This is a genomic window from Camelimonas sp. ID_303_24 (assembly GCF_053543495.1).
This window is the reverse complement of the sequence record NZ_JBLLJM010000007.1, coordinates 1-230,686: the sequence shown is the minus strand read 5'-3', so window position 1 is coordinate 230,686 and position 230,686 is coordinate 1. Positions and strand designations below refer to the sequence as shown.

Here is a 230,686-nt window from a genome sequence, read left to right as displayed (position 1 = left end):
CTTTCGCATTCCGTCCTGGCAGTCGGGCTCTTTCAGACGACGCCGCCCGCATTCCATTCAGGGACGAGTGACATGAGCGAAAAGCAGATCGATGAAATTTCGGGCGTTTCGACCACTGGTCACGAATGGGACGGCATCAGGGAACTCGACAACCCGATGCCGCGCTGGTGGCTGATCGTCTATTACGCGACCGTCGTCTGGGCTCTTGCCTACATGCTCGCCTATCCGGCGTGGCCGCTCATCACCCGGGCGACAACCGGCCTGCTCGGCTATTCCAGCCGCGGCGAGGTCCGGCAGGAGCTGGAGGCCGCGACAACAGCAAAGGCCAGCTATATCGCTGAAATAAAGTCCAAAACGGTCGAGCAAATTCTGGCCGACGGAAATTTGCGCACATTCGCCGCCGCAGCCGGCGCCGCCGCCTTCAAGGTGAATTGCGTGCAGTGTCACGGTTCAGGCGCGCAGGGCTCGCCCGGCTATCCGAACCTGAACGACGACGAATGGCTGTGGGGCGGCAAGCCCGAGGATATTCGCAGGACCATTGCCCACGGCGTCCGCTTTGCCGAGGACAAGGACACCCGCATGTCCGAAATGCCGGCGTTCGGCGGCATGCTCCAGCCGAAGCAGATCACCCAGGTCGCGGCCTATGTGCTGTCGCTTTCTGGCAAGGCCGGCGACGCCACGCCAGCGGACCTGGCTGCCGGCAAGGACATCTTTGCCCAGAACTGCGCCGCCTGCCACGGCGGCGACGGCAAGGGCAACCGGGAGCTGGGCGCGCCGAACCTGACGGACGCCATCTGGTTCTACGGTTCGACGCCGGAAGCCATCGCCCAGCAGATCAGGGCGCCGAAGCACGGCGTCATGCCGGCCTGGGGCGCGCGTCTCGGTGACGTCACCGTCAAGGAACTGGCTGTCTACGTCCACGGGCTTGGGGGTGGCGAATAAAGCTGCGGCGTTGACGCCCTGGCCCGATGACCGGGTCCGGAGCAGGTTCAGGAAAAGAGGTTACCGCTTTTCCTGAAAAGCAGCGCGCCCATCGCGCGCGGCCTGCGCCTGACCAGAAAGACAGACTGCTTCCGGCGAACCCGGTTTCGCCGGAAGCAGTCCCGGCCATCGCCCGCCGGCGTCCACATCTGGAGACTGACCGGCGTTCCTGCGAACGCTGCGGGAGGTATGACGATGCTTGAAGCGTCGGAAGTTGAAACATTTGACGCGACGGCGGTGAATTCGGCGCGGGTGCGCCAGCCGCTCTACGCGGCGCGCAAGAAGATCTTCCCCAAGCGCGCCGAGGGCCGCTTCCGGCGCTTCAAATGGATCGTGATGCTGATCACGCTCGGCATCTATTATCTGACGCCGTGGGTGCGCTGGAACCGTGGCCCATACGCGCCGGATCAGGGCGTGCTGGTCGATCTCGCCAACCGGCGTTTCTATTTCTTCCCGATCGAGATCTGGCCGCAGGAATTCTATTTCGTCGCCGGCCTGCTCATCATGGCTGGCTTCGGACTGTTCCTGCTCACGTCGACGGTTGGGCGCGCCTGGTGCGGCTATACCTGCCCGCAGACCGTCTGGGTCGACCTGTTTCTCGTGGTCGAGCGCGCCATCGAGGGCGAACGCAACGCCCGCATCAAGCTCGACGCCGCCCCCTGGTCGGCGAACAAGCTGTTCAGGCGCGTCGCCAAGCATACGATCTGGCTGATCATCGCGGCATTGACGGGCGGCGCGTGGATTTTCTATTTCGCCGACGCCCCGACCCTGGCGCGCGAACTGGCCACCGGCCAGGCGGCGCCGGTCGCCTACATCACCATCGCGATCCTCACCGGCACCACCTACGCGTTCGGTGGTCTGATGCGCGAACAGGTCTGCACCTACATGTGCCCGTGGCCGCGCATCCAGGCGGCGATGCTCGACGAAAATTCGCTGACCGTCACCTATAATGACTGGCGCGGCGAACCGCGCTCGCGCCACGCCAAGAAGGCGGCGGCGGCGGGACAGGTGGTTGGCGACTGTGTTGACTGCAACGCCTGCGTCGCCGTCTGCCCGATGGGCATCGACATCCGCGACGGGCAGCAGCTCGAATGCATCACCTGCGCCCTCTGCATCGACGCCTGTGACAGCGTTATGGACAAGATCGGCAAGGAGCGCGGCCTGATCGCCTATGCGACGCTGGCGGAATACGAATCCAACCGGCTGCTGGCGACAGCAGGCGGCGCCTCGGCCATCGACCCGCGACGCGTGCGCGACGACAACGGCAAGTTGTCCGACAAGGTCGCGACTTTCCATCTGAAGAAGCTGCTGCGACCGCGCAACCTGATTTATCTCGCCGCCTGGTCGGCCGTGGGTCTTGGCCTCATTTATGCCCTGCTCACCCGCGAGCGGCTGCAGGTGAACGTGCTGGCCGACCGCAATCCGCAGTTCGTCGTCCTGTCCGACGGTTCGATCCGCAACGGCTACACCGTCAAGCTGCTCAACATGATCCCCGAGCCGCGCACCTTCACCGTGACGCTGGAAGACCTGCCAGGAGCGGATATGAATGTCGTTGGCATGGATCACCCGGCCGGCCGGGTCTTCTCTGTCGAGGTCGAGCCTGACAGACTGAAAACACTCAAGGTCTTCGTCCGCCAGCCGCACGACCGCATCGCCGGCCCGAAGCAGCCCTTCAGGTTCGTTGTGAAGGACACGGCTGGCCACGAAAGCGCCCAGTATGACGCGACCTTCGATTCACCCGTGGAGCCGATCAGATGAGCGCAGCGCGCAATCGTGAACTCACAGGCCGGCATGTCCTGATCATCATGCTCGCCTTTTTCGGCGTCATCATCGCGGTGAACCTGACCAATGCGTTTCTCGCCAGCCGGAGCTGGACGGGGGCCGTGGCGGAAAACACCCATGTGGCGAGCCGCCAGTTCAATGCGAAAGCTGCGGAGGCGCGCGCCCAGGCGGCGCTTGGCTGGAAGGGGCGCCTCGCCATTGCCGACGGCAGGATCAGCTATTGGCTGACCGACGCGAGCGGCAAGCCCGTGGCCGCCAGAAGCGCAACGGCGAACCTGCGGCGGCCGACCCATGCCGGTGAAGACCAGAGCGTTACGCTGACCCTGCAACCGGACGGCGCCCTGTCGGCCCCGGTCAACCTGCGGGACGGGCTCTGGAGCATCGAGATCCTTGCTGAGGCGGGTCTGGCGCAGCCCTATCGCGACGCGCGCCGCCTCACGTTACGCAATGGCGCGCTCCCATGAGTTGCTGTGCTCCTGGCGCCGACATCAACGCCGCATCCGGCGCTCCGTCCCACGATGAACTGCTGCACGCCGCCCGCGATCTCGGCAACGGCGTGGCCCAGATCGAATTGTCTGTCCCGGCGATTCACTGCGGCGCCTGCATCCAGAAGCTGGAGCAGGCTCTGGCGGGTCTTGACGGCGTCGTCAGCGCCCGCGTCAACCTTTCGACCCGGCGCGTCACCATCCGTTTCAGGCATGACGCGCCGCCGCCGATCGTCGCGACCATGACGGCGCTTGGCTACCCGCCGCACCTGCTCGACGAGGCGGCGGGCAAGGACAGGACGCTGTCAGAACTGCTGCGCAGCGTCGCCGTATCCGGCTTCGCTTCCGGCAATATCATGCTGCTTTCGGTGTCGGTCTGGTCGGGCGCCGACGGCGCCACGCGCGATCTGTTCCACTGGATCTCGGCGCTGATCGCCTTCCCGACCCTGCTCTACGCCGGCGGCGCCTTCTACCGCTCGGCATGGCGGGCGCTGCGGGCCGGGCGCATGAACATGGACGTGCCCATCGTCATCGGCGTGACGCTGGCCTATGTCATGAGCATCTACGACACGCTGCACCATGGCCAGCACGCCTATTTCGATGCCGGCGTCACCCTGCTGTTCTTCCTGCTCATCGGGCGGACATTCGATCACCTGATGCGCGACCGGGCGCGCTCCGCCGTGCTCGGGCTGGCGCGCCTCGCCCCGCGCGGCGCCATTGTCATCGCCCCGGACGGCAGCCGCGACTACCGCCCGGTCCAGGACATTGATATCGGCAACCAGCTGCTGGTCGCAGCGGGCGAGCGCATTCCGGTGGACGCGCGCGTCATTGGCGGCGCCTCGGACCTTGATTGCTCCCTGGTCAACGGCGAGAGCCAGCCGCAGCCGGTTGGCCCGGCGTCCACCGTGCGGGCGGGAACGCTCAACCTCACCGGCCCGCTGACGCTCGAGGCGACGGCGCGCGCCGGGGATTCATTCCTGGCCGAGATGGTGCGCATGATGGAAGCGGCCGAGGGCGGCCGCACCCGCTACCGGCGGATCGCCGACCGGGTGTCGGCGTTCTACGCCCCGGTCGTTCACCTGACGGCGCTCATCGCCTTCATCGTCTGGCTGGTCATGGGCGGCGACTGGCACCAGGCGCTGACCATCGCTATCGCCGTGCTCATCATCACCTGCCCCTGCGCGCTTGGCCTCGCCGTGCCCATTGTCCAGGTTGTCGCCGCCCGCCGCCTGTTCGAGCGCGGCGTCATGGTGCGCGACGGCTCGGCCATGGAGCGCCTGGCCGAAATCGACACGGTGGTCTTCGACAAGACCGGCACGCTGACCATGGGGCAGCCGCAACTGGTCAACGCCCCGGAGATCGCCCCGGATATGCTCGCCGTCGCCGCCGCGCTCGGCGGGCAATCGCGCCATCCGCTGTCGCAAGCCATCGCCAGACACGCCATCGCGGGCAATGCTGGCGGCGAGACATCCGCAATCGTTTTCGACGCCGTTACGGAAGTTCCCGGCTTCGGCATCGAGGGCTGGCGCGACGGCTCCCTCTGGCGCCTCGGCCGGGCTGGCTGGGCGCTTGGCAAGGATGCGGACGGGGAAAGCGGAGCGGCCGGCGCCGCATGGTCCGCGACGAGGTCCGGCGCGATGCTGGCGCGGGATGGGCGCGAATGCGCCTGGTTCGCCTTCGCGGACACCCTGCGCCCTGGCGCGGAGCGGGCGATCCAGGCCCTGCGGCAGGCGGGCAAATCGGTTGAGATCCTGTCCGGCGACGCCGAAGGCCCCTGCCGCGACATCGCCCGCCAGCTCGGCATTCCACGATACGCCGCCAATTTGACGCCATCAGAGAAGTTGGCGCGCATCAGGGCGCTTTCGGCTCAGACGGAACTGCCTGAGGGACCAGAATTCACTCAAAATACCGGGCGCAAGGTGCTGATGGTTGGCGATGGCCTGAACGACGCGCCGGCGCTCGGCGCCGCTTATGTGTCGATGGCCCCGGCCACCGCCGCGGATGTCGGCCGCAATATTGCCGATCTGGTTTTCCTGCGCGACAGCCTGGAAGCCGCGCCGTTTGCGATCAGCGTCTCGGAGCATGCGGGAAGATTGATCCGGCAGAACATAGCGCTCGCCCTGGTCTATAATGCGATTGCGGTGCCCATCGCCTTTCTGGGCCTGGTCACGCCGCTGATCGCAGCGGTGGCCATGTCCGGCTCGTCGATCCTGGTCATCGCCAATGCGCTACGGTTGCTGCGCGCGGGAGAGAAGCCACCTGTCGCGGCGGCGCCCGGAGCGTCCGCCGTTGGCCATTATCCGGGCCGTTATTCGGAAGGAGGCGCCACATGAGCGTCCTCATTTATCTCATCCCGGCCGCCCTGCTGTTTGGCGGCGCCAGCCTCGCCGCATTCATGTGGGCGATGAAAAGCGGCCAGTACGAGGACCTGGACGGGGCCGGGGAACGCATCCTGTTCGATGACAGCGATCCGCTTGCTTCCCGGCATGGCGAAACCGCAGGATAACGCCCGAGGCTGCAAGACCCGGCCACACAGCTGCTGGCGCATGCGCGACCCGCAAAGCTCAGACGCCGCCAGAACTTCATCCAGGCCCGACGAGGGAACGGACCATGACCCGCACCGGATTGCTGGCTGTCGCGGCCATGATGATATGGCCTGCCCTGGCCATTGCCGACGACAGCGCGTTTCAAAAGCGCGACGCCAATGGCGATGGCATCGTCACTTACGCCGAGCACGCCGCCATCGTGACGGAGGACCTGCGCCGGATGGACAGCGACAACGATGGCCGGATCACGCTTGCCGAATACGCCGCCGATCTCGGGCGCGACATGCCCGGCGCGTCCTCCCAGGTCCTGCGCGCCGTAGCCGCCTGCATGTTCAAGGCGCTGGGGCAGAAATCCGCGATTTCAACCGACGACATGCGCGCCTTCCAGGACCGTGTTTTCAAATGGCTGGCGGGAGAGGACGGCCAACTGACCAAAACCGAAGCGGCCCGGACGCCGCCGCCGGACATCGTCCCCACCCCCGTGTGCCATTGACGCCAGATCGTGAAGTTGCTGACGCGGCCACGGCCTGCAAAGCTTGTGGTCTGCAAAGCTTGTGATTTGCATGACGCGTTTCCCTACAGGAAATACCACGCGCCGCCTGGGCCCGGGCGGGAGCGACGGGCGCGCGAGGGCCGGCCAATGATCGCGAAATCCCGCGCGCCGGCAACACGCTACTCCCGGATCGCCAGGGTGAGCGCCCCGCTGGCCTCCAGGCGCACGCGCCCCCGGCCGATCCTGACCACCCTTATGGGCGCCTGCTTCTCGTCAAGACGCCGGCGCAGCAGGAGCAGACGGGTTTCGAGATTGTCCTTGATTTCCGGCATCCGGCCGCCGGCCGCGAGCCGCATCTCGCGGTTGGTGAACTCGCTTCGCCCCTCGCTGAGCCGCCACTCGATCATCAGCCGCAGCAGCGCCCCCGCGACGCCTTTCACGATATAAACGCCATCGACGAACACGCTGTCGTCGAACCGGTGACAGATGATGCGAATGTCGGTTTCGGCGGCGACCGGCGCGGGGCCGGGCGGCGTCTGTCCGGCCTCGGCGGCGGCGGCTTCGTTCTCGCTCGCCCGCAAGGCGTGGGCAGCCTGGTCCGCCAGCATCTCCAGCGCCGCCTCGTCTTCCTCGCGGAAGGCCAGCCGCCCGGCGCTCTCGGCAAAGAGCACGCCAACCACGACGCCGCGCGTGACCATCGGAACGGCAATCTGGCTCATGGCCATGGGCAATTGCGGGAAAACAACCGTGCGCGTGGCGTCCTCCGCAGCGCCTGCCTCAAGTGCGATGGCTTCGCCAAAGCGGCGCACACGACTCATGTCGCTGACCTTGATCGTCTGCCCGCTGGCCGCCGCCGCGCCAATCAATCCCCCGGCGCCAGTGATTTCTGAGCCAAGCCCCGAGTCCGCGTACCCCATGCTGCCCGTTGTAATCAGGCTCTGGCGATGGCTGTCATGAATAAGCACGAGCGCGTTGGCGTATCCCAGCACTTCACGGACGCCGCGAAGCAGGCTGTCGATAATGGCGCCCGCCTCCGCCTGCCGCCCGATGAACCGGATCGCTTCCGCAAGGGCCGGGAGGCTGACAGGTTGCCGGCGCGGCGCCGCGGCGGTTGTGGCCACGGGGGACGGGACCTGCTCGATCCCGTGCACCCGGAAGATATCCGCGCTTTTGAGCCGCATGACGTCGGACATGCCAACCTGCGCGCTGCTTGCCTTGAGTTGCCCGGCAATCCTGTCGAAGAGCGGACCGGCGTCAATCGCGCGCACGAAGCTGATGTCGAGCAGGAACTGCTCGCCAGTCAACCCGTCAACGAGCATCAGGGTCACTTTCGGATTGGCGCGGATGTTCGCCGCCGTCTTCGCGAAAAACTGGTTGGACAGCGCCACATGCGCGTCGTCGACCCGCACCACGTGGGAAAGATAGGAAATGTTCGGCATGCCATCGGCCGAAGCGGTGGCGATGATGGAAGGGATCACCCCTTCGAAGCAGGCGGACAGGTCGGCGAGACGCAGGCTCATCGGACGTCGGCGCCCGTCATCATGCCAGCGTGGGGGCCGGGCGTCTGAACGTAGATTTCCTGAATGGACAGCCGGGCGACGCGCGCCTCCCGCGCCGTCAGCCACGGCGCAATGATGTGCCGCGCCACGCCGAGACGTTCAAGCTCATCGGTCGCGGCGGCGATGAACCGGCAAGTCTGGTCAGAGATGTGGTCAGGACTGGAGACCCCTGTCTCGCCCAGCACGGCGCGCCCCTTGAGCTGGAAGCTGACATAGTCAGCCGGGCTGACGAAGGTGACGGCCAGCCGCCCGCTCTGGCGGATATCGGATACCAGACGCGGCCACTGCCAGCCGGAAAATATCAGATCAATGGTCGCGCGGTCTTCCAGCACGTTGAAGCCAACGCCACGGCCAGCGGACGGACGTCCGGCATCGTCAACCCCGGCAAGGATGCACATCAATGGCCGCCGCAAAAATTCCAGAAGCCTGTCATCAAGCCGCATCGTCACCGCCATCGCCAGCCCCCGGCTTGCCTGGCGGAATTTTAGGATATCCATCGCGTCTTGCACATTGATTTAGGAATAACCGTTTTCCAGACGCGCTATAACCGTCCTGCCCAGCCGGACCGGAATGCGCCCCACGCCCCGGACTGGCGGACATGGTCCAGGACAAACCCACCAGGACAAACCCTCCTGAACAACGCCTCCGCGACAGCGACAGCGTTGTGGCGGCGCGGCCTGAGCTGGCGGCGGACCACCTGAAACAACATCTTCCCGAAACCGGACAACGGTCAGTCAAACGACTGACCGAAGGATGCCCGTATGCTTGCGACGGAACCCCAGGCCGCCCTGACGGCCACACAATGCGACGCCTATCTCGCGCGGATCGGCATGGCGGCGCCCGCCTCCCCCGACCTCCGAAGCCTGACCGCGCTGCACCAGGCCCACCTGATGGCCTTCACCTGGGAAGCGCTGGACGCTTTCATGGGATGGCCGTCCCCGGTCACCCCGGCGGGCGCCTTCGCCAAGATGGTTGAGGGAAAACGCGGCGGCTGGTGTTACGAGATGAATGGCCTGTTTGGCGCGGCGCTGGCGACGCTCGGCTTCCAGGTCACCCGGCTTTGCGGCGGCGTTGACCGGGAAAAACTTGGCGACCTCGCCATCGGCAACCATCTGACGCTGCGCGTCGATCTGGACCGTCCCTATCTGGCGGAAGTTGGCGTGGCGGATGCGATTGTCAGGCCAACGCCGCTGGTCATCGGGCCGTTCAGCCAGCGCGGCTTCGACTTTTCAATCGCGCCCGCCGGCGACGGCTGGCTGCGCTTCAACAACCACGCGCGCGGCATTGCCCGGAGCTTTGATTTCCGGCCCGACTACAGCGATGAAGCGACCATGGCCGCGATGCATGGCTGGCTGATGCGGGACCCTGGCTCGCCGTTCGCCAATGCCCTGGCGGTGTTCAGGCATACAACAGACGGCTATTTTGCCCTGCAGAATGAAACACTGCGTCGCGTCACCGCGAACAGTGTTGATGAGCAGCGCATCGCCAGCGCCGATCACCTCGCCGGGACGCTTGCAGGCATTTTCCAGCTCGAGGTTCCTGATCCACAGCGGATTTGGGAAAGATTGCAGGAAACGAAGCGGGACAGGGCCGCCTGAGCGGCGCCGCGATTGCGAACATCGCATGGCGCGTGTCCGGGCGCATGTCCAGGCCCTGGCCGGATCATCCCGGCCACAAGGACCGCTGCAATCGACGCGCGACGACCCTGGTCACGGCGGCAAATGCGCTGCGAGGGGCCGACGTCGCGAACGCGAAATCGCATGGCGTCAGCGCGACAGCCGCCGCAGCACGCACCTGATGTCCGCCCGCCGGCGCCGTTACATGGCGCCGGCGGGCGGGGGCAATTTACCGGCAAACCCGGACATGCCGGAAGACAGGCCGGCCAAAGCGGTCACGGACCGGATGACCAAACCGGTTGCGCACAACCACGCGCCGCGTGGTGCAATGGCGGTGCACATGATGGTGGTGATGGCGCCCGGCATGCGGATGCGCATGGTGCGGCGGGCGCGGCCTGGCATGGGGCGGGCGATGTTGGGGCGGACGATGTTGGGCCAGCTCGATATCGGCAGTCGCCGTCAGGGGAGCAGGGCTCAGAGGCGCGGCGCTTGCGCCCAGGGCAAGGCCTGATCCGAACAGGATTCCCGCAACAAAAAGCGCCAGACGCTTCATCGTCATTATCCATTCCTTCCGATTTGCGAATCCCAGTGTAGCATCCTTCCCGGCGAGCAACGGAACCCGGGGGCCTGCGATGCCCAGGGGCAGATCGCTCCTGCCCCCTCACCCATGGCCGGCGATGACAGCGAGGAAGGCGTCGCCATAGCGCTCCAGCTTGGCCTCGCCGACGCCGGGCGCCCGCGCCATCTCGGCGCGCGATGTGGGCCGCGCTGAGGCCAGCTCAACCAGGGTCCTGTCGTGAAAAATCACATAAGGCGGCGTGTTTTGCGCGCGGGCGATTTCGGCGCGTTTGCGCCTTAGCGCCTGAAACAGCTCCTGATCCACATCGGCGACGGCGGACCGGGCCGCGCCGGACGCGGCGGCCTTGTGACGTCTGGCGCGGGGCGGCGCCGGCGCGCGCAACATCAGCGCCGGCCGCTCGCGCAGGAAGTCGCGGCCGGCGGGCGCGATCGACAGGCCGCCATGGCCCGAGAGATCGACATCAACCAGACGCAAGGCGATCAGCTGGCGCAGGATCGCCCGCCAGGTGCGGCCATCGTACTCGCCGCCAATGCCGAAGGTGGAGATCTGATCATGCCCGAAGCGGGCGATGCGCTCATTGTCGGCGCCAAGCAGCACGTCGACAATGTAGGCCTGCCCGAAGCGCTCGCCCGTGCGATAAATACACGACAGGGCCTTTTGCGCCGCGATGGCTCCATCAAACAGCTCTGGCGGCTCGGCGCAGGTATCGCAATTGCCGCATGGCGCGCAGTGATCGCCAAAATACGACAGCAGCACCTGCCGGCGACAGCCTGCTGTCTCTGCCAGTCCCAGCAGAGCGTCGAGCTTCTGTCGCTCCATGCGCTTGCGGGGCTCTGGCGCCTCGGAATCCTCAATGAACCGGCTGCGCAGCGCTATGTCCTCATAGCCATAGAGCATCAGCGCGTCGGACGGCAGGCCGTCGCGGCCCGCCCGGCCGGTTTCCTGGTAATAGGCCTCGATGCTGCCTGGCAGGTCGATATGGGCGACGAAGCGGACGTCCGGCTTGTCGATGCCCATGCCGAAAGCCACCGTGGCGACCATGATGACGGCTTCGCCATGCTGGAAGCGCATCTGGTTGGCCTCGCGCGCCGCCTTGTCCATGCCGGCATGGTAAGCGAGCGCATCATGGCCAAGGCCCTGAAGCCAGGCGGCGGTTTCCTCGGTCCGGCGTTTTGACAGGCAGTAGACGATGCCGCTTTCACCCGGGTGGCGCTTGAGAAACGCCTTGAGCTGCGCGCGCGGGTTGTCCTTCTCCTCAATGGCGTAGCGAATGTTGGGCCGGTCAAAGCCGGCGATGAAGGCGTCCGCTTCGGAAATGGCGAGATGGGAGAGGATTTCGGCGCGCGTCGGCGCATCCGCCGTCGCCGTCAGCGCCATGCGCGGCGTATCGGCGAAGCGCTGCACGACCGCGTCAAGCTGGCGGTATGACGGCCGGAAATCATGCCCCCATTGCGACAGGCAGTGCGCCTCGTCGATGGCGATGACGGAGAGCTTCACGCTCTCCAGCAATTCCAGCACGTCGGGCCGCAGCAAGGTTTCCGGCGCCACGTAGAGCAGATCGAGCGCGCCCGCGCGAATGTCGCGCCACAGGAGGCGCCGCTCCTCCCACGGCAGATCCGAGTTCAGCGCCGCCGCCCGCACGCCCGCCTGCCGCAATGCCGTCACCTGATCGGCCATGAGCGCCAGCAGCGGCGATACCACGAGCCCCATGCCGGCCCGCGCGAGCGCCGGGATCTGGTAGCAAAGCGATTTGCCGCCGCCGGTCGGCATCAGCACGAAGGCGTTGTGGCCCGCAATCACATGCGCGACGATGTCCGCCTGCGGTCCCCTGAAGGCGTCGTAGCCATACACGGTCTTGAGAATGTCGAGGGCGGCGGTCATCGGCTGCAACATGGGGAATCACGGGAGCCCCTTCATAGCAGCTTCGCCGCCATGCATGCGCTTTTGCCTGCCCGGCGACGGGCGCGCCGCAAACCGCCGCGTCAGTCTGGCTTACAGGCCGAGCTGGGCCTTGGCGATGATGCCGCGCTGGATTTCATTCGAGCCGGCGTAGATCGAGCCGGCGCGATCGTTCAGATATTTGAGCGGCGCGATCGCGGCGGCGCGCGGACCGAATGCTGTGTCCGCCAGGTGCGGGATCAAATTGGGACCGCCAGCGATTCCCGCCGCCGGCTGGAAAGCGACGCCGTATTCGCCTGCGGCCTCAAGCGCCAGTTCGGTGAGGTGCTGGCTGAGCTCCGTGCCGAGAATTTTCATCGCGGAGCCCGCCACGCCCGGGCGGCCACCGCGCGCGGCCTCCGCCAGCACGCGAAATTCAAAGCTTTCCAGCACATCGACGCGCATCTGCGCCGCCGAGAGTCGGGCGCGGAACAGCGGATCGTCGATCAGCGGGCGCAGCCCCCCGGCGGCCAGCTCGCGAATGCGCGCCAGCCGCACCTGGAGCTCCGGCGCGTAGGCCGAGCCACCGCGCTCGAACTCCAGCAGGTATTTCGCGACCGTCCAGCCGTCATCAATGGCGCCGACCACATTGCTGACCGGAACGCGCACATCCTCAAAAAAGATCTGGTTCTGGATGCGCTCCCCCGACGACATGACAATCGGGTGCACGGTGACGCCGGGCGTATCCATGGGGATCAGCAGGAAGGTGATTCCGCGCTGCGGAACGTCTGATTGCCCGGTGCGGACCAGACAGAAAATCCAGTTGGCCACATTGGCGTGCGTGGTCCAGATCTTGGTTCCGTTACAGACGAAGCTGTCGCCATCGCGCCGCGCCGTCATCGCCAGCGCCGCGAGATCCGAGCCGGCCTGCGGCTCGGAATAGCCCTGGCACCAAAAATGCTCGCCGGACAGCATGCGCGGCAGAAAATGCGCCTTCTGCGCCTCGCTGCCATGACCGATCAGCGCCGGCCCGCACATGGCGATGCCCATGGGCGAGAGCGGCGGCGCGCCGGCGAGCGCCCGCTCGCGGCTGAAGATGTAACGCTGGGTCACGCTCCATTCGCAGCCGCCATGGCGGCGCGGCCAGGCCGGCGCGGCCCAGCCCTTGCGATGCAGGCGCGCCTGCCACTCCATGGATGCGTCATGGTCGCCATAGACACTGGTCATCCAGCGGCCAGCGGCGCGCAGGTCATCGGTCAGTTCGGCGTCGAAGAAAGCGCGTACTTCCGCGGTGAAAGCCTGATCAGCGTCGGTCCACAACATGACTGTCTCTTCCCTTCAACGCCGCCGGCGCCCGCGCCACGCGCTCTCCGCTCATATCGCATTTGATTGTCCGGTCAAATGATGCGATGCGGATGCAAAAGCGGGAGTGAAGAATGGATTTCGCGCCAACAGAAGAGCAGGCCCTGTTGAGGGGCGCCGTCGCCGGATTGCTGTCTGCGCGATACGCATTTTCCGACCGCGTCGCCGCCTCGCGCGCCGAACCGGGGTTCCGCCCGGACATCTGGCGCGCCCTTGCCATTGACCTCGGCCTTGCCGGCATGGCCGTCACGGAGGCGGCGGGGGGCCTCGGCCGCGCCTTCGCCGACCAGATGGTGGTCATGGAGGAACTAGGCCGGGCGCTGGTCATCGAACCGCTGGCCGAGACCTGTTTCCTGGCCGCCCCACTGCTTGAGCGCGCGGGCGGGCCGGCGGCGCAGGCGCTGCTGCCGCGCATCCTCGCCGGCGAAGCGCGCGTGGCGCTGGCTTTCGGGGAGCCGGACATGCGCTCCGAATTTGCCGACATCGGCCTTGCGGCGGTCGCGGCCGAGGGCGGCTGGCGGCTGGACGGCGCCAAGTCCGTGGTGACGACCGCGCCATGGGCCGATCACCTCATCGTCGCCGCGCGGACCGCCGGGCGGCGGGGCGACGCCATGGGTCTGTCGCTGTTCGTGGTTCCGGCCGATGCGCCCGGTTTGCAGCTTGACGCCTATCCAACCATCGACGGCCGCAGGGCCGCCGATCTCACATTTGCGCATGTCCAGGCGCCCCGCGACGCGCTGCTGGGCGAAATGGATGCGGCGTTGCCGCTGCTCGAATGGGGCCGCGATCACGCGATCGTTCTGCAAGCCGCGGAAGCGACGGGCCTGCTGGAGCGCCTGCTGTCCGATACCGTGGCCTATTGCCAGGAGCGCAAACAGTTCGGCAAGCGGCTGTCGTCTTTCCAGGCATTGCAGCATCGCATGGTCGACATGTACCTGCAGGTGGAGCAGGTGCGCTCGGCCGCCATGTTCGCGGCGCTCAGGCTTGAAGCGCCGCCCCGGGAGCGGGCCGCCGCGGCGTCCACGGCGAAAGTCACCGTCGCCAACGCCTGCCGCTTCGTCGGACAAAACGCGGTGCAGTTGCACGGCGGCATGGGCATGACCGACGAGTTGCCGATCGGGCATTATTTCAAACGCGCCACCGTGATCGAAACCGAACATGGCCGCGCCGACTGGCACCTGCAACGCCACGCGCGGTCCATGGCGGACAACGCCGCCTGACGATTCCACGGACAGCGCGGACTGCGGCGCGCGGGCCCGCGCGCTCATCCGTGTCCGGCGGCTTCAGGCGCGGGCTGGCGCAGGAGACGGGATGGCGTCAGCAGCGGCGAGCTGCTGTTCCCGCCCCAGCTCCTGCAGCTTGTGGCTGGCGTGCTGCTCCTCGGCCATGCCGTCGCGCCAGTAGCTCACGATGAGATGTTGATCCCGTCTGGCGCGCAAGCGCTCCCGGGCCCGGGAGCGGATCAGGCGGGCTGCCCCATATTCACACGCCGCCCACAGATAGACGTCTGGCCCATCCTCCGGCCAGGCAAGCGTTTCGAATGCATCCACCAGAGGGGAGCCCCCCTGCCCGTCGCGACAGAGCCATGTCACCGCGACGCCCGCCGGCGCCTTCAATGGCTGGATGCCGGCGGCGTCCGCCACTTCCGCCATCACCAGGCCTGACGCATCGTCCGGCAACGCCTCCAGCATGCGGGCAACGGCGGGCAGTCCGGTTTCATCTGCCAGAAACACATATCGCTCCGCCCGACGCAGGCCGCGCCCACCCGGCCCGGCAACGCCGATCACATCGCCGGCGCGCGCCCTGGCCGCGAAAGCGGCGCCTGGCCCGGCCTCGTCATGCAGGACGAAATCGATGGCGAGATCGCCGGCGCCAGCGTCGATGCTGCGGATGGTGTATTTGCGAATGGCGGGCCGGCGATCGGCGGGCTGCTCCACCAGGCGTCCATTTTCATCCATCAACGGCCAGGCGGGCGCGCGGACGCCTGGCGGCGGGATGAACAGCCGCACATGCAGCGCCTCCAGCGTATCGAAATGCTCCAGTCCCTCGCCGTGAAAGTGGATGCGGCGCATATGCGGGGTCAGCGCCTCGATCCCCATCACCGTCAGCAGACGGAAGTCCGGCGGCGGCGCCTCTCCGGCGCCATCACCGTCCCAGATCATCACGGCCTCCGCGCCGGGCGGCGCGAACTCCCGCACATGGCTGGCGATCGCCGCGCGCAGGGCGCGCAAGGCGCCAAGGTCCGGCGCGGATACCGTTGCCTCCAGCCCCGCGCCGGCGACGCGGACATCCCCATGCGCCGCGCCGAGAACGATCTGCGCCGCATCATTCGCCAAAACGACGCCAATGTCGTGGTCAGCCAGATGCGCGCAAAGTCGCTCCAGCAGTCTGGATGGGCCCGAAACAGGAACGTGGCCGCGCGTGGTGAACATGAGGCATCCTCAACAGGGGCCGGACTGGGCGCGGCCGGCCCGTGACCGGGCGGTGACGCGCCATGGAAAACTTGCGTCAGGAGGGCGGCCGCGGCCGGCCCGCCATCCCGGAGCGCGGAAAATCCTGATCGATGACGCCATCGACCATGATCTGCAGTCGCCCGGCCGAGCAGCGCTCCACCCGGGCGTCGACGCCATAGACCTGCGCCAGCAGAGCCGGCGTCAACACCTGATCTGGCGCCCCCTCGGCGGCGAGCTTGCCCTGGCTGAGCATGACCATATGGCTCCCCCAACGGGCGGCCATGGCCAGATCATGCAGCACCACAATCACGATCATCCCGGTGTTCGCCAGGTCGCGCGCCACCCGCATCACCTGCTCCTGGTGGCGCAGGTCCAGCGCGCTGGTCGGCTCATCGAGCAGCAGGGCCGCCGGGCTGCGGACGATCGCCTGGGCAAGGGCAATGAGCTGCCGCTGGCCGCCGGACAGCGCATCGAGCGGCTCCAGCGCCAGCGCCCCGACGCCAAGACGCTCCAGGGTCGCCATGGCGCGGGCGCGCAGCGCCGGCTGTGACAGGGGTAAACCGTCCTCCGGCGGGCTGGCGGCGAGCGCCGCGACCACCGTTTCCAGCGCCAGCAACCGCGCGCCGGCCGGCAAGCTTTGCGGCATGAAGCCAACGCGCCGCGCCCAGGCGCCGCCCGTCGCGCCCGACAGCGCGAGGTCGCCAAGCCGGATCACGCCACGGGCCGGCAGCAAGCCGGCGACGCCGCGCAGCAACGTCGACTTGCCCGCCGCGTTCGGGCCGACAAGCGTGGTGACGCTGGCCGGCGGCAGAGGCGCCAGGCTCAGCTGGTCGATCACCGGGCGGCCCGGATAGCCGATGCTGACGCCGGTGATGCTGAACGCTGCGGCCTGCGAATTCACGTCTGCCTCCGGCGCAGGATCAGGGCGAGGAACACCGGCAGGCCGATCAGCGAGGTCACCAGCCCAACTGGCAACACCACCCCTGGCGTCACCATTTTGCTGGCGACGGAGGCAAAGGACATGACGACCGCGCCGGTGAGCGCGCTGGCCGGCAAGAAAAACCTGTGATCCTCGCCAATCAGCATCCGCGCGACGTGCGGACCGACCAGGCCGACAAAGCCGATCACGCCAACGAAAGCAACCGCCGTGGACGCCAGCAGGCTGGCGCGCAGCAACGACAGAAAACGCAGGCGCCCAACATTGATCCCGAAACTGGCCGCCCGCTCGCTCCCGAGCCTCAGCGCCGTCATGCGCCACGACGCGGCGAGGGAGAACGGCAGCGTCACGACGAGCACCGCGCCCATGGCCAGAACGGTGCGCAGGTCCGCCCGCCCGAGACTGCCCATGCTCCAGAACACGAACTGCTGCAGGGCGTCCGCCGTGCCCAGGAATTGCACAAGCGCCAGCAGGGCGTTGAAGGTGAACACCAAAGCGATGCCGCACAGCACCAGCACCTCCTGGCCGCCGCCGGCGCGGCGGGCCAGCGCCTGCAACAGCAGCACGGAGCCAAATGCGAACAGGAAGGCGTTGACCGAAACTGCAACGCCAGCCGGGACGAAACCCAGCCCAAGGCCCAGAATGATGGCCAGCGCCGCGCCGAAGGACGCCGCGGCGGAGACCCCAAGCGTGAACGGGCTGGCCAGCGGATTGTCGAGAATGGTCTGCATCTCGGCGCCCGCGAGGGAAAGCGCCGCGCCAACGCACACCGCCATCAGCGCCACGGGCAACCGCACCTGCCAGACAATGACCTGAACGGCCCGCCCGGCGTCGCCAAACGTCAGCGCCGCCCAGATCTGCGCCGCGCTCAGGCCGGCTGGGCCCGTCATCATGTCGAGCAGCAGGCCGGCAAGGGCAAGGGCGCCAAGCCCGGCGACAAGCAGCGCCCGCCGGCGCAGCCGGGCGCCGTACAGCGCCAGAACGCGCGCGCCCTCGCCGCTCAGACCGTCGGCTCCGCTCGCGTTCATGACCGCTCCGGCCCGATCCAGAGCGCGCCATCCAGAGGTATCGCTGAAAACGCCGCAGCCCCGGCCAGGGTCGCGGCCGGGTCAAGATCCGCACATCGCTCCGGATGCAGCCATCCCGCAAGGCGTTCTATGGCAACCACGTGCAATGGCGTGTCGTTGAACAGGTGCCAGAGGCCGAACGCCCGGCGCCCGGAAACAGCTTCGAGCGCAGTGATGCCCGGCGTCGCCAGCAGCCTGGCGAAACTCTGCTCCGCAACCGCGCCACCGACGCCGAGCCCCAGAACCAGGCCGCCGCTTTTCTCCAGATGGCGGCCGCCGGTCGCCACGTAACAGTCCGGATTGGCGACCAGCAACTGTTCAAGGCTGACCTGCCCTGAGGCGCCCGGCAGCAGCGCGCTGGCGACATTGTCGCCTCCGGCCGCCTGGATGAAATCATTGAGCGTGCCCCGCCCAGGCGAGGAGCAGCATTCCGTACCGCCCGCATGGACATGCATGAAGACGCGCGGTCGCCGCGCCCCGGCGACCATGCCGGCGACCCGTTGCAGCCGTGCTTCGTAGAAGCCGATAAACCGCTCCGTCTGTTCGTCCTGCCCTGTCAGACGGCCAATGGCCCTCAGGCTGGGAACCGTGTCGGCAAGCGGCTGGCTGAAAAAATCCACCACGGCGACAGGCACGCCCGCCGCCTCCAGCCGGGCGACCAGGTCCCCCGGCCCGGCCCCGGCGTTGGCCCCGCCGCGCGGCGCCAGCACCAGGTCCGGCGCCAGCGCCACGACGCGCTCCAGCGAAAACCCGCCCGGCGTCGCCCCATCGCCAACGACAGGGACATTGGCGATCGCCGGGAACCGCGCCTTGTAGCGCAGGTAGGCGTCCGGAACCTGACGCACGAAATCAGAGCCCCAGCCGGCAAGGATCGAAACGGGATCCGGGTGGATGAAGCCGAGGGCATTCAGCTGCCGGCCCTGGGCCAGAACGATCCGCCTTGCCGGCGCTGGCAGGGTCACGGTGCGCCCGAGCGCGTCGGTGGCGCTGACGGCGCCCACCCGCGCCATGGCGGCGCGCGCCACGGCCGGCGCCGCCAGCGCCCCCAGCACAAATGACCGGCGGGAAAGCCTTCGGGTCATGGGCGACATCCTTCAGTTACCCCGGCCTGGCCAAGGGCAAAGGCAACCGCCCGCGACAGCATCGCCGGTATCACCGATATATGGTTCTCATCCGGAAAGACCGTGAACGTGCACGTCGCCGCCCCACACGCGGACAGGCGTTGCGTCAGTTCAGCGGCGTTGTCGCGCATGCGCGCCATGGCGCGACGCGCGGCGCGCTCCGGGCTGTCGTCCGCATGGCGCTCCTGCTCGTCGCCGCCCACCGTGACCAGCAGGCGTGGGCGTGCGCCATCCGGCGGCGGGATGAAGGCCGTTTCCGCCGCGCGCAAGGAACCGGCGGCGCGCCAGATGGACGGGCTGCCGGCAATGAAGGCGGCGAAGGCGGATGGCCTGGCGAACAGGGCGTGCAGGACAAACAGGCCGCCATAGGAGTGGCCCACGAGGGCGCGCTGCGTCGCATCCAGCGGCGCCAGGCCCCCGACCCATGGCAGGATTTCATCAAGCAACGTGGCGAGGAAGCGGTCCGCCCCACCGTCCGCCGGCAACAGGTCGCCGGCCCGGCGCCCAACGTCAAACAGGGCTTCGCCCGGATAGCCGACGCCAACAATCACGGCCGGCCCGACGCCCGTGACGCCAGGACGACCCGACTGCAAACGCATCGCCATCACGGCGGCGGCGAACAGCGCCCGCCCGTCGACCAGCGCGATGACCGGGAACCCGGCCGGCGGCGGCGGCGCTTCAGGAATGTGGATCAGCAGGCTGTACGCCGCGCCGTCCCGCGCGGCGCAGGCGAATTCCCTGGAGCCCGGCAGGACGAACGGAGCCCCTGCGCCGCGCGCTGTCACCATTTGTAAGACAACGTCGCCAGCACCGTGCGGCGCAGCCCGAAGGAACAACCTGTGGTGGAGTAGCAGCCGGAAATATATTCCTTGTCGAACAGGTTGTGGGCGTTGACCTGCACCTTCCAGCCCTTCAGCGCCGGCCGCGCCACGCCGAAATCGTAGCTGATGGCCGCTTCTGCCAGCGTATAGGCTGGCGTCCAGAACGTGTTGCCCGCATCCCCCGCGCCCTTGCTCACGTAACGGACGCCCACGCCAAGGCCAAGGCCGGCCAGCGCGCCAGTGTCAAAGGTATAGTGCGCCCACAGCGATGCGATATGGCGCGGCGCGACAGGCGGACGCTTGTGCAGGTCGACGCCGGCGCTCTTTGTCACCTCGGCGTCCGTATAGGCATAGGCCGCGACCAGATCGAGGTTCCTGAGCACCGTGGCGCGGGCCTCCAGCTCGACCCCGCGCGCCCGGATCTCCCCGGTCTGGATCTGGAAGCCGGGATGAGCCGTATCGGTGGTCGCCACATTGGTCTGGCGGATCTGGTACACGGCGGCCTGAAGGAAGAGGCCGGAGCCAGGCGGCTCGAATTTGAAGCCCGCTTCGTACTGCTCCCCTTCCGTCGGCTTGAACGCCTGCCCCCCGTAGCTGACGCCCGCCAGTGGCTCGAATGATGTCGCGTAGCTCACATAAGGCGCGAAGCCGTTGTCGAAATTGTACATCAGCGCCACGCGGCCGGTCGGCGCCGTGTCGTTCTGCCGGGTGATGGTATTTTTGGCATGGTCGCGGGTGCTTGATTCAGCCCAGTCGAAACGGCCGCCAACCAGCAACATGAGCCGGCCCAGCCTGATCTGGTCCTGGGCATAGACGCCATACTGACTCGTGGTCTGCGTTGTCAGGGTTTTTGGGGACAGGGAGAACGGCCGCCGGCCATAGATGGGATTGGTGAAATCAAGCGTCTGCACCACGCCCGGGAAGCCGCCGTTGGACCAGCCGTCGGTCCATGCGGCGTCCGCGCCCAGCAGCAGCTTGTGGGTCAGCGGGCCAGTTGTGAAGTCCGCCTGCAACTGGTTGTCGACAGTCGCCGTCTGCGCCTTTTCATCAAACGCCGTGACGCGGCGGCTCAGGGTTTTCTGGTCCGCGCCAATGCCGGCCACCGCCACGGTGCGGAAGTTGGACTCGAGGTCCGAGACGCGCACGTTCTGGCGGAAGGTGAAGACGTCGTTGAACTTGTGCGAGAATTCGTAGCCGATATTGGCCTGGTTGCGGCTGTAGCCCTCGAAATTCGGCTCGCCGGGGAAGAAGTTGCTGCGAATGCGGCCGGCCCGGCTTGGCAGAACCGTCCCGACCGCGGGGATGAAGCCATAAAACCCGGTTTCCGGGTCGCGCTGATAGGAGGCCAGGATGGTCAGGCTGGTGGCGTCATTGGGCCGCCACGTCAGCGACGGCGCGATGAAGATGCGCTCCTCGCGGGTATGGTCGACCTGGGTGTCGGCCGCGCGGCCAAGACCAACCACCCGGTAAAGCAGGGTCTTGTCCGGGTTGACGGGGCCGCCAATGTCAAACGCCGCCTGGGCGCGCCCATAGCTGCCGGTCTGCAACTGGACTTCGCCATGGGCGACGTCGCGCGGGCGCTTGCTGACCATGTTGACAATGCCGCCTGGCTTGACCTGCCCGAAGATCACTGAAGCCGGCCCGCGCAGAACCTCAACGCGCTCAAGCCCCCAGGGATCGTAGGCGGGCGCCAGGTAGTTGACGCCCCGCAGATAGCGGAGCCCGTCCAGATAGCCCACATAGCCGGCGCCGCTGCCCGAGCCGCCGAACCCGCGCACGAACACGCTGTCGTAGCGGCCGGCGGACAGCCTGGTTTCGCCGAGAACGCCCGCCGTATAGCGCAGGGCCTGGCCCACGGTCTGCGCCGCCTGGTCATCCATCTGCTGGCGCGTCACCACGGTAACGGATTGCGGCGTTTCCATGATGGACGCGTCGGTTTTGGTCGCGGTGCTGCTGCGGCGGGCCACATAGCCATTCACCGGCCCGGTCGCGCTCTCACCCTGAACGCTGATGGTGTCGAGATTGATCGCGGCGTCCTGTTGCGCGAACGCGGCGCCCGACCAGCCCGCGACGATCGCCGCAAGCGCGGCGCCTGTCATCAGGGCGCTGCGATTGTCCAGGATTGCTCGTGCCATGACCCTACCCTTGCGCGCCGCTGGCGCGGCCTTCTGTCCGGCGGGCTTGTCTCATGGTCGCGCAAATGCGGGCAATGCGATCGACTTTCGATTCCGGCAGTATTTCTTTTGACAGAATTTCAAATGAATCCAGAGTACAGGGAACATGCCCGGATTTACCGCAACTTGCCGGGAGATATTCCAAAGCGTTTCTGGAACAGCACCGAAAAATAGGCTGGCGTATACCCCACATGGAAGGCGGCGGAGGCGACGCCCAGCGCGCCTGACGCGATCATCTCGTGGGCCTGCAACAGCCTCTGCTCCTGAAGGTAAGCGAACACGCTCATGCCGAATTCCGTCCGGAACGCCGAGGTCAGCCGGGTCGGATTGAGCCCACAGGCATGGGCCAGTTCCGTCAGGCCAGGCGGCTGCCGCATGTCGGCCAGCAACATCTCCCGCGCCGCCAGCACCTGTTCGCGGGTGCGTCGCGGCAAACGCGACCGCCCTCCAGCCTCGCCCTGCCGCAGCTCGTCAAGCGCCAGCGTCGCCAGTTCCAGCGCCTTGCCGGCGAGATAGAGCCGGCGCAGCGGCGCCGACACCGGACATTCGACCATCTGCAGGGCGACAGAGCGCACGGCGGGGCCGGCGGGGCGCACCCAGACGCGCGCCGCGTCGGGCCCCGCTGCCTCCAGCAGGTCAGCAGCCTGCCCGCCAAATTCGTCAACGACAAAGTCGGGGGCGAATTGCGTCAGTGCGTAGCGCATGACGCCTTCGGACAAACCCGCCCGCTGCTGAACCCGGTTGCCGGCGTTGGCGGCGATAAACAGCGCGGCGCCGCGAATCTGCAGCGTCGGCTGGTCATCAAGCGTCAGCGATATGCCGCCATCCAGCACAACGCCGATCTTCAGGCCCCGCCGCATGGGGCCGACAGTCTGCGCGCCCGGCGCTATGTCGAGGGCGCCGGCGGACAGCTGCAATTGTCTCGAAAACAGGTTCAGGCCAGGCGCAATCGCGCCAGCGCCCCGGATTGGTTGCATCAGCCTCACTCGCCTTTACGACAGGCCCGGGATACACTGATGAAAGAAATTTACAATTAAAAACAATAATATAGAACTATTCAAAATTGCCCGGACGCTGGCCGCGCGCCCTTCATCCAGCGCGCGGCTCCATCGGTTCGCCATTGATGCGCGCGGCGCTCACCGGGGACGAAAACGCCCTGCCCTCGCCGGGCTGCGCCCATCATGAGCCATCGGACGCTTTCCTGGTGGATGAGGCTCTCTGGCCGCGACGGACCCCAGAACGACGAATGCGCCCGGTCGGGATGACCGGGCGCATTCACGGATGTCGGCGGGAGCTGATGCGCTCAGATGCGCTCGATGATGATCGCCGGGGCCATGCCGCCGCCGGCGCACATGGTCACGAGGCCGCGCTTCTGGTCGCGCCGCTCCAGCTCGTCCAGCACCGTGCCAATCAGCATCGCGCCGGTGGCGCCGATCGGATGGCCCAGCGCCATGGCGCCGCCGTTGACATTGACCTTGTCGCGATCAAGCTTCAGGTCGCGGATGAACTTCTCGGCGACCACGGCGAAAGCTTCGTTGATCTCGAACAGGTCGATGTCATCGACCGTCAGCCCGGCTTTCTTCAGCACCCGGCGCGCCGCGGGAACCGGCGCGTTCAGCATCAGCGTCGGATCGTCGCCCTGGTTGGCCATGGCCACAACGCGCGCCCGCGGCTTCAGGCCATGCGCCTTCGCATACTCCGGGCTGGCGAGCAGCAGCGCGGCGGCGCCGTCAACCACGCCGGACGAATTGCCGGGGTGGTGGATCGGCACGATGTTCAGCCCGGGATACTTCTGCAGGATCAGGCTGCGATAGGTGGCGCCGCTGTCATCAATGGCCATGTCGGCCAGCGCCTCGAACGACGGCTTCAGCGCGGCGAGCCCTTCAAGCGTGGTGTTTGGCCGGGGGAACTCCTCGTGATCCAGAGCGACCGTTCCATCCTGACGGTAAACCGGAACCACGCTGCGGTTGAAACGCCCCTCGCGGATGGCCACGTCAGCGCGGCGCTGGCTTTCCAGCGCCAGACGCTCGGTGTCCTCGCGGGTGATGCCTTCGAGGCTGGCGATGGCGTCGGCGCAGACGCCCTGGTTGGACTGCGGATGCATGGCCCGCAGTTCAAGGTTGCCGCGGTCCATGACCGGCGGGCCGTCGTTCGGCCCACGGCGCAGCGGCATCGACATCATCTCGCAGCCGCCGGCCACGACGAGATCGGCCATCCCCGACATCACGCTGGCGGCGGCGAAATTGACTGCGGTGATGCCGGAGCCGCAGAAGCGGTCGAGGGTGACGCCGCTGCTGGTGATATCATAACCAGCCGTCAGCGCCGTCATGCGGCCAAGATCGCCGCCCTGCGGACCGACCTGGGCGCTGGTGCCCCAGATAACGTCATCGACGTCAGCGGTGTTGAAGCCATTGCGATCAACCAGCGCCCTGAGCACGGTCGCGCCGAGGTGCTGGGGATGAATTTCCGACAGGGCGCCCTTGGGGTATTTGCCAATGCCGCGCGGCGTGCGGCAGGCGTCGATAATCCAGGCTTCGGTCATCTGACGTTTCCTCTTTTGGTTCCGGGGCCACTGGGGGCCGCCATCCGGATTGCGCCGGCGAGCATAGACATCTGCGCGGCGATGAGAAGCGGCTTTACGCGCGCAACCCCCAGCCTGCCGCGCGCCCCTCCTGCCGGGGCATGGCGCCTGGTCAGCCCCGTGGTTGTTGGCCGTGGCGGCTTGATTTCCCGTGGGATCCGCTGAAACTCACCATGCAACGAAGACCCACGGGAGGCATATTGATGGCGCAAAGAACGCCCGAACTCGAAGCATTCTGGCAAATGTGCGAAGCCCGCCTGGAAAAGCGGGCGCAGATGTCGCTTGAGGAAACACGGGCGTCGTTTGACGCCGAGATGGGCGCCGTGCCCGTGGCCCCGGGCTGTACGGTCGAAAACTTTGAGCTCTCCGGGCTCCCGGTCGAGAAGATCACCCCCGCTGGCGCGCCGGGCGACAGGGTCCTGCTCTACCTGCATGGCGGCGGCCACATATTCGGAAGCATCAAAAGCCATCGCCACTATGTCTCTCGCCTGGCGACGGCGGCCAATGTCACCGCGTATCATATCGACTACCGTCTCGCGCCCGAGCACCCCTATCCGGCGGCGGTCGAGGACGCGCTGAAGGCCTATCAATATATTCTCGGGCAGGGCGTCAGGCCGGAGAACCTGATTGTTGGCGGCGAATCCGCCGGCGGCAATCTCACCGCCGCGTTGCTGGTGACATTGAAGGACCGGGCCCTGCCGCAGCCCGCTGGCGCCTATCTGCTCAGCGCGTGGCTCGACATGCAGACCACGGCGGAATCATACGCGCGCGTCGGCAAGCGGGATCCGATGATTACCCGGGAGGGCATCGTTGGCGTCGCCATGGCGTATCTTGGCGGCAAAGCGGATGACCACGTCACGTCGCCGGTGCGGGCTGACCTCACAGGCCTGCCGCCCATGCTCATTCATGTCGGCAGCGAGGAAGTGCTGCTGTCCGATTCCATCACATTCGCCAACAACGCGGCGATGACCGGCATTGACGTGCGCCTGCATGTGGCGGAGGGCATGCCGCACGCATGGCCGCTGTTCCACTTCTACCTGCCGTCGGCGCTGGCGGCCATCGACGAGACCGGGGCGTGGATGCGGCAACGTCTTGCGCAATCTCCCGCCTGATGGCTGAAAGGTCCGGCAGGCCGGGCTTGCGGCGCCAGATTGCCCGGCAATCCGGGGCCGCTTTCCAGAGCGGACCTCATCGTGAGGCGTTGCGCCGGTGGATGGCAGGCATGCTGAAATGACGCCCGACAGGCGCCCATTCCTGGAAAGCCCGCTCAGGCTGATCCTGTTCGGGTGCTGCCTGTTGATCGCGGCGGCCGGCGCGCTCCCGATTTTCCAGCGTCATGCGCTGGTGAGCGCGCTCGAACACGAAAGCGCCAGCCTGCTCCGGCTGGCGTCCCAACGCGCCGACCAGCACGACGCACACCTGACGGCGCTGTCCGCCATCGCCGCGGCGGCCGCGCATGACAGGCGCGACCTGTTTCTGGATGTCGCCGCGACCATCACACGCTTCTATCCGCGCATTGACGAGGTGCAGCTCGTCCCGCTCGACCCCAAGGGGGAAATCACCGGCGGACAAACCATTGGCCAGGAGGCTATCGGCACAACGCCCGCCGATCCGCGCACGGTAGAGCAGGTTCGCGCGGCGGCCCAAATCCCGGATGGCAAAATCACCCTGCTGCCTCACCCGACGCGCGCCAACCACTACATCATGGTCAAGCGCAGCCCCAATTCCGCGGCGGCGCGTTATGGGCTGATGCTTGGCATTGACGCAACCAGACTGCTGGACGGAGCCAGTCCGTACTGGTCGCGCCCCGGCGTTTCGCTCAACCTTGCCTTGCCAGACGGCCATGCCCTGCTCGATCCAGGCCAGGCGCAGAAATCCATCCGCGTCTCCCGGACCCTGGACAGCGCATCCCAGCCGCTTGTGCTGGAAACCGGCATGCAAATCCGGCTGGCCGACATTTTCCCGCCGGCGCTGACCGGCTTCACGCTCGCCGCCGTGGGCCTCGCCTATGTGGCTGCCATATCAATGCTGCGGCAGCGGGCGCGGGCCGGCGCGGCCATGGAGCAGGCGCGGATCAGCGCCCTGGACTCCCGCCTCGCCCATGCCTCGCGCGTCAATGCATTGGGTGAAATGGCCAGCGGGCTCGCCCACGAATTGACCCAGCCGCTGACCGCCATCCTCGCCCAGGCCCAGGCCGGGCGGCGCCTGGTGGACAGGGGCGATCCGGCGCGTCTCACAACGGTGCTTGACGACACCGTGAAGCAGGCGCGCCGGGCGGCCGCGATGCTGGAGCGTTTCCGCAACTGGTCGCGGCCGCAGCAGGCGCCCGGGTCCGTCTGCGATCTGCGCGATGTCATCGGCAATGTGCGCGCGCTTCTGGCCCCGCAGGCCGCATCCTGCGGAACGCGGCTGGCGCTCCACATGCCGGATGACCCCGTCCTGGTCGCCGCCGACAGCGTTGAAATGGAGCAGGTGGTTTTCAATCTGGCGCGCAACGCCATTGAGGCAACGTCCGCCAATGACGGTGCGGGCCAAGTGACCATTACGTTGCGGCAGGACGCAGGGCGGACGGTGCTGGACATCGCCGACAACGGCCCTGGCGTTCCTGAAGAATTGCGGCGGCGGCTGTTCACGCCGTTCACCACGACCCGGCCCAACGGAACCGGGCTCGGCCTTGCCTTGAGCCAGCGCCTTGTGGAGCGCGCGGGCGGGGACATCAGTCTGGCCGAAGCTGGCCCAGGCGCGACCTTCCGGGTCGTGCTTCCCCAACGTCAGGGTTTTGCGGAGCGCGCGCCATGAAGCATCCGGTTTATCTGGTCGACGATGATGAGGCGGTGCGCCAGGCGCTGGCCCTGCTCCTGTCCACCGTCGATATCGACACCGTGTGCTTCGCCGATCCGCAGGCGTTTCTGGCCCGGCTGCCGGGATTGAAGCCTGGGTGCCTGGTGCTGGATATCCGCATGCCGGGCATTTCAGGGCTGAAGCTGCAGGAGCGCCTCAACGCGCTTGGCGTTGACTGGCCCACGGTTGTTGTTTCCGGCCACGGCGATATCGAGGCCTGCCGGCGCGCCTTCCGCAACGGCGCCGTCGACTTTCTGTCAAAGCCCGTGGATGAGCAGGATCTGATCGAGGCCATCCAGAAGGGGCAGGAGGTGCTGGAGCGGGCCCTCGATCGCCAGGCAGAGCAGGCTGAAACGCTGGCGCTGCTTGGCGCCCTGACCCCGCGCGAACGCGAGGTGCTTGACCACATCGCCGGGGGCTTCACGACGCGCCAGATCGCCAGCGGCCTTGGCCTGTCGCCGCGCACCGTGGAAAGCCACCGCGCCGCCATCGCCGCGAAACTGGGCACCACCTCGCAGGCCGAGATGACGCGCCTGTGGCTGCACGGGCGCGATGCTCCGTAGAACTACGGAGATGCCCGCAAGGCCTACGAATACCAGGCCGGCGCGGGCCGGGTTAGCCTTCTTGCAGTTATCGGGAAGGAGACCATGATGATCCGTCAACTCGTGCTCGCGGCCACGCTGCTCGCCCCACTGCCGGCCTTCGCGCAGGATCTGCCCACGGCGCCCTATCTGCCGCTCGATCTGGCGGTCAAGGCGGCGGACGCCGCGCTGAAAGCCTGCGCCGCCGAGGGGCACAATGTCAGCGTCGCCATCGTTGCCCGCGACGGCGCGACCAAGGTGCTGGTGAAGGCCGACAACGCCGGGCCGCACACGGGCGCGAGCGCCCAGGGCAAGGCCTTCACCTCCGCCGCCATGGGACGCGACACCGCCGGCATCGCTGAATTTATCGCCGCCAAGCCGGCCAATGACGGCCTGCGCAGCATGGATGCGCGCATGGTCATTCAGGCCGGCGGCCTGCCCATCAAGTTCGGCAAGGCCCTGGTCGGCGGCGTCGGCGTTGGCGGCGCCCCAACCGGCGATATCGACGCCAGCTGCGCGATGGCCGGCCTCAAGGCGATCAACGCCGCCCAATAAGACGGCTAGCAAGTCTGGCTCGCAAACTTGGCTCGCGACGTCAGCTTGCAGCGAACCGGGAGCCTGGCGGCGGCGGGCTGAAGCCGCCGCCAGCTGACCCCCAGCTGACGCCTTACAGAACGACGACCTTCGATCCGGCCGGAACCCGGTTGTAAAGATCGATGACGTCCTGGTTCATCATGCGGATGCAGCCGGAGGACATCGCCTGGCCGATGGTCTCCGGCTCATTGGTGCCGTGGATGCGGAACAGGGTGTCCTTGCCATTGCGATAGAGATAGAGCGCGCGGGCGCCCAACGGGTTTTCCGGTCCGCCCTTCACGCCGCCAGCCACCGGCCCGTAGCGTTTCGGCTGCCGGGCGATCATGTTGGGGGTCGGCGCCCAGTTCGGCCACTCGCGCTTCAGGCCAATATCGGCGTTTCCCTTGAACGCCAGCCCCTGCTGCCCGACGCCAACGCCATAACGCATGGCCTTGCCGTCTTCCTGCACCAGATAGATGAAGCGATTTTTCGTATCGACGATCACCGTCCCCGGCGCATGGGGCGTGGGATAGGCGACCTGGCGCCGGATGTTGCGCGTTTCCATCTGCATGACGTCGACCGCAGGGACGGAAAATTTTTCATCCGTCCGTTCGGCATAGGTCACCTGCGCCATGGCGCGTTGCGGATCCAGGGCCGGCGTCCCCCGGGACGACGGGCTGGAGGTGGTGGTGCAGCCGGCGAGCGCCAGGCTGACGGCGGCGGCGGCAAGGAGCGCGCGGCTCCTGGCGGACAGGATCATGGGATAGCCTTTGGGATGCGGGTTATTGCAGGCAGCCAGGGGATGGCTGCGCGAAAGCCGGTTGACGGGGAGCGGCGCGGCGCTCATCGGGCGCTCACAAGCCGGTCAATGCCGGCGTTGAGCGCCTCGCGGGAAATTTCACCGACATGCATTGATGCGAGCGCGCCGTCCGGCCGCAGGAACAGCGTGACCGGAAGACCAGGGACGCCGTAATGACGCGCCACCTGCATCTGGCTGTCGAGCAGGATCCTGTTCATGGACAGCCTGTCGCGCGCCAGATAGCTGCGGATCTTGCCCGCGTCCTCGCCCTGGTTGACGAACAGGAAAGTCACGTCCGCGCGGCTCGCCGCCACCTCCGCCAGCAACGGCATTTCCCGGCGGCAGGGCGGACACCAGCTCGCCCAGATATTGACGACGGCGGGCTTTCCGGTCGCGTCGCTGATCGCCATGGGCGGGCCGTCCAGTTGCTGGAGCGCCATTGCCGGCGCCGGCTGGCCAAGGGTCGCTTTGGTCAACGCGCCGGCGCCAGCCCATACGAACAGGCCAATGCCAAGAGCCGCCGCCGCGCCGAGCCCGGCGACGGACGAGCGAAGCATCAGGGCGCTGACCAGCAGCACCCCCGCAAGGCCGGCGAGCGGCTCGAAACCGCCCTGCCAGATGGCGAAGACGCGCCAGGGTTCGCCGGCGAAGCTTTGCCAGTGCAGGCCGACATGGCCCAGCCGGGCCGCGACCAGCCCGGCGACCAGCGCCCAGCTTGCCCAGGCGCTGATGGCGCGATCCATCCGGCGGGAGAGGACCGCCGCCGCGATCATGAAAGCGAACACGCCAAGGATCGCCGCCAGCCGGTCTGACGCGAACACCAGCGGGCCAATGCTGACTGCGTTCACCGGCTACCCTCCGCCTTGCCGGCCGAGGCCAGCAATGTTGCGCGCGTCACGTCGCCAACCAGCCGCGTCCCGGACGTCTCCCGGCCTTCAGGAGAGACAAAGATCATTGTGGGCGGGCCAGCGACCTGCAGGCGCTGCATCAATTCCTGCTGCTCCGGCGCGTTGTCGCTGACGTCGAGCTTGATCAGGTTGAATTGCCCCAACGCCGACTGGACGGCCGCGTCTGGCAATACGGCGCGCTCTATGACCGAACAGGCGACGCACCAGTCCGCTGTCACGTAAACCAGGCTTGGCCGGTCTTTGGCCGCCGCCATTCGCGCCTGCAGGGCGGTTGCGGTGTCGACGGCGTGGAAGCGGTGCTCCCGGGGCGCGGCCACGCCAGCGCCACCCGCCGCGAGACGCCCGAGCGGGCGCAGCGGATCGCCGGCGCCCGTCGCCGCGCCAACGCCCAGAATGACGCCATAGAGCGCCGCGACGAGCCCGGCGGCCCGGGCGACGCGGGCGCCGGGGCCAAACCGGCCCGCATCAGGCCGGATGGCGTCAAACGCGCCGAGCCAGACCGCCACGCCAATCGCCAGCGCGGACCAGAGGGCGAGCCCCGCTTCCGGCGCGATAATCCGCGACAGCATCCAGATGGCGGTGGCGATGAAGATGAAGCCAAAGCCCTGCCGCGTCCACGCCATCCACGGCCCGGCTTTGGGCAGTGCTTTGGGGCCAAGCGCGCCGAACGCGACAAGGGGGATGCCCTTGCCAAGCCCCAGCGCGAACAGCGCCGCCGCGCCAAGGGCGACGTCGCCGGTTTGCGCGATATAGATCAGCGCGCCCGCCAGCGGCGCGGTCACGCAAGGGCCGACGATCAGCGCCGAGGTAAAGCCCAACAGCCCGGCCGACGCCAGCGAACCGCGCCGCCCCTGCCCCAGACCGCCCACCGCATTGACCCAGGAGGCCGGCAATTGCATCTCGAACAGGCCAAACATCGACAAAGCGAGCGCAAGGAACAGCGCCGACACCGCGATGATGGCGGGCGGCGACTGCAAGGCCATTTGCAGGTTCTGGCCAGACCAGGCCGCAGCGACCCCAAGCAGGCCGAACGCCGCCGCCATGGCCAGCACATAGGCAAGCGACAGCGAGAACCCGCGCCATGCGGTCACCGCCTCGCCCTGGCGCGCGATGGTGCCGGCCAGGATCGGGTACATGGGAAATACACACGGCGTGAATGCCAGCAGCACGCCGAACAGCATGAAGCTGCCCAACACAACCAGCGCGCCGCCCTGCTTCAGCAGCCCGCTGACCATGCCGTCGCCATTGTCCACGATGATGCCGCCGCCCGGCGCCGCACTGGCGGGGGGAGCGGCCCAGGCGCCGGCGAGCGGCGAAGTCGCCCTGGGCGGCGCGGCGGAAATCGCCAGGGTCGCGAGGTCAATCTGGCGGACCACCGGCGGGTAACAAATCCCGTTCTCCTGGCAGCCCTGATAGCCGACCTCAATGGTCCCGGCGCGTTCGCCAACTCCGGCAATCACAGCTCTGGCGTGGTTGTAGAACACCGTGGTGACGCCGAAGGTCGGGTCGTCCAGCGTCCTGCCGTCGCCCTGCAACGCCGGCGCGGGCAGATCGGCGCCGCCGCGCTGGAAAGCGAACTTGTCCCTGTACAGGTAGTAGCCAGGCGCGACCGCCCACGCGAAGCGGATGCTGTCGTCATCCCCCCGCGTCGCGGAGAGCTGGAATGCCCGGTCGGCCGGCAGGGGGGCGGCTCCGGCGGACGGCGTCCGGGCGCTGGCTGACGCAGCGAACAGCCCGCCGAGCATGACCAGCAGCGCCAGCACAACGCGCCGCCAGGGGGATTGTTGAGACAAGGCGAACTCCCGACGCAGTTCCAACACGGGACAAGACCTCCCTGGCATGGGACACGACCTCCGCGCGACGATTGGCGGCAGGCTTGTGGAGCGACCGACGCCCTGGCGGCGCTCGCGACGCTATTTCGTGGCGGCGCTATTTCGTTGCGGCCTGTTTGGCGCGCGCGTCTGCAATGGCCTGGCGGAAGCTCTGGTAATCGAGCGCCGAGGCGCGGAATGGGCCGATGAGGAAGCTCGGCGTCCCGGTGAGGCCCAGCGCATCGCCCTGGGCCATGTTGCGCTTGATGAGTGCGTCGATCTCGGCGCCGCGCGCGCTGAGGTCGCTGTCCAGCCGCTGCATGTCGATCCCCGCGGCCTGCAGGGCGGCGCGCATCTGCTCGCGCGTCACGCCGCTGCCGGGAACCTTCATCAGGGCCTCATGGGCCGTCTCATAGCGCCCCTGGTATTTGGCGGCGAGCGCGAGTTGCGCGCCGGCGATGGAGGTGGGGCGGATCACCGGCCAGTCCTTGTAGACGTGGCGGATCTTGCCATCCTCCCGGATGACGCGCGCCAGCACCGGCGCCACTTTCTTGCAATAGGGGCAGTTGTAGTCAGTGAAGTTGACGATGGTGACGTCGCCTTTGGGGTTGCCGCCGACGGGCGCGTCGGGATCATTGAGGATCATCTCTTTGGTGACCTCGATCTCGCTCGCGGCGGCCTGGCCCGCGACCAGCAGTCCGGCCAGAGCGCCGCCCATCGCCAGCGATGCGCTGCCCAGGATTGCGCCTCGTCGCGTAACAGTCATCCTCATGCTCCTTCTGCCTGCGCGGATTGCGGCGTGACGCCGGCCATGCCGCTTTCCGGACCCCGCAGCTTAAGGCTGGCTTAAGGTGGGTGCGGTGATTGCCGGCGACGGCGGAAAACAGGCGAGGCGCCATGCGCGTGCTGGTTGTAGAGGACGACGAGATTTTGATGAACGGCCTGCAGGTCGGCCTGGGGCTGGCCGGCTTTACCGTGGAGGCCGTCGCCACCTGCGCCGACGCCGCCGCCGCCCTGCATGCCGCCGCCTTCGACGCCGTGGTGCTCGATCTGATGCTGCCGGACGGCTCTGGCCTCGATGTTCTCGCCGGGGCGCGGGCCCGCCAGTTGCCAACGCCGGTGCTGTTGCTGACAGCGCGCGACAGCGTGCCCGACCGCATCGCCGGGCTCGACGCCGGGGCCGACGATTACCTGGGCAAACCGTTCGATCTGGATGAGGTGGCGGCGCGCCTGCGCGCCCTGATCCGCCGGGCGGCCGGGCGGGCGACCGCAACCTCGCAGTGGCGCGACATCATCCTTGATCCGGCGACGATGACCGTCACGCGGGCGGGGGAAGCCGTGCGCCTGTCGCGCCGGGAGTTCGCCATTCTGCACGCCCTGATCGACCGGCCGGGACAGGTGCTGTCCAAAACGCAACTGGAGGAGCGCCTGTATGGCTGGCAGGAGGAAATCGAGAGCAACGCCATCGAGGTGCACGTTCACAAACTGCGCGCCAAGCTGGGCGCCGGCGTGATCGAAACCGTGCGCGGCGTCGGCTACCGGCTGATGGAGGCCACGCCATGACGTCGATCCGGACCCGGCTGTTCCTGATCCTGATCATTACCACCAGCGTCGTCTGGCTGTCGGCGATCGCCTGGATCTATCTGGGCACGCGCACCCAGGTGGAGCGGGTGCTCGACGCGCGCCTGAGCGAAGCGGCGCGCATGGTCAGTTCGCTCCTCACCCGCCAGGACGTTGGCGCGAAACAGGCCATCGACGCCGGCAAGGCCGCCCGCATGGCCGAAATCGCCGCCATGCACGCACCCTATGAACGCCAGTTGTCCTGCCAGATCTGGGCCATGGACGGCGGCCTGGTCGGCCGCTCGGAAAGCGCGCCGGCGCAGCCGTTGACCGATAGCGGCGAGGGCTTTTCCGTCACCCAGGTGAACGGCGAGACCTGGCGCGTCTATGCGGTGCAGAACAAGGCGCTCGGCATGCGCGTGCTGGTGGGCGACAACATGCGCGTGCGCGACCAGCTGATCGCCGATGTGATCCGGGGTCTCGCCCTGCCAGCGCTGCTCATTCTGCCGGTTCTGGCGGGGCTGATCTGGCTCAGCGTCAAAAAGGGCCTGGCGCCGCTCAGCGCCATGGCGCGGTCGCTGGAGGTCAGGCCTGCTTCCGATCTCAGCCCCTTGCCGGACAGCGACAGCCCGTCCGAGATCCGGCCGATGATCCGCTCCCTGAACGGGTTGTTCGCGCGGGTGGAGGCGGCGCGCGCGCACGAGCGCGATTTTACCGCCTTCGCCGCTCATGAATTGCGCACGCCCATCGCCGGCCTGAAGACCCAGGCGCAGATCGCTTTGGGCCACGGCGATACGGCGGTGCGCGACAATGCGCTGCGCCAGATTGTCATCAGCGTCGACCGGACCACGCGGCTGGTCCGGCAGCTGACCGATCTGACCAACGCCGAAAGCGGCGCCTTCAGCCGCGACGGCGGCGTCGACGCCGGCAGGACCTTGCAGGCGCTGGCCGACGATATCCGCCAGCATCATCCCAAAGCGGCGGCCATCGCGGTGGACCCCGGCCTCTCCGGGACAATGCTGCCGGTGAATGCGGCGCTGTTCATGCTGGCGGCGCGCAACCTGCTGGAAAACGCGGTGCTGCACGCGCCGGCGGACCGCCCGGTCACCTGCGGCCTGCGCCGCGACCCGGACAGGCTCTGCATCGTCATCGACGACGCCGGGCCGGGCATTCCCGATGACGAATTGCCGAAAGCGCGCGATCGCTTCTTCCGCGGCCGCAACCGCACGGCGATGGGCAGTGGCCTTGGCCTGGCCATTGTTGACCTTGCCCTGCAACGCATGGAGGGCAATCTGCATCTCGAAAATCGCGCCGGCGGCGGCTTGCGGGCGGAGTTGCGCTTTCGGGCCGCGTGAAACCGGCGCGGTCAGGGGGCGGAGCGCCCGCAGCAGCCGACCGAACGGCCCGCCTCAGTTGCTGGCGGTCTTCGCCGTGAATTGCGGCGCGCCAATCGCCGTCACGGGCGACGCCACGGGCTGGGGCGCCGGAATGGCCTTTGGCTTCGGCTTGCGCGGCTGGATGGTCGAGAGAACAATGCCCAGGGGCGTGTCGAGGCCATAAATGTCGTCGCGGAACTGCGTCTGGCCGTCGCCCCCCTGCCATCCGGTCAGGTAAACCCACGCCACCGGGACGGATTTGCGCAGCTGGATGTTCTTGCGCTCGCCCTTCGCGATCCCGTCCTCGATCGCCTGCCGGCTCCATTCAGATCCTTCCAGCAGCCAGGCGGCGAGATCGCGCACGCCCTCGATGCGGGCGCAGCCGGAGGAGTTGAAGCGCAGGTCGCTGCGGAACAGCGTTTTCTTCGGCGTGTCGTGCATGTAGACCGCCTCGCCATTGGGCATGTCGATCTTGAGCTGACCGAGGGAATTGGTGGGCCCTGGCTCCTGACGCACGTAGAAATTGGGATTGACCAGGGTCGCCCAATCCACGCTCGCCGGGTCGATCTCCCGGTTCTCGGCGCCGATCAGCTTCATGTTCGCCCTGGCGATAAAGCCGGGCTCCTTGCGCATGCGCGGGATGATGTCGGCCTTCACGATCGACATCGGCGCCGTCCAGTACGGGTTGAGATTCACCGAAGTGATGTTGGCCTGAAGCACCGGAGACGGCCTGTCGGGCCGACCGACGATCGCCAGGTGGCGCCGGCGCACCTGGCCGCCCTCGACCGCCTCGACGCTGGCGCCTGGAATGTTCACCACCACATAGCGATGCGCGAAGTTGAAGCCATTGCCCTTGAGGCGTCCGAGCGTGGCGGTGAGCTGGCTGATGCGCGTTTCAACCGGCGTGTTCATGGCTTTCAGCGTCAGGCGTCCAACCGTGCCAAGGTCCGACAGGCCATGCCGGCGCTGGAAGCGTTTCACCGCCTCGACAACCGCCGCGTCATAGACCTCGCCCGGCAGCGCGGCGGCCGGGAGATCGCCGCTGGCGATGAGACGCTGCTTCAGCGCCACCACCTCAGGCCCCTGTGCATCCGGCTTCAGCGCCGTGACGCTGGCAGGCGTCCTCGGCCAGCCGCCCTGGCTGGCGACCTTCTCATGCGCCGCCAGCGCCTGCAGCGTGCGCTCGTAGGTGTTGGGGCCATAGCCCGGCTCATCGGCGCGCGCCGCGGGCATGGCAACCAGGGTCAGCGTGGCGGCCGCCGTGGCGAGAATGCAGAAGCGCGCGAACATGGGGCATCCCCGGAGACGGCAGGCAGCGATTGCCACGAATATTGCCTGGCATAGTCAAGGAAGGCTTAATGCGGCATGCTGACGGAGCGTCAGGAGCAGCATCCTGCGTCGTGCAAGCACCACGGCCACGGCGGGCCGTCCGGATCGTTCCGGGCCTGGGCGCCAATCACCTGCGCCAATCACCCACGCATGGATACCCCGCTGGCCCCAATGTCCGCTTCCTGCTCCCCCGCCCCCGGTTCCCCCGCACCCTACAGCACTGCTCCCTATCGCATTGATCTGCCCAAAGAGGCCCTGGTGCGCGCGTTTCATGCGACGCCCGAGCATCCTGTGCTCGATCTGCATGGCGGCGTCGCGCCGGGGCGACCGGCATGGGTCATCCGGCTCCGCGCCGGGCGACGGGTCATTACGCCCATGGTCTGGGGTTTCCCGCCGCCGCCGGGACGCGAGCAGCTGGTTGCCAGCGCCCGAAACCTGGATTCCACCTTCTGGCGCCCCTGGCTGAAGCGCCCCAACCGCTGCCTGATCCCCTTCACCAGCTTCAGCGCCCCGGCAGGTCCATCCGGCGCCTTGCAACCGGCGAACCAAAAGGTCGCCGCCTTTGCAGGACTGTGGCGCCCATTCGAGGAAGTGCTGTTTTTCGCCAGGCTGACATCCCCGGATGATGGAACCGGATGGGCGGCGACCATGCCGGTCGTACTGACGGAGGAAAGCGAGTTCGCCGACTGGCTGGCGGCGCCGCCTGACGCCGCGATCCAGATGCAGCGCCCTCCAGCCCGCCAGAAGCTCACCGCCCTTGCGAGCGCGGGATAATCTGCTGCGAATATTGGCGTTTTTACCAATCCAGCCGCCGCGCGCCATGAGAACGCGCCTTGCAGGCTGGTCCAGGCCCGGCGATCCATCGCGGCGGGCCGGAAACCGGCCTGTGGTCGGGCCGCATATTCTACCGCGTCAACCTGTTGGCATTTCCAGACATGGGGCTATGCGGCTTCAAAAATACGCGATACATTGTATTTTGAATTAATTCACTATCTTTAATGTAAATAAGGTTGCCGCGGATCGCGCTGCGCTCCCTCCCGGCGCCTGGTCAGGAACGCATCATCATGAAGCTCTCCATGCGTTCGGCGCTCGCCGGACTGGTGATCATGGCCGCCGGCAATGTCGCGGCCACTGCGAAGGACGCCGTCGTCATTGGCGCGCCGCTGCCGGTGACGGGCGCCCTGGCGCCGGAAGGAACCAAGCTGCGCCAGGGCTATGAGTTGTGGCGGGAGCAGGTGAACGCCGCTGGCGGCGTCAAAGTTGGCGACCAGCGCCTGAAGGTTGACCTGCGTTACTACGACTACCAGTCGCAAACGCCGCGCGCCATTCAGGTCGCCGAGAAGCTCATCACCGACGACAAGGTTGATTTCCTGTTTTCGCCATTCGGCTCCGGCGCCACCAAGGCGGCCAGCGCCGTCGCCGAGAAGGCCGGCGTGCCGATGATCGCATCGTCCGCATCATCGAAGGAGGTGTTCGATCAGGGCTACAAGAACCTGTTCGGCGTCTACACCGACAACAGCACCTTCAGCGAGCCGCTGGCGGATCTGGTGAAGGCGAAGCTGCCAAACGCCAGACGGGTGGCCATCCTCGCCCGCAACGATCTTTACCCGCTGTCGCTCGCCAACGAATTTGAGAAGAGCGCCAAAAAGCGCGGCTTCGATGTGGTGTTCTTCGAAAAATACGCCATTGGCACGCTGGATCACGCCTCGGCCCTGACCCAGTTGCGCGCCGCCAAACCGGACTGGATCATCGCCACCGGCTACATCAACGACCTCATCACCATCCGCAAGCAGGCGGCTGACCTGAAAGTGGGCGGCGAGGCTTTCACCCTGATCAATGGTCCGGCCTACCAGGAGTGGATCAGCGCCGTTGGCCCGCTGGCCGAGAACGTGACGACCGCCAGCTGGTTCCACCCGGTGGCCAGATACAGCAGCGACGATGTGTTTGGTTCATCCGCGAAGTTCGTCGAGCTGTTCAAGGCGAAATATGGCTCGGAGCCTGACTTCACCCAGGCCTCCGGCTCGGCCGTCGGCGTGGTCCTGCAACAGGCGATCGAGCGCGCCGGCAGCCTCGACCGCGACAAGGTGCGCGCCGAGCTGAAGAAGGGCGGCTTCAAAACCTTCTTCGGCCCCATCTCGTTCTCGGACATTGGCATCGCCGACAGCTACGTGCCGCCGGTCCTGCAGATCCAGGACGGCAAGGTCCAGGTGGTGGCGCCGGCCGAAATCGCCACCAGCACGTTCCGCCCCGGGCTGAAGTAGTCGCTGCGTTCGCGAACGCCGCGCAGGCGCAAAATCCGGTCGCGCGCGACCGGGTTTTGCTCCAGATTTCCAGACTGAACGCACGATCCGGGGTGAACGCGTCTTCACCCCGCCATGCGGCGCGTCAGGGCGCGGCCGCCTCCAGGAATATCGCTCATGTTGTGGTTGCAGGTTCTGGTCAATGGCCTGGCTGTCGGCGGTCTTTACGCCTGCATCGCCGTGGGCTTTTCGCTGGTCTGGGGCGTGTTGAACATCATCAACATTCTTCACGGCTCCCTGATCGTTCTGGGCGGCTATCTCGCCTTTTTCGCCCACCAGTACTGGGGCATCAATCCGTTCCTGTTCGCGCCGCTGGCCGGGGCCGTGATGTTCGCCGGCGGCGTCGCCCTGCAATACTGCGTCATCAATCACGTGATGGCGCGACCGTTCCTGATCACGCTGCTGCTGACTTTCGGCCTCAACCTGTTTCTGGACAATTCGATGCTGGCCCTGTTCAGCGCCGACTACCGCAAGGTGCTGCTGAACCCGGCGCCAGGCGTGTTTGACCTTGGCTCCATCGTCGTGCCGGCGGACCGGATCTACGCCACGCTGGTTGGCCTCGCCCTGATCAGCGCCCTGGCCCTGCTGCTGCGTTTCACCCAGTTTGGCCGCGCCATCATCGCCGTGCGCATGGACCGCGACGCCGCCGCGCTGCTTGGCGTCAACGTACGCTGGACCTATGCGGTGGCCTTTGGCCTTGGCGTGTTCATGGCCGGCAGCGCCGGCGCGCTGCTCAGCGCCATTTTCCCGATCTCGCCGGTGGCCTCCGCCGGCTATCTCAGCAAGGCCTTCGTCATTTGCGTCATCGGCGGGCTCGGCAGCATCCCGGGCGCCGTCATCGGCGGCTTCGCGCTTGGCGTCATCGAGAGCTTCGGCGCGCTGCTGCTTGGCCCCGAGCACGCGCTGACCCTGGCGTTTGTCCTGCTGATCGCATTGCTGGCGGTGCGCCCGTCGGGGCTGCTTGGCAGGCAGGGCTTCGCATGATGCTGCGTCCCTCCCTGCCCCCCGCCCTGACCCTCGCCCTGCCCTTCGTCATCGTGGCCGCGGCCTTCGCGCTGCTCACCCAGACCGACGCCTATATCATTCGCCTCGCCACCACCTTTGGCATGTACGCGGCGCTGGCGCTGGCGTGGAACATCATCGGCGGCATCGCCGGCTACCCCTCTTTCGCCACCGCCGCCTTTTTCGGCCTTGGCGCCTATGTCACGGCGGTGGCGCAGAACCTTGGCGCGCCGCTGCTCGTGGGCGTCGGGCTTGCCGGCGCGGGGGCGGCGCTGTTCGCCGGGCTGCTTGGCTCCGCCATCCTGCACCTGCGCGGCAAATATTTCGCCATCGCCAGCCTGGTGATCGCCGAGGTGCTGCGCGAGCTCACCAACTCCTGGACCAGCGTGACCGGCGGCGGCATGGGCATCAACCTGCCGCTGGCGAAAACCACGCTGCTCACCCAGCCGCAGCTCTACCTGGCGGCGATGCTGGTTCTCGCCGCCGCCGCCACGAGCGCCAGCATGCTGATCGACCGCTCGCGCCTCGGCGTCGCCCTGCGCTGCATCGCCCAGAATGAGGATGCGGCGCAGATCATCGGCGTCGACACCCGCATGGCCAAAACCTGGGCCTTTGTCATTTCCAGCCTGTTCATTGGCCTGGTGGGCGGCGTTTACGCCTCCTGGGTCACCTATATCGACCCCACCGACGTCTATGACGGCGCCATGTCGGTGAAGCCCATATTGATGGCCCTGCTTGGGGGCGTTGGCTCGGTGTTCGGGCCGGTGCTGGGGGCATTCGCCTATTTGCTGCTGGAAGAGTTGCTGTGGCGCAACCTGCTGGAGTTCCACGCCGGCATCCTCGGCCTGCTGGTTGTGCTGCTGGTGCTGTTCCTGCCTGGCGGCCTGTCGCAGATCCGGGGCGTCGGCCTGGTCAGCCTGCCGAAAATCTGGAGGCGCGCGCCATGACGGCCCTGCTGGAACTGAAGGGCGTGACCAAAAAATTTCGCGGCCTGGAAGCCCTCTCCAACATCAACCTGTCGCTGGAGCCCGGCGAGATCGTTGGGCTCATCGGCCCCAATGGCGCCGGCAAGACCACGCTGGTCAATGTCATCACCGGCGTGCACGCCGCCGACGCCGGCTCCATCACCTTCAACGGCGCGCCCATCACCCACATGCGGCGCGACCGCATCGCCCGCCTTGGCGTGGCGCGAACCTTCCAGGTGGTGCAGCCCTTTCCGGCCATGACCGTGCTTGAGAATGTCACGGCCGCCGCCCTGTTTGGCGGCGGCGCGGCGAGCATCGCCGGGGCGCGCGACGCGGCGGCCGGATATCTGGCGTTCTGCGGGCTGGGCGATCAGGCCGGCAAACCGGCCGCCAACCTGACGCTCGCCGGGCGCAAACGCCTGGAGCTCGCCAAAAGCCTGGCCCTGCGGCCAAAGCTGCTGATGCTCGATGAAGTCAACGCCGGCCTCAACCCGGCGGAAATAGACGCCGCGCTTGAGCTCATCACGCAGATCGCCGCGCAGGGAACGACCATCCTGCTGATCGAGCACCTCATGAAGGTGGTGACGCGCACCGCCCGCCGCCTCGTGGTGCTGCACCATGGCAAGCTGATCGCCGACGGTCCCGTCGCCAGCGTGCTGACGGACGAGACGGTGGTTGAGGCCTATCTCGGCCGCAGATACGCGGAGCGCATGGCGGGAGCAGGCATATGACCGGAACCCTTCTCAAGGTTGCCGGCCTTGAAACCGGCTACGGCGACATTCAGGTTGTCTGGCGTGCGGATCTCGAGGTCCGCCAGGGGACGATCACCGCGCTCATTGGCTCCAATGGCGCCGGCAAAACCACGCTGCTGCGCGCGCTCTCCGGGCTGTTGCCGCTGCGAGGCGGCGCGATCTTCGTCGGCGGGCGCGACCTGGCCGGCGCCCCGCCGCAGCAGTTCGTGGAGCAGGGCGTGGCGCATGTGCCGGAAGGGCGGCGGCTGTTTACCGGCCTTTCCGTCCACGACAATCTGATGCTCGGCGCCTATCGCCGCAAGGATGGGAAGCAGGCGATTCGCGCCGATCTGGAGCGGATGTACGCGCTGTTCCCGCGCCTTGCCGAGCGCCGGCGCCAGGACGCCACCACCATGTCCGGCGGCGAACAGCAGATGTGCGCCATCGCGCGCGGCCTGATGGCGGCGCCGCGCCTGCTGCTGATTGATGAACTGTCGCTTGGCCTTGCGCCGGCGGTCGTCGACCAGCTGGTGACAACGCTTGAGCGGGTGCGCGCTGAGGGGACCAGCATTCTTCTGGTTGAGCAGGACGTGGGCATCGCGCTGGAACTGGCCGATTTCGTATATGTCATGGACCAGGGCCGCACGGTCCGGCGCGGTCCTGCGGATGAGATCGCCGCCGACCCGTCCATTATCGCCGCTTATATGGGAACCTGAGCGCCATGGCTGCATCCCGTCCGCACATCGACTATTACTTCAGCTTCATCTCGCTGTGGTCCTACATCGGCAGCCTGACGTTTCAGGATCTGGTGCGGCGGCACAATGCAGAGGTCGTCTACAAGCCGGTCAACCTGCTGCAGGTGTTCGCCGCCGGAGGCGGCAAGCCGGTGAAGGAACGCCCCCTGCAGCGCCAGGCCTACCGCTTTGTCGAGATGCAGCGCTGGAAGGACATTCGCGGCATTCCGCTGGTGCTTGAGCCAAGGTTCTATCCGGCCGACCCGTCGCTCGGCCATCGCATGCTGCTGAACGCCATCGCGGATGGCGCCGAAGTGGCCCCCTTCGCGCACGCCGGCCTGAAGGCGGTCTGGGCCGATGAACTGGACATCGCCGATCCGGCGACGCTTGTGCGCCTCGCCAATGCCAGCGGGCTCGACGGCGCAGCGCTGCTGGCCCGCGCCGAAGATGCCGGCGTGCGCCAGCGCGAGGCGGAGCTGACGGAGGAAGCGATCGCGCGGCAGATGTTCGGCGCGCCGTATTATTTCTACCGCGATGAGCCGTTCTGGGGGCAGGACCGGCTGGAAATGCTCGACGGCGTGCTGGCAAGCGGGCGCGCGCCAATACCAATGCGCAACCTCGGCGGGGAGCGCGCGCCTTCAGGGTGACCGGGATTTTTTCCAGGAGTTTTTCCCAAGGATTTCCGTCAGGAAGCCTGCTTCCCGCGCTGGCCCCGGCCACCCTGACCGGCGCGCATCAGAAAAATCCGCTTGTCTTTGCCGCCATCCGGCCATATTGCCATCGACCTGATGGTTCCCCTTTGGGGATGAAAAGGGAATGCAGTTGGCCTAACGGCCACAAGCTGCAGCTGCCCCCGCAACTGTAAGCGGCGAGTTTCTCACCTTTGCGCCACTGGCCTAGCGGCTCCGGGAAGGCGGTGAGAAGCGGTGACCCGCGAGCCAGGAGACCTGCCGTCGCACGTGTTGTCGCACGCGAACGCATCGGGCGGGGTGCACCGGTGGTAGGCGGATTGCCCCTGCCATGGCGGCTGGGCAATGAGACTGCAAGTTCGCGGTGACGCGTCAATATTGTCGCCGGAGCCGCGTCTCATGTATTCCGCTTTCCCCCGTCCTCCGCGTTTCGCGGATGCCGCCCATTTGCGCCAGACAACCGCCTGCAGCGCCGCCGCCATGGCGGCCATCCTCCTGGCAAACGCCGCCGCCGCGCAGGAAGCGCCAGCAGCCACCGTGGTGCTTGACCCGATCCAGGTGGTTGGCCAGCAGGCCGCCGGCGCCGGCCCCAATCTCAACGTCCCCAGCAACGCCGGCAGCCGCCTTGGCCTGACGCCGCTGGAGACGCCGGCCAGCGTCGACATCATTTCCGGCCAGGTGATCCGCGAGCGCGGCCAGAACAGCCTGGCGGAAGCCGTCACCCAGAACGCCACCGGCTTCAGCTATATGGGTACGCCCGGCAACGGCTTCGTGTCGTTTTCGTCGCGCGGTTTCACCGGCGTCACCTCGGTGACCACGCTGTATGACGGCATCAGGCTCTACCCTGGCCAGGGCACGGTCACTTTCCCCTTCGACACCTGGACCGTCGCGCAGATCGACGTGCTGCGCGGGCCGGCGGCGGTGCTGTATGGCGAAGGCGCTATTGGCGGCGCCATCAATGTCATTCCCAAAAAGCCGCTGTTCGACAGCCGCCGCAATGAGGCCCGCGTCTTCATCGGCAGCAACGGGCAGGCAGGCCTTGCGGCGGGATCGGCGGGCCCCATCAATGAAAACCTCGCCTACAGTCTCGACGTCTCCGGCGTGCGCGGCGATGGCTGGATGGAGCGCGGCGAATACAAAAGCCTGGCCTTCTCCGGCGCGCTGGCCTGGCGGCCCACCGACGCCCTGACCTTCACCCTCTCCCATGATGGCGGCTATAACGAACCCAGCCGCTATTTTGGAACGCCCCTGCGCACGGCGGGCGTCATGGAAAAGTCGTGGATCCGGCAAAATTACAACGTCCGCGACAGCGACATCTGGTTCAACGACAACATCACCCAGTTGCGGGCAGAGTGGAAACCGAATGAGGCGTTCTCCCTGCGCGCCGTGGGCTATTATCTGACCAGCGACCGCTTCTGGCAGAATGCCGAGAGCTACCGCTGGAACGCCGCGACAGGGCTGATTGACCGGCCGACCGGCAACTGGATCGCCATCAAGCAGGAGCAGGAACAGTTTGGCGGCCGCGTCGACGCGACGTTCCGCACCACGGTCTTTGGCATGGCCAACGAAACCGTCGTCGGCTTCGACGCCAACAATTTCCGCTTCAGCCGCCTGAACAACAACGGCTACGCGGCGCCGAAGCTCAATCCGTCGCTGACGCCATTCGGCTTCGACCCAGGTTTCTGGGGTACGACCAGCGTCTATGATCGCGAATACCGCTCGACGACGCAGCAATATTCGCTGTTTCTCGACAACCGCCTGAAGGTGACCGATAATTTCTCGGTCGTCGCCGGGCTGCGCTATGACAACCCGGAAGTTGACTACCGCAACCTGCGCAATGGTACGCAGGCTAGCGCCACGCTGGACTCGGTTGGCTGGCGCGCTGGAGCCATCTACGAGCCGATCAAGAATCTGGCGTTCTACGCCCAGTATTCGGAAGCCTCAGACCCGGTGACGTCGATCCTGTCGCTGCCGCCCGCCTCCGCCGGATACAAGCTGTCCTCCGGCAAACAGGTTGAAGTGGGCGTGAAGCAGAGCCTGTGGGATGGCCGCCTGGAATGGACTCTCGCCGGCTATTACATCGTCAAGAAAGACCTGCTGTCGCGCGATCCCAACAACCCCGCCGTCACCCAGCAGGTAGGCCAGCAGTCCTCACGCGGCGTCGAAGCGTCGGTGGGGCTGGAGCTGGGCCACGGCTGGCGCATCGACGCCAACGGCACATTGCTGGACGCGCAATATGACGATTTCAACGAATCCGTTGGCGGCGTCAGTGTCAGCCGCAAGGGCAAGACGCCCGCCGGCGTACCGGAAGCGGTGGCCAATCTCTGGGTGAGCTGGCGTTTCGCCGAGCAGTGGAAGGCCATGGTCGGCCTGCAATACGTCGGAAAAACCTGGACCTCCGCCAGCAACGATTATTCCAGGCCGGAGTACGCGCTGGTCAACGCCAGCCTGCAATGGAAGCCCACGGATTTCGCCACCCTCGACTTCCGCGTGAAGAACCTGTTCGACCAGACCTACGCTTACGCTGGCGGCGATTTGCAGTGGTATTACGGCGCCCCGCGCACGGCGGAGCTGTCATTGCACGTCAGGTTCTGATGACGATGGCTCAGTCGTCAGCATCCTCAGTAGCGAAATGGACGTCGCTGTTCACCAGGAACAGCCGTCAGGCCCAGCAGACCCGGCAACCCGCCGGTCAGGCCGGGCCGCAAGCTGCCGGCAGGACCGGATCAGCAGACGCCCTCGCCCTGGAGGCGCATGGCCTGGCGTGGGGGCCGCCCGGGCGGCGGCCGATCATCTCCGGCGTCAGCTTCGCGCTGGCGCCGGGCGAGCGGCTCGCCATTGTCGGCCCCAACGGGGCCGGCAAGTCGACGCTGTTGCGGTGCCTCTATCGCCTGCACCGCCCCGCCGCCGGCATGGTGCGCGTTGGCGGCGCCGATCTCTGGTCGTTGTCGCCACGTCTTGCCGCGCGGAAAATCGCCGCCGTGCTGCAGGAGACGCCAGGCGATTTCGCCTTCACCGTCCAGGAGATGATCGACGCGGGCCGCACGCCGCACGCAGGCGGGCTGATGGGCCGCGCCGCCAGCGCCCGCGCCGTTGATGCGGCCATGCGGCAGATGGAGGTGCGCCATCTGGCCGGGCGCGCCTTCGCCAGCCTTTCCGGCGGTGAGAAGCAGCGGGCGCTGATCGCCCGGGCCCTGGCGCAACAGCCCGGCGTGCTGGTGCTCGACGAACCCACCAATCATCTGGATATCCGCCATCGGCTGGAAGCCGTGGAGTTGCTGCGGGGCCTCGGGATGACCATCGTGACCACGCTGCACGACCTCGACATGGCGGCTGATGTCGCCAGCAAGGTGCTGGTGTTGCGCGCTGGCCGGCAGATGGCCTTCGGCCCCGTGTCCGAAACGCTGCAGCCGGCGCTCATCCGCAGCAGCTTCGACGTGGAGGCCGAAATCGCGCCGCGCGGCCTGTCGCTGCGCTTTGACTACAGGCTGCCGGAGAAGCGCGAGACCAGCGGCGCGCAAGCCGGCGAACGCGGACGCGACGCATGAGCCGCCTTCCGCGCCGTTTCATGGCCCCTGTCGCCGGGCTGGGGCTCATCCTGTGCTGCGGGGCGCAGGCGGAGCCCGTCACCGTCCGCAGTTGCGACCGGACCCTCACCGTGACCCGCCCGCCGCAACGGGCCGTGTCCTATGATTCCAACCTCACCGAGATGATGCTGGCGCTGGACCTGACCGACCGCATGGCCGGCTACATCGGCCACAAGGAGCGTTTGCGCGCCTCGGCGCTGGACCTGTTCCCGAAAGCGGCGCAATTGCGCCAGATCCAGCGCGGCTATCCCAATCGCGAAACGCTGCTTGCCGAAGACGTGGATTTCTACTTCGCCGGCTGGAGCTACGGCATGCGCGTCGGCGGCGAGGTGACGCCAGAGAAGCTCGCCCGCCTCGGCATCCCCGTCTATGAGCTGACCGAGAGTTGCGTGCGGATTGGCCGGCGCGAGAAGCCGACGCTCGACTTTCTCTACCGCGACCTGCTGAACCTGGGCCGGATTTTCGGCGTGGCGGCGCGGGCGGAAGCGCTGGTCGCCGGCTACCGGCGGCGGATCGACGCCGTCTCCCGACGGATCGCCGGCCAGCCGCGACCGGTGATCTTCCTGTTCGACAGCCCCGGACGCATGGCGGGCACGGCGGGCGCCCATTCCATGCCCACCGCGCTTGTCGAAGCGGCCGGCGGGCGCAACATGGCCGACGATATCCCTGGCAACTGGACCCGCATGAGCTGGGAGCGCGTCATCGCGCACGACCCCGACGCCATCATCATGATGGATTTCGGCCCGGGCGACGTGCAGCGCAAGCGGGATTTCCTCGCCTCGCGGCCTGGTCTGCGCGACCTGCGGGCGTTCCGCCAGGGACGCATCCTGACGCTTGGCTACAACGAACTGACACCCGGGCCACGCAATGTAACGGCGGTCGAGAAAATCGCGGAGTTTCTTCATGGCGACCGTTGAACCCGCAGCGCCATTACGCGCGCGCCGCCATCGCGCCTTGTTGCCTGGCCTGATTGTCATGACGTTGCTGCTCGGAGCCATGGCTGGCTCGCTGGCGGTCGGCTCCGCCCAGATCCCGCTGGCGGAGGTCCGCGACATCCTGCTGGGCCGCATCATGCCCACGGGCGCCGCGCCATACTGGAAACCAGGGATGGACGCCATCGTCTGGGACCTGCGCCTGCCGCGCATCCTGCTGGCGGCGCTCGTCGGGGCCGGGCTCGGCATGGTCGGCGCGGCCATGCAATCAGCCACGCGCAATCCGCTGGCCGACCCCTATCTGCTTGGCGTGGCCGCCGGCGCCGTCTTTGGCGCGAACCTGGCGATCCTGCACGTGGGAGACATTCTGGGGCCCGCGACAACGCCGCTGTTCGCCTTCGCCGGCGCGTTGGGGGCAACACTGATCGTGCTCTCCATCGCGCGGATCACGGGCTCAACCACCGCCGACCGGCTGATCCTGTCCGGCGTCGCCGTTTCGTTCGTGGTCACGGCCTGCGCCAATCTGCTGATCCTGTTCGCGGACCAGCGCTCCGCCGCCAATGTGATGTTCTGGACCCTTGGCGGCTTTGGCGCGGCGGACTGGAGCGTTCTGCCCGCTCCCGCAGTGGCGCTGGCCGCCGGCGGCCTGTGGTTCATCGCCAAACGCCGCGACCTGAACGCACTGGCCATGGGCGACGAAACCGCAACCACGCTGGGCGTGCCCGTCAACCGGGCGCGCCTGCTGCACATGACGGCGGGCGCCTTCATCACCGGGGTCATGGTCTCGGTCTCCGGCATGATCGGCTTTGTCGGCCTCATGACGCCGCATCTGGTGCGCATGGTCGTTGGCGGCGACAACCGCCTGGTGCTGCCGGCCAGCGCGCTGGTCGGAGCCCTGTTCCTCGTGCTCGCCGACATTGTCTCCCGCACCATCCTGGCGCCCGACGATTTGCCCGTTGGCGTGGTCACCGGCGTTGTCGGCGGCCTGTTCTTCGTTCTGGCGCTTCGCAAACGGGCGGGCGCCTGACCTTGGCGCAGCGTCAGGGCAGACACACGGACACTCCGGGCATTTCACCGCAACAATGCCGGATCGCCCGCGAACTGCTGGAGTGGACCCCGGCGCAACTGGCCGACGCTGTCGCCATGAGCCGCGCCACCATTTTGCTGTTCGAAAAAGGCGATCGGAAAATGGTCGCGTCAAACCAGCAGGCGATCCGCATCGCGCTGGAGCAGGCAGGGGTGGATCTCGATGCGGTGGGCGGCCCGCGGCTTGTCTGAGGTTTCGCGCCCGCAGGCCCCAGGCACTGGCGTCAGGGCGTCCGGAAGCTGAATGGCTGGCGGCGCGGCGCGAATTGTCGTGAACCCGCGCTTTTCCCGAAGTTTGATAGCGCACACAGGCAAAACAACCGGAGGAATACCGTTCTCCTTGAAACAAGGGGAGAAAACGCCATGCAAATTGGCTATGGTTGGTCTTTCCACACAAGAGATAACACGCCGGTCTGTGACCTCGCAGCCCTGGACGCCATGGGAGCGGAGCGCTGTTTCGTGGTTTCCAGCCCGTCCGGGCGAGCGCCGGTGCTGGAGCAGGCCGTGGCTTTCCTGCGCCCCAACGACTGCCTGCTGGTGCGGTCTGTCGAGCGGCTCGGCGCGTCCTTGTGCGAGGTGATGAACGTGGCGAAAGCGTTGGCTGACGCGGGGGCCAGCCTCCTGATCCTGGACCTGAACCCGTCCCAGTCCCCGACGCCGGGAGCGGTTTCTGGCGACATGCTGGTCCAGGTCGCCGGATGCATCGCCGGGGCGCTGGGAACCCCAACGCCCATCGACGCGCCGGAAGACCCCGACCCGCCGCTCCCGGTCGCCGTGGGCCAGCGCGGCCGACCCGTGGCGATCGCAGCGGAGCATCACGGCAGCGTGCGCTGCCTTGTCCGGGAGCAGGGCCTGTCCATCCGTCAGGTGGCGCGTCGCTTTGACGTATCAGCCGCGACCATCTACCGGATCCTCGCACGCGCGTAATATGGCGCGTAAAGCGCCTCCCCGTCAGCCGCCAAAAATCTCGGGCGCACAGTCAAGCGCTGGCGACTCAAGGCTTTCGCAGAGAGCAAAACGCGTGATGGCGTGAGGCAGCTCGTGCAGGCAGAAGTAGCGGCAGGCCTGGCGCTTGCCGAGATAGAATACCCTTTCGGTTTCCCCAAGGGCTGGATCGGCGAGACGGGCCTCGGCGAGACTGGCCTGCCACAGCCAGATCCAGCCCAGCGCCACATGGCCGAACGCGTCGAGGAAAATGGTTGCATTGGCGGTGCGCCGCTCGGGCTCCTGACAGGCCAGCAAGGCCCGGACCGCGCTTTCCAGCGCCGCCAGCGCCGCCTCCATGCGCGCGCAATCCGGGCCGAGCTGCGCGAAGGCGCCAGCGCCGGCCAGCGTCTCGCGGATCACGCCGATCAGCTCGCGCAGGGTTTTCCCCCCGTCCGCGCCGATTTTGCGGCCCAGCAGATCCATGCCCTGGATGGCGAACGTGCCCTCGTGGATATGGTTGAGCCGGTTGTCGCGATAAAGCCGCTCCAGCGGATAGTCGCGGGTGTAGCCATAGCCGCCGAGAATCTGGATGGCCCATTTGTTGGCCTCAAGACAGTGTTCCGACGGCCATGACTTGACGACCGGCGTCAGCAGGCCCAGCAACCTGTCTGCGCGTTCGCGCGCCGCCGCGTCGGTCGTGGTGGCGGCGTCATCGACCAGCTTCGAACAGAACAGGCAGAGCGCCTGCGCCCCCTCGACAGCGGCCTTCTGCGACAGGAGCATGCGGCGCACGTCCGCGTGGCGGATGATCGGAACCTGGGGGCTGGCGGGATTGCGGCTGTCAGCCGGCCGCCCCTGCAGACGCGTGCGGGCGTAGTCCGCCGAATGCAGATAGCCGGCAAGCCCGGCCATGGCGGAGGCGTGACCAACGCCGATGCGCGCCTCGTTCATCATGTGGAACATGTATTCCAGGCCGCGATTGGGCTCGCCAATCATCCAGCCGATAGTTTCGCCCGCCTCGCCAAAGTTCAGCAGGCAGTTGGTGGTGGCGCGTTGACCCAGCTTGTGGTTGAGGCCAGCCAGAGCGATGTTGTTGTGCGCCGTGATGTTCCCGTCGCCGTCAACGCGCATTTTCGGCGCGAGAAACAGCGAAATGCCCTTCGAGCCGGGCGGCGCGTCGGGCAGCTTCGCCAGCACCATGTGGACGATGTTGTCGGTGATCGCCTGCTCACCGCCCGAGATCCACATCTTGTTGCCGCGCAGCGCATAGGTTCCATCGCCGCGCGGCGTGGCCGTGGTGCGGATGTCGCCAAGCGACGAGCCGGCCTGTGGCTCGGACAGGCACATGGTGCCGAACCAGCGCCCCTCGATCATCGCCGGCAGATAAAGGCGCTTCAGCGTTTCAGAACCGAAGGCATTCAGCAGGTTCGCGGCGGCGACCGTGAGAAAGGCGTAATTCGTCACCGGCGTGTTGGCGGCCACGGCCATGCCGGTGGCGGCCGTGTACAGGGTCCATGGCGCCTGCAGGCCGCCAACGGATTCATCAAACGCCAGACCAAAGAATCCCGCTTCCGCCCAGGCCCGCAGGGCTGCCCCCGTCGCCGCCGGCTGTTCGACCTGGCCGTTGACGAAACGCGGCTCGTTGGCGTCGACCTCTGCCGCGACGGGCAGGAAAACCTCCTCCGCCAGGGCCTGGGCCGTGTCGAGAATCTGGCCCATGGCGGCGCGGTCATACTGGGCGAACCGCGGCCGCTCCGCCAGGCGTCCGGCGTCCAGCATTTCAAACAGGACAAAGTCCAGGTCACGGCGGTCAACGATCAGGGACATGTGGCGCTCCGGTTGAGGGGCCTGAATACGTCGCCCTGAAGCCCATGTCGAACCCGGTTCATATGAACTGGCCCATTTGAACCTGGCTTTGGGCGCGTTGCGTGCAGCGGGCGGCGACAGCGCGGGCGTGGGATGGCGGGCGCCGCTGGCGCGGCGCCCGCGTCGTCTCAGACCAGGGCGGCCGATTCGGTCGCCTGCTTGATGGCGCGCTTGGCGTCGAGCTCGGACGCCTCGAAAGCGCCGCCAACCAGCTCGGACGAAATACCGGCCTCGTCCAGCGCATCATGCAGGGCGCGCAGCGGATCCTGACCGGCGCAGACGATCACCGTATCAACGTCGAACAGTTCCGGCTGGCCGCCGACCACCGCGTGCAGGCCCGCGTCATCGATCCCCACATATTCAACGCCGCGCATCATCTTCACGCCCCTGCGCTGCAGCGTCATGCGGTGGGTCCAGCCGGTGGTGCGGCCAAGCCCCTGCCCCACCGGGGTTTCCTTGCGTTGCAACAGCGTCACCTCGCGGCCGCTGGTCGCCACTTCCGGCGTGACGCCAGTGACGCCGCCGCGCGGGTGGTTCGTGAAATCAATACCCCATTCCTTCGCGAAGACATTGACGTCGAGCGCGCTGCTCTTGCCGGCGTGGGTGATGAGTTCGGCCACGTCAAAGCCAATGCCGCCAGCGCCAATGATCGCCACCTTCTGTCCCACGGGCGCCTTGCCGGTGATGACGTCGATGTAGCTGACTACCTTGCCGTGCCCGATGCCGGGAATCTGTGGCGTGCGCGGCGTGATGCCGGTGGCCACCACCACATGATCGAAGCCGCCGGCCCGCACCGTATCGACGTCGACGCGCACCCCCAGCTTCAGCTCGATGCCGAGCACATCGATCATCCGGCGATAGTAACGCAGCGTCTCGTAGAACTCTTCCTTGCCCGGGATGCGCTTGGCGTAATTGAACTGGCCGCCGATCTCGTCATTGGCGTCGAACAGCGTCACCGCGTGGCCGCGCTCGGCGGCGGTAACCGCATAGGCGAGGCCGGCAGGCCCGGCGCCAACGATGGCGATCTTCCGCTTCGCGCTGGCGGGAGCGACGGTCAGCTCGGTTTCGCGGCAGGCGCGCGGATTGACAAGGCAGGTGGTCAGCTGGCCGGTAAAGGTGTGGTCGAGGCAGGCCTGGTTGCAGCCGATGCAGGTATTGATCTCGTCCTCACGCCCCTCTGCGGCCTTGTTGACCAGGTCCGGGTCGGCCAGCATCGGGCGCGCCATGGAGACAATGTCGGCGTCGCCGCGCGCCAGCACCTCTTCCGCCACCGAGGGCATGTTGATGCGGTTGCTGGTGATGAGCGGGATCGACAGCTCCTTGCGCAGCCGGCCGGTCACCTGGGTGAAAGCGGCGCGCGGCACCATGGTGGCAATGGTGGGCACAAAGCTCTCATGCCAGCAGAAGTGGGTGGAGATCACGTCCACGCCCTCAGCCTCCAGGGCTTTGGCGAGGCTGACGACCTCCTCCCAGGAGAGGCCTTCCTGCAGCATGTCCATCGCCGAGATGCGGAACACCAGGATGAAGTCCGGCCCGACCGCCGCGCGCGTGCGGCGCACGATCTCCAGCGGGAAGCGCATGCGGTTGCTCCATTCGCCGCCCCAGCGATCCGTACGCAAATTGGTCTTGGAGACGAGGAAGGTGGAGATGAGATAGCCGGCGGAGCCAATGATCTCGACGCCGTCGTAGCCTGCCTCCTGGGCCAGCTTCGCGCAATTGGCGAAGGCGGCGATCTGCTCCTCGATGCCGGCTTCATCAAGGCCGGCGGGCTGGTACTGGGCTATGCGCGACTTGACCGGCGACGGCGCCACGCAGGCGGGCGTGCGCGCCAGCGGTCCGCTGTGCAGGATCTGCATGACGATCTTCACGTCATCGGCGGCCGCGTGCACCGCGTCCGTCACCTGCCGGTGCATCGCCACGTCATCGGCGTTCAGCAGCTTGGCGCCGGCGCCGGCGGTGGGATGCGGGCCGATGCCGCCGGTGATGATGATGCCAACGCCGCCTTTGGCGCGCTCAACGAAATAGGCCGACAGCCGCTCCGCCGCATTCTCCACATCCTCAAGGCCGGTGTGCATCGAGCCCATCAGGATGCGGTTCTTGATGGTCGTCGAGCCCACTTTCAGGGGCGAGAAGATATTCGGATAGCTGGCGGTCACGGCGTTTCCAATCATTCTAAACGAGGCTTGCCATTTGCCATAACGAACAGTGTTCAGTATGACAAGCGCCATGGCGGTTTTGCTGACAGACGCGCAGGTCAATGATGTTCGCGAACGCATCCGCGTGGTGGCGGAGCGACACATTGCGCGCAAGGGCCCATCCGGCGTTTCCATGCGCGCCATCGCGGCTGACATGGGCTGGTCCGCCGCCTCGCTCTATCGCTATTACCCGGGCAAGGCCGACCTGCTGGCCGCGACGCGCACCGCCGCTTACGAACGCTTCTCGGACTGCATCGAGGCGGCTTCCCACGGCGCCGCCGATCTGTGGGAGCGCTCGCGCGCCATTGGCGATGCCTACGCCGCATTCGCTTTTCGCGAGCCTGCGGCCTACCAGCTGATTTTCGCCTTTGGACAGGATGAAGGCGAAACCAGCCAGGAATTGCGCCAGGCCATGACGCGCTCAAGCGGCCTGCTCACCGGCTATGTGCGCGAGATGGTGGCCGAAGGCCTGCTGGAAGGCGACGCCGACCTGATCGCCCACGCCTATTGGGCGGCGCTGCATGGCCTGATCGTATTGCGGATGGCGGGAAAGATTGGCGACGACGCGACCTTCGACCGCCTTCGTCTGGAGACGGCGCGGATCGTCACGCGGGGCGCCCGCCCCCGCCGCGCCTGACGCGTCCAGATGCGGGCGCCGTCCCGTGCATCATCCGGCGCATTCCGGCCCCGGCGCCCTTGCATGCAGGGCGATCGTGTTGACGCTGGACGCGTGAACACGGAGGCTGGCTTCAAGCGCGCTGGCAAGCTCCGGTTCCGGCGGGCGGGAAGGGAAGCGCCGTGTCCATGAAGATGCATATCCTGTCAGGCGGGCGCCTGCGCATGCGCAAGGTCATCTATTATCCGGACGCGGCGCCGGAGGAGACGCTTGAGCTGCCGGTATCCAGCATCCTGCTCCGGCACAGCAAGGGCAATGTGCTGTTCGATACGGGCTGCCACCCTGACATCGGCAAGGACCCGACGCCGCGCTGGGGCGGCCTGGCCCGTTTCATGACGCCAGTCATGGCGGAAGACGATCACCTCCTGAACAGCCTCGCCTGCATCGGCCTGTCGCCGGACGACATCTCCCATGTCGTTTGTTCGCATCTCCACACGGACCACTGCGGCTGCAACCAGTTCTTCACAAAAGCGAAGATCTTCATTCACGAGGCGGAGCTCGCCGCGGCGCGCGCGCCGGACGGCGTGAGGATGGGCTATCTCCCGGCCGACTGGGACCACCCCATACCCGTAGAACTGGTGAGGGAAGGACACGACCTCTTCGGCGACGGCCGGATCCGGCTGCTGCACCTGCCTGGACATACGCCGGGCGCCATGGGGGCGCTGGTGCGCCTCGACAGGGACGGCCTGTTCCTGCTCGCCTCGGACGCCGCGAGCGTCAAGGCCAATCTTGACGACGATTTCGCGCCGAAGAACACCTGGGACGTGGAAAAGTGCCTGGAAAGCTACGCGCGCATCCGCGAAATCGCGCAGGCCGGCGCGACCGTGATTTACGGCCACGACGACGCGCAATGGCGCGCCTTGCGCCGGGGCAGCGATTGCTACGCCTGAAGCGCGCGCCGGGCGACGCCGCGCCGCCTCTGGCTGCCCCGCCTCAGAGATTGACGATCGCCTTGAGCCCGAACACCAGCACGTCTTTGGCGCTGGTGACGCCGCCAGGATGCCGGATGAACTGGATATTGGGGCGAATGTCGAGGCCACTGTGCAGGTTGAGGTTATAATAGGCCTCGAACGCATACTCGGCTTCGGCGCGTTGCAGGAACCCTTTGGCATTGAAGTTCGCCAGGGCCTGGTTTTCCGCATAGCGCCCGTTTACCTGGGTGCGCCCCACCGCGATCGCCATGACGTCGCGCGGCCGGCTGTCGAGCCATCCGGTATAGAACAGGCCGAATGCGATCTGGTTGTCGGTCTGCGACGTGCGGCGGTCGGTTTGGGTGATGTTAAGGAAAGCGCTCAGCCCCCGGACGGGATCAGCCGCGTCAGGCTGGGTGATCTGCTGCTGGAACTGGAAGCTGACGCCATAGCGGCCCTGCTCCCGGCGCGGATCGCCGCCATAAACGGCAAGCGGCAGGCCCTGACGATTGCGCAGCACGTCATTGGCGTGTGAGGTGTCATACCAGAGCGTCGCGGTGTACTTGCCAGGCAGGCCGCCAATGGTTGGCGTCCAGCCGAATTCCACCGGCAGCAGGGCGCCGGACGTCCTGTCCCAGCCAAGATAGAAGCCACGATCCGGATCGCTGTTACGCGGCGAAACCTGATAGGCGCCAGCCTGGACATAAACCTGGCCGGACTTGACCTTGAGCCGGGCGCCCCACTGGCTGAGGGGCCAGTTGAACCAGTAATTTCCGGCAAGGTTCCCCGGCGTCGAGCCACAGAAGGTCAGATTCTGGAAATTGCAGGAAAAGGCCGCGAAGTCCTCGCCCAGGGTCACCCGGCCGAATTTCAGCGCCACTGCGCCGTCGAACGCCTTCTGCTCGTACCAGAACTGCGTCAACCGCCAGATATTGCCGCGGCCATAGACTTCCTGAACCTGCTGCAACGTGTTGAGCCCGGCGTCATCGGACAGATTGCGCCCGTTGCGGTTGGTCAGGGTGATCTGCATGGCGCCGCCGTTCAGGCCAAACAGCTTTTGCAGATCGAGCGTCGATCCCAGCACGAGCTGGCCGGCGGCGCGGACATAATTGTGCTGGCCGCCGCTGGCGTTTCCCGCAGCTTCCTCGGTATAGCCGATCTGGAACTGGATGCCCCTGTTGGCGAGTTCCGTCCGCCAGCCGCCCCAATCTCCCGTGAGCTGCGGTGGAGGATCCTCCGCCCGCGCCGGCAAAGCCGCCGCGATCGCCAGGGACGCGGACACAGAAACCAGGCAGGCGGTGCGCTGAAGAAATCGTGCAAACATATCGTTTCGTCTTCACGCGGCCTGTAGCTGATCGCGCCCGGAACGGGCGGCGATATGCCGGCCGAGCCGGTGCGCCAGCGCCATGATGGTCAGGGTGAGGTGCTTGTCGGGCAGCGTCGGAATGACGCCGCCGTCGCAGATATAGAGATTGTCGATGTCGTGGCTGCGCAGGTCGGCGTTGATGACGCCTTGCGCCGGATCGGCTGACAGTGGCGTCGTCCCGGCGTAGTGAATGCCCGTGCCGCTGTTGTCGGATGTCTCATAGATCGAGGTGGCCGAGGCCTTGCGCAACACGCGCCGCCCCCAGACAGCCATCGCCTGCATCATTTCCCGGGTGCGCGCGGAGACGGTGAAATCAATCTCCACCTGCGGCACGCCAAAGCGGTCCAGCTGGCGTCCTGGCCGCACGCGATTGGCCGGGTTGGGATCGCCGGCGCAGAACAGCCCCAGCGTTACGTAGCTGTGGAACATCAGACGGGCCAGCTCGCGCTTGACCGGGGCCGGAAATGGCGCGAGGCCGCCGAGGTAGTGCGGCGTATCCGGAATGCCGTGAATGGCGTGGCCAATAAACGGGAATGTCTCGCCATCCGGCAGGCCGGTGCGGGCCATCAGGATCAGCAGGTCGCCATAACCGATATCGTAATTGCGACGCTTGCCCCACAACTTCCACAGGGAGGTCGACAGCACCGCCTTGGGATTGTCCTGCAACCGCAGGCCAAGCTGGCCGCTGCGATTGGCGAGGCCCGCCGGATCCCGCTCATCGGCTGAATTGAACAGGATGCGCGGCGTCTCGATGGCGCCCGCCGCCAGCACCACCAGCCCTGCGCGCAGGCGATGCGTCTCGCCGGTGCGCGTATCGATATATTCCACGGCCTCAATGCGCCGCGCATCCGCGCCCCGCAACAGACGCACCACCTTGGCGTGGGTCCGCAGCTCATAATTGGGCAGATTGGCGATCTCCGGCAGCAGGCGGGCCGAAAACTTGTACACCGACCCAACCGGGCAGCCGGAGGTGCAGATGCCAGTGGAGATGCAGCTCGTCTCCATGCCGCCGCGCGTATTGATAGCCTTGCGGTTGGGAATGGCGAAGGCGTCCTGCTCGCCGAGTTGCCCGACGGCGTCGACGATCATCCGGTCGCTTGGGCGCAACGGTTTCGGCGGAATGAAATCACCATCCGGCAATTCCGGGATGTTCTCCGCAGTGCCGCAAACGGTGATGCGGCGCTCCACCGCCGCATAATGCCCGGCAAGCTCCTCATAGCCGAACGGCCAGCCGGCGAGGTCCCCGGGCGAGAAGCGGACGCTGACGCCATTCCACAGCGATTGCAATCCATCGACCGCATGGATCTGGTACTGGCGGAAGCCGCCCGGCCGTCTGGCCGCCGAGCCCGTATCCGCATCGGCGAACAGCTCGTGCACGAACAGGCTGTCATGTGGATCGCTGGGCCAGGTCGTGCCGGCGCGAATGCCGAAATCAGTGGCGGCCCCAGGGCGGTCGGTCGTGCGGAAATGGTCAGCCGGCAGACGCCCGCCCTGCTCAAGCGAGACCACATTGAGGCCGGCTTTCGCCAGCTCATACGCAAGCACGCCGCCGCCGGCGCCGGTGCCCACCACGCATACGTCGCAAAATTCTGCATCAGCCACGGATTTGCCCCATCGGCCATTCGCCCACGGATGAAAGGAAGGCGGGGGATGCAAAAGCGACGAACTCAAGGAACGCCAGCACCGCGCGCTCGTCGGCTCCCGGCCGCCGCAACAACCCGCCCGGCCGGAAGCCCGGCTGGGACGCCAGCGTCGCGAGCGCCGCCCGGATCTGGATATTGTTCAGGGCCACGCGCTCCACATCGACCGCGATTGGCGCCAGCATGGCGCGGTACGGGCTTTTCGCAATGAAGAGGCCCAACAGGGCGGCGGGGGCTGTCGTCGCCCCAGGCGGCGACGGCTGCGAAATGCTGGCGACGCTCATGGCAGCCCTCCCGCGCGGTTGCCGGCGGCAAGACCGGAGGCGGCGGCGCCCTGGGCGCCGGAATGCCCGCCCAACTCACGAAATGGACGGCCGGAGCGCAGATGCTCCTCGATCTTCTCCAGCGAGATGCCGCTTGTTTCCGGCACCAGACGCCAGGTGAAGATGAGGCCAATCAGGCAGAACAGCGCATAGATGCCAAACACCCACGCCAGCCCGAACGACGTCACAAATACCGGGAAGCTGAAGACGACGATGAAGTTCATGCCCCAATTGGCGACAGAGGCGATGCTCATGCCCTGGGCGCGCGCCTTCAGGGGGAAAATTTCCGACATCATCACCCACGGCAGCGGGCCAATGCTTGCGGCGAAGGCGCCGATGTAGATCGTCAGGCCAATAATCGCGATCATGTCGAGGGCGCTGGATTCCGTCGCGGCGGCAACCGCGATCATGCCAAGGCCCAACGCCGTTCCGGCAAAGCCCCAGTAAAGCAGCTTGCGCCGGCCGATGCGGTCGATGAAGGCCATGCCGACGAAGGTCATCAGCACATTGACGACGCCAATGCCCATGGTGGCGAGCAACTGGATGGAATGCGCATCAAAACCCGCCTCGCGAAACACCGTCGGCGCGTAATAGATCACGGCGTTGATGCCGCTGAGCTGTTGCAGCAGGAACAGGCCAACGCCAATGATCAGGGCAGGCCGCACCACCGGCGTGACAAGATCTCCCCAGCTGCCGGTGGAGCCCTTCTCAAGCGCCGCGGCGCTGCGGATCGCCTGCAATTCGCTGTCAACGCGCGGATCGTTCACGGCCCAGCCGCGCACCCGGGCGATGGCGACGCGTGCCTCATCGACCCTGCCCTGGGTCGTCAGCCAGCGCGGCGTATCCGACATCAGGGCAATGCCGAAGGCCAGAGCGACGCCGGGCAAGGCGCCGATCGCGAACATGATGCGCCAGGAGTCGGAGAAAGCGTATCCAACCAGATAGGCGCCGAGGATGCCGAGGGTGATGGCGAGCTGATAGATGGAAACCAGCATGCCGCGCTTCTCGGCCGGCGCATTCTCGGAGATGTAAAGCGGCGCCACGATGGCTGCCAGGCCAACGGCAAAACCGAGCGCCAGCCTGGCGGTGGCCAGCGTGGCGTTGCCCAGCGCCCCACCGGCGGCGAGCGCGCCCAGCACGAACAGGAGGCCGGCGAACAGCAGCGTGCGCCGGCGCCCCAGCGCATCGGCCATCCACCCCGCGACGAGCGAACCGAACAACGCGCCGAATGGCACCGCCGACGTCACGAGCCCTTCAAGGAAGGGGGTCATGCCAAACTGGCCGCGCAACATGCCGAGCGCACCGGCGATCACGCCTTCATCGAAGCCAAACAGGAAACCCGCCATGCCGGCGATTGCTGCGACCAGGTAAATCATCGCATTCCCCCCGGCCGCGGCGCATCACCGCCGGCCTCGTCCAAATTCTTATCCACCCCCGGCGCGCCGGAGGACCCATTCCCGCATCAGGCGAGAACGACCCGCGCCACCTTGCGGAACGCGGTAATGATGTCGTTGACGTCGGCATCGGTCAGGTTGGAGGCAATCGCCAGCAGCGCGCCGCGCGCGTGCAGGTCATCGCACCCCGGCAGGGCGCCGTGGCTGTAGTCATACGCTTCGGCAAAAGCATTGGCCGGATGGGTCCAGGGCATCCCGTCCCGGCTGTTGGAGCGCTTGTGCACCAGGCTTGGAATATTCGAGTACCAGTGCAGTCCCCATTCACGCATGGTGATGCAGGTGAGGCTGCCTGGCTGGCCGACGATGCCTTCCGCGCGCACCGCCTCGACAAAGCGCGTGCAGGTGGCCGCATCCTGGAACAGCGAGATCAGGAACGGGCCGCTGTCGCCGGCGGGATCGATAATGTTGCGGAAGCCCAGACCCGGAATATCGGCCAGCGCATCGCGGATGCGCCATTTGGCTGATTTCATGGCTCCGGTGATCTGCGGCAGCTTGCGCATCTGGGCCAGGGCCATGGCGCCGGCAAGCTCAGACATGCGGGCGCCGACGCCCCACAGCTGGCAGGTCGCGTCCGACGTGTCCAGACGACCGGAGGCGTTGCGGGCATAACCAAGATCATGCAGCGCGATGATGCGCCGGAACAGCGCGTCGTCCTCGCAGACGATCATGCCGCCGTCGCCTGAGGTCATGTTCTTGTTCAGCTGAAAACTGAAAATGCCAATGTCGCCAAAGCGACCGACCGGGCGGCCATGCTGCCCGGCGCCAGCGGTCTGGGCGCAGTCCTCGATCAGGGCGACGCCGCGCTCCCGGCAAATCCGGGCGATGTCTTCAATGCGCCCCGGGGCGCCGCTCATGTGAACGCACAGCGCCGCCCGGCTGCGCGGGCCAATCTTCCGCGCCAGATCTTCCGGGTCCATGCAGAAGGTGTCATCGATATCAACGAGGCGGGGAATGGCGCCGGCCCGCACAACCGCCGACACGCAGCTGACCCACAGATAGCCGGGGATGAGCACCTCATCGCCAGGCCCAACCTCGAGCGCCGACATGGCAATGCTCAGGGCCGCCGTACCGGAAGAAACGGCGACGGCATGGCGATGGCCAAAGGCTTCGCACCATTCGCGCTCGAAAGTCTCAACCATATGCTGTGGATCGGGGCCATAAAACCGGAAAGGACTGCGCGCCCGCACGACGCGGTCGACGAGCTCCCGCTCTTCCTCGCCAATCCAGTTGGCGCCGGGCAGCTCCCATGGCAACGGCGATGTCCGCACCGGCGCGCCGCCCTCAATCGCGAGCCGGTTGGCGTACTCACCTTCAGGCTTCGACCCAACGGATGCCATCTATGTCCCCCACATTCACCGGAAATCTGGCGACTTTCAACCAGGGACGCCGTACGCAGGCCCTGCCCGCCGCCTGCACGGATTCCCCAGCTACATGCGCCAGTTACAACTGGTGTAAACAGCTCTCCTTCAGCTTCCTATCCTCTAATTAGAGGATGCCAGATCGCGCCCGGATATCTGGCCTGCGCCAGCCCGTTCCTGTAAAAACTCAGCAACAACCCAGGAAAGCCGGCCGCTGTCACATGATTTCTGCTGATAGTGCAACAACATCCCCCGTTCGCGTCGCCAGTCTTGTTACAAGTTTTGGCATATTGTTCGGTTTCAGCACGGCCAGCATCGCCGGCGTTCTGGAGACGATCACGCGGGATCTGAACATCGGAAGTCTTGCGACCGGCGCCCTTGTGGCCTCGCTGGTCGCCGGGTGCTGCGTGGGCTCGATCGCCGCCGGCTTTCTGTCCGGCAGGATTGGCAGGCGCCGGACGCTGCTGGCGGCCATCGCCGTGGCGGCGCCTGGTTTTATCATCATGTTCACGGGCCCTGGCTTCGCCGGGCTGGCCTTGGCGCGCCTGCTTGTCGGGCTGGGCGTCGGCCTCTCGTCGATGGTCGCGCCCATGTATGCGGCCGAAGCGACGCTGGCGCGTTATCGCGGCGCCGTGGTCGCCATTTTCCAGCTCGCCATCACCGCGGGGATCATGCTTGCCTATGGCGTGGCGCTGGCTTTTGCCGATGCGCGCTGGGCCAATATTCTGGGCAGCGGCGCGCTGGTGCTGGGCCTTTGCCTGGTCGCAACGCTGCTCGTGCCTGAAAGCCCCCGCTGGTTGCTGTCGAAGGGCGAAACCCAGGCCGCGCGGCGCGCGGCGCAACGCCTTGGCCTGGTCGAAGAAATGACATGGCGCGTGGAGCAGTCTCCCGCCGGGGCCCGAAATGGCGGCTGGAGCGTGCTGGCCGCCGGCAGCACCCTGACCGTGCTGCTGCTGTGCAGCCTGCTGTTCATCCTGCAAAACCTGAGCGGGATCGACGGCATACTTTATTATGCGCCGTCGATCTTCGGAAAGCTTGGGTTCAACGCCGGCGTCGCGGCCCTCGCCGCCACGTTTGGCCTTGGCATCGCCAATTTCATCGCAACGCTCATCGCCCTGCGCCTGGTGGACCAGGCGGGACGGCGCCCGCTGCTCGTCTGGGGATCTGCGGCGATGGTCGCCGGTCTTGGCCTGACGGTCGCCGCGGCATTGCTTGACCAGCCATGGTTTGGCCTTGCGGGATTGACCCTCTACATCGTTGCATTCGCCCTCAGCCTTGGCCCCCTCCCCTATGTATTGATGTCGGAACTGTTTCCGGCGGCCATCCGCGAGCAGGGCGTGGCCGTCGCCACCACGGTCAGCTGGCTGTTCAATGGCGCCATCGCCCTTGGTTTTCCGGCGCTTGTGGAAACGGTGGGATTGACTGGCGCCATGAGCCTGTTTCTTGGGGTGTGCGTGGCGTCGTTGATCGTCGCCGTGCTTTTCGTCCCCGAAACCAGAGGCGCCACCCTTGAGGAAATCGAGGAGCGCGTGCTGGCCGGAGAGCCAGTGCGTTGCGTCGGCGGAGCGCCATCATGAAATTGCCGGTCACGACGGGATGCGCCGACGCCTTCGCCAGACGCCTGATCGCGCAGAAAACGGCCCCCGCATCGTGACCTGTCGATATATCTTCTGGACTGCAGCCAATCCCCTGAAGAGGGGGTATCGCCCGCAGATGAAAACTGGCCCCATCAGCCCACCCTTCCTGCACGCGTCGTCAGGGCGGCAGGCGAACGCATGGGGAGGCGGCGATGTTGGCCAGTCATCTTGACGCCATTCATATCCTCTGGGACGAACTGTCGGATTTCGACGCCAACCAGTCCGCTGCGGCGTCCGATCATCTGATGGCCGCACTGTCCAGCCTGACAAACATCTGCAACATCACCTGGGCTGGCGCCGTCCGCCTGCCGAGCGGCGAGCGAACCCGGAGTGATGACGTCATGCGCCGCTGGCGCGTCGCGGCGACGCGATCAATGCACCCCTACATTCCCCCGCCGCACCGGATATACGACAGGCCCGAGACAGATATCTCGATGGATATACCTTTACGTGATCTTGGGCGCTTCAGACATTACACATTCCGCCATGAATTGCCGGCGGACTGGTTCTCAAGTCCATTCTTTCAGGCCCATTATGGCGCTTTTGGCATTCAGGACGCCACGTTTGTGGCCTTCCCCGTCAACCAGGACTGTGAATCGCATTTCGGCTTCTGGTCAGGGCAGCCCATGGAGAGCGCGGACATCGCCCTTGTCTCGTATGCGTTGCGGGGCATCAAATGGTTTCATCGCCGCCTGATGCTGAGCCACGGGCTGCTGCTGGCGTCCGCCCCGCTAACCCCAACCGAGCAGAAGGTCCTGCAACTCCTGCTGACCGCGGCCACGGAAAAGTGGATCGCGCACCAGTGCGGCATGGCGGTGTCAACCACGCACCAGCACATCAGCGCCATTTACCGGAAGTTTGGCGTGCGCAGCCGCGCAGGACTGATGAGCCTGTGGCTCAACCGGGGCAACGGCGACTGACTGCCTGTAGCTGCAGGCCCAATGAGCGCCCCCTGGCGAGCGGCTCCTGGCGCGCCGGTCGCTGGACAAAAAACCTGTAAACCTGACCGCTTTTGCTGTATTGGCTGCCCCCTCAGGAAGATCTGGACAAATCTCTCCAGATTGCTGTGAACGGGGCAATTCCAGGAACGCGAGAAGTCCAGGAACGGGAGAGGTCCAGGAGCGGGAGAGGTCGAGAAACGGGGCAAGTCCGGGGTTCATCCGGCGTCCTCCCGGCCCGGCAGGCTGCCGCTGCGTCAGGAATGGGAGCCCCCGTCCGTCCTGAACATCGCATCAGGCAACCGCCCGGGAGCTATCCAGATGTCGCATGAAGGCGCCGCGAGCTTCGCCACTTCACGCCTGAGCCCGGGCGCGTCGTTGCGCGGCCGGCCCATATCCTTGGGCAGCATCGGCGCCATGCTGCTCCTCGCGGTTATCTGGGGCTTTTCCATACCGATGACCAAGTTCGGCCTGGTCACGTTGCCGCCGCTGACGATGACGGCGCTGCGTTTCGCCATCGCTGTCCCGGTGCTTTTCCTGTTCATCGCGCGCAAGCCACGGCTTCCTGGTCCAGCCATGCTGCGCCTGGCGGCGCTGGGCGTCTTCGGCATCGGCATTGGCCAGATCACCCAGAGTCTGGGCGTGGCCAGGGTTTCGGCGTCCGCCGCCGCCATCGTCTCGGCGACAATCCCGGTCTTCATTGTGATTTTCGCGGCGCTGCGCCTCAGGCAGGCTGTCTCCGGCAAACAGGCGCTGGGGCTGCTGGCCGCCTTTGCCGGCATCCTGCTGGTCACATTGGGCAATGGCGGCGGAACTGCGCAGGGCGGCTCGACGCTCACCGGCATCTGCCTCATGACGCTCTCGGCGCTGGCGCTGGCCTTTTACTCCGTCTGGAGCGTGGAGCTCACCGAGGCCCATGGCGCCGCCCAGGTCGCCGCGTGGAGCGCATGTTTCGGTTTCCTCGCCTTTCTGCCGCTGGCCGGGTGGGAGATATGGCGGTCACCGCCCCACCTCACCGCCGGGGTGATTGGCGCGGCGCTCTATCTCGGCCTCGTCGTCACCGTCGCCGGGCTCTTCCTGTGGCTGCATCTGTTGCGCGCCGTTCCGGCGCGAACGGCCGCCTATGTGCAATATCTGCAGCCAATCATTGGCATCGGCGCATCATCCGTGATGTTTGGCGACCAGCTCACGCTGCTATTTGGCCTTGGCGTGGCCCTCGTGCTCACCGGCCTCGCCCTCTCGCTGGAACATCAGCGCGGACGCGGCGCGGATTGACCGCGAACGCGGGGGCCTCCGGAGGCCCCCGCCAGCTCACAGCGTTCCAGACAATCGGGCATGGAAGGCGGAGCTGCGGTTGTCCAGGCCGCTGAACGCAACATCCACCCCATGGCCGCGATAGCGGCTGGCGATGGCGTCCAGCGCGGCGACGGTGGAAGCGTCCCAGATCTGGGCCCGGCTGAAGTCGATGGTGACGTCGGCGGGATCGGCGGCGTAGGAGAAGCGCTCGAACAGATCATTGCTGCTGCCGAAGAACAGCGGGCCATCGACCGTATACAGCACGGCCGCGCCATCCGGCGACAGGCGGCGCTCGACGCTCACCACATGGGCAACGCGGCGGGCGAACAGGGCGAAGGCCAGCAGCACGCCGGCAGCGACGCCGAGCGCCAGATTGCCGGTGGCGACGGTGACGCCGAGAGTGAGCAGCATCACTACGGTTTCCGAGCGGGGCATGCGCCGCAGGGTCGCCGGACTGACGCTGCGCCAGTCGATGGTGGTGACGGCGACGATCATCATCACGGCGGCCAGCGCCACCATGGGAATGCGCGCCATCACGCCGCTCAGGGCCGTGACCAGCAGCAGCAGGGTCAACCCCGCCGCCACGGTGGAAATGCGCGTGCGTCCGCCGCCGATCTTCACGTTGACGACGGTCTGGCCGATCATGGCGCAGCCGGCGACGCCGCCCCAGAAGCCGGCGCAGATATTGGCGACGCCCAGCGCCCAGGACTCACGCCCCTTGTGCGAGCGGGTGTCGGTGATCTCGTCCACCAGCTTGGCGGTGAGCAGGGTTTCCAGCAGGCCAACGAAAGCCACGGACAGGGCGCTGGGCCAGACGATGGCCAGGGTCCGCCATTCCAGCGGCGCGAGGAACGGCGTCAGTCCCGGCAGGCCGGGGCTCATGTCACCCTCGCCGCCGACATTGGGAATGGCGATGCCGCCGAACACCACAATGGCGGTGACAGCGACAATGGCGACCAGCGGCGCCGGAACCACGCTGGTGACGCGCGGCGTCAGCAGCACCAGCGCCACGGTGAGCGCGAACAGCGGGTATACGGCCCACGGAACATGGAGCAGATGCGGAACCTGGGCGGCGAAAATCAGCACGCCGAGCGCGTTGACGAAGCCGAGCATCACCGAGCGCGGAATGAAGCGCGCCAGCCGCGCCATGCCGGTGAGGCCAAACACGATCTGGATGACGCCCGCCAGCAGGATGGTGGGCAGGATATAGGCGACGCCATGAACCTTGACCATCGGGCCGACCACCAGAGCGATGGAGCCGGCGGCGGCGGTGACCATGGCGGGCCTGCCGCCAAGGGCCGACATCACCAGGCACAGCACGATGGACGACATCAGCGCCGTCTTCGGGTCAACGCCGGTGATAAAGGAGAAAGAGATCACCTCCGGCACGAGCGCCAGCGCCGTCACCACGCCGGCCAGGGCTTCCCGGGTCAGCAGGGACGGCGCGCGCAATACCGAAGCTACGGAGGGTGAGTCCTCATGGCCCTGCTGGACGGGAGGCGCGACGGTGGGCGCGGTCATGTCGGTCATCTCTTCCAAATTCCCGGAGCAAAACGCCATCAGCCTGAGCCGGGGTTTTGCCCGATCGTCGTCATGCGACGTATTCCCCGGCGCAAGGCAGCGTTCGCCTTGCCGGAAAACGCTTCAGGCCTGACGCGTCAGGACGGCGGACGGACGATACAGCGAAACCCGATATGGGTTGTCGCGCTGTCCACCGCCTCGCCCTGCCGGGCCGAGGGGCGATAGCGCAGGCAGAAGTTCGGGGCGCACAGGTGCGACCCGCCCTTCACCACGCGCTGCTCGATCTGGCTGGTCTGGACCGGCGCGCGGCAGCAGGCTTGCTCGCCAGCATCCGGGGTCGGCCCATAAAGGCTGGAGGTCCACTCCCAGACGTTGCCGGCCACGTCAAGCAGCCCGTAGCCGTTGGGCGGAAAGGCTCCCACCGGCGAGGTGCCTTCAAAACCATCTTCCGCCAGGTTTTCCCATGGGAAGCGTCCCTGCCAGGTGTTGGCCATGATGCGTCCGTCCGGCGCTGGGTCATCGCCCCAGGCGTAGACCGCGCCGTCGAGGCCGCCGCGCGCGGCGAACTCCCATTCAGCCTCCGTCGGCAGCGCCTTGCCGGCCCAGGCGGCGTAGGCCAGGGCGTCTTCATAGGCCACATGCACAACCGGATGGTCAGCCAGAGCGTCCACCGATGAACCCGGCCCCTGGGGCGCGCGCCAGCTGGCGCCGGGCGCGTAGGACCACCAGGCCAGATTGTTGCGCAGACTGACCGGGCGGGCCGGCTTGCGGAACACCAGCGAGCCGGGAACCAGCAACGCCGGATCGGCGTCCGGATACATCGCCGGGTCGGGCTGGCGCTCCGCTACGGTCACGTAACCCGTGGCCGCGATGAAACGCGCGTAGTCCGCATTGGTCACCGGGCCGATGTCCATCCAGAAGCCAGCGACCATGGCCGGCTTCACCGGCCGCTCTTCGCGATAGAATTTGTCGGAGCCCATCAGGAAGGCGCCGCCTGGAATCCAGGCCATGCCGGCTGGGGCCGGCGCGGCCGGAGCCGCGCGCGCCACTTCCGCGCTGCCGGTTTCCATCGGGTGCGTGGCCCAGTCCTGCGGGATGGAGGCGCGCCGGGCGGACGCCCCGCAACAGGTTGCTTCGGAAATCGGGCTTCCATCGGCGTGCTGTCCGGTCATCGTGCGCATGGCGCGCCTCCTTGCTCTGCCTGGTTCGCCGGCTTACTCAGCCGCGGCCTTGTACCTGTACTGGGCGGGGACGAAGTCGAGGGCGGCCCCTGGAGGGATGAGCTCCTCCTTCTTCACGCTATCCTCGAAATCACGGACGATGCGGTGGGCGTGTTGCATCACCCACCAGCGCACGTAACGCTGGTTGACGGGCTCGCGCTCCTTGGGGTCTTCCATGAGGTGGGTGATGCGGGCGAAACCGAGATCCAGCTCGGGATCATGGAAGTGCTGCTGGCGCTTGAAGTTGATCTTGAAGTCCTTCCACTTCACCGCGTGCAGTTCGTCCTTCAGCCAGACAATGCAGGATTCGCGGTTGGAGGTTTCCTGCTCGCCGAGGAAGAACGGGGTCTGGTCAACGCCGTCGATCAGACGGTCCTTCGGCGGCTCGCAGCCAGCGAACTTCAGAACGGTGGTGAACATGTCGGTGACATGAACCATTTCGTTGCTTTCCACGCCCGCCGGGATGTGGTCCGGCCAGCGGATCAGCAGCGGCGTGCGGATGCCGCCTTCGGCGGAGCTGAAGTAGGAGCCGTCGAAGAAACCGCCGGTGCCGCGCCCCGCCAGGTGGTCCTCGGCGCCATTGTCGCCGCACATGACCACAATCGTATTGTCGCGCACGCCCAGCTCATCGAGCTTGTCAAGCAGCACGCCGAAGTCGTGGTCGAGCATCAGCAGGCAGTCGCCCCAGTCGCCGTTGCTGCTCTTGCCGACGAATTCGTCGCGCGGGCTCATGGGGAAGTGCATCAGCGAGTGGTTGAAGTAGACATAGAACGGCTTGTCTTCTTCAACGGCCTTTTCCATGAACTTCATGGCGCGCTTCTGATATTCCAGATCGCAGTTCTTCTTGGTGTCCATGGTGAGCTGCTCGTCGAGCAGCGGCCAGGCTCCCTTGCCCTTTTTGCCCTCGTGCATGTGCGAGTAGCCGTCGCGCTCGGGATTGTAATGTGGATCTTCCAGCCACATGCACTCGTCATAGGTGCGCAGCGGACCGTACCACTCGTCAAAACCGTGGTCCGTCGGGAAGCGGCCGTCCTCGGCGCCAATGTGCCACTTGCCATAGATAGCGGAGGTGTAGCCGGCCTCATCCAGAATTTCCGCCACCGTGCGCTCCCAGGTGACAATGCCGCCGCCGTTGCCGCCAAGGGCGATGGTGTGATTGCCGGAGCGGATCGGGAAACGGCCGGTCATCAGGGCCGAGCGGGTCGGGGTGCACTGCGGCTCCACGACGTAGTGCGTGAGCTTGACGCCTTCGGTGGCGAACTGGTCCATCCGCTTCGTATCGGCGCCGCGAAGCCGGCCGCCGCCATAGCAGCCAAGTTCGCCCATGCCCAGATTGTCGACATGGAAGAACAGGATATTTGGCTTCCTGGAGGTCATGTTGTTGTTCTCCTCGTGTAAAATTTGCGAATTTGGCCATGAATACGCTTCAGCCAGGTGCAGGCCGGGTGCATCTTCACGCATTGAACTGGCGCATTGCTGTCGTCTGATGCGAACCTGTCGTCAGCAACAGGGCCGCCCGCCAGCTCAGATCAGCTTGCCGACCCCTTCCGGGCCGACGTCGATCCCGAACCCGGTGACGCCGCCGCTCTGCAACTCCGGGCCCATGGCCGAGAGGGATTCCTCGCGGATCAGGGTCTTGAGACGGTTGACGAGGTCGACGAATGCCGGGGTCTGGGTCATGGCCGCCGTGCGGGGGCGCGGTAGCGGCACGGTGATCTCGGCCTTGATGCGGCCGGGACGGGAGGTCATGACGTAGATGCGATCGGATAAAAACACCGATTCATCAATGTCATGGGTGATGAACAGCACGGAGATGCGGAAGCGCTGCCACATGTTGGTCAGGATTTCCTGCATCACCGTGCGGGTCTGGGTGTCGAGCGCGCCGAACGGCTCATCCATCAGCAGCACCTGGGGGCTGGTGGCCAGCGCCCGGACAATGCCGATGCGCTGCTTCATGCCGCCGGAAAGCTGGTCCGGATAATGGTTCTCGAAGGCGAGCAGACCGGCCAGCCCCAGCAAGGTTCGGGCGGAGCTTTCGCGCTGGCTCTTGACCACCCCGGCCATGCGCAGCCCGAACTCGACGTTCTTGCGGACGCTCAGCCAGGGAAACAGCGAGTATTGCTGGAACACCACGCCGCGGTCGGAGCCGGGGCCGGTGACCGGAACGCCATCCACCGTCAGGGCCCCGGATGTCGGCCGGACGAAGCCGGCGGCGATATTGAGCAGCGAGGACTTGCCGCAGCCCGAGGGGCCGATCAGCGAGACGAACTCGCCAGGCTGGACGGTCAGGTCCACATTTGTGACCGCCTGGACCTTTGCGTTGCCGGAGCCGAAGACCACGCCGATATCGCGCGCTTCGATGAGGCCCCTGTTCAGTTCGCTCATTTCCTGCCTCCCGGTGCAAAGGCCAGCCAGGGCATGACGACCACGCCGGCCAGGCGGATGGCGCCGCTACAGATGAGGCCGAGCACGCCGATGGTGATCATGCCGAGGACGATGGCGGGGTAATTGACGAGGGAGTACGCCTCCCAGGTGTAGTAGCCGATGCCGTACTGGCCGGAGATCATCTCGGCTGCGATCAGCGACACCCACGCCACTCCCATGCCCACGGTCAGGCCCGTGAAGATTTGCGGCAGCGAGGCGGGCAGGATCACATGCCAGAACAGCCGGGGTTCGCTGGCGCCGAGGCATTTGCCGGCGCGGAGCAACACGCCGTCCATGCTGTGCACGCCGTGCACGGTGTTCAGCAGGATCGGGAAGAACGCGCCGATGAAGGTGATGAAGACAATGCTGGCCTCGCTGGTCGGCCACAGCATGATCGCCATCGGCACCCAGGCGATCGCCGGGATCGGCCGCAGGATTTCCACCGCCGGCATGAACAGCTCCCGCACCCGCCGGTACTGGCCGATCAGCAACCCGAGCGGCGCGCCGATCAGGATGGCGATGATGAAGCCGGACAGGATGCGGCGCAGGCTGTAGGCGACATTGACGTAGAAGTCGCCGTTGGCCAGCACCTTGACCGCCTCTTCATAGACAGCCCATGGCGTCGGAATGTTCTTGAAGCGGATGTAGAGTTCGAGCTGGTAGCGGGTGCCCACATACCAGAACAGAAACAGGCTTCCGACCGAGATGGCGCCGAGCAGCAGGGGCAGCGCCTTGCGCTGCGCCTGGTCGACAGTGAATGGCAGCAACGCCGATGGTGGGCGCGCGGTGGGTTGCGGCGCGGCGGGCGCGGCTTCGGGCTGGCGCCGGGATGGCGCCGTTTCGGATGGCGCCGTTTCAGGCGGCGCCGGCGGGGCCGTGTCGATCAGATAAAGGGGCGCGGACTGCATGACGATCGCTCAAAACGGAGAAATGGCGGACGGGGACGGCGGCGGGCCTCAAGGGCTGGCCGCAAGCGCCTCCGGCCAGGTGGCGAACTTGCCGTTGTGTTTTGCGGCGAAAGCTTCGGCGTCCTTCTTGAGCAGGAACGGCGTTACCGATTGCTGCCCGGCCGCGCCGGTGAGCGCGTAGAACGCGGCGTCGGCGAACACCTTGATGCCGAGCGCGTGGTCAACGACGTAGACGGCGGCGACTTTCTTGCCCTCAGCCGCGACCTTCTTGACGCCCTTCAGCGTGCATTCGGGCGAGCTGAGGGGAATGATGTCGCCGTCGGCGATCCAGATCTCGCCGGCCTTTTTCGGATCGGTCACCGGCGTGTCGCAGACCGGGTCGCGCCCGCTGACCTGATAGCCGGCCAGCGAGGCCCGCTGCTTTTCGTAGTCGAGGCCCCGTTCGGCGAACGCCTTGCGAACAAAGCTGTCATTGACCCATTTGCCGATGTCCATCGGCTTGATCATCTTCAGGTTGTCGAGCACGCCGTAGCCGGTTTTGAGGGCCTCGACCTCAAGCGGCTTGATCGTCGGATCAAGGCTGTGAACGCCGCCAGGACCAAGGAAGACATAGACAACTTCCTTCTCGATCCGGGTCCAGTCCTCGATCTTCTGGGCCGCTTCCTTCGGGTTGGCGCGCACCCAGTCATTGGCCTCCATCAGGGCCTTGATGTAGGCGACGACGATCTCGGGATATTTCTCGCCGAAATCCTTGCGGACGACGACGCCGTGGAAGGTGGGGACGCCGGTCTCGGCGCCATCGAAAATCTTGCGGGCGAAGCCACGACGCGGCAGCAACTCGGCGAAGGGCACGAAGTCGCCATGGCCGTCGATGCGCTTTTCCTGCAGATTGGTGGCGCCGACTTCTGGCGACTGCGAGACGAGCTTCCAGAAGCTGGCCGGCGCGCCGCGCGTCTGCAACGCCTGCAGCATCATGCCGTGCGCCGCGGAGCCAAACGGAACCGAAACGGTCTTGCCCTTCAGGTCGCCCAGTTCGAAGTAGGGCGAGTCCTTGTGCACGACGATGCCATTGCCGCCGCCCACCGGATTGTAGGCGATGACGGCGACCAACTGGGTTTCGTTGCCGGAGGCCTGGCCGGTGGCGCCATTCACCAGCAGCGGATAGTCGCCCATCATGCCGATCTGGATCGTGTCCGCCATCATGCCATTGGTGATCGGCGGCCCGGAGGTGAAGTTCTGCCAGTTAAACCGGTACTTGACGTCCTTGTACTTCCCGGTCTTCGGCAGGTGCTTTTCAAGAAGCCCAAGCTCCTTGAGAACGACGCCGCCGGTGGCGGTGTTGGTCGTGGTGTTTTGCGTGCCAATGCCGATGGCAATGGTTTCTGCCAGCGCGGGCGAGGATACGGCGGCGGCGGCAAACACGGCCGACAGGACGCCAGGATAGCGGCAACGGTCCCTGAAACTGCGCATTGGTTTCCCCTCAGTTCTGATCTCCGTCCGGCGCGCACGAGCGTCGGGGTCGGGGCTTCCAGGGCATACCCAGCAAGAGGCGGGCCAAATGCGGAGATGCCGGCGGGGCGACGCTCCGGTTGCCAGCCTGGGCTGGCTTTCCGTCACGTGATGATCAGACTTTCCGGCAGGAGGGGCAGCGCGGCAACGCGGATCCGACCTGGCTGGCAACCGGTTGCCGAAAAACGGCCGTTGCCTAATTCGCAGGCGCCGGCGGCGCCCGCCAGGCGGGCGTAAAGCCGGCGCATTGCGCAGGATCCGGCGGCATGACGACGGGCGCGGGCGCAACCAATTGCAAATCAGGCAAGAGGGGCCAGAGGGACAAGGGAGGATCAGGTCAGGACTGCAGGTGAGGAGGCGACAGGCGGCCGTCCAGGCTCGCGACCGGACGGGTGAGGCGCACCCCTCCCCTTTCTCGCACCCATCCGCCGCCTGCGGATGTGTAGCGGCGCACGCCGCTGCGCGTCGGGGCCGGCTATGTTTGCCTTGAAGCGGGGATGCTTCCGGGGGACAATGACATGAACGCCATCAAATCAGCCGGTTCGATCATTTTCGCCACGCCCATCGGTTGGGCCATGATGGCGGTTGGCCTGATCATGGCCATACAGGTTTCGGGGGCCTGAGCGGCGATCAGCGCAGAGCCCGGCGCCGAGGTTGGACGATCAGGATCAGCAGTCGGTTTTCACCGCTGAACCGGCGCGCAGCGCCGCCAGCGCCTCCGGTTGCAAAACCACGATGCGGCCGTCGCGGATATCGATGACGCCCCGCTCGGTCAGTTGGCGAATGCCAGTCGATACGCCCTGCCGGGTGACGCCTGTCATGTGGGCGAGGTCGGCGTGGGTGAAGGTTGCGGCGATCATCGTCCCGCCCTGCTCATCCACCCCATAAAGATCGGCCAGATGCAGCAGCAGATAGGCCAGCCGCTCCTGGGCTGAACGGGTGCCAAGCATCTGCGCCAGCGCCGAGTAGCATTTCCCCTTGAAGATCAGGCCTTCCATGACCCGCATGGCCAGCGCCGGGATGGCGCCGACCATGCGTTGCAGGGCGTTGCCAGGCAGGTGGATGACGGCGCTGTTCGCCGCCGCGGAACCGGACCACATATGCACGCCGCGCCGGAAAATCTCCGGCCCGCCAACGAAGTTCCCGGGATGCCAGTAAGCCAGGGTGATCTGCCGGCCGGTTGGCGCGGTGTAGAACACCTTGATGCGGCCGGTTTCGATCAGATAGATGCCGTCCTGCAATGCTCCCTGGGAGAATACCCGGGCGCCGCGTTGCACCACCAGGCGCCGGCCGGCCGCCAGCACCTCGGCCACCTCCTCCTCCGTCAGCCCATCCAGCAGATAAGGCGCGCTGCTCCGGCGCAGGCTGGAATCGCCCACGAGCATGGCGCCGAACCGGACCCCGCCAGCAAGCTGCGCGGGATGCTCCGACTTTGACGATCTGACAGCCAATATCTCCAGCTCCGTTTCTGGCGCGCCGATTTCCTGGCGCGCGCCTGGCGGAGGCGACGGACCGCCCCGCCGGCAGCCCCCTTTGCAAAGCAAAACTGGCGCCAGGGCCGGCGGCCGGGCGGAAGACCGGTCACGCGGGAGCGGATTTTCTTGCGGATTTTCGTTCTGCCGCCAGGGAGCGCGCACGCGCCCGACATGGGGCAGCCTTGCCGGAAAGCGCGCCGGGCCCGGTTTCATCTCGCCGCGGCAACGGACGCGCCGCCGGTCAAATCGCGCTGCGCCAGAGGGCCATGAAAGCCGTCATCAACGCCGCCCTCAACGCCACGACGGCAACGGACCATTGCCGCGTTCGCAACCAGCGATCAGGCGGCGCGCGCGGCTACTGGCTCACCTGCCGATCATGCGCCAGACGAGGTTCTTCTGGATCTCCGTGGCGCCGCCATAAATCGTCACGGCGCGCCCGAACATGTAGCCGCCCATCGCCGGCGCGGCGAATGCCGGGACCAGCGGCATGGTCTCACGCCAGCCGTCATGCGCCCGGTCCGCCCACGCCGCGCCGCCACGGCCCGCCAGATCGATGGCCAGCTCGGTGATCTTCTGCTGGATTTCCGTGGCCTGGATCTTCAGCACCGACACCTGGGCCGGGGTCGTCTGGTCAGCGGCGATGAGCGCATTCAGCACCATTTTCTCAAGCAGGCCGACGGCGATCTCGCTCTCCGCATGGCGGCGGATGAAATCGGGGTCATCAGCCATGACGCCGCCGAAGTCCGACGGCAACGTCGCGGCCAGTTGCTTCAGATGATCGAGTTCAGCCTTGCGGCGTGAGACATGGGCGTAGGACAGGCGCTCGTTCTGCAGCAGGAAGGTGGCGTAGTGCCAGCCCTTGCCCTCCTCGCCAATGCGCTGGTCAACCGGCACGCGCACGTTCTCGAACTCCACCCGGTTGAGATGGTGGAAGCCGTCGATGGAGACGATCGGGTGCACGGTGATGCCGGGCGACGACATCTCGGCGCAAATGAAGCTGATGCCGGCCTGCTTCCGCTCCTCGCGCGAGGTGCGCGCCAGACAGAAAATCCAGTCCGCCCACTGGGCGTAAGAGGTCCAGATCTTCGTGCCGTTGAGGACGTAATGGTCGCCGTCGCGGTCGGCGCGCAAACCCAGGCTGGCCAGATCGGAGCCGGATTCCGGCTCGGAATACCCCTGGGCCCACATGGTTTTCGAGGACAGGATGTCCGGCAGCCAGCGGCGCTTCTGCGCCTCCGTGCCGAAGGTATAAATCACCGGGCCAACATAAATCAGGCCCATCGGTTGCAGGGTCGGGACGCCAGCGCGGTCAAGCTCGTCCTCGAACACGTAGCGCTGCACCGGGTCCCAGCCAGGGCCGCCATATTCGGCCGGCCAGGTCGCCGCCAGCCAGCCGCGCGATTGCAGCGCCTGCTGGGAGCGGATCTGGTCCTCGCGCGACAGCACCCCGCCGGCGCGCGCTTTGGCCAGAACGTCCTGCGGATAGTCTTCCTGCAAGAACCGGCGCACCTCCTGGCGAAACGCGCCGTGCAGCGCATCGCCCGAATTTTCACGCGCCGCTGCCTGCGATGCCGCCTGGTTCTGCATGTGATGCCCCATCCGCTGCGTTTCCTGCCGACGCTCTTGATCAGCGCTTTTGCAACTCTCTTGCCTCATGCGCAGCGGCCCGGCAAGCCGCGACAGCTGTTGTCCGCTTGCCCAAACGGGCGAATGCCGTCACATGTCGTGGCAACGAACTGAACGATGGTGGGTGGGAAATGACGAGCGCGCCGGATGAAGCACAGGCCCTGTTGAGAAACGCGGTGTCGCAATTTCTGCGCGCGAATTATGATTTCGGTCGCCGGCGCGCCATCCTCGCGGAAGGCGGCTTCTCACCTCCGGTATGGTCGGCGTTCGCGTCGGACATGGCGATTCTTGGCGCCGCGGCGCCGGAGGCCGACGGCGGCGTCGCCAATGCGATCATCGTCATGGAAGAACTCGGCAAGGCCCTGGTTCTGGAGCCCTACCTCGAAACGGCGGTGATTGGCGTCGGCCTGCTGCGCCGCCACGATGCGCCGCTGGCGCGCCAGCTGCTCGCCGGCATCCTGGCCGGCGAGGTCCGCACCGCCCTGGCCGCCTGGGACGCCTCCACCCGTCATGCCCTGGAGGATGTCGCCACGACCGCGCGCCGCAGCGGCGACGGCTGGGTGATCGACGGCAGGAAATCCGTGGTCATGGGCGCGCCGACGGCGACGCATCTGCTCGTGAGCGCCCGCACATCGGGCGGCCAGCGTGACCGCGACGGCATATCCCTGTTTGTGGTCGGGCGCGACGCCCCTGGCGTGGCGGCGCACGACTACCGGCTGATCGACGGCCGGGGCGCCTCGGACATCGTGCTGGAACAGGCGCATGTTCCCGCCGAAGCCCTGCTGGGCGACGCCGGCGCGGCGCTGCCCGTCCTTGAAGCCGTCATGGACGAAGCGATCGCCGCCCTCTGCGCCGAAGCCGTCGGCGTCATGCGGCGGATGCTTGACGACACCGTCGCCTATACGCGGCAACGCCGCCAGTTCGGCCAGGCGCTCGCGGATTTCCAGGGCCTGCAACACCGCATGGTCGAGATGTTCATGGAACTGGAGCAATCCGCCGCCGCCGTGCAGATCCTGGCCGCCAGCCTCGACGCCAGCGCGACGGAGCGCGCAAGGGCCGCCTCCGCCGCCAAGGCGACCATCGCCAGATCGGCGCGGTTCATCGGCCAGAACGCCGTGCAACTGCACGGCGGCATGGGCATGACCGAGGAACTGCCGCTGGGACATTACTTCCGCCGCGCCACCGTCATCGAGAACCAGTTTGGCTCGCGTGATTATCATATCGCCCGCTACGCCCGGCTGGGGAGGGACGTTGCCGGCGCCTGAGCCTTGAGCTGATATTTTGACCTGAGCCTGTGGCTGGAGAGGCGACGCGCGATCGCTCGCCCACCGTCTTTTCAGCCGTTAGGCGCGCCCTCGCGCCCGCCGAACGCCGATGGGCACAGAATACCCATGAATAGCGGGCGCGCGTAAAGGTCCACCACATTGGCCGGCGATGCCTCCGGAACCCAGCGCTTCGCCGAGGCCGAGGCGTTGATCATGCCGCTGACCATCTGGGCGGCGATGGCCGGGTCGACAGGCCGGATGGATCCGTCGATGACGCCGTCGGCGATCACGCCGGCGAAGTGCTCGGAAAGCTGGTGCATGATGCGCCATATTCCGTCCGCCACGCTCGCGGGCAGCCGGCTACGCGCCGTCATGCGCAGCAGCGGACCATTTGCCGACAGTTGAAACCGCACCAGCGCCGATGCGGCCGCGCCCAGGTTTTCCCAGCCGGTCTCACAGGCCCCGGACAGTTGCTGGGCGCGCCGGATAACCTCAAACGAGCGTTCAAAGCAGGCGACGACCAGGTCATCGATATTGTCATTGTGATGATAGAACGAGCCCCTGGTGACATTGAGCTCCGACGAGATGCGCTCCACCGTGACGAACCGCGCGCCCTCCTCATTGATCAGCCGGGTGGCCGCGCGCAAAAACGCATCCGGCGAAACATCGTCCTGCGCCGGGAGCGCCGCCAGCGCGGCCAGCGGGAGCGGCGCCCAGACGGCGCCAGCGCCGCCCAGACCATGCAGCAGGATGTCCGCGGCGCGGCGGGCCGCCCTGGCGTAGCCAGCGACCTCGTGGCGATCGATCCAGTAGCGGGTCCATTGCGCCAGTGTGAACAACAGATGCGCCCGTGCATTGCGCTCCGCATGGGTCAGCTGCGCCGGGTGGGCGCCGTCAATCAGGTCACGGACGCGCCGGAATACCTGGGTGTGCCGGGCGCCGACGTCGGTGCGCCCGTCAACCAGGGTGCTGACGTCGGAGAAAGTCACAAAATCTGGCCGCTCGCCACGCGCGACATCTGCAAGCAACTGAACAAAGCCGGTTATGAAAGACGCGACCTTCTGCTCCGGCCCTTCCGCCTTCTCTGCACTCGCCAGCAATTCTTCAAAGACCTCGACCGACCGGCGCATGCAGGCCAGAACCAGGTCGTCTTTTCTTTTGTAGTAATAGGTTACGCTGCTGGTGGACAGGCCGACGCTGCGGGCGACATCGGTCAGGGTAATGTTGCGAATGCCGCGCTGGTTAAACAGCAGGGCGGCGGCGTCGAGAACAGCTTCGCGCTTGCGCATGAACCGGCGCGTCTGCCCCTCGCCGGCGTCGGGTTCAGCCGTCATGCCGGTACATGCTCCGGATTCCGCCACAGGCAGTCTGGCCCCAAATAGCCCTGCCCCAAATGGTCCAGCCGAGGATAGCCCGGCCAAAGGCCGTCAGAACGCCAGCTCCGCTCACCCACCCATCCCCTGTACTGGTTGACAGCCGCGCCCGATGTGGCGACGGCGCGCGACCATCATGGCCGGAACCCACCCGCCACGTGGGAGGCCGCAAGTAAAAACTGACCATACATCATTTTCGAAAAATACCAGCCATGCCCACAAGGCCGTGCAATCACCGCCGTCATATGGGTTAAATCATTGCCCGCAACAATCGGGAAATGCTCCGGACCCGCAGCGCGACCGCGTACACCGCGTTCGATTTGCCTTGACTGGGAGCGACGGGGAGACGCATATGCTGGTGGAGAAATTCTGGCCCGGCCGTGCGCGCACATCAACCGGGCGCGGACCACAGGCCACGAAAAACGGGCGCCAACGCCCGTCATCAGGCCTGACCGCCTGCAGATAACACATGAACAATAACACGTAGGGAGACCGAAATTGACGAAAGCAGCATACACGCCGCGCCAGACGCCTTATTCCCTGTCGCCAGACAGCGAACTGAACGACCTGCGCATGTCCGAACAGGCGCGGCCGCTGTTCGATCACGTCAAGCGCTTCATCCGCGAGACGGTCAATCCGATGTCGGTCGAATACTACAGGCTGGACGCGACGAAGAAGGACCGCTGGGGTTTCGCACCGGGCCAGCTTGAGTGCCTGCAGAAGGCCAAGGACAAGGCCAAGGCCGAGGGTCTGTGGAACTTTTTCCTGCCAGACGCGGAATCCGGCGTCGGCCTGAGCAACCTTGACTACGCCTACATCGCCGCCGAGCTTGGCAAGAGCCCGCTCGCATCCGAGGTGATGAACTGCTCGGCGCCGGACACCGGCAACATGGAAGTGCTGGAGCGCGTCGGCACCCCCGAGCAGAAGAAGCAGTGGCTTGAGCCGCTCCTGAACGGCGAGATCCGTTCGGCCTACGCCATGACCGAGCCGGGCGTCGCCTCCTCCGACGCCAAGAACGTCAGCACCACCGCCGTGCTCGATGGCGACGAGTGGGTGATCAACGGCGAGAAGTTCTACATCTCGGGCGCCGGCGACCCGCGCTGCAAGATCATGATCACCATGGTCAAGACCAGTCCGGACGCCGCGCCGTCGAAGCAGCAGTCGCAGATCCTCGTGCCGATCGACGCCAAGGGCGTCGAGATTGTCGGTCCGATGCACGTGTTCGGCCACGACCATGCGCCGCGCGGCCACATGCACATCCGCTTCAACAATGTGCGCGTGCCGAAGTCGAACATCCTGCTTGGCGAAGGTCGCGGTTTCGAGATCTCGCAGGTTCGCCTTGGCCCGGGCCGCATCCACCACTGCATGCGCACCATCGGCAAGGCCGAGAAGGCGCTGGACCTGATGGTGGAGCGCGGCAACAGCCGTGAAGCCTTCGGCCAGAAGCTGGCCAAGCTCGGCGGCAATCTGGAGCACATCTCCCGCGCCCGCATCGAGATCGAAGCCATGCGCCTGATGGTGCTGAAGGCCGCCAAGGCCATGGACGTGCTCGGCAACAAGGAAGCGCGCGTCTGGGTCAGCATGGTGAAGGCCATGGTGCCGGAGAAGGCCTGCCGCATCATTGACCAGGCCATGCAGATCCACGGCGCCGCTGGCGTTTCCCAGTGGTTCCCGCTGTCCGAGCTGTACACCGACGTGCGCCACCTGCGCTTCGCCGATGGCCCGGACGAGGTGCACCACATGGTCGTCGGCCGCTACGAGATCAACATCTGATCCACGCTGGGCGACGCCTGCGTCGCCTGTCGCCGATGAAACAAATAACGCCCCGGGCCAGCGCCCGGGGCGTTTTTGCATGCGTCGCCATAAGCAGCGTCAGCCAGAGCGTTTCCAGTGGAGCGGAACAGTTTCCGGCCGGAAACGCGGCCACTCCGACAGGGCGAAAACCCGTTCAGTGGAGCAGATATTCGCCCTGGGGCTTAACTCAGAACTGCGGCGTGCGATGCAGCAGCGCCAGCGCCACCGCCGACATGTCCTGGGCGCCGTTGACCACCTCACGCTCGGTGGAAATATTGCCGTCCAGCGCGCGGCGGTAGACGCCCTGGGTGATCGACGCCAGACGGAACGCCGCGAACGCCAGATAGAAATTCCAGTCGTCGATGCCGCCGCGCCCGGTGCGGCGGCAATAAGCGGCGACGTATTCGGCCTCGGTGGGAATACCGCTGCGGGCGAAATCGACATGCTTCAGGCTGCCGAGTTCGACGGAATCCGTATGCCACATGAAGCAGTTGTAGCCGAGGTCAGCCAGCGGATGGCCAATCGTCGACAGCTCCCAGTCGAGCACCGCGATGACGCGCGGCTCCGTCGGGTGGAACATGACATTGCCGAGACGGTAGTCGCCATGGGCGATGGTTGAGGCGTCATCGGCGGGAATACGGGCCGGCAGCTCCTCCAGCAGACGCTCCATGGCCGGAATATCCTCCGTCTGGGCGTCGCGATACTGTTTGGTCCAGCGCTTGAGCTGGCGAGCGAAAAAGTCGCCGCTGCGACCGAAATCGCCAAGACCAACCGCGTTGTAGTCAACCCTGTGCAGCCGGGCGAGCGCGTCATTCAGCCCATCATAGACCGCCGCCCGCTCCGCCGGCGAAAGCTCCGGCAGGGTCGCGTCCCGGAACACGCGGCCATCCAGGAAATCCATGACGTAGAATTCGGTGCCGATCAGCTCCGGGTCGTCGCAATAATGGCGCATGACCGGAACCGGCACGTCGGTCTGGGCCAGGGCCTGCATGGCGCGGTGTTCGCGATCGACCTGGTGGGCGCTGGCCAGCAGCTTGCCCGGCGGCTTCTTGCGCAGGACAAAGCGCCGCTCGCCATCCGGCGCCGCTGTCGACAACAGAAATGTCGGGTTTGACGCGCCGCCGGCAAACTGGCGGACACTCATGTTCGCGCCGAAATTCGCAATCCGCGCCGCCAGATATGCTTCAAGCCGTCCAGCATCGAAGCGGTGCGCCGGCAAGACCTCCCGGAGCGGCAAATCGCCCAGATTCATCGCGTTTCCATCCCTGTCATCAAGCACTTGTGTTGGCGCGCATGCTGCACGGGCGTTCCGGCAGGTCAATCCCGCCGCGCCGCCGGCCCGGGGTTTCCCCGCGCATTCCCGCTCCCGGAACAGCAGATGCCGGGCCGGCAAGCGTTGGGCGCGACAGGCGGCGGGCCGGCGCCGTCGCCTGCGCCCCGCGCAAGACGCGTCCGCAAGAAGCATCGGCAAGACTCGCGCCAGCGTATTGGTATCGACAGCCCAGGCATTGCTGACTAGTTTTTTGAAACGCGGCAACGACCGCGTTTGCAAGGAGAGGAAACCCCATGAGGTCTTCAGAACTTCCAGCATGCCTCGCGCTGGTCGCCGGCATGTTTTTGGGAAGCGCCGCGGCGATGGCGGCGACGAAACAATACGACACGGGCGCAAGCGACGCCGAGATCCGCATTGGCCAGACCGTGCCCATGAGCGGGCCTGCTTCCGCCTATGGCCTGATCGGCCGGGCCGAAGCCGCCTATGTGCGCATGATTAACGAGCAGGGCGGCCTGAATGGTCGCAAGATCAACCTCATCCAGTACGACGACGCCTACAATCCCCCCAAAACCGTCGAACACGTGCGGCGGCTGGTGGAGCAGGATGAGGTTCTCACCACCTTCCAGATTATTGGCGCGCCGGCCAATGCGGCGGTGCAGAAATACCTGAACGCCCGCAAAGTCCCGCAATTGCTGGTTTCAACCGGCGCCGCGCGTTTCACCGACCCGAAAAATTATCCATGGACGACAGCCTTCAACCCCGGCTTCAAATCGGAAGCGAAGATATACGCCGCCTATCTGCTGAAGGAGCATCCGGAGGCCAAAATCGGCATTCTCTATCAGAATGACGATCAGGGGCGCGATTACCTCAACGGCCTGAAGGAAGGGCTCGGGGACAAGGCCCGGACCATGATTGTCGCCGAGGAGCCGTACGAGCTGGCGGACCCGACCATCGATTCACAGATCGTGAAACTCCGGACCTCCGGCGCAGACGCGCTGTTTGCCGTGACCTCGCCGAAATTCGGCGCCCAGGCCATCCGCAAGGTGGCGCAGATCGGCTGGAAACCGGTCTACATCATCGACAGCAACAGCGCGCCCAGCGAAACCCTGCGGCCCGCCGGTTTCGACAATGCCAAAGGCATCATCTCGGCGACTTACGTCAAGGATCCGACGGACGCCCAATGGGCCGACGATCCGGGCATGAAACGCTTCAAGGCGTTCATGGCCCAATGGATGCCCGGCGAAGACCCCAACAGCGGCATCGCCATGTATGGTTACATGGCGGCGAAACTGCTGGTTCACATCCTTGGTCAGGCCGGCGATGAGCTGACCCGCGACAACATCATGAAACAGGTCACCAACATCCAGGGCTTTGACCCCGATCTGATGTTGCCCGGCATCACGACGGCGACGGCGAACAGTTACAAGGTCAACAGGCAGATGCAGATGATGCGCTTCGACGGCGCGCGCTGGGTCCGCTTCGGTGAGATCATCACCGATCATTCCGAGGCCAACTGACGCATCCGCATTCTGACGCGCCCAGGCGCCGCGCGGTCTGCGCCAGCCCCCGGCGGGGCATGCTCACCGGGGGCTGGCGTCAGGCGCTGCCCGCCAGAACCCGGGAAAGAAACTCATCATAGTCGGCGCGCGTCATGCCGATGGCCTGGTGGATCGCCGCCCGGTCAGCATTGAACATCAGCTCCATGGAGAACCCGCGCATGGCGGCGATCAGCGCGCGCGACCTGATCCGCAGCGGCTCCGGGTCCGCGACGCCAGCCTCCTCCGCCATCCGCACAATGTCGGCGTCCATCACGCGCTCGATGTTTTCAGCCAGCGGGCGCAGGCAGACAGCGAGCTCCGGCTCCCAACGGGCGGCGAGCAGGATTTCGTTCAGGGCAAAAGCCGCCGGCTCACGCTGCACGTCCTCAATAATCCGGCAAAGGGCGCGAAGACGATCCACAGGCTCCTCCAGCATGGCAAAGCGCCTGCGTCCCAGGTCGATCATGCCGGTCATCGCGAACCCGGCCGCCGCCGCCATCATGTGGGTGCGGGTCTGGAACTGGTGCAGCAGGGAGCCCCGGCTCACCCCGGCCGCCTCGGTGACCGCCTGGGTCGTCGTCGCGGAATAACCGACAGCGTTGAGGCAGTTAATCGTGGCGTCCAGCAGCCGGAGCCGGGTATCGCGTCCACGCGGCGTCAACGCGCGACGCCTGGCGTCGAGGAGAATGTCCCCATCGCCAGGCATGCGGGTTCGCGTGTGTGTATCCTGATCCTGCGCCGTCATCAGCCTGTTCACGGTTTTGCGCCATCGACCTTCCCGGTCATACCAGATCGCCGGCGATGACGCCGCATGGTTCCTTGACCGCATCATCCCGCCGCACCTGGTCGACGTCCAGCGAGCCGGCTGCGAAACCGCCTTGCTGCAACACCGCCTGACCGCAGTCCATATGCCGCCAGAATCCCCGCATCAAAATTTCTAGTCAAGATTGACTACTTGAAGCGCCCGCCATAGCGTTCAGGCAACGGGGAGCGTCCACAGATGACGCCCGCGTGGAGGACAAGGGGGTCGCGGGCCAGGCAGCGCATTGGGCGCGCCGGGACAATCCAGCCACAACCATCCTCCAGTCCTTTCAACCGCATGGCCTACGGATCATGCGACTGCAGGGACGTTTTGCGGCTCCCGGTTCCCGGCGCCGTTCAGGAGCAGACCGTACTGGCGGGCCCCGGGCGCGGGCGCCCTTCCCGCACGGTTCAACAGGCGGCGACCTGCCGGCAAAGCGCAGGCGCCAGGGGAGGTTGTCCATGTCCACGTCGTTGCCAGCCAGATTGCGTTTTGGCGCCTTCATCGCGCCATTCCATCCGCCGGATGAAAATCCAACGCTCGCGCTCGAGCGCGACATCGAACTGGTGCAGTGGCTGGACCGGCTCGGCTATGAGGAAGCCTGGATCGGCGAGCACCACTCCGCCGGCTACGAGCTGATCGCAAGCCCGGAGCTGTTCATCGCCACGGTTGCGGAGCGCACCAGGCACATCCGCCTCGGCACCGGCGTTTCCTCCCTCAGCTACCATCACCCGCTGATGCTGGCGGACCGCATCAACCAGCTCGATCACATCACCCGTGGCCGGGTGATGTTTGGCGTCGGTCCCGGGGCCCTGCCCTCCGACGCCTACATGATGGGCATTGAGGTGGCGAAGCAGCGCGACATGATGGACGAGGCGCTGGACGCGCTGGTTCCGCTGCTGCGCGGCGAAACCGTCAGCCGCAAGACCGACTGGTTCACCCTGCAGGATGCGCGCCTGCAGATGACGCCGTACTCCCGCCCGTCCGTGGAGATCGCCGTCGCCAGCCAGGTGTCGCCCACCGGCGCGCGGGCCGCCGGCCGCCATGGCGCCGCCATCCTGTCGCTGGGCGCGACCAGCGCCGGCGGCTTCAACGCCCTGTCGTCCAACTGGGCGATCGGCGAGCAGACCGCCGCCGACCATGGCAAGACCATGGACCGCAACGCCTGGCGGCTGGTCGGCCCCATGCACATCGCGGAAACCCGCGAGCAGGCCCGGGCCAACGTGCAGTTCGGCCTGGAAAAATGGCTGTTCTACTTCCGCGAGGTGGCCGCGCTGCCGATTTCGGTGGAGGCGGGCGTGGATCCGGTCGACGCCATGAACGCGACAGGTCTGGCGGTCATCGGCACGCCCGATGACGCCATCGCCCAGATCGAGCGCCTGGAGGCGCAGTCTGGCGGCTTCGGCGCCTACCTGCACCTGGCGCACAATTGGGCAAATTGGGACAACACCAAAAAGTCCTACGAACTGTTCGCCCGCTACGTCGCGCCGAAGTTCCAGCAGCTCAACGTCAATCGCGACGCTTCAATGAACTGGGCCAGGGACAATCACGCCGCTTTCCTTGGCCAGCAGGTGCAGGCCGTGGGCGCCCGCGTCGCGCAGCACATCGCCGAGAAGGGCGCGGACAATATCAGTCCCGAAATTCTCCAGGCCATGGGCATGGGCGACAAGACCAAAGCCGCCCAGTAAATCCCTGGCCGCCAGGGGACGTGGGCAAAAGTCCGCGACCCCTGGCGGTGCGCGGTTATCTTTTCACATCCGGTTGCCAACGGGGAGCCTGCTGGCCAGCCTGCCCCGGCGCCCGGACGCACGCCGGAGACGGTGCATGAACATGACGCATCCGCCCGACTGGAAGCGCCCCCTGATCCTTGGCGTCGGCGGCACAACCCGCCCGGGCTCCTCCACCGAGAAGGCGCTGCGCCTCGCCCTCGACAGCGCGGCGGACGCCGGCGCCGAAACCATCGCGCTGGTGGGCGATGATCTCGACTTCCCCATGTACGCGCCACATGATCCCCAACGGACGCCGAAGGCGGCGCGTTTCATCAGTCTTGTCGCGGCCTGCCAGGGCCTCGTGATCGCCTCGCCGGGCTACCACGGCATTGTTTCAGGGCTGGTCAAAAACGCCCTCGACTATGTGGAGGACCTGCGCGACAGCCCGCAGCCATATCTTGAGAATCGCGCGGTTGGCTGCATTGCCTGCGCCGCCGGCTGGCAGGCCACGGGCTCGACCCTGGTCAGCCTGCGCTCAGTCGTGCATGCGTTGCGCGGCTGGCCCACGCCTCTTGGCGGCGCCATCAATACCGCCCAGCCGGATTCCGGCCTCGACGCCAGCGCCCGGTCGCAGTTGCAGGCCATCGGCGGCCAGGTCGTGCATTTCGCCAGGGCAACAGGCGCCCTTGCGGTCCTGAGCCCCGAACCTGACAACGTCCGCCAGGTAAGGGCGGGTTGAAGCCAGGGCGAATTAAAAGTGCGGACAGCACCACCCTGCGCAACGCCGCCATGAGCCGCGCTGGCGTCATGGTCCAGCGCGGCGCCTTGCTGTCGCGCGCCTGTCCATTGAAATCCTGGCCGTCAGGATTCTGTCTGTCGCATTGAGGCCAACGGTCTTCCTGCTCCAGGGTGGCGGCGCTTCCCGAAAGCCGCTCCCAAAAGGCCCCTGGCCAGGACGGGGGAGCCCCAACGCGCGGCCACTTCGCCAGTGCGGCGGCAGCGCCGCCTGCGACCGCCGGCGCGGTCATCGCCCTGTTGGCTGATCGCGCCCGCCCCGGAAAATGGAAATGCGCCATTTGCCTGGTCGCCGGCCCGCATCAGGAAACCAGGCTGGAACCGCTGTCCCGGCCTGGAGACAAAAATAAAGTCAATCAGGGAAAGGGATAAGGAAATGCTGACACGGGGCGATGATTTTCCATTGCATCAGACCAGCGAACCCGTCGCATTTGCCGGGACAGACCGCAATTTTTATGACCGTTATTTCTTTAACGGTTACAGCCCTGACGGGTCAGTGTTTTTCGCTGCAGCCATGGGGTTCTATCCGCAGCTTGGCATTGTTGACGCCGCCTTCTGCGTTCTGGCCGGCGGCGTCCAGTACAACCTGCGCGCCAGCCGCCGGTCCGCTGGTGAACGGCTTGACCTGACGGTTGGCCCCATCGCCATTTCGGTTGACGCGCCGCTGGAAGTCCTGACCCTGCGCATCGCCGCGAATGATGGCCCGCTTGCGGGGGAGCTGACGTTCACCGGCCGGCATTTCCCAATCGAGGAACCCCGCTTTATCCGCCGCAATGGCACGCGCCTGTTCATGGACTACACGCGCCTGACCCAGAACGGCCACTGGCAGGGCTGGCTGTCCGTTAATGGCGCGCGCGTGGAGGCCGGCCCAGGCTGGAGCGGCACGCGCGATCGCAGCTGGGGCATCCGCCCGGTTGGCGCACGCGAGCCACAGCCACCGCCGGCGGGCAGTTTTTCACAGTTCTTCTGGCTGTGGACCCCATGCAATTTCGATGATTGCTCGCTGTTCTTCCACACCAATGACGATGCGGCGGGCCAGGCCTGGAACCGCCGGGCGGTGATTGCCGCTGATGGCGGAGCCGAGCGCCATTTCGATAGCGCCACCTTCTCCATCGACTGGCAGCCAGGAACACGCCGCATCACCCGGCTGCAGACGGAGCTCGCGCCGGGCCGCTTGCTGACGCTTGCGCCGACAGGGCCGGTGTTTGCGATGAGCGGCCTCGGTTACGGACATCCGGAATGGGGCCATGGTCTGGACCATGGAGCGGATCTTGCCGTGGCTCACGACAGCATGGATGAAGCCGCCCGGCGCTGGTCCAATCCGTTGGCCATGCACATCCAGGCCCTCGTCACCGCAGAACTGACCGGCGATGGCGCCAGGCGTCAGGGCCTTGGCGTGCTGGAGCAGATGTTTGTTGGCCCCCATGCGCCGACCGGGCTGTCCGGCCTGATGGAGCCCAGGCCATGAGCATTCCAGCAACCCCTGAAGCCATGAGCCCGGCCTGGCTGGCAACCGCGCTGGGGCGGGAAGCGGACGCCCTGCGCGGCTTCGCCGCCGAGAAGGTCGGCACCGGGCAGATGTGCGACAGTTTCCGCCTGACCCTCGACTGGCGTGACGCCGCCACCAGCCCGGCGAGCGTCATCGTCAAATGTCCCAGCCATGATGAAGCAAGCCGCAATATCGCGGCATTGACAGGAACCTATAAAAAAGAAGTCAGCTGGTACCAGGAACTTGCCGCCGGAAGCGGCGTTCCCGCGCCCGTCTGCTTCCATGCCGACATCGCGCCAAACCAGGTTGATTTCATCCTGGTCCTGTCAGACCTCACGCCAGCCCGACAGGGCGACCAGCTGGCTGGACTGGGTTTTGCGGATCTCAGGCCATGCATCACGGCTGCGGCCCGGTTGCACGCGCTGCTGTGGAATGACCCGCGCCTCGACCAGCTGCCCTGGCTGGCGCATGACAGCAGCGATACTGTCCGCGCGTTGTTCCCCCGATTCTATGAGGGCTTCAGACAGCGCTACGCCACGCGCCTGGCGCCCGAGGCCCTGGACCTGGGCGCCGGCCTTGTCCAGCGGCTGGACGCCTATCTGGCCCGCGCTCATGCGGCGCGCACCCTAGTTCACGGCGACCTGCGCATCGACAATGTGCTGTTCTCGCCAGATGACCAGCGGTGTTGGCTGGTTGACTGGCAAACACTGGGGCGCGGCAGCGGGGCGACCGACATCGCTTACCTGGTCGGCACCAGCATCGCCGACCCCATCGCGCGCGCCGCGGCGGATCGACCCGCGTTCGAGCACTGGATCAGCGCCCTGTCGGCCGCAGGCGTCGCGCCGGACATCGACAGCCTGTGGACCGACTACCGCATCGGCGCCCTCAGCGGGTACTTCATGGCGGTGTTCGCCTCCATGAGCGTCGCGCGCACGGAGCGCGGCGACGAGATGTTCGCGGTCATGGCCGAACGCCCGGCCCGTCAGGCGCTGGCTTTGGGCAGCCTCGACCTGCTCTGAGCACAATCAGCCTGGCTGACGCATCCTGCCGCGAACGACCGTCGCCGGACGTGGGGGGAATGCGCCAGCCAGGCGGCTTCAGTCAAAGATATGGCATGGCGGCGTGCGTGATCATGAAGCGCTGATAGCCAGTTATACGACGCTGCCCGTACAGCAATTGGATTGTATACGTTTTTGCAAAAAATTATGACACTATAATCTACCAAAAATTTAACCTGCATTAAGGATATTCATATTTTCTCCGTCAGGCATTTACCGGAAACCGCCTGCGTCATTAGCTTTCAATAGAGACAAACAACTTCAACCCAATGTCGGCAAAATTCAAACTCCCCCCTGTCGCGCATTCTAAATCACTTACAACCACCATTGACTTGAGCAACTCAAATGGCCATGACTCAGGTTCTATTGGGGTATGGGGTATAATTCTTATGATTGATAGCGGTACGATCGCGCGCCGGAAACTCGCGGCGCATGCGGCTCGTCGGCGCCGTGCGCTTCTGTTGGCATCATCGGCCGTTATGACCATGGCTTCGGGGGTCAGCTTCGCCTACGCAGATTTTTCTGGCGTTACCACTCCGATTGTCGCCGATGGCGTAACCGTCGGCCCTTACACCAACGTCAACATCAACGCTGGGACCGGCAAACGGGCGGTTTACGCGACCAACAATGGCGTCGCCACCGTGGTGAACGGTAATCTCTACGCGACAAGCTCGACAGCGCAGCGGGGCTTTGGCCTGCTCGCCGGCAAGGGCGGTGAGATCACCAGCGGCGCAAACATTACCATGACAGGCGACCGCGGACACGCCGTCCAGGCTGGCTTCAACGGCACCGGCAGCAACACTTACGATGGCTCCAGCGCCGGCACGGTCACCCTGACTGGCGGCAACATCGTTACCAACGGCGACTATGCTGTCGGTCTGCACGCCGTCGATTCGGGCGTCATCACCGCCAATGGCGTGACGGTCGAGACCAGGGGCCCAAACAGCCCCGGCGCCCACGCCGAGAGCAACAGTGAAATCAACATCACAGGCTCCAGCATCAGCACTGTTGGCGGCAGCCATGGCGTGCTTGCCAATAATGATCGCACCGGGGCGGCCGGCGGCGTCGTCAACCTGACGGACACCACGATCAACACCGCTGGCGGCAATGGCGTGCGTGTTGAAAAGGGCGGCTCGGCCAATGTGACCGGCGGCTCCATCAGCACGACGCAGGATTGGGCTTTTGGCGTCTACGCTACCGGCGCCGGTTCCGAAGCCACGCTGAACGGCGGCTCCATCAACACCAGCAATGAGCGCGCCTATGGCCTGCTCGCCGATACCGGCGCCGTCATCAACAGCAGCGCCAACATCACCACGGCGGGCAAAAATGCTCACGCGGTCAACGCCGGCGCCAATGGCACCGGTGGCGCAACCTACCCCACCGGCAGCGCCGGAACCGTCAATCTGACCGGCGGCGATATCAGCACCAGCGGCGTCTACGCCCTTGGCCTGCACGCCGTTGACGCCGGCGTCATCAACGCCAGCGGCGTCGCCATCACCACCTCCGGCGCGACCAGCTTCGGCGCCCAGGTGGAAAGCGAAAGCCGCATCGATCTGGCCAATTCCAGCATCGCCACTTCCGGCGCAGGCGCCCATGGCGTCGTCGCCAACAATGACCAGGCCGGCGCAACCGGCGGCGTCATCAACCTCACCAACACTGCGATCACCACCACTGGCGCCAATGCCATGGGTCTGGTCGTGGCGGCCGGCGCTTCGGCCAATGTGACCGGCGGCTCCATCAGCACGACCCAGGACTGGGCCTACGGCGTCTACGCCACCGGCGCCGGCTCCGAAGCCACGCTGAACGGCGGCTCCATCAACACCCAGGGCCAGCGCGCCTATGGCCTGCTCGCCGACAACGGCGCCGTCATCAACAGCAGCGCCAACATCACCACAACGGGCGATCGCGCCCATGCGGTGCAGACCGGCGCCAATGGCACCGGTGGCGCAACCTACCCCACCGGCAGCGCCGGAACCATCAATCTGACCGGCGGCAATATCGCTACCGGCGGCGTCTACGCCCTCGGCCTCCACGCCGTTGACGCCGGCGTCATCAACGCCAGCGGCGTCGCCATCACCACCTCCGGCGCGACCAGCTTCGGCGCCCAGGTGGAAAGCGAAAGCCGCATCGATCTGGCCAATTCCAGCATCGCCACTTCCGGCGCAGGCGCCCATGGCGTCGTCGCCAACAACGACCGCGCCGGCGCAACCGGCGGCGTCATCAACCTCACCAATGTCGCGATTGCCGCCTCGGGCGAGAATGCCCATGGCGCCGTTGCCGAAGCTGGCGGCCAGATCAACATGGCTGGCGGCTCCCTCACGGCGGGCGGCGCGGGCGGCGCGGGTCTGGCGCTGGGCGACGGCGCAACGGCCAATGTCAATGGCGGCTCCATCGCCTCGGCCCAGGACGCCGCCGTCCGCATCCACAACAACGCCGCGCTGGCGCTGAACAATGTCTCCGTTCAGGGAGCGACAGCGACCATCGCCACCTCCTTCAGCAAGGCGGACCAGAGCGTCGGCATCCTGGTTGGCTCCGGCGCGCAACTCGGCAGCGCTTCGGGCGTGCTGCTCTCGGTCGACCGTAGCGGCGCGGGCGGCGACAGCGGCAAGATTTCGCTGACGCTGGCCGATGGCTCGTCCTCGCGCGGCGACATCGTTGACCAGGGCGTGAAGACCACCGGCTACACCGACCTGGAGCTGGGCGCAGGCGCCAACTGGAGCGGCGTGGCCTACGGCGTCCGCAACTTCACCTCGCACCAGCGCGGCGGCGCCATGAACTTCGGCGACGGCACCGTCATCGAAGGCGTCCTGTCCGTCTCCCAGACGCAGCTGACCTTCAGTCCAGCCGGCGCAATCATTGTCGGCGACGTTACCCTGAGCAACTCATCCTCGTCGACTGGCGGGTCGCTCGGCGCGCCAATCATCGTTGGCGGCGATGTCAGCGTGGACGCTTCCTCGGCGCAGGGCGGCAACTGGCGCATCGGCGGCAACCTCATCAACTATGGCATGCTCCGGCCAGGCAATTCGATTGGCCTGGTGCAGGTTGGCGGCAACCTGAACCTGGCTGGAACCTCCGTATACCAGGCCGAAATCAATGCGGCTGGCCAGGCGGACCTGATTGCTGTGGCCGGCGTCGCCAACCTCGCCGGTCGGGTCGAAGTCTCGCCATGGCCGGCCAACGGCGGCTTCCTTGTCGGTACGGCTTACACGATCGTTTCGGCTGGCGGCGGCTTTGGCGGCTCATCCTTCGACGGCGGCGTCGCCTGGTCGAATGGCGTGGGATACATCTTCCTCGCGCCGTCACTGAGCTATGACGCACATAACGCTTACGTCACGATCGGTCGCAGCAATGTCACCATGGCTTCGGTGGCGCTGACGCCGAACCAGGCCTCCGCCGCCACCGCCATTGACCGCCTGCCGGTAACCAATGCGCTGTTCGGGCAGGTCGCCCTGCAAACATCCGCAGCGGGCGCCCGTCAGGCGTTCGACGCGATCTCCGGTGAGGCTCACGCTTCGCTCGCCGGCGCCCTGATTGAAGACAGCCGTCAGGTGCGCGACGCCGTGAACAACCGCCTGCTTCAGGCGTTTGGCGGTTCGGTCGCCACCGCGAACAGCGCCCGGACCCAGGCAGCCTCTGGCCTCAACGCCACCATCTGGGGCCAGGGCTTCGGCTCCTGGGGGCATGCCAGCGCCGCGCACGGCGCCAGCGCGAAAGCGGAGCGCTCATCCGCAGGCTTCCTCGCTGGCGTTGACGCGCCGGTGTTCGATACCTGGCGCTTCGGCCTGGCCGCCGGCTATACCCGCACGTCGGTGGATGTGGACCAGCGGCTCTCCTCGGCCTCGGTGGACAGCTATCACCTTGCCCTGTACGGCGGCAGCACCTTCGGCGCGATTGGCGTGCGTTTCGGCGCTGCCTACACCTGGAACGACGCGGATGCCCGCCGTGGCGTCGCCTTCCCCGGCTTCGCCGACAGCGCGCGCAGCTCCTACCGGTCCGGCGTCGCCCAGGTATTCGGCGAAACCAGCTATGCGGCCCGCTTCGGCGCCACGGCTGTCGAGCCTTTCCTGAACGTGGCCTGGGTTAACCTGGATAGCGATCGCTTCCAGGAGTATGGCGGCGCCGCCGCTCTCATGGGCAAAACCAGCGACATGAACACGGCGTTCACCACGCTCGGCGCCCGGATTGCCCACACCTTCGCCATGGCCAATGGCTACGCTGTAACGGCGCGCGGCGTCATCGGCTGGCGCCATGCCTTCGGCGATGTCGATCCGCGCAGCTGGATGTCCCTCGCCGGCGGCGCATCCTCCTTCAATGTCACGGGCGCGCCCATCGCCCGCAACAGCCTGCTGCTTGAGGCGGGACTGGACATGAACATCGCCGCCAATGTCACGCTCGGCGTGGCGTGGACCGGTCAGCTGGCCGAGCGCGCCCAGGACAATTCGGTGAAGGGTAACTTCGCCGTCCGCTTCTGACGCGCTCGCGCCTGTCATGGACACTGGAAGGGCCGGCGTTTCGCCGGCCCTTCTGCTTTTCCGGGGCCGGTTTCACGACGCCGGGCGCAAAGCCAGGGAAAACGTGCGCCGGCCTGCGTAACGGCGGACATGTCACAGGAGTGTGGTACAGGTGGGCTTGAAAGTAGCGGGAGCACTATCTGGAGAGTCGTTACGTGACATGGGTCAGGTCCCTGACTGTACTCTGGGTGGGTGTGCTGGCGGCCATCCCGCCGGCGAACGCGCAGCCAACGGGCGCTTCTCCAGCCGAGGCGCGGCGCATCGCCTCCGAAACGCCATTTGTTGACAATGCCGAGGGCGCCGGCGGCGATCCCCAGACCTCGGTTGCCCAGCCCGAGACGTCCGCCAAGCCTTCCGCCAATCTCACCACCTCCATCCAGGAGCTTCTCGGTCCGCGCGGCGACCCAGGCGGCATGCGCGCCTGGCTGCTGCAACGCGGCGTCAGCTACAGCTTCACCTATATTGGCGAGGTGCTTGGCGTCGCCTCAGGGGGCATGCGGCGCGGCGGCGTCTACGATGGCCGTCTTGATGTTCAGGCCGATGCGGATCTGGAAAAGCTGCTGGGCTGGCGCGGCGCCAGCATCCACGCCAACCTGTACCAGATCCACGGAACCGGGTTGTCGCGTTATTACGTCGGCAACATGCTCACGGTCAGCGGCATCGAGGCCCTTCCCTCCACCCGTCTCTACGAACTCTGGTTCGAGCAGAAATTTTTCAATGACGTCCTGAGCATTCGCGCCGGGCAACTCGCCGCCGACACCGAGTTCGCCGTTAGCCAGACCGGCACGCTGTTCGTCAATGGAACCTTCGGCTGGCCAGGAATTCTCGCCGCCAATCTGCCGGCCGGCGGCCCGGCCTACCCCCTGGCGACGCCGGGAGTCCGCGCGAAATATACGCCGGACAGGAATTTTTCCTTCCAGATTGGCCTGTTCAATGGCGACCCGGCGGGCGTCGGCCGGCGGGACGCTGATCCGCAGCGGCTCAACCGCGGCGGCGTCAACTTCCGGACCGGCGATCCGGCTTTGATCATTGCTGAAGCGGCATATGCTTATGGCCTCGGCGCCCGGGACAGGATCAAACCCGGAACCGTGACGGTAGGCGGCTGGACGCATTTCGGCCGGTTCAATGACCTGCGCCCTGGCGAAACCTGGCAATTGTCGGGCAGTCCGGCAGACGTCGGCGCCGCGCGCAGCCGGCGCGGCGACAGCGGCGTCTACGCCATGATCGACCAGACGATCTATCGCGAGGCTCGCGATCCAAATGACGGCGCCTCGGCGTTCGTCCGGGTCGCGGTTTCACCATCGGATCGCAACCTGGTCGACCTCTATGTCGACGCCGGCGTGAGCTACAAGGGTCTGTTGCGCGGCAGGTCCGACGATACCATCGGCGTGGGTTTTGCGTTCGCGCGGATTTCCCGCGATGCGCGCGACCTGGACATGAATGCGATCCTGCAATCGCGACAGCCCGGCCCAAGGCGCAGCAGCGAAGCCGTTCTGGAGCTGACCTATCAGGCCGTGCTGGCCCCGGGCGTCACGGTGCAGCCGGACTTCCAGTATGTGTTCCGGCCGGGTGGGGGCATCGCCAATCCGCGCGACCCCGCTGGCGCGCGGATCAGGAATGCAGCGATCTTCGGTCTGCGCGCCGCGATCCGTTACTGACCGGACGCTCACGCCAGGACGTCGCGCGCGGCCGGGACGCCAGCCGGGATCGGGAAGATCCGGTCATAGGCAAGATTGAACACAAATGCATGGACCAGGTAAAAGGTCACGATCGCCACGTCCATGACGAGGGCCGTCCAGAAGGAAATGCCAAGATACCAGGCAATGACCGGGACGAGGAGCAGCACAAGGCCGGCCTCAAACAGGATCGCGTGCCCCACGCGGATCAGCAGCGTCTTGGCGGGACTGCCCGTGAGCCGGATCATCGCGTGGTCAAAGCCAAGATTATAGACAAAGTTCCACACGGTCGCGACGGTCGCCGAGACGACGCCGATAACGCCCATATGGCTGAGCGGCTGGTTGAACAGCCACGCCGCCCCCGGCATGAAAATCGCCAGGCCAATCACCTCGAACAGCAGCGCGTGCCGGACCCGGTCGGAGAAGGAACGCGTCATCATCAGGTCCTTTCGTGTTTGTCGACGCGCTTCTATCTGATATTTCTGGATACAGAAGTTAGATAACATCTGGAAAGCAGATAGATGTCCGTTTCCATGGAACAGCTGGAGGCCTTCGTGGCGGCAGCCGGCGCTGGCTCCTTCTCCGGCGCGGCGCGGCGGCTGGGCAAGGCGCAATCGGCGGTCAGCACCCATATCGCCAATCTGGAGGAAGACCTGGGGACCGCGCTGTTCAACCGCGCCGGCAGAACCCCGGCGCTCACCGCGGCGGGCGCGCGGCTGTTGCCGGAAGCAAAAATCATCCTCGACCGGCGCGCGCATTTTATCGGCGTCGCCCGCAGCTTCGAGGCCCGCGTCGAGAAGCGGCTGGTCATGGCGATCGACGAGCTCTATCCCGAAGCCATGGTGGGCGAATTGTGCGCCGCGTTCGCCGGGCATTTTCCCCATGTGGAGCTGGAGTTGCTGTTCCCGATCATGGAGGACGTCAGCCGCCTGGTGCTGGATGGCAAGGCCCAGATCGGCGTGATGTGGCGGCAGGAAAACCTGCCGCCGGAGCTGGGCTTCAAAACCATCGGCTGGGCGCCGCTGAAGCTGGTTTGCGGAAAAAGCCATCCGCTGGCGCAGACGCGGGTTGATTGGGAGGACCTGAAGCGCCATCGCCAGCTGATGGTCACCGTGCGCAACGAAAGCGCCGAGCGTCACAGGTTGCGCATCGCGGCGGAGGTCTGGTGGGTCGAGAGCCACTGGGTGATCATGCAGATCCTCAGGCACGGCGTCGGCTGGGCGCTGATCCCCGCCCACATTGTCGACAGTTCGCCGGTCGCGCGCGAACTGGCGATACCGGAACTGGAGTTTGACGCGGGCGAATGGCCGGTCGCGCTGGACGTCGTCTGGCACAAGCAGAAACCTTCCGGCCCGGCTGCGGAATGGCTGCGGCGGCGCCTCACGACCATGAAACTTGACCCGGCGCCTGGTCAGACCACAGCCTGACACAAGCCAGCCGGGAAGCGGACCAGGCCCGCGACGACGGCGCCAGACACGCCGTCCCGCGCAAAAAGCCCACATTTGGCGGGCGCCCGGTTGCGCCCGGCCGGAAAGCCATGAATCATCCCGGCGCGGCCGGGCGGCCGGGGTCTGCGAAACCGGACGCAACCGCGAGCACGACGGCCAGCTGGCGTCGGGGCGACCGCGCAAATTCGGGAACCAGGAAAACCTGTTCAGGAAAACCTGGTCCAGCCTGGCAGGCGCGGTCTCCAGATGCATGGCGCGCCGGGGAACGGGATGCCTGGAACGATGACGTCGACGCCCTTGCTGGTGAGCACAAAATTCGCCCCGCCACGGCTGCCCCTGCATCCGGTGGCGCGGGAGGCGTTGTCCGCACTGCTTGGCCGGGTGCGACACAGCCGGCTCACGCTGGTCACCGGAGGCGCGGGCTTTGGCAAGACGACCATGCTGGCCCAGATCCGGCTCGAACTGCTGCGCCACGACGCCTCCGTGCTGTGGGTTTCGCTGTCAACCGACGAGCGGAGTTTTCCGGCGTTCTGCGCCAGCCTGACCGGCGGCCTGCAGCAGGCGGGCCTGCTTCCCGGCGACGAATTGCCAATGCCCGCCGAGGCGGATGGCGACGATGAGCTCAGGGCTGTGGCGGCGACGCTCATCAATGCATTCGCGCACGGCGACGCCGAGATATTTCTCCTGGTCGATGATTTTCACCACACGGGCGACCCGCGCATTGAACAGCTGGTGCAACTGCTGGTGGAAGGCGGCCCGGTCAATCTGCACGCCATCATCGCCTCACGGACCGCGCCAGGGCTGCAACTGGGGCGGTTGCGGGCCATGGGCCACCTGTGCGAGATCGCGGCCGCCGATCTGGCCTTCAGCTTCCGTGAGTCGTTGGCGTTTCTCAGATCGAACCTTGATCCGCACATCGATCTGGACATGGCGCATGGCATACACGCGCAGACCGACGGCTGGCCCATCGGCCTGCAGCTGACGGCCATCGCGCTGAAAGCCGGCCACCGCCGACGCATCGGCTGGAGCGGCGCGCAGCCCAACAGCGACGACCTGAACGCCTATCTGACGGAAGACGTGCTCGCCGGCTTTCCGGAAGGATTGATGGATTTCCTGCAGAAGCTCTCCATTTTGCGGCGTTTCAATGCGGAGCTGGCCGCCCATGTCACCGGCGCCGCCAACGCGGCCGACATGCTCGCCACGATCGGCGGCCTCAACCTGTTTCTGCAACCGGTTGATCTGGAAGGCCGCCACCAGTGGTACCGGCTGCACCCCATGTTCATCGAATATCTCAACGGCAAGCTCGGCCAGAGCAATGTTGAGGTTCGCGCGTTGCACCGCCGGGCGGCGGAATGGTTCGCCCGGGAAAACCTCGTCACAGAGGCGTTCCGGCACGCCCTGCCGAGTGAGGATTTCGATCTCGCCATCAACGTGATGGAGCGCACGCTGCGCCCGACCCGGAACCTCAATGAAGTCGGCCTGTTCACGCGCTGGATCGAGGGCCTGCCCGTCGACGTCGTCAGCCAGCGCCCGAAGCTGGCCGTCCTCGGCGCATGGGCCTATGCCCTTACCGCCCGGCCGGACCAGGCGACAGCCCTCATCGCCCGGATGGAAAGCGGCGGCGCCAGCGACCGGCACCGCGCGCGCATTATCCTCGCCAATGGCATGATCGCCGTCCAGCGTGACGATCAGGAAGCTTGCCGCGCCGCAATCGCCCCACTCATGACCGGGCGTCTGGCCAACGCCCAGCTGGAGCACATCCGGCTTGGCCTGGTGATCGGCGTTCTGGCGCGGCAGGGGCATTATGCGGAAGCGCGGGCCGAGGCCCGGAACATCATGACCCGCGACAATCACGAACCGTCGCTGATCGCGCGCAACGCGGCGGTCATGGTGGAGCTGGTTCAGGGAAACTTCCTGGAAGCCCAGCGCCTCACGGCGCCCCTGCTCGCTTTGGCCGAGGGCGCCCACGGCCCGCGCTCTCTCAGCGCCTGCATGATCGCGGCGACGATGGCCGAGATCGCATATGAATTCGATGACACGGCCGGGGTCGGCGAATTGCTGGCGCGGCGCATGGACATGCTGCGCTTTTCCGTTCCGGCCTGCGCCATCGCCGCGGCGCTGTGTGTGGCGCGGCTGCAGGCCATCCACGACTCGCCCGCCATAGCCGCGAGCTATCTCGCCGCCAGGACGGAGCACTTTCGCGCGCGCGGGCTTGAGCGCGGCGTGGCGCTGATGGTCGCCGAGCAATTGCGGCTTGAACTGGATAGCGAGGCCTGGCGCCAGGGCGACTGGCGCAAGGCCGGCGTCCTGCTTCAGGAACTTGAGGAACTGGATCGCCGCCATGCGGGCAACCGGGTGCTCGACAGGGAAATCCGGGCCATTGCGGCGCTTTCCAGGGCGCGGCTGGCGCGGGCCCGCGGCGAAGGAGACGCCGCCCTGGAAGCGCTCGACGCGGTGGACGCGGTGGCCGGCCAGTTGCGGCGCGGGCAACTGGCTGTCACCGCCCGCGTCGTGCGCGCCCTGGCGCTCGCTGACCTGGAGCGGGACGACGAAGCCGCCGCCTGCCTGACCGCCGCCCTGGGCAGCGGATATGAGCTGGGCCTTGTCAGAACATTCCTTGATGAGGGGGAGCCGCTGCGCCAGTTGCTCGCCAGCCTGCCAAAACCAGGCGACCGGGCCCTGCAGGCGTACCGGCGCCAGCTGCTGGCGCGTCGCTTCGCCGGCGCCGGGGAGGACGCGCCGCTGGCCGGGGCCGGGCGCGCTGGCGGGGACCGCAAGAGCGCCGCCGCCCTGACCCCGCGGGAGGCGCAGATTCTCGATCTGCTGGAACAGGCGATGCCCAACAAGCGGATTGCCCAGGCCCTCGATATCAGCGCCCAGACGGTGAAGTGGAACTTGCGCAACATCTTCATGAAGCTCGGCGTATCCACCCGCTACGAAGCCATCCTGGCCGTCCGCGAACGGAGCAAACAGGGCGCGCGGCCGGGTTCGCCCTGAACGCGCCACTTCCCCGCGCCCATCGCCCCCGCGCTTTGCTGCCGCCGTTCGCTCCCCACCCATTTGGTGGGGGATTTTTTGCGGCCAATCCCACCCATCATGACCAGGTTACACCAGGCCCTGAACTGACGACCCTGCGCCCATGAACCGTCCGCGCGCCCTCCGCCGCGCGCTCATTTCGGGCCAGGAGTTCACGATGACACAGAAAGTCTGCATCGCCGGCGTCGGCATGATCCCGTTCACCAAGCCCGGCGCCAGCGGCTCCTATGTGAAGATGGGCGCGGAAGCGGTGCGCGAGGCCCTGAAGGACGCCGGCGCCAGCTATGACCTGATCCAGCAGGCCTTTGTCGGTTACGTCTATGGCGACTCAACCTGCGGCCAGTCGGCGCTGTATGAGGTCGGCCTGAGCGGCGCGCCGATCGTCAACGTCAACAATAACTGCTCCACCGGCTCCAGCGCGCTGTTCCTTGCCCGCCAGGCGGTTGAAAGCGGCGCGGTGGACTGCGCCCTGGCGCTGGGCTTCGAACAGATGCAGCCTGGCGCGCTGAAGTCCCACTGGGATGATCGCCCGCCGGCCATGGCCAAGGGCGCGCCGATCGTCGCGGAGCTGACCGGCGACGTCACCGGCATCCCGGGAGCCCTGCGGATGTTCGGCGGCGCGGGCCGCGAGCACATGCAGAAGTACGGCACCCGGATGGAGACCTTCGCGGCGATCCGCGCCAAGGCGAGCCGGCACGCCGCCAACAACCCGCTGGCTATCTTCCGCAAGGTCGTCACCACGGACGACGTCATGAACGACCAGGTGATCTGGCCCGGCGTGATGACGCGCCTGATGGCCTGCCCGCCCACCTGCGGCGGCGCCGCGGCCCTGGTGGTGTCGGAAAGCTTTGCCCGCAAACATGGCCTGCGCACCGACGTGGCCATCCTCGCCCAGTCGATGACGACAGACCGCCAGATCACCTTCGACCCGCCGTCGATGATCCAGATGGTCGGCTTCGACATGGCCCGGCGCGCCGCGAACGAGGTCTATGAGAAAGCTGGCGTCGGCCCGCGCGATATCCGCGTCGCCGAGATGCACGACTGCTTCGCCCACAACGAGCTGCTCACCTATGAAGCGCTGGGCTTCTGCGGCGTCGGCGGCGCGGAAAAATTCGTGATGGACGGCGACAACACCTATGGCGGCCAGGTCGTCACCAACCCGTCCGGCGGCCTGCTCTCGAAGGGCCACCCGCTCGGCGCCACCGGCCTCGCCCAGTGCTACGAGCTGACCCGCCAGCTGCGCGGCGCCGCGCAGGCCACCCAGGTGGACGGCGCGCAGATGGCGCTTCAGCACAATCTTGGCCTTGGCGGCGCCTGCGTCGTCACCCTTTACGGCCGCAACTGAGCAAAACCACGCGCACAAAAACCACGCGTAACAGCATCAACCGGAGGACATAATTTGCCCGACAGAAGTCTGATTGGTCGTTCGCTCGGCGAGACGACAGTCGAAGTCGAAAAAGGCCGCCTGCGTTTCTTCGCCAAGGCCATCGGCGAAACCGATCCCGTCTACACCGATGAGGCGGCGGCGAAAGCGGCCGGCTACAAATCCCTTCCCGTTCCGCCAACATTTCTGATGTGCCTCGGCGGCGAAGGCCGGGACCTCGAAGAACAGTTGAAGATCTATGACTTCGAAGTCGCCCGGATCCTGCATGCTGAACAGGCGTTCGACTACCACAAGCCCGCGGTTGCCGGAGATGTGCTGACCTTCAGCACCTCCGTCGCAGATGTTTACGAGAAGAAGGGCGGCGCTCTCCAGTTCGTTGTCACCCAGACCCGGGTCACCAATCAGGATGGCGAGCATATCGCTGACGTCCGCAGCGCCGTCGTGCAGCGTTAAGGAGCCGCGTCATGACCCAGGTTCAATATTCCAGCGTCAATGTCGGCGACGAAATCCCGCTGCTGAAGGAAAAGCCCGTCAGCCGCTTCACGCTGGCGCTCTACGCCGGCGCCTCCGGCGATCACAACCCGATCCACATCGATCTGGATTTCGCCCGCAAAGCGCGCATGCCGGATGTGTTCGCCCACGGCATGCTGTCGGCCGCCTATCTCGGCCGCCTGCTGACCAACTGGGTTCCGCAGCGACAGATCCGCAATTTCTCGATGCGGTTCACCGGCATCACCCAGCTCGGCCATGTGCCGACATGCACCGGAAAGATCGTCGAGAAGTTTGAGGCCGACGGCGAAAAACGCGTCCGCCTGCAAATTCGCTGCAGCAACCAGTACGGCGAAGAAAAACTGGCCGGCGAAGCCATCGTCGCCCTGCCCTGATCCGCCGTCATCTCACATACACTGGACGTTGAAAGACTTGTCATGAGAAAGCTTGAAGGTAAGGTCGCCCTTGTCACCGGCTCCGGTCGCGGCATTGGCCGCAGCGTGGCGCACCAGCTCGCCGCCTACGGCGCAAAAGTCGTGGTGAACGATCTCGACGCCGGCCCGGCTGACGAGGTTGTCCGCGAGATCCGCGCCCAGGGCGGCGAAGCCGTCGCCTGCGTCGGCAGCGTCACGGCCGTCGACTTCGCCGACCGTTTCGTCCGCACCGCGATCGAAAACTACGGCGCCATCGATATCATCATCAACAACGCCGGCTACACCTGGGACAACGTCATCCAGAAGATGAGCGACGAACAGTGGTACGCCATCATTGACTGCCATCTGACGGCGCCGTTCCGCATCCTGCGCGCCGCACAGCCGGTCATCAGCGCCCAGGCCAAGAAAGAGGCGGCTGAAGGGCGTGAAGTCTTCCGCAAGGTGGTCAACATTTCCTCGGTGGCCGCTGGCGGCAATGCCGGCCAGACCAACTACTCGTCCGCGAAGGCCGGCATTATCGGCATGACCAGGACCCTGGCCCGCGAGTGGGGTCGCATGAAGGTCAACGTCAACGCGGTGGCTTTCGGCCACATCGAAACCCGCCTGACCCAGGCGCTCGCCGGCGGCGCCAGCAAGACCGTCAACATCGAAGGTCGCGAGATCAAGGTCGGCATCCAGCAGGCGATGATCGACGCAGCCGCCTCGGTGATCCCGCTTGGTCGTCCCGGCACGCCGGACGAGGCCGCCGGCTCGGTGGTCATGCTTTGCCTGCCCGAGGCCAACTACGTCTCCGGCCAGACCGTCGTCTGCGGCGGCGGCTTCGGCAGCCTCTGACACACGGCCGGGTCTGGGTTCACGAAGCCCCAGACCCGGCGCTCCGCTGACCTGCCCCCGACCTGGCGGCCCGGATCGGGCGGCCCTTTGCACAAACCGCATGAGAACCCAGATGCTGGAAAATTATCACGCGCCATGGATGACGGATGACATCCAGCTGTTCGCCAATGAAGTGCGGCGTTTCTCCCGCGATACGCTTGCGCCGCGCGAGGAGCAGTGGCGCCAGCAGCATCAGGCGGACCGCGAGTCCTGGCGCGCCTGCGGCGACATGGGCCTTATCCTGCCCGACATTCCAGAAGAATACGGCGGTTCAGGCGGCACGCCGGCGCATGTGGCGGCGCTTATCAGCGAATTCAGCTATGCCGGCGTCTCCGGCCTTGGCCTCGGCATCAATCACATCGTCGGCCATTACATTCTCTCTGACGGCACCGAGGCGCAGAAACGCCGCTGGCTGCCGAAGATCGCCTCTGGCGAGGTCATCTGCTCGGTGGCGATGACCGAGCCGGGGACGGGTTCCGACCTCCAGGCGGTGCGCACGCGGGCGGTTCGCGACGGCGACAATTACATCGTCAGCGGCGCCAAGACCTTCATCACCAATGGGCAACTGAGCGACATGGTCGCGGTGGTCGCCAAGACCGACCAGGGCGCCGGCGCGCGCGGCGTGTCGCTTCTGCTGGTCGACACGAAGCTGCCCGGCTTCCGGCGCGGCCGTTGCCTCGACAAGGTCGGCCTGCAGTCGTCGGACACCTCCGAGATGTTCTTCGATGACGTTGTGGTTCCTGCCGACTGCCTGCTTGGCGGCGTTGAAGGCCAGGGCTTCTTCACGCTGATGAAGCAGCTGCCCTATGAGCGCGCCCAGATCGCCATCGCCGCCGCCGCCCAGATGGAGCGCGCCCTCGCCCTCACCCTGGAATACACCCGCGAACGGCAGGTTTTCGGCAAACCGGTTCTGGATTTCCAGAACACCCGCTTCAGCCTGGCCGACGTCAAGGCAACGGTTCTGGCGTCGCGCACGTTCTGTGACCACATCATCCAGCAATGGGTGGAAGGAAAACTGGATTCAGCGCTCGCTTCCCTTGGAAAATTCTGGCTAACTGAGCGTAATAGCGAAGTGCTCGACCGCTGCCTCCAGTTCTTCGGCGGCTACGGTTACATGAACGAGTACCCGATCGCCCGCATGTGGGCGGACGCCCGCGTCGCCCGCATCTATGGCGGCGCCAATGAAATCCAGCGTGAGCTGGCCGGTCGTTCGCTCTGATCTTCAGGCGACGGTCAGGTGAATGACAGCAGCGGCCCATCGCGTGATGCGAACAGATGGATGCCAGCCGCTCGCGAACCGTCATGCGAAACAATGCGTTAGAGCGAGGCGCGGCTCCACATGAACGCATCTCGCTCCAAATAACCAGAACCCGGAGGAGCGCATGTACATCACCCAGGGCCTGCACCGGCAGATACAGGCCAAACCTGACGTCATCGCCATCCGCGGGCCGGACGGCGCCGTGACCTACGCCCAGTTGGGCGACCGCGTCGCCCGGCTGGCGGCGGCGCTGAAAGGCATCGGCGTCGCCTCCGGAGACCGGGTGGCGATGCTGTCGCTGAACTCCAGACGCTACATTGAGTATTATCTCGCCGTTCCATGGGCCGACGCGGTATTGGCGCCGGTCAACACGCGCTGGAGCGAAGCAGAAATCGTCTACTCCATGGACGACTGCGAACCCGCCGTGCTGATCGTCGACGACACCTTCACGGACATGGGGCGGAAAGTCGCCGCCTCGGCGCGCACGGTGCGCACGCTCATCTATGCCGGCAACGGCGAAACCCCGCCCGGCATGCTCAGCTATGAGGCCCTGATCGCCGCCGCCGCCCCCGTGGCCGACGCCCGCCGCAGGGGCGACGCGCTGCTTGGCGTGTTCTACACCGGCGGCACGACCGGCTTCCCCAAGGGGGTCATGCTCAGCCACAACAACATCGCTTTCTCGACGCTCGCCGCCCTCAACAATGGCAGCTATGGCGGGGACGCCACCTTCCTGCACGCCATGCCGATGTTTCATCTGGCGGACTATGCCGGCATGTGCGCCCTCTTCCTCAGCGGCGGCAGCCACGTGGTGATGCCGGCCTTCACGCCAGGCGACACCCTGGCGGCGATCGCCCGGGACGCCGTCACCGACATCATGCTGGCGCCAACCATGCTCCAGATGGTGCTGGACTGGCGTGATCGCGATCCGGCGGCGGCGGCGCTTGATCTCACCTCCCTGCGCAGCGTCACCTATGGCGCCTCGCCCATAACCCCGGCATTGCTGGACCGCGCCCGCGCCGCTTTCCCGTCAGCGGGGTTCATGCAGGGCTATGGCATGACCGAGCTGTCGCCCATCGCCACCACGCTGGGGCCCGACTGGCATACGCAGGAGCATCAGAAAACCGGCAAGATGTATTCAGCCGGGCGGCCGGGGCTTTGCATGGAAGTCCGCATCGTCGATCCGGATGACAACGAGGTTCCGCGCGGAACGGTTGGCGAAATCGTGGTGCGCGGCCCCAATGTGATGCTGGGCTACCTGAACAAGCCGGCCGAAACCGCCGAGGCCCTGCGCAACGGCTGGATGCATACCGGAGACGGCGGCTACATGGATGCGGACGGTTTCGTCTACGTCTGCGACCGGCTCAAGGACATGATCGTCAGCGGCGGCGAGAATGTCTATTCGGCGGAGGTGGAAACCGCCATTGCCAGCCATCCGGCCATCGCGCAGATCGCCGTCATCGGCGTTCCCAGCGAAAAATGGGGCGAGCAGGTCCACGCGGTGATTGTGCTCAAGCCCGGCGCCGATGCGAGTGGCGAGGAGATTGTCGCGCACTGCCGCACCCGCATCGCCGGCTACAAATGCCCGCGCAGCGTGGAGTTCCGTGAAGCCCTGCCTCTATCCAGCATTGGCAAGGTGCTGAAAACCGAGCTGCGCAAGCCGTACTGGGAAGGGCGCGCGCGCGGCGTCGCCTGACCTGGACTGGCGCGCCCGGCAACATCAGCGCCGGGCGCGCGACCCGTTTCCGGGCGTGGCGGCCAGCCCGCCGGCGCGCCCATTGTGCAGGTCCAGCGCCCAGCGCAAGGTCACTGGCAGCGGCGTCCACCACCCGGTGCGCAATCCCGCCTCCCGCAAGGCGGCCGCGGTCCAGGTGTTGCAGCCGGCCAGCATGTTGAAGGCGCCGGTCGCCTCGAAGAATCCGTCGTCAGGGCCGTAGGACAAACCGGCGAGCGCAACGGGTTTGCCGCCGTCACGGCGAAAGGATTGCTCGATGAACCCCAGCAACCGCTCATAGCTGGCCCGGTCGAGATTGTAGCTGCGCATCGGCGCGCCATCGCCGGCCAGCCGGCTGCGAATTTCCACGTGCAGCACCGAGCTGTCGCGCGTCAGGGAGCGGAGCACCGGCAGGGGCTTCAGATCAGCCCAGGTGGGCGTTTCCGTATAAAAGCTGCGTCCGCCCCAGCCGATCACCAGCCAGCGGGCATGGGGATGGTTGAGGGGAAGGCTGGCGTCGGCGAGAAAGCCAAAACGCGCCGCGATCTCCGCGTCGAGCGGAATCGCCACGTCGGTATGAATGAGGTTGCCCAGCACGGCGACCGGGTGCGTTTCTGGCCCCGACGTCTCCGGCTGCCCGGCCCCGCGCGGCGCAACCACCCCCAGAACCAGACAGACCAGGAAAATCAGCCCGCCGGCGATCGCCAGTCTGGACGTTGTGCGCAACATGCTGGGCCCGCTTCCCGCTGAAAATGACTGGATGCCAGAATGCCACGATACAATGTCACGATTCCGGGCGCCCAGATAAAGTCATCAGGCAGCGCAAGGGCTTCTGGCGATGCGCCCACGGCGTGACCTGCGCCCGGAAGCTTGCAGGCCGGGCGGCGTTCATCATTGCTTAAACATTGACGGGGACAACGGACGCCCATCCGGCGGGCATGCGGCGGCAGAACGCCGCAGACCCGTTGCGACGCTACCTTACCCTTCGTAAGTACAGGCGGATGATCCGGACGCGCCTCTCAATTCTCAGCGTGATGCTGCTGCTCCTGGTGGGAATTATATTTCCGTCAGCGCAGTATCTTGCGCCTGCCCTGGCCCAGGCCAGCACAGCGCATCGCCTGACGACTGCGCCCCCGGCGCCGGATGCCCGTCCCCTGCTGAACGTCGCGCGGGTTGTGACCCCGGCGCTCTACTCCAGCCGGATTCAGGTGCTTGAGAAAGCCCGGGGCGACATTCCGGAGCGTTATGTGGAGTCGCGGCATTATTGCCCCGACCCCGGTGGCCCGGACCTGATTTTCTGCCAGCCCGCGCCGGTGATCACGCCGTTTGTTTTCCAGGCTCCCGCGCCCCAACTGCAAAGCCGGCGCCCCTCAGGCCTCCAGTACCCGCAAGAGCGTCCGCCAAGGGCCTGATGCCCGCCGCGCCGGCCAGGTCGCACGCGCCAGACGCGCGTCGCGCCGCCTCGCCGTCCGCCCGCACAGCATCAACCCGACAATTCTCCCTGTATCCGGTCGCCCGCCCGGCGCGCCACGTCCCCGCTTTCGGGAATGCTGGCGCTGTCCCGGCCCGTCGCGGCGATCGTCAAGGACGGACGGACAGTCTCATGAAGATCAACGCCTCGCGCACCCGCCTCGCCAGCTATGGCGCGCCCTGCCTCGCCATCGCCCTCGCACTGGCCACAGCCGCCTGCGACCAGCCACAGGCCAGCGCCAACTCCGGCGCCGCCACCACGACGGCGCCGGAAATCTCCTTCATCACGGTCAGGCAGGAGCCGGTTCCGCTGGTCCGCGAGTTGCCTGGTCGCGTCACGGCGCGCGGCGTCGCCGAGGTGCGCGCCCGCGTCAGCGGCCTCGTGGTCAAGCGCGCTTTCGAGCAGGGCAGCAAGGTCAATGAGGGCGACCTGCTCTACAAGATCGACCCCGCCCCCTACCAGGTTGAGCTGGCCCGCAGCGACGCGGCGCTGCATCGGGCTGAAGCCAGCCTGGTGCTGGCGAAGCAGCAGGCCGAACGCATGAACACGCTGCTGGCGCGCCATATCGCCAGCCAGGCGCAGTACGACGCCGCGATCGCCGCCCAAAAGCAGGCGGAGGCTGAAGTGGCCGGCGCCCGCGCCGCCCGCGACGGCGCGCGGCTTAACCTGGACTACACCAACGTCCGCGCCCCCATCTCCGGCCGCATCGGCCGGGCGCTGCTGACCGAGGGCACGCTGCTCGACACAGCCAGCAGCGGCGTGCTGGCGACCATCCAGCAGATCGATCCGATCTACGTCGACATCACCCAGTCGGTCGGCGAGCTGAACAAGCTGCGCCGCGACCTCGCCAGCGGCGAACTGGCCCACCTGGAAGACAACGGCGCCAATGTCGAGCTGATCATGGATGACGGCAGCATCTACGCCCATAACGGCCGCCTGCTGTTCTCTGACGTTACCGCCGACCCTGGCACCGGCCAGGTGACCTTGCGCGTGCTGATGCCGAACCCGGAGAACGAGCTGTTCCCCGGCATGTATGTTCGCGCCCGCCTCGCCCAGGGCATCGACGCCGACGCCATCGCCGTGCCGCAACAGGCCGTGCACCGCAGCAATGACGGCCGCGCCGAGGTCTGGGTGGTGAAGCCCGACAACAAGGTCGCGCTGCAGCCCGTCGAAGTGGGCCAGGTGGTCAGCGGCTCATGGCTGGTCAACGCCGGCCTGAAGCCTGGCGAACGCGTGGTGGTTGAGGGCTTCCAGAAGATTTCCGCCGGCATGGAAGTGAAGCCCGTGGCCCTGCCCCCGGCGGCCCGGCAGGCCAGCCTTTCCGGCCCCAATCGCGCACCCGGCGCGGCGCAGGACGCCCGCGGGCTCTGACCGCGCCAGCCGCAGACGTCACAACCGTCGCCGCCCGGTCCCGCCTGATGGCTGGCGGGACGGCGCCTGTCGCCCGCCAGTGGCCACGCGCTCCGTCATCTTCGCGCGCTGGCAGGCTGGCTGGCGCCCATGACCGTCATCGCCGTCGCCTTTCGCCGTCCCGCCTCCAGGCCGCCGCCTGGCGGCGGTGGACGCGGGAGGCTTCGCCCGATGTCGCCGTTGCCTGTGACGCCGCATCGCGGACCGGGCGACGAACCGAATTGAGAACCCGACCTCATGGCTCGCTTTTTCATTGACCGGCCGATTTTCGCCTGGGTCATCGCCTTTTTCATCTGTCTTGGCGGCGTGCTCGCCATTCCCAATCTGCCGGTGGCGCAATATCCCATCATCGCGCCGCCTTCGATCGCCCTGTCGACCGCCTTCCCCGGCGCGCCGGTGGAGAGCCTCTACACCAGCACGACGCGCCTCATCGAAGATGAGCTGAACGGCGCCGCCAATATCCAGAGCTTCGAATCCGCGACGGACTCCTTCGGCGTCATCGAGATCAACGCCACCTTCGCGCCGGGAACCGATCCGAACAACGCCTCGGTCGAGGTGCAGAACCGCCTGAAGCGCGTCGAGGCGCGGCTGCCGGCGGAGGTGCGCCAGCAGGGCATCCTGGTTGAGGAAGCCTCCGCCGCCACGCTGCAGATCATCACGCTGGAATCCACCGACGGCTCGATGGACGAGATCAGCCTCGGCGACTTCCTGATCCGCAACGTCATCAACGAAATCCGCCGCATCCCCGGCGTCGGCCGCGCCACGCTCTATTCCACCGAGCGTTCGCTGCGCATCTGGATTGATCCGGACAAGCTGCGCGGCCTGTCGCTCAACGCTGCCGACGTCACCAAAGCGATCGGCAACCAGAACGTCCAGGTCGCCTCCGGCGCCGTCGGCGCCCAGCCGAGCCCGGCGACCCACAAGGTCAACTTCCCGATTATCGTCAAGGGCCAGCTGACAACGCCGGAAGCGTTCGGCGCCGTGGTGCTGCGCGCCAATCCCGATGGCTCGACCGTGCGGCTGCGCGACGTGGCCCGCATCGAACTTGGCGGCGACGACTACAAATTCACCACCCGGCTGAACGGCGGCGAGGCCGCCGGCATTTCCGTGACGCTGGCGCCGGACGGCAATGCGCTGGAAACCGCGAAAGCCATCCGCGCCACCATGCAGGAGCTGTCGCAGTTCTTTCCGGACAATGTGAAGTGGGACATTCCCTATGACATTACCCCGGCGGTGGAGGCGTCGCTTGAAAAGGTGCTGATGACGCTCGTCGAGGCCGTCGTCCTAGTCTTCATCGTCATGTTCCTGTTCCTGCAGAACATCCGCTACACGCTGATCCCCACCATTGTCGTGCCCATCGCTTTGCTGGGCACAACGATGGTGATGATGCTCGCCGGCTTCTCGATCAATGTGCTCACCATGTTCGGCATGGTGCTGGCCATCGGCATTCTCGTGGATGACGCCATCGTGGTGGTCGAGAACGTCGAGCGCATCATGAACGAGGAGGGCCTGTCGCCGAAGGAGGCGACCCGCAAGGCCATGAGCCAGATCACCGGCGCCATTATCGGCATCACCCTGGTGCTCACCGCCGTGTTCATTCCCATGGCGTTTTTCCCGGGCTCGGTCGGCATCATCTACCGCCAGTTCTCCGTGACCATGGTGACGTCGATCGCCTTCTCGGCGCTGCTCGCCCTGACGCTGACGCCGGCCCTGTGCGCCACGCTGCTCAAGCCGGTTGCCAAAGGACATGGCCATGCCAAAGGTGGCTTTTTCGGCTGGTTCAACCGTCAGGTTGACCGGGTCACCGCCGGCTATGGCGCCGGCGTGGCGCGCCTGCTGAAACGCTCCGGCCGGGTGATGGTGATCTACCTGATCCTGCTCATGGGCCTCGGCTACGCTTTCGTGCGCATGCCGGAAGGCTTCCTGCCGCTCGAGGACCAGGGCTTTTTCACTGTCGACATCCAGACGCCGCCCGGCTCCTCCTTCAACCGCACCCTCACGGCGGTGAAGAAGGTGGAGGAGCATCTGATGGCCCAGCCAGGCGTCGCCAGCGTCACCATTGTCAATGGCTTCTCGTTCTCCGGCCAGGGCCAGATGACCTCCCAGGCGTTCGTGACGCTGAAACCCTGGAAGGAGCGCGACGCGGCCAGTTCGGCGAAGAGCCTTGTCGATGGAACCAACCGGGCGCTCGCCTCCTACAAGGACGCGGTGATCCAGGCGCTGGAGCCGCCGCCGATCGACAATCTGGGCAATGCCTCGGGCTTCAGCCTGCGCCTTCAGGATCGCGGCCAGAAGGGCTATTCCGCGTTGATGGCGGCCCAGGAACAGCTGTTGTCGCTGGCCCGCAAAAGCCCGATCCTGCGCAACGTCTATGTGGAGGGGTTGCCGCCGGCGCCCCAGGCCGAGCTGGTGATTGACCGCGAGAAGGCCGCCGCGCTGGGCGTCAGCTTCGAGGACATCAACAACACCATCCAGGTCAATCTGGGCTCGGTCTACGTCAACGACTTCCCCAACCGGGGCAAGATGCAGCGCGTCATTGTCCAGTCCGCCGAGTTGCAGCGCCTCAACCCCTCCGACATCCTGAACTATGGCGTGAAAAACGCCCAGGGCGCGATGACTCCGGTCTCGTCGTTCGCGGAACTGAAATGGAGCATGGGACCGGCGCAGATCGTCGGTTTCAACGGCTACCAGTCGGTGCGCTTCACCGGCGAGCCCGCCCCCGGCTACACCTCGGGCCAGGCCATCGCCGAGATGGAGCGGCTGATGAAGGAGTTGCCGCGCGGCTTTGGCTACACCTGGACCGGCCAGTCGCAGCAGGAAAAGGAAGCCGGATCGCAGGCGACCCTGCTGCTGCTGCTGTCGATCGTCATCGTCTTCATGTGCCTGGCGGCGTTGTATGAAAGCTGGTCGATCCCGTTCGCGGTGATGCTGGTCATTCCGCTCGGCGTCGTCGGCGCCGTGCTGGCGGTCAACCTGCGCGGCATGCCCAACGACGTTTATTTCAAGATCGGCCTGATCACTATCATTGGCCTCTCGGCCAAGAACGCGATCCTGATCGTGGAATTCGCCAAGGAACTCTGGAAGCCTGGCGTATCGCTGATTGACGCCACGGTGGAGGCGGCCCGGCTGCGCTTCCGCCCCATTGTCATGACGTCGCTGGCCTTCATCTGTGGCGTCATTCCGCTGGCCATCGCCACCGGGGCCGCCTCGCAAAGCCAGCAGGCGATCGGCACGGGCGTGATGGGCGGCATGATCACCGCGACCGTGCTGGCGATCTTCTTCGTGCCGGTGTTCTTCGTGGTGGTGATGCGCCTGTTCGACCGCAAGAAAGATGCGCCGGATGAAGCCGCCCCGACGCAGGCCGAAACCGCGCCACAGCATGCGCCCTCCAACGGCGGCGCTGTCGTCGTCCCGGGTGCTGGCGCGGAACGCTGACGCCAGAAGCGTGGTCCGGCCTTGCCGGGCCACGCCGCCTGCTTCGGGACGTGCAATTGCAGCTCATGCCTTGCGTCGCCTGGGGCAAGCTGCCCTGGTTTCCTTACTTCAGGCAGTTCTGGCCAGTCGGCGGTTCCGGCTGACCGGAAACGTACTAGAAGCAGGTAATGACGCTGCGGGCGATCGCCCCCTGCTTCAGCTCCTGATAGGCTTCATTGATCTGCGAAATATTGATTTCACGCGAAATCAGGTCATCCAGATTCAGCCGGCCCTGCAAATACAGCTCGGCATACATGGGAATGTCGTGCTTGATGTTGGTCGAGCCCATGACCACGCCGCGCACGCCGCCCTGGTTGGCGATAAGCTCGGCCAGCACATCAATGCTGATTTTTCCGCCAGGCTTGTGCAGGCCGATCATATAAGCCTCGCCGCCCTTGCGCAGCATGCGGATCGCCTGCTCGGACGTCTGTTGCAATCCAATAACCTCGAACGCGTGGTCAACGCCGCCATCGGTCAGGGCCCGCGTCGCCGCGACAGGATCGCCGGCGCCGGCGTTGACGAAATCCGTGGCGCCAAACCGGCGCGCCAGCTCTTCCTTCGCCGGCTGCAGGTCGATGGCGATAATCCGCGCCGCGCCCGCCAGCTTCGCGCCCGATATGACATTGAGACCGACGCCGCCAACGCCGATGACGGCAACAGTGTCTCCCGGCCGCACGCCAGCGGTATTGATGGCGGCGCCGATGCCGGTGATGCAGCCGCAGCCAAGGATCGACGCCTGCGGAAACGGCAGGGCCTTCGGCACTTTGGCGAGCTGGTTTTCATGCACAAGGGCATATTCGGCGAAGGCGGCGGTGCCGAACACCGGGGTGAGCGGCTGGCCATCGCGGGAAAGGCGCTGCGGTTCGTCCGCCGTCCGCAGTGTCGCTTCAGGATGGGCGCATTGGTAGGTCCTGCCGGCAAGACAGGCCTTGCACTGTCCGCAATACTGGATCAGCGAGCCGACGACATGATCGCCCACGGCGAATTCACGCACATCGGGGCCAACCTCCCTGACGACGCCGGCCAGTTCATGGCCCAGCACCGCCGGAAGGGCGACGCCAAAATTGTTTTCGGCAAAGTGAAGGTCGGAATGGCAAAGGCCAGACGCCTTTACTTCAACCAGGACCTCCCGCCCCCGGGGCGCATCAACCTCAATGTCCTCCACATCAAATATTCCGTTGAGCGCATTGAGTACAGCCGCCTTCATCTTCATGAGCGTTCTCCCGGTATTATTGTGAAGGCATGCTAGAGCGGGAATTTCCGACTGTCAGCCTCGAAAACGGCAACGTGAGCCTTTTCCTGGCGCCCTCATCTCACGACAGCGGATCGACGGCGCCGCCAGGCAAAATGGCGGCCAATGGCGGAAGGCGCGCGGCCAGCCCAACGGCAATGCCGCGCCGCGAAAATCTCCAGCCAGGCCTGGCGCAACTAATCATTGGCGCGTCGTGAATTCCGGGTTCAACGCCGGCAACGCCGTCGCGGCGCCGGCCCGCGTCGTCGCCCCGGCATGACGGCATGCGTCGATCGCCTTTGCCAGCGCGGCCCCATCCGCCTGGGTCCAGGTTTCGTCGCCATGGAACAGGGCGCGCTCCAGCCTTGCCAGCGGCGGCGCCATCGGTGAACCCCGGCGCAACGCCAGCGCCTCCTCGCGCGGCAGCCGCGCAAACCAGGTTGTCAGCGCCTCCCAGGTATCCGCGGCGTTTCCAGCGCCGGCGACGCGGATCGCGGCGCCACGGGCCCATGCGGCGCTGGCGATGCGGCGGCTGCGCCAGCCCTGCCAGGCTCGCCAGAGGCGCGGGACCAGCAGCAGGCCGGCGACAGCCACGAGAATGACGCCAGCCATGGTCGCCAGAGCCTGTGGCGACGCCATGCGGGCCAGAAAACCCGTCGCGGTCGCGTGGCCCGACGCCGCGGCGCTCACCGTCACGTCGAGCCCAGGCAAGGTCAGGCTCCGCGCCGCGCGCTGCGCCGGATCCCACCAGGTCTGGACAAGCGCCGGCAAGGCATACCGCCCCGGCTTCTCGAAAACATAGGTGACCCTGTCGGTGCGTTTGCCGGTGACCTCGCCCCGATTGATCTGATCCTGGCTGGCGGGCGGATCGGCGTAGACGCGCACGCCCGCCGGGGCGACGAAATGAAAGTCGGTCATGGCCAACGCCGGCGTTCCATCCGCCTGCCGGCGGATGGTCCGGACGATTGCGCCGCCAGCCGCCACCGGTTTTGCCCCCCCGTCCGGGGACCAGTCCTGCCGGGCCTCGACGCGGCTGGAGACGAGAACCGGTCCCGACGCATCCATGCCCGGCGGCGCGCTGGCGTGGATGCGGGTCTCGGTTCCCCGCGCCTCTCCCACCGGATCGCCAGCGCGATCAAGCAGGGTGACGCGCGGCGGCGGAATGACGATGGCGCCGGCGCGACGCGGATAGACGACGAACGCGAAATCCTTGCCCACATAAGCCTGGCCGTCGATCTGGTCGCGCACCGTCAGCGCCTGGCTTTCAAACCGCATGACCTGGGCGCCGGGCGCTTCAGGCACGCTCACCAGCGGCGGGTACGCCATGTCGTCGGCGAACAGCACCCGCACGTGCAGACGAACCGGCTGGCCCACCATGACCGCGCCATCGGCGGGATCCAGCGTCGTGGAGACGCGCGGCGGCGCGTCCGCAAGAGCGGCAAGAGGAGCAAGAGCCGACAGAAACAGCCAGATCGCCAGCAGGACGGCCCTCATTTCCCGCCCCCTTCGCTGGCGTTGTTTTCACCCTGGCCGTCAAGCTGCCAGGCGAACCGCGCCCGCAGGAAGTCGGCTGGCTTTGTCTGGACCCGCTTCAGCCACAGGGCCTGCACCGCCTGGTCCGACATCCCCTGGCCAGGTTCCGCCGGGGTCTGCTCCCCACCCTTGCGGTTCTTGTCATAGACGATCGCATCGGGCGTTGATTCCGTCTGGTCCATCTCGCCGCCTTCGGTCTTGCGCAGGGCGGCGCGCGCCAGGGCAATGTCGCGATTGCGCCGCGCCTCGGGCCAGTCCGCTCGCAGGCCCAGCGCCTGGTCGAAGCTTTTCACCGCGTCGTCATACTGACCGAGCAGCACCAGGGCGTCGCCACGATTGAAAAAGCTCTCCGGCGTCTGTGGCGCGGCGAACGCCTGGGCAGCGCCCTTGAAATCACCATTGCGGTAAAGGGCGACGCCGCGCCAGAACGGGTCGTGGAACGCCGCCGCGGCGTCAGCCGGGCGGTTTTCGTGCAACAGCAGGCGGCCGCGCTGGTCTGGCGACAGCCACAGGTCGCGCCAGCCCACCCGCCAGCCGGCGACCATAAGGCCGGCCGCCAGCGCCAGCAGGACGCACAGATACGGGGCGGACGCCAGTCGCGACGCCCAGGCCGCAAGACGCCTCATGACAGCACCCATCCACGACGGAACCAGAGAAGGGCCAGCAGCGCCAGAGGAAACGCCAGCCAGTAGCCATCCTCGCGCCAGCGCTCGCCCTCGCCATGCGCCGCCCGGGCCACATCGCCCGCATCGAGGGCGCGAACTACGCTGGCGACGTCGCCCTGATCGATGGTCAACGGAACCAGTCGCGCGCCCACGGCGCGGGCCGCTTCGTCCATGTCCCGCATGTCGCGGCCGGGCGGGCGCAGGGCCAGCACGGTCACCGGCGCGCCGCCCGCGACGGCTTGCGCCGAAAGTTCATCGGCCAGCACCAGGATTGATCCCCCGTCCGGCGTCCCGGCAAGGGCGCGGTTGGCCAGCGCCAGCGCCCCGGTCAGATCATCGCCGTCTTTCGGCATGATCTGCGGGGAGATCGCCCTGGCCATCTCCAGCACCACGGCGCTGTCAGCGGTTGGCGGCAACACCAGATGGGCTGAACCCGCATAGGCGATCAGTCCCGTGGCGGCGCCCTCGCGCGCCGCCAGAATATCCGTGAGCTTCTGCAGGGCGCGGTCGAGCCGGGTTGGCGCCAGATCGCTCTCCTGCATCGACGGCGTCGCCTTCAACACCACGACCGCGGGCGGGCGCGCTGCGGCAAAGGGCGACGGCGCCCGCCGCCATGCCGGCCCGGCCACGGCAATGGCCGTGATGACGCTGGCGACCAGCCCCCATTCCACCGGCCCCATGCGGGCGCGACGATCGGCGCCAACGATCAGATGCGGCAGAAGCTCCGGATCGATCACGCCGCGCCACCGCCAGGCGGGATCGCCCACGTGACGCCAGGCCAGCCAGATGGCGATGGCCGGCAGGATCGCCAGCAACCACAGCGGCCGCATGAAGTGGAAATCCGACAGGGCGGCGATCATGATGTCGCCTCCCCCGCGACGGCGCGCGCGGGCCGCCGCCGGCGCGCCAGCAGCATCAGGCCCTGGGATACGATCCCGATGGCCAGGGCCGCGGCGAGCGGCATCCAGTAGATGTCCCGACGCGGGCGGAAGCTGACAGTGTCGATGCGCCTGGTTTCGATGGCGTCGAGCCGGTCGTAAATCTGTTGCAGACCGTCCCGGTCCATGGCGCGAAAGAACCCGCCGCCGGTTGTCGAGGCCACTTCCTTCAGGGCCGCCTCGTCCAGTTTGTCCTCCCCCGCCGCCTGCGGATCGCCGACGGCGACGGTGTGGATGACGATGCCCCGGTCGCGCGCCACCCGCGCCGCTTCGGCGGGCGGAACGCTGCTCATGGTGTCGTTGCCGTCGGTCAGCGCGATAATGGTGCGCGCCTTCACGGCGCTGTTGGCGAACAGGTTGACGCCCAGACCAATGGCGTCGCCGAGCGCCGTGCGCGGCCCCGCCATGCCGACGGCGACTTCCCCCAGCATGATGCGGCTGAGGTCCAGATCCGTGGTGAAGGGAACGAAGGTGAAGGGCGCGTCGCCAAACACCACCACGCCGACCCGGTCGCCCTTGCGGCGGGCCAGGAAGCCGTCGAGCACCTGCTTCACCGCCGTCAGCCGGTCCACTGTCTTGCCAGAGGCGTCGGTAAAGTCGCGTGTGTCCATGGAGCCGGAAAGATCGACCAGCAGCAACAGGTCGCGGGTCGGCTGCTCGCGATGTAGCGGCGGCTCGATCCACTGGGGCCGGGCCAGCGCGGCGATGCTCAGCAGCCAGATGAGGATGAGCGCCAGCAGCGGGCCGAGGGCGCGGCGGGTGACGCTGCCGCCGAAATGCGGTTCCTGACCGGTGATGCGGGCCAGCCGCTGCACGAACGGCGCCCGCAGGCCGGAGCGCGCCGAAACGTAAGGCGGCAGCGCCAGCCAGACCAGCAGCGGCGCCGGCGCCAGCAGCGCGAACCATGGATGGAGAAAGGACAGCATGCTCAGGCCTCCTTTCCGGACTGGCGGGATTTGCCGCCCTGCGCCCTGCGGGCGTGCAGCCAGCCCCTGGCGGCGGCGACAAGCGCCCCCGTGTGATCAGCGGACGGGCCGGCGGAAGCCAGATTTTCCAGGGCGTCCGGCAGGGCCGTGAACCGGGGCGGCTCGCGCCCCGCCGGCGTGGTCCGCGCCAGAAACTCCCTCCACGCCGCGCCGGTGAGGCGCGCCACCTCCCCGCGCCCGTAAACCACCAGGGCGGCCCGCTTCAGGATGCTGGAAACCGCCGTCTCCATCGCGGCGGCGTCTGGCCAGGTCCCGGCTGCGACGGCGTCCAGCTCGGTTGAGGCGCGCCGCAGAAAAGCATTGGCCTGGTAGCGGCGCAGGCAGCGCCACAGCGCCACGGCAAGCGCGGCGACCAGCGCCGCCGCCACGATCCAGACGCCGGGCGCCGGCGGCCACCAGGATGGAGGCGCCGTCAGGACGATATCGGCGAGATTGGCCAGGTCCGCAGTATGGGCAAGATCGACGGGAGCGGCGGCGGGAGCGGCGGCGGCGGGAGCGGCGGAAAGAGCGGCGGAAGAAGCGGAGGTCATGACGCTGGCCCCGCCGCTCTGGCGCCCATGCGCGCCTGATCCACGCGCCGGCCGATCAGTTCACGCAGCTGGGCCGCGACGTCCCGCGCCGTCGACAGCGGCAACACCGGAATGGCCCGGCGTCGCGACAGGGCGGCGAGGCTGGCCCGCCAGGCCGTCCGCTGGTCGGAAAAGCGCTGGCGCAGGGACGCCGATGACAGATCCACGTCGATGCGCGCATCGCCGGACCTGAACGTGGCGAAGCCGATGTCCGGCAGATCCTGCTCCAGCGGATCGGATATGAACATGGCGATGATGTCGTTGTGGACGCTCAGGCGGGACACCAGCTGGCGCGTCGTCGCGTCGGCGCCGGACATGTCCGACACCAGGCAGACAAGGCCATCGTGCGCCGTCATCCGCGCCGCCGCGGCCAGGGCGTCATTCAGCCTGGCGCCGTCGCCCTCCGCATGCGCGGCCCCGGCGAGCGCCGCGTTTTGCCGGGCGATTTCCCCGAGAATGCGCACCACGCCCTGGTCCCGGGATCGCGGCCGGATCGTCACGGTTTCCGTATCGCCAAACACGACGGCTCCTACCCGGTCGCCGAGCGACGTCACCCGCCACGCCGCCAGCGCCGCCGCTTCCGCCGCCGTCACCGATTTCATCGCCCGCCGGCTGCCGAAGAACATGGCGCTGCGCTGGTCGACAACCAGGATGACCGGGCGGTCGCGCTCCTCGGAGTAAACGCGGACGTGGGGAGAACCCAGCCGGGCCGTCGCCCGCCAGTCGATGGCGCGCACGTCATCGCCCTCAAAATAGTGGCGCAGCTCCTCAAAGTTCAGGCCCCGCCCGCGCAGCCGCGACGCATGCCGGCCAGCCAGCAGGCTGTGCACCGGCTGGCGCGGCAGAAAGCTGAAGCCGCGCGCCCGGTGCTTCAGGCGCAGCATTTCCTCCAGCGTGATGAAGACGCGGGCGCCCGTATCGGCCTTCACGGGTTTTCCACCGGGTTTCTCGCGCATCCGGGCCATGGCCTGCCCCTGTTCATCGTCAATGTCAGATCGCGGGCGTCATTTCGCCAGGATCAGATCGCGACAGCGACCTGCTTCAGCACCTCGTCCAGCACGGCGTCGACGCCGACCCCATCGGCGCCCGCCTCGTAGCTCAGCGACACCCGGTGACGCAGGCAGTCGTGGGCAATGGCCTGCACGTCTTCCGGCGTTACATAATCGCGCCCCTGCAGCCAGGCGCATGTGCGGGCGCAGCGGTCCAGCGCCAGGGTGCCGCGCGGGCTGGCCCCGATGGCAATCCACTTGCCAAGCTGGGCGCTGAAGCTGGCCGGGCGGCGCGTCGCCGCCACCAGCGCCACCATGTAATTCTCCACCACGTCGCGCACCGTCACCTGGTCAATGCCGGCGCGGGCGTCGAACACCGCCTGCTGCGGAACTGGCGGAGGCGAGGCGGCGGCGGCGGCTCCGGCGGCGCTCTCCGCCCGGACGAGGCGCATCACTTTGGCCTCGTCGGCGTCGGATGGATAGTCGATGCGCACGTGCATCAGGAAACGGTCCATCTGGGCTTCCGGCAGCGGATAGGTGCCTTCCTGTTCAATGGGATTCTGGGTCGCCAGCACCATGAACAGCGGCGGCAGGTCGTAGCGTTTGCCGGAGACGGTGACCTGCCGCTCCTCCATCGCCTCAAGCAGGGCCGACTGCACCTTCGGCGGCGCCCGGTTGATCTCGTCGGCCAGAACAAGATTGCCGAACACCGGGCCGCGCCGGAACTCGAACTGCCCGTCCGGCCGCAGTATTTCACCGCCGGTCACGTCGGAAGGCAGCAGGTCCGGCGTGAACTGGATGCGGCTGAAGTCAGACTCAAGATGCCGCGACAGGCTCTTGATCGCCCGCGTCTTGGCGAGACCAGGCAACCCTTCCAGCAGCACATTGCCGTTGGCCAGCAGCGCGATGATGATGCGCTCCACCACCGCCTCCTGGCCAATGATGTCGGCGCGCATGCGGGTCCGCAGGTTGGCGATGGCGTCGCGCGGGGCTGTTGCGGGCTGGTCCATGCGCTGTCTTCCCTTTGTTATTTATGTCGCCACCCGAATGACGCAGCGGAAGCCGACGTGGCTTGTCGAGGTGTCCACCGGCTCGGCGTGCCGGGCTGCGGGGCGATAGCGGCGGCAATAATTGGGGGCGCACAGGTGCGAACCGCCTTTCAGCACCCGCCGCGGGATGCGGATCGCCGGCTGGCGCGGGTCGTAGCTGTCGCTCTCCGGCCCGCCGCGGGGGTTCTGTGGCACGCAGCAGGCCTTGGGCGCATCGCCGGCGTGCCCCGTCGACCAGAAGTCCGCCGTCCACTCCCAGACATTGCCGATCATGTCGTAGAGGCCATAGCCATTGGCCGGGAACGCCCCCACCGGCGAGGTGCGGGCAAAGCCGTCTTCTTTCGTGTTTTCGTGCGGAAACGCGCCCTGCCAGGTGTTGGCCATATGCCGCCCCTCCGGCGTCAGCTCATCGCCCCAGGCAAACTCGCTGCCTTCCCGCCCGCCCCAGGCGGCGAACTCCCACTCCGCCTCCGTCGGCAGGTCCTTGCCCGCCCAGGCCGCATAGGCCAGCGCATCCGCATAGGCCACGTGCACCACCGGGTGATCATCCAGCCCCCTGATGGACGAGCCGGCGCCATAGGGTTTGCGCCAGGTGGCGCCGAACTGGAATTTCCACCACTGCGACCAGTCGCCGAGGTCCACCGGGCCGCCCGGCGGATTGAAAATCAGCGAGCCCGCCCGCAGCATGTGCGGCAGCGCGCCCGGATAGTCTTCGGGATTCGGCGCGACCTCGGCCACGGTGACATGGCCAGTCGCTTCGACGAAGGCGCGGAATTGCCGGTTGGTCACGGGCGTGGCGTCGATCCAGAACGGGTCCACCATGGCGCGATGGCCCGGCGCCTCCTCAGGGTAATGATGATCCGAGCCCATGCGGAAAGTTCCGCCGGGAATGTGAATCATTCCCTCCATCAGCGAATGTTCAGCCGGCTTGCCTGCATTAGTCATCAACGCTTTCCATCCCGAACGACATGCATTGGCGATCCCGCCTGATCAGGGCGCCGGCGGGAACACCGTCTTCCAGTCCTGCTTCATATCGACCACGGTCCAGCCGCGGGCTCCCGCTTCATCAAGCGCCTTGTCGAGCCTGCCGACAGGGGATTTGCGGTCATAGGCCCACTCGCGCGCGCCATCCGTATGGTGAACGAGAAGCCCAAGGCGTGGGCCGGCCCCGCCCGTCACATACTGCAACATCTGCAAATCGCCGTCAGAGTTGCCGAAGGCGAGAATGGGCCTGCGGCCGATGAACCGGTTGATGCCCACGGGCTTGCCCGGCCCGTCGTCAACGAACTCCACCTTCGCGGTCTTGTACAGCTCCGGCTTGCCGTCCTTGCCCATGCGGAAGGTCACGACGCCGGACGAACCAACCACCCGTTCCGGCGGCACCCCATAAACCTTGTCCGCAAACACCCGCATGAATTCCACGCCGCCGCCGGAAACGATGAATGTGCGGAAGCCGGCCTTGCCCAGCAAAGCCAGCAACTCCAGCTGCGGTTGGTAAACCATCCCGGTATAGGGGCGCTTTGTAACGGGGTGCCTTGCCGTCTTCAGCCAGTCATGGACGCGGCCGGCGAATTCTTCCGTGGTCATGTTGGCGTGGGTGACGGCGAGCGTTTGCAGCAACCCCTTGTGGTTGTCCGCCGCGAGGGCCTTCAGGTCCTTCGCCAGCACCGACCTGTAGGGCTCCTGCCGGGCGAGGGCCGGGCTTTCCTTCGCCTTCCGGGCGATCTCGTCGAAGGCGAACTGCGCCTGGAAATATACGGGCTTCTCGGCCCACAACGTGCCGTCATTGTCGAAAACGGCGATGCGCTCCGCTGGCGGAACGTAATCGGGCCCGCCCTGTTGCGTCACCCTGGCAATGAAATCCAGAATCGCCCGCTTCGTCTTGCCGTCATGCCATGAGGGCAGCGGATCAGCCAGCAGGGCATCCGGGGGCATGCGATCGGTGGTTTTTGTCGCCACCGGAGGCGCTGCGGTTTGCGCCCGCGCGCCGGGCGAGGCTGCCGCCACGGCGCCAAGGGCCAGCATGGCGACAGCCAACGTGGCGACAGCCGGCGTTAACCACCGTTTCCGGAATTCGCTCATCCCGCGCCTCCTCTCCGCGTCACGCCGGAGCCCGCGCCGCCAGGCCCGGCCGAGCCCGCGGGTTTGCGGGCGCCGCCCGTGAACCAGCTGTAATAGGGATTGTCGCCGTCGAGCTGCATCAGCCGGGCAATATCCCGCCGCCACGCCTCCCGCTCGCCAGCCCGCGCGTGCAGACCCGCCGCGTAGAACAGCCGCAGACGCTCACTTTCGGCGACGATCGCGGCCGTCAGATCGTTGCCGGCATTGACCAGGGGCGGCGACGTCTGCGTTTCCAGCAGCGACGGCAAGGTCTGCTGGAAAGCCCCCGGCCGCAGCCATGCTCCATATTCGATGCGAGGCTGATCGTCGGTGACCGGCGCCGCGTCTCCGGCCCACGTCGCCAGCCCCTTGCGATCCGTCACCCATGTGGCCAGCAGGGCCGCCGGGGAAGCGACGCCGACTTCCGCCAGGGTGGCCGCCACCTGTGGCTCCGCCATGCGGCGGGCGATGCGTCCCGCATCCAGCTCCATGGGAGCCATTGACCCGACGAGCAGCATTTCGTGAAAATCCGTGGTCCACAGCGAAGCATGCGGGAACACGTCAATGAAAGCCCGCACCAGGGAGCGGGTGTCCTCGCCATCCTGCGTCGCCAGCGGTAACCATTGCGCCACCATGCCGCCAGCCATGAGCCTGTCGCGGGCAAGGGCGTAGAAATCGCGGGAATACAGATTGACCACGCCAGCGGCGGCCGGCGGCGGCGGCTCCAGGGTAATCAGGTCATAAAGATCGCGGCTGCCCAGCAATTCGCGCCGGCCATCGCGCAGGCGGATGTCGATGCGCGGATCGGCGGCCACGCCATAATTGCCGGAAAAATGCGGCGTCGCGCGCACGACCGCCGGCAGCAGTTCCGCGACGACACGCTTTTCCAGCCATGGATAGCGCAGCAACGCGCCCGCCGTGATGCCCGTGCCCATGCCAATGACCAGGGCGGACTGGGGCTCGCCGGATTGAATGATCAACGGCAGCAGCGCCTGCAAACGCATGTAGCGCAGCGATGGCATGGCGTCGCCAGAATTGGATACGCCCTGGATGTAGAGCCGGCGGAAACGGTTGCGGCCCATGCTTTGCTCCAGCACCGCCACCGTCGCCCCGCGCGTCTCCTCATAGGCAACCAGGGCGCCGCGTCGCGACTCCATGAGCAGTTGGGCAAGACGTCCGGCTGGCGTCGTCACCGCCAGCAGAACGGCGGCGGCCAGCACGCCCCAGCCGCCAATCCGGGCCCAGCGGGGCGCCGGCTTCTCGCGCCAGATCGCCAGAAGCCCCAGCATCGCGGCGGCAAGCGCCAGCAAGGCCAGCGTGTGCACGAGACCGAGCGCGGGGATCAGCACGAGGCCAGTGAGCAGCGCGCCCGCCACGCCGCCAAGGGTGTTGACGCTGACGACCGCGCCCACATGGCCGCCCGTGCGCCCTGCCTGGCCGCCGGCGACCAGCCGCAGGGCCAGCGGGAACGCCGCCCCCAGCAACAGGGTTGGCGCCAGCACAATGAAACCGGCGGCGACAAGGAAACGGGCGCTGGCCCCCGCCAGCCCATTGCCTGTCCAGGCCAGCATCACGGATTCGGCGGCGGTCTGCGTTCCAGCCAGCCAGCGCCCAAGCAGGGCGACCTCGGCCAGCGCGACAACGCCGGCGCCAGCGAGCAACAGGCCAAAGACGGCCCACGGCCGCCGGATCCGGTCGGCGAAGCGCGCCAGGATGGCGGCCCCCACGGCCAGACCGGTCAGATAGGTCGCCAGCACCACGGAGAAGGCGAAGGCGCGCGTGCTGATGAACTGCACGATGACCTGCGACCACACCACCTCATAACCAAGCGCCAGCCCGCCGGCGATGGCGTACAGGCCGAGCGCCAGCCGGGCGTTGGCGGACGTGGCGGCGCTTTCTGGAGCCGATGCGCGCCTGAGCATCGCGGGTTGCGCCGGGGTGGATGTTGGAGAACGGGCGGGCAACAGCAATGCGCCAAGGCCGGCCGCCACATTGAGGCCGGCCGCCGCCAGCGCCGCGCCCTGCACGCCGAATGCCGGGATGAGAACGAACACCGGGGCCAGGGCGCCAACAACGGCGCCAGCCGTATTGGCCGCATAGAGCGCGCCGCCAACGGAACCCGTCTGGCCCGCGGCGGGCGCGAGCACCCGCGCCAGCGCCGGCAGCGCGCCGCCCATCAAAAACGCCGGCGCGCCAACCAGGACAAACACACAGGCCCAGGGCAGCGGCATGAACCACCGCTCCATGGCCGCGAAGGCTGGCGCGAAGCGGGCGAGAACAAGGGTCGTGATGATGGCGCAGACGGCGACAGCCAGTTCCAGCCCCAGATAAAAAACCACCGGCCGCGCCGCGCGGTCCGCCAGCCGGCCAAGCGTGAAGCCACCGAGACCCAGGCCGGCGAAAAACGCGCTGACAGCAGTGGTCACCGCATAAACGTCAACGCCGACAACCAGGGACAGTTGCTTGATCCAGATGATCTGGAACACGAGGGCGGCCACGCCGGAAAGGAACAGCAGGACGCCCGCGAGCCCACGATGCCGCGGGCTCCGCTCAGGAGCCGTAATCGGCTGTGGCGCTGGTCGCCGTCCCCGTCCCCGTCCCATGGCCGCCCTCATGACTGGGAGAAAACAACGCTGGCCGCCCAACTGGGGCGGCCAGCCACATCATTACTGTTCCAGTCCGCGCTTCCTGAACGACTCGTCGATTTTCCTGTCCACCTGGGCGCGGATGCCGTCGATGCTGAAGCTGGCGGGCCGCTGGCTTGGCGGATAGTCAACGAACGTCTGAAGGAACGCGGCGGACTTCATCACGCCATTGACGGTGAGGTAGGCGTTCTCGACCCGCCATTGATCGTAACCGCTGCCGGAAATCTCCGCATGCTCATAAGGATCCATGCGCAGATTGAACATCTTGGGCAAACGCAATTTGGTGAAGGGATGCGCCCAGATGTCGAGCTGGCCCGGCTGCTCCTGTTTCTCGAACACAAATTTCCAGTCGCCCGTGCGCACAGCGACAAGATCGCCATCGTCGTTAAAGTAGAAGAAGTCCGTGCGGGCGCTCTTGTCTGTCTTGCCGGTGATGTAATCGAGCTGGTTGAAACCATCGAGGTGGTTGCGGAACGTGGCCTGGCTGCCCTTGGGTTGCCAGCCCTTCTGCAAGCGCTCCTTGACGTCCGTGTCGCCAGCGGCCGCCAGCAGGGTCGGGAACCAGTCAAGCCCGGAGACAATGCCATTGCTGATTTCGCCGGGTTTGACCTGCCCAGGCCAGCGGATCATCGCCGGCACGCGGAACGCGCCCTCCCAGTTGGTATCCTTCTCCGAGCGGAACGGCGTCGTCGCCGCATCAGGCCAGGTGAAGGCGTTCGGACCATTGTCAGTGGTGAAAATGACGATGGTGTTCTTTGAAACGCCCATGTCGTCCAGAGCTTTCAGCAGCTTGCCGACGTTCTGGTCCATTTCCCACATGCCATCGGCGTATTCATTGCCGGGCATGCCGCTCTTGCCGCGAAATTCCGGACGCACATGGGTGAAAATGTGCATGCGGGTGAAGTTCATCCAGGTGAAGAACGGTTTGTTGGCCTTGGTCTGCCGTTGCATGAAGTCGATCGCGGCGCCGGTGGTTTCGTCGTCAATCGTCTCCATGCGCTTGCGCGTTAGCGGTCCGGTATCCTCGATCTTGCCATCCGCCGAGGTCTTGAGCACGCCGCGCGGCTGATACGCCTTCAGGAACGCCGGATTGTCCTTCGGCCAGTATGGGCGCTCCGGCTCCTCTTCAGCATTCAGGTGGTAGAGATTGCCAAAGAACTCATCAAAGCCATGGGCGGTCGGCAGGTATTCATCCCGATCTCCCAAATGGTTTTTGCCGAACTGTCCCGTGGCGTAGCCGTGTGATTTGAGCGCCTGGGCAATGGTGATGTCGCCCTTCTGCAAACCGACCGAGGCGCCAGGCATGCCCACCTTGCACAGGCCGGTGCGCAGGCAGGCCTGGCCGGTAATGAACGTGGATCGCCCGGCGGTGCAGCTGTTCTCGGCGTAATAATCCGTGAACATCCGGCCTTCTTTGGCGATCCGGTCGATGTTGGGCGTCCTGTAGCCAACGAGGCCGTGGGTGTAGGCGCTGATATTGGACTGGCCGACGTCGTCGCCAAAGATGACAAGAATATTCGGGGGCGCGGAGGCTGGAGCCTGGGCCTTCGCCCCGCTGGCTCCAAGACCAACGACGATAGCCGTCGCAGCCGCCGCCAGAAACATATGTGGTTTCATGGGACAGAACTCCTGCTCGTGGAAGCGCGCCCATAAGAACCAACCGGGCCCACAAACAGGGGCTAACGACGACGCGCGCCGCCAGGTTGGCACAATGGCGAGGGCGGCGCCATTGTATGTCCCGCAGCTCCGTGGCCGCCCCCGCCGAACAGCGGTTGGGCGCCAGCGACAACCTTTGGCTGCATAGCCGGCCGTTCCACAACAAGAAACTGGCGGAAAAGGGAATTTTTTCACAACCCCTCCCCGGCCAACGGCCACCAGACGCTACGCCCGAACGTCAAATCTCGCCCTTCACATTTTTGTGCGGTTCTATCGGTTTCTTTTTGAAACTCACATGATGGCGACCATGCAATCTCTTCTACACGACTGACCGCAAGGAATACGATGAAAGCGCGCCCCAAATTGCTCGCCGGCGTTGCGACGTGTCTTTGCATTGCTGGCGCAACCCAGGGCGCCCGCGCGACGGAAAGCGGCGCCAGCCTGTATGTCCCGGGCTTCAAAAGCGCCACGTCCGGCATTGTGCCGCCGCCTGGTTTTTACTTCGAAGCGGATCTGTATTCTTATTCCGGCCGGCTTTCAGCGGGCAAGAGCACCCAGTTGGGCGGCGCCGTGCTGGCCAATGTCAAGGTGCAGGCGCGCGCAGGGTTTTTGACCGCCACGTGGGTGACGCCAGCGGAAATTCTCGGCGGCAATCTTGGCTTTGCCGCCACCTTGCCGATAGGCGACGCGCGGGTGAGCGCCGGCGCCCTTGTCGCCGCCCCCCGGTTCGGCCGGGTGCTTGGCGACAAAATGCGGGATTCCGATTTTCTGGTCGGCGATCCGGTGCTGACCAGCTTCATTGGCTGGCACAAGGGCAATTTCCACTGGCAGATTGGCGCATCAGCCAGCATTCCATCCGGCTCCTATCGCGACGACGCGCTCTCGAACCTGTCCTTCAACCGGCTGATCGGCGACATCTACGTGGCGGCGACCTGGCTCGATCCGGCCATTGGCCTGGAGGTGTCCGGTTCGGCCGGCTATGAAATGAATGGCCGGAATTATGCGACGCAATACAGCAGCGGCAATGCTGTCCACGCCGATCTCGCCATCAGCCAGTATCTGAACAAGGAGCTGTCCATCGGCTTTCTCGCCGCGCACTACCAGCAGGTGACGCGCGACAGCGGCGCCGGCAACCACCTCGGCCCCTATCGCGGGCGCACCACCGCCGTGGGCGGAACCATCTCCTATACGTTCAACGTGGCGGGCGCGCCGATCTCGACGCGGCTCAAGATCTTGCGCGAAGTCAAGGTCGAGAACCGCGCGCGCGGTACAATTGCGCTTCTCACCATCGCAATGCCGCTTGGCGCGCCGGCGGCGCCTGGAGCAACGCCCGCCGCGCAAGGCGACTGAACGCCAGCACGGATTACGGCGTCGCGCTCCTGGCGTGATCCGCGACGTGGGCGCCGCCGGTTTTGATCTGGCCCTGTTTCGGCCATGGCGCGCGACGCGGGTGAGGCAGGCCACATTAGCACAACCGCCTCCCGGCGGCCCGGAGACTATCATGAGTGGACTTGATATCTTCGCCTGGATTGTCCTGATCGTGCTTGCTGCCAGCGCAATCGCCGTTTTCTGCATTGCCGGCTGGTTGCCTGGCCACATCGCCAGCCAACGGGGCCACCCCAATGCCCAGGCCGTCCGCGTGGCCGGCTGGGTCACCCTGTTCTTCGGGTTCGCGCTGTGGCCGCTGGCGCTGATCTGGGCCTATGTGGACGCCCCCGCCCCCGGTTCACGGGAGGCCGGCCGATGATTATCTTTCTGCTGAACGTCTACCTGGTCATCCTGTTCATTATTGTGAAACTGGGGCTGGTTCGTTTCAACCTGTTCTGGAAGTGTTCGCCATTCATCGTGTTGCTGCTGCTGGTGGTGGGGCTGTTCATCCCCATGGGCTGGGGCGCGCCATCCGGCGCGACGCTGCTGGGCCGTCAGTCCGTCGCCATCGTGCCGGACGTCGCCGGCGAAGTCATCGAGGTGCCCGTGCAACCGAACGCGCCCCTGAAAGCCGGAGACGTGCTGTTTCGCATTGATCCGGCGCCTTATGAGGCGCAGCTGAAAGCACTCCAGGCCCAGGTGGCGCTGGCGGAACTGCGGCTGGCGCAAATGCAACACCTGCAACGCGCCGACACGGGGCGGGCCTTTGATGTCCAGCAACGGGAGGCGGAGGTGAAGCAGTTGCGCGCCCAGCAGGACGCCGCCCAATGGAACCTCGACAAAACCGTGGTGCGCGCGCCCGCCGATGGCTTCGTCACCAATGTCGCCCTGCGCAAGGGCGCCCGCGCGTCAAACCTGCCCCTGTCGCCGGTGATGGCGTTTATCGATACGTCCACGCCGTATCTCGGGGTGACGATCAGCCAGAATGACGCCCGCTATATCGCCCCGGACCAGATGGCGGAAGTAACTTTCAGGTTTCTGCCTGGCCAGATCTTTTCCGCGAAAGTGGAGAGCGTGCTGCAGGCAGTCTCCGCTGGCCAGACGCAGGTTTCCGGCGTCGCCGTCACGCCGCGCGCCCTGGAGGCGACCCCGTTCGTCGTGAAGCTGATCCTCGATGACGCGGGCGTCGCCAGCAGACTGCCGGCCGGCAGCGTCGGCTCCGCGGCGATCTATACCGATCACGTGGTCGCCAGCCATATGGTCCGGAAGGTCCTGCTGCGCCAGGAAGCCATCCTCAACTACATCCTGCCCTGAGCGCTTGCGGCGGTCAGCGGCAGACGGATCAGTGCATGGAGCGCCGGAGTTGTCGCCAGCGCTCCATGCCCATGCGACCAGCGTCCGCAGGCATCCATGCCAGGTCAACGCTGGCGCCGTCGCATCGGTGACCTGAAACGCCAGAACGCTTTCCGATCAGATCAGACGGAAACGTCTGATACCAGAATGCGAAGATGCTGACGCATCCGCATTCTGAATTGCCCAAGCGCCGCACGGGCTTCACCAAGGCCTCCAGGGCGTTGCCCGGGCTTGACCCGAACCCGATGAACCGGGTTTGCCGGCCTGGCATTACAGCGCGAACGAATAGCCGCCATTCACCGGAATGGTCTGGCCGGTGACCCAGCTGCTGGCGTCTGAGGCGAGCAGCAGCGCCATGTTGGCGACGTCATCGGGTTCGCCCATGCGGCGGATGACATAGTGGCTGAGCATCTTCGCCGCCATTTCAGGATTGCCGGCCCGGGCCGCGGCAACGCCCGGCGTGTTAATGGCGGCGATGGCGATGTTGTTGGCGCGGATATTGTGGCGGGCCAGGGTCCTGGCCATGGCGCGGGTCAATCCGGCGGCGCCGGCCTTGGCGCCTGAATAGACCTCAAGACGCACCTCGCCCATCCGGCCCGCATCGGAAATGATGGTGACCATACGGCCATCCTGCTTTTCGATCATGCCCGGAATGACAGCGGCGCACGCGTTGAGCACGCCATAAAAATTCACGCCAATGAACGAGTCCCAGTCGGCCCGGTCGGCCTCCCAGAACGGCTTGCGGGCGCCGCCGGTTGGCGTGGCCCCGGCATTGCCGGCATTGTTCACCAAAATGGTCACCGGACCGAACTTCTCCGCCCCCTGCGCCACCATGCGGTTGACGGCGTCGCGGTCGGTGATGTCGGCGGCGACGGCCATGGCCTCTCCGCCAGCGGCGGTGATTTCCCTGGCGACCTCATCCGCCCGCTCCGCGAAGTAATCATTGACGATGACCCTGGCGCCATGCGCGGCCAGATGCATGGCGATCTGCCGGCCGACATTCTGGCCGGCGCCCGTCACCAGCGCGGCATGCCCGGAGACACTGAGGATATTGTCAGCCATGATCGTGCGCTCTCCCTGAGTTGTATTTTAATTTGCGTATGAACTAACTGAATTTATTATCGCCGAGATACTGGTTACACAGCGCCCTCCTGTAAAACTTCCCGATGGGCAGGCGCGGCAACGCGTCCATAAAGACGATTGTGCGCGGCTGCGGGTCGCGCGCGACCTTGCCGTCAAGGAATGCGAACAGCCTGCCGGCCATGGCGGCGTACTGGCTGGCGGACATGGCGAACCTCCTTGCGACGCGCAGCGGAATGGATGGCGGATGTCAGCGCAGGCCCAGCCCCCGGGCGATAATGCCGCGCAGCACCTCCGTGGAGCCGCCCTGGATGGTCAGCTTGGGAGCGGCCTTCAGATAATACGACAGCCGCTGCCCGAACTGCTCGCGCCTGTCGTCATCGTCGCCGGGCGGGATCAGCGCCGACAGCGCGCGCGCCCGTTGCGGCAGGGCCTGCTCCCAGAGCGTGCCGAGATCCTTGACGATCGCCGCCTCAACAACGGGCTCACGGCCCTGCTCCAGCATGCCGGCGACCGAAACAGACATGCGCCGCAGGGTGTGAAGCTGCGCGGTCAGCTGGCCAAGACCGGCTGCGACGCGCACATCCGGCGCCGCCCCGGCGATGCGCGTCAGGCCCGCGAGCGCTCCATACGTTTCCAGAAACCGCTCCGGCCCGCTCCGTTCGTAAGCCAGCTCGCTGGTCGCCTGCTTCCAGGCCCCGTCGATTTCGCCAATGACATGATCGTCCGGAATAAAGACATCCGTGAACGCCACCTCGTTGAAATCACGGTGGCCGGTCATCATGCCAATGCGGTTGCAGACAATGCCAGGCGTCTTCATGTCGATCAGGAAGGACGTCAGGCCGTGCCGGCGATTTTCCTTTGTCGCGGGCGCGGTGCGGAACAGGCCAATCATGTAATCGGCCTGGTGGGCGTTGCTGGTCCAGATCTTGCCGCCATTGAGCAGCCAGCCGCCGCCCGTTCGCGTCGCCCGGCTTTGCACCGCGAACAGGTCCGATCCCGCGCCAGGTTCGCTCATGCCGATGCAGAAGCAGAGTTCGCCCCGCACGGCGCGCGGCAGGATGCTCTGGCGGATCGCCTCGCTGCCATAGCGTATCAGGGTTGGGCCACTCTGGCGGTCGACAACGAAAAACCGGCGCGTCGGCGCCCGGGCGACGCACATCTCCTCGGTGACGACGTAACGCTCCAGGAAGCTGCGTTCGCCGCCGCCGTATTTCTTTGGCCAGGTCATGCCGATCCACCCGCGCTCGCCAACCCGGCGGGCGAAGGCGTCGGCGTTGGCGGATCCGGCTTCAGGATTGTCAGGATCGAAAACGCCTCTGGCGATTTCTTCGGCAAGGAAGGCGCGCACTTCCTGGCGCAATTCCTGACAGCGCGGCGGCAGGCGAAGCGGGTCAAAGCGGAGCGCGGTTGTCATGGATTTGTCCCCTGGAGCGCAATCCGTTCACGCGGAGGCGGATGTTGCCATATCTGTTTGAACCAACGCGTTTTTCGCACGCGAAACGGCGGCCGGCCCGCTGGACAACGCTTCCTGTCAGCGTGAAGCCAGCAGCGGCCAGAGCCGCTGGTCGCCGCCAGCGGCGACAAACTGGCCAAGCCGGACGCTCCACCAGGTTTCGTTGCCGAAATCATCGCGCCAGCCGAGCGCGCGCAGCGTGAGCCGGTGCAGGACATGCGCGTCAGTGAAACCGATCGCGCCATGCACCTGGTGGGCGATGGCGGCCCCGGTTTCCGCGGCCTCGCTGGCCCGGATCCTGGCCGACGCCGCCTCCAGCAACGCCGCCTCGCCCGTGACGCCCGTTTCGCTGATCGTGTCGGCCGCCGAGGCGGCGACAGCAACGGCGGCGGCAACCTCGCCGCCCAGCCTGGCGAGGTTGTGCTGAACGGCCTGAAATTTGGCGATCGGCTTTTCAAAGGCCACCCGGTCCATGGCATAGCGGACCGACAGGGCGAGCATGGTCTCCAGGGCGCCGGCGATCTGCTGGGCGCGGACGACCGCCCCCATCAGCATCAGGTCCTCGACAGCAAGGTCCACGGCCCCGACCCGAACGGGAACCACGTCGGTGAATGTCACCGTATTGGCGGGATCGCCGCCGAGGCCGGAGCCTGGCGTAACCTCCGCGTCAGCGGCGCGGACAAGCGCAACGGCCATGCCGTCCGGCCCCCTGGCCAGCACGGCGACATGTCCGGCTTCGGCGCCGAACGGAACCGCGCGGGCGACGCCGCCAAGGCGGCCCCGGGCGTCGATGGTCAGGGGCGCGCCATCGGGCGTTGCCGGGGCCACGGTCATGGGACCAGCCGGCGCGTCGAGGTTGGCCTGCGCCAGCAGCCATCCGGCCAGCATGGTCTCCGCCAATGGAGCCGCCAGCGCTGCCCGGCCGGCGGCCCGCAACACGCCGAATGCCTCCGCCATGGGCGCGCCAGCCCCGCCCAGCGCTTCGGGAACCCAGGCGAACGTCAGCCCCGTCTGCTCCAGCTCCGGCCACAGACGCTGTTTCCAGGCGTCGGAACGCGACAGGATAATGGTCTGCGGATCGGCAAGGGCGGCGAGCATCCTGTCCGCCATCTCCACGATGAAACTGTCCGTATCCGCCATGTTATTTTCCTGATGAAGCCCGGCCAGCGCCGGCGACCTGCGGTTCGGGAAGCGGGCCGATCACGCCTTCCGCCCGCAGCGCGGCGATCTCGGCTTCCGGCATCTGCAACTCGTCGGCCAGCACCGCGTCGGTAGCGGCGCCGAGCCGGGCCGAGATCGCGCCTGGCAAACCATCCGCGCCATGAAAGCGGATGGGATTGCCCGGCGCGACAATGCGCCCATGTTCCCGATGGTAGATCCATTCCAGCATGCCGCGCCCGTGCATATGCGGATCGTTGACGACCTCGACGAGATCCCGCACCGGCGCCGACGGCGCCTTGCGCCGCCGCAGGACCTCGCTGGCCTGCGCCCGGGTGAGATGCTTCATCCAGCCGGCGATCAGCCCGTCGGTTTCCTCAAGATGGCGGACGCGGGCTGTGCGCGTGGCGAAGCGGGGATCATCGCGCAGGTCCTCCCGGCCCATCGCCGCCAGCAAATTGTCCCAGTGGACGTCCCGGACGCCAATGATGGCGATATGGCCGTCGCTGGCCGCGTAGACGTTATAAGGCGCGACAGCCAGTCCGCCATGGCGGTTACCGGTGCGCGGCGGCGCGGCGCCATTGTTGTAGAAAAAGGTGAGGTTGGAGGCGAGCGTCGGAAACAGCGCTTCCTGCATCGCCACCTCAACCAGCCTGGCGACGCCGGTGAACTGGCGCTCGTAAAGCGCCGTGACAATGCCAGCGTAGAGATGGGTTCCGCTGAGAAAATCCGCCAGCGCCGGCCCCGCCTTCACCGGCGGCCCATTGGGGAAGCCAGTAACGCTCATGACGCCATCAAACGGCAGATTGCGTCGGGTCGCCATAAGGCGCTCTCCTTCACGAAATGGAGCGGGCGCACCGCCGCCGCTCACCGACGGGCGACGCCGATCCGAAGCATATTTTTTGGAGAAAATGCCTTCCTGGCGCAAAAACAGCCGCCAGTTTCCGGCGCGACCAGAAATCGGACAAAAATCCGCCAGTCAGAGACCTTATCTGGCCTCAGATTCACTACATGATGCGGTTTTTACGCAAGGTCAGCCTGCGTCTGCATACATTTGCAGCCATTCACAATGCCGCTCCCCATCGGCGTCTGTGTGTTTTGATGTTGGCGGCAGCATGGGGCGAAGCGGCAGGCAAATCCACTTCTTTCAGATCACTGTGGTCATTTGCACATATCTGAAAATTGCCCGGCAAGATCATCTCCCGGCAGAAACCGGGCGATGCCGGCGCGCATGGCGGTGAGAATGCGATCCTGCTTCTCCAGCAGCCGCGTGGCCGGACCGCCAACCCCGACCGTCAGCAACCGCCCATGTCGCCGCTCGGGCAACAGCATGCCAATCACCCCGGCTCCCTCTGTCACGACATTCAGCGAGATGACATGGCCGGCGGCGCGGATCTCGCGCAGGCGCTGCATCAGATCGCCAAAGACGATGCGCCGTGCGGGATCGTCCTCCTCGATATTGATCCGGCGCACCAGCCTGTCGACCGCTTCCTCCGGCCGGGCGGCGAGAATGAGCTGGCCAAGGCCCGAGCGGGCCAGCGGCCTGAGCGTTCCCGGACGCATGGAAAACTGGATGGCGTGCGGCGACGGCGCGACATGGACATATTGCATGTAGAGGTCGCTCTGCGTGCCGATGATGACCGTCTCTTCCGTCTCCCGGTTCAGATATTTGATGAGCGCCATGATGCTGCCCTCGCCAAACAGCGCCCCCTGAACCCAGCCGCCGAGTTGCACGATGCGCATGGTCGGCATGTAGGTGCGCGTATAGCGGTCGTAATCAAGGTAGCCGAGCGTCACCATGCTCTTGAGCAGGGCCGAGGCGCTCGACACCGGATAGTCAAAGTGGCTGGAAACATCTTTCAGGCTCAGCGGCCGCTGCACGACGTCGAAATATTCGATGATGGCGAACAGCCGTCGCGCGGTTTTGATGACGTCATCCGGCATGAAAGGCTCGCCTGTTTCATTTTCACATCCATGAAACATTCATGCGGAATGGCGCGCAAGTATCCTCCCTGCGCTGCCGGCGCTATGACAGAGCGAAACGCCGGCAGCGCCCCCTGCGCAAGGGCCAAAGATAAAATCCGGGAGGATTGCCATGTTTCAGCCTGATCTGCTCGCCGGCAAGCGCGCGCTGGTCACTGGCGGCGGCACCGGCCTTGGCCGCAGCATCGCCCGCCGTTATGCGGAGCTAGGCGCTTCCCTGGTGTTGTGCGGACGCCGGCGCGCGGTGCTGGAAGCGACGGCGGCGGAGATCACGGCCGAAACCGGCGCGCGGGTCGATGTCCATGCCTGCGACATCCGCTCCGGCGAGGCGGTCGAGGCGATGATGGAGCAGATCTGGCGGGATGGCCCGCCCGACATTCTCGTCAACAACGCCGCCGGCAATTTCCTGGCGCGCACCCATCTGCTGTCGCACCGCGCCGTCGACGCCGTGCTGAATACGGTGCTGCATGGCGCGGCCTATTGCACCATTGGCTGCGGCCGGCGCTGGATCGAAGAGGGACGGCCCGGCGTCGTGCTCAACATCCTGACCCTGTCCGCCCTGCAGGGCGCGCCGTTCACCGCGCCATCGGCCATGGCCAAGGCCGGCGTGCTGGCGATGACGCGCAGCCTCGCTGTCGAATGGGGCCGGCATGGCATACGGCTTGTGGCCGTGGCTCCGGGCTCTTTCCCGACGCCGGGAGCCTGGAAGCAGCTCATGCCCGAGGAGCGTCAGAAAGCGCCGCTCGAGCGCTCCATTCCGCTCGGCCGGCATGGCGAGCACGCCGAGCTGGCCAATCTGTGCGCCTTCCTGGCGTCGGGCCAGGCCGGCTACATCACCGGCGAAGCGGTCGTGATCGACGGCGGCAAGCGCCTCCTCGGCGGCGCCGGCCCCAGTGAACTGCTGGCCTGGACCGACGCACAATGGGACGCCCTGCGCGCCTGAGCGTCTGACCGCCCGCGACGGCCAGGGCCAGCAGCATCTGGCCCGATTGCCCGACCCGTTTGGCTGGCGGGGGCCCCGTCAGGCCGCCCGCAACTCCGGCGGCCGCGACGGCCGGATGAGCGCGTAGGTGATCTGGACCACGCCGCCGGTGAGCCCAAGCGCCACGCCCACCCGCCAGGCCATGTCGTAGGAGCCAAGCGCGTCATACAGCAGGCCGCCGCCGAACGCCCCGAGGAAGCTGCCGAGCTGGTGGACCATGAACGACAGGCCCTGGATCATGGCCTGCCAGCGTATCCCGAACATTTCGGCCACCGCGCCCGCCGCCAGCGGGCTGACGCCCAGCCAGAGGAAGCCCATGATGGCGCCGAACAGCAGCGTCGAGCCTGGCGTCGGCGGCAACATGAAGTACCAGGCCAGGGTCAGCGAACGCAGCACATAGATCAGGCCAAGCAGGGCGAGCTTGTTCCAGCGCTGGCCGGCCCAGCCGAAAAACAGGCTGCCAAGCACATTAAACCCACCGATCATGCCCAGCGTCTGGGCGCTCAGCATCGGGTCCATGCCGCAGAGCGTCAGATAGGACGGCAGATGGGTCGTCAGGAACACCAGCTGCATGCCGCAGACCATGAAGGCGACGCTCATGACCACGAAAGACATGTTGCTGTAGGCGATTTTCACCACCGTGAACGGACTGACCGCGCCAAGCTCATTCGCCGACGGCTTTGGCAGCGGGATTTTGTCGACGCGGCCGGCGTACCAGCTCGCCGGGATCATCAGCAGCGACAGGACGACGAAACCGGCCAGACCAGCCCGCCAGCCAAAGCTGTCGTTGAGCATCTGGCCGAGGGGCGCCGAGACCAGCGCGCCCAGCGAGCCCGCCGCCGAGACGATGCCGAGCACGGTTGAGCGCACGGATTCCGGCACGGCGCGCGTGGTCACCGACATGCCGATGCCCGTCGCCGTGCAGGCAAGCGAGGCCCCGATCAGCACGCCGCCGCCAATGGTGACGCTGAGCATGCCATGCGCCGTGGCCAGCAGCACAAGGCCGGCGCAGTAGAACAGTGAGCCAACCACCATGATGGTCCGGAAGCCGTGCCGCACTGTCAGGGCGCCGGCGATCGGCTGCAGGAACCCCCAGGCCAGATTCTGCACCGCGACCGCGAGCGTGAAATCGGACACCGAGATGCCAATGTCCCGGGTCAGCGGCTGCATGAAAATACCAAGGCTCTGCCGCAGGCCCATGCTCAACGTCAGCATGACGGAGGCGCCGATCAGGATAGGTAATGTGGGACGCAGAACTTGCAGCAACGCCATCGTTTCAGTTTCCCCCGGGAGGCCGGCAGCCAGTATCTGCCGCCGCGCCACGCCATGCTTCGCGCACGTCTGTTTTCAGTTGCCATGGGAACAGCACAGCAGATCCCATGTTCAACGGTCCAGAATGCACCCGCGCGGGGAGGATACAACATCAGTATTTGCAGGGGGGCAGCGCGGCGGAAGCATTCCTGCCACGCCATATTGCTGTCAGGCGCACGATATCCGCCAACCGCCCGGATCTGTCAGGACGACCGGCATGGCCCGGAAAGAGCGGGCGCGCGCCTGCTGCGCCGGCGATCCGCAATGGCTTCTTTGACGGTCAGATCCCGGCAGACGTAACGCGCCAGGCGCCAGCCGGACGCGCCAGTTCCTGATTGCATGGCGCCGCGATCGTCGCGCGCCGCCCGGGTCGACGCGTCATGCGTCGCCATCACTGCGGGGAATGAGCTGCAACTCCCCGTGCTCAACCGATTTCTGCGCAATGATGCCATCGGCGAAATGGCGAACCTCTGCGATAGCCCCCTTGAGAACACTGACTTCAAGGCATCGGCCCGCATCAATATGAACGTGCAGGGACGCCACGGAAATATCGTGGTGGTGGTGGTGCGAGCTGGTCAGGCGTTTCGCCAGATCACGGGCCTCGTGGTCATAGACATAGCTCAGCACGCCAAAGCACGCGCCCGCTTCGCCCTCGCCAAGCGCCGCCTCCTTCAGGCCCGCGCGCGCCAGATCCCGCAAGGCTTCGGAGCGGTTGGGATAGCCGCGCCGGCGCATCATGTCGTCAAGTTCGGCCAGAAGATCGTCGTCGATGGTGATGGTGATCCGTTGCATGCCCGCCCCGTCTCCTTGCAGACCAGTGACCAATGCCCCGCCCGCGCAGCTCCGGAACGTTACCGGATCAGCGCCAGAACAGGCGAGAGCCCCCAACGCGGGAGCCTGGCCGTATCCCGTGCAGAGCCGCTGGCGAACCTGCGGGGTTCGCGACCGGCTGCCGGCGTCGCGCACCGCGCTTCGCCACAGCTCCATGAAGCCGTCGCCCCAGGATCATCCGCCCGGGTCGGGCCTCTGGCGTTGGCGCGCCTTCGGGCGGTTTGCGTCGCCCGGACCTGATGGCGCCCATTATTACCCTGTTCCTTACTTTTCCGGAATGGAGATATGGACGCGCCGCCCATATGATGTTTCCATGAAAAGTGCATACTGCCCGCGGAAGGTTCGGGCCCAGACGCCTGAACGGGCGCAATTCAGGATCTTGCATGACAAAGCGCCTCGCCCTCACTGCTGTGGTCGCAATCGGCCTCGCGTTTGGCGCCAGCCTTCCCGCCGCATCGTCGGGCGCCTCCGGCCGTGAGCGCCTGAACTTTTCGTGGCCAACAAACGTCGGCCCGCTCAATCCGCATCTTTATACGCCAAACCAGATGTTCGCCCAGGCCATGGTGTACGAACCGCTGGTGCGTTACCAGGCCGATGGAACCATTGCCCCCTGGCTGGCGCAGTCATGGGAGATATCGGATGGCGGCAAGGTTTATACGTTCCATCTGCGCCCTGGCGTCGCGTTTTCCAATGGCGAGCCCTTCGACGCCGGTGCCGTGGTCGCCAACTTCCGCGCCGTCCTCGCCAACCGGGCCAGCCATGGCTGGCTGGAGCTGGCGAACCGTATTGTTTCGGTGGAGGCGACAGGGCCGCTCACCGTCCGGCTGACGTTGCGCGCGCCTTATTATCCGACCCTGCAGGAACTGGCGCTGCCCCGGCCATTCCGCTTTATCGCCCCGTCACAGTTCCGGGACGGCGGCACGCGCAGCGGCGTCCGCGCCCCCGTTGGCACCGGCCCATGGGTGCTGGCGCAAAGCGCGCCCGGCGAGCACGACCTGTTCCGCCGCAACGAAGCGTATTGGGGCGCGCGGCCGGCCTTTGCAGAGGTGGACGTGAAGGTGACGCCCAACGCCAACAGCCGGGCCATGGCGTTCCAGACCGGGGCCATCGACCTGATTTATGGTTCTGAAGGCGCCATTTCCCCGGACACATTTGCGCGCCTGCGCCAGATGAAAGGTGTCAACGCCAGCGTCTCGAAGCCCATGGAAACCCTGGTGGTTGCCCTGAACAGCAATGCGGCGCCCACCAATGACCTCGCCGTGCGCAAGGCCATCAATCACGCGGTCAACAAGGACGCGCTGGTCACGCGGGCGCTGCACGGAACCCAGACCCGGGCCGACGCGCTGTTCTCGCCGGAAACGCCTTACGCCGACATCGGCCTGAAGCCCTATGCCTACGACCCGGCGCTGGCGGCGAAGCTGCTCGACGACGCGGGCTGGACCCTGGCGAAAGGGGCGCGTGTGCGCACGCGGGACGGCGTTCCGCTGGAGATTGATCTGGCCTTCACCGGCACGGACGCCCAGTCGAAAACCATGGCCGAGGTCATCCAGTCGGATCTGGCGAAAGCCGGCGTGCGGGTCAGGCTTGTGGGCGAGGAGGAAAGCAGCATCAACGCCCGGCAGCATGACGGCCGTTTCGGCATGATCTTCAGCCGCACCTGGGGGCCGCCCTATGACCCCCACGCCTTCGTCAGCTCCATGCGCGCGCCGGCCCACGCCGACTACCAGGCGCAGCGCGGCCTGCCCGACAAGGCCGACATCGACCGGCTGATCGGCAAGGCGCTTGGAAGCGGCGACGAAACAGAGCGCCGGGCGCTGTACCGCGACATACTTACCCGCCTGCATGAATCGGCCGTGTATCTGCCGCTGACCCACCTCACCGCCATCGCGGTCGCCCGCCCGGGCCTTGGCCCGGTGCCGTTCGGCGCCATCGCCAGCGAAATTCCGTTCGAACGCATCGGCAAGGCGCCGGAGACCAGGCCGTGAGCGCCCTGGCCGGAAAAATCCGGGACGCCAGCGACCCTGGCCGGAGCTGGGCCATGATGGGCTTCATCCTGCGCCGCCTGCTGCTGTTGCCGGTGATGCTGCTGGCGGCGTCCGTCATTATCTTTCTGATATTGCGGCTTGGCCCCTCCGATCCGGCGCTGGATTATCTGCGCCTGTCGCGCGTGCCGCCGACGCCGCAAGCGCTGGAAGCGGCGCGCCGCGCCCTTGGCCTCGACCTGCCGCTGGTCGCCCAATACGCCGACTGGCTGTGGAAGGCGCTGCAGCTCGATTTCGGCCAGTCCTACGTGACCAGCCGTCCGGTGCTGCCGGATCTGCTGCATTATCTGCCCGCCACCCTGCAACTGGCGGGAGCCGCGCTGGTCATCACCCTCGCCGTCTCGGTTCCGCTCGGCATGTGGGCGGCGCGTCATCGCAATGGACCGCCGGACCAGATTGTCCGGGTGATCGCCGCCATTGGCGTGTCGATGCCGAACTTCTGGCTGGGCTTCCTCCTGGCGCTGCTGTTCTCGGTTCACCTTGGCTGGCTGCCTGCCATGGGCCGCGATGGCTGGAGCACGCTCATCATGCCCGCCGCCGCCATTTCGTTCATGACCCTGTCGATCAACGCCCGGCTGCTGCGCGCCAGCATGCTGGAGGCGGCCGGCCAGCGCCATGTGACCTGGGCGCGGCTGCGGGGGATGTCGCCGCGGGCGGTGGAGCGGTCGCACGTGCTGCGCAACGCCCTGCTGCCGGTGATCACCGCCACGGGCATGTATGTCGGCGAACTGATCGGCGGCGCCCTGGTCATCGAAAGCATTTTCGGCTGGCCAGGGGTTGGACGCTATGCGGTCTCGGCGATTTTCAACCGCGACTATCCGGTGATCCAGTGCTTCACCCTGCTGATGGTCGCCATCTTCGTCATCTGCAATCTGATCGTCGACATCGTCTATGCCTGGGCGGACCCGCGCGTGCGGCTGGCGGCGGAGGGCGCGCCATGAGCAGTCTGGACGGTGAACTGGCGGGCGAACGGGCGGCCAGCGATTCGCCCCTGTCACACGCGCGCGGGCGCGCCAGCTTCTGGCGGGAGGCCCGCTGGCCGGCGCGGATAGCCGCCGTCGTCGCCGGCGCCCTCGCGCTCATCGCAATGCTGAGCCCGTGGATCACGCCGCACGATCCCAACGCCGTCGATCTCGCCATCCGGCTGCAGCCGGCGGGCGCGGTCCACTGGCTCGGGACGGATCATCTGGGGCGGGATATCCTCTCCCGTCTTATGGCGGGCGCGGCCGCATCGCTTGGCTCCGTGGCCGTCGCCATGGCGCTGATCCTGACGGCCGGGATCATCATCGGCGGCGCCGCCGGCTTCCTTGGCGGGCGGATTGATCAGGCCATCATGCGGGTGGCGGACATATTCCTGACCTTTCCGACCATTGTCATGGCGCTGTTCATGGTTGGAGCGCTCGGCGCCGGGCTGACCAATGTCATCATCGCCATCGCCGTGACCCACTGGGCCTGGTATGCGCGCATGGTGCGCGGCATCGTGCTGTCGTTGCGGCGGCGGGATTTCATCGCCGCCTCGCGTCTCGCCGGCGCCAGCCCTGCGCAAACCTTCGTCCGCCACCTGCTGCCGGCAACCATGGCGCAACTGCTGGTGCTGGCGTCGCTCGATATTGGCCACATCATGCTGCATGTTTCGGGCCTGTCATTCCTTGGCCTCGGCGTCACGGCGCCAACCGCCGAATGGGGCGTGATGCTCGCCGACGCGCGCGAATATGTCTGGACCGAACCGCTGCTGATGTTCTGGCCGGGGCTGGCGCTGTTTGTCAGCGTCATGGCCCTCAACACCCTGGGCGACGCGCTGCGCGACCGGCTTGATCCTTCCCTGCGCGCGGAGCACGGCCATTGACCTCTTCCGGCGCCCCTTCTCTCACCCCTGCCCGCCTCGCCATTCGCCAGCTCACTGTGGAAACGACGCGCCATGGCCGCGCCGTGACGCTGGTCGAGGATGTGTCGCTGGACATTCGCGCCGGTGAGACCCTCGCCCTTGTCGGCGCCAGCGGCTGCGGCAAGTCGCTAACCTGCGCCGCCAGTCTCGACGCCGCGCCGCCCGGCGTGCGGCGCACTGCCGGCAGCATCCTCGTCGACGGCGTCGAACAGGCGCCTGCTGATATCCGGGGCCGGCTTGTCGCCACCATCCTGCAAAACCCGCGCAGCGCCTTCAACCCGGTGCGGACCATGCGCCAGCACGCCATGGAAGGCGCTGGCGCGCGCGGCGCTTCCACCGCCAGCCGCGAACAGCGCATCCGCGCCGCCATGGCGGACGCCGGGCTGGAGGACCCCGACCGCATCCTGGGCCTGCACCCGTTCGAAATGAGCGGCGGCATGTTGCAACGTATGATGATCGCCCTGGCCCTGGCCAGCGGCGCGCCGTTTCTCTTCGCAGATGAACCAACCACCGATCTCGACCTGATCGTCCAGCGCGACATCCTGAACCTGCTGCTGCGCCTGACCCAGGAGCGGGGGCTGGGCGTGCTGCTGGTGACGCACGACATGGGCGTCGTCGCCGCGCTGGCCGACCGGGTGGCGGTGATGGCCGGCGGGCGCATCGTCGAAACCGCTCCGGTCATGGACATTTTCAACCATCCGGCGCATCCGGCGACGCGCGATCTTCGCGACGCCCACCTGTCCCTGTACCCCGGCAGGAGCGCCGCATGAGCCTGATCGCCGCGCACGGCATATCGCGCGTCTATCGTAACGGCCTGCTGGGGCGGGGCGGCAAGACCGCGCTTGACCAGGTTTCGCTGGATATTGCCCCCGGCGAATGCGTGGCGCTGCTCGGCCGCAGCGGCTGCGGCAAGAGCACCCTGGCGCGCCTGCTGGCCGGGCTGGAGCGGCCAGATGCCGGCGAGGTGCGCTTCGCCGGTCGGGCGCTATCAACATTCGGCAGGGCGGACTGGCGGGCCTTTCGCCGCGCCGTGCAGCTGGTGTTCCAGGATCCGGTGGGGGCGGTGAACCCGCGGGAAACCGTGTCGCAGATCATCGCCGAACCCCTGCGCCATTTGCGCGGCCTGAGCGGCGACGCGGCAACCACGCAGATCCAGGCGTTGTTGCGCGCGGTGGACTTCCCGGCCGATGCCACGGACCGGCTCCCCCAGCAACTCAGCGGCGGCCAGTTGCAGCGGGTCTGCGTCGCCCGGGCGCTGGCGGCCGAGCCGCAATTGCTCATTCTGGACGAAGCCGTCTCGAACCTCGACCTTCACCTGCAAATCCGGATGCTCGACCTGTTCGCGCGCCTGAAACGCGAGCGGGGCGTGGGCTATCTGTTCATCACCCACGATCTGCGGCTGGCGGAGCGTTTCTGCGACCGCGTGCTGGTGATGGACGATGGACGCCTCGTGGAGGAAACCCGGGTGGGCGGCGCCTTCGCCCTCACCTCCAGGGAAGGGCGGGCGCTGCAAGACGCCATTTTGCCCGCCATGCCGTCCAGGCGCGCCCGGGCGGGCTGACGCGCCGCCAGGCGGCGGCCGCCCGGAGCGCCCGGAGCGCAAACTCCAGAGCAAGCGGGCTTCGACCCGCCTGCGGTTTGCGCGCTTTCGCGGCGCGAAGCCGCCCCCGCCGTGCTGGAAAACGCCCCGTCAGAACGTCATGCGCAGGGTCAGCGAGGCGGTGCGCGGCGGGCCGAGGCGCCACATGGATGAGGCCAGCTCGTGATGCGCTGCGCCAGAGGTCGCATAGATCGTGTCGAACAGGTTGGACACGTTGAAATCGAGCTGCATCATCTCGTGCGGCTTCCAGCGCAGGCCGGCGTTAACCACCGTATAGGCCGGCCGCGTCATGGTGTTGGCGTCATTGGCCCATGTCTTGCCGACGTATTGCAGGCCGCCAAACACGGTCCAGTTGTCCATGAACGTCCAGCTCGCCCAGATATTGGCGACGCGACGGGGGACGTTGGCTGGGGTTTTTCCGGTGTAGTCGCCGTCTGCCTGAACGAAATCATCATAGCGCGCACGCAGCATCACGCCATTGGCGTCAATGCGCAGGCCGTGGCCCAGATCAAAACCGATGGCGGCCTCGACGCCTTCCGACGACTGCTGGCCCACCTGGCGCACGATATTGTAGTTGAGCGGATCGCGCGACAGCATGTCTTTCTTGACGATGTGATAGGCTGAAAACGTCGCCTCGCCCCGTCCGTCAAGGAATGTCGCTTTCAGCCCGCCCTCAATCTGTTCGCCTTGCGGCAGTTTGAAGTTTTTCACGGCGTCGGTGAAGGAAATCAGGCTGGCGACCGGATCGCTTGCCTTGGAGTACTGGGCGTAGACGGCCAGATCCTTCACCGGCGTCCAGACCACGCCGATGCGCCAGTTGACGGAATCCAGGGTTTTGGTCAGCGTATCGCCCTTGAACGGATTGTCCCGGCGCAGATGCGGACTGTCGTAACGCACGCCGCCAATAATGGCGATCTGTTCATTCAGCTTCAGCCGGTTATCAACGAACAGCGAATACTGATCGAGCTTTGCGTCGATGGTCTGCTTGATCGTATAGGGCCCAAAAAATCCTGGCGCGCGGCCGAACAGCGGAACGATCGAGGAGCCTGGATAGGGCGAATTGTCATATTTTTTGAAATCGACATGATTGAGTTCGAAGCCGACCACCGTCTCATTGGCCATGCCAAAGATATTGCTGCGGACTTTCGCGTCGGTGCGGTTGCCAATCTGCTCGAACTCATGGCGGATGGCGATGTAATCGTTGCGTATGATATCGCGCGTCGCCGGCTGCCAGGTGTAATTCTCGACGTTTCGCCAGTTCTTGTAGCTTGAAACGTAATACGTGCGGCTGTTTACCTCGACATTGTCGGACGGCGTCCAGCGGGCGTGCAACTGGGTGAGATTGTCTTTGAACCGCAGATCATTGTCAGCAACATTGTAATTGCGCTTGCGCAGGCTGGACAGCAGTTCGCCATTGACCAGCGGCGTTGCGTAATAGGCCGTCGGTTCGTTGTAACCATAATCTTCCGACAGGGTCAGTTGCAGATCTTCATTGACCTTCCAGGCAATTGCGCCTGAAAAGGCGAGCGAACGGGTGTCGTCGCCTTCCACCCAACCGCGGCTGCCGCGGGTGACCACGCCAAGGTTGTAAGCGACGCGGTCGTTGATGGGCCCGTTGCTGCTGACGCCAACGCCAAACATGCCAAAGGAGCCGGCCGAGGTCATGATCTCGCTGCGGCGTTTGTCAAACTGCGGCTTCTTCGGAATGACATTGATGGCGCCGCCAATGGCGCCCTCGCCATAGAGAACCGAGGCGGGGCCACGCAGCACGTCGATGCGGTCGACGGTCCACGTATCGAAGGGGAAAGTGATGGCGCCCCCGCCCGCATACATCCGCACGCCGTCATAGAGACGGGTGATGGAGGTTGCGCCGGTGAAGCCGCGCATCGACAGGGCGGTTCCGCCGTTTCCGGGCTCGCCAATGAAGGTGACGCCGGTGGCGTTCTGGGTGATGGCCTGTTCAATATTGGTCTGGCCGCGGTCCTGGATGGTCTGGCCGCTGATGATGTCGATGCTGGCCGGCGTTTCCATCGGCGTCAGATTGAGACGGCTGCCGGCCTGGGTCGGCGTGTTGAGATTGGGGCCCGACCCCGGCTGGCCCTGACCCGTCACCGAAATGGTGTCCAGCGCGATGACGCCCCTGGCGTTCTCGCCCTGGGCTTCCGCCAGCGCCCCTTGCGGCGCCAGCGCCCCCGTAATGGCCAAGCCGGCAATGGCCGGAAAATAACGCAACATGCCTATGCCCCCAGCAGTATGACGTTTTGAGATGAACATCATACTTCCGGTTTGTCCATGGCCAGCGCGCCTGGAAAGCTCAATAGCCACTGAATTGTCCAGACCAACGACGGCGCGCTGCCGCCGAAGCCCGAAACGGCGCCGGCAAAGCGATGGCCGCCTTGCCCGGAACCATCATGCAATCGTTGCGGCGGACGCCCTACGCCGTCGCAACGCGGAGCGGGGCGATATCTCCTGTCGCTCCCGGCTCAGGCCAGGAGAGGTCAATGGTCCGCACCGGGCCAGGCAGGGGCGGCGGCCGGTGGGTGACGATGACCAGGGTTGCGCCAGGCAGGCGGCGGCGCAACAACTGGAACAGGTCGCGCTCCGCCTGCTGGTCAAGCGCGCTGGTTGCCTCGTCGAGAAACACCCAGTCAGGCGCCGCCGCCAGCACGCGGGCCAGCATCAGGCGCTGCTGCTCGCCGCCAGAAAGCCCCTGCGGACTGGCGTGGGCGATGCAGTGGCCACGGGCGCAACCGGGTTCCGCGGTGGCCGGCGCCCAGGTTGCGGCGCGGCCGCCAAGACCGACAAGCTCCAGCAACGCTTCCGCCTGGCCGGCGGTGAACGCCCGCTCTCCCGGCCGGGCCTCCTCCCCGTCCGCCAGCAGGCGGGCCGGGTAGACCGCCGCCTGGTGCAGGTCGCCAAGCGGCAGATAAGGATGCTGCGGCAGGAACATCGCGCTGCCCGTGGGGCAAACGACCCTGCCCTCGCCATAACGCCACATGCCGGCCAGCGCCTTGAACAGGGTGGATTTACCCCGCCCGGAGGCGCCGCGCAGCCACACCGTCTCGCCGCGCATCACGGTGAAATCCGGAATGCGCGCGATAACGCCGCCGTGGGGCGATATCAGGTTGAGGCCGCGCGTCTCCAGTTGATCGACGTCGCCGTGGGCGACGGCGATGCCGGATGGCGCCCCCGCCGCATCGCCCATGCGCAAACGAAAGCCGTCGAGACGTCGCGCCGCCGAGACGAATTCCGCTAGGTCATGATAGGAAAAGATGAACCACGACATGGTCTGGGTGACCTGCTGGAAAGCCATGTTGAGCTGCATCAGGCCGCCAAGCGTCACGTTCCCCGCGAAATAGGCCGGCGCCGCCAGAAACAGCGGCAGGCGCATCGTCGACATCATGTAGGGGCGGATGAAGCAGCCGACGATGAACTCACGCCGGATCAGATGGCGCCAGTTGTCGACAATGCGGCCGAAGCGCTGGTCGAGAATCCGCCGCTCGGCGGGTTCGCCCGCCTGCAGGCTGACGGCGCCGCTGGTTTCGCGCAGCCGGCCCAGTGCATAGCGAAAATCCGCCTCACGATGCTGCTGCTCCATGTTCAGCGTCATCAGCCGCGCGCCGAGCAAGTGGGTGGCAAGGCTGGACAGCAGGACATAGATGGGCGCCGCCCACACCATGTAGCGGGGAATGTCGACGTCAAGGCCGATAAAGCCAAGCGGCAGCGAGAAGGTCGACAGCGACCACAACACGCTGAAATAGGTGAACAGGCCCACCACCATGGTGATGACGTCGAGCGCCTCATTCAGCAGCCGGCGCACGAAAATCTCGCAATCCTCGGCGATGCGCTGGTCGGGGTTGTCGACATGGCTTTCCGGCTGGCCGGCGTGGGCCAGTCGCCAGTGGGCGCGGGAATTGAGCCAGGCGTCCAGCATCGCGCTGGTGAGGGCGCCGCGCCAATGGATGATGCCAATCTTGCGCACCCAGATGGCGAGCAACGCCAGGGCCGAGGCCAGCGCGATCAGGATCAGGAAGACGCCGATCTGGGTCAGCGCCGCCGATGCGTCCATCTTCTGCAGCGCATTGTAGAATGCGGCGTACCATGCGATCAGGCGCACGTTGACGTAAACGCTGGCAAGGTTCAACGCGAGCACGCAGCCGAAGCAGATCAAACCCGCCCTGCCCCCCGGCCCTGACAGGCACAGGCGGAACAGCCCCCAGATGCAGCTGGCGAGGGCTTTCATGACGCGGCCTGCCCATTCGCGGCGACGGGCCGGGGCTTGCGCTCCGCCGGCGGCTCTGGCGGATCGAGCCGGAACAGGGCGTCGGCCATGCCGCGGGTCTTTTCCAGTTCGATCGTGTCCGCGCTGGCCGGCAGCAGCACGCCGATGCTGTCGACGCCAAGATCCCGCAACTGGAATGGCGTTCCATGGCCAAACTCCAGATGGCCGCGACCGATAATGCCGATGACCAGCCGTCCGGGATCCGCGGCCAGAGCGCTGGCGATATTGCAGGCGAAAGCCCGGTCCCAGCACTGCTGGGCGCGCCAGAAGCGCGCGAAGGCCGGATCATCCGGGCCCGTAACGGCGGACCGGCGCACGCCCAGGCCCCACAGGTAGCGGCGATATTCCGCCGTCGCCGGGGCCGCGGGGGTGAGGCCATCGCGCTCCGCCTCCGGGATCGCATCCCAGCCCTCGATGCCGACGCGGGTGACCAGCGGACGATGGCAATTCAACGCCAGCATGCGCACCTTCTGCTGCCGGCAAAAATAAAACAGCGGCAGGTAGATCTCCGGCGGGAAACCCCACACCGCGTCCCATTCGCTGGCGACGAGGAACTCCGCCGTCGTCAGGGCGCCATCGACCCATGCGTCCAGCACCGGCTGGAGGCGGCGCGGAAACATCTCGAAGCCCACCGCCATATGCGGGCGCAGCGTGTGCAGAAAAGCGCACATGTGCGCCTGCCAGCGGTGGATCTCGGCGATGTCGTGGGTTTCGCCAAGCAGGACGACGCTCTTGCTGGCCATGGCGCGCAGCACCGCGTCCTGCGGGATCGCGGCGCCGGTATCAGGAGAAATCCACGTGGCGGGCGCATGGGCGGCGCGGGATTGGGAAACGGCCTGGCTGGTCATGGCGACATCCTGTGCGATGGAGCGAACTGGCGGCTGCAGGGTGAACATCAGCCCGATACGGTCGCGGCGTCGGGCAAGGCGCCGGCCTGGGGCCTGCCTCGTGGCAGCCCCAGGCCATGGCTTCAAAGGCCGAGATCGCCGCGCACGGTCAGGCCGGTGGGCGCGCCATGCGCGTCGAGGGCCGTCCACACCGCCTCGCCCTCCGCGCCTTCGCGGCGCCAGTCCGCGACGGCCCCGCCCTTCAGGTGCAGATGGAAATCGGGACGCATCACATTGATGAAGCCCATGCCGGGCTTGACGCTTTCCGCCACGCCGCTCCACGTCTGACGAAAGGCGGGCCCCTGCACGGCAATGGTGATGGGAACCGCCTTCTCCACAGCGCGGGCAAAGGGCGAAAGGCCTGGATCGCTCTCGTCCAGCTCCTTTCTCTCCGGCATGTCCCTGGGGTCTGCGGCCGGCGCCCCGGTTTCCGGCACGCCGTCGAGCGCGGCGTTGAAGCTCTTCAGGCCCCCCTCCATGACGATGATGCTGAAGATGACGTCGCCGGACGCATCGCGGAAATCGATGCGCGGCAATTCCATGTCCTTCATCTTCCCCGAGCGGTCGGCGACGATGGAGGCGATCGCGCTGGCGCGAATGCGGGCGTCATGGCAGGCGCCGCCGCAGACGATGTCGTCGCCATCCCTGGCGACGGTTTCGAGGCGACCGATGCGCTCATGGGTGGCGCCGCCGAAGCGGAAAACCTGCATCACCCGTGGGATCGCCGGGACGCGGCGCAGCACGTCAAAGGCCGTTTCGTTGAGGAAGGTGCGTTCAGAAGTGGTTGTCATGTGAGCATGTCCGCAAACTGTGCGCGGCGCGGAGCATGGCGTCCGCGCCCCTGGAGGTTTCAGGAAATTGGGGGCGCCGGCGTCGCCAGGCCGGCCCGGAAGTTGACCGGCCCGATGCGGCGACGCCGGCGGCGGGAGCGTCTGTCGGGGGACAAACGCTCCGCCTCAGCCTGGCGTCGGTCAGAAGTTGGCGACGGCGCTGATGCGGAAGGTGCGGCCCGGCGCGGTCTGCAATTCCAGCGGATTCTGGATCGCCACCGCATTGCTGGGAGCCAGCGCATAATTGCCCCACAGCGGCGCCTTGAAGTAACGGCGATCAAACATGTTCAACATCGCGGCGCGGATGGTGAAGGTTTCGTTGATCTTCCAGTTCACATAGGCGTCGAACACAGCGTAGCCGCCCGGCTTGTAAATGCTGTCCGTACTGGCGCGGCTCACGCCCTGGGCCAGAATGCTGCGCAACTCCGCCTCAAGACCCCATTCCGGCTTCATCCACTTGACGCCAAGCGTCCCATTGAGCGGTGAAACGGTGTCGTAGGGAACATAGGCGTCGCCCGCCTCGTATTTCTGCTTGCCATACTGGTACGACAGCGCGCCATTCACCGCCCAATTTTCGTTGAACTGGTATTCAGCAGAAGCTTCAATGCCCCAGATTTTCACCGAACTCAGATTGCGGTAGGTGTAGGTATTGGGGAATATTTCATAGAAACTCTGGATGAAGTCGGTGTAATCCGCCTTGAACACGCCAACCGAGAACCAGCCCTTCTCGAACTTGCCGCGCAGGCCCGCCTCATAGGAGCGGACGCTTTCCGGCTTCAGGTCCGGGTTGGGGATGATGAGGGTGGTGGTGGATGGCAATGATGAATACAGCTGCTGGGCCGTCGGCATCTTGAAGCCTTCAGCGTAGCGGCCGTATATCGAGAAGACATCCGTCAACCTGAAGACCGCGCCAACCTGCGGAATGACCTTGCTGGAGTTCTGCTCACGCGGCTCGCGGCCGGCAACCACCACATAATCGCTGTCGGGACGCGGATTGATATTGTAGTTGGCCCAACGCACCCCAGGGGTGACGATCAGCCGGTCGCCGAACATCCTGATCTCGTCCTGAATGTACAGGTCGGCGCGCCAGGTGTCGGAATTGGCGAAATTGAAGCCGCCGGCGCGAGCCACGGTCGTGGTGTTGCGGGTGCGGTTGTAGACCGCGCTCTGGCGGAAATAATCCGTGGTGGTGGTGTCGCCCTGGAAGCCATAGGTCAGGTTGTGACGCGCGCCCAGCAGATCGAAATGCGAGGACAGCTGCACGTCCGCCTGCAGGAAGTCCTCCCGGTAGTCCAGAATATCATTGGTGATGACATACTGACGCGACGTGTTGATCTGGTGACGCCAGCTATCGAGCGCCCGCTTCTGCGGTGAGTAGGAGACATTCCAGCGCACACTGTCGAGGAACGGCGCATTCACCTTCCAGTCATGGCTGAAGGCTATGCGATACCGCGTCTGCTCCTGGTTGCGGTTGTACTCGCCGTTGTATGAGCGGTTGGTCTGCAGACCATGGTCATACATCTGGAACACGGTGCTATCTGACGAAAACATCTCGCCAGCCAGCTTGAACTCGTGATCGGCCGTCGGGCGAAACACCAGCTTGGACAGCATGTTCCACGTGGTTCCGCTGAGGGGGTTCAGTTCATTGCAGCGGATGGCGCCAGATACGCGCGGACACCCCCAGAAACCTCCATCAGCGCGCGCACGCCCCAGCTTGCCCTCATTGTAGGTCTTCTGGTTGACGACGACGATGCCCTGCCACTGCGGATTGAACTGGGCCGCGAACATGGCGGTCTTGCTGAAAGAGTTATCGAAGCTGTCGAAGGATGTTTCGACGCGGCCGGCCCATGGTTTGCCCTTGTTGATCAACAGATCGTCGGGATCGAGCGTGCGGAAGGCGACGATGCCGCCCAGCGCGTCGGCGCCCCACAGCACCGAGCCTGGCCCGCGCACGATCTCCACCGCCTTCAGCGTCGGCATGTCGGTGAAATTGCGGTTGCCGTCGGTGATGCGCTCCTGAATGCGCGAACCATCGACCTGCATCTGGACGCGGTTGCCGCTCACGCCACGAATGGTGAAGCCGCCCAGATTGCCCCAGGGATCGGTTGCGGTCGTCTGACGGTCAACCGAGACGCCTGGCTGGTAACGCACCAGTTCCTGATTGTTGTTGATCTGGTGCTGGTCAATGTTGTCGCGACTGATAACATTCACCGTGCCAGGAATATCCAGCAATTGCGTCGGCTGGCGCGTGGCGGTGACAGAGATCATGTCCAGCGCGATCTCACCGCCAGCGGGAGCCGCCTCGGCCTGGGATGTTTGGGGCGCCTGGATCGGGGCCGCGCGCTGCCGCCGGTTTCCTTGGGGTTGCGCGGCTGGGGCAGCCCGCGCGGCCGCGCCGCCGGAGGCCCGGCTGTCTGTTTCCTGTGCGATCGCCGGCGCCATGAAAGCGGCCATCAACGCCGCCACACTCGCCCCCCGCGACAGGTAACCTGCCGCCCCATAAATCTTCGCCACCTGACGTCCCCTGCCAGTTTCCGTAATACCGGCAGCCTTAGAACGGGAGTCCGCGACAGGAACAACGCTTATCTTTTAGAACAAACCAGATGTATATTTATTCTAAATTCAATCAATTATTAGGACGTTGAATCTTTGTATGTTTTATTCTTATTTTAATTGGAATTATTCTAATGAAAGTACAAAATTTTGCATTGCCTGTGGATAATTTTTCACATTTCGCTGTTTCCGGATGACACGGCGACCCAGCTTTACCGGTCCATCACCCTCCGCTGGATCAGGGCCCCGCCCCCCGGGAAATCATGTGGGGCGCCAACAGGCGCTGGCGCAGCCCCCTGCCGCGCACAAAAAAGCGCCGGCGCGAAACCCGCGCCGGCGCATCAACCGCAGCTTGTGTTGAGACCGTTCAGTTTACCTGACGCGCGTAACCGGCCCAGAACGGTTCGCGCAGCGTACGGCGCAGGATCTTGCCCGAGGCGTTGCGCGGCAGCAGGTCGATGAAATCCACCGACTTCGGCGCCTTGAACGCGGCGATGCGGGTGCGCACGAAGCCGATCAGCTCCTCCTCGCTCACCTCCTTGCCCGGCCGCAACGCGACGACCGCCTTCACCTCCTCGCCCCATTTCTGCGACGGAATGCCGATCACCGCAGCCTCGGCCACGGCGGGGTGGCTGCTGATGGCGTTCTCCACTTCCGCCGGATAGATGTTCTCGCCGCCCGAGATGATCATGTCCTTCATCCGGTCGTGGACGTAGAGGTAGCCGTCCTCGTCCATGTAGCCGGCGTCGCCGGACTTGAACCAGCCGTCAGCGGTCATGGCGGCGGCGGTCGCTTCCGGCAGATTGAAGTAGCCGACCATGTTGGACGGGCCCCTGATGGCGATCTCGCCGATCTCGCCGGGCGGCAGCGCCTTGCCATTGTCGTCCAGGATGGCGATTTCCACGCCCGGCAGGGGCTTGCCGGCGGAACGCATGCGCGGCGTTTCCTCCATGGTGTGGTCTTCGGGCGGCAGCACGGTGACCGTGCCGGTGGTCTCGGTCAGGCCATAGGCCTGGATGAAACCGCACTTGAACACCTCCATGCACTCCATCAGCAGCGCATGTGGCATGGGGCTGGCGCCGTAGGAGATGCTGCGCAGGCGGGAGTAGTCAATCTCCCGGGCGCGCGGCTGGCGCACCACGAACTGCAGCGCGGCGGGCACCATGAAGAACTTGTTGACCCCATCCTTGTCGATCAGATCCAGCACCTGCATCGGGTCGAACTCGCGGGTGATGATGGCCTTCACGCCATAATACATTACCCAGATGCCGAAGCCCGTGCCGCCGATATGGCCGTTGGGCATGGCGACGAGGCCGATATCGTCCTCGTACCAGTGCATCCACTCGTCCTCGGCCTCATCCTGCAGGCGCCGCATGCCGAGGAAGTTGTTGTGGGTGAGCAGCGCGCCCTTGGGACGTCCGGTGGTGCCGGACGTGTAAAGCTGCAGAAATGGCTCGCGGAGGGCGCATTCGCGCTGCGGATCCGTATCCGCCTGGGCATCGCGCCAGCGCGTCAGGTCCGCCCATTCCGGCTCACCGCCCTCCATGGCGATGACGCCCTGCAGGCTGGGGCATTCGGCGGCGACCTGGCGGCCGAGATCAATGAATTCCGGGCCGACGAACAGCAACTTCGCGCCGGAATCCTGCACGATGTAGGATACTTCCGGCGGGGCCAGGCGCCAGACCACCGGCACGATGACGACGCCCGCCTTCATGCAGGCGAACACCAGCTCGAAGTACAGATCGGAATTCTTGCCGACATGGGCGACGCGGTCGCCCGGCTTCAGACCAGCCGCGATCATGGCGTTGGCGATCTGGTTGATATGCCGGTTGCGCTCCGCGTGCGTCGTGAGCCGCCCCTCAAATTCGGTCGCGATCGCGTCGCCGCGGTCCCGCGCGTGCACCCGGGGGATATCCGCCAGCGTCGTCAGTTCATCGTGAAGCTTGATGTTCTGCATGGATCTTCTCAACAAAGGGCCAGGAAAGGCAACCGGGGAGCTCCGGACAGCAACCGCGTCCGGAGCATCAGGATTATCGCGCGCTGATGACGTCGCCCACGGGAACCCAGTCATCCTTCTCGAAACGCATCAGCTGCATCTCGCGGATCGGGGCGAAGTTTTCAGGGTTGTTGGCGTATTTCACGCCCGGACGCAGCCCGGGGACTTTGACGTCCTTCAGGTTGGTGGCGATTTTCATGATGTTCTCGCGGGTCAGGTTGTCGCCCGCCTCGCGCAGGACATGGGCCATGACATGCGACAGCATGTACATGCTGAAGCCGATCTCATTGCTGATGTCTTCGTTTGGCAGATACTTCTTCATGAACGCCAGATAGGTGGTCACGTCCGGATCATTCGCCCAGTTGGGGCTGGTGATCTGCTTCATGGCGCTGGCGGTCAGCAGCCCCTGGACATTCTCCAGTCCGGCGGCGTTCAGATAGACGCGACCGGCGGACGGGCTGCAGATGAAATGCATCGGCTTCCAGTTGATCTCGGCCAGTTTCTTGAGCGACTGCGACGTCGCCTTGCCAAGCGTCACGTTGAAAAACACGTCTGCGCCGGTGTCGCGGGCCGCCAGGATCTGGCTGTCGATCGTCGGGTCGGACAGCTCGTACGTCAGCTCCTTGACGATCATCTTGTCAGCCTTGTCGCCAAGACCGCGCTTGATTCCCGCCAGATAATCCTTGCCGAAGTCGTCGTTCAGATACAGCACGACGATCTTTGAATTCGGCTTTTCCTTCGCCAGGTACTTGCCATAGATCACAGCCTCGTCGACGTAGCTGATGCTGCTCGGCGTGGTCCAGGGAAAGGCCTTCGGCTGGTTGAATTTCGATGCGCCGGTGCTGACCATCAGCTGCGGAATTTTCTTCTGGTTCAGATAGCGCTGCACCGACGTCTGCGCCGCCGTGCCGACGCTGGCGAAGGTGGCCAGCACTTCGTCCTGCTCCACCAGCTTGCGGGTCTGCTCGACGGTTTTCGGCGGCGAAAAGGCGTCGTCCAGCGAAATCAGCCGCACCTTGCGGCCATTGATGCCGCCCTGCTCCTCATTGAGCATCCGGAAATAGGCCTGCTCGACGCGCCCCTGAATGCCGTGAGCCGACAGCGGCCCGCTATACGGCACGGTGTTGCCCAGACGGATCTCCGTATCGCTGGCCCCGGTGTCGTATTTCTTTTCCGCCTGCGCGGCGCTGGCCGCGAACATGAGGACGGCCGCCGCAGCCGTGGCGGTGCGCAGAAACTTCATTGTCGATCCTCCCGATCCCTGACTTTTTCATTTTTCGCCGGTCTGTCGCCAGGAGCCGCCGCCAACGACGGTCACAACGCCAGGGCGCCACCGGCTTATCCCAAATCCAGAACGCGTTCCACTTTTCTGGCGGCGCGCGCTCCCGGAGCATACGAACCTGTAGCAGGCGAGCCCGCCGCGCTGCAGAACGTCACGCCAGTTCACCTGGCCAACCGCACCGCCGGACAGCGCGGCGAAGCCAGATGCGAAAAGTCACGCGAATAGCATTCAACATACTGCAAATGCTACAATTTTTTACTTGATCTTATCACTTGATATACGGACTATATGGAGAGAATCCACCGGGCGCAAGCGCTGCACGACGGGAAGCCAATGACTGCGGATCGCCAGGACGCCCGACACCAGCGGCGGGGAAACGGGACAGCGCCGCGCGCCAGACGCCCGGCGCCAGAGGAAACGCGGCTCCGCATTCTGGAAGCTGCGATGAAATGTTTCGCGCAGCAGGGTTTTTCCGGCGCCACGACGCGCGAAATCGCGGCGGAGGCCAGCGTCACCCTGCCGGTGATCGCCTATCATTTCGGCAACAAGGAGGGGCTGCATCGCGCCTGCTCCGGGGTCATTCTTGGCCGCTACCGGGACCGGATGCTGCCGGTGGTCACCGCCGGGCGCGCCGCCGTAAGATCCGGCGCGCTCGCCGCTCCCGAAGCGCGGAGCATCCTGCTCCAGATCATGGAAGGTCTGATCGAAGCGTTCACCCACGAGGCGGACGAAAAATACCAGAGCCATTTTGTCCTGCGGGAGCTGAGCGACCGGGGCCCGGCCTACGGCTATCTGATGAAGGAACTGTGGCGGCCCGGGGTGCTGCTGGTGGCGGATCTGCTGGCCATCGCCTCCAGCCGCGATGCGACGACTGACCGGGACAAGGCCGCGGCGCTCATGCTCCTGTCGTCCCTGACCGCGCTGTCGAACCAGTCGGCGATTTCGCTCTCCATTCTCGACCGCAGCCGGTTCACCGATAGCGACAGGGTTCTTGCCGGCCAGCTGGTCGGCGGCATGATTGACAGCTTCCTCGCGCGAGGCCCGAGCGCCTTGCGACCGGAAGGAAGCGTCTGATCGACCAGAGTTCGCCAAAAACAACGGCTCCACGGCGCATCGTCCAAGGGGGCCAGGAAAAAGCGCGCCACGCCCGGGCAGCCTGTCCTTGAGGCGGCAACAGCGGGTCGGAAGGCGTTAAAAAAGAAGCCCGCCAGGGACGCCGGCGGGCTCACTCATGCAGGTTCGCGCCGCTGCTGACGCAGCGGCAACCTGCAAAACTCATATCAGTACGGCGACTGGCCCGCGCAGGACATGCCGCGCGCCGCTCCCGCCTTTGCCAGCCCCTGGCGCTCACCAGGGGCCGGCATCAGGCCAGGAGTTCCCGAGTACGCAAAGACCCTGATTACGCGACGTCGAACCGGTCTGCGTCCATCACCTTGACCCAGGCGGCGACGAAGTCGTCGACGAACTTCCGGGCGTTGTCGTCCTGGGCATAAACTTCGGCGTAGGCGCGCAGCACCGAATTCGAGCCAAAGACCAGATCGACGCGGCTCGCCGTCCACTTCACCGCGCCGCTCTTGCGGTCGCGGATCTCGTAGGCGTTGGCGCCGGCCGGAACCCAGCTGTAGGCCATGTCGGTCAGATTGACGAAGAAGTCGTTGGTCAGGGCGCCGACCCGGTCGGTGAACACGCCCGTCTTCGCGCCGCCATGGTTGGCGCCAAGCACGCGCATGCCGCCCAGCAGCACCGTCATCTCCGCCGCCGTCAGGCCCAGAAGCTGGGCCCGGTCGAGCAGCATCTCTTCCGGCGTGACCGCATAGTCTTCCTTCTGCCAGTTGCGGAAGCCATCAGCGAGCGGCTCCAGCACGGCGAAGGACGCGACGTCGGTCTGCGCCGCCGTGGCGTCACCCCGGCCCGGCGTGAACGGAACCGCGACGTCGAAGCCCGCGGCCTTCGCGGCCTGCTCGACGCCGACGTTACCCGCCAGCACGATGACATCGGCGATGCTGGCGCCGGTTGCGGCGGCGATCGGCTCCAGCACCGACAGCACCCGCGCCAGACGCTGGGGCTCATTGCCGGCCCAGTCCTTCTGCGGCGCCAGACGGATGCGCGCGCCATTGGCGCCGCCACGCTTGTCCGAACCACGGAACGTGCGGGCGCTGTCCCAGGCCGTGGCCACCAGGTCCGGGATCGACAGCCCGCTGCCGGCGATCTTCGCCTTGACGGCGGCGACGTCATAATCCTCGCGGCCAGCCGGCACCGGATCCTGCCAGATCAGTTCCTCGGCCGGAACGTCCGGACCGTAATAGCGCGAACGCGGCCCCAGATCGCGGTGGGTCAGCTTGAACCAGGCGCGGGCGAACGCATCCGAGAACGCCGCGAAATCGTTCATGAAGCGCAGCGAAATTTCGCGGTAAATGGGATCAACCTTCAGCGCCATGTCCGCGTCGGTCATCATCGGCATGACGCGGATGGAGGGATCCTCCACGTCGGCCGGCTTGTCCGCGTCGGCGATGGTGATCGGCTCCCACTGGTTGGCGCCGGCCGGGCTGCGGGTCAGCGTCCACTCGTGCTTGAACAGCATCTCGAAGAAACCGTTGTCCCACACCGTCGGATTCGTGGTCCAGGCGCCTTCGATGCCGCTGACGACAGCGTCACGACCAACGCCCCGGCTGGTCCGGTTCAGCCAGCCCAGGCCCTGGTCCTCAATGGCGCCGCCTTCCGGCGCCGGGCTGAGCAGCCCCGCATCGCCATTGCCGTGGCCCTTGCCGACCGTATGGCCGCCGGCGGTCAGCGCGACGGTTTCCTCGTCGTTCATCGCCATGCGGGCGAAGGTTTCCCGCATCATGTTGGCGGTCTTCTGCGGATCCGGCTGGCCATTGACGCCTTCCGGGTTCACGTAGATGAGGCCCATCTGCACGGCGGCCAGCGGGTTGGCCAGCGTTTTGGCGTCGGCCAGATCGCCATAGCGGCTGTCGCTGGGAGCCAGCCACTGCTTCTCGTCGCCCCAGTAGATGTCCTTCTCGGGATGCCAGATGTCCTCGCGGCCGAACGCGAAGCCATAGGTCTTCAGGCCGGCGCTCTCATAGGCAATGGTGCCGGCGAGCGCGATCAGGTCGGCCCAGCTGATCCGGTTGCCGTATTTCTTCTTGATCGGCCACAACAGGCGGCGCGGCTTGTCGGTGTTGGCGTTGTCCGGCCAGGAATTCAGCGGGGCGAACCGCTGGTTGCCGGTGCCGGCGCCGCCGCGACCGTCGGCGATGCGGTAGGTGCCGGCGGCATGCCAGGTCATGCGCACGATGGTGCCGACATAATTGCCCCAGTCGGCCGGCCACCACTCCTGGCTGTCGGTCATCAGCGCGCGGATGTCGTTCTTCAGCGCCGCGATGTCGAGCTTCTTCAGCTCTTCACGGTAGTTGAAATCCTTGCCAAGCGGGTTCGTCTTGACGTCGTGCTGGTGGAGAATGTCGAGGTTCAGCGCGTTCGGCCACCAGCTGGTGACCGAGGCCCCGGTCACGGTCAGCCCGCCATGCATGACCGGACATTTGCCGGCCTTTTTCGCTTCAATGCCATCCATGACCATTTCCCTTCAGAACCTGCTGCGTTGCCGCCACGTCACGTCCGGCTGGCCGGACCCGCTGGCGACGTCTGCCTTGAATGGTTCTAGGCAAATGCGGTCATAATGAGAACTTGAATTTTCAAATTGCACCGATAGTTTTTTCAAATGATCTCGATCCGGCATCTCCGCTATTTCGCCGCCCTCGCCCAGCATCGGCATTTTGGCCGCGCCGCCGACGCCTGCGCCATCAGCCAGCCTGCGCTTTCGTTGCAGATCAAGGATCTGGAGGATCTGCTCGACGCGCCGCTGGTGGAGCGCGACCACCGGCAGATCCGGCTCACCAGCCTCGGCGAGGCCTTCGCCAGCCGCGCCCACGACATTTTGCGCGCTGTGGACGAACTGGCCGACCTCGCCCGCGCGTCCAGCCAGTCACTGGCGGGCGATCTGCGCATCGGCATGATTCCCACCGTGGCCCCTTACCTGTTGCCAGCGGTGATCCGGCGGCTCGGCGAGCTGTTTCCGGCGGTGGACCTGCGGCCGCGCGAGGCGGTGACGCAAAAGCTGATCGAGGACCTGACCAGCGGCAGGCTGGACGTCGCCATCGTCGCCCTGCCGGTTCTGGAGCCGGTGCTGCAGGAACTGCCGCTGTTTGAGGAGGAGTTTGTCCTTGTCCGGCCGTCCGCCGACAGGATGAAGCCGCCGCCCTGCCCTGAGGCGCTGCGGGAAATGCGCCTGCTGTTGCTGGAGGAAGGCCACTGCTTCCGCGATCAGGCGCTGGCGTTCTGCAATATGAGCCCGGGCGCGCCCAAGGACCTGATGGAAGGCAGCTCGCTCTCAACCCTGGTGCGCATGGTCGGCGCCGGCATCGGCGTTACCCTGATACCCGAGATGGCGGTGGCGCCGGAAACCGCCTCCGTCGATGTCAATGCCGTCCGGCTGGCGCAGCCGCGCCCGTCGCGCACCATCGGCATGGTGTGGCGCAAGACGAACCCGCTCGCCGCGCGGTTCGCCGAGATTGGCGAGGTTGTCACCCAGGAGCACGGCAACCTGCTGGCGGCGCGGCTGAACAGCTTCTGAAAGCGGGAGGCGGACACCGCCCGGCGGCGCGGCGTAGTCGTCAAGCTGTCGAACCCTCCAGCCTCCCCACACGCGGCCGCCAATCAGCACATCAATTGTTGATGGTCAGCGCGCCGCACTGGTCGCCTGGCGCATGCCCGAATTACGGAGCCCGGAACCCGTCCAGATCCAGGCTGGCCGCGACATGCAGCTGTGTTTAACCCGCATCGACTGCATTGCCGGCGCAGCGACTGATGTTTCCGCAAGGAGATGTCCACTTTTTGGGATCATGCTCTGGCGCTCTGCATCCTGGACGTCCAGGATGCGCCAAACGGTCGGCCGTCGCATTCCACCGGAATCCGGCGCCAGATGGGCATCATGTGGGAGAGGGAACGTATGACACGGACATGCGACGGCGATGCGCGGATGAAGCGCCCGGGACTCGCTGCTTGCGCCTGCGCTATCGCGCTGCCGCTTGTGCTGGCCGCCTGCAGCCTTGGCGAGAGAATGTCGCCAACAGCGCGGGCGCCCAGCCCGACTGGCGTCTCGCGCGACGCACTGGTCGGCAGCTGGGGCATCGCCTCGTTTCACACTGACAAGGACCGCAAGCGCACCGAAGCCCAGGCGAAGGCCCAGTGCAGCCAGCCGTACAGTATTGTTCGCGGGCCCAACGACGGCGTGATGATGCACGTGGCCGACGACGCCAAGCTCTATGAACTGCGGCTGAAGGCCGGCGCGGACGGCCGGACCTACATCGGCTTTGAGTCTCCCGCTGGCGACCCGCAGGACCGCGAGTTGCTGTCAGTCACGCCGAATGTGCTGACCATGCGGTTTGTCGACCCCGACGCGCACCGGCGGTATGGCACCTTTGTCTTCGTCCGTTGCAGCTGACGGGAGCCGGCGCGTCATGAAGTCCGATCGAAATATTTTCCGCCGCCTTGTGCTGTCCAGCCTTGGGCTGGCCTGCCTCGTCGCTCCGGCCCTCGCGGCGCCGCAGCCGCCGCCGCGCCCGCAGGCCGACATCCGCGAGACCATGGATATCGGCGACGAACCGGGCCGCATCTCCACGGAAGAAGTGCGCATCACCGATGGCCCCTTCGCCCGCCAGATGGTGCTGTACCGCACCACCGAGGCGCCCGGCACGGTCATCATCCATTCCGACGAGCGCTTCCTTTATGTGGTGCAGGGCAACGGCCGGGCGCTGCGTTATGGCATCGGCGTCGGCCGCGAAGGCTTCACCTGGTCCGGAAAGGTCCAGGTGACGCGCAAGGCCGAATGGCCCGACTGGCGGCCGCCGCCAGACATGCTGAAGCGCCAGCCCTATTTGCCGCGCTTCATGGCCGGCGGGCCGGGCAATCCCATGGGCGCCCGCGCGCTCTATCTGGGCTCCACGGTGTTCCGCATTCACGGCACCAACCAGCCGGAAACCATCGGGCAGGCCATTTCGTCCGGCTGTTTCCGTCTCGCCAACGGCGACATCATCGACCTGTACGAGCGGGTGCCCGTCGGTACGAAGGTGATCATCCGTCACAAGGCGACGTTGTAAGCAGCGGCAACGGGCGGCGCTGAAACCCGCCCCTGCAAGCTTTTCTCAACATCGGGAAGGGACCCGGCTCCAGCAGACCGGCGTCCACTTCAGCAATCGCAAAACATGCGAAAGGGAAAGGGAGCCATGTCCAAGTCCCCATGGACCAGCCTGCGCCGTTTCGGCGGCGCCGCCATCGGCGTGATGGCCGGCGTCTTTGTCATGTCGGCGCAAGCGGGAACGCTTGATACGGTCAAACAGCGCGGAACGCTCAACTGCGGCGTCAGCGAAGGCGTCACGGGCTTCTCGGAAAAGGATGACAAGGGCGCCTGGCGCGGCTTCGACGTCGACTTCTGCCGCGCCGTCGCCGCCGCGACGCTGGGCGACGCCAGCAAGGTGACCTTTACGCCCCTGTCGGCCAGCCAGCGCTTCGAGGCCCTGAAGAACGGCAAGGTTGACCTGCTGGCCCGCAACACCTCCTGGACCCTGGGCCGCGAGGCCGAGCTTGGGCTGGCGTTCGCTGGCGTCGCCTATCACGATGGCCAGGGCTTCCTCGTGAAGCGGGCGCTCGGGGTCGACAGCGCCCTGTCGCTCGACAAGGCCAAGGTGTGCGTCGAGGCCGGCACCACCAGCCAGCTGAACCTCGCCGATTTCTTCAAGGCCAATTCCATGACCTATGAAGAGAAGGTGTTCCCGACCGCCGCCGAGGCGATCGCCGCCTTCGCCGAAGGCAAATGCGACGTGCTGACCCGTGACCAGTCGGCCCTGCATGGCGAGCGCCTCAAGCTGGCAAAGCCGGCCGAGGCCATGGTGTTGCCGGACGTGATTTCCAGGGAGCCTCTGGGCCCGGTCGTCCGCAGCGATGACTTCCCATGGTTCAATGTGGTGAAGTGGGTGAACTTCGCCCTCGTCAACGCCGAGGAACTGGGCATCGCCTCCGCCGACGTGGAAAAGGCGCTGCAATCGCAGAAGCCGGAAGTACGCCGCTTCACGGGCGCCGAGGGCAATTTCGGCAAGGCGCTTGGCCTCGACCCTGACTGGGCGATCCGCGCGGTGAAGGCGACCGGCAATTACGCGGAAATCTACGAGCGCAATCTGGGCTCCAGCTCGAAACTCGGCGTGCCGCGCGGGCTGAACCAGCTCTGGAGCATGGGCGGCGTGCTGTACGCCCCACCGATGCGATAAGATCGCGCCAGGATCGCAACAGGATTCTGCGGCGCTGGCCCGACTTCACGCCAGCGCCGCAGAGTTTCGGGAGAGCCGCCGCATGGCTGCAGGAGCGCGGAGCAGCGCCCCTGTCTCATCACAATGAAGCGCTGACCCACCGGCTTTCAGGACAGGGCCTGGGGCCTTCCCTGACAGCCCATCCAGACAAGGCCTGGGGCCATGTGCGTTGCGCCATCCGGCCCGATCCGGCGCGTCGCTGTCAGCCCTGTGATCGGTCATCACGCGCCCCCCTTTGATCGCGTTATGCCCCGGGGTGATTGCTCTTCGGCGGTCCATCCGGGCTGTCCATCTGGAGCCACAAGACGGGCCTGGAGGCAAACGCCAGCGCGCCCCTGGCGGCGCAGTGAACCAGGCGGAAAAACAGGAAGCGACATGTCGGCAGAAAAACGCCTCGCCACGTTGACGCAGTTGCTGACGCATGTGCGCGAGCGGCTGCAACTGAAGCCGGGTTTCTTTCTGTGGGATGGTTCACGGGTTCCGGCGGATTACCCCGAAACCGGCCTTGGGGTTTATCTGGGTGATGAAGGCGTGATCGGCGCGCTGGTCCGCCGCCCGTCCGTCGCCACCCTCGCCAATCTGTGGGCCGCCGGCCGCGTCGATATCCGCAATGGCGACGTGTTCGATCTTGTGGCGGCGAAACCCGCCGTGCGCACCCGCGAATTCCGCCGCACGCTCGATCGCAAGCTGGCCCTGCGCGCCGGCGCGCAATTCCTGTTCACCCCACGCGGCGGCCCATGGCCGCTGGAAGACATCGCCAGATCGGCGCCGAGCGACGGCGACGCTGGCGAGAACCGCAAAAACATCAGCTACCATTATGATGTTTCCAATGATTTTTACCGGCTCTTTCTTGATGAGCGCATGGTCTATACCTGCGCCTATTACAAGGACTGGACCAATTCACTGGAGCAGGCGCAGGTCGACAAGCTGGAGATGACCTGCCGGCGACTGCGTTTGCAGCCTGGCGAGACTTTCCTCGATATCGGCTGCGGCTGGGGCGCGCTGATGGCGCACGCTGTCACGCATTTTGGCGTCACGGCGCACGGCGTCACCCTCTCCGAACAGCAGGCGGAGCTGGCCCGGGCGCGCTTCCAGCAACTGGGGATCGCCGACCGCTGCACGGTTGAACTGATCGACTACAGCAAGCTGCCCGGCGCGGAGCGTTTCGACAAGATCAGCTCGCTGGGCATGATCGAGCACGTGGGCATCGCCAACTACCCCACCTATTTCAGCACGATGCAGCGCCTGCTGAAGCCTGGCGGCCTGTTTCTCAACCATGGCATCGTCCGGCCCGGCAAAAGCGCCACCAAAAAGAAGAAGCGCGCGGATTTCGCCGCCCTCACCCGCTACATTTTCCCCGGCGGCGAGCTGGATACGCTCAGCGGCACGCTGACGGCCATGGAGCGCGGCGGCTTTGAAATCCGCGACGTGGAATGCTGGCGCGAACACTACATGCGCACTTGCCGCGTCTGGCACGACCGGCTGCGCGCCAACCGCGACGCCGCCATCGCCGAGGTCGGCGAGGTGAAGTATCGCGTCTGGCTGATGTATCTGGCCGCCTGCTCCATCGCCTTCGAGCGCAACAACGTCGGCATTTACCAGACCCTGGGCCAGAAGCGCCTGAAAGGCCCCTCCAACCTGCCGCCGACGCGCGCCGACCTCTACCGGGTGGTGTGAGGCGGCGCGACGGGCAGAAGCGTCGCCCGCCAGCTACCCCCGCTTTTTCAACGCCCGCAGATCAATGGCGCCGTCGGCCTTGCGCGGATCCGCGCCGGCCGCGAACAGCTCGCTTTTCTGCACCTTCTGGGTGCTGGTTTTCGGCAGCGCAGCCAGAAACAGCACCCAGCCCGGCGGCTTGAAATAGGCCAGCCGCTCATTGGCCCACGCGAACAGCTCCCGCGCCTTGCCCTCGCTGGCTGCATCGGGCGCGCGCAACACGACGCAGGCGAAGACTTCCTGCTCGCGCACCTCATCGGGCGCGGCCACCACCGCCACTTCCGCCACATCCGGATGCGCCAGCAGGGTCGCCTCCACTTCGGCGGCGGCGATGTTCTCACCGGAGCGGCGGATGATGTTCTTGTTGCGGTCGACGAAATACAGCATGCCGGTTTCGTCCTGACGCACCACGTCGCCCGTGTGGAACCAGCCGCCGCGCCAGGCCTCGGCCGTCGCCTCCGGGTTCTTGAGATATTCCCGGAACATGCCGAGGCGCGGATTGTCGCCGCAACGGCGCACCAGCAATTGCCCTTCCCGCCCGGTGGGCACATCGTTGTCGTCGGCGTCGACAACGCGGGCGTCGAGATCGAGCCCCGGCCGGCCGAGCGGGCGGCCCATGGCGCGGGTGTGGATCATGCGCGGCTCGGCGTCAGCGAAAAAACCGCCGCCGGTTTCGGTCATGCCCCACAATTCAAGCAGCGGCGCGCCGAAGCGCTCCTCGAAGTCGCCGTGAATCTCCGGCTCGACGCCAGCGCCAAGCATGAAGCGCAGTCCGTGCGCCCGGTCCAGCGGCGTCGGCTCCAGCTTCATCAACATGCCGGGAATGACGCCGAGATAATGCGCCACGGTGGCGCGGCTGTCTGCCAGCTCCTTCCACCAGCTGTGCGGATGGAAACGGTCGGGCAGGATCACGCAGCCGCCGTTCATCAGCGCCGCCATGAAACTGAATACGCCGGCATTGATATGAAACAGCGGCAGGGGGTTGTAGGTGCGTTCCTGGCCCTCGCGATATTGTCCAAGGCCGGTATTGCTGCAGCACCCCCGTCCAACGCTGAGATAATACTGGTTGGTGGCGACGCAGCCCTTGGGCCGGCCGGTGGTGCCGGACGTGTAGTAAAGACAGGTTTCCGTATCGGGATCCGGCGTCGCCTGCCCGGCCGGCGTTCGCGCCGGGGGAAATGGCGCGGCCGAGGTCACGTCGTGCAGCGGCGGCGGTTCAGCGCACAGCGCCAGCGCCCGTTGCGCCTGCTCAAGCCGCCCGGGCAAGGCGACCAGCAGCGATGCCTCCGCGTGTTCCAGCAGGTAGCGCATTTCGTCGGGCCGGTAGTCCGGGTTCACCGGAGCCAGCGATGCGCCGAGGCTGTTGAGGGCGAGAAAATGGAAAAAGTGCTCGGGCCGGTTTTCAAGCAGGACCGCAACGCGATGCCCTGGCCCATAGCCCGCGGCCTGGTAACGGGCGGCCAGATCGTCAACGATGGCGCGGGTGGCGGCGTAGGTATATTCCACGCCCTCCGGCAGGTACGATCGCGTCGCAAGGGGGCCGACAGCGATGAAGCTGTTGTCCGGATACAGGCTGGCGACGTTATGGAAGATGGCGGAAACCGTTGGCGCGGCAAGCGTCTCCGGCGTGATGCGGTTCATGGCGGCGTCCCTGCCCTGTGGCGTTTTCCCACCGGCGCGGACGCGCTCTGGGGCAGGAAAACGCGTCAAATCATGTGGAGGCAAAACTCCTGTCCGGCATGAACGGATTTTGCCCGGGTCCTGTCGCTGGAAAGTTATTGGCGTCGTTCACGCGCGGCGGACCGCAGTGAACGACTGGAGCGCCGTCAGTTCTTTTTCGATGAATCGATCACCGGCCCAAACCGCACGTACTGCTTTCCGTCAAAGCGGATGAGCTGCAACTGCTCGATCGGATAGTGGTCGTCCGGCGCCGTGTTGATCTCGATGCCCGGCAGCAGCAGATCGGAGCGGAAATGCTTCAGATTGGCCGCCTGCTTCATGATGTTGGCCGGGGATACGTCGTCGCCGGCCTGGCGCAACGCCTGCTCCATCGCCTGCACGGCGACATAGGCGTAGACGGTCAGCGCGTCCTTGCGGTCCGCGTCGGGCAGATATTTGTCATAGAAGGCATTCCATTTTTTGAACGCCGGATCGTCCTTCCACTCCGGATCGTTGGCGTCCTTCAGATAGGCGCTGGAAATAATGTCCTTTGCATTTTCCAGTCCGGCCGGGCCAAGCACGGCGGCGATGGAATTGGCGTTGCTGCCGAGATAATGCGTCGGTTTCCAGCCAAGTTCGGCGATCTTGCGAATGGCCTGGGCGGCGAATTTCGGCGTGGTCATGTTCATGAACACATCGGCGCCAGAGGCTTTCAGCTTGACGATCTGGGAATCGATCGTCGGATCGGTCGATTCATAGGAGGCTTCGGCGACGATCATCTTCGCCTTGTCGCCAAGGCCGTCCTTGAAGCCCTTGAGCACGTCGCGGCCGAAGTCGTCGTTCTGATACAGGACCGCAATCTTCGCATCCGGTTTGGTTTTCAGAATATTCGCCGCGAACGCCTTGCCCTCGGTCTGGTAGCTGGGCTGGAAACCCATGGTCCACGGCCATGCGGCCTGGTCGCCGAATTTGGTGGCGCCGGAGGCGATGAAAACGTGCGGGATCTTGTGGCCGTTGAGATATTTAAGCGTCGCCGAGCTGGTCGGCGCGCCGAGCGAGCCATACATCACCGCCACCTGATCGTTTTCCACCAGCTTGCGCGTCTGCTCCACGGTTTTCGGCGGGCTGTAGGCGTCGTCATAGGTGATGAAGGTGATCTTGCGGCCATTGACGCCACCCTGGTCGTTCATCATGCGGAAATAGGCCGCCGGAACCTTGCCAAGCACCGCGTAGACGGCGGCGGGACCGCTGTAGGCGTTGACGTTGCCAATGCGGATCTCGCCCTTGTCCGCGGGCTTGTCCTGCGCCTGCGCGCCGCCGGTCAGCGCCACCGCCCCGGCCACAACGCCCGCTGCGGCGCACAGCGCCGTTCCGGCCCGCGCCGCGCGCAGCCATGCGTGGATTCTGCCTCTGCCGGCCATGCCGTTTCCTCCAACCCTGTGGTCTTTGCGCCGCCGCCGCCGTCCGGACAGGCCGCGCTTGCGCCGGTTTTCCGGCTTGTGGGCGGGAGTGTCGGATATTGGCGCCGCGCCCGTCAATCATGACGGCGACGCGCGACCCGGCTCCGCCCAATTCTGGCCGCGGCGACGCGTCGGACAGCCTTCCCTAAGGTGATGCCACATGACGCCATGCGGGCGGACATGCCTTGAACATTTTTATGGTTAACCCTGTTGTGCAGCTGGCTTGCCGGAAACAGTCACAGCTGCCGTTGCCAGGACAGTCGGCCCGTAAGGTTCTGCGCCGCGCTCCTGCGGCTTGCCAGTACTGACGGTGACGCCATGAAAATTGCCCAGATTGCGCCCCTGGCTGAACGCTGTCCTCCAAAATTCTATGGGGGCACCGAGAGAATTGTTTCCTATCTGACGGAACAGCTTGTCGATATGGGTCACGACGTAACCCTGTTCGCCAGCGGCGATTCCGTCACGTCAGGCTGCCTGTGCGGCTGCTGCGAAATGGCGTTGCGCCTCAATCCGGCGGTGCAGGAACAATTGCCCTGGAACCTGGCGATGGTGGACCGGGTCCGACGCCAGGCCAGCGCGTTTGATATCCTGCATTTTCATGTGGATCTGCTGCACTTCCCGACATTCCGGGACATCGCCCACAAAACCGTCACGACCCTGCATGGACGCCAGGACCTGCCCGATCTGGCGCCGTTCTACCGGCAGTTTCCCGCGTATCCGCTGGTATCCATCTCATATGCCCAGCGAACGCCAATGCCGGCGGGGCTGAATTGGGCCGCCAATGTCTACCATGGCCTGCCGGAACAACTGCTGACGCCCCAGCCCCATCAGGACGGCGGATATCTTGCCTTTCTCGGGCGGATTTCGCCGGAGAAACGTCCGGATCGCGCCATCGCCATCGCCGCCGGCGCTGGCCTGCCGCTGCGGATCGCCGCAAAGATTGACCGGGCCGACGCCAGCTATTGGGCGGACATGATCGAACCGCTGGTGCGCGACAGCGATTGTGTGACCTTCTGCGGCGAAATCGGCGAAACCGAAAAGGCGGACTTTCTCGGCAATGCCCATGCGCTGCTGTTTCCCATCGACTGGCCAGAACCGTTTGGGCTGGTGATGATCGAAGCCATGGCCTGCGGGACGCCGGTCATCGCCTGGTCATGCGGCTCGACGCCCGAGATCATTGACCACGGCGTCACCGGCTTTCTGGTCAGTTCGATCGAAGAAGCGGTGGCGGCGGTCAGAATGGCCGGCGAACTGGACCGGAGGGAGGTGCGCACCAGGTTCGAGCAACGCTTCTCAGCCACCCGCATGGCCCGCGATTATCTGGCGGTTTACGAGCGCCTTGCCGGTGCCCGCGCGACGCCGCCACTGCAGGTTGCCTGAGACAGGCCGGCGGGTGTCATGACCGCTGGCCACTGCCATGGCGCGCCCCCTGAACACGCCCCAGGAGTTTTCCTGGAGGCCCTGCCTTGCCGGGAGGCCCCGTCTTTCCAGGAGGTCCTGTCATGGAAACCGTCCAACCGACGTCGCTGATGGCGTCCCAGGCAATGGCTGGCGGCCCGGCGGCCAGCGAGCCCGAGACCGACCTGTGGTCCGTGCAAAGCGACGCCTCGTTGCAGGAAACGCAACCCCGGGCGCTCAAGCAGGGCGACGCCTTCGCGGTGTTTGATCATCACGGCGACGCCCTTTCCGGCCCGCAAAGCCCGGAGGGACTGTTCTGGCGCGACACCCGGCACCTGTCGCACCTGGCCATGACGGTGTGCGGGCGCAGACCCATGCTGCTGTCGTCGATTCTCCGGGACGACAACGCGACGCTGACCTGCGACCTGACCAACCCGGAGATCGTTGGGCGGGATGGCGAACCGGAGATAGCCCGGGACGCCCTGCATATCCGGCGCTCCTGCTTCCTGTGGAACGCCGCCTGCTATCAGCGGGTCGTGGTGAAGAACTACGACCAGAAGCCGCATGACGTGACCATCGCCATCACATTCGCGGCGGACTTCGCCGACCTGTTCGAGGTGCGCGGCTCCCGGCGCGAACGCCGGGGCGAAAGGCATCCGCCGGAGCCCGCCGCGAACCACGTTCGCCTGTCCTATACGGGGCTCGACCACCAGCGGCGGGTGACGACGCTGGGATTTGATCCGGAGCCGGCGCAACTGACGGGCAATCGCGCCGTGTTCACGTTCACGCTGGCGCCGCGCGAAAGCCGCACCCTGTACATGGAGGTGAGTTGCAGGACCCCTGGCGTCAATCATGCGCCTGCGCAGGGATATTTCGCCGCGCTGCGGGATTCGCGGCGCGACCTGCGTCGCCTTTCCGGGCGCGCGGCGGCGGTCAGCAGCTCCAACGATGTGTTCAATGAAGCGCTGCGGCGCAGCGTCTCTGATCTCTACATGCTGGTGACCGATACGGAGGATGGCCCCTACCCTTACGCCGGCATTCCCTGGTTCAGCACGGTGTTCGGGCGCGACGCGCTCATCACCGCCCTGCAAACCTTGTGGCTCGACCCGGAGATCACCCGCGGCGTGCTGCGCCATCTCGCCCGCAACCAGGCGACGCAGACCGATCCGCTGGCCGACGCCGAGCCCGGCAAAATCCTGCACGAGGTCCGCCACGGCGAGATGGCCGAACTGCGCGAGGTGCCGTTCCGCCGTTATTACGGCAGCGTCGATTCCACGCCGCTGTTCGTCGCCCTTTGCGGCGCCTATCTGCATCGCACCGGCGATGTGCGCGCCATCCAGCAATTGTGGCCCCATGTGGAGGCCGCGCTGGCCTGGATCCGCGCGTCCGGCGACCGGGACGGCGACGGCTTCGTTGAATATGGCCGCCAGACGCCGGACGGGCTGGTGAACCAGGGCTGGAAGGACAGCTTCGATTCCGTCTTTCACGCCGATGGCGCGCTGGCGCGCGGCCCCATCGCCCTGTGCGAGGTGCAGGCCTATGTGTACGCCGCCTGGCAGGCGGCGCGCGACATGGCGGCGGCGCTGGGCGACGGCGCGACCGCCGCCGCGTGCGAGACCCGGGCCCGCGATCTGCGGACGGCCTTCGACGCGGCGTTCTTCGATGAGGAACTGGGCACCTATGTGCTGGCCCTCGATGGCGACAAGCGCCCCTGCCGGGTGCGCGCCTCCAACGCCGGCCATGTGCTGACCTTCGGCCTCGCCCTGCCGGAGCGGGCCGCCGCCGTGGCGAAAACCCTCATGGCGCCGGCCAGCTTCTGCGGCTGGGGCGTCCGCACCGTGCCGGACACCGAGGCGCGCTATAATCCCATGAGCTACCACAACGGCTCCGTCTGGCCCCATGACAACGCCCTGGTGGCTTACGGCCTGCGCCGCTACGGCTACCGGGCGGAGGCCGGCCGCATCTTCGAGGGCCTGTTCGCCGCCTCCACCTACATTGAAATGCGGCGGTTGCCGGAGCTGTTTTGCGGCTTCGCCCGCCAGCGCGGCCAGGGCCCGACCTTCTATCCCGTCGCCTGTTCGCCCCAGGCCTGGGCGGCGACGGCGCCATTGTTCATGCTGCAGGCCTGCCTCGGCGTGGCGTTCGACCCGGCCGACAACGCGATCTCCTTCACCGAGCCGCTCCTGCCGCCCTTTCTTGACGAGGTCACGATCCGCAACCTGCGCATCGGCGAGGCTTCCTGCGACATCGCGGTGTCCGGCCGGCAGTCCATCGTGCACGTGCTGCGCCGCAGCGGCCCGCTGAAGGTGCTGGTGACGGCCTGAGACGTTTTCAAGCCGCAGGTCCGGCGCCAGACCACGCGGCAGCCATGCGCGACGGGCATGCGCCGGGGCTTCCACTGGCGGCGTTTGATGTGAATGATGCTGCCCTTCCGGGAGCCGGCGCAATATCCGGGCTCCAGATTCACACCCGTGGGAGCCCCCGCATGAGTGATGCCTCCGAATACACGCCGCCTGCCGTCTGGACCTGGAGCAAGCCGAGCGGCGGCGCCTTCGCCAACATCAATCGCCCGGTCGCCGGCCCTACCCATGACAGGGAGCTGCCGGTCGGCAAGCATCCGCTACAGCTCTATTCGCTGGGCACGCCGAACGGCCAGAAAGTCACCATCATGCTGGAGGAGCTGCTGGCGGCCGGCCACAGGGGCGCCGAATACGACGCCTGGCTGATCCGCATCAATGAAGGCGACCAGTTCGGCAGTGGTTTTGTCGGGATCAATCCGAACTCCAAGATCCCGGCCCTGCTCGACCGTTCAGGAGCCATGCCCGTCCGGGTGTTCGAATCCGGCGCCATCCTCGTTTATCTGGCGGAGAAATTCGGCGCCTTCCTGCCGACGGAGCCGGCGGCGCGGGCCGAATGCCTGTCGTGGCTGTTCTGGCAGATGGGCAGCGCCCCATATCTCGGCGGCGGTTTCGGCCATTTTTACGCTTACGCGCCGGTGAAGATCGAATACGCCATCGACCGCTTTGCGATGGAAACCAAGCGGCAGCTCGACGTGCTGAACCGCCGCCTGGCGGAGACGCCCTGGCTGGGCGGCGACGCCTACACCATCGCCGACATGGCGACATTCCCCTGGTATGGCGCGCTGGCCAAGGGCCAGATGTACGGAACCGCCGGTGAATTCCTCTCCGTGCACGAATATCCCAACGTCATCGCCTGGGCCGACCGGCTCATGGCGCGCCCGGCCGTCCGGCGCGGGCGGATGGTCAACAACGTCATGGGCAAGCCGGAAAACCAGCTGCATGAACGGCACGATGCGTCCGATTTCGAGACCAGAACCCAGGACAAGATCGGCGGCTGAACGCCGGCGGCGCGGCGTTACGGCGCTTTCCGGTCGAAGTTCGCTCAAAACCCGGAAAGCCGGAGCGTTTTCATGTCGATGACAAAGCGATATTTGACGTCGCTTTTCAGCATGCGCCCATAGGCGTTTTCGATCTGGTCCATGGCGATCATTTCGATATCGGCGGTGATGCCGTTCTGGCCGCAGAAATCCAGCATCTCCTGGGTTTCTGCGATGCCGCCGATGATCGAGCCGGCGAACCGGCGCCGGTTCGGCAGCAGGCTGAAGACGTTAACCGGCAGCGGCGCATCCGGTGCGCCTACCTGCACCAGCGTGCAGTCGCGCCGGAGCATGCCGAGATAGACGTTGACGTCGTGCGGCGCGGCGACAGCGTCAATGATCAGATCAAGCTTTGAGCGCCAGGCCGCCATCGCCGCGCTGTCAGTGGACAGCACCACCTCATCGGCCCCGAGGCGTTTGCCGTCGGCGACCTTGGACGGCGAGGTGGTGAACAGCACGACGCGCGCCCCCAGCGCGTGGGCGAATTTCACGGCCATATGGCCGAGCCCGCCAAGCCCCACGACGCCAACCGTCTTGCCAGGCCCCGCGCCCCAGTGCCGTAGCGGCGACCAGGTGGTGATGCCGGCGCACAGCAGCGGCGCAACGCCGGCCGGATCGAGATTGTCCGGCGCCCGCAGCACGAAATCCTCCGTCACCACCACATGGCTGGAATAGCCGCCAAAGGTGTGGCCGCCGCTGACCCGGTCCTTGCCGTTGTAGGTTCCCGTAGCGCCCTTCTCGCAATATTGCTCCAGCCCTTCCCGGCAGTTCTCGCAGGACCGGCAGGAATCGACCAGGCACCCGACGGCGGCGATATCGCCGACCCGGAACTTCTTCACGTCGCCGCCGACCGCCGCTACCCGTCCGACGATTTCGTGGCCCGGCACGCACGGATACAGCGTGCCGCCCCACTCGTTGCGCACCGTGTGCAGATCGGAATGGCAGACGCCGCAATACTGGATTTCAATCAGCACATCCGAGGGGCCGGGATCACGGCGGTTGAAGGAAAAGGCGCCCAGCGGCGTTTCGGAATCGCTGGCGGCAAAGCCGGTGCACATGAACATGGCGTTCGCTCCCGTTTCGTTTGCAATTGTCAGGCGGGCCAGCCCGCCGGGACAGGCCGCATGGCCGTTATGTTTATGATGGCGGATTCAACCGGCGCTGAGAACGGCGCGCCAGATATCCCTGCTGCGCGTCTGATAGGCCTGCAGCGCCGCCACCAGATGACGGCGCGGCGCATCCGGCGCCATCTCCGCGGGCAACAGCGGGTCGCGCAGCATCAGGCCAATCTGGGCGCGGCCAAGCAACAGACATTCCCGCGCCGCCGCGCGCGGCTCCATCTCCTGGAGCCGGCGCCCGCTGTCCTCCAGAAGCCGCAGCCGGTCCGCGTAATCCGCCGCGAGCGCCCGCACGTCCCAAAGGGCGCGAATGCCGGCGCATTGCTCCGGCGTGAAGCCGCGCGCGACAAGAACCTGGGCGCCCGCCGCCAGGCCCAGCGCCCCCAGGTCCTGCCGCAGCGCCATGACGCCGCCGCGCAGATTGTCCGGTCGCAGCCACAGCCCGCCTGACCAGCAGCGGAAGCCGCGCAGATCCAGCGCCCGGTGGTGGCGCCGCAGCAGGGTGCGGTCGCGCCGGCTGACGCTCGCGTCATGGACCGCGACCCAGTCGCCCGACCACGCCACGACATTGTCGATGCGCTGGCGCCATGTGCTGACGTCCCGCTGCAGGGGCCGCCCGGCGGCGTTGAGGGCATACAGCGCCCGCCCCTGCCGCAGGATCTTCTTCTGCCGCAACAGGCGGGTGATGGCGACGCGCGCCACCGCCTCGGCGTGTCCGACAATCACGCAGCCCTCGCAGACATCCCGGGCCGACATCGGTTCGCCATGGCGGGCGGACAGCAGATCCAGCACCACCGTTGTTGCGCTGGGCAGCGACGCTTCCATTCCGGCGTGTCTCCTGATCCTGGGCAGCGACGCGGCCAGGCGCACGACGCGCCACCCGCCCGTTCATACGGGAACGCCAACCGCGCGTCACCGCTTGACGGGCTGGCGTCAAAATTTCATTATTTGCCGAATTGAAGCAATGAATGAAATATTCGGAGGAACGCATGAGCGCCGCCGTGAGGGTTGAACGTCAGGGCCCCGTCACCACGATCATCATGAGCCGGCCCGAGCGGCGAAACGCTGTCGATGGCCCCATGGCCGCCGCCCTGCGCGCCGCATTCCACGATTTCGAGGCGGATGAGAGCCAGCGCGTCGCCGTGCTCTGGGGCGAACACGGCGTGTTCTGCGCCGGCGCCGACCTCACCGCCGTCAACGACCCGGCCCGCACACATGATCTTGATCCGGATGGCGGCGGCGACGGTCCCATGGGCCCCTCGCGGATGGCGCTGTCCAAGCCGCTGATCGCCGCCGTATCCGGTTACGCGGTGGCCGGCGGGCTGGAGCTGGCCCTGCTCGCCGACATGCGCGTGGCCGAGGAAGGCGCCACGTTCGGCGTGTTCTGCCGGCGCTGGGGCGTGCCGCTGATCGACGGCGGCACCGTGCGCCTGCCGCGCGTGGTCGGCATGGGCCGCGCCCTCGACATGATCCTCACCGGCCGGCCGGTTGACGCACACGAAGCGCTGGCCATGGGCCTGGCCAACCGCGTCGTCCCCCAGGGAGAAGCGCGCGCCGCCGCCGAAGAACTGGCGGGCCAGATCGCCGCTTTCCCCCAGGCCTGCATGCTGGCGGACCGCAAATCGGCCTTCGCCCAGTGGGACCTGCCGCTGGCGGAGGCCCTGCGCCAGGAGGGCCGGGACGGCGCGCCCATCGTCGCAATGGAAGGCAAGGCTGGCGCCATGCGCTTCGAGCGCGGCGCTGGCCGGCATGGCCAGTTTGGCGAATAAGGCGCGGCAAACCCAGGCGCCGCAACAACGACATCGTTGAGGAAGGAACTGACAATGTCCGCTTCAGGCGCGACCTGTCTTGAACTGATTGAACGCGGCGCCCGGCAGAACGCCGCCCGCACGGCCCTGGTCTGGGGCGACCGCTCGTGGAGCTTCGCCGAGGTCAACGCAATGGCCAACCGGCTGGCGCAGGCCCTTGGCGCCGTCGGCGCGGCCCAGGGCCAGCGCGTCGCGTTGCTGGTCAACAACGGCCCGCACAGCGTGCCGCTGGACTTCGCCTGTGTGAAAAGCGGCGTCAACCGCGTGCCGCTCAACGCCCGGCTGTCGGCGGCGGAACATGCGCGCATGGTGCAGGAGGCGCAGTGCGCCGTGCTGGTGTTCGGCGACGACCTGACGGAGCGGGCGCGCGAATTGCAGCAGCTGTGCCCGGGCCTTGCCTGCCACGGCCTCGGCGCGGCCCTGCCCGGCGGCGTCGATCTGCTGCAAACCGCCGCCAGCCTGCCCGCCACGGCGCCGGACATCACCGTGCGGCCGGACGACATCCTGCTCACGCTCTACACCTCCGGCACCACCGGCGTGCTGAAGGCGGCGCAACATACGCAAGGCTCCTACGCCGCCATCTGCCGCAACATTCTCATCAACCTGTTCCCCATTGGCGCGGACGACGCGATGCTGCACGCCGCCTCGCTGATTCACGCCAGCGGCACATTCGTGCTGCCGTTCTGGCTGCGCGGGGCGCGCACGGTGGTGCTCCCAGGCTTCGCGCCCGGCCCGTTCCTCGAGGCAATCGCCGCGCATCGCGCCACCGCCGTCAATCTGGTGCCCACCATGCTGCAAATGCTGCTGGAGCACCCCGATCTCGACGCCCACGACCTGTCCTCGCTGCGTCACATCATCTATGGCGCCTCGCCGATGCCGCGCGCGGTGATCGACCGCGCCATGGCCCGCTTCGGCCAGCACCGCTTCTGGCAGTACTATGGCCAGACCGAAGCGCCGCTTTGCCTCGCCGTGCTGCGCCCGGAAGATCATGCGGGCGATCTGCTCGGCGCCTGTGGCCGGCCGTCTCCGGACGTGGAAATCCGGCTCGTCGACGCCGACGGCGCGCCCGTTCCGCAGGGGGCGCCGGGTGAAATCCTGGTGCGCGGACCGATGTCGGTCGCCGGCTATTTCAACGCGCCGGAACTGACGGCGGAAACCTTCGATGCGGATGGCTGGGTGCATACCCGCGACGTCGGCGTTTTCGACGACCGGGGCTTCCTGCACCTGCGCGACCGCACCTCCGACATGATCATTTCCGGCGGTTACAACGTCTATCCGCGTGAGGTGGAGGATGCGCTGCTGACCCACCCCATGGTGCTGGAATGCGCCGTGGTCGGCGCGCCGGATCCCAAATGGGTTGAAGCGGTGACGGCTTTCGTCGTGCTGCGCCCCGGTGAAACCGTGACGGAAACAGACCTTATCGCCCATGTCGCCGGCCAGGTTGCTTCCTACAAGAAGCCACACCGGGTGCTGTTTACCGACGCGATCCCGAAAACAGCCGTCGGCAAGCTCGACCGCAAATCGTTGCGGGCGCGGCTGGGATAATCCAGTCGCGGACCAGGGCCCGGGATCGGCTCGCGACGCGGCGGCAAGGCCTTTCAGGCGCTCAGCCCGCCAGGAGTTCAACTCGCCAGGAGTTCAACTCGCGAGACATTTCAACTCGCGAGGAGTTCAGATGCGTTTCTGAACCCGGCCGCGCGGTCCCGGTGGCGACCCCACGTCATCGGATCCGCCAGCACGACGCGGGGCCGCGAACCCCGCCTGAGAACGCGGCCTAATCTTTTGAAAACAGGAAAGTCAGCGTGGTCCGTATCCCCCAGCGGGAAGCGTCCGCCGGCCGCACCGCAAAATATTTGAAACCAAGCGCCAGGCTGAGCGGCTGGTTGCCGATTTTCATCACCTGCGCCACCCCCACGTTCACCGGCACGCTCCATTCCCGCGCCACCCAGTCATAGGTCGCCTCGGTATTGATGGAAGCGCTAAGTCCGTGACCAAACTGGTATGACACAAACGGCTGCAACAGCGTGGCGCTGACATCGCGACGGCCATGCGGCCCGGCATATGACCAGATGTGATTGGCAAGAGCGCCAATGGTCCACGGCCCCTGCTGCCACAAGGCCACGCCTGTCGGCCCGGCGCCCCACTTGCCCGTTCCGAAACGGTTGCCGGTCGCGGTTGGCCAGAGAAACACCGGACCAACGCCCCAGATCAGCCCGCCATTGCTTTTCGGCGACAGGAAGAAGCTCTGCACGACATCGCCAACGCCAAAGCCATCCGCCACGGGGCCGAAACGGTCGCGCCCGATCACCGGCAGGATGGTGCGGACAATGACGCTCCAGTCGTCGGTGAGGGACACCGGAATGACCGGCTGGAAATTGGTGGTGGAAGCGGCGCCATTGCTGTGTAGCCCGCCGCCAAAGTCGAAATTGCCCTGAACCGGAACGCTGACCATATGCGCCACGGGATTGGCCAGCTTTTTCGACAGATCGCCCGCATCTTCAGCCATGACGGTTGATGCAACGCTCATTAACGCGCTGGCGAAGCCGACAGTCCACCCCGGATGATGCATGCTGTTTCCAAGCCCATGGGACCAGAATGGAGACGCATAATACAGATACATAATACTTGAATTTTGTGCAGTCATTATATTTGATATTTCAAAATTATCGATTTGTATATTTGCTACCATAGCAATAATGCAACGCCCGCATGCGCATCGTCATGCACGCATGGGGAGACGATGCTTTACGCTGGCGGCCACGATGCCGCGCGACCACGCCCGGCGCCGCGGCGGGAAAGCGCCGCGGCCGGTTCAACCGCCTGCCCTGTTGCGCACATAAAACGCCGCCGCGAGGCCGGTTTTTCTGGCCGCGCCGCGTCCCCGCCCATAATGTCCGGTAGACAGATGGTTGCGCGCATGGCGAACCTGGAGCCGGTTTCCGGGATGGCGGGGCGCGCTGGAGTTGCAGATGACTGACGCCGCCACAGGCTCTGACGGCCCGATTTCCGGGCGCAGCGCGCCCGAGCAACAGCTCGCCTGGAAGTTCGACAATACCTATCGGCGCCTGCCGGAAGCGTTCTGGACCGCTGTCGCGCCAGCGCCTGCCCGCGCGCCGGGAATGATCATGTTCAACCGGCCGCTGGCCATTGAGCTTGGGCTGTTGGGCGATGGCGCCGATGCCGATCCGGACGCGCTGGCGGAGATTTTCTCCGGCAATGTCCTGCCAGAAGGCGCCGCCGCCATTGCCCAGGCCTATGCGGGCCATCAGTTCGGCAATTTCACCATGCTGGGCGATGGCCGCGCCCTGCTGCTGGGCGAACAGGTTGCGCCGGATGGCCGCCGGTTTGATCTGCAGTTCAAGGGCTCGGGTCCGACGCCGTTCTCGCGCCAGGGCGACGGCCGCGCCGCGCTTGGCCCCATGCTGCGCGAGTATGTCATCAGCGAAGCCATGCACGCCCTTGGCGTTCCCACCACGCGCAGCCTTGCGGTCGTGGCCACTGGCGAAGGCGTTTTTCGCGAGGAGCCGCTGCCCGGCGCCGTGCTCACCCGCGTCGCCGCCAGTCATCTGCGGTTCGGCACATTTCAGTACGCGGCCGCGCTTGGCCAGCCGGAGCTGTTGCAGGCGCTGGTGGACTACGCCATCGACCGGCACGATCCCGATCTGAAGGGCGGTCCCGCCCCTGCCCTCAACCTGCTGCGGCGGGTGATGGAGCGGCACGTGGACCTGGTGCTGAACTGGATCCGCATCGGTTTCGTCCACGGCGTCATGAACACCGACAACATGACGATATCCGGCGAAACCATCGACTATGGCCCCTGCGCCTTTATCGACGCCTTCAACCCCGCCGCCGTGTTCAGCTCCATTGACCAGGGAGGACGCTATGCCTTCGGCGCCCAGCCAGGCATCGCCCAGTGGAATCTGGCGCGACTGGCCGAAGCGTTGCTGCCCCTGCTGGATCCGGACAAGGACGCCGCCATCCGCCTGGCCGAGGAGCAGCTCAACGGCTTCCGCGATCTCTACCAGGTCAGGTGGCAGGCGATGATGCGGCGCAAGCTTGGTCTGGCCGCCATCGCCGGCGAGGAAGAAAGCGACGCCGCGCTGATGGGCGAGCTGCTGCAATGGATGCGCGCCGCCGGGGCCGACTACACCAACACATTCCGGGCGCTTGCGGACGGGGAGGCGGCGCAGCCTGACCAGTTTGCCGACACGGCGTTCGCCGCATGGCGGGCGCGCTGGGAGGCGCGGCGCGGCAGGAACCCGATCAGCCCGGCGGCCGCCCGCGCGCTGATGCTCGCGGCGAACCCGGCCATTATTCCGCGCAATCACATCGTTGAGGACACCCTTGCCGCCGCGACCGGCGGCAATCTCGCGCCGCTACGGGCGCTGCTCGACGCCCTGGCCCGTCCTTATGAGCCGTTCCAGGGCGATCCCGCCTGGACGCAGCCGGGGCCAGCAGGCTTCAGAACCTTTTGTGGAACCTGAGAAACCGGCCCTGAACGGGCGGCGCCGCCATGACGCGGCCTGTCGCACGGAACAGGGTTTTCGTGAAATATCCCGGTAACGCCGGCATCCGGGTCATACCGCCGCGCTGTTACCGTCCGGGGTCTGGCAGGCCACCCAGGTTCTGCAGGAAACAGGCGCTGGCGGCCGGCGGGGCAGGTCAACCGCAACCGATCGCAACATGACGCCGGCACGGATTTCAACATCCGGCGTCCACCCCTCCTCCAGCGAAATATCGCCGGAAGAGGCGCAGTCAAGAGGAAGGTAATGGCAGGCAGGCTTCCCATCCGCCCGTTTTCAATGTTCCGGGCGTTTCTCGACAACCAGGCTTCCGGCGGTCTCGTGCTCATGGCGGCGGCCGCCGCCGCGCTCATCGTCGCCAATTCCCCCCTGTCCGCCAGCTACTTCGGCGCGCTTGCAAGCTACGTGGGGCCCCTGAGCGTGGCGCACTGGATCAACGACGCGCTGATGGCGGTGTTCTTCCTGTTTGTTGGTCTGGAGATCAAACGCGAGATGCTGGACGGCCAGCTCGCCAGCTGGCCGCGCCGGATTCTGCCCGGCGTGGCCGCGGTGGGCGGCATGGTCGTTCCCGCCCTGATCTATGCGGCGCTGAACCATGGCAACCCCGCCACCATGCGCGGCTGGGCCATTCCCACAGCCACTGACATCGCCTTTGCCCTTGGCGTGCTGTCGTTGCTTGGCAACCGGGTTCCGGCGGCGCTGAAGGTGTTCCTGACCGCGCTGGCGATCATTGATGACCTCGGCGCCGTGATCATCATCGCCCTGTTCTATACAGCGGAGATGTCGTTGCCGGCGCTTGGCGGCGCGGCGCTCACCCTTGGGGCGCTCACATTGCTGAACCGCCGGGGCGTACTGGTGTTATGGCCCTATCTGTTGCTGGGCCTCGTTTTGTGGGTTTTCGTCCTGAAATCCGGCGTGCACGCCACGATCGCCGGCGTGCTGCTGGCGCTGACCATTCCGCTGCGCCGTTCGCCCGGTCTCAAGAGCGACCTGCCCGCCTCGCCGCTGCACCGGCTGGAGCATGGCCTGCACTACGTCACGCCCTTCATCATCATACCGGTATTTGGCTTTGCCAACGCCGGCGTGTCGCTGGCGGGCATGAGCCTCAAGAACCTGTGGGATCCACTGACCCTTGGGGTGGCCAGCGGCCTGCTGCTCGGCAAACTTGTCGGGGTGTTTGGCTTCGCCTTTGCCACGATCAGGCTCGGCTTTGTCGACATGCCGGCCAACTCCCGCTGGAGCCACCTGTTTGGCGTCGCCCTGCTCTGTGGCGTCGGCTTCACCATGAGCCTGTTCATTGGCCTGCTGGCGTTCGAGGGGCACCCCAATCTCCAGAACGAGGTCAAACTGGGCATCATCGTCGGCTCGGTGCTGGCGGCGCTGGCAGGGGCGCTGGTGCTGCGGCTGTCGCCCATGCCCGCGCCACAACCGGCGGAAGCGCTTCGCGCCTGAGGGAGTGCGGCGATCCGGCCAGAAGCGTCCGCCCTGCAAAGACATGGTTTCTTGCGGGGCGGTCCAGACTGAAATTCGCCGCCGCCTCTGGCAACGCCCCCAGGCAATCTGGTAGGGAACCCGTATCGTTCTGCCGCCCCTCGGGCGGTCATGGGAGGACAACGAATGAGCGCTGTTGAATTCAAGGTTGATGGCGGCGTCGCCATTATCACCATCAATCGTCCGGAAGCTAAAAACGCCGTCAACGCCGAAGTCGCCAGGGGCGTCGCCGCCGCTGTCGACGAGATCAACAGCCGCGACGACATCCGTCTCGCCATCATCACTGGCGCTGGCGGCACCTTCTGCGCCGGCATGGACCTCAAGGCGTTCGTGCAGGGCGAGGTCGTCTCGATCGAAGGCCGCGGCTTTGCTGGCCTGACCGAGGCGCCGCCGCGCAAGCCGCTGATCGCCGCGGTTGAGGGCTACGCTCTGGCCGGCGGTTGCGAACTGGCCCTGTCCTGCGACCTGATCGTCGCCACCGAGGGCTCGAAATTCGGCGTGCCGGAAGTGAAGCGCGGCCTTGTCGCCGCCGCCGGCGGCCTGATGCGCCTGCCGCGCCAGATCCCCTATCGCATCGCCATGGAGCTGGCGCTGACCGGCGACATGGTGCCGGCCGCGACGCTGCAGGGCTATGGCCTGATCAACCGCGTCGTGCCGAATGGCCAGGCGCTGGAAGAAGCCCTGAAGCTGGCCCGCGTCATCGCGGAGAACGGCCCGCTCGCCGTCGCCGTGTCGCGCCAGATCATCAACGACCAGCAGGAATGGTCGGCTTCCGAGATGTGGGAAAAGCAGAAGGCCTACATCGCGCCGGTGTTCACTTCCAAGGACGCGCGCGAAGGAGCCGTTGCCTTCGCCGAGAAGCGCAAGCCGGTGTGGACGGGCAAGTAACGCCTGCAAAAACAGGTAGCGCCGCCCGCGCGGGGCGGCGCTTGTGATGAACCCGCCGGGCCAGCCCGGCGGGTTTTTGTTTGGTCCATGCGCCTTGCGGCCGGCCAGTTTCTCCGTTCACATCGCCAGGGGAACCCGGCGTTCTCCCCTGGGTTCAGCATGAGCACGCGGGTTCGCCGGGAAGGAGGCGGAGATGGCGCAGCGCCGGGATTTTCCGGACAGGGAGCGGCCTGGCAGCAGCTTGCCGGAACAGCGCTTGCCCGGACAGCGCGCGAGCGGCGGGCGGCGGGCGGCGGATCTGCTGACGATTACGCCGCAGGGGCTGTATTGCCCTGCGGGCGATTTCCATATCGACCCGTTGCGCCCGGTGGCGCGGGCGCTGGTGACGCACGGGCATGCGGACCACGCCAGGCCCGGCCATGGCCATGTCCTCGGGACAGCTGAAACCCTCGCCATCATGGCGGTGCGGTATGGCAAGAATTTTGCCGGCTCATCTCAGATCGCCACGCCAGGCGTCTGCATCAGTGCGGGCGACGCTGCCGTTACGTTTTTTCCCGCCGGCCATGTGCTCGGTTCGGCGCAAATCCTGATCGAGGCGCGCGACGCCGCCGGCCGACGGACGCGGCTTGTTGCTTCAGGCGACTACAAACGACAGGCTGATCCAACCTGCGCCGCTTTCGAGCCGGTTCCCTGTGATGTTTTCATTACCGAGGCCACCTTCGCCCTGCCTGTTTTCCGGCATCCGCCGGCGGACGCGGAGATCGCCCGCCTGCTCCAGTCGCTCTGCCTGTTTCCGGAACGCACCCATCTCGTTGGCGCCTATGCGCTTGGAAAAGCCCAGCGGCTGATCGCCCTGCTGCGCGCGGCGGGTTATGACGCCCCGATCTACATGCACGGCGCCATGGAGAAAATAACAGCACTATATCAAGACTTTGGCGTCGTTCTCGGCGACGTGCGCCCGGCCCTTCCGGGGCAGGGGCGCGGCGGCGGCAATCTTCCTGGCGCCATCGTCCTGTGTCCGCCCGGCGCCTTGCAGGATCGCTGGAGCCGGCGGTTCACCGACCCGGTGCATTGCCTCGCGTCCGGCTGGATGCGCACCCGGGCGCGGGCGCGGCAGCGCGGCGTCGAGCTGCCGCTGGTCATCTCCGACCACGCCGACTGGCCGGACCTGTGCCGCACGGTGATCGAGACCGGGGCGGAGGAAATCCGCATTACCCATGGGCAGGAGGAGGCCCTTGCCCACTGGTGCGCTGGTCGCGGCCTCAGCGCCCTGCCCCTGCATCTGTTGGGATATGGCGATGACGATTCCGCTGCCGTTCAGGAAGCCGGCGTGGACGCATCCACTGCCGGAACGTCACCATGAAACGGTTTGCCGCGCTCATCGACCGCCTGGCCTATGAAAGCGGACGCAACGCCCGCCTGCGGATCCTGCGCGACTATTTCGCCGCCACGCCGGACCCGGATCGCGGCCATGCGCTGGCGGCGCTCACCGGCAGCCTGGCCTTTGCCAACGCCAGGCCGGCGCTGATCCGGCAACTGATAAGCGCGCGCACCGATCCGGTTCTGTTCGCCATGTCCTACGATTATGTGGGCGACCTGTCCGAGACGGCGGCGTTGCTCTGGCCGGACGCCGGAACGCCGGAGCGCAAGGACCTTTCCCTCACCGCCATCGTCGAGACAATGGCCGCGGCGCAACGGCCGCAAATGGCTGATTTACTGGCCGGATGGCTGGACGCGCTGGATGAAACCGGCCGCTGGGCCCTGCTGAAGCTGGTGACCGGCAATTTCCGCATCGGCATATCGGCGCGGCTGGCGCATCTAGCGCTGGCGCAATACGGCAATCGTGACGTGGCGGAGATCGAGGCTGTCTGGCATGGGCTGGCGCCGCCCTATCTGCCGCTGTTCGCCTGGCTGGAAGGGCGCGGCCCGCGCCCCAGACCGCAATATGTCGCGCCATTCCGGCCGCCGATGCTGGCCCAGCCCATCGACGAAACGGAATTGCGTCAACTCCACCCTGCTGACTTCGTCGCCGAATGGAAATGGGACGGCATCCGGGTGCAGGCGTCGGTGGGAACCGATGGCGACGGCGCGCCTGTCGCCCGGTTGTGGTCCCGCAACGGCGAGGACATTTCCGCCGCCTTTCCCGATCTCATCGCCGAACTCGTTGGCAGCCACCACTTTGAGGGCGCCATCGATGGCGAACTGCTGGTGGTTCAGAATGGCGTGGTGCAAAGTTTCAACGTTTTGCAGCAGCGGCTGAACCGCAAGACAGCCACGTCAAAGCTGCAGGCGCAATACCCGGCGCATATTCGCGCCTGGGACGCGCTGGCGCTAAACGGCGAAGACCTGACGCCCTTGCCATGGACCGAACGGCGCGCCCGCCTCGTGGAACTGGTTTCGGGGCTCGATACGCCCCGCATCAGCCTCTCGCCGCTCGTTCCATTCGCCGATTGGGATGAACTCGCCGCCGCACGGGCGGCGCCCGCCGCGACCGATTCAGGCATTGACGCAGCGGCAGTTGAAGGCTGCATGCTGAAACGGCGCGACAGCCCTTATGTCAGCGGCCGGCCGAAGGGGCCCTGGTTCAAATGGAAGCGTGATCCGCATCTGATCGACGCCGTGCTGATGTACGCCCAGCGCGGCCATGGCAAACGCTCATCCTTCCATTCCGACTTCACTTTCGGCGTCTGGCGGAGCGGAGACGATGGCGCGCGCCAGCTCACGCCGGTCGGAAAGGCATATTATGGCTTTACCGATGAGGAACTTGGCCAGCTCGACCGCTTCGTGCGGGCCAACACCATCAACCGGTTCGGGCCGGTGCGGGAGGTGACGCATACGGCGGACCAGGGCCTGGTGCTGGAAATCGCCTTTGAGGGGCTGCGCCGCTCGCCGCGACACAAATCCGGCGTCGCCATGCGCTTTCCGCGCATCCACCGCATCCGCTGGGACAAGCCGCCGGGTGAAGCCGACGAACTGGCCACACTGGAGCGATTATTGGACGCGGATGGGCCGCCAGCCCCATAAACAGGGACTATCCTGTTGTTTTAACACAGCTTCTGTGCAGCCGGCTGCTGCAACCGCATCGCCTAGAATGCGTCCGCCGGCGATCGCAACCGCCGGCGCCATATCCGCAGATTTGCCCTCAGTCGAGCATGCTGCTGTAGCGATCCGAGAACACGTCGCGGCCGATAATCAGGCGCATCACTTCCGAGCTGCCGGCAAGAATGCGGTTGATGCGGGCGTCGGTGAACATGCGGCTGATCGGGAATTCGTCCATGAAGCCGGCGCCGCCGTGCAGCTGCACGCCGAGGTCCAGCATCTTCCATTCGATTTCGCTGGCCATCATCTTGGCCTTGGCCGCCATATTGGCGTTGAGCCGGCCTTCGTTCAGCGCCTTGACGCAATGGTCGACATAAACCTGGATCAGGTCGATTTCAGCGTCCATTTCCGCCATGCGGAACTGGGTGTTCTGCTGGTCGGCCAGGGTCTTGCCGAACAGCTTGCGATCCATGCAATAGGCGCGGGTGAGATCGAAGGCGCGGCGGGCATTGGACGAGGTGCCAACGGCGGAAATCAGCCGCTCCTCGGCCAGGCCTTCCATCAGCTGGTAGAAGCCGCGCCCGGCGACGCCCAGCACATTGGCCTTGGGCACCTTCACATCGTGGAAGAACAGTTCGGCGGTGTCCTGCCCCGGCATGCCCATCTTCTTCAGATTGCGGCCGCGCTCAAAACCTTCCATGCCGCGCTCGACGATCAGCAACACCATGGAATGGCGCTCGGTGGCGCTGCCAACCTTGGCGGCGACAATCACCACATCGGCGTTCAGACCATTGGAAATATAGGTCTTGGAGCCGTTCAGCACGTAATGGTCGCCGGCGTCCACGGCGGTGCTGCGCATGCCGGCGAGGTCCGAACCGGCGCCCGGCTCGGTCATGGCGATCGCCAGGATCGTATCGCCGCTGACGCACTTCGGCAGGAAGCGCTCTTTCTGCTCCTCGGTGCCGAAACGCTCGAAATAGGTGCCGACGAGGCGGCTGTGCAGGGTGTTGAACCATTCGTGGCAACCGACGCGCGCGGTTTCCTCGATAATGATCTGCTCATAGCGGAAATCGGAATCGCCCATGCCGCCATACTTTTCTTCCGGCCAGATCATGAGGAAGCCAAGGTCGCCAGCCTTCTTGAAGGCCGAGCGGTCGACAATGCCGGCTTCACGCCATGCGTCCATGTTCGGCGCAATCTCGGTCTCGAGGAATTTGCGGTAGGACTGGCGGAACAGGTTCTGTTCTTCGGTGAAACGCGACATGGGAGAGCCTTTAACCAACGGACCCGCGCCCGGCAGCTTGCCCATCACGCGGGATGGGCGGCCGGAAGGGTCTGACGATAATGGCCGGCGGACATGATTCCACCGGCGCCTGCCGCCAGATAGAGCGATATGCGGGTCCGCTGCAATGGTTGATGCGGGGAGCCGGCATCAGGGAGCCGGCGTCACGCGGATCATCTCGCCATTGCTGGCGTCCGTCAGCAACATGATGGCCCCGTCGCGCCCCACGCGCACGTCGCGCACGCGGCCGATGCCCTTCAGGTAGCGGGCCTCGCCGGTGACCTTGCCGTCCCTGAGGGTGAGGCGCACCAGGCTTTCATCACGCAAGGCGCCTATGAGAGCGCTGCCGCGCCATGCCGGAAACAGCTTTCCATCGTAGAACGCCAGACCGCTGGGGGCGATCACCGGGTCCCAATAGTAGACCGGCTGTTCCATGCCTTCCTGCGCCGTGCGCCCCTCCCCCACTTTTTGCCCGCTGTATTCAACGCCATAGGTGATGACCGGCCAACCATAATTGCGCCCGGCCTGCGGCCGGTTCAGCTCATCGCCGCCGCGCGGCCCGTGCTCCACCGTCCAGAGCGCGCCGTCGGGGCCGATGGCGGCGGATTGCGGATTTCGATGCCCCCAGGACCAGATTTCCGGCCGCCCGCCGCGAATGTCCGGATTGCCTCTGGCGGGGCCGCCTTCCGGATCAAGTCGCACAACCTTGCCAAGCAGGGTGGCGACATCCTGGGCAAGTTTGCGCGGCCCGTTGTAGGAGCGCTCGCCTGTGGTGACGAACAGCGCGCCATCGGGCGCGAACGCCAGCCTGGAGCCGAAATGCAGCGTCGATTTCCAGGGCGGTTCCTGGCGAAAAATCACGCGCACGCCCGTCATGGCGTCGCCATCGGGCGACAGCGCGCCGGTTGCCACCGCCGTGGCGTTGGCGCCTTCGCCGCGCGGCTCCGCATAGCTCCACCAGACGCGGCGGGTTTTGGCGAAATCGTCGCGCACCGCCACATCAAGCAAACCACCCTGCCCCCGCGCATCAACCTCCGGCAGCCCTTTCACCGGCGGCGAAACACGGCCCGCGGCGCTGATAATGCGCAACCGCCCGGGTCGCTCGGTCACCAGCCAGGCCCCATCTGGCAGTTCAGCCATGCCCCACGGGTGCTCAAGCCCCGCGGCGACCACCCGGGTTTGCAGGCGAACGTCGTCGCGGATGATGGGCGCCCGGGTCTGGTTTGGAAAGGCCGGCTTTTGTCCACGCGCATTGGGCGGGGCGGCGTTGAAATCCCGCACGGCGCCGCGTTGGGAGGCCAGATCCCATACCTGGCCGCCCACATCTCCCGTCTGGGACACTGCGGGCAAAACGTGAAAGCACAGACCCGCGAGCGCGACGCCCATCGCCGCGCGGTTCGCAATGGCATGTCTTCCGGCGCCGCCCCATGGCGCCAGGCCCGCACATGATGACTGCTCCGGACGGGGGCGCACCGCCTGTCGTGGGTCGCGCGTCATGGATGGATACTCCCTCATGCCCTTGCGCCCGCGCCCGTGATGCCGGCGGCAACCCGCCCTTCCTGACGTTACGGGCGGGCGCCATGAGGCCCCCTGCCTGAAGGCGCCCGTTAACCTTTCGTTAACTTTTCCGGTTCTGATTGTTTCCCACGACCTGGCCGCCACGCAAGTCACGCCGGCGTGCGGACGGGATTTGCTTTGGCGTCGCCTGCCGACGCCCGCGTGTTTTCCTTGATAAGCATCATTTTCGGGCGCAAGAAACGGCATTCTTTTACAATGATCCCGACAGGAGTGTGCGCGTATGACGCTTTCAGAGGCCAACTTCCGGCAGGGCGTCGCTGAAGCTGCGGCTGAATTGCGGGCGCTGTTTCCGCCAACCCCACTTCAGTTTAACGCCCACCTCTCCCGTCGCTATGGCGCGCGCATTTTCCTCAAACGCGAAGACCTGACGCCTGTGCGCTCCTACAAGCTGCGCGGCGCATTCAACTTCATGCGCAAGCGGCGCGCCGCGGGCGGCGCGGACATTTCGTTCTGCGCCGCCTCCGCCGGCAATCACGCCCAGGGCTTTGCCTTTGCCTGCCGCCATTTTGGCGCGCGCGGGCGCATTTTCATGCCCGTGACGACGCCGCAGCAGAAGATCAACAAGACCCGGATGTTCGGCGGCGACGCCATCGAGATCGAACTGGTCGGCGATTTTTTTGACGACTGCTACAAGGCCGCGCAGCAGTATGCCGGGCAGACCGGCGCCATCATGGCCCCGCCTTTTGATGATCCGGACATCATCGAGGGCCAGGCAACGCTGGCGCTTGAGGCGGACAGGCAGGCGGCGGGCATGCCGGTTGACTTCATGCTGCTGCCGGTTGGCGGCGCGGGCCTTGCCGCCGGCGTTGCCAGCTACTGGCGCGGAAAGGCCGACGCGCCTGAGCTGCGTTTTGTTGAACCGGCTGGCGCCGCGAGCCTGAAGGCGAGCCTGACCGCTGGCGAGCGCGTCCGCCTGTCCCACATTGATGGCTTTGTCGATGGCGCCGCCGTGGCGCAGATTGGCGCGCTGCCATTCGCCATGCTGCGCGATTTTTCCGCCGATGCGGTGCTGACGCCCCCCGAAGGCCGCATCTGCCAGACCATGCTGGAAATGCTCAATGTCGAGGGCATTGTACTGGAGCCGGCCGGGGCGCTGACGACCGCAGCGCTTCAGGACATGCGCGACGAGATTTACGGCAAGACCATTGTGTTGGTGGTTTCCGGCGGAAACTTCGATTTTGAGCGCCTGCAGGACGTCAAGGAACGGGCGCTGCGCTTCGAAGGCCGAAAAAAGTACCTGATCCTCCGGCTCCCCCAGCGCCCGGGAGCGCTGCGCGACTTTCTCGGCCTGCTTGGCCCTGAAGACGACATTACCCGCTTCGAGTACCTGAAGAAATCAGCGCGGGAGTTTGGCTCCATCCTGATCGGCATTGAAACCACGCAAGCCGGGAATTTTGAGAGCCTTTACCGGCAGCTCGAACTGGCCGGCATGCACTACCAGGACATCACCGACGCCCCGATTATCGCGGACTTGCTTATCTGAGCCCCGTGTGTTGGGAGCTCCCAACAGTCCGATTCGCGTCGAACAAAAAACGCCGCCAGGCCCTGGCCTGGCGGCGTGGCGCCTCAAACTCGGGCGGGGAGATTACTGGGTGCGGCCCCGCGCCAGCACCGCGCCGCGCCGCGCCTCCACCTCCTCCGGCGTAACCGCCTTGTTATTCTTCGTGGAGACCTCGGCCTCGAGCGCCATGGCGTCAGAGAACGACAAGGCAAAGCCGTCGTCGATCAGCTTTTTCATGCGCCCCATCATGCCGGGCTCGATCTGCGCCATGTCCGCCGCGAGTTTGCGCGCGGCCGGAAGCAGTTCATCCGCAGGCACAACGCGATTGACGAGGCCCCAGCGCTCCGCCGTCTGCGCATCCAGGAAATTACCGGACAACGACAGCTCCTTCGCGCGGTAGAGCCCAATCAGGCGCGAAAGCTTCTGCGACAACCCCCAGCCAGGCATGATGCCGACCCGGGCGTGAGTATCAGCGAAACGGGCGTTCTCCGAAGCGATCAGCACGTCGCAAGCAAGCGCCAGCTCGAAACCGCCGGTGATGGCGACGCCGTTGATCGCGCCGATAACCGGCTTCACGCAGCTCTCGATAGCCTTGACCGGATTCATGTCGGCCGTCGTGGCATTGGCGGCCCCGAGCGCCGAGGCATCGCTGCCCAATTCCTTCAGATCAAGGCCTGCCGTGAAGGCGCGATTGCCCGCGCCGGTGAGAATGACGACCTTGACCTCACTGTCAGCGTTGATCGCCTTCACCGCCTCGGCCAGCTCCGCCCGCAGGGCGCGGGACAGGGCGTTCATGGCGTCAGGGCGGTTCATGGTAATCGTCGCGACGCCGCCGGACTTCTCGACAACAAGACTGGACATTTCAGCTCCCTTACGCTGTTCGTGAGTCGGTGACGAATAACCCGAAACAGGCGGCAAAAGAAAGCTGGACGCGCCACACGCATTGGTATGTATAGTTCAACGCATACAATCACAATCAACGGGATTGGGGGGCGCGCTTGGATCTAGCCATCATGTTGGCCGCCATATCGCTCTGGGGCCTTATTCAGGGGGGCATGCTGCTTTACCGCTGGAACCACGCCCAGGAAAGCCGGGACCTCTGGTGGTCCGGCGTCGGGGTCATCACTGTCGCCCTCGGCGCCGGACTGTCCGGGGCACGGTATTTCGGCGCATCATTTTTCACCGTCATTGTGCTGGCCAATGTGGCGATGATTACCGGCATCGCTTTCATGGCCCAGGCCGTACGCGCCGCTGACGGCAAGCCGGCCTCATGGGGGGAGGCGCTCACGCCCGGGGCCCTCTGGTGCCTTGCCTGCCTGTTTGAGCCATTCAGGCAGAACCCGCACCTGAGGCTCATGCTCTTTTCCGCTCTATGCGCGGCGCCTGCCGTGCTTGCCAGCTATTCCCTCATTCGCGGCGGGCTGACGCTTGCCGGGCGGAAAGTATGGCTGACGCTCTGGATATTCATCGTCATATCGACGTCCGTCCGGGCGATCGACACGGGCCGCGTCCTTATGGGGCTCGAAAACCGCTTCGCCGCATCCGCATGGCATGTGATCTATTTCATCATGGTGGCGGCGTCGATCGTTGGCGTTGGCTATGTCAATATGGCCCTGTCCGACGCCTTGCCGAGACTGATCCAGTTCATGGACAGGCTGCAGGCCCGGGTTTCCCGAAACAATCCCGGGCCCATCGCCAGGGAGCAGGCAGCCGGCCGGACCATCTGGTCGCTGCGCCTCGACAGGCTGTTCATGGGCCGGGCCCTGATTCAGGATTTTACGCAGCGGGATATGGATGATCTGGCGCTGGCGCTGATGATGGCCAGCCCCCATGCAATCGACATCCGCCGTGCGGGCGTCGATCGTCTCATATGGGTCACCCAGCAGAATTCGCGCTCAGAAACCGAACAATTTCAGGCAATTCATGAAGCGCTCGGCAAAATCGCATCCCGCGACAGCTTCCCACGCCTCACCATGAGTTTCGGCGTTGCGCCCATCAAAGACGCCGATATTCTTCGGGCGGCGTCGGCGGCCGACCGGAATGCTGTTCGCATCCGCGCAAGGCCTGGCGGCGCTTAACTTTTCGTTAACCCATTCGTCATTGACGGGCCTTACGAATCCAATCACGCTACGCAAAATTGTCCCTCAGCGATATTTTGGCGTAGATGAACACTGTAACGGAAAATTCCGCGCAACAGCGAAACGGCAACAGTTCGATCGACGAGTTGATCGATGAGCATGCGCGCGTGCTTTCCTCGCAGCTGCACACGCTCCGTTCCCGGCTTTTTTCGCCGGCAACGGAAAAGGAGCTGCGCCTGTTCAGTTCGCCCGAAGCGGCGCGGCTCATCGGCGTCACCGACGCCTATTTGCGTCAGCTGGCGCGGGCGGGGGAGGGGCCGGAGGCAGAGCGCGGTCCTGGCGGGCGCCGCCTGTACAGCCTGCCGCAGATCAATCAGATTCGCCGGCTTCTGAGCCAGCACAAGCCGGCTTATCTTCCTGGGCGCACGGGCCAGGAGCACATGCAGGTTATCGCCGTCACCAACTTCAAGGGCGGCTCAGGCAAGACAACCGTCAGCGTGCATCTGGCGCAATATCTGGCGATGCGCGGCTATCGCGTGCTGGCTGTGGATCTCGATCCCCAGGCCAGCCTGTCCGCCCTGTTCGGCTATCAGCCCGAGTTCGATATCCGTCCGAACGAAACCCTCTATGGCGCGATCCGCTACGACGACCAGCGCCGGCCGCTGCGCGACATCATTCGCAGCACCTATTTCGATGGTCTTGATCTGGTGCCGGCCAATCTCGAGCTGCACGAGTATGAGCATGAAACGCCGTTGATGCTCACCTCTGGCGACCGCAGCGACGGCCTGTTCTTCGCCCGCGTCGCCCAGGCGCTGGCAACGGTGGACCAGGATTACGACGTGGTGGTCATCGACTGCCCGCCGCAGCTCGGTTTTCTCACCCTGGGCGCCCTGTGCGCCGCGACTGGCGTGCTGATCACCATCCACCCCCAGATGCTCGACGTCGCCTCCATGTCGCAGTTCCTGCAGATGACGGCGGGCCTGCTCGGCGTGGTGCGGCGGGCAGGGGGGAATCTGGACTATGATTTCCTGCGCTACTGCATCACCCGCTTTGAGCCCAATGATGGCCCCCAGGCCCAGGTGGTCGGCTTCCTGCGCAACCTGTTTGGCGACCAGGTGCTGACCCAGGCGGCGCTCAAGACGACGGCGGTTACGGAAGCTGGCCTGCGCAAGCAGACCATTTATGAAATCAGTCGCGACCAGGTGAACCGCCAGACCTATGAGCGGGCGCTGGAATCCTTTGACCTCGTCAATGGTGAAATTGAAAATCTGATCCGCGCAAGCTGGCGGAGGGCAGGTTGATGAGCCGGAAAAACACTCTCGCCGATCTGATGAAGTCCGCGCCAGACCCGGCGCCCCAGCCGCTGTCCCGCGGCGCGGCGTCCAGCCTGACGCCGCCTGGCGCGCCTGTAGGGTCAGGCGCCTTGCGCGCCATGGGCCTGTCGCTTGAAAAGCTCTCCGCCGACGCCGGCAAGGCCCGTGATCTGGAAGCAATGATTGCGGCCGGCGACCGGGTGGTGGAGCTTGATCCCACGCTGATCGACGGGTCGTTCGTTCGCGACCGCATTGGCGAGGAGGCGACGGCCGACGCATCGTTCGACAGCCTGATGCGCAGCATTGCCGAGCAGGGTCAGCAGGTGCCCATTCTGGTGCGTCCGCTGGCTGACAGCGGCCGTTATCAGGTTGCCTATGGTCATCGCCGCCTGCGCGCCGTCGCCCGCCTTGGCGGCAAGGTCCGGGCGATTGTCCGGCCGCTGACCGATGTCGAACTGGTCATTGCCCAGGCGCGGGAAAACCTTGAGCGCCGGGACCTCAGCTATATCGAAAAGGCCATGTTCGCGCGGCGGCTGGAAGAGCAGTTCGACCGCCCGACGCTGATGGCGGCGCTGGGCGTCGACAAGGCTGACCTGTCGCGTCTGCTGACGCTGGCGTCTTCCCTGCCCCAGGACATTGTCAATGCGATCGGACCGGCGCCGCGCGCCGGACGGCCGCGCTGGAGCCGCCTGGCGGCAATCCTCTCGGAGCCTCACGCGCAGGAGCATTTCGCCGCGCTGGCCGCCAGGGCCGATTTCCGCGCCGCGCCCAGCGACAGGCGCTTCATCATGGCCCTGGATCTCCTGTCGCGCGACCTGCCGGCGCAGGCAGCCGCAATGACCCAGGACAGCGCGCTTGAGATCTCGGCGCCTTCCGGCGCGCCCCTGGCCCGGCTTGAGCCTGGTCGTGAGGGTGGGCGACTTGTTTTCGCCAATGAGGCGTTCAGCGCCTTTGTGCGCGAAAAATTACCCGAACTGGCGCGCGTGTTTGCGGACATGCAGCGCACAGGTCGTTAAGGCGCTTTCCGGCCAGGCGGCAACATCTGGTCGATCAGAATGCGCTGAAGACAGGGGAAACTGGGGCCGTTTCGGATCCATATCGGTCGGGAATGGCCCTGACGCAATTTTTCAGCCGAAGTGCGCCGCACTTTTTCTGGAGACCATGCGTCGCCACCAGTAAACGGGCCAGTTCGGGTGAAACTGGCGACAGGGAAGCCTCTGGCCCGTTCCCGCGCAGTAACCGTCAGCCCTTGCGGGGACAGCTTGCGCGCATTCGAAGAACAGCAACAGAATTCCGGCCCACAGGCTGGAGCAGAGGCTGGAGCGCTTTCCGATCAGACTTCCGTCTGATCGACCAGAATTCGCTCAAAATACAGGCTCGCAAGCGGGCGGTATCTGGACTGACCGGACTCCGTCCCTTGCCAGCAGATTTGAAGGGTTTCGCACGACCTCCAGAGGGTCGCAGCGAACGCTTCAGCCCCCGGCTGATACATCCGCCGGCCACGATCAACCAGCGCCAGCCGATGGCGTTACAACAGGAGAGAGCGGCAAAGAAAAAGGCCCCCGAAACGGTGTTCCGGAAGCCCTTCTCATTGGTCTGACAACCTGAGAATCGCACTTCCGAAAATTGCAGTCAAGAGCATAACGTCGTTCCGGCGGTCGATTTCCCACGCCCCGAAGGCAGGGAACGATGACGCATCATGTTTTGACGACGCCCTTTGGGCGGCGAACGATGTCGCTTGCCATGACCGCAAGCCAGATCGAAGCGCGAGACACGGCGCCAGACAGCGCCGTGAACAAATGGCAGGTTTTCCGCAACATCTGTGAAGCGCGCGCCCTGCTCGGCCCATCGGACCGGGCGCTCGTGGTTCTCAATGCGTTGCTGACCTTTCTGCCTGAAACGGTGATGACGCCAGACGTCAATCTCGTGGTGTTTCCGTCCAACGCCCAGCTCGCCACGCGCGCCCATGGCATGGCGGCCGCCACCCTGCGCCGGCATCTGGCCGTCCTGGTGCAAACCGGCCTGGTCATCCGCCGCGACAGCCCCAACGGCAAGCGTTACGCCCGCAAGGGCAGGGAAGGCGTCATCGAAACCGCCTATGGCTTCGATCTCGCTCCGCTCGTGGCGCGCGCGGCGGAGTTCAGCGATCTGGCGGCTCTGGTGGCGGATGAACGGCGGCAACGCCAGCTGTTGCGCGAGCGCATCACGATTGCCCGTCGCGACTGCGCCAAGCTGCTCGAGACCGGCGCAAACCATTGCGATGGCGCCGCCTGGGAAGACTTTCACACGCGTTATCGGCAGCTGGCCGCCAGCCCTGCGCGCTCCGCCAGCCACGATGTGCTGCAGCAACACGCCCACAGCCTTGACGCCCTGCGGAGCGATATCGCCGACAGGCTGGAGAAGCTGCTGAAAAGCCAGAAAAAACTGGAAAAAGAGAGCGGCAGTGAATCCCAAACTGAGCGCCACATACATAATTCAGATAAAGAAGAATATTTAACTCAAGAAGCACAACCCAAACTTTCCCATATGGAACCCCAGCAGTTGCAGCCATCAGTTCCACTGGAAACTGTTCTCGACGCTTGTCCCGATATTTGCGATTACGCCATTCGTCCCATTCACAACTGGCGTGATCTGCATCAGGCCGCATCCGTCGCAAGGGCAGCTCTTGGCGTCAGTCCGGATATCTGGAACGCCTTCCGCAACAGGGCTGGCGAGAATGAAGCAGCTGTTGTCATCGCAGCCATATTGCAGCGACGCGAACGCATCACCCGGCCAGGCGGCTATCTCCGGACGCTGAACAGCAAGCTCCATGCAGGGCAGTTTTCCGCCAGACCGATGCTCATGGCGCTGGCCAGGGAGCGGCTGACGCAAGCAGACGCCCACGTCATCGCAGCCGCATCAGCCGCAGACAGGGCTGACGAAAGCCATCCGGGCGAACCATCCGGCGGCTTTCATTCATCCCCCGGGTATATGCCCGCAAACCGCTTCCAGACGGGCAGGGCCAATCTGGCGCTGGCGGCTGGGGACCGGCATCAGGGGAGACATGGGTCAGGCCCGGAAACCGCAACCACATGCTGTTTCTGACCCATGGGATCGCTGCCGGGGTCGCTGTGCGCCGTTCAGGCCCATGTTGCGCGGCCATGCCTGGCCCTGAGCCAGCAACAGCCGCAGATCAGGCTTTCTGGCTGGCCGCCCTGGCAAGCGCCCAAAGCAGATCCGTCTGGGTGACGAGACCAATGGCATGATCATCATCGTCGACAATGACAGCCGCGTGCCCCCTGCCATCGGTCAGGACCGGCAGCAGTTCCGCGACCGGCGTATCGGGACGCGCCAGGGCGGCCGCGGCCATGATGTCGCCCACTGGCGTGTCGGCAACCGGCGGCGCGTCCGGGCCGGAGCCCTCCTGCCGGGCGTACAGGGTCGCGATTTCCCGCAGGCCGACGGAGCCAACGATGTGCTTACGGCGGTCCAGCACCGGCAGCATGCGGATATTGTGATTGAGCAGCAATTCGCGCGCCGCTCCAACGCGCGTATCCGGCGTGACGCTGAAGATGTCGCGCGACATGATGCTGGCGCAGCGGATATCGGGACTGGATCTGGAAACGGCCGCCAGTTCGGCCTGACGCACGAGGCGCAGCAGGTCGTCCCTGTCGATGTCATAGCTGGCGTCGAGGGAGGCCAGGGCAGCATCGATATCGGCGGCGTCAACCGCATTGCGCATGGCCGCCGGCGGGTCTTTCGAACCGTGCGCGCCAGGGGGCGCTGCCTCGGGCTGGTGTGGGTAGCGGCGTCCCATCATCCGGTGAAACACCATGCCGCACGCGAGCAGCACGCCAATATTCAGCAGGGCGGGCGCCAGCGACCGCCAGATGTCCATCAGGGCGGCGTCCTTCATCGTCAGCGCCATCAGCAGGGCCATGGCGCCCCCTGGCGGATGCAGGCAGCGACACAGGCTCATCGCCACAATGCCGACAGGAACGGCCATGGCGGCGATCACCGGCCCGCTCCAGCCCAGCTGGCCGAACGCCAGCGCCAGCGCGACGCCCGCCAGTCCGCCAATGAGATTGCCGCCGAGCACCGGCCAGGGTTGGGCCAGGGGGCTCGTGGGCACGGCGAAAACAAGAACCGCCGAGGCGGCGACAGGCCCAACAATGAACGGCAGGGCCAGATCCCCGCCAACGACAAGCCGCGTAACGATGCTGGCGAGGCCCATGCCAACCAGGGCGCCCGCGCAGGCAATCAGGCGTTCGCGCAAGGTGGCGCCGGCGATAATGGGTCTGAACAGCTGGAAAGGAGACCGGGCGGGCATCAGATAGGTCCTGCCTGAGACGCCAGGGCCGGTTTGACGACGCTGGCCAGAAAACTGACGCAGTGGAATTGCGACGCGGGCCGGCGCACAAACTGGCCGAAACAGGCGCGGTCATGACCGGAGAGCAGCAAGGCGGGCTTTGTCATGCCGAAACGGAGACCCTTCGCTCTTGCTCAATCAAAGCGATTGCTTCGGGCCAAGGGGCGTTTTGAGCCTCGCGGGGGCGTTTCGCTGACCACAACAGCGCTGCCCGCCCATCCACAGCCCGCTGGCGCTGGAAACTGATGCTTGTCGTGGTCAACATGACAACCTATGCATCCTTTCATGGAACTCCCGGCGCGAAGCGTGGGGGCAGCCAGTCGCCTCGCGGCGTTGGTGATCCTCTATGCGTTCCTCGTCAAGACCGTGCTTGTACTCGCGGCGCCGCTGGCGCCAACGGGGGCGCTTGCCGGCAAGGACGGCGCCGCTTTCTCCGGCATGATCCTGTGTCTGCCATCGGCAGACGGTCAGGCTGCTGACGCGCCGGGAGCGCCAGCCCCCAGGCCCGTTCATGACGTCAGTTGCTGTCTGCTGCATTGCCTGCAGCAGCTTGCCATCGTCGCGCCGCTGGTTCTCGCCGTGCTGGCGCTGCGGTTGCGCCCGGGGCGGCAAACCTGGCGACCGGACGTCTGGCGCGACGATATCCGTAATGCCGCAGCCTGGCGTTTCCAGGCGCGCGGGCCGCCCGCGCCCGCTATCTGACAGCCTGCGGGCTGACTGGCCGCCTGGCGCGACGCAATCGCTTTGCCGCCCATCTGGCCGCTTCTGCATGCCGGCGTCGCCCGCGAGGCGCGCGCTGGTTCCGTTTTCGTTGTCATCTCCCGTCGCTGGCTGACGCAACTGCCCGGAAAGGGTGGTGGACGCGCGCCGCCGTCACGCCGCCCGCCAAGGGCGGCTGTGGGCGGCCGGACCACGACGGGTCAGACGATCGCGCCGCATGGGCGGACCATGTGGGCGCAGGTAGCAGATCCATGAATTTCTTTCGCAACAGCCCGCGACCCGTCGCGGCTGGCAGGCGCGCTGGCCTGCTCGCTTCCTCCATCATTCTGGCGTCCGGCCAGGCGCTGTGCAGCCAGATCGCCCTGGCCCAGCCGGCGACGGCGGACGGCGCGGTGATCCAGCTGCCCCAGATCGACGTCAGCGGCGCCGGCCAGGACGCCCTGGCGCAGGCCTCCCTGACAGCGCCCGATAACCGGAGGCTCGCCGCCGCCATGGCCCGCAGGCCCGCCGCCGTCAGCTTTGTCGACGCCAGCGCCTTCGCCAGCCGGTCCGCCCTGACCATGCGCGACATGCTGAAGGACACGCCTGGCGTCCAGACCGGCGAGCGTTATGGCCAGGAGCAACGCCTGTCGATCCGTGGCGCCGGCCTGGCGCGCGGCTATCATCTGCGCGGCGTCGAAGTGCTGCAGGATGGCATTCCAGTCAACAATGCCGACGGCAGCGGTTCGCTGTACCAGACCGATCCGCTGTCGGCCCGGGCGGTCGAGGTCTGGCGGGGCGGCAACGCGCTGGCGTTTGGCTCCACCATGCTTGGCGGCGCGATCAACGTCATCAGCGAGACGGCGCGCACCGTCCGCACGCCCAACCAGGCGCGCATTGACGTGGGCAGCGACGGCTTCATGCGCGAGCACCTGAGGGTTTCGAAGGTCGCCGGCCCGGTCGACATGCTGGTCAGCGGTTCGTGGACCAACTCGGACGGCTATCGCGATCATTCCGCCAGCGTCTATCGCCAGTTCAACGCCAATCTGGGCTGGAAAATCAGCGATCGGGTCGAGACGCGGTTCTTCATCGGCTATTTCGACACGCGCCAGAAGCTGCCAGGCTCGCTGTCGCTGTCCGACGCCCTGCTTGCGCCCCGCAAGGCGTCGAAGGCGGCGGTGACCGGCAACCAGTCGCGGGAGGAGCGGGCGTTCCGCATCGCCAACACCACCAGCGTGCAGCTGGATGCGGGCCAGTTTGATCTCTCCACCTGGGCGATCCGCAAGACGCTCGATCACCCGATCTTCCAGGTGCTCGCCCAGGACGGCTGGATCTGGGGCGTTTCGCCCCGCTACGCGCAGCGCTTCAGCCTGGGCGGTTTTGACAATGAGCTGGTGGTCGGCGCGCGCCTTTCCGGCGGTTCGACCGATGCGAAGCAATATGTGAATCTGGCCGGGCGACGCGGGGCCCTGACGGTCAGCGGCGTTCAGGACGCCATGAACCTTGAGGCCTGGGCGGAAAACAGCCTGTGGCTGACGCGGGAAGTGGCCATCGTGGCGGGCGTCAAGGCGTTCAACAGCCTGCGGGAATACAGCCAGCCGTACAATGCGTCGTTGCGGCCGTCCTGGGCCGCCCGCGACGACAGCGCCCGCTATGCCGGCGTCAACCCGAAGATCGGCGCGCTCTGGCGCATCACGCCCGACGTGCAGCTCTTCGCCAATCTGACGCGCAGCGTCGATGCGCCGGATTTCACCGATCTGACCCAGACCTTCGCGGGAACCACCGTGTTCACGCCCCTGCGCGCCCAGAAAGCCTGGACGGTCGAGGCGGGAACCCGGGGGTCCATGGGGCCGCTGACGTGGGAGGCGACCTTCTACCGCTCGGCGATCCGCGACGAAATGCTGGCCTACACTGTGAATCCGTCGGTTCCGGCCAATGTCTTCAACGCGCCGCGCACAATGCATCAGGGCGTTGAACTGGCGGCCAGCGTGGACCTGTTCCAGGCGCTGGGCATTGATGCGGGCGGCTCGCGCCTCGTGCTGCGTCAGGCCTGGACATGGAATGATTTCCGCTTCGACCGCGATCCGGTCTATGGCGACAACCGCCTGGCTGGCGCGCCGGAACACGTGCTGCGCACGTCGCTGTCGTGGCGGCGCTTCGACGGGTTCTACGTGACGCCGTCGATTGACTGGGTTCCGGCCGGCGCGTGGGTTGATTACGCCAATACGCTGAAGACGCCAGGCTACATGCTGGTCAATGTCGAAGCCGGACTGGAGGCGGATGAGGGCCTGAGCTTTTTCATCGACGCCCGCAATCTGGCCGACCGTCGTCATGTGTCGGATGTATCAGCCATCGCCAATGCCGCGACGGCGCCGGCGAGCGGACTGGCCGTGTTCTATCCCGGTTCTGGCCGTACGGTCCGCGTCGGCGCGCGCTACGCATTTTAGGATGGGCGCCATCCAGGTGCGGATCAAAACCGGGCAAATGTAACGAAGGCGCGGGAGATCCGGTCAAAATACCGTCAGGGACGCCACAAGGGCGTCCTGGCGTGCGCTTGCGCACATTATGATTTTGAATCATATGCAATTCCGCCCAAAACCTGCCGGTTTCGTTTGACGGATTTTTGTCGCGCCAATATTAACCGTCCGGTTGGAAATGAATGGACGTAATGCATGGGCCGGAAACGCATCATTGGCTGTGACGCTGTGCTTGACGCGGCCGAGCGCGTGATTCAGCGCGATGGCGCGGTCAATCTGACCATCAGCGCGGTGGCTGAAGAAGCTGGCGTCAGCAAGGCCACGGTTCTCTACGATTTCAAGACCAAGCACGCGCTGATCGGCGCCCTTGTTGCCCGGCAGATGGAAACCGACGACCGCCGCCTGCAGGATTGCATCGAAGCTGCGGTTTCGGAGCCCGATATCGTCAATCCGGAGCTGGCTGGCCGCATTCGGTTTGCAGCCACCATGCCGGACGTGCAGGATCGGGCCTCGGTCATGACGGTTTGCCTCGCCATGGCGGCAGATGATTCTGTACGGATGCGCATCCGCGATTTTGTCGGGAAGGACCAGAAGGCTTTCCTCGGCGATGGCGAAACGGTGTCCGGGCTTGGGCCGCTCATGGCGTTCCTCGCGCTGCAGGGTTATCTCACCCTGACCTGCTTTGACTTTTGTGATTTTTCTCCGGACGTCCGGGATCAGATCTTTTCCGGCATTGGAAAGATGACCCGGATGCCGAACGCCCTTTTTGATGATCTGTGACGGATATGGCCCCAATGCGAAACTCTTCCAGAAAAGCTCCCGCCTGGTTCGCCATGGCCCTGTCCGCGCCGGTCGCCGCAGCGGGATTCTCCGCCCTGGCCGCGCTCGGCTTGCCCACGGTCGCCAGCGCCCAGCACGCCATGCCCCCGGCTGTCGTGCAGGTCATGACCATTTCCCGCGAAGCCGTGCCGCTAACCCGCGATCTGCCAGGGCGGATCGCCGCCGTCCGCACCGCTGAGGTGCGGCCGCGCGTCAGCGGCATCCTGCAGGAGCGCGTGTTCCAGCAGGGCACCATCGTCAAGGAAGGGGACGTGCTGTACCGCATCGACCCGACCCTGTTCCGCGTCGCCGTCGCCAGCGCCAAGGCCAACCTGGAGCGCGCGAAGGCGGCCAGGGTGCTGGCCCAGCAAAAAGCCGACCGCCAGAAGGAACTGCAAAAGCGCAACGTGAGTTCGGCGCAGGAATTTGACGTGGCCGTCGCCAACCTTGCCCAGGCGGAAGCCGAGGTCGCGGCTGCCCAGGCCGGGCTGGACCAGGCCACGGTCAACCTCGACTACACCGAGGTGCGGGCGCCGATCAGCGGCCGCATCGGCCGCGCGCTGGTGACGGAAGGCGCGCTGGTCACCACCGGGGAAATCCGGCCGCTGGCGGTCATCCAGCAGCTCGACCCGGTTTACGCCGATTTCACCCAGTCATCGACCGAGGTGCGGCGCCTGCGGCAGGATCTGGCCGCCGGCAATATCGCGCGGGTCGCGCCGGACGCCGCCGCCGTCCAGCTGCTGTTTGATGATGGCGAACGCTATCCGCACAAGGGCAGGTTGCTGTTCTCTGAGGCGTCGGTCGACGCCACCACGGGCCAGATCACCCTGCGCGCCGAATTCCCCAACCCCAAGAATGAGCTGTTGCCGGGCCTGTATGTGCGCGTGCGCATCGAGCAGGGCCGGGTGGATCAGGCAATCGCCATTCCGCAGCAGGCGGTGATGCGCGACGCCAGCGGCGCCGCCCAGGTCTACGTTCTTGGCGAGGGCGACGTCGCCCAGACCCGGCAGATCGAGCTGGGCCAGGTGACCGGCGATCGCTGGCTGGTGCGCGGCGGCCTGCAGCCAGGCGACCGGATCATTGTCGAGGGATTCCAGAAGATGACGCCTGGTGGCAAGGTGATGCCCAAGCCGTGGGCCGGGCCGGTGGGGGCCAAATCTCCCGCAGACCAGGCTCCCGCAGACAAGGCCGCCACGGCAAAGCCCCCGGAGGCGGGCGACAAGGCTGCCCCCAAGCCCGACGCCAAGAAGAACTGAGGACGGCAGATGGCGCAATTTTTCATTATACGACCCATCTTTGCATGGGTCGTGGCGTTCTTCATCGCCATCGCCGGCCTGATCGCGCTGCCCTTCCTGCCGATCGCCCAATATCCGCGCGTGGCTCCGCCGCAGCTGTCGATCTCCACGATGTATCCGGGCGCCTCGCCGTCCGAGATCTATCAGGGCGTGACGAAGCAGATCGAAGACGAACTGAACGGCGTGAAAAACCTGGCCTATTTCGAGTCCACCTCGGACGCGACCGGCCAGGTTGAGATCACCGCGACGTTCCGCACCGGCGCCAACATCGACATCGCCTCGGTGAATGCCCAGAACGCCATCCGGCGCGTGCAGCCGCGGCTGCCGGTGACGGTGGTGCAGCAGGGCATCACCACCGAGGAGAGCGGCGCCGGCTTCCTGCTGATCATTTCGTTGACGTCGACAGACGGCACAATAGATGACGTGGGCCTGGGCGACTATCTCAACCGCAACGTGCTCGGCGAAATCCGCCGCATCCCGGGCGTCGGCCGGGCGCAGCTGTTCGCGGCGCCGCGCTCCATGCGCATCTGGATCGACCCGGACAAGATGCTGGGTCTGAACATCTCGACGGACGATATCTCCAACGCCATCCGGGCCCAGAACGCCCAGGTGGCCGCTGGCAAGATCGGCGCCGATCCCAACCCCATCAACCAGCAGATCACCGCGACGGTGCTGGTGAAGGGCCAGCTCAGTTCGCCCGACGAGTTTGGCAATATCGTGCTGCGCGCCAATCCGGATGGTTCAACCGTGCGGATGCGCGACGTGGCGCGCGTCGAGGTCGGCAGCGAAAGCTACAATTTCGCCACCCGCCTCAACGGCAAGCCCAGCGCCGCCATCGCCGTCCAGCTCTCGGAGAGCGGCAACGCGGTGGCGACCTCCAACGCCATCGAAGCCAAGATGGGCGAGCTTGCCCGCTTCTTCCCCAAGGGCATCGAGTATTCGATCCCCTACAACACCAGCCCGTTCGTTGAAGCCTCGATCGAGAAGGTGGTGCACACCCTGCTGGAAGCGGTGGCCCTCGTCTTCCTCGTGATGTTCCTGTTCCTGCAGAACTTCCGCTACACGATCATTCCGGCCCTGGTGGTGCCGGTGGCGCTGCTGGGCACGCTGGCGGTGATGCTGGGCGCCGGGTTCTCCATCAACGTGCTCACCATGTTCGCCATGGTTCTCGCCATCGGCATCCTCGTCGACGACGCTATCGTCGTGGTCGAGAACGTCGAGCGCATCATGGCGGAGGAGGGGCTGTCGCCGCTGAAGGCGACGCAGAAGGCCATGAGCCAGATTTCTGGCGCCATTATCGGCATCACCCTGGTGCTGGCCGCCGTGTTCATTCCCATGGCGTTCTTCCCGGGGGCGACGGGCGTGATCTATCGGCAGTTCAGTCTGACGATGGTGGTGTCGATCCTGTTCTCGGCCTTCCTGGCCCTGTCGCTGACGCCTGCCCTGTGCGCCACCTTCCTCAAGCCGGTGCACGGCCATGGCGAGGAGAAGCGCGGCTTCTTTGGGGTGTTCAACCGCTTCTTCGACCGCACCACCCGCCGTTACGCCGGCATGGTCACCGGCGTCACCTCGCGGGCTGGCCGGCTGATGATCATCTTCCTTGCGCTGCTCATCGGCACGGGCTGGCTGTTCGTGCGGTTGCCGACCTCGTTCATTCCGAACGAGGACCAGGGCTATATCATCGTCGACATCCAGACGCCGCCGGAAGCCAGCTCCAACCGGACCCTGCAGGCGATCGAGCAGATCGAGCAGATCGCCCGGACGGAGACCGCCGTGGCCAACATGGTGGCGGTGCGCGGCTTCAGCTTCTCGGGCGCTGGCCAGAACGCCGCCATCATGTTCATCACCCTGAAGGACTGGGGCGAGCGCGGCGACGGCAACGCCGCCCAGGACGTCGCCAACCGCATGAACATGAAGATGTTCGGCATCAGCGACGTGATGTCGTTCGCCCTGTCGCCGCCGCCCATCCAGGGCTTCGGCAATTCGGCTGGCTTCACGTTCCGCCTGCAGGACCGCGGCGGACTGGGCCAGACGGCGCTGGCCGCCGCGACGCAGAAGCTGATGGCGGAGGCGGCCAAAAGCCCGATCCTCACCGGCCTGCGCACCGAGGGACTGCCGGACGCGGCCCAGCTCATGGTGATCATCGACCGTGAGAAGGCCAACACCTTCGGCGTCAGTTTCGCTGACATCAACGCCACCATCACGGCCAATCTGGGTTCGTCGTACATCAACGACTTCCCCAACAATGGCCGCATGCAGCGCGTGATCATCCAGTCGGACGCGGCCAGCCGCCTTCAGGGCGAGGATCTGCTGAATCTGAACGTGCGCAACGCCAGTGGCGGCATGGTGCCGATCTCCTCCTTCGCCAAGCTGCAGTGGATCAAGGGACCGCAGCAGATCGTCGGCTATAACGGTTATCCGTCGGTGCGCATATCCGGCGCTCCGGCGCCCGGGTTCTCGTCCGGCGCGGCGATTGCCGAGATGGAGCGGATCGCCGCCACCATGCCGCAGGGCATTGGCTACGAGTGGACAGGCCAGACGCTTGAGGAGATTTCCTCGGGCTCGCAGGCGCCGATCCTGTTCGCCATGAGCATCCTGTTCGTGTTCCTGCTGCTGGCGGCGCTGTACGAGAGCTGGTCGATCCCGCTGTCGGTGATGCTTGTCGTGCCGCTGGGCGTGATTGGCTGTATCCTCGCCGTGATGCTGCGCGGGCTGCCGAACGATCTCTACTTCAAGGTGGGTCTGCTGGCGATCATTGGCCTGTCAGCCAAGAACGCCATCCTGATCATCGAGTTCGCCAAGGATCTCTATGCTGACGGCATGAGTCTGCGCGACGCGGCGATCGAGGCGTGCCGGCTGCGCTTCCGGCCGATCATCATGACCTCGCTGGCGTTCACCCTGGGCGTGGTGCCGATGGCCATCGCCACCGGCCCCAGCGCGGCGAGCCAGAACGCCATCGGCACAGGCGTGGTTGGCGGCATGATCTCGGCCACCGTCCTGGCGGTGATCTTCGTGCCGGGGTTCTTCGTCTTCGTGCTGACGCTGTTCCGCACAAAGCCGCCGGTGCTGCACGGTGAATCGCCAGTGCATGCGCCGCACGCGCCGGAGGAGCCAAAGCCGTCGGCATGACACATTCAGGGCGCGGTCGCCGCGCCCTGTTTCCAGGCCAGTTGTGCTTTCAGGCGCGCCTCGCTCCCGGAGGGAGCCTGGCGCCGGACAAGAGAAAACCCCCGGCCGGCAGGCCGGGGGTTTTTTTATGGGAGCGTTGCCCGAAGGCCGTTTTCCAGAGAGTTGCCTGCCAGAGAACTTTCTGGCCAGAGGGCCGGAGCGCTTTGTGATCAGACGGAGCCGGCTGACCGACCAGAATCCGCTGAAAAAGGTTCTGGCGGGCCTGCCTGGGACAGAAGCGCCCGTCCGGCCAAAGCTCTGGCCTCAGGCGGCGATCCGCTCGAGGCCAATCACCCGGCCTAGCCGTGAGATGCCTTCGGCGATGGTCGCCGGATCGGCGCAGGAGAAGCTGACGCGCAGGGTGTTGGCGCCGCCGCCATCAGCGTGGAACGCCTGGCCCGGAACAAAGGCGACCTTCTCGGTCTCGATGGCGCGGGCGAGCAGGGCGGCGCCGTCCATGCCGGCGGGCAGGGTGAGCCAGATGAACATGCCGCCTTCCGGATGCGTCCAGCGCACGCCTGGCGGCATGTGGCGGGCCAGGGCCGCGAGCATGGCGTCGCGGCGCTCGCGGTAAACGGCGCGGACCTTCGCCACCTGGGCGTCGAAGATTTTTCCGGCCACATGGGCGATGGCCATCTGGTTGATGGTGGAGGAGTGCAGGTCCGCCGCCTGCTTCATCAGCACCAGCTTGCGGATGATCGGCGCCGCAGCAACGATGAAGCCGACGCGCAGGCCAGGGGCCAGCGTCTTGGAGAAGCTGCCGCAATAAATGGTCCGCGATGCATCGATGCCGCCGCAACGGGCGATGTCCAGCGCCAGGATCGGCGGGATCGCCTCGCCCTCGTAGCGCAGGGACTGGTAAGCGGCGTCCTCAATCACCGGGATGTCCAACTCGCCCGCCAGCTCCAGCAGCTTCTCGCGGCCGGCGCGGTCGAGGGTTTCGCCGGTGGGGTTGGCGAAATCCGCCGACAGATAGGCGAATTTGACGCGACCGCCAGCCTGCGCCGCGGTCACCCGATAAGCGTCTGGCGTGCGGTTGCCGCCGGGGTTCAGCTCGTCATAGGTCGGCTCATAGGCGTTGAACGCCTGCAGCGCGCCCAGATAGGTCGGCCGGGTGACCAGCGCTGTATCCTTCGGCGACAGAAACAGCTTGCCGAGATAGTCCAGGCCCTGCTGTGAACCGGAGACGATGAAGATATTGTCTATGGTGCAGGGAATGGCGAGTTCGGCCATCTGCCCTACCAGCCATTCGCGCAGGGGCGCATAGCCCTCGCTCACCGAATATTGCAGGCCGGCGGCGGCGTCAGGGCCGGAAAGCACGTCGGCGTAAGCCTTGGCGAAGGCCTCCTTCGGGAACAGCGCCGGATCCGGGATGCCGCCCGCGAACGAAATAATGTCGGGCCGCTCAAGCAGCTTCAGCAATTCGCGAATTTCGGATGCCTTCATGCGCGACGCGCGCGTGGCGAAGACCTGCTCCCAGCTAAACATCGGGACAACCTCGGCTTGTTCGTTGCCCGTACCAATCACAGCCCCCAGGATGTGTCAATAATACTGACGTAATGACAGGGAGTTCGCCAGCGTAGGGGAGCCCAGGCCAGGGTGTGTCAGGCCAGGGTGCGACAGGTCAGGGCGGCTGGCGCGCGGCGGCAAGCCGCCGATCTGTGGACAATCTTGCAACAATGTTGCGTTATGGCTTGACGGTCGCGTCCTCGCTTTATGTAATAACATTGCATAAAGAGGTCGCCATGTCGTTCCACACGCCGTTTCCCGTTGCTCCCGCTGATGCGGAGCAGTCCCGCGCCATGTCTGTCAAAGTCCGCAAATGCGCCGGGCAAACCGGAGCCGCGTCTGGCGGTCTGCGCGGCTTGCGCGCCGGAAAACTGGCTGGCGTCGCTGGGGTCGCGCTTGTCGTCGCCGGTCACGCCGGCGCGGCGGGGGCCCAGGAGACGGCCGGCGGCGGCGCCCAGGTCATCGATCTGCCGACCATCGAGGTGACGGCCGATACGCCCGTGGCGGCCCGCCAGAACGCGGGCGCAGGTCAGGATCCTGTCCCTGGAATGCTGATCGTGCCGTTGCGTTCGTTTGCTCCGGTGTCGGTGGTGTCGCGCAGCGACATCGCGCGTAATCAACCGCAGAGCCTTGGCGAGGCCGTCGCCGATATTCCAGGCGTCAGCGCCACCACCTTCGCTCCGGGGGCCAGCCGGCCAGTCATTCGTGGCCTCGACAATTTCCGGGTCAGCATCCAGGAAAACGGTGTTGGCGCCTCCGGCGTTTCCGCCCTCGGCGAGGACCACGCCGCGCCGGTCAGTCCGCTGACCGCGGAGCGCATCGAAGTGATCCGGGGTCCCGCGACCCTGCGCTTTGGCTCGCAGGCCATCGGCGGCGTTGTCAGCCTGGATAACAACCGCATTCCGGAAAAGGCCATCAACGGCGTCAACGCCCGCCTCATGAACGGCGTCAGTTCGGCCAATCGCGGCTACAGCTCGGCGGGCGAGGTCAACGCTGGCGCCGGTAATGTGGCGGTGCATGCGGACTTCTTCCGGCAGAAGTCAGGCGCCTACGCCACGCCGGACGGTCGCCAGGCCAATTCCGGCGTCAACACCGGCGGCGCCGCGATCGGCGGGTCGGTGATCACCGACAGCGGCTTCATCGGTCTCGCCTATTCGCATCTCAACAACAACTACCAGATTCCGGGGGGCGAATCCGCCGAGCTGCGCAGCCGCATCGACATGGTCGAGGACAGGATCGTGCTCAAGGGCGAGCACCGGCCAGCCAGCGCCTGGATTGAGGCCATCCGCTTCTGGGCCGGCGCCTCGAATTACCGCCATCGCGAATACGGTCTGGCGCACGGGAAGCACGATCACGATCATGGCCACGATCACGATCATGACCACGATGTGCATGGCCATGAGGACCACGATCATGACCATGGCGGCGGCGGTGCGACGGCTGCCGGCGAGACGTTGCACTCCACCTTCTACAACCGCCAGCAGGAGGCGCGCGTCGAGGCGCAACATACGCCCGTTGCCACGGCGCTGGGGACGTGGAGCGGCGCCTTCGGCGTACATGGCGCGCGCCAGAAGCTCAGTGCGACAGGAGAGGGCGGGGGCATGATCTCGCCGGCGGAAACCCGCTCGATCGCCGCTTATCTCTTCGAGGAGCTGAAAATCAACGACAGCTGGCGCCTGCAGTTCGCCGGGCGCATGGGCTATGTGAATGTCGATGGATCGGCGGCGCAGTTCCCGGCTGATTACCTGCCGGATGGCGTCACGCCCGTCCTGTCGCCGCGATCACGCGATTTCGCGCCGAAAAGCGTCAGCGCCGGGGTGCAGTACACGCTGCCCTGGCACAACATCGTCGCCACGCTGAACGCGCAATATGTCGAGCGCGCGCCAACGGCGGCCGAACTGTTTTCACGCGGCGCGCACCATGCCTCCGGCACGTTTGAGATTGGCGATCCCAACCTGAAAACCGAGCGGGCGCGCACCATCGAATTCAGCCTGAAAAAGGCCGATGGCCCGGTGCGCTTCGAGGGCAGCGTCTATCACACCAAATATTCCGGTTTCATCTACAAGCGCCTCACGGGCGTTGGCTGCGGCGATACCTTCGCCTCCTGCGGCAGTGACGGCGAACTGCGCCAGATCGTCTATTCGCAGCAGGGCGCCACGTTCACGGGCGCCGAGTTCATTGGCCAGTTCGACCTGGCGAAACTCGGCGACGGCTCAATCGGCGTCGAGGGGCGCTATGATTACGTGCGCGCCAAATTCGACGATGGAACCTGGGTCCCGCGCCTGCCGCAGCAGCGGGTTGGCGGCGGCGTCTATTATCGCAGCGACGCCCTGTTCGCCCGCGTGCTGCTGACCCATGCCTTCGCCCGGAACGACGTTGCGGAATATGAAACCCGCACGCCAGGCTACAACAATCTGAAGGCCGAGCTGAACTATCGCATGAAGCTGCCGGCCAATGGCATCGGCGCGAAGGAGGCGGTGTTTGGCATCGTCGGCGACAATCTGCTCAATGACCGCATGCGCAACAGCGTCTCGTTCAAGAAGGACGAAGTGCTGTTGCCGGGGCGCACCGTGCGGGCGCAGGTGACGGTGTCGTTCTGAGCGCCGGGCCTGCCGCCCGGCGCTCCTGAAGCCCTCCTGAAGCCCTCCTGGAGAGGGCTTCCTGGAGAGGGCCCTTGCTGAAAGGGCTTTTGTTAAAAAGGCGCTGACGCCGGCTATCGCGGCGTGGCTGACGCCGCCAGCTTGAGGAACCGCTCGCGATATTTGGCCAGGTCAGCCTCGCGGGTGACAAGGATGGAGCGGATGAACCCGTCCTTGCTGAAGCTGGCGACCTGCACGATGGCCACCGCCTGGCCAGACGCCACGTCCTTGCCGGTTCCCGAGACGAGGACGCGGCCGTCGGCTTCGCTCTTCTCCTCCTTCACCGTGATGTCGGTGACGCCCGCCACCGATTTGAAGGCCGCCCTGGCGAATGGCTGGCGCTGCGCCTCCGGCGGGGCGCCGGCCATGCTGCCGGCGACGATCACCAGCGGCTGCGCCGCGCCCTTGACCACGTTCTCCGGGCCGTCGGTCAGCAGCAGGGCCGAGCCGGCCAGGGTGTTGACCAGCCGGAAGCCGGCCTTGTCCTTCACGGCGAAGGGCAGGGCGTCCATTTGCTGCTCCGCCGACGGCTTGGCGCGCGTTTTCAGTCCAAGCAGCGCCTTTTCAACGTCGGCGTCGCTGAGCTTGCTGGCGGCCGCTTCCGGCGATTGCGCCGTGATGAGCACGGTCGCGTCCTTGCCCTGCGCCACAAGGATCCATTTGCGGAACACGCCGGCGGGAATGGCCTGCTTGCCGGCCAGCAGCAGGGCGGGTTCGCCGCCAGGCAGCTTCACCTCGCGCGGCGGGCCGGACAGTTCGACTCCCTGACGTTTCAGCGCCTCCGCCGTCATGCCGGTCTTCAGCTGGGCCCAGGCTTCGGCAGGCATGTCGACGAACAGAATGGACGAGCCGGTGGCCGCGTCCTCAAAGCCCGCGAACTTTTTGGAAGCGGTCATGCCGGCGGGCGGGACGAGGCCGGCCCCGGAGGCGCCAGGATAGACCACATCGGCGGCCATCACGGCGGTTGACAATGCCAGGCCAGCCAGCGCCGGCAGGATGACTTTCTTCAGCAGCTTCACATGTATCCCCTGTGTTCGCGCCAGACGGGCCGCTTCCGCAAAGAGCAGCAGACGATTGCGGCGGGTTCGGAGCAAAATCGTGCGGATGGCGGATTTTGCACGCTCCCTTGCATTTGCCCATGCGTTTCGGGACGCATTGTTTGCCGCGACGTGACATCCGGTTCGCCAGACAGGATGTCCGCCTCTCCAGATGCTGCCCCTGGACCGCGTCCAGGACGCGATTCATGTCGCGACCCATGTCGCGGCCAGGGACGCGGTCCAGGGCGTTCCCGATACGCTCCGCGGTACGCGGCGCCCGCCTGTGCTTCCGCAATAGGTCGAACTGATCGTGAGGCCCACTCACGATCACGCTGGTTCGGCGGGTTCCGATGAAGGGCAATGGACGCGTCAGCCGTCATGCCTGGCCGTCATGACCTCCATGTCACGCCCGCAATTGTCGAAAAGGCGGCGACGATTTAAATGTCAGACTAACAGTTAGCGTGCTAACAATTAGGCAGGCATGAATAATCCGCCCCCCGTCCGGAACGACCCGCGCCAGCGCGCCGCCTTCATGGAGGCGCTCTCGCTCGCCCAGCGCCGCATCCGCACGCTGTTCGACGCGCGCGTGCGCCTGGAGGGGATGACCCTGTCGCGGGCGCGCGTGCTGATGACCCTTGATGACCAGGAGCGACTGAACCAGCGCGAGCTGGCGGACATTCTGGGCATCGAGGGGCCGACGCTGGCCCGGATTCTGGATGGGCTTGAGAAGGGCGGCTGGCTCAGCCGGATCGTGTCCCCGTCCGACCGGCGGGTGCGGGAGCTTGCGTTGACCGGGGCCGGCCAGCGGGCCGCCGGGCGCATGCGGGACATCGCCGGGGCGACCCGGGCTGAGGTGCTGGGCGACGTTTCCGCCGCTGATCTGGAGGCCGCAACCCGGGTCTTGCGCGCTGTGGCGACGATTTCATCCAGCTTTCATACGGCGGAGAAAGCTGGCGAGGACGGCGACCGGAATGAGTGACGCCGCTGCCCCAGGACCACGGCCAGGGGCGCCGGCCTCCTGGGTCGCAGCGCCGCGCATCCGCCCCTGGGCCTGCGCCATCACCGCCCTGTTGCTGGCCCTGGCCCAGGGCATGGGCCAGAATTTCTTCACCGCCAACCTGCAACAGGTCCAGGGGCAGCTTGGCGCCACGCCGACGGAAGGCGCCTGGCTGACGGCGCTGTACATCGCGCCCTACGCCAGCCTGTCGCTGATGTTGCGCAAGCTGCGGGCGCAGTTCGGGCTGCGCAGCTTCGCCGAGTGCGCCATTCTCGCCTTTGTGCTGGTCACCCTGCTGCATCTGGTGGTGGACGACCTGCGCACCGCCATGCTGGTGCAATTCGCCAGCGGCGTGGCGGCCGCGCCCCTGTCGGCGCTCAACTTTCTTTACATGCTGGAGGCGGTCCCGGCGGACAAACGCCTCACCATGGGGCTGTCGGTCGCCCTGACGACCCAGGCCATTGGCGCGCCGCTGGCGCGGGTGCTGTCGCCGCCGCTGCTTGAAATTGGCGGCTGGCACGGCCTGTATCTGATGACCGCCGCCACCGCCATGGCCGCCTGCGCCATGGTGCTGCTGACGCCGCTGACGCCGGTTCCGCGTGAGAAGGCGATCCACTGGCTTGATATCGTCAGCTATCTCCTCATCGCCATTGGCTTTGGCCTGATCGCCCTGGCGCTTGGCGTTGGCCGCTACTATTGGTGGACGGATGCGCCGTTCCTCGGCGTGATGATCGCCGCCGCCATCCTGTGCTGCGCCGCCGCCGCGATCATCGAGCTGAACCGCAGCGCGCCGTTTCTGGATTTCCGCTGGATCGCGAGCCCTGGCGTGCTGCACTTCGCCGCCGTCATGCTGCTGTTCCGCATGATTACCTCGGAGCAGTCGTCCGGCGTCAACGCGTTCTTCCAGAACCTTGGTTTGCTCAACGAGCAGATGCGGACCATGTGGCTGATCGTGCTGGTCGCCACCGCCGCCGGCGGCCTGAGTTGCGTATTCCTGTTGCGCTGGCCGCGTTTCGCGCCGCTGCTGCATCTGGCGGCGCTGCTGCTGTTTGGCGCCGGCTCATTGATGGACGCGGACGCGACCGTGCTGACCCGCCCGGAGCAGATGTATCTGAGCCAGGCGATGATCGGTTTTGGCATGGGACTGTTCATGCCGCCGGCCATGGCCATTGGCCTGCAGGCCGCCCTGGCCAAGGGGCCGCAGAACCTCTTCACCTTCATCATGGTGTTCCTGTCGACCCAGAGCCTCGGCGGCGTGCTGGGGTCGGCGGTGACCGCCTCGTGGGTCGCGGTGCGCACGCGCGTTCATCTCGACGCCATTTATGCCCATCTCACCATGGCCAATCCGCTGGTGACAGCCCAGGTGGAGCAACTCGCCGCCACGATGAGCGGAACGCCCGGGGCCGGATACAGCCTGCTGGCCCAGAAGGCGCAGCAACAGGCCATGACGCTGGCCTATGCGGACGTGTTCCGTGGCTTCGGCGTCCTCGCCCTGACCGCCGCCCTGGTTCTCGTGATTCACCTCACAATTCTCCTGGTGTTGCAGGCGCGTGCGCGCCGGCGCGCCGGCGTCGCGGATGGAACCGCATTATGATGACCGTCTTCAAAACCCATCTGGCCTCGTGGATTGCTGTCGCCATCGGCGTGAGCGGCGCCGTGCTGGCGCTCTATGCGTGGGGGCTGCCGCCATTTCGCAGTCCGGTCGAAACCACCGATAACGCTTATGTGCGCGGCAAGGTGGTGATGCTGTCGCCGCGGATTTCCGGCTATGTCACCGCGGTTCTGGTTCAGGATTTCCAGCGGGTGAAGGCGGGGCAGGAGCTGGCGCGCATCGACCCCGACATTTATCGCCGCCGGCTGGAGCAGGCCCAGGCCAACGCCGCCGTGCAGCAGGCGGCGCTCGACGCCTGGAAGCAGAAAATGGCGACGGCCGAGGCCCGCGTGCGCGCCGCCGCCGCCCAGATTGCCAGTGGCCAGGCTGGCCTCAAGGCGGCCCAGTCCCGCTGGGACCGGGTCAGCGCCCTGGTCCAGCGCGGCGTTGTCTCGCAAAAGGAGCGGGACGATGCCCGCGCTTCTCTCGACCAGTCCGCCGCCGCCGTGCGCCAGGGCGAGGCCGCCCTGGACGTGGCCCGGCAGGATGAGGAAACCACCCGCATCAGCCGGCAGTCGCTGGAGGCCGCCGTCGCTGGCGCCGAAGCCGCCGTGCAACTGGCGCGCCTTGATCTCGACAGCACCCGCATCATCGCTCCCGCCGATGGCCGGGTGGGCGAGGTTGGCGCGCGGGTCGGCCAGTATGTGGCCGCCGGCACGCAATTGATGGGGCTGGCGCCGGATCAGGTCTGGGTGGTGGCGAATTTCAAGGAAACCCAGGTGCGTCACATGCAGGCCGGCCAGCCCGCCAGCTTCACCGTCGACGCCCTTGGCGGGCTGCGCTTCCAGGGACGCATCGACAGCTTTTCGCCGGCCACCGCGTCCGAGTTCAGCGTGCTGAAAACCGACAACGCCACCGGCAATTTCACCAAGATTGTGCAACGCGTGCCGGTGCGCATCCTGATCGACCCGGACCAGCCGCAGCTTGAGCGCCTCGCTTCGGGCCTGTCGGTGGTGGCGAGCGTCGACACCGCGCGGCCGGACGCCGGCGGGGCGCGGGTGGCCAGGGCCGGCCAATAGGCCTGCCCCGGATCTTTCCAGCGCATTGGTCATTGAGAAAACCGGAAAAGTCCGGTCAGGCCTTGCCTGGCCGGTTTTTTCATGTCTGCTTGCGTCAACGCCTTTACATGCCGTTACGTCCAGGAGGAGCCGTTCATGTCCGCACCCGCCGGAGCCGCGCCGTTCGCCGGCCAGTTTGGTTTTGCCATTCCGCAGGAATTTACTGATCTCGCTGACCGGATCGGCGTCTTCGTGCGCGAGAAGGTGATTCCGTTCGAGAATGACCGGCGCTGGGGCGCGCATGGCCCGTCTGACGAGATGCGGCGCGAACTGGTGGCGCTGGCCAAGGAGGCCGGCGTGTTTGGTCCGCACTCGCCGGTGGAGTTTGGCGGTCTTGGCCTCGGCCATGTTGGCCGCGCCATCACCTTCATCTCCGCCGGCTATTCGATGCTCGGCCCGGTCGCCCTGCATTGCGCCGCGCCGGACGAGGGCAACATTCACCTGCTGGAGCTGGTCGCCAATCCGGAGCAGCGCGAGCGTTACCTGAAGCCGCTGGCCAGCGGCGTCGCCCGCTCCTGCTTCTGCATGACGGAACCCGCGCCAGGGGCCGGCTCTGATCCCCGCCAGCTCGCCACCGTGGCGAAGCGCGACGGCGACGACTTCCTCATCAGCGGCCTGAAGTGGCTGATCACCGGCGCTGAGGGCGCCGAGTTCGCCATCATCATGGCCAAGATCGAGGGCGGCGAGGGCGATGGCCGTCCCACCATGTTCCTCAGCCCGATGAACGCGCCAGGCATCATCATCGAGCGCGCCCTCGATTCGCTGGATTGCAGCTTCGCCGGCGGCCACGCCGTGGTGCGTTTCGATAACCTGCGCGTGCCGTCCAGCGCCATTCTCGGCGAGCCGGGCCAGGGCCTGCGCTACGCCCAGGTGCGCCTGGCGCCGGCCCGCCTCACCCACTGCATGCGCTGGCTGGGCTCGGCCATGCGCGCCCACGACATCGCCGCCGACTACGCCCGCAAGCGCACCGCTTTCGGCAAGCCGCTGGCGGAGCACGAGGGCGTGTCGTTCATGCTGGCCGACAACCTCATGGACATCCACGTGGCGCGCCTCACCATCCTGCACACAGCATGGATGCTGGACCAGGGCGCCCAGGGCGGCAATGAAAGCTCGATGGCCAAGGTCATCTGCTCGGAGGCCATCTATCGGGTCGCCGACCGCTCCATGCAGATCCTTGGCGGTCTCGGCGTGACGCGCGACACCATGGTGGAGCGCATCTTCCGCGACGTGCGTTCGTTCCGCATCTATGACGGCCCGTCCGAGGTGCATCGCTGGGCCTTGGGCAAGCGCATCGCCGCGGGCGAACTGGCTCCCTGAAACCTGAAGCCGGTGATGCGCCCGGTCGTCTCACCGGGCGTTCCGATCCGTTCAGCGTAACGGGGGTGGGGCTGTATTGCGCCGGCTGCAGCCCCGGCTCCCGGATGCCTGCGTCCCGCGGCCTTGCGATTTCGCTGCGGGACGTTTCAAATGCCGGCGCAACATAACGACGCCCGGAGCAGGGCAGGCCTGGTTCATGCCGGACCGGAGTTTGCCCCGACTTCATGATCTGGCGCGTTTTCCGGTGAAGTGGACGACACTCGCGGGAATGCGCGTCACGGCGCAAACAGGAGGAAACACCCAGATGAGCAATATTGAGGCCAAGAGCGAAATTTCCGGTCGCGTGTTCCAGATCGCCGCCGAACCCGGCCAGCGGGTTGAGGAAGGCGATGCGGTCGTCATCCTCGAAGCGATGAAGATGGAAATCGCCGTGGAGGCGCCAAAGGCCGGCGTGGTGAAGGAAATCCGCGTGGCCGTCGAGCAGCCAGTCGAAGAAGGCGACGTTATCGCCATCATCGAAACCGCGTGATTCGCGAGAGCATGATGCCAGCAAGTGGATGCCATTTGCTGGAAAAAATCATGCAAAATCAAATATATGGAGCGGAGATGCGTTGCAGCCTGAACGCATCGCGCTCCAAAACCTGCCAGGACACGCCAGTATGAACAGCGCCGCCAGCGCCCCGGCAGGGGCTGGATCCGCCGTCGTCTCCAGCCAGTTGGGCAGCGCCTTCGCCGGCATCCTGCGCGCGGCGGGTCTTGACGTGCGGGTGCACGACCAGAACACGCCGCCCTGGCTGCTGGATCCGGATGTGAATGTCGTGGTCACCCAGCCGAAATGCTGGGTGGGCGCGCCGGCGGAGCAGCCGGCCGGCTGGCCGGGCAATGTGCGTTTCGTCCAACTCGGTTCGGCCGGCATCGACGGTTATCCGGCCTGGATGTTCAATGGACCGGTGGTGGCCACCAGCCGTGGCGTCGCCGCGCCGCCGATTAGCGAATATGTGCTGACGGCTATGCTGACCGTCGCCAAGGAGTTCGACCGCCTGGCCGTCACCGGCCCCGAGCAGTGGAAGGCCCGCCGCCTCGGCGGCCTGTATGGCGCGCGCCTTGGCCTTGTTGGCTACGGGGCCATCGGCGAGGCCGTGGCGACCCGCGCCCGCGCTTTTGGCATGAAGGTCAGCGCCCTGCGCCGGCGCGGCGGCGTCGCCATGGACGGGGTGGAGCCCGCCGCTTCCGTCGCCGAACTGGCGGCGACCTGTGACCATCTGGTGCTGGCGCTGCCGCTGACGCCGGAAAGTCGGGGCATTGTCAGCCGCGCCGCCCTGATGGGCGCGAAGCCCGGTCTGCACCTGATCAATATCTCGCGCGGCGGGCTGGTCGACCAGGAGGCGCTGCTGGAGGCGCTGGACCATGGTCCCGTCGGCTTCGCCACATTGGACGTCACCGAGCCGGAGCCGCTTCCGGCTGGCCACGTCTTCTACAGCCACCCGAAAATTCGTCTGACGCCGCATATTTCCTGGGCCGATTCCGACACCCAGGTCCGGCTGGGCGAGAAGGCGGCGGCCAACATCCGCGCCTTCGCGGCGGGGGAGCAGCCACAGGACGTGGTGGTGGCCGGCGCGGCTTATTGAACGACACACCGGCGCGAACGCCGGGATCATGGGGGAACATATGGGCTATCGTCTCATCGGGGCTGAACTGTCGCCCTATTCGGTGAAGGTGCGTTCATATCTGCGCTACAAGCAGTTGCCGCACCAGTGGATCAGTCGCGGGCCGGCCAGCCAGGACGAATTCCAGAAATACGCCAAGCTGCCGCTCATTCCGCTGCTGATCACGCCGGAAGGGCAGGGCCTGCAGGATTCCACGCCGATCATCGAGGCGCTGGAGGCGCAGCATCCGCAGCCGTCGATCCATCCCGACGATCCCGTTGCCGCCTTCGTGTCGACGCTGGTGGAGGAGTACGGCGACGAATGGGGCAACAAGCCCATGTTCCATTATCGCTGGCGCCGCGACGTCGACGCGCAGTCGGGCGCCGAGCGCATTGTTTCCGGCTCCATGCCGGACCTTGCCGGCGTGGCGAAGGACAAGGCGGTGGCGGGGGTCAAGGAGCGCATGGTTTCACGCCTGTCGTTCGTTGGTTCGTCGGACGCCACCGCGCCGCTGATCGAAGCCGGCCTGGCCCGCGTTCTCGCCATTCTTGAGCAGCATCTCGCCAGCCGGCCCTATCTGTTCGGCGGCCGGCCCGCCTTCGGCGATTTCGGCCTGTTCGCCCAGCTTTATGAATGCTCCACCGACCCGACGCCGGGCGCGATCATGCGGGAAACCGCGCCGAACACCCTGGCCTGGATCGCCAGGATGCTCGATCCAAAGGCCGAGGGCGACTTTGAAAGCTGGGACAGCCTGAAGGCGACGCTGACGCCGCTGTTGCGCGATGAAGTCGCAGCTGTGTTTCTGCCGTGGACGCGGGCCAACGCCGCCGCCGTCGCTGCGGGCGAAGCAACCTTCACCGTGCAGTTGCCCGATGGGCCGTTCGCACAGGAAACCCAGAAGTATCACGCCCGTTCGCTGGCGGCGCTTGGCAAGAAATACGCAGAAGCGGCGCAAAATCCGGCCGTTCCGGCGGCGCTGGCCGAGGCCGGTGTGCGGCTCTGAACAGCGGCCGGGGGTCGGGGAAAGCGGCGCGTGGTGAGGCCGGCATTCCCTGCGGCCTCACCCGACCAGCGGCAAATCCGGCTGGCATGAACGGGGTTTTTGCTTCGGAGGGCGGCGGGACGCATGGCGCAGGTGGTGGAACAGTTCGCAGCGCCAGACGCCGGCGACGTCTTTGACATCCTGGTTGTTGGCGGCGGCGTCAATGGATGTGGCGTCGCCCGGGATGCCGCCGGTCGCGGCCTGCGCGTCGCGCTTGTCGAGCAGGACGATCTGGCCTCCTGGACCTCGTCCGCCAGCACAAAGCTGATCCACGGCGGCCTGCGCTATCTTGAGTATTATGAGTTCCGTCTCGTGCGCGAGGCGTTGCAGGAGCGCGAGCGGCTGCTGACGATCGCGCCGCACATCATCCATCCCCTGCGCTTCGTGTTGCCGCATGAGCCGGGATTGCGGCCGGCGTGGCTGATCCGCGCCGGTCTGTTCATTTACGATCACCTCGGCGGTCGCAGCAGCCTGCCGGGCGCGCGCGGCGTGCGCCTCAGGGCCGGCCCGGAAGGCGCGCCGCTGCAGGAGCGGTTCGACCGGGGCTTCACCTATTACGATTGCGCCGTCGATGACAGCCGCCTGGTTGTCCTCAACGCGGTTGACGCAGCGGAACGCGGCGCCCGCATCTGGACTGGCGTTCGTCTCACGGCGGCGGCGCGGCGCGGTGACGTTTGGGAAGCGCAGCTGGAGCGGGCCGACGGTCAGCGGTTCAGCGTCAGGGCGCGCACGCTGGTCAATGCGGCGGGTCCATGGGTCGCGTCCGTGTTGCATGACGCCATTGGCGTGGCCGGACCCGAGCAGTTGCGTCTCGTCAAGGGCAGCCATATCGCCGTTCCCGCCCTTTACGACGGCGACCACGCCTACATCTTTCAGAACGGCGATGGCCGCATCGTTTTCGCCATCCCGTGGCGCAGCGGGCTGACCATGATCGGCACGACGGATGAGCCGTTTTCAGGCGACCCGGCGGGGGTGGAGATCTCGTCCGGCGAAATCGCCTATCTCTGCGCCTGCGTCAGCGAATACTTCAGGCAGCCGGTGCGTCCCCAGGACGTGGTGGCCAGTTTCTCGGGCGTGCGGCCGCTCTATGACGACGCGGCGGCCAGCGCCAGCGCGGTGACGCGCGACTACGTGCTGGCGGTGGACGGCGACCAGGACGCGCCGCCGGTGCTGTCGGTTTTCGGCGGCAAGATCACCACCTACCGGCGGCTCGCCGAGCACGCGCTCGAAAAGCTGGCGCCGTGGTTGCCGCCAGCGGGCGCGCCATGGACGGGCGCGGCCCCCCTGCCAGGCGGCGACATTGGCGCGCCGGCGCGCGGCGGCGACAGGCTGGCCGGGTTCATCAGCCGCCAGCAGGCGCGTTTCGCTTTCGCGCCGGCCCCGATGGTGGCGCGGCTGGCGCGCGCTTACGGGACGCGCATGGACCGGATCCTTGCGGAATGCGGCGATATGGCCGGTCTTGGCGAGCACTTCGGCGCGGATCTGTATGCGGCGGAGGTTGATTATCTCGTCGCCAGCGAATGGGCGCGGACGGCGGATGACATTCTGTGGCGCCGCACCCGTCTGGGGCTTTCCATGCCCGATGAAGGCAGGGAGCGCCTCCAGGCCTATCTGGAGCATGTCCGGTGAGACCCGTTTCGCCGGCGATGCGTGATCTTTTTGATGCCAGGCATTGTCTTCACGGAAAGCGGATGCCGCTTTTTCATGAAAATGCGCTGGCGGGCCTGGGCGCCGGGGAAGGGGACAGCCGTCATGCGTGACTATGTGGGCGCCATCGATCAGGGCACCACCAGCAGCCGTTTCATCGTGTTCGACCGGGATGGCGGCGTTGTCGGCGTGGCGCAGCGCGAGCATGGGCAGATTTACCCAGGCCCGGGAATGGTTGAACACGATCCGCTGGAGATCTGGCGCAACACCCGCGCCGTCATCACCGATGGCCTGGCTGCGGCGGGCATCGGCGCCCAGCGCCTCGCCGCTGTTGGCATCACCAACCAGCGCGAAACCACGGTGCTGTGGGATCGCCACACCGGCGAGCCGGTGCATAACGCCCTGGTCTGGCAGGATACGCGCGTCAACGATCTGGTCGCCGCTTATGGCCGCGAAGGCGGCAAGGACCAGTTGCGCGCCCGCACCGGCCTGCCGCTTGCCAGCTACTTTTCAGGGTTGAAGCTGCGCTGGCTGCTGGATCATGTGCCCGGCGCCAGGGCGCGGGCCGGCGCCGGCGACCTGCTGTTCGGCAATATCGACGCCTGGCTGATGTGGCGGCTGACCGGCGGCCCGGAAGGCGGGCTCCACGTCACCGATGTGACCAACGCCAGCCGCACCCAGTTGATGAACCTGACGACGCTGGCGTGGGACCCGGAGATCCTGCGCCTCTTCGACATTCCGGCGGCGGTTTTGCCGCGCATCGCCTCCTCCAGCGCCATCTATGCCGAAGCCGCCATTCCCGAGCTGCGCGGCGTTCCCCTGGCCGGCATTCTGGGTGACCAGCAGGCGGCGCTGTTCGGGCAGGCGTGCCTGGCGCCGGGCGACATCAAGAACACGTATGGCACCGGCTGTTTCATGCTGATGAACACGGGCGGGCAGCCGGTACAGTCCCGCTCCGGCCTGCTGACCACGGTGGCCTACCGGCTTGGCGAGGAGCCGCCGGTCTATGCGCTGGAGGGCTCGATTGCCGTTACTGGCGCCCTGGTGCAGTGGCTGCGCGACAATCTCGGGCTGATTGAGCGCAGCGAGGACATCGAGGCGCTGGCCCGCAGTGCGCCCGACAATGGCGACGTCTATTTCGTGCCGGCCTTCTCCGGCCTCTACGCGCCGCACTGGCGCGAGGATGCGCGTGGGGTGATCGCCGGCCTGACCCGTTTCGCCGGCAAGGCGCATCTGGCGCGGGCGGCGCTGGAGGCCACGGCGTTCCAGACCTGGGAGGTGTTGCAGGCGATGCGCGAGGATTCCGGCCTCGCCGTCACCTCCCTGCGCGCTGACGGCGGCATGGTGGCCAATGAATTGCTGATGCAGTTCCAGGCGGATCTGCTGGGGGCGGAGGTGGTGCTCCCCACGGTCACCGAAACGACGGCGTTGGGAGCTGCCTACGCCGCCGGCCTGGCGGTCGGCTTCTGGTGCACGCCGGCGGACATCGCCGCCAACTGGCGCGCCGGCCGGACGTTCCGGCCGCACATGCCGGCGGCGGAGCGCACGCGCCTGCTTGGCCGCTGGGCCAAGGCGGTGGAGCGCTCCTTCGGCTGGGTGGAGGCGTAACGGAGCGCCCCTGGGGGATCGGGGCGGGCCGCCTGGAGCCTTTGTTTTGGGCGAAACCTGTGCGACCGACGAGACCGCCTGGCCGGGAAACGTTCTATTGCGCCGCCGCCATGACGTCCTTCATGGTGATCGCCGTGTCAGCCAGCAGCGCCGGATCAACCGATTTGCGCTGGTGGATCAGCATTTTCGCCGCCATGAACTCCTGCGGCGCATTGGCGGCCTCCACCGCCAGCAGCCGGCCGGCGCCCAGATGAAATACAGCGAAATGGCCGCTGTCCGGCGCGCCGCGCGTCACCCGCAAATCGGCGTCGAACGGCAATCCGGCGATCTGCAGCTTGACCTCATACTGGTCTGACCAGAACCAGGGCGTTTCGCTGGCGGGGGCTGGTTTGCCGGTGATGGCGCTTGCCGCCTGCTTCGCCTGCTCCAGGGCGCTGGGCACGCTTTCAAGGCGCGTCATGCGTTCGTACAGCGGCAATGGCCGGCGCGTCACATCGCCGATGGCGAAGATATGCGGATCGGACGTGCGGGCGTTGCCATCGACAATGACGCCGTCGTCACAGGCGAGGCCCGCCGCGACGGCCAGCTCCACATTCGGAATGGCGCCAATGCCAACCAGCACGGCGTTGCAGGCGAGGATCTCCCCACCGGCGAGGCGCACGCCGGTCACGGCGCCGTCCCGGGATTCAAGACCCGCGACCGTGACGCCCGTGCGCAGGTCAACGCCCCGCCCCGCGTGCAGCCGGCTGAAGAAATCGGACATTTCCGGGCTGGCGACACGGGCGAGCACCCGTGGCTCACGCTCCAGCACGGTAACTTCGCCGCCGGCGGCGAGCGCCGATGCGGCGACCTCCAGCCCCACATAGCCGGCGCCGATGATGACGAGGCGTTTGCCGGGGCCAAGGCGCTGCCGCAGCGCGTCGGCGTCGGCGCGGTTGCGCAGGGTCAGCACGCCGGCGAGCGGTTGCGCCATGCCGGGCAGCGGCCGCGCCCGGGCGCCGGTGGCGAGAATGAGCGCGCCGTAGTGCAGGACGCTCCCATCCGAAAGGGTGACGGTTCGCACCAATGGATCAACCGCGCTGGCGCTGACGCCCAGATGCAGGTCAATGTGGTTGGCGCCGTACCAGTCGTCGCCCTTGAGGGCGAGGGCGTTGTCCGCCGCCTCGCCCTTGAGCCAGGCCTTCGACAGGGGCGGGCGCTGGTAGGGTGGGTAGGGCTCGTCGCCAACCAGCGCGATTGGTCCGGCAAAGCCGGCCTGGCGCAAGGCCACGGCGGCGGAGCCGCCGGCATGCCCGGCGCCAACAATGACCACCGGCTCCTGCCCGGTTGCTGCTTCCTCCGTCATCGCGCGCGTCGTCTCCCTGAATATTTGTTGATGCGAAACCGCTCCGGCGTCGCATGTATGATATGCGCCAGTCCGGCGGATCATCGACAGAAATCCGGTCCGGAAGCCGGTTGGTCGCGCCGCCGCCATGGCATCGTTGTGCGATGATATGGACCGGACGTCCCATATGTCCAGCCTTGGCGCGTCGCCGGCCCAACGAAGGCTGGGGCCTGTCCGGGCGTCATGTCAAATCAGCCGGATATGACGCCTTCCTGCGTGATGAGCATCGCCCGGAAGTCATTGACATTGGTCAGGGTTGGACCCGTGACAAGGCTGTCGCCGAGCGCTTCAAAGAAGCCGTGCCCATCGTGGCGGGCGAGAAAGGCGCGCGCGTCGAGCCCCGCGGCGGCGGCCCGCGCCAGCGTGTCTGGCCGGATCAGCGCGCCGGCGATGTCCGCGGCGCCGTCCACCCCGTCGGTGTCCGCGGCCAGCGCGTGGATATGGGCGGCCCCGGCCAGTTGCAGGCACATGGCCAGCAGAAACTCGACGTTGCGACCGCCGCGCGCCGCCCCGTCCAGCGGCTTTCGCAGGGTTACGGTCGTCTCGCCGCCGCTCAGCAGCACGCAGGGGCGGCCAAACGGCGCGGCGGCGGAGGCCGCATGGCGGGCGATGCCCGCAAAGGCCCGGCCGACTTCCGCCGCCTCCCCCTCGATGGCGTCGCCAAGAATGACAGGCGTCACGCCTGCGCGACGGGCGATCTCCGCCGCGGCCTCCAGCGACAGGCGGGGCGCGGCGATGATCCGCGTGTCCACATGCGCCAGCCGCGCATCGCCGGGCTTGATGCTCTCGCTCTCCGGGTTGTCCAGCCAGGCCAGGACGCTGGCGGGGGCGTCGATGGCATAGCGCGCCAGCACGGCCCGCGCCTCCTGGCTGCTGCCTGGGTCGGCCACGGTCGGCCCGGAGGCGATGACGGCGGGGTCATCGCCAGGAACATCGGAAATCAGCAGCGCGACCACATGCGCCGGCGCGGCGCGCGCCGCCAGCCGGCCGCCCTTCACGGCGGAGAGGTGCTTGCGCACCAGATTGATCTCGCTGATCGGAGCCCCGCTGACCAGCAGCGCATCATTCACCGCCTGCTTGTCGGCGAGGCTGATGCCGCCGGCCGGCGCGGTCATCAGCGCCGAGCCGCCGCCGGAGATCAGCGCGATGACCAGATCGTCAGGCCCCAGGCCATCAAGCAACGCCAGCATGTCGCGGGTGGCGGCAAGGCCGGCGGCGTCTGGCGTCGGGTGCGCCGCCTCCACAATGCGGATGCGCTGGCAGGGCGCCGCATGGCCGTAGCGCGTGATGACCAGCCCTTGCAGCGGACCATCCCATGCCTGCTCCAGGGCGCGGGCCATGGCGGCGGACGCCTTGCCGGCGCCGACAACGATGGTGCGGCCTTTTGGCGGGGGGGGCAGGGCGGATGGCGTGATGCGCGCCGGATCGGCCGCGCGGATCGCGGCGTCGAACAGCTGGCGCAGCAAGGCCGAAGGCCCGCAATGCAATGGAGGTGGGGCCGTTGGGCGCATGTGGTGAAACTGCCGCCGCGCGCCAGTGAATGCAACGGGTTTTGTCGTTCGGGTTGACCGGGCGGGACCCGGCGTTGTCAATGGCGGCTCTCAGTGATGAGTTCTGGCGCTCCCATCAGAGGGGCGCGTCCATATATCAAAGAGGGAACGGATCTGATGAAGCTGATGAAGCTGTGTGGCGGCGTCGCGCTTGCGCTCGTTCTGGGCGCCGCGCCGGCGCTGGCGGAGAAGAAATACGATCCTGGCGCGACGGATACGACGATCAAGCTTGGCAATACGGTGCCGCATAGCGGGCCCGGCTCGCCTTACGGGGCTCTTGGGCGCGCCTCGGCCGCCTATTTCGAGATGCTCAACGACACGAAGGGCGGCATTAACGGGCGCAAGGTGACGGTGCTGTCGCTGGATGACGCCTACAGCCCGCCGAAGACCGTGGAGGCGACGCGCCGTCTGGTCGAAAGCGAGCAGGTGCTCGCCCTTTTCGCCTCGCTCGGCACCGCGACCCAGGGCGCTGTCCAGAAATATCTGAATGCGAAGGGCGTGCCGCAACTGCTGCTGAACACGGGCGCTGGCCGCTGGAATGATCCGAAGCAGTTCCCGTGGACGACCCCTGGCCTGCCCATGTACGCCGCCGAGGCCAAAATTCTGGCCAAGTACATTGTGGCGAGGCAGCCGGATCCGAAGATCGGCATCCTTGCCCAGCATGATGAACTCGGCAAGGAATTCATCCGCGAGCTGCGCGCGGCGCTGGGGCCGAAGGCCGACCAGATGATCGTGCAGGAACTGAGCTATGAGCTGTCCGACCCCACCGTCGACAGCCAGATCATCAAGCTGAAGAACTCCGGGGCCAATGTGTTCTTCAACGTCACCACGGGCAAGGCGACCTCGCAGTCGATCCGCAAGGTGGCGGAAATCGGCTGGAAGCCGCTGCACGTCATCATGAGCGGCTCCACGTCGTCCAATCTGATCCAGGCCGCGGGGCCTGAGAACGCCGTCGGCATGGTGACGGTGAAATATCGCAAGAACGCCGGCGATCCCCAGTACGCCGATGATCCGGCGATGAAGGAATTCGAGGCTTTCCGGGCGAAGTATCTGCCGAACGTCGATCCGGGCAATGACCTTGCCTTCGCCGGTTACGCCCAGGGCGTGGTGATGGGCAAGATCCTGGAAATGTGCGGCGATGAACTGACGCGGGCCAATGTGCTGAAGCAGGCAACGACCATGAAGGACGTCACCTCGCCAGCGCTGATTCAGGGCGTGACCTACAACACGCGGCCGGATGACTATTCGCCGTTCAGGACGCTGTATGTGGCCGAGTTCGACGGCAAGCTCTGGAAGACCCTGCAGAAGATCAGCGCCGATTGACGCCAGGGCATGTCCGGTGAGCGCCGCCTCACCGGCAATCCCCGGTGTTTTGACGTCTGGCATGCCCGTCGCGAAAGTGGCTTCCACTTGAAAGTGGCCTCCACTTGCCGCGGGCATGCCCCAGGCCGCGCGTTATGGAGTTGCGCGGCCGGCCTTTACGGGCGCTTGCCCTGAAGCTTGAGGATGTATTCCGGCTCGACGCGGCCAAGCAGCACGTGGGCCGCGGCGATGAGATTGCCGCGCAGGCGCCCGCGCCGGTCGATCCACGGCTCCGGCCGCAGGCTGCGCGCGATGTTCGCCGCCAGGTTGCGCAGGATCAGCCGGCCGCCGAACGTGGCGGTCATCGTGCCCTTGCGGATGAGATAGATCGGGTTGGCCACCTGGGAGTAGCCGAAGCACAGGCCGCTGACCCGGCCGCCCTTGATGCCGAGGTGCACGCCGGTGAGGTTTCCGAGCGCCACAATGCGGCCCCGTGAGCTGAACTGGCTGGTGAAATCGATATCTTCCTGCCAGCCATAGAGCGGCAGGCGTTCGTCAAACCGCAATCCGCCGATGGCGCTGGCCCGGATGCTCATGTTGCAGCCGTAGCCGCCTTCCAGGTCCTGCACGGCCGGATAGCTGGCGGCGATCGCGCCGACATCCGCCAGAAGGGCTTCGCCCTCCTCGAAGCTGTAGCCGGCCCCATGGGCGCCGTCCATGACGGCGTGTCCCCGGATCACCACATAGTCAGGGTTCTGGATGAAAGCGGCTTCCAGCTTCGCGATATAGTCCGGCGAGGGCAGGAAATCGTCATCGAAGAAAACGATGATGTCGGTGGCCCGCTCCACGACGTCGAGGGCGGCGTTGCGCTGGGCGCACAGGCCGCGCGCGCCAAACACGCCGCTGACAACGACGCCCTGTGGGAGCGGGGTCTGCGCGGTGTCGCCGAGATGTTCCGGCCCAGGCGTGGAGAAAATGATCTGGTCCGGCAGCCGTTGCTGCCCCGCCAGATGCCCCAGGGTTTTCGCGATCAGTTCCGGCCGGTTTATCGTGGCGATGACAACAGTGATGTGCATGCGCTGCCCCATGGTCGGCGTCTGGATGGTCGGCGTCTGGCCCGAGTTGCCTCAAGCCTTCATACGGTCACCCTGATTTCCTGTCGTATGAAGTCGCCTTCCGGTGACAGCGGGCGCGGGCAGCCGACAGTTCAGCTGCTGGCAGACTGGGCGCGGCGCAGCCCGCGCCCAAGTACCGAAATGGGGCGCGCCCATACGTCAGCAGGCGCCCCTCCGGCGCAAAAGGCGTAACGCCGCCGCGCGCCGGATGCTTTTGTATGAGTTGGGGCGTCTCGCCCTCATCCTGATAGTCGCCGCGATCGCCTGGGGCATGCGTTGTATGCTGCGCGTGGTTACGTCCTGACGCATGTCCTGACGACGGAATCAGCGGGCGCCTGAGGCGGAAAAGTGAGCAAATCATGCAAATGCTTGTGACAATCCCGGTCCGGGAGCCGGCTCTGCCGGTGCTGGCCCGCTGAGGCCATCGCCGTGAAGCGCGCTCCATCACCATTGGCGGGCTGGCGGGTGATCCATGCGCCACCCCTCGAGGAGGCGGGATCAGAAGCGCGGCCCCGCGCAATCCGCTCCGGCCGCCAGACTAACCTTCACTCACCAACCCGGCTCCCAGGTATTGAAGGCTGAGGCGCGGCATGACTGATACGCCAAATATCCGCCCAAAGCAGACCATCCAGGCTGGCTTCTGGGTGATCTGCTCCAAGCTGGCGTCCAAGCTGGTGGATTTTACCAGCCTCCTCGTACTGGCGCGCTGCCTTGGACCGGCGGATTTTGGTCTGGTCGCCATGGCGATGACGACCATCTTCATTGTCGAAGCCATCTTTGAATTGCCGTTGTCGGCGGCGCTCATCCGCTCCATCGGCATTACCGATGAGATACTGCAGACCGCTTTCACCCTGGGGCTGTTGCGCGGCGTGATCATTGGCCTGCTTCTGGCTGTTCTCTCCTGGCCGATCGCGCTCCTCTACGGTGAGCCAAGACTGGTTGAACTCGTCTGTATTCTGGCGTTCGCGCCGATGATGCGGGGCCTCATCAGCCCGCGCATGGTTATTTTCGCCCGGGCGATGAATTTCCGTCCCGAAGTCATCATGGAGGTTTCGGGCAAGGTTGTCGCGGCGATCGCCGCGATTACGATCGCCATGACAACCGCCAGCTACTGGGCGCTTGTCGCGGCCACGGTGCTCGGCCCGGCGATCATGATGGTCATTTCCTATTGCATGGCGCCGATGCGCCCCGGCCTGACCCTGAAGAACTGGAGAATTTTTTCAGATCTCGTGGGGTGGAACATGCTGTCCCAGCTGATTTCATCCATGAACTGGCAACTGGACCGCATCATTCTGCCGCGCTTTGTCGATGCGCACAGCTTCGGGCGCTACACCATTTCTTCCGATCTGGTGTCGATTCCGTTTCAGGCCATCCTGTATCCCCTGACCCGCCCGCTCCTGGCGATGCTGGCGAAGGGGCAGGACTATGGCGAGGCATATCTGAAGGCGTCCGGCGGCGTTTTTCTGCTGATGTCGCCGATCTTTGCGTTCATGCTCTGCATGTCCGCGCCACTGGTCGGGCTTGTTCTGGGCCAGAAATGGGATGACGTAACGCCCGTGTTCCAGGCGCTTTGCCTGATTGCAATCCTGCGCCTCCCGGCCAGCACGATGTGGATTTTCGCCCTGCTGTCCAACCGGCTGAAATCCGTGACGATCCGGCTGCTGGTGGAACTGCTGGTGTATGTTCCGATGGCGCTTGTCGGGATTGCCCTGTGGGGCATTGCAGGCGCCATCACCGCCAAGATGGGCGCCACGATTATCGCAACGGCCGCCAGCATGGTCCTGATCCGGGATTTCGCAGGCTCCCGGATTGTTGATCAGTTGCGCGTGATCTATCGCGCAATTTTGGCCAATATTCTGGCGGGGAGTTTTGTGTATTATATTTTATATAAATATATTGCTGAGTTGAACAGCATTTACCAGCTGCTGATTGCCGGAGTTGTATTTGTCGCTATCTACATTGGCGCGGTTTATGCTCTGTGGGTGCTGGCAGGCCGTCCCGAGCGTTTCGAGGCGCTGGTGTTCAAAATGGGCGCGCAATTTGTCGCCAGGATGGGCGGCAAGGGGTGGGGGCGGAAGCTGGATGGAGCCCGCGGCCTGTCCAAATAGACGGTTGCGCCGGGGCCGGGCGCATCTGGCCTTTGCTTCCGTTGGCCCCGGCGGCGCTCCGCTGTCCAGGCCATGATCGCGCCAGGGCCATGATCGCGCCCATCCCAGAACCCGATGGAGCCGGGATCTCCGGGTCTGCCGTCAGTCCCGGAACACCACGGTCTTGCGGCCATTGAGAAAGACCCGGTCGTCGAGATGCCAGGAGATGGCGCGGGCCAGCACGCGGCGCTCGATATCGCGCCCCTTGCGCACCAGGTCTTCCGGGCGGTCCTGGTGGGTGATGTGCTCGACGTCCTGGGCGATGATCGGGCCCTCGTCCAGATCGCTGGTGACGTAATGCGCCGTGGCGCCGATGACCTTGACGCCGCGCGCATGGGCCTGGTGGTAGGGTTTCGCGCCCTTGAAGCCGGGCAGGAACGAATGGTGGATGTTGATGCAGCGTCCGGCCAGCTCGTCCGAAAGCTCCGCCGACAGAATTTGCATGTAGCGCGCCAGCACAACCAGCTCGGCGCCGGTGTCGGCGATGATGCGGCGGATCTCGCCTTCATGGACGGATTTGTCGCCCGCCGTCACCGGCAGATAATGGAACGGCAGGTCGCCGAGATCGGCGGTGGCGTAGGTTTCCCGGGGGTGGTTCGAAACGACGCCGACCACGTCCATGGGGATTTCGCCAATGCGCCAGCGATACAGCAGGTCAGTCAGGCAGTGGTCGAACTTCGAGGCCAGCAGCAGCACCTTGCGGCGCACGCCGCGATCGCGCACCGACCATTTCATGCCGAAACGCGCCGCCGGCCCTGCGAAGGCGCTGCGCGCCTCCTCAAGCCCCGCCTCGCCGACCACCACGTTGAACGTCACGCGCATGAAGAACACGCCAGTTTCGGTGTCGTCATACTGGTTGGCGTCCAGAATGTTGCCGCCCAGCGTAAACAGCGTGTTGGCGACGGCGGCGACGATGCCTGGCTGGTTGGGGCAGGCGAGTGACAGGACGTATTGACGCGACGACATGGCAGGCGGCTCACGATGGTTACGCGGAGCGACGCAAGACAGGCCGGCGCTCCTCACACCCCGGCGTTAGAGCAGGTTCGGCGGGGATGCGTAAGGGCCCCGGGGCGAAATGCGACAAAATGAAGGTCTGGCGTCGCCGGATTGCGCGGGCAAATGGCTGGCGCCTGGCGCAGACGTCCCATCTGCCCATGCGGCCGCGCCCCGGGGGCATCTGGCGGCGCCCTCGCGGAAAATGCGGCAATGGACCGGGGGCATGCGTCGCCAGCTGTTGTATGTAACAGCCAAAGCGCCACATAAGGGCAAATAGACGTTGCAGGCGGGCGATGGCGCGCGCCGGCAGGATACCCATCTGGAGGCCGCCATGTTTTTGAAGACTTTTGTTCCGGCAATGAGCCTGGCGGCGGGCATTGTTGTGCTGGGCGTTTCCGGCGCCGCCGCCGCCAGTTCGTCGCCCCAGTCGTGGGGCGCTCCCGAGACCCGGCAGAGCGCTGATCCGCGTTATGGCGTGCAGGGCGGACGCGTTTGCGAGAAAATCTGCCCCACCGACAATCTTCCGTGCGATCCACTGAACTTCAAGATTGCTGATGGGCGTTGCCGTGGCGTGATGTCGTCGCCGCGCTAGGACGGATCGACA

Annotated in this window: 184 protein-coding genes and 1 riboswitch (1 of these 185 cut by a window edge); of the genes, 102 read left to right on the top strand and 82 right to left on the bottom strand. The window is 66.1% G+C overall.

Annotation, left to right across the window (positions count from 1 at the left end; translation table 11 throughout):
• The 7 genes from ACERNI_RS10020 to ACERNI_RS09990 all read left to right on the top strand — a co-directional run.
• Positions 1-71: the end of a cbb3-type cytochrome c oxidase subunit 3 gene (locus ACERNI_RS10020; RefSeq protein WP_448833144.1), read on the top strand. It extends 82 nt beyond the left edge of the window; 71 of the gene's 153 nt are visible here — the last part of the coding sequence; the start codon falls outside the window, past its left edge; the stop codon is at positions 69-71.
• A gap of 1 nt (position 72) precedes the next feature.
• Positions 73-942 carry a cytochrome-c oxidase, cbb3-type subunit III gene (ccoP, locus tag ACERNI_RS10015; protein ID WP_448833143.1) on the top strand — a complete coding sequence of 290 codons (870 nt, stop codon included), beginning with the start codon at positions 73-75 and terminating at the stop codon, positions 940-942.
• 234 nt (positions 943-1,176) lie between these two features.
• Positions 1,177-2,739, top strand: coding sequence for a cytochrome c oxidase accessory protein CcoG (ccoG, locus tag ACERNI_RS10010; RefSeq protein ID WP_448833142.1), 1,563 nt, complete (start codon positions 1,177-1,179; stop codon positions 2,737-2,739).
• Positions 2,736-3,227, top strand: a complete 492-nt coding sequence (locus ACERNI_RS10005; RefSeq protein ID WP_448833141.1) for a FixH family protein — start codon at positions 2,736-2,738, stop codon at positions 3,225-3,227. The genes ccoG and ACERNI_RS10005 overlap by 4 nt, the downstream gene beginning before the upstream one ends.
• Complete coding sequence (locus tag ACERNI_RS10000; protein ID WP_448833140.1) at positions 3,224-5,581, top strand: cation-translocating P-type ATPase; 2,358 nt, start codon at positions 3,224-3,226, stop codon at positions 5,579-5,581. The genes ACERNI_RS10005 and ACERNI_RS10000 overlap by 4 nt, the downstream gene beginning before the upstream one ends.
• Entirely contained in the window at positions 5,578-5,754 is a 177-nt protein-coding gene (gene ccoS, locus ACERNI_RS09995) for a cbb3-type cytochrome oxidase assembly protein CcoS (protein WP_448833139.1), read from the top strand. Before ACERNI_RS10000 ends, ccoS begins: the two co-directional genes overlap by 4 nt.
• Positions 5,755-5,858: 104 nt before the next feature.
• Entirely contained in the window at positions 5,859-6,287 is a 429-nt protein-coding gene (locus tag ACERNI_RS09990; protein WP_448833138.1) for a hypothetical protein, read from the top strand.
• A gap of 179 nt (positions 6,288-6,466) precedes the next feature.
• Here the strand turns inward: ACERNI_RS09990 and ACERNI_RS09985 are convergent, their stop codons facing one another.
• Both ACERNI_RS09985 and ACERNI_RS09980 read right to left on the bottom strand, forming a co-directional pair.
• Positions 6,467-7,807 carry a GAF domain-containing protein gene (locus tag ACERNI_RS09985; protein WP_448833137.1) on the bottom strand — a complete coding sequence of 447 codons (1,341 nt, stop codon included), beginning with the start codon at positions 7,805-7,807 and terminating at the stop codon, positions 6,467-6,469.
• A complete protein-coding gene (locus ACERNI_RS09980; RefSeq protein WP_448833136.1) occupies positions 7,804-8,343 on the bottom strand; it encodes a pyridoxamine 5'-phosphate oxidase family protein in 540 nt (179 codons plus the stop codon). Before ACERNI_RS09980 ends, ACERNI_RS09985 begins: the two co-directional genes overlap by 4 nt.
• A 264-nt stretch (positions 8,344-8,607) precedes the next feature.
• Between ACERNI_RS09980 and ACERNI_RS09975 the strand changes: the two genes are divergently transcribed.
• Complete coding sequence (locus ACERNI_RS09975; RefSeq protein ID WP_448833135.1) at positions 8,608-9,444, top strand: arylamine N-acetyltransferase family protein; 837 nt, start codon at positions 8,608-8,610, stop codon at positions 9,442-9,444.
• 223 nt (positions 9,445-9,667) lie between these two features.
• Entirely contained in the window at positions 9,668-9,973 is a 306-nt protein-coding gene (locus ACERNI_RS09970) for a hypothetical protein (RefSeq protein ID WP_448833134.1), read from the top strand.
• 150 nt (positions 9,974-10,123) lie between these two features.
• On the opposite strand, the gene recQ is transcribed toward ACERNI_RS09970, so the two are convergent.
• A complete protein-coding gene (gene recQ / locus ACERNI_RS09965) occupies positions 10,124-11,923 on the bottom strand; it encodes a DNA helicase RecQ (protein WP_448833156.1) in 1,800 nt (599 codons plus the stop codon).
• A 111-nt stretch (positions 11,924-12,034) separates the two neighbouring features.
• The gene (locus ACERNI_RS09960) at positions 12,035-13,243 is read right to left on the bottom strand and encodes an acyl-CoA dehydrogenase family protein (RefSeq protein WP_448833133.1); all 1,209 of its coding nucleotides are present in this window, start codon (positions 13,241-13,243) and stop codon (positions 12,035-12,037) included.
• 113 nt (positions 13,244-13,356) lie between these two features.
• Between ACERNI_RS09960 and ACERNI_RS09955 the strand changes: the two genes are divergently transcribed.
• Entirely contained in the window at positions 13,357-14,502 is a 1,146-nt protein-coding gene (locus ACERNI_RS09955; protein ID WP_448833132.1) for an acyl-CoA dehydrogenase family protein, read from the top strand.
• Positions 14,503-14,565: 63 nt separating this feature from the next.
• On the opposite strand, the gene ACERNI_RS09950 is transcribed toward ACERNI_RS09955, so the two are convergent.
• From ACERNI_RS09950 to ACERNI_RS09915, 8 genes are all read right to left on the bottom strand, one after another.
• The gene (locus ACERNI_RS09950; RefSeq protein WP_448833131.1) at positions 14,566-15,714 is read right to left on the bottom strand and encodes a DUF2218 domain-containing protein; all 1,149 of its coding nucleotides are present in this window, start codon (positions 15,712-15,714) and stop codon (positions 14,566-14,568) included.
• A 76-nt stretch (positions 15,715-15,790) separates the two neighbouring features.
• The gene (locus tag ACERNI_RS09945) at positions 15,791-16,636 is read right to left on the bottom strand and encodes an ABC transporter ATP-binding protein (RefSeq protein WP_448833130.1); all 846 of its coding nucleotides are present in this window, start codon (positions 16,634-16,636) and stop codon (positions 15,791-15,793) included.
• Positions 16,633-17,700 (bottom strand): FecCD family ABC transporter permease, encoded by a 1,068-nt coding sequence (locus ACERNI_RS09940; RefSeq protein WP_448833129.1) that lies wholly within the window; start codon positions 17,698-17,700, stop codon positions 16,633-16,635. The genes ACERNI_RS09945 and ACERNI_RS09940 overlap by 4 nt, the downstream gene beginning before the upstream one ends.
• On the bottom strand, positions 17,697-18,821 hold the full coding sequence (locus ACERNI_RS09935; protein ID WP_448833128.1) for an ABC transporter substrate-binding protein: 1,125 nt from the start codon (positions 18,819-18,821) through the stop codon (positions 17,697-17,699). Before ACERNI_RS09935 ends, ACERNI_RS09940 begins: the two co-directional genes overlap by 4 nt.
• On the bottom strand, positions 18,818-19,648 hold the full coding sequence (locus ACERNI_RS09930) for an alpha/beta hydrolase (RefSeq protein WP_448833127.1): 831 nt from the start codon (positions 19,646-19,648) through the stop codon (positions 18,818-18,820). Before ACERNI_RS09930 ends, ACERNI_RS09935 begins: the two co-directional genes overlap by 4 nt.
• Positions 19,642-21,816, bottom strand: coding sequence for a TonB-dependent siderophore receptor (locus tag ACERNI_RS09925; RefSeq protein WP_448833126.1), 2,175 nt, complete (start codon positions 21,814-21,816; stop codon positions 19,642-19,644). The genes ACERNI_RS09930 and ACERNI_RS09925 overlap by 7 nt, the downstream gene beginning before the upstream one ends.
• A 155-nt stretch (positions 21,817-21,971) precedes the next feature.
• Positions 21,972-22,832 (bottom strand): helix-turn-helix transcriptional regulator, encoded by an 861-nt coding sequence (locus ACERNI_RS09920; RefSeq protein ID WP_448833125.1) that lies wholly within the window; start codon positions 22,830-22,832, stop codon positions 21,972-21,974.
• 326 nt (positions 22,833-23,158) lie between these two features.
• On the bottom strand, positions 23,159-24,397 hold the full coding sequence (locus ACERNI_RS09915; RefSeq protein ID WP_448833124.1) for an acetyl-CoA C-acetyltransferase: 1,239 nt from the start codon (positions 24,395-24,397) through the stop codon (positions 23,159-23,161).
• 242 nt (positions 24,398-24,639) lie between these two features.
• Here ACERNI_RS09915 and ACERNI_RS09910 point away from each other — a divergent pair, with 242 nt between their 5' ends.
• From ACERNI_RS09910 to ACERNI_RS09895, 4 genes are all read left to right on the top strand, one after another.
• Entirely contained in the window at positions 24,640-25,548 is a 909-nt protein-coding gene (locus tag ACERNI_RS09910) for an alpha/beta hydrolase (RefSeq protein WP_448833123.1), read from the top strand.
• Between the two features lie 118 nt (positions 25,549-25,666).
• Positions 25,667-27,235 (top strand): sensor histidine kinase, encoded by a 1,569-nt coding sequence (locus tag ACERNI_RS09905; RefSeq protein ID WP_448833122.1) that lies wholly within the window; start codon positions 25,667-25,669, stop codon positions 27,233-27,235.
• Positions 27,232-27,840 carry a response regulator transcription factor gene (locus tag ACERNI_RS09900; protein WP_448833121.1) on the top strand — a complete coding sequence of 203 codons (609 nt, stop codon included), beginning with the start codon at positions 27,232-27,234 and terminating at the stop codon, positions 27,838-27,840. The genes ACERNI_RS09905 and ACERNI_RS09900 overlap by 4 nt, the downstream gene beginning before the upstream one ends.
• A gap of 87 nt (positions 27,841-27,927) precedes the next feature.
• The gene (locus ACERNI_RS09895) at positions 27,928-28,413 is read left to right on the top strand and encodes a GlcG/HbpS family heme-binding protein (RefSeq protein WP_448833155.1); all 486 of its coding nucleotides are present in this window, start codon (positions 27,928-27,930) and stop codon (positions 28,411-28,413) included.
• 112 nt (positions 28,414-28,525) lie between these two features.
• Here ACERNI_RS09895 and ACERNI_RS09890 read toward each other — a convergent pair whose 3' ends face one another.
• From ACERNI_RS09890 to ACERNI_RS09875, 4 genes are all read right to left on the bottom strand, one after another.
• Entirely contained in the window at positions 28,526-29,278 is a 753-nt protein-coding gene (locus ACERNI_RS09890) for a L,D-transpeptidase (protein WP_448833120.1), read from the bottom strand.
• Positions 29,275-30,078 (bottom strand): prolipoprotein diacylglyceryl transferase family protein, encoded by an 804-nt coding sequence (locus tag ACERNI_RS09885; RefSeq protein ID WP_448833119.1) that lies wholly within the window; start codon positions 30,076-30,078, stop codon positions 29,275-29,277. Before ACERNI_RS09885 ends, ACERNI_RS09890 begins: the two co-directional genes overlap by 4 nt.
• On the bottom strand, positions 30,075-31,931 hold the full coding sequence (dsbD, locus tag ACERNI_RS09880; protein ID WP_448833118.1) for a protein-disulfide reductase DsbD: 1,857 nt from the start codon (positions 31,929-31,931) through the stop codon (positions 30,075-30,077). Before dsbD ends, ACERNI_RS09885 begins: the two co-directional genes overlap by 4 nt.
• Positions 31,932-32,067: 136 nt before the next feature.
• On the bottom strand, positions 32,068-32,715 hold the full coding sequence (locus ACERNI_RS09875; RefSeq protein WP_448833117.1) for a DsbA family protein: 648 nt from the start codon (positions 32,713-32,715) through the stop codon (positions 32,068-32,070).
• A 131-nt stretch (positions 32,716-32,846) separates the two neighbouring features.
• On the opposite strand from ACERNI_RS09875, the gene ACERNI_RS09870 reads away from it, so the two are divergent.
• Together ACERNI_RS09870 and ACERNI_RS09865 are read left to right on the top strand one after the other, a co-directional pair.
• Positions 32,847-33,512: a response regulator gene (locus tag ACERNI_RS09870; protein WP_448833116.1), complete on the top strand. Its 666-nt coding sequence runs from the start codon at positions 32,847-32,849 to the stop codon at positions 33,510-33,512.
• Positions 33,509-34,864, top strand: a complete 1,356-nt coding sequence (locus tag ACERNI_RS09865; protein WP_448833115.1) for an ATP-binding protein — start codon at positions 33,509-33,511, stop codon at positions 34,862-34,864. Before ACERNI_RS09870 ends, ACERNI_RS09865 begins: the two co-directional genes overlap by 4 nt.
• A gap of 54 nt (positions 34,865-34,918) precedes the next feature.
• On the opposite strand, the gene ACERNI_RS09860 is transcribed toward ACERNI_RS09865, so the two are convergent.
• Positions 34,919-36,175: a L,D-transpeptidase family protein gene (locus ACERNI_RS09860; protein WP_448833114.1), complete on the bottom strand. Its 1,257-nt coding sequence runs from the start codon at positions 36,173-36,175 to the stop codon at positions 34,919-34,921.
• A gap of 75 nt (positions 36,176-36,250) precedes the next feature.
• Between ACERNI_RS09860 and ACERNI_RS09855 the strand changes: the two genes are divergently transcribed.
• The 13 genes from ACERNI_RS09855 (at position 36,251) to ACERNI_RS09795 (ending at position 49,167) form a co-directional block, all read left to right on the top strand.
• Positions 36,251-36,988 carry an SOS response-associated peptidase family protein gene (locus tag ACERNI_RS09855; protein WP_448833113.1) on the top strand — a complete coding sequence of 246 codons (738 nt, stop codon included), beginning with the start codon at positions 36,251-36,253 and terminating at the stop codon, positions 36,986-36,988.
• 290 nt (positions 36,989-37,278) lie between these two features.
• Entirely contained in the window at positions 37,279-38,475 is a 1,197-nt protein-coding gene (locus ACERNI_RS09850; protein ID WP_448833112.1) for an amino acid ABC transporter substrate-binding protein, read from the top strand.
• Between the two features lie 156 nt (positions 38,476-38,631).
• Positions 38,632-39,498, top strand: a complete 867-nt coding sequence (locus tag ACERNI_RS09845) for a branched-chain amino acid ABC transporter permease (RefSeq protein WP_448833111.1) — start codon at positions 38,632-38,634, stop codon at positions 39,496-39,498.
• Positions 39,495-40,463, top strand: coding sequence for a branched-chain amino acid ABC transporter permease (locus ACERNI_RS09840; protein ID WP_448833110.1), 969 nt, complete (start codon positions 39,495-39,497; stop codon positions 40,461-40,463). Before ACERNI_RS09845 ends, ACERNI_RS09840 begins: the two co-directional genes overlap by 4 nt.
• The gene (locus ACERNI_RS09835; RefSeq protein ID WP_448833109.1) at positions 40,460-41,212 is read left to right on the top strand and encodes an ABC transporter ATP-binding protein; all 753 of its coding nucleotides are present in this window, start codon (positions 40,460-40,462) and stop codon (positions 41,210-41,212) included. Before ACERNI_RS09840 ends, ACERNI_RS09835 begins: the two co-directional genes overlap by 4 nt.
• Positions 41,209-41,928, top strand: a complete 720-nt coding sequence (locus ACERNI_RS09830) for an ABC transporter ATP-binding protein (RefSeq protein WP_448833108.1) — start codon at positions 41,209-41,211, stop codon at positions 41,926-41,928. Before ACERNI_RS09835 ends, ACERNI_RS09830 begins: the two co-directional genes overlap by 4 nt.
• Before the next feature lie 5 nt (positions 41,929-41,933).
• Positions 41,934-42,593, top strand: coding sequence for a DsbA family protein (locus ACERNI_RS09825; RefSeq protein WP_448833107.1), 660 nt, complete (start codon positions 41,934-41,936; stop codon positions 42,591-42,593).
• A gap of 125 nt (positions 42,594-42,718) precedes the next feature.
• A riboswitch (cobalamin riboswitch) is annotated at positions 42,719-42,915 on the top strand.
• Between the two features lie 200 nt (positions 42,916-43,115).
• Complete coding sequence (locus ACERNI_RS09820) at positions 43,116-45,230, top strand: TonB-dependent receptor (protein WP_448833106.1); 2,115 nt, start codon at positions 43,116-43,118, stop codon at positions 45,228-45,230.
• Positions 45,230-46,183 carry an ABC transporter ATP-binding protein gene (locus ACERNI_RS09815; protein WP_448833105.1) on the top strand — a complete coding sequence of 318 codons (954 nt, stop codon included), beginning with the start codon at positions 45,230-45,232 and terminating at the stop codon, positions 46,181-46,183. Before ACERNI_RS09820 ends, ACERNI_RS09815 begins: the two co-directional genes overlap by 1 nt.
• Complete coding sequence (locus tag ACERNI_RS09810; protein WP_448833104.1) at positions 46,180-47,139, top strand: ABC transporter substrate-binding protein; 960 nt, start codon at positions 46,180-46,182, stop codon at positions 47,137-47,139. The genes ACERNI_RS09815 and ACERNI_RS09810 overlap by 4 nt, the downstream gene beginning before the upstream one ends.
• Positions 47,126-48,181 (top strand): FecCD family ABC transporter permease, encoded by a 1,056-nt coding sequence (locus tag ACERNI_RS09805; protein ID WP_448833103.1) that lies wholly within the window; start codon positions 47,126-47,128, stop codon positions 48,179-48,181. Before ACERNI_RS09810 ends, ACERNI_RS09805 begins: the two co-directional genes overlap by 14 nt.
• A gap of 2 nt (positions 48,182-48,183) precedes the next feature.
• Positions 48,184-48,432, top strand: coding sequence for a hypothetical protein (locus tag ACERNI_RS09800; protein ID WP_448833102.1), 249 nt, complete (start codon positions 48,184-48,186; stop codon positions 48,430-48,432).
• Between the two features lie 171 nt (positions 48,433-48,603).
• Positions 48,604-49,167, top strand: coding sequence for a helix-turn-helix domain-containing protein (locus tag ACERNI_RS09795; RefSeq protein WP_448833101.1), 564 nt, complete (start codon positions 48,604-48,606; stop codon positions 49,165-49,167).
• 24 nt (positions 49,168-49,191) lie between these two features.
• On the opposite strand, the gene ACERNI_RS09790 is transcribed toward ACERNI_RS09795, so the two are convergent.
• Positions 49,192-50,994, bottom strand: a complete 1,803-nt coding sequence (locus tag ACERNI_RS09790; protein ID WP_448833100.1) for an acyl-CoA dehydrogenase — start codon at positions 50,992-50,994, stop codon at positions 49,192-49,194.
• Positions 50,995-51,161: 167 nt separating this feature from the next.
• Positions 51,162-53,189, bottom strand: a complete 2,028-nt coding sequence (locus ACERNI_RS09785) for an oxidoreductase (protein WP_448833099.1) — start codon at positions 53,187-53,189, stop codon at positions 51,162-51,164.
• Between the two features lie 70 nt (positions 53,190-53,259).
• On the opposite strand from ACERNI_RS09785, the gene ACERNI_RS09780 reads away from it, so the two are divergent.
• Together ACERNI_RS09780 and ACERNI_RS09775 are read left to right on the top strand one after the other, a co-directional pair.
• Positions 53,260-53,865, top strand: a complete 606-nt coding sequence (locus tag ACERNI_RS09780; protein ID WP_448833098.1) for a TetR/AcrR family transcriptional regulator — start codon at positions 53,260-53,262, stop codon at positions 53,863-53,865.
• A gap of 167 nt (positions 53,866-54,032) precedes the next feature.
• The gene (locus ACERNI_RS09775; protein WP_448833097.1) at positions 54,033-54,794 is read left to right on the top strand and encodes an N-acyl homoserine lactonase family protein; all 762 of its coding nucleotides are present in this window, start codon (positions 54,033-54,035) and stop codon (positions 54,792-54,794) included.
• A gap of 43 nt (positions 54,795-54,837) precedes the next feature.
• On the opposite strand, the gene ACERNI_RS09770 is transcribed toward ACERNI_RS09775, so the two are convergent.
• From ACERNI_RS09770 to ACERNI_RS09750, 5 genes are all read right to left on the bottom strand, one after another.
• Positions 54,838-56,139 carry a carbohydrate porin gene (locus ACERNI_RS09770; protein WP_448833096.1) on the bottom strand — a complete coding sequence of 434 codons (1,302 nt, stop codon included), beginning with the start codon at positions 56,137-56,139 and terminating at the stop codon, positions 54,838-54,840.
• Positions 56,140-56,151: 12 nt separating this feature from the next.
• Positions 56,152-57,783, bottom strand: a complete 1,632-nt coding sequence (locus tag ACERNI_RS09765) for a GMC oxidoreductase (RefSeq protein WP_448833095.1) — start codon at positions 57,781-57,783, stop codon at positions 56,152-56,154.
• Positions 57,776-58,105, bottom strand: a complete 330-nt coding sequence (locus ACERNI_RS09760) for a hypothetical protein (RefSeq protein ID WP_448833094.1) — start codon at positions 58,103-58,105, stop codon at positions 57,776-57,778. Before ACERNI_RS09760 ends, ACERNI_RS09765 begins: the two co-directional genes overlap by 8 nt.
• Positions 58,102-59,520, bottom strand: coding sequence for a sugar porter family MFS transporter (locus tag ACERNI_RS09755; protein ID WP_448833093.1), 1,419 nt, complete (start codon positions 59,518-59,520; stop codon positions 58,102-58,104). The genes ACERNI_RS09760 and ACERNI_RS09755 overlap by 4 nt, the downstream gene beginning before the upstream one ends.
• A gap of 86 nt (positions 59,521-59,606) precedes the next feature.
• On the bottom strand, positions 59,607-60,935 hold the full coding sequence (locus tag ACERNI_RS09750; protein WP_448833092.1) for a DegT/DnrJ/EryC1/StrS family aminotransferase: 1,329 nt from the start codon (positions 60,933-60,935) through the stop codon (positions 59,607-59,609).
• A 242-nt stretch (positions 60,936-61,177) separates the two neighbouring features.
• Here ACERNI_RS09750 and ACERNI_RS09745 point away from each other — a divergent pair, with 242 nt between their 5' ends.
• From ACERNI_RS09745 to ACERNI_RS09735, 3 genes are all read left to right on the top strand, one after another.
• On the top strand, positions 61,178-62,533 hold the full coding sequence (locus tag ACERNI_RS09745) for a sugar porter family MFS transporter (RefSeq protein WP_448833091.1): 1,356 nt from the start codon (positions 61,178-61,180) through the stop codon (positions 62,531-62,533).
• Positions 62,534-62,745: 212 nt separating this feature from the next.
• Positions 62,746-63,513 (top strand): LuxR C-terminal-related transcriptional regulator, encoded by a 768-nt coding sequence (locus ACERNI_RS09740; RefSeq protein ID WP_448833090.1) that lies wholly within the window; start codon positions 62,746-62,748, stop codon positions 63,511-63,513.
• A gap of 339 nt (positions 63,514-63,852) precedes the next feature.
• Positions 63,853-64,806: a DMT family transporter gene (locus ACERNI_RS09735; protein WP_448833089.1), complete on the top strand. Its 954-nt coding sequence runs from the start codon at positions 63,853-63,855 to the stop codon at positions 64,804-64,806.
• 36 nt (positions 64,807-64,842) lie between these two features.
• On the opposite strand, the gene ACERNI_RS09730 is transcribed toward ACERNI_RS09735, so the two are convergent.
• From ACERNI_RS09730 to ACERNI_RS09695, 8 genes are all read right to left on the bottom strand, one after another.
• Positions 64,843-66,357 (bottom strand): SulP family inorganic anion transporter, encoded by a 1,515-nt coding sequence (locus ACERNI_RS09730; RefSeq protein ID WP_448833088.1) that lies wholly within the window; start codon positions 66,355-66,357, stop codon positions 64,843-64,845.
• Positions 66,358-66,485: 128 nt separating this feature from the next.
• Positions 66,486-67,418, bottom strand: a complete 933-nt coding sequence (locus ACERNI_RS09725; protein ID WP_448833154.1) for a formylglycine-generating enzyme family protein — start codon at positions 67,416-67,418, stop codon at positions 66,486-66,488.
• 144 nt (positions 67,419-67,562) lie between these two features.
• A complete protein-coding gene (locus ACERNI_RS09720; RefSeq protein WP_448833087.1) occupies positions 67,563-68,945 on the bottom strand; it encodes an arylsulfatase in 1,383 nt (460 codons plus the stop codon).
• Between the two features lie 147 nt (positions 68,946-69,092).
• Positions 69,093-69,953 carry an ABC transporter ATP-binding protein gene (locus ACERNI_RS09715; protein WP_448833086.1) on the bottom strand — a complete coding sequence of 287 codons (861 nt, stop codon included), beginning with the start codon at positions 69,951-69,953 and terminating at the stop codon, positions 69,093-69,095.
• On the bottom strand, positions 69,950-70,900 hold the full coding sequence (locus ACERNI_RS09710; protein WP_448833085.1) for an ABC transporter permease: 951 nt from the start codon (positions 70,898-70,900) through the stop codon (positions 69,950-69,952). Before ACERNI_RS09710 ends, ACERNI_RS09715 begins: the two co-directional genes overlap by 4 nt.
• Before the next feature lie 48 nt (positions 70,901-70,948).
• Entirely contained in the window at positions 70,949-72,370 is a 1,422-nt protein-coding gene (locus ACERNI_RS09705; RefSeq protein WP_448833084.1) for an ABC transporter substrate-binding protein, read from the bottom strand.
• A 707-nt stretch (positions 72,371-73,077) separates the two neighbouring features.
• Positions 73,078-73,794, bottom strand: a complete 717-nt coding sequence (locus tag ACERNI_RS09700) for a Crp/Fnr family transcriptional regulator (protein ID WP_448833153.1) — start codon at positions 73,792-73,794, stop codon at positions 73,078-73,080.
• Between the two features lie 453 nt (positions 73,795-74,247).
• Positions 74,248-75,471: an acyl-CoA dehydrogenase family protein gene (locus ACERNI_RS09695; RefSeq protein ID WP_448833083.1), complete on the bottom strand. Its 1,224-nt coding sequence runs from the start codon at positions 75,469-75,471 to the stop codon at positions 74,248-74,250.
• 215 nt (positions 75,472-75,686) lie between these two features.
• Here ACERNI_RS09695 and ACERNI_RS09690 point away from each other — a divergent pair, with 215 nt between their 5' ends.
• Entirely contained in the window at positions 75,687-76,775 is a 1,089-nt protein-coding gene (locus ACERNI_RS09690; RefSeq protein ID WP_448833082.1) for an acyl-CoA dehydrogenase family protein, read from the top strand.
• 71 nt (positions 76,776-76,846) lie between these two features.
• On the opposite strand, the gene ACERNI_RS09685 is transcribed toward ACERNI_RS09690, so the two are convergent.
• Positions 76,847-78,109 carry a TetR/AcrR family transcriptional regulator gene (locus tag ACERNI_RS09685; RefSeq protein ID WP_448833081.1) on the bottom strand — a complete coding sequence of 421 codons (1,263 nt, stop codon included), beginning with the start codon at positions 78,107-78,109 and terminating at the stop codon, positions 76,847-76,849.
• A 537-nt stretch (positions 78,110-78,646) separates the two neighbouring features.
• Here ACERNI_RS09685 and ACERNI_RS09680 point away from each other — a divergent pair.
• Positions 78,647-79,921, top strand: a complete 1,275-nt coding sequence (locus tag ACERNI_RS09680) for an acyl-CoA dehydrogenase family protein (protein WP_448833080.1) — start codon at positions 78,647-78,649, stop codon at positions 79,919-79,921.
• A 208-nt stretch (positions 79,922-80,129) separates the two neighbouring features.
• Here ACERNI_RS09680 and ACERNI_RS09675 read toward each other — a convergent pair whose 3' ends face one another.
• On the bottom strand, positions 80,130-81,194 hold the full coding sequence (locus ACERNI_RS09675) for a phosphotransferase family protein (RefSeq protein WP_448833079.1): 1,065 nt from the start codon (positions 81,192-81,194) through the stop codon (positions 80,130-80,132).
• Between the two features lie 314 nt (positions 81,195-81,508).
• Here ACERNI_RS09675 and ACERNI_RS09670 point away from each other — a divergent pair, with 314 nt between their 5' ends.
• Entirely contained in the window at positions 81,509-82,732 is a 1,224-nt protein-coding gene (locus ACERNI_RS09670; RefSeq protein ID WP_448833078.1) for an ABC transporter substrate-binding protein, read from the top strand.
• Between the two features lie 79 nt (positions 82,733-82,811).
• Here the strand turns inward: ACERNI_RS09670 and ACERNI_RS09665 are convergent, their stop codons facing one another.
• Both ACERNI_RS09665 and ACERNI_RS09660 read right to left on the bottom strand, forming a co-directional pair.
• Positions 82,812-83,498, bottom strand: coding sequence for a TetR/AcrR family transcriptional regulator (locus ACERNI_RS09665; RefSeq protein WP_448833077.1), 687 nt, complete (start codon positions 83,496-83,498; stop codon positions 82,812-82,814).
• Between the two features lie 37 nt (positions 83,499-83,535).
• Positions 83,536-83,661, bottom strand: coding sequence for a hypothetical protein (locus tag ACERNI_RS09660; protein WP_448833076.1), 126 nt, complete (start codon positions 83,659-83,661; stop codon positions 83,536-83,538).
• A gap of 355 nt (positions 83,662-84,016) precedes the next feature.
• On the opposite strand from ACERNI_RS09660, the gene ACERNI_RS09655 reads away from it, so the two are divergent.
• The 6 genes from ACERNI_RS09655 (at position 84,017) to ACERNI_RS09630 (ending at position 94,775) form a co-directional block, all read left to right on the top strand.
• A complete protein-coding gene (locus ACERNI_RS09655; RefSeq protein WP_448833075.1) occupies positions 84,017-85,243 on the top strand; it encodes an LLM class flavin-dependent oxidoreductase in 1,227 nt (408 codons plus the stop codon).
• A gap of 136 nt (positions 85,244-85,379) precedes the next feature.
• Positions 85,380-86,003 (top strand): NADPH-dependent FMN reductase, encoded by a 624-nt coding sequence (locus ACERNI_RS09650; RefSeq protein WP_448833074.1) that lies wholly within the window; start codon positions 85,380-85,382, stop codon positions 86,001-86,003.
• A 432-nt stretch (positions 86,004-86,435) separates the two neighbouring features.
• The gene (locus ACERNI_RS09645) at positions 86,436-87,527 is read left to right on the top strand and encodes a hypothetical protein (protein ID WP_448833073.1); all 1,092 of its coding nucleotides are present in this window, start codon (positions 86,436-86,438) and stop codon (positions 87,525-87,527) included.
• Positions 87,524-88,567, top strand: coding sequence for a phosphotransferase (locus ACERNI_RS09640; RefSeq protein ID WP_448833072.1), 1,044 nt, complete (start codon positions 87,524-87,526; stop codon positions 88,565-88,567). The genes ACERNI_RS09645 and ACERNI_RS09640 overlap by 4 nt, the downstream gene beginning before the upstream one ends.
• Before the next feature lie 524 nt (positions 88,568-89,091).
• Positions 89,092-93,078, top strand: coding sequence for an autotransporter domain-containing protein (locus tag ACERNI_RS09635; protein WP_448833071.1), 3,987 nt, complete (start codon positions 89,092-89,094; stop codon positions 93,076-93,078).
• A 194-nt stretch (positions 93,079-93,272) separates the two neighbouring features.
• Positions 93,273-94,775: a carbohydrate porin gene (locus ACERNI_RS09630; protein ID WP_448833070.1), complete on the top strand. Its 1,503-nt coding sequence runs from the start codon at positions 93,273-93,275 to the stop codon at positions 94,773-94,775.
• 8 nt (positions 94,776-94,783) lie between these two features.
• On the opposite strand, the gene ACERNI_RS09625 is transcribed toward ACERNI_RS09630, so the two are convergent.
• The gene (locus ACERNI_RS09625) at positions 94,784-95,233 is read right to left on the bottom strand and encodes a PACE efflux transporter (protein WP_448833069.1); all 450 of its coding nucleotides are present in this window, start codon (positions 95,231-95,233) and stop codon (positions 94,784-94,786) included.
• 81 nt (positions 95,234-95,314) lie between these two features.
• Here ACERNI_RS09625 and ACERNI_RS09620 point away from each other — a divergent pair, with 81 nt between their 5' ends.
• From ACERNI_RS09620 to ACERNI_RS09585, 8 genes are all read left to right on the top strand, one after another.
• Positions 95,315-96,220 carry a LysR family transcriptional regulator gene (locus ACERNI_RS09620; RefSeq protein WP_448833068.1) on the top strand — a complete coding sequence of 302 codons (906 nt, stop codon included), beginning with the start codon at positions 95,315-95,317 and terminating at the stop codon, positions 96,218-96,220.
• A gap of 303 nt (positions 96,221-96,523) precedes the next feature.
• Positions 96,524-99,238 (top strand): LuxR C-terminal-related transcriptional regulator, encoded by a 2,715-nt coding sequence (locus ACERNI_RS09615; protein ID WP_448833067.1) that lies wholly within the window; start codon positions 96,524-96,526, stop codon positions 99,236-99,238.
• A 196-nt stretch (positions 99,239-99,434) separates the two neighbouring features.
• Positions 99,435-100,622: a lipid-transfer protein gene (locus ACERNI_RS09610; protein ID WP_448833066.1), complete on the top strand. Its 1,188-nt coding sequence runs from the start codon at positions 99,435-99,437 to the stop codon at positions 100,620-100,622.
• Between the two features lie 54 nt (positions 100,623-100,676).
• Positions 100,677-101,114, top strand: a complete 438-nt coding sequence (locus ACERNI_RS09605) for a MaoC family dehydratase N-terminal domain-containing protein (RefSeq protein ID WP_448833065.1) — start codon at positions 100,677-100,679, stop codon at positions 101,112-101,114.
• A gap of 11 nt (positions 101,115-101,125) precedes the next feature.
• Positions 101,126-101,545 carry a MaoC family dehydratase gene (locus ACERNI_RS09600; RefSeq protein WP_448833064.1) on the top strand — a complete coding sequence of 140 codons (420 nt, stop codon included), beginning with the start codon at positions 101,126-101,128 and terminating at the stop codon, positions 101,543-101,545.
• Positions 101,546-101,587: 42 nt separating this feature from the next.
• Complete coding sequence (locus ACERNI_RS09595) at positions 101,588-102,418, top strand: SDR family NAD(P)-dependent oxidoreductase (protein WP_448833063.1); 831 nt, start codon at positions 101,588-101,590, stop codon at positions 102,416-102,418.
• 112 nt (positions 102,419-102,530) lie between these two features.
• Complete coding sequence (locus ACERNI_RS09590; RefSeq protein ID WP_448833062.1) at positions 102,531-103,676, top strand: acyl-CoA dehydrogenase family protein; 1,146 nt, start codon at positions 102,531-102,533, stop codon at positions 103,674-103,676.
• A 163-nt stretch (positions 103,677-103,839) separates the two neighbouring features.
• Positions 103,840-105,408 (top strand): long-chain-fatty-acid--CoA ligase, encoded by a 1,569-nt coding sequence (locus ACERNI_RS09585; RefSeq protein ID WP_448833061.1) that lies wholly within the window; start codon positions 103,840-103,842, stop codon positions 105,406-105,408.
• A gap of 24 nt (positions 105,409-105,432) precedes the next feature.
• On the opposite strand, the gene ACERNI_RS09580 is transcribed toward ACERNI_RS09585, so the two are convergent.
• Positions 105,433-106,155 carry a TIGR02117 family protein gene (locus tag ACERNI_RS09580; protein ID WP_448833060.1) on the bottom strand — a complete coding sequence of 241 codons (723 nt, stop codon included), beginning with the start codon at positions 106,153-106,155 and terminating at the stop codon, positions 105,433-105,435.
• A 176-nt stretch (positions 106,156-106,331) separates the two neighbouring features.
• Between ACERNI_RS09580 and ACERNI_RS09575 the strand changes: the two genes are divergently transcribed.
• The 3 genes from ACERNI_RS09575 (at position 106,332) to ACERNI_RS09565 (ending at position 111,742) form a co-directional block, all read left to right on the top strand.
• Positions 106,332-106,838: a hypothetical protein gene (locus tag ACERNI_RS09575; protein WP_448833059.1), complete on the top strand. Its 507-nt coding sequence runs from the start codon at positions 106,332-106,334 to the stop codon at positions 106,836-106,838.
• Positions 106,839-107,029: 191 nt separating this feature from the next.
• Positions 107,030-108,268, top strand: a complete 1,239-nt coding sequence (locus ACERNI_RS09570; RefSeq protein ID WP_448833058.1) for an efflux RND transporter periplasmic adaptor subunit — start codon at positions 107,030-107,032, stop codon at positions 108,266-108,268.
• A 276-nt stretch (positions 108,269-108,544) separates the two neighbouring features.
• Positions 108,545-111,742 carry a multidrug efflux RND transporter permease subunit gene (locus ACERNI_RS09565; RefSeq protein ID WP_448833057.1) on the top strand — a complete coding sequence of 1,066 codons (3,198 nt, stop codon included), beginning with the start codon at positions 108,545-108,547 and terminating at the stop codon, positions 111,740-111,742.
• 154 nt (positions 111,743-111,896) lie between these two features.
• Here the strand turns inward: ACERNI_RS09565 and ACERNI_RS09560 are convergent, their stop codons facing one another.
• From ACERNI_RS09560 to ACERNI_RS09505, 12 genes are all read right to left on the bottom strand, one after another.
• The gene (locus tag ACERNI_RS09560) at positions 111,897-112,994 is read right to left on the bottom strand and encodes a Zn-dependent alcohol dehydrogenase (protein WP_448833056.1); all 1,098 of its coding nucleotides are present in this window, start codon (positions 112,992-112,994) and stop codon (positions 111,897-111,899) included.
• A 219-nt stretch (positions 112,995-113,213) separates the two neighbouring features.
• A complete protein-coding gene (locus tag ACERNI_RS09555) occupies positions 113,214-114,506 on the bottom strand; it encodes a hypothetical protein (RefSeq protein ID WP_448833055.1) in 1,293 nt (430 codons plus the stop codon).
• On the bottom strand, positions 114,503-115,171 hold the full coding sequence (locus ACERNI_RS09550; protein WP_448833054.1) for a tetratricopeptide repeat protein: 669 nt from the start codon (positions 115,169-115,171) through the stop codon (positions 114,503-114,505). Before ACERNI_RS09550 ends, ACERNI_RS09555 begins: the two co-directional genes overlap by 4 nt.
• Positions 115,168-116,070: a VWA domain-containing protein gene (locus ACERNI_RS09545; RefSeq protein ID WP_448833053.1), complete on the bottom strand. Its 903-nt coding sequence runs from the start codon at positions 116,068-116,070 to the stop codon at positions 115,168-115,170. Before ACERNI_RS09545 ends, ACERNI_RS09550 begins: the two co-directional genes overlap by 4 nt.
• On the bottom strand, positions 116,067-117,074 hold the full coding sequence (locus ACERNI_RS09540; protein WP_448833052.1) for a VWA domain-containing protein: 1,008 nt from the start codon (positions 117,072-117,074) through the stop codon (positions 116,067-116,069). The genes ACERNI_RS09545 and ACERNI_RS09540 overlap by 4 nt, the downstream gene beginning before the upstream one ends.
• Positions 117,075-117,076: 2 nt before the next feature.
• Positions 117,077-117,664 (bottom strand): DUF4381 domain-containing protein, encoded by a 588-nt coding sequence (locus tag ACERNI_RS09535; protein WP_448833051.1) that lies wholly within the window; start codon positions 117,662-117,664, stop codon positions 117,077-117,079.
• Positions 117,661-118,632 (bottom strand): DUF58 domain-containing protein, encoded by a 972-nt coding sequence (locus ACERNI_RS09530; RefSeq protein WP_448833050.1) that lies wholly within the window; start codon positions 118,630-118,632, stop codon positions 117,661-117,663. Before ACERNI_RS09530 ends, ACERNI_RS09535 begins: the two co-directional genes overlap by 4 nt.
• 89 nt (positions 118,633-118,721) lie before the next feature.
• Complete coding sequence (locus tag ACERNI_RS09525) at positions 118,722-119,702, bottom strand: AAA family ATPase (RefSeq protein WP_448833049.1); 981 nt, start codon at positions 119,700-119,702, stop codon at positions 118,722-118,724.
• Positions 119,703-119,723: 21 nt separating this feature from the next.
• The gene (locus tag ACERNI_RS09520) at positions 119,724-120,686 is read right to left on the bottom strand and encodes a formylglycine-generating enzyme family protein (RefSeq protein ID WP_448833048.1); all 963 of its coding nucleotides are present in this window, start codon (positions 120,684-120,686) and stop codon (positions 119,724-119,726) included.
• 45 nt (positions 120,687-120,731) lie between these two features.
• The gene (locus ACERNI_RS09515) at positions 120,732-121,676 is read right to left on the bottom strand and encodes an HAD family hydrolase (protein ID WP_448833152.1); all 945 of its coding nucleotides are present in this window, start codon (positions 121,674-121,676) and stop codon (positions 120,732-120,734) included.
• A 143-nt stretch (positions 121,677-121,819) separates the two neighbouring features.
• Positions 121,820-124,444, bottom strand: coding sequence for a fused MFS/spermidine synthase (locus ACERNI_RS09510; RefSeq protein ID WP_448833047.1), 2,625 nt, complete (start codon positions 124,442-124,444; stop codon positions 121,820-121,822).
• 63 nt (positions 124,445-124,507) lie between these two features.
• Positions 124,508-126,091, bottom strand: coding sequence for an arylsulfatase (locus ACERNI_RS09505; protein WP_448833151.1), 1,584 nt, complete (start codon positions 126,089-126,091; stop codon positions 124,508-124,510).
• A 396-nt stretch (positions 126,092-126,487) separates the two neighbouring features.
• Between ACERNI_RS09505 and ACERNI_RS09500 the strand changes: the two genes are divergently transcribed.
• The 3 genes from ACERNI_RS09500 (at position 126,488) to ACERNI_RS09490 (ending at position 128,824) form a co-directional block, all read left to right on the top strand.
• Entirely contained in the window at positions 126,488-127,492 is a 1,005-nt protein-coding gene (locus tag ACERNI_RS09500) for a SphA family protein (RefSeq protein ID WP_448833046.1), read from the top strand.
• 151 nt (positions 127,493-127,643) lie between these two features.
• A complete protein-coding gene (locus tag ACERNI_RS09495) occupies positions 127,644-127,889 on the top strand; it encodes a DUF3302 domain-containing protein (RefSeq protein ID WP_448833045.1) in 246 nt (81 codons plus the stop codon).
• A complete protein-coding gene (locus ACERNI_RS09490; protein ID WP_448833044.1) occupies positions 127,886-128,824 on the top strand; it encodes an efflux RND transporter periplasmic adaptor subunit in 939 nt (312 codons plus the stop codon). The genes ACERNI_RS09495 and ACERNI_RS09490 overlap by 4 nt, the downstream gene beginning before the upstream one ends.
• Before the next feature lie 309 nt (positions 128,825-129,133).
• Here ACERNI_RS09490 and ACERNI_RS09485 read toward each other — a convergent pair whose 3' ends face one another.
• The 6 genes from ACERNI_RS09485 to ACERNI_RS09460 all read right to left on the bottom strand — a co-directional run bounded on the left by ACERNI_RS09485 (position 129,134) and on the right by ACERNI_RS09460 (position 134,501).
• The gene (locus tag ACERNI_RS09485) at positions 129,134-129,925 is read right to left on the bottom strand and encodes an SDR family NAD(P)-dependent oxidoreductase (RefSeq protein WP_448833043.1); all 792 of its coding nucleotides are present in this window, start codon (positions 129,923-129,925) and stop codon (positions 129,134-129,136) included.
• Between the two features lie 43 nt (positions 129,926-129,968).
• A complete protein-coding gene (locus ACERNI_RS09480) occupies positions 129,969-130,151 on the bottom strand; it encodes a hypothetical protein (protein WP_448833042.1) in 183 nt (60 codons plus the stop codon).
• Positions 130,152-130,193: 42 nt separating this feature from the next.
• Positions 130,194-131,360, bottom strand: coding sequence for an acyl-CoA dehydrogenase family protein (locus tag ACERNI_RS09475; RefSeq protein WP_448833041.1), 1,167 nt, complete (start codon positions 131,358-131,360; stop codon positions 130,194-130,196).
• A gap of 117 nt (positions 131,361-131,477) precedes the next feature.
• Positions 131,478-132,539, bottom strand: coding sequence for an acyl-CoA dehydrogenase family protein (locus ACERNI_RS09470; RefSeq protein ID WP_448833040.1), 1,062 nt, complete (start codon positions 132,537-132,539; stop codon positions 131,478-131,480).
• Position 132,540: 1 nt separating this feature from the next.
• Complete coding sequence (locus ACERNI_RS09465; protein ID WP_448833039.1) at positions 132,541-133,380, bottom strand: CaiB/BaiF CoA transferase family protein; 840 nt, start codon at positions 133,378-133,380, stop codon at positions 132,541-132,543.
• A gap of 338 nt (positions 133,381-133,718) precedes the next feature.
• Positions 133,719-134,501, bottom strand: coding sequence for an IclR family transcriptional regulator (locus ACERNI_RS09460; protein ID WP_448833038.1), 783 nt, complete (start codon positions 134,499-134,501; stop codon positions 133,719-133,721).
• A gap of 151 nt (positions 134,502-134,652) precedes the next feature.
• Here ACERNI_RS09460 and ACERNI_RS09455 point away from each other — a divergent pair, with 151 nt between their 5' ends.
• Entirely contained in the window at positions 134,653-135,483 is an 831-nt protein-coding gene (locus ACERNI_RS09455; protein ID WP_448833037.1) for an SDR family oxidoreductase, read from the top strand.
• A gap of 78 nt (positions 135,484-135,561) precedes the next feature.
• Here ACERNI_RS09455 and ACERNI_RS09450 read toward each other — a convergent pair whose 3' ends face one another.
• Positions 135,562-136,794 carry an MFS transporter gene (locus ACERNI_RS09450; protein WP_448833036.1) on the bottom strand — a complete coding sequence of 411 codons (1,233 nt, stop codon included), beginning with the start codon at positions 136,792-136,794 and terminating at the stop codon, positions 135,562-135,564.
• Positions 136,795-137,211: 417 nt separating this feature from the next.
• Positions 137,212-137,625 (bottom strand): nickel-responsive transcriptional regulator NikR, encoded by a 414-nt coding sequence (gene nikR, locus ACERNI_RS09445; protein WP_448833035.1) that lies wholly within the window; start codon positions 137,623-137,625, stop codon positions 137,212-137,214.
• 422 nt (positions 137,626-138,047) lie between these two features.
• Between nikR and nikA the strand changes: the two genes are divergently transcribed.
• From nikA to nikE, 5 genes are read left to right on the top strand one after another with little or no spacing between them, the layout of a single operon-like run.
• Positions 138,048-139,649 carry a nickel ABC transporter substrate-binding protein gene (nikA, locus tag ACERNI_RS09440; protein WP_448833034.1) on the top strand — a complete coding sequence of 534 codons (1,602 nt, stop codon included), beginning with the start codon at positions 138,048-138,050 and terminating at the stop codon, positions 139,647-139,649.
• Positions 139,650-139,702: 53 nt separating this feature from the next.
• Positions 139,703-140,647: a nickel ABC transporter permease subunit NikB gene (gene nikB / locus ACERNI_RS09435; protein WP_448833150.1), complete on the top strand. Its 945-nt coding sequence runs from the start codon at positions 139,703-139,705 to the stop codon at positions 140,645-140,647.
• Complete coding sequence (gene nikC, locus ACERNI_RS09430) at positions 140,644-141,552, top strand: nickel ABC transporter permease subunit NikC (RefSeq protein ID WP_448833033.1); 909 nt, start codon at positions 140,644-140,646, stop codon at positions 141,550-141,552. The genes nikB and nikC overlap by 4 nt, the downstream gene beginning before the upstream one ends.
• Positions 141,549-142,361, top strand: a complete 813-nt coding sequence (locus ACERNI_RS09425) for an ATP-binding cassette domain-containing protein (protein WP_448833032.1) — start codon at positions 141,549-141,551, stop codon at positions 142,359-142,361. The genes nikC and ACERNI_RS09425 overlap by 4 nt, the downstream gene beginning before the upstream one ends.
• Complete coding sequence (nikE, locus tag ACERNI_RS09420) at positions 142,358-143,152, top strand: nickel import ATP-binding protein NikE (RefSeq protein ID WP_448833031.1); 795 nt, start codon at positions 142,358-142,360, stop codon at positions 143,150-143,152. Before ACERNI_RS09425 ends, nikE begins: the two co-directional genes overlap by 4 nt.
• A 129-nt stretch (positions 143,153-143,281) precedes the next feature.
• Here the strand turns inward: nikE and ACERNI_RS09415 are convergent, their stop codons facing one another.
• The 7 genes from ACERNI_RS09415 to ACERNI_RS09385 form a co-directional block, all read right to left on the bottom strand.
• Positions 143,282-145,426, bottom strand: coding sequence for a TonB-dependent receptor (locus ACERNI_RS09415; protein ID WP_448833030.1), 2,145 nt, complete (start codon positions 145,424-145,426; stop codon positions 143,282-143,284).
• A gap of 199 nt (positions 145,427-145,625) precedes the next feature.
• Positions 145,626-147,434: an ABC transporter ATP-binding protein/permease gene (locus tag ACERNI_RS09410; protein WP_448833029.1), complete on the bottom strand. Its 1,809-nt coding sequence runs from the start codon at positions 147,432-147,434 to the stop codon at positions 145,626-145,628.
• Positions 147,431-148,321, bottom strand: a complete 891-nt coding sequence (locus ACERNI_RS09405) for a ChaN family lipoprotein (RefSeq protein WP_448833028.1) — start codon at positions 148,319-148,321, stop codon at positions 147,431-147,433. Before ACERNI_RS09405 ends, ACERNI_RS09410 begins: the two co-directional genes overlap by 4 nt.
• 122 nt (positions 148,322-148,443) lie before the next feature.
• Complete coding sequence (locus ACERNI_RS09400; protein WP_448833027.1) at positions 148,444-149,151, bottom strand: hypothetical protein; 708 nt, start codon at positions 149,149-149,151, stop codon at positions 148,444-148,446.
• Between the two features lie 180 nt (positions 149,152-149,331).
• Complete coding sequence (locus tag ACERNI_RS09395; protein ID WP_448833026.1) at positions 149,332-151,458, bottom strand: TonB-dependent hemoglobin/transferrin/lactoferrin family receptor; 2,127 nt, start codon at positions 151,456-151,458, stop codon at positions 149,332-149,334.
• Between the two features lie 652 nt (positions 151,459-152,110).
• Entirely contained in the window at positions 152,111-153,700 is a 1,590-nt protein-coding gene (locus ACERNI_RS09390) for a fatty acid--CoA ligase (protein WP_448833025.1), read from the bottom strand.
• 73 nt (positions 153,701-153,773) lie between these two features.
• A complete protein-coding gene (locus ACERNI_RS09385) occupies positions 153,774-154,982 on the bottom strand; it encodes an ABC transporter substrate-binding protein (RefSeq protein ID WP_448833024.1) in 1,209 nt (402 codons plus the stop codon).
• A gap of 327 nt (positions 154,983-155,309) precedes the next feature.
• Here ACERNI_RS09385 and ACERNI_RS09380 point away from each other — a divergent pair, with 327 nt between their 5' ends.
• Positions 155,310-156,095 (top strand): TetR/AcrR family transcriptional regulator, encoded by a 786-nt coding sequence (locus tag ACERNI_RS09380; protein ID WP_448833023.1) that lies wholly within the window; start codon positions 155,310-155,312, stop codon positions 156,093-156,095.
• Between the two features lie 325 nt (positions 156,096-156,420).
• Here ACERNI_RS09380 and katG read toward each other — a convergent pair whose 3' ends face one another.
• Positions 156,421-158,595 (bottom strand): catalase/peroxidase HPI, encoded by a 2,175-nt coding sequence (gene katG, locus ACERNI_RS09375; protein WP_448833022.1) that lies wholly within the window; start codon positions 158,593-158,595, stop codon positions 156,421-156,423.
• A gap of 147 nt (positions 158,596-158,742) precedes the next feature.
• On the opposite strand from katG, the gene ACERNI_RS09370 reads away from it, so the two are divergent.
• The 5 genes from ACERNI_RS09370 (at position 158,743) to ACERNI_RS09350 (ending at position 164,059) form a co-directional block, all read left to right on the top strand.
• The gene (locus tag ACERNI_RS09370; protein ID WP_448833021.1) at positions 158,743-159,654 is read left to right on the top strand and encodes a LysR substrate-binding domain-containing protein; all 912 of its coding nucleotides are present in this window, start codon (positions 158,743-158,745) and stop codon (positions 159,652-159,654) included.
• Positions 159,655-160,029: 375 nt separating this feature from the next.
• Positions 160,030-160,524, top strand: coding sequence for a hypothetical protein (locus tag ACERNI_RS09365; protein ID WP_448833020.1), 495 nt, complete (start codon positions 160,030-160,032; stop codon positions 160,522-160,524).
• A 16-nt stretch (positions 160,525-160,540) separates the two neighbouring features.
• A complete protein-coding gene (locus ACERNI_RS09360) occupies positions 160,541-161,179 on the top strand; it encodes a L,D-transpeptidase (protein WP_448833019.1) in 639 nt (212 codons plus the stop codon).
• Between the two features lie 126 nt (positions 161,180-161,305).
• Positions 161,306-162,343, top strand: a complete 1,038-nt coding sequence (locus tag ACERNI_RS09355) for an amino acid ABC transporter substrate-binding protein (RefSeq protein WP_448833018.1) — start codon at positions 161,306-161,308, stop codon at positions 162,341-162,343.
• A gap of 414 nt (positions 162,344-162,757) precedes the next feature.
• A complete protein-coding gene (locus ACERNI_RS09350) occupies positions 162,758-164,059 on the top strand; it encodes a class I SAM-dependent methyltransferase (protein ID WP_448833017.1) in 1,302 nt (433 codons plus the stop codon).
• Between the two features lie 33 nt (positions 164,060-164,092).
• On the opposite strand, the gene ACERNI_RS09345 is transcribed toward ACERNI_RS09350, so the two are convergent.
• The 3 genes from ACERNI_RS09345 to ACERNI_RS09335 all read right to left on the bottom strand — a co-directional run bounded on the left by ACERNI_RS09345 (position 164,093) and on the right by ACERNI_RS09335 (position 167,646).
• Positions 164,093-165,739 carry an AMP-binding protein gene (locus ACERNI_RS09345; protein WP_448833016.1) on the bottom strand — a complete coding sequence of 549 codons (1,647 nt, stop codon included), beginning with the start codon at positions 165,737-165,739 and terminating at the stop codon, positions 164,093-164,095.
• Positions 165,740-165,924: 185 nt separating this feature from the next.
• A complete protein-coding gene (locus tag ACERNI_RS09340; RefSeq protein WP_448833015.1) occupies positions 165,925-167,178 on the bottom strand; it encodes an ABC transporter substrate-binding protein in 1,254 nt (417 codons plus the stop codon).
• 240 nt (positions 167,179-167,418) lie between these two features.
• The gene (locus ACERNI_RS09335; RefSeq protein WP_448833157.1) at positions 167,419-167,646 is read right to left on the bottom strand and encodes a hypothetical protein; all 228 of its coding nucleotides are present in this window, start codon (positions 167,644-167,646) and stop codon (positions 167,419-167,421) included.
• Here ACERNI_RS09335 and ACERNI_RS09330 point away from each other — a divergent pair.
• The 3 genes from ACERNI_RS09330 (at position 167,536) to yghU (ending at position 171,973) form a co-directional block, all read left to right on the top strand.
• Complete coding sequence (locus ACERNI_RS09330) at positions 167,536-168,597, top strand: glycosyltransferase family 4 protein (RefSeq protein ID WP_448833014.1); 1,062 nt, start codon at positions 167,536-167,538, stop codon at positions 168,595-168,597. The genes ACERNI_RS09335 and ACERNI_RS09330 overlap by 111 nt on opposite strands.
• Before the next feature lie 122 nt (positions 168,598-168,719).
• Entirely contained in the window at positions 168,720-170,939 is a 2,220-nt protein-coding gene (locus tag ACERNI_RS09325; RefSeq protein WP_448833013.1) for an amylo-alpha-1,6-glucosidase, read from the top strand.
• Between the two features lie 161 nt (positions 170,940-171,100).
• A complete protein-coding gene (yghU, locus tag ACERNI_RS09320; RefSeq protein WP_448833012.1) occupies positions 171,101-171,973 on the top strand; it encodes a glutathione-dependent disulfide-bond oxidoreductase in 873 nt (290 codons plus the stop codon).
• Between the two features lie 44 nt (positions 171,974-172,017).
• Here yghU and ACERNI_RS09315 read toward each other — a convergent pair whose 3' ends face one another.
• Both ACERNI_RS09315 and ACERNI_RS09310 read right to left on the bottom strand, forming a co-directional pair.
• Positions 172,018-173,070 carry an NAD(P)-dependent alcohol dehydrogenase gene (locus ACERNI_RS09315; RefSeq protein WP_448833149.1) on the bottom strand — a complete coding sequence of 351 codons (1,053 nt, stop codon included), beginning with the start codon at positions 173,068-173,070 and terminating at the stop codon, positions 172,018-172,020.
• Positions 173,071-173,163: 93 nt separating this feature from the next.
• Complete coding sequence (locus ACERNI_RS09310; protein WP_448833011.1) at positions 173,164-173,955, bottom strand: hypothetical protein; 792 nt, start codon at positions 173,953-173,955, stop codon at positions 173,164-173,166.
• A 164-nt stretch (positions 173,956-174,119) separates the two neighbouring features.
• On the opposite strand from ACERNI_RS09310, the gene ACERNI_RS09305 reads away from it, so the two are divergent.
• Both ACERNI_RS09305 and ACERNI_RS09300 read left to right on the top strand, forming a co-directional pair.
• Positions 174,120-174,899 carry a crotonase/enoyl-CoA hydratase family protein gene (locus tag ACERNI_RS09305; RefSeq protein WP_448833010.1) on the top strand — a complete coding sequence of 260 codons (780 nt, stop codon included), beginning with the start codon at positions 174,120-174,122 and terminating at the stop codon, positions 174,897-174,899.
• Positions 174,900-174,953: 54 nt separating this feature from the next.
• Positions 174,954-176,483, top strand: coding sequence for a class I adenylate-forming enzyme family protein (locus ACERNI_RS09300; protein ID WP_448833009.1), 1,530 nt, complete (start codon positions 174,954-174,956; stop codon positions 176,481-176,483).
• Between the two features lie 229 nt (positions 176,484-176,712).
• Here the strand turns inward: ACERNI_RS09300 and ACERNI_RS09295 are convergent, their stop codons facing one another.
• The gene (locus ACERNI_RS09295; RefSeq protein ID WP_448833008.1) at positions 176,713-177,444 is read right to left on the bottom strand and encodes a transporter; all 732 of its coding nucleotides are present in this window, start codon (positions 177,442-177,444) and stop codon (positions 176,713-176,715) included.
• Between the two features lie 463 nt (positions 177,445-177,907).
• On the opposite strand from ACERNI_RS09295, the gene ACERNI_RS09290 reads away from it, so the two are divergent.
• The 5 genes from ACERNI_RS09290 to ACERNI_RS09270 all read left to right on the top strand — a co-directional run bounded on the left by ACERNI_RS09290 (position 177,908) and on the right by ACERNI_RS09270 (position 184,864).
• Positions 177,908-179,422, top strand: a complete 1,515-nt coding sequence (locus ACERNI_RS09290; RefSeq protein WP_448833007.1) for a protein adenylyltransferase SelO — start codon at positions 177,908-177,910, stop codon at positions 179,420-179,422.
• A gap of 285 nt (positions 179,423-179,707) precedes the next feature.
• Positions 179,708-180,913, top strand: coding sequence for a Na+/H+ antiporter NhaA (nhaA, locus tag ACERNI_RS09285; RefSeq protein WP_448833006.1), 1,206 nt, complete (start codon positions 179,708-179,710; stop codon positions 180,911-180,913).
• Positions 180,914-181,078: 165 nt separating this feature from the next.
• The gene (locus ACERNI_RS09280; protein ID WP_448833005.1) at positions 181,079-181,840 is read left to right on the top strand and encodes a crotonase/enoyl-CoA hydratase family protein; all 762 of its coding nucleotides are present in this window, start codon (positions 181,079-181,081) and stop codon (positions 181,838-181,840) included.
• Between the two features lie 193 nt (positions 181,841-182,033).
• Positions 182,034-183,203 carry a ligase-associated DNA damage response exonuclease gene (locus ACERNI_RS09275; protein ID WP_448833004.1) on the top strand — a complete coding sequence of 390 codons (1,170 nt, stop codon included), beginning with the start codon at positions 182,034-182,036 and terminating at the stop codon, positions 183,201-183,203.
• Complete coding sequence (locus ACERNI_RS09270) at positions 183,200-184,864, top strand: cisplatin damage response ATP-dependent DNA ligase (RefSeq protein WP_448833003.1); 1,665 nt, start codon at positions 183,200-183,202, stop codon at positions 184,862-184,864. Before ACERNI_RS09275 ends, ACERNI_RS09270 begins: the two co-directional genes overlap by 4 nt.
• Positions 184,865-184,982: 118 nt before the next feature.
• Here the strand turns inward: ACERNI_RS09270 and ACERNI_RS09265 are convergent, their stop codons facing one another.
• Entirely contained in the window at positions 184,983-186,143 is a 1,161-nt protein-coding gene (locus tag ACERNI_RS09265) for an acyl-CoA dehydrogenase family protein (RefSeq protein WP_448833002.1), read from the bottom strand.
• Positions 186,144-186,311: 168 nt separating this feature from the next.
• The gene (locus ACERNI_RS09260) at positions 186,312-187,484 is read right to left on the bottom strand and encodes a PQQ-dependent sugar dehydrogenase (RefSeq protein WP_448833001.1); all 1,173 of its coding nucleotides are present in this window, start codon (positions 187,482-187,484) and stop codon (positions 186,312-186,314) included.
• A 475-nt stretch (positions 187,485-187,959) separates the two neighbouring features.
• Between ACERNI_RS09260 and ilvA the strand changes: the two genes are divergently transcribed.
• Positions 187,960-189,222 (top strand): threonine ammonia-lyase IlvA, encoded by a 1,263-nt coding sequence (gene ilvA / locus ACERNI_RS09255; RefSeq protein ID WP_448833000.1) that lies wholly within the window; start codon positions 187,960-187,962, stop codon positions 189,220-189,222.
• Between the two features lie 102 nt (positions 189,223-189,324).
• On the opposite strand, the gene ACERNI_RS09250 is transcribed toward ilvA, so the two are convergent.
• Complete coding sequence (locus ACERNI_RS09250) at positions 189,325-190,101, bottom strand: enoyl-CoA hydratase (protein WP_448832999.1); 777 nt, start codon at positions 190,099-190,101, stop codon at positions 189,325-189,327.
• Between the two features lie 152 nt (positions 190,102-190,253).
• On the opposite strand from ACERNI_RS09250, the gene ACERNI_RS09245 reads away from it, so the two are divergent.
• The 4 genes from ACERNI_RS09245 (at position 190,254) to repC (ending at position 195,715) form a co-directional block, all read left to right on the top strand.
• Positions 190,254-191,318, top strand: coding sequence for a hypothetical protein (locus ACERNI_RS09245; protein WP_448832998.1), 1,065 nt, complete (start codon positions 190,254-190,256; stop codon positions 191,316-191,318).
• Positions 191,319-191,404: 86 nt separating this feature from the next.
• Positions 191,405-192,619: a plasmid partitioning protein RepA gene (gene repA, locus ACERNI_RS09240; protein WP_448832997.1), complete on the top strand. Its 1,215-nt coding sequence runs from the start codon at positions 191,405-191,407 to the stop codon at positions 192,617-192,619.
• A complete protein-coding gene (repB, locus tag ACERNI_RS09235; protein ID WP_448832996.1) occupies positions 192,619-193,647 on the top strand; it encodes a plasmid partitioning protein RepB in 1,029 nt (342 codons plus the stop codon). The genes repA and repB overlap by 1 nt, the downstream gene beginning before the upstream one ends.
• Positions 193,648-194,320: 673 nt before the next feature.
• Positions 194,321-195,715, top strand: coding sequence for a plasmid replication protein RepC (gene repC, locus ACERNI_RS09230; protein WP_448832995.1), 1,395 nt, complete (start codon positions 194,321-194,323; stop codon positions 195,713-195,715).
• An 88-nt stretch (positions 195,716-195,803) separates the two neighbouring features.
• On the opposite strand, the gene ACERNI_RS09225 is transcribed toward repC, so the two are convergent.
• Entirely contained in the window at positions 195,804-196,940 is a 1,137-nt protein-coding gene (locus tag ACERNI_RS09225) for an HPP family protein (RefSeq protein WP_448832994.1), read from the bottom strand.
• A 345-nt stretch (positions 196,941-197,285) separates the two neighbouring features.
• On the opposite strand from ACERNI_RS09225, the gene ACERNI_RS09220 reads away from it, so the two are divergent.
• The 5 genes from ACERNI_RS09220 (at position 197,286) to ACERNI_RS09200 (ending at position 205,398) form a co-directional block, all read left to right on the top strand.
• Positions 197,286-197,681 carry a hypothetical protein gene (locus tag ACERNI_RS09220; RefSeq protein ID WP_448832993.1) on the top strand — a complete coding sequence of 132 codons (396 nt, stop codon included), beginning with the start codon at positions 197,286-197,288 and terminating at the stop codon, positions 197,679-197,681.
• 269 nt (positions 197,682-197,950) lie between these two features.
• On the top strand, positions 197,951-200,125 hold the full coding sequence (locus ACERNI_RS09215) for a TonB-dependent receptor family protein (protein ID WP_448832992.1): 2,175 nt from the start codon (positions 197,951-197,953) through the stop codon (positions 200,123-200,125).
• Between the two features lie 225 nt (positions 200,126-200,350).
• Positions 200,351-200,935 carry a TetR/AcrR family transcriptional regulator gene (locus ACERNI_RS09210; protein ID WP_448832991.1) on the top strand — a complete coding sequence of 195 codons (585 nt, stop codon included), beginning with the start codon at positions 200,351-200,353 and terminating at the stop codon, positions 200,933-200,935.
• 53 nt (positions 200,936-200,988) lie between these two features.
• A complete protein-coding gene (locus ACERNI_RS09205) occupies positions 200,989-202,230 on the top strand; it encodes an efflux RND transporter periplasmic adaptor subunit (protein WP_448833148.1) in 1,242 nt (413 codons plus the stop codon).
• A 9-nt stretch (positions 202,231-202,239) separates the two neighbouring features.
• A complete protein-coding gene (locus ACERNI_RS09200) occupies positions 202,240-205,398 on the top strand; it encodes a multidrug efflux RND transporter permease subunit (RefSeq protein WP_448832990.1) in 3,159 nt (1,052 codons plus the stop codon).
• A 303-nt stretch (positions 205,399-205,701) separates the two neighbouring features.
• Here ACERNI_RS09200 and ACERNI_RS09195 read toward each other — a convergent pair whose 3' ends face one another.
• Complete coding sequence (locus ACERNI_RS09195) at positions 205,702-206,925, bottom strand: aminotransferase-like domain-containing protein (RefSeq protein ID WP_448832989.1); 1,224 nt, start codon at positions 206,923-206,925, stop codon at positions 205,702-205,704.
• Between the two features lie 314 nt (positions 206,926-207,239).
• On the opposite strand from ACERNI_RS09195, the gene ACERNI_RS09190 reads away from it, so the two are divergent.
• Positions 207,240-209,546: a TonB-dependent receptor gene (locus tag ACERNI_RS09190; RefSeq protein ID WP_448832988.1), complete on the top strand. Its 2,307-nt coding sequence runs from the start codon at positions 207,240-207,242 to the stop codon at positions 209,544-209,546.
• 113 nt (positions 209,547-209,659) lie between these two features.
• On the opposite strand, the gene ACERNI_RS09185 is transcribed toward ACERNI_RS09190, so the two are convergent.
• Positions 209,660-210,604, bottom strand: coding sequence for a hypothetical protein (locus tag ACERNI_RS09185; RefSeq protein WP_448832987.1), 945 nt, complete (start codon positions 210,602-210,604; stop codon positions 209,660-209,662).
• 499 nt (positions 210,605-211,103) lie between these two features.
• Between ACERNI_RS09185 and ACERNI_RS09180 the strand changes: the two genes are divergently transcribed.
• The 9 genes from ACERNI_RS09180 (at position 211,104) to glpK (ending at position 221,588) form a co-directional block, all read left to right on the top strand.
• Positions 211,104-211,601 carry a MarR family winged helix-turn-helix transcriptional regulator gene (locus ACERNI_RS09180; RefSeq protein WP_448832986.1) on the top strand — a complete coding sequence of 166 codons (498 nt, stop codon included), beginning with the start codon at positions 211,104-211,106 and terminating at the stop codon, positions 211,599-211,601.
• Entirely contained in the window at positions 211,594-213,213 is a 1,620-nt protein-coding gene (locus tag ACERNI_RS09175; RefSeq protein WP_448832985.1) for an MFS transporter, read from the top strand. The genes ACERNI_RS09180 and ACERNI_RS09175 overlap by 8 nt, the downstream gene beginning before the upstream one ends.
• Positions 213,210-214,289: an HlyD family secretion protein gene (locus ACERNI_RS09170; protein WP_448832984.1), complete on the top strand. Its 1,080-nt coding sequence runs from the start codon at positions 213,210-213,212 to the stop codon at positions 214,287-214,289. Before ACERNI_RS09175 ends, ACERNI_RS09170 begins: the two co-directional genes overlap by 4 nt.
• 135 nt (positions 214,290-214,424) lie before the next feature.
• A complete protein-coding gene (locus ACERNI_RS09165) occupies positions 214,425-215,645 on the top strand; it encodes an acyl-CoA dehydrogenase family protein (protein ID WP_448832983.1) in 1,221 nt (406 codons plus the stop codon).
• A 304-nt stretch (positions 215,646-215,949) separates the two neighbouring features.
• Positions 215,950-216,174 carry an acetyl-CoA carboxylase biotin carboxyl carrier protein subunit gene (locus tag ACERNI_RS09160; protein ID WP_448832982.1) on the top strand — a complete coding sequence of 75 codons (225 nt, stop codon included), beginning with the start codon at positions 215,950-215,952 and terminating at the stop codon, positions 216,172-216,174.
• A 130-nt stretch (positions 216,175-216,304) separates the two neighbouring features.
• The gene (locus ACERNI_RS09155; RefSeq protein ID WP_448832981.1) at positions 216,305-217,273 is read left to right on the top strand and encodes an NAD(P)-dependent oxidoreductase; all 969 of its coding nucleotides are present in this window, start codon (positions 216,305-216,307) and stop codon (positions 217,271-217,273) included.
• Positions 217,274-217,313: 40 nt separating this feature from the next.
• Positions 217,314-218,294, top strand: coding sequence for a glutathione S-transferase family protein (locus ACERNI_RS09150; RefSeq protein WP_448832980.1), 981 nt, complete (start codon positions 217,314-217,316; stop codon positions 218,292-218,294).
• Between the two features lie 123 nt (positions 218,295-218,417).
• Complete coding sequence (glpD, locus tag ACERNI_RS09145) at positions 218,418-219,962, top strand: glycerol-3-phosphate dehydrogenase (RefSeq protein WP_448832979.1); 1,545 nt, start codon at positions 218,418-218,420, stop codon at positions 219,960-219,962.
• Positions 219,963-220,085: 123 nt separating this feature from the next.
• Positions 220,086-221,588: a glycerol kinase GlpK gene (glpK, locus tag ACERNI_RS09140; protein ID WP_448832978.1), complete on the top strand. Its 1,503-nt coding sequence runs from the start codon at positions 220,086-220,088 to the stop codon at positions 221,586-221,588.
• Positions 221,589-221,682: 94 nt separating this feature from the next.
• Here glpK and ACERNI_RS09135 read toward each other — a convergent pair whose 3' ends face one another.
• Both ACERNI_RS09135 and ACERNI_RS09130 read right to left on the bottom strand, forming a co-directional pair.
• Entirely contained in the window at positions 221,683-222,933 is a 1,251-nt protein-coding gene (locus ACERNI_RS09135; RefSeq protein ID WP_448832977.1) for an NAD(P)/FAD-dependent oxidoreductase, read from the bottom strand.
• 230 nt (positions 222,934-223,163) lie between these two features.
• Entirely contained in the window at positions 223,164-224,483 is a 1,320-nt protein-coding gene (locus ACERNI_RS09130; RefSeq protein ID WP_448832976.1) for a glycerate kinase type-2 family protein, read from the bottom strand.
• A gap of 165 nt (positions 224,484-224,648) precedes the next feature.
• On the opposite strand from ACERNI_RS09130, the gene ACERNI_RS09125 reads away from it, so the two are divergent.
• On the top strand, positions 224,649-225,845 hold the full coding sequence (locus tag ACERNI_RS09125) for an ABC transporter substrate-binding protein (protein ID WP_448833147.1): 1,197 nt from the start codon (positions 224,649-224,651) through the stop codon (positions 225,843-225,845).
• 155 nt (positions 225,846-226,000) lie between these two features.
• On the opposite strand, the gene ACERNI_RS09120 is transcribed toward ACERNI_RS09125, so the two are convergent.
• Positions 226,001-226,900, bottom strand: coding sequence for a glycosyltransferase family 2 protein (locus tag ACERNI_RS09120; protein WP_448832975.1), 900 nt, complete (start codon positions 226,898-226,900; stop codon positions 226,001-226,003).
• Positions 226,901-227,529: 629 nt separating this feature from the next.
• Between ACERNI_RS09120 and ACERNI_RS09115 the strand changes: the two genes are divergently transcribed.
• Positions 227,530-229,047, top strand: a complete 1,518-nt coding sequence (locus ACERNI_RS09115; RefSeq protein WP_448832974.1) for an oligosaccharide flippase family protein — start codon at positions 227,530-227,532, stop codon at positions 229,045-229,047.
• 141 nt (positions 229,048-229,188) lie between these two features.
• On the opposite strand, the gene purU is transcribed toward ACERNI_RS09115, so the two are convergent.
• A complete protein-coding gene (purU, locus tag ACERNI_RS09110; RefSeq protein ID WP_448832973.1) occupies positions 229,189-230,052 on the bottom strand; it encodes a formyltetrahydrofolate deformylase in 864 nt (287 codons plus the stop codon).
• A gap of 361 nt (positions 230,053-230,413) precedes the next feature.
• Between purU and ACERNI_RS09105 the strand changes: the two genes are divergently transcribed.
• Entirely contained in the window at positions 230,414-230,674 is a 261-nt protein-coding gene (locus tag ACERNI_RS09105; protein ID WP_448832972.1) for a hypothetical protein, read from the top strand.
• The last annotated feature ends 12 nt before the right edge of the window (positions 230,675-230,686 follow it).

What these genes read in the sequence shown, in the direction of transcription:
- ccoP (WP_448833143.1), top strand. Translation starts at nt 73, where the DNA reads ATGAGCGAAAAGCAGATCGATGAAATTTCGGGCGTTTCGACCACTGGT.
- ccoG (WP_448833142.1), top strand. Translation starts at nt 1,177, where the DNA reads ATGCTTGAAGCGTCGGAAGTTGAAACATTTGACGCGACGGCGGTGAAT.
- ACERNI_RS10005 (WP_448833141.1), top strand. Translation starts at nt 2,736, where the DNA reads ATGAGCGCAGCGCGCAATCGTGAACTCACAGGCCGGCATGTCCTGATC.
- ACERNI_RS10000 (WP_448833140.1), top strand. Translation starts at nt 3,224, where the DNA reads ATGAGTTGCTGTGCTCCTGGCGCCGACATCAACGCCGCATCCGGCGCT.
- ccoS (WP_448833139.1), top strand. Translation starts at nt 5,578, where the DNA reads ATGAGCGTCCTCATTTATCTCATCCCGGCCGCCCTGCTGTTTGGCGGC.
- ACERNI_RS09990 (WP_448833138.1), top strand. Translation starts at nt 5,859, where the DNA reads ATGACCCGCACCGGATTGCTGGCTGTCGCGGCCATGATGATATGGCCT.
- ACERNI_RS09985 (WP_448833137.1), bottom strand. Translation starts at nt 7,807, where the DNA reads ATGAGCCTGCGTCTCGCCGACCTGTCCGCCTGCTTCGAAGGGGTGATC.
- ACERNI_RS09980 (WP_448833136.1), bottom strand. Translation starts at nt 8,343, where the DNA reads ATGGATATCCTAAAATTCCGCCAGGCAAGCCGGGGGCTGGCGATGGCG.
- ACERNI_RS09975 (WP_448833135.1), top strand. Translation starts at nt 8,608, where the DNA reads ATGCTTGCGACGGAACCCCAGGCCGCCCTGACGGCCACACAATGCGAC.
- ACERNI_RS09970 (WP_448833134.1), top strand. Translation starts at nt 9,668, where the DNA reads ATGGCGCCGGCGGGCGGGGGCAATTTACCGGCAAACCCGGACATGCCG.
- recQ (WP_448833156.1), bottom strand. Translation starts at nt 11,923, where the DNA reads ATGACCGCCGCCCTCGACATTCTCAAGACCGTGTATGGCTACGACGCC.
- ACERNI_RS09960 (WP_448833133.1), bottom strand. Translation starts at nt 13,243, where the DNA reads ATGTTGTGGACCGACGCTGATCAGGCTTTCACCGCGGAAGTACGCGCT.
- ACERNI_RS09955 (WP_448833132.1), top strand. Translation starts at nt 13,357, where the DNA reads ATGGATTTCGCGCCAACAGAAGAGCAGGCCCTGTTGAGGGGCGCCGTC.
- ACERNI_RS09950 (WP_448833131.1), bottom strand. Translation starts at nt 15,714, where the DNA reads ATGTTCACCACGCGCGGCCACGTTCCTGTTTCGGGCCCATCCAGACTG.
- ACERNI_RS09940 (WP_448833129.1), bottom strand. Translation starts at nt 17,700, where the DNA reads ATGAACGCGAGCGGAGCCGACGGTCTGAGCGGCGAGGGCGCGCGCGTT.
- ACERNI_RS09935 (WP_448833128.1), bottom strand. Translation starts at nt 18,821, where the DNA reads ATGACCCGAAGGCTTTCCCGCCGGTCATTTGTGCTGGGGGCGCTGGCG.
- ACERNI_RS09930 (WP_448833127.1), bottom strand. Translation starts at nt 19,648, where the DNA reads ATGGTGACAGCGCGCGGCGCAGGGGCTCCGTTCGTCCTGCCGGGCTCC.
- ACERNI_RS09925 (WP_448833126.1), bottom strand. Translation starts at nt 21,816, where the DNA reads ATGGCACGAGCAATCCTGGACAATCGCAGCGCCCTGATGACAGGCGCC.
- ACERNI_RS09920 (WP_448833125.1), bottom strand. Translation starts at nt 22,832, where the DNA reads ATGCAACCAATCCGGGGCGCTGGCGCGATTGCGCCTGGCCTGAACCTG.
- ACERNI_RS09915 (WP_448833124.1), bottom strand. Translation starts at nt 24,397, where the DNA reads ATGACCGAAGCCTGGATTATCGACGCCTGCCGCACGCCGCGCGGCATT.
- ACERNI_RS09910 (WP_448833123.1), top strand. Translation starts at nt 24,640, where the DNA reads ATGGCGCAAAGAACGCCCGAACTCGAAGCATTCTGGCAAATGTGCGAA.
- ACERNI_RS09905 (WP_448833122.1), top strand. Translation starts at nt 25,667, where the DNA reads ATGACGCCCGACAGGCGCCCATTCCTGGAAAGCCCGCTCAGGCTGATC.
- ACERNI_RS09900 (WP_448833121.1), top strand. Translation starts at nt 27,232, where the DNA reads ATGAAGCATCCGGTTTATCTGGTCGACGATGATGAGGCGGTGCGCCAG.
- ACERNI_RS09895 (WP_448833155.1), top strand. Translation starts at nt 27,928, where the DNA reads ATGATCCGTCAACTCGTGCTCGCGGCCACGCTGCTCGCCCCACTGCCG.
- ACERNI_RS09890 (WP_448833120.1), bottom strand. Translation starts at nt 29,278, where the DNA reads ATGAGCGCCGCGCCGCTCCCCGTCAACCGGCTTTCGCGCAGCCATCCC.
- ACERNI_RS09875 (WP_448833117.1), bottom strand. Translation starts at nt 32,715, where the DNA reads ATGACTGTTACGCGACGAGGCGCAATCCTGGGCAGCGCATCGCTGGCG.
- ACERNI_RS09870 (WP_448833116.1), top strand. Translation starts at nt 32,847, where the DNA reads ATGCGCGTGCTGGTTGTAGAGGACGACGAGATTTTGATGAACGGCCTG.
- ACERNI_RS09865 (WP_448833115.1), top strand. Translation starts at nt 33,509, where the DNA reads ATGACGTCGATCCGGACCCGGCTGTTCCTGATCCTGATCATTACCACC.
- ACERNI_RS09860 (WP_448833114.1), bottom strand. Translation starts at nt 36,175, where the DNA reads ATGTTCGCGCGCTTCTGCATTCTCGCCACGGCGGCCGCCACGCTGACC.
- ACERNI_RS09855 (WP_448833113.1), top strand. Translation starts at nt 36,251, where the DNA reads ATGCTGACGGAGCGTCAGGAGCAGCATCCTGCGTCGTGCAAGCACCAC.
- ACERNI_RS09850 (WP_448833112.1), top strand. Translation starts at nt 37,279, where the DNA reads ATGAAGCTCTCCATGCGTTCGGCGCTCGCCGGACTGGTGATCATGGCC.
- ACERNI_RS09845 (WP_448833111.1), top strand. Translation starts at nt 38,632, where the DNA reads ATGTTGTGGTTGCAGGTTCTGGTCAATGGCCTGGCTGTCGGCGGTCTT.
- ACERNI_RS09840 (WP_448833110.1), top strand. Translation starts at nt 39,495, where the DNA reads ATGATGCTGCGTCCCTCCCTGCCCCCCGCCCTGACCCTCGCCCTGCCC.
- ACERNI_RS09835 (WP_448833109.1), top strand. Translation starts at nt 40,460, where the DNA reads ATGACGGCCCTGCTGGAACTGAAGGGCGTGACCAAAAAATTTCGCGGC.
- ACERNI_RS09830 (WP_448833108.1), top strand. Translation starts at nt 41,209, where the DNA reads ATGACCGGAACCCTTCTCAAGGTTGCCGGCCTTGAAACCGGCTACGGC.
- ACERNI_RS09825 (WP_448833107.1), top strand. Translation starts at nt 41,934, where the DNA reads ATGGCTGCATCCCGTCCGCACATCGACTATTACTTCAGCTTCATCTCG.
- ACERNI_RS09820 (WP_448833106.1), top strand. Translation starts at nt 43,116, where the DNA reads ATGGCGGCCATCCTCCTGGCAAACGCCGCCGCCGCGCAGGAAGCGCCA.
- ACERNI_RS09815 (WP_448833105.1), top strand. Translation starts at nt 45,230, where the DNA reads ATGACGATGGCTCAGTCGTCAGCATCCTCAGTAGCGAAATGGACGTCG.
- ACERNI_RS09810 (WP_448833104.1), top strand. Translation starts at nt 46,180, where the DNA reads ATGAGCCGCCTTCCGCGCCGTTTCATGGCCCCTGTCGCCGGGCTGGGG.
- ACERNI_RS09805 (WP_448833103.1), top strand. Translation starts at nt 47,126, where the DNA reads ATGGCGACCGTTGAACCCGCAGCGCCATTACGCGCGCGCCGCCATCGC.
- ACERNI_RS09795 (WP_448833101.1), top strand. Translation starts at nt 48,604, where the DNA reads ATGCAAATTGGCTATGGTTGGTCTTTCCACACAAGAGATAACACGCCG.
- ACERNI_RS09790 (WP_448833100.1), bottom strand. Translation starts at nt 50,994, where the DNA reads ATGTCCCTGATCGTTGACCGCCGTGACCTGGACTTTGTCCTGTTTGAA.
- ACERNI_RS09780 (WP_448833098.1), top strand. Translation starts at nt 53,260, where the DNA reads ATGGCGGTTTTGCTGACAGACGCGCAGGTCAATGATGTTCGCGAACGC.
- ACERNI_RS09775 (WP_448833097.1), top strand. Translation starts at nt 54,033, where the DNA reads ATGAAGATGCATATCCTGTCAGGCGGGCGCCTGCGCATGCGCAAGGTC.
- ACERNI_RS09770 (WP_448833096.1), bottom strand. Translation starts at nt 56,139, where the DNA reads ATGTTTGCACGATTTCTTCAGCGCACCGCCTGCCTGGTTTCTGTGTCC.
- ACERNI_RS09760 (WP_448833094.1), bottom strand. Translation starts at nt 58,105, where the DNA reads ATGAGCGTCGCCAGCATTTCGCAGCCGTCGCCGCCTGGGGCGACGACA.
- ACERNI_RS09755 (WP_448833093.1), bottom strand. Translation starts at nt 59,520, where the DNA reads ATGATTTACCTGGTCGCAGCAATCGCCGGCATGGCGGGTTTCCTGTTT.
- ACERNI_RS09750 (WP_448833092.1), bottom strand. Translation starts at nt 60,935, where the DNA reads ATGGCATCCGTTGGGTCGAAGCCTGAAGGTGAGTACGCCAACCGGCTC.
- ACERNI_RS09745 (WP_448833091.1), top strand. Translation starts at nt 61,178, where the DNA reads ATGATTTCTGCTGATAGTGCAACAACATCCCCCGTTCGCGTCGCCAGT.
- ACERNI_RS09740 (WP_448833090.1), top strand. Translation starts at nt 62,746, where the DNA reads ATGTTGGCCAGTCATCTTGACGCCATTCATATCCTCTGGGACGAACTG.
- ACERNI_RS09735 (WP_448833089.1), top strand. Translation starts at nt 63,853, where the DNA reads ATGTCGCATGAAGGCGCCGCGAGCTTCGCCACTTCACGCCTGAGCCCG.
- ACERNI_RS09730 (WP_448833088.1), bottom strand. Translation starts at nt 66,357, where the DNA reads ATGACCGACATGACCGCGCCCACCGTCGCGCCTCCCGTCCAGCAGGGC.
- ACERNI_RS09725 (WP_448833154.1), bottom strand. Translation starts at nt 67,418, where the DNA reads ATGGAAACCGGCAGCGCGGAAGTGGCGCGCGCGGCTCCGGCCGCGCCG.
- ACERNI_RS09720 (WP_448833087.1), bottom strand. Translation starts at nt 68,945, where the DNA reads ATGACCTCCAGGAAGCCAAATATCCTGTTCTTCCATGTCGACAATCTG.
- ACERNI_RS09715 (WP_448833086.1), bottom strand. Translation starts at nt 69,953, where the DNA reads ATGAGCGAACTGAACAGGGGCCTCATCGAAGCGCGCGATATCGGCGTG.
- ACERNI_RS09710 (WP_448833085.1), bottom strand. Translation starts at nt 70,900, where the DNA reads ATGCAGTCCGCGCCCCTTTATCTGATCGACACGGCCCCGCCGGCGCCG.
- ACERNI_RS09705 (WP_448833084.1), bottom strand. Translation starts at nt 72,370, where the DNA reads ATGCGCAGTTTCAGGGACCGTTGCCGCTATCCTGGCGTCCTGTCGGCC.
- ACERNI_RS09700 (WP_448833153.1), bottom strand. Translation starts at nt 73,794, where the DNA reads ATGCTCGTGGGCGATTCCAGCCTGCGCCGGAGCAGCGCGCCTTATCTG.
- ACERNI_RS09695 (WP_448833083.1), bottom strand. Translation starts at nt 75,471, where the DNA reads ATGCAGAACCAGGCGGCATCGCAGGCAGCGGCGCGTGAAAATTCGGGC.
- ACERNI_RS09685 (WP_448833081.1), bottom strand. Translation starts at nt 78,109, where the DNA reads ATGACGGCTGAACCCGACGCCGGCGAGGGGCAGACGCGCCGGTTCATG.
- ACERNI_RS09675 (WP_448833079.1), bottom strand. Translation starts at nt 81,194, where the DNA reads ATGAATCTGGGCGATTTGCCGCTCCGGGAGGTCTTGCCGGCGCACCGC.
- ACERNI_RS09670 (WP_448833078.1), top strand. Translation starts at nt 81,509, where the DNA reads ATGAGGTCTTCAGAACTTCCAGCATGCCTCGCGCTGGTCGCCGGCATG.
- ACERNI_RS09665 (WP_448833077.1), bottom strand. Translation starts at nt 83,498, where the DNA reads ATGACGGCGCAGGATCAGGATACACACACGCGAACCCGCATGCCTGGC.
- ACERNI_RS09660 (WP_448833076.1), bottom strand. Translation starts at nt 83,661, where the DNA reads ATGGACTGCGGTCAGGCGGTGTTGCAGCAAGGCGGTTTCGCAGCCGGC.
- ACERNI_RS09655 (WP_448833075.1), top strand. Translation starts at nt 84,017, where the DNA reads ATGTCCACGTCGTTGCCAGCCAGATTGCGTTTTGGCGCCTTCATCGCG.
- ACERNI_RS09650 (WP_448833074.1), top strand. Translation starts at nt 85,380, where the DNA reads ATGAACATGACGCATCCGCCCGACTGGAAGCGCCCCCTGATCCTTGGC.
- ACERNI_RS09645 (WP_448833073.1), top strand. Translation starts at nt 86,436, where the DNA reads ATGCTGACACGGGGCGATGATTTTCCATTGCATCAGACCAGCGAACCC.
- ACERNI_RS09640 (WP_448833072.1), top strand. Translation starts at nt 87,524, where the DNA reads ATGAGCATTCCAGCAACCCCTGAAGCCATGAGCCCGGCCTGGCTGGCA.
- ACERNI_RS09635 (WP_448833071.1), top strand. Translation starts at nt 89,092, where the DNA reads ATGGCTTCGGGGGTCAGCTTCGCCTACGCAGATTTTTCTGGCGTTACC.
- ACERNI_RS09625 (WP_448833069.1), bottom strand. Translation starts at nt 95,233, where the DNA reads ATGATGACGCGTTCCTTCTCCGACCGGGTCCGGCACGCGCTGCTGTTC.
- ACERNI_RS09620 (WP_448833068.1), top strand. Translation starts at nt 95,315, where the DNA reads ATGTCCGTTTCCATGGAACAGCTGGAGGCCTTCGTGGCGGCAGCCGGC.
- ACERNI_RS09615 (WP_448833067.1), top strand. Translation starts at nt 96,524, where the DNA reads ATGACGTCGACGCCCTTGCTGGTGAGCACAAAATTCGCCCCGCCACGG.
- ACERNI_RS09610 (WP_448833066.1), top strand. Translation starts at nt 99,435, where the DNA reads ATGACACAGAAAGTCTGCATCGCCGGCGTCGGCATGATCCCGTTCACC.
- ACERNI_RS09600 (WP_448833064.1), top strand. Translation starts at nt 101,126, where the DNA reads ATGACCCAGGTTCAATATTCCAGCGTCAATGTCGGCGACGAAATCCCG.
- ACERNI_RS09595 (WP_448833063.1), top strand. Translation starts at nt 101,588, where the DNA reads ATGAGAAAGCTTGAAGGTAAGGTCGCCCTTGTCACCGGCTCCGGTCGC.
- ACERNI_RS09590 (WP_448833062.1), top strand. Translation starts at nt 102,531, where the DNA reads ATGCTGGAAAATTATCACGCGCCATGGATGACGGATGACATCCAGCTG.
- ACERNI_RS09585 (WP_448833061.1), top strand. Translation starts at nt 103,840, where the DNA reads ATGTACATCACCCAGGGCCTGCACCGGCAGATACAGGCCAAACCTGAC.
- ACERNI_RS09580 (WP_448833060.1), bottom strand. Translation starts at nt 106,155, where the DNA reads ATGTTGCGCACAACGTCCAGACTGGCGATCGCCGGCGGGCTGATTTTC.
- ACERNI_RS09570 (WP_448833058.1), top strand. Translation starts at nt 107,030, where the DNA reads ATGAAGATCAACGCCTCGCGCACCCGCCTCGCCAGCTATGGCGCGCCC.
- ACERNI_RS09565 (WP_448833057.1), top strand. Translation starts at nt 108,545, where the DNA reads ATGGCTCGCTTTTTCATTGACCGGCCGATTTTCGCCTGGGTCATCGCC.
- ACERNI_RS09560 (WP_448833056.1), bottom strand. Translation starts at nt 112,994, where the DNA reads ATGAAGATGAAGGCGGCTGTACTCAATGCGCTCAACGGAATATTTGAT.
- ACERNI_RS09555 (WP_448833055.1), bottom strand. Translation starts at nt 114,506, where the DNA reads ATGAGGGCCGTCCTGCTGGCGATCTGGCTGTTTCTGTCGGCTCTTGCT.
- ACERNI_RS09550 (WP_448833054.1), bottom strand. Translation starts at nt 115,171, where the DNA reads ATGAGGCGTCTTGCGGCCTGGGCGTCGCGACTGGCGTCCGCCCCGTAT.
- ACERNI_RS09545 (WP_448833053.1), bottom strand. Translation starts at nt 116,070, where the DNA reads ATGATCGCCGCCCTGTCGGATTTCCACTTCATGCGGCCGCTGTGGTTG.
- ACERNI_RS09540 (WP_448833052.1), bottom strand. Translation starts at nt 117,074, where the DNA reads ATGCTGTCCTTTCTCCATCCATGGTTCGCGCTGCTGGCGCCGGCGCCG.
- ACERNI_RS09535 (WP_448833051.1), bottom strand. Translation starts at nt 117,664, where the DNA reads ATGACCTCCGCTTCTTCCGCCGCTCTTTCCGCCGCTCCCGCCGCCGCC.
- ACERNI_RS09525 (WP_448833049.1), bottom strand. Translation starts at nt 119,702, where the DNA reads ATGGACCAGCCCGCAACAGCCCCGCGCGACGCCATCGCCAACCTGCGG.
- ACERNI_RS09520 (WP_448833048.1), bottom strand. Translation starts at nt 120,686, where the DNA reads ATGACTAATGCAGGCAAGCCGGCTGAACATTCGCTGATGGAGGGAATG.
- ACERNI_RS09515 (WP_448833152.1), bottom strand. Translation starts at nt 121,676, where the DNA reads ATGCCCCCGGATGCCCTGCTGGCTGATCCGCTGCCCTCATGGCATGAC.
- ACERNI_RS09510 (WP_448833047.1), bottom strand. Translation starts at nt 124,444, where the DNA reads ATGGGACGGGGACGGGGACGGCGACCAGCGCCACAGCCGATTACGGCT.
- ACERNI_RS09505 (WP_448833151.1), bottom strand. Translation starts at nt 126,091, where the DNA reads ATGTTTCTGGCGGCGGCTGCGACGGCTATCGTCGTTGGTCTTGGAGCC.
- ACERNI_RS09500 (WP_448833046.1), top strand. Translation starts at nt 126,488, where the DNA reads ATGAAAGCGCGCCCCAAATTGCTCGCCGGCGTTGCGACGTGTCTTTGC.
- ACERNI_RS09495 (WP_448833045.1), top strand. Translation starts at nt 127,644, where the DNA reads ATGAGTGGACTTGATATCTTCGCCTGGATTGTCCTGATCGTGCTTGCT.
- ACERNI_RS09490 (WP_448833044.1), top strand. Translation starts at nt 127,886, where the DNA reads ATGATTATCTTTCTGCTGAACGTCTACCTGGTCATCCTGTTCATTATT.
- ACERNI_RS09485 (WP_448833043.1), bottom strand. Translation starts at nt 129,925, where the DNA reads ATGGCTGACAATATCCTCAGTGTCTCCGGGCATGCCGCGCTGGTGACG.
- ACERNI_RS09480 (WP_448833042.1), bottom strand. Translation starts at nt 130,151, where the DNA reads ATGTCCGCCAGCCAGTACGCCGCCATGGCCGGCAGGCTGTTCGCATTC.
- ACERNI_RS09475 (WP_448833041.1), bottom strand. Translation starts at nt 131,360, where the DNA reads ATGACAACCGCGCTCCGCTTTGACCCGCTTCGCCTGCCGCCGCGCTGT.
- ACERNI_RS09470 (WP_448833040.1), bottom strand. Translation starts at nt 132,539, where the DNA reads ATGGCGGATACGGACAGTTTCATCGTGGAGATGGCGGACAGGATGCTC.
- ACERNI_RS09465 (WP_448833039.1), bottom strand. Translation starts at nt 133,380, where the DNA reads ATGGCGACCCGACGCAATCTGCCGTTTGATGGCGTCATGAGCGTTACT.
- ACERNI_RS09460 (WP_448833038.1), bottom strand. Translation starts at nt 134,501, where the DNA reads ATGCCGGATGACGTCATCAAAACCGCGCGACGGCTGTTCGCCATCATC.
- ACERNI_RS09455 (WP_448833037.1), top strand. Translation starts at nt 134,653, where the DNA reads ATGTTTCAGCCTGATCTGCTCGCCGGCAAGCGCGCGCTGGTCACTGGC.
- ACERNI_RS09450 (WP_448833036.1), bottom strand. Translation starts at nt 136,794, where the DNA reads ATGGCGTTGCTGCAAGTTCTGCGTCCCACATTACCTATCCTGATCGGC.
- nikR (WP_448833035.1), bottom strand. Translation starts at nt 137,625, where the DNA reads ATGCAACGGATCACCATCACCATCGACGACGATCTTCTGGCCGAACTT.
- nikA (WP_448833034.1), top strand. Translation starts at nt 138,048, where the DNA reads ATGACAAAGCGCCTCGCCCTCACTGCTGTGGTCGCAATCGGCCTCGCG.
- nikB (WP_448833150.1), top strand. Translation starts at nt 139,703, where the DNA reads ATGATGGGCTTCATCCTGCGCCGCCTGCTGCTGTTGCCGGTGATGCTG.
- nikC (WP_448833033.1), top strand. Translation starts at nt 140,644, where the DNA reads ATGAGCAGTCTGGACGGTGAACTGGCGGGCGAACGGGCGGCCAGCGAT.
- nikE (WP_448833031.1), top strand. Translation starts at nt 142,358, where the DNA reads ATGAGCCTGATCGCCGCGCACGGCATATCGCGCGTCTATCGTAACGGC.
- ACERNI_RS09415 (WP_448833030.1), bottom strand. Translation starts at nt 145,426, where the DNA reads ATGTTGCGTTATTTTCCGGCCATTGCCGGCTTGGCCATTACGGGGGCG.
- ACERNI_RS09410 (WP_448833029.1), bottom strand. Translation starts at nt 147,434, where the DNA reads ATGAAAGCCCTCGCCAGCTGCATCTGGGGGCTGTTCCGCCTGTGCCTG.
- ACERNI_RS09405 (WP_448833028.1), bottom strand. Translation starts at nt 148,321, where the DNA reads ATGACCAGCCAGGCCGTTTCCCAATCCCGCGCCGCCCATGCGCCCGCC.
- ACERNI_RS09400 (WP_448833027.1), bottom strand. Translation starts at nt 149,151, where the DNA reads ATGACAACCACTTCTGAACGCACCTTCCTCAACGAAACGGCCTTTGAC.
- ACERNI_RS09395 (WP_448833026.1), bottom strand. Translation starts at nt 151,458, where the DNA reads ATGATCTCTGTCACCGCCACGCGCCAGCCGACGCAATTGCTGGATATT.
- ACERNI_RS09390 (WP_448833025.1), bottom strand. Translation starts at nt 153,700, where the DNA reads ATGCAGAACATCAAGCTTCACGATGAACTGACGACGCTGGCGGATATC.
- ACERNI_RS09385 (WP_448833024.1), bottom strand. Translation starts at nt 154,982, where the DNA reads ATGAAGTTTCTGCGCACCGCCACGGCTGCGGCGGCCGTCCTCATGTTC.
- ACERNI_RS09380 (WP_448833023.1), top strand. Translation starts at nt 155,310, where the DNA reads ATGGAGAGAATCCACCGGGCGCAAGCGCTGCACGACGGGAAGCCAATG.
- katG (WP_448833022.1), bottom strand. Translation starts at nt 158,595, where the DNA reads ATGGATGGCATTGAAGCGAAAAAGGCCGGCAAATGTCCGGTCATGCAT.
- ACERNI_RS09370 (WP_448833021.1), top strand. Translation starts at nt 158,743, where the DNA reads ATGATCTCGATCCGGCATCTCCGCTATTTCGCCGCCCTCGCCCAGCAT.
- ACERNI_RS09365 (WP_448833020.1), top strand. Translation starts at nt 160,030, where the DNA reads ATGACACGGACATGCGACGGCGATGCGCGGATGAAGCGCCCGGGACTC.
- ACERNI_RS09360 (WP_448833019.1), top strand. Translation starts at nt 160,541, where the DNA reads ATGAAGTCCGATCGAAATATTTTCCGCCGCCTTGTGCTGTCCAGCCTT.
- ACERNI_RS09355 (WP_448833018.1), top strand. Translation starts at nt 161,306, where the DNA reads ATGTCCAAGTCCCCATGGACCAGCCTGCGCCGTTTCGGCGGCGCCGCC.
- ACERNI_RS09350 (WP_448833017.1), top strand. Translation starts at nt 162,758, where the DNA reads ATGTCGGCAGAAAAACGCCTCGCCACGTTGACGCAGTTGCTGACGCAT.
- ACERNI_RS09345 (WP_448833016.1), bottom strand. Translation starts at nt 165,739, where the DNA reads ATGAACCGCATCACGCCGGAGACGCTTGCCGCGCCAACGGTTTCCGCC.
- ACERNI_RS09340 (WP_448833015.1), bottom strand. Translation starts at nt 167,178, where the DNA reads ATGGCCGGCAGAGGCAGAATCCACGCATGGCTGCGCGCGGCGCGGGCC.
- ACERNI_RS09330 (WP_448833014.1), top strand. Translation starts at nt 167,536, where the DNA reads ATGAAAATTGCCCAGATTGCGCCCCTGGCTGAACGCTGTCCTCCAAAA.
- ACERNI_RS09325 (WP_448833013.1), top strand. Translation starts at nt 168,720, where the DNA reads ATGGAAACCGTCCAACCGACGTCGCTGATGGCGTCCCAGGCAATGGCT.
- yghU (WP_448833012.1), top strand. Translation starts at nt 171,101, where the DNA reads ATGAGTGATGCCTCCGAATACACGCCGCCTGCCGTCTGGACCTGGAGC.
- ACERNI_RS09315 (WP_448833149.1), bottom strand. Translation starts at nt 173,070, where the DNA reads ATGTGCACCGGCTTTGCCGCCAGCGATTCCGAAACGCCGCTGGGCGCC.
- ACERNI_RS09310 (WP_448833011.1), bottom strand. Translation starts at nt 173,955, where the DNA reads ATGGAAGCGTCGCTGCCCAGCGCAACAACGGTGGTGCTGGATCTGCTG.
- ACERNI_RS09305 (WP_448833010.1), top strand. Translation starts at nt 174,120, where the DNA reads ATGAGCGCCGCCGTGAGGGTTGAACGTCAGGGCCCCGTCACCACGATC.
- ACERNI_RS09300 (WP_448833009.1), top strand. Translation starts at nt 174,954, where the DNA reads ATGTCCGCTTCAGGCGCGACCTGTCTTGAACTGATTGAACGCGGCGCC.
- ACERNI_RS09295 (WP_448833008.1), bottom strand. Translation starts at nt 177,444, where the DNA reads ATGGCTGAAGATGCGGGCGATCTGTCGAAAAAGCTGGCCAATCCCGTG.
- ACERNI_RS09290 (WP_448833007.1), top strand. Translation starts at nt 177,908, where the DNA reads ATGACTGACGCCGCCACAGGCTCTGACGGCCCGATTTCCGGGCGCAGC.
- nhaA (WP_448833006.1), top strand. Translation starts at nt 179,708, where the DNA reads ATGGCAGGCAGGCTTCCCATCCGCCCGTTTTCAATGTTCCGGGCGTTT.
- ACERNI_RS09280 (WP_448833005.1), top strand. Translation starts at nt 181,079, where the DNA reads ATGAGCGCTGTTGAATTCAAGGTTGATGGCGGCGTCGCCATTATCACC.
- ACERNI_RS09275 (WP_448833004.1), top strand. Translation starts at nt 182,034, where the DNA reads ATGGCGCAGCGCCGGGATTTTCCGGACAGGGAGCGGCCTGGCAGCAGC.
- ACERNI_RS09270 (WP_448833003.1), top strand. Translation starts at nt 183,200, where the DNA reads ATGAAACGGTTTGCCGCGCTCATCGACCGCCTGGCCTATGAAAGCGGA.
- ACERNI_RS09265 (WP_448833002.1), bottom strand. Translation starts at nt 186,143, where the DNA reads ATGTCGCGTTTCACCGAAGAACAGAACCTGTTCCGCCAGTCCTACCGC.
- ilvA (WP_448833000.1), top strand. Translation starts at nt 187,960, where the DNA reads ATGACGCTTTCAGAGGCCAACTTCCGGCAGGGCGTCGCTGAAGCTGCG.
- ACERNI_RS09250 (WP_448832999.1), bottom strand. Translation starts at nt 190,101, where the DNA reads ATGTCCAGTCTTGTTGTCGAGAAGTCCGGCGGCGTCGCGACGATTACC.
- ACERNI_RS09245 (WP_448832998.1), top strand. Translation starts at nt 190,254, where the DNA reads ATGTTGGCCGCCATATCGCTCTGGGGCCTTATTCAGGGGGGCATGCTG.
- repA (WP_448832997.1), top strand. Translation starts at nt 191,405, where the DNA reads ATGAACACTGTAACGGAAAATTCCGCGCAACAGCGAAACGGCAACAGT.
- repB (WP_448832996.1), top strand. Translation starts at nt 192,619, where the DNA reads ATGAGCCGGAAAAACACTCTCGCCGATCTGATGAAGTCCGCGCCAGAC.
- repC (WP_448832995.1), top strand. Translation starts at nt 194,321, where the DNA reads ATGACGCATCATGTTTTGACGACGCCCTTTGGGCGGCGAACGATGTCG.
- ACERNI_RS09225 (WP_448832994.1), bottom strand. Translation starts at nt 196,940, where the DNA reads ATGCCCGCCCGGTCTCCTTTCCAGCTGTTCAGACCCATTATCGCCGGC.
- ACERNI_RS09215 (WP_448832992.1), top strand. Translation starts at nt 197,951, where the DNA reads ATGAATTTCTTTCGCAACAGCCCGCGACCCGTCGCGGCTGGCAGGCGC.
- ACERNI_RS09210 (WP_448832991.1), top strand. Translation starts at nt 200,351, where the DNA reads ATGGGCCGGAAACGCATCATTGGCTGTGACGCTGTGCTTGACGCGGCC.
- ACERNI_RS09205 (WP_448833148.1), top strand. Translation starts at nt 200,989, where the DNA reads ATGGCCCTGTCCGCGCCGGTCGCCGCAGCGGGATTCTCCGCCCTGGCC.
- ACERNI_RS09200 (WP_448832990.1), top strand. Translation starts at nt 202,240, where the DNA reads ATGGCGCAATTTTTCATTATACGACCCATCTTTGCATGGGTCGTGGCG.
- ACERNI_RS09195 (WP_448832989.1), bottom strand. Translation starts at nt 206,925, where the DNA reads ATGTTTAGCTGGGAGCAGGTCTTCGCCACGCGCGCGTCGCGCATGAAG.
- ACERNI_RS09190 (WP_448832988.1), top strand. Translation starts at nt 207,240, where the DNA reads ATGTCTGTCAAAGTCCGCAAATGCGCCGGGCAAACCGGAGCCGCGTCT.
- ACERNI_RS09180 (WP_448832986.1), top strand. Translation starts at nt 211,104, where the DNA reads ATGAATAATCCGCCCCCCGTCCGGAACGACCCGCGCCAGCGCGCCGCC.
- ACERNI_RS09175 (WP_448832985.1), top strand. Translation starts at nt 211,594, where the DNA reads ATGAGTGACGCCGCTGCCCCAGGACCACGGCCAGGGGCGCCGGCCTCC.
- ACERNI_RS09170 (WP_448832984.1), top strand. Translation starts at nt 213,210, where the DNA reads ATGATGACCGTCTTCAAAACCCATCTGGCCTCGTGGATTGCTGTCGCC.
- ACERNI_RS09165 (WP_448832983.1), top strand. Translation starts at nt 214,425, where the DNA reads ATGTCCGCACCCGCCGGAGCCGCGCCGTTCGCCGGCCAGTTTGGTTTT.
- ACERNI_RS09160 (WP_448832982.1), top strand. Translation starts at nt 215,950, where the DNA reads ATGAGCAATATTGAGGCCAAGAGCGAAATTTCCGGTCGCGTGTTCCAG.
- ACERNI_RS09155 (WP_448832981.1), top strand. Translation starts at nt 216,305, where the DNA reads ATGAACAGCGCCGCCAGCGCCCCGGCAGGGGCTGGATCCGCCGTCGTC.
- ACERNI_RS09150 (WP_448832980.1), top strand. Translation starts at nt 217,314, where the DNA reads ATGGGCTATCGTCTCATCGGGGCTGAACTGTCGCCCTATTCGGTGAAG.
- glpD (WP_448832979.1), top strand. Translation starts at nt 218,418, where the DNA reads ATGGCGCAGGTGGTGGAACAGTTCGCAGCGCCAGACGCCGGCGACGTC.
- glpK (WP_448832978.1), top strand. Translation starts at nt 220,086, where the DNA reads ATGCGTGACTATGTGGGCGCCATCGATCAGGGCACCACCAGCAGCCGT.
- ACERNI_RS09135 (WP_448832977.1), bottom strand. Translation starts at nt 222,933, where the DNA reads ATGACGGAGGAAGCAGCAACCGGGCAGGAGCCGGTGGTCATTGTTGGC.
- ACERNI_RS09130 (WP_448832976.1), bottom strand. Translation starts at nt 224,483, where the DNA reads ATGCGCCCAACGGCCCCACCTCCATTGCATTGCGGGCCTTCGGCCTTG.
- ACERNI_RS09125 (WP_448833147.1), top strand. Translation starts at nt 224,649, where the DNA reads ATGAAGCTGTGTGGCGGCGTCGCGCTTGCGCTCGTTCTGGGCGCCGCG.
- ACERNI_RS09120 (WP_448832975.1), bottom strand. Translation starts at nt 226,900, where the DNA reads ATGCACATCACTGTTGTCATCGCCACGATAAACCGGCCGGAACTGATC.
- ACERNI_RS09115 (WP_448832974.1), top strand. Translation starts at nt 227,530, where the DNA reads ATGACTGATACGCCAAATATCCGCCCAAAGCAGACCATCCAGGCTGGC.
- purU (WP_448832973.1), bottom strand. Translation starts at nt 230,052, where the DNA reads ATGTCGTCGCGTCAATACGTCCTGTCACTCGCCTGCCCCAACCAGCCA.
- ACERNI_RS09105 (WP_448832972.1), top strand. Translation starts at nt 230,414, where the DNA reads ATGTTTTTGAAGACTTTTGTTCCGGCAATGAGCCTGGCGGCGGGCATT.